Genomic DNA, 230,686 nt, shown 5'->3' with positions numbered 1-230,686 from the left:
TTCCTTGTAAAACACCAGCACCAATAGAATTCATTTTTGAAGTAAATTCTAAGTTGATGATTCCATCACCTAAATCGGTAATAACAGCGTCGCTGTTGTTCCATATTTTTTTGCTTTCGCGAATGTTATTTAAGATAATGAAGGCATCTTGACCTGGAATTTTTTCTACTTTTTTATTCGTGATAGAGTAGAAGTGCGTTGCTCCATCTTTAATCGAATAAAAAGAAGTATTTCCAGAAGCTAACATATCGGTTACCCATGAAGCAGGTTGATAACCTTCCGCTTTCATTAATTCGATTCCTTTTTCAACTCCGATAGCATCCCAAATTTCGAATGGACCGTTTTCCCAACCGAAACCAGCTTTCATAGCATCGTCGATTTTGTAGAACGCGTCTGTGATTTCAGGAATTCTGTTTGAACAATATTGGAACATTGAAGCGAAGTTTTTTCTATAAAATTCTCCAGCTTTGTCTTTTCCAGTAACTAAAACTTTGAATCTATCGATTGGTTTTTCAATCGTTTTGGTTAATTCTAAAGTTGCGAAAGATGCTTTTTTATTTGGTCTGTAAGTTAAAGTATCTAAATCTAAAGTTAGAATGTCTTTTCCTTCTTTTTTGTAGAAACCTTGTCCGGTTTTACTTCCTAACCATTTGTTTTCCATCATTTTGTTAACAAATTCAGGAAGTTTGAATAATTCATGCGCTTCGTCTTTTGGACAGTTATCATAAATTCCGTTAGCCACATGAACTAAAGTATCTAAACCAACTACATCAACCGTTCTAAAAGTAGCTGATTTTGGACGACCAATAACTGGTCCCGTTAATTTATCAACTTCTTCAACTGTTAATCCCATTTCTTTTACCTGATGGAATAAACTTTGAATACCGAAGATTCCGATTCTATTTCCGATAAAAGCTGGAGTATCTTTGGCAACCACTGAAGTTTTTCCTAAGAATTTTTCACCATAGCCATTTAAGAAATCTAAAACTTCATTTGAGGTTTTTGGACCTGGAATGATTTCAAATAATTTTAAGTAACGAGCTGGGTTAAAGAAGTGCGTTCCACAGAAGTGTTGTTGGAAATCATCGCTTCTTCCTTCGCTCATGAACTGAATTGGAATACCAGACGTATTTGAAGTTACTAAAGTTCCTGGTTTTCTATATTTATCAACTTGTTCGAAAACAATTTTTTTGATGTCTAATCGTTCCACTACAACTTCAATAATCCAATCGGCAGTTGCGATTTTTGACATATCATCAGTAGTGTTACCAGTAGAAATTCTTGAGGCAAAACTTGGATGATAAATAGGAGAAGGCTTCGATTTTAAAGCGTTAGCTAAATGATCATTCACTAATCGGTTTCTAACGGCTTTACTTTCTAGAGTTAGTCCTTTTTTCTGTTCGGCTTCGGTTAGTTCGTTTGGCGCGATGTCTAATAATAAGACTTCAACCCCAATATTTGCAAAATGGCAAGCGATTCCACTTCCCATAATTCCGGAACCAATAACAGCAACTTTTTTAATAGTACGTTTCATGTTTATAGGTTTGTTGTTTTATTTGTCGTTGTAGATTTTTTTATCAGAAATTAATTCGTTGATTATTTCGGCAACTTCCATGAAATGTTGAAGTTTTTCTTCACTTACATGTTGTTTAATCGCTTCATTAAAACGAAGTACAGTTTCTTTTGATAACTCTCTTTTTTCTTTACCATCTTCTGTAAGCTGGATGATTACACCTCGACCGTCTGTTGGGTTCTTTTTGCGTGTAATTAATCCTCTTTCTTCCATTGATTTTAAGGTTCGAGTTAAGCTTGTTGCTTCCATTCCCATTTTTGGTCCTAAAGTTGTTGATGGAGAGCCTTTTTCTCTATCAATACTTAATAATGCAAATCCAGTAGCCATAGTTGCTCCATATTTTGCTGCTTCTTCATTATACATACGTGCAACAGCTTGCCATGTTGTTCTTAATGCATAATCAATTGTTTTATCTTTCATATTGGAATAAATCAAAACTTTTTCAAATATAAAAAAAAAATACTATGCATGCATAGTATTTTTTAAGTTTTTTGGAAAATTTAACATTTTAATAAACTAATGCCCACTACATGTGGGCATTAAAATTGTTATCCATAAATTTTTTGATATAAATCAGAATATTTTTCTTTAATTATTTTACGTTTTAATTTCATAGTAGGTGTTAAGTGTCCTGCATCAATAGACCAAACATCTGGAGTTAATTCAAAACGCTTCACTTTTTCCCAGTTACCAAACTTTTCGTTGCAATGATCAATTTCTTCTTGAATTCTATCGATAACCATTTTGTTTGAACATAACTCTTCATTTGTAGATCCTACATTTATATCATGGTGACGGTGCGCCCATTCTCTAACAAATTCAAAATTAGGTTGAATAAAAGCAGCTGGCATTTTTTCGCCATCCCCAATTACCATAATTTGCTCGATAAATCTTGATTGTTTGAAAGTATTCTCTAAAACTTGAGGAGCAATATATTTTCCACCTGAAGTTTTAAACATTTCTTTTTTACGATCTGTTATTCTTAAAAATCCGTCTGTATCGATTTCACCAATATCGCCTGTATGGAAATAACCATCTTTTAGTACATCAGCTGTTTGAGTTTCATCTTTGTAATAGCCCATCATAACGTTTGGACCTTTACATAAGATTTCACCATCTTCAGCAATTTTAACTTCAACTCCGTCCAAAACTTTTCCAACAGTTCCTACTCTGAAGCCAGAATTTCTCATGTCATTAACAGAAATTACAGGAGAAGTTTCAGTTAAACCATAACCTTCCATTACTGGAATATTAGCCGCACAAAAAACTTTAGTTAATCTAGTTTGTAATGCTGCACTACCAGAAACCAATAATTCTAATTCGCCACCAAGTCCTTCTTGCCATTTAGAAAAGATTAGTTTACGTGCAATTTTTAGTTTGAATTCGTAGAAGGCACCATTTTGTTTATAAGGTTTGTATTCCATTCCTAAATTTAATGCCCAGAAGAAAAGCGCTTTTTTGATTCCAGTTAAATCGGCTCCTTTTGCATAGATTTTGTCGTATACTTTTTCTAATAATCTTGGTACAACCGACATTACATGTGGTTTTACTTCTTTTAAGTTATCAGAAATTTTTTCGATGCTTTCTGCGAAGTAAATCGATATACCATAATATTGGTATAAATACGTCAACATTCTTTCAAAGATGTGACAAATAGGTAAGAAACTCAACGCTCTTGTGTCACCAGCTCTTAGGGGAACTCTTGGAGCACTCATTAATACATCGGAAACAATATTTTGATGACTTAACATAACACCTTTTGGTCTTCCTGTAGTACCAGAAGTATAGATAATTGTTGCTAAATCGGTTGTATTTACATTGTTTTTTCTATCTTCAACTTCATCCTGATTAGAATTATCTGCTCCTAGTTCTAAAACTTCTTTCCAACTTTTACAACCATCAATGTCATTGTAAGAATATATATCTTTTAATGAAGCTACATTTGCTTTTATACTTTGTAATTTTTCATACACCTCAATGTCTGAAACAAAAACATATTGCGATTCAGAGTGATTCAAAATGTACTCATAATCTTCAGCAGAAATAGTGGGATACATTGGAACTGTTTGAGCACCCGTCTGTAAAACGCCAATATCTGTAATATGCCATTCTGTTCTGTTATTAGAAGAAATGATAGCAATTTTATCATTTTTATTTACTCCTAATCTTAGTAAACCTCTTGAAATAGCGTTGGCTTTATCTAAATATTCCTGAGTGGAAGTTTTTACCCAATTATCCCCATATTTAGTTACTAAAGCATCCTTTAAATTATACTTTTCTAATTGGTAATAAGGAAAGTCAAATAAACGTGTTATATTTTTCATAATTCGCAATTATTTTTTATGCAAATTATAAAATTAAAATTAATTAAGCAATTTTTTAAAATGTTGAAAATCTAGTAATTAACTTTTTTAAAGAAAAAAAATACTATGCATACCTACTAATTCATGAAGAATTGTGAATATGTTATTAAAATAATTGAAATTAGTGCTAAAAATATTCCAAAATAATTCCATTTTGTTATTTTTTCTTTAAAAATCAATATTCCAGCTAAACTGCCAAGTATAATGACACCCATATTCATTCCAGCAAAAACTGTTGATGGATTTTCAGCTAATGCTTTGTGTGCTTTTAGATAAAATAAAATATTTCCAAAATTTAATAAACCTAATATTAATCCAAGAAAAGAACTTTTTAATTCTATTTTCTCTTTTTGTTTTATTGCTTTAAATGTTAAATACAAAATCGAAATTATAAACGATACACAAAAAATTATAAAAAGCGATGTTGTAAAATTATAATCCTTAATTACAGCAATCTTTTTAAATAGAATATCTACTGTTCCAAATCCCAATAAAACTAATAATGGAAGTGTCCAATTTGAAGAGTTTTTATCTGACTTTTTATTTAATGTGAAGAATATCGCTGAAAATCCAACAATAAAACCAACAATTTTTAATTGACTAAACGTTTCGTTAAATAAAAAGTAAGAAGCAGTTAACGGGATGAATAAAGATAATCGTTGGGCTATATCCGTTTTTACGATTCCAACTTTTTTAATAGATTTTGCTTGAATTAAAAAAACAATTGGCAAAATTATTCCTAATCCAAAAAAGAGTGAGTAAGGAATTGTTTTTTCTTCAAATGATAATTCAGGTTGGTATGTAAAATAGGTTAGGAGTAAAGCCGATAGATAATTAAATGTAATCAATTGAAAAATATTTAAATTATATCTTTTGGCTACTTTTAAAAAAATACCGACCGATACACTACAAATTACACTTAAAATAACAAACCACATATTCTTTTATTTTGACACAATAGTACAAAAAAAGCATCTTATTGAAAAGATGCTTTTTTATAAAATTTTATTAATTTTATTTTTGATTTTCAATCCATTTTCTAGCATTTACAAATGCTTCTAACCAAGGAGAAACTTCGTCTTTTTGTCCACGTTCTGGATAATGCGCCCAGTTCCAAGGGAAAGTTGAACGTTCAATATGCGGCATCATAACTAAATGTCTTCCAGTAGTATCGCACATCATAGCCGTATTAAAATCTGATCCATTAGGATTTGCAGGATATCCTTCGTAAGCATATTTTGCTACAATGTTGTATTTATCTTCAGTATAAGGTAATTTAAATTTACCTTCTCCGTGCGAAATCCAAACCCCTAACGTTAATCCTTCTAAAGAAGATAGCATTACAGAATTATTCTTTTGAATTTTTACTGAAGTAAAGCCACTCTCGTGTTTGTTTGAAGTATTATGATGCATTTTTCCATGAATTTCGTGTTCTGGATTAATCAATTCTAATTCCATTAATAACTGACATCCATTACAAATTCCAACAGAAAGTGTATCTTCTCTTTTGAAGAAGTTTTTCAAAGCTGTGTTGGCTTTTTCGTTGTATAAGAAAGCACCAGCCCAACCTTTAGCCGAACCTAAAACGTCAGAGTTAGAGAAACCACCAACAGCTCCAATAAACTGAATGTCTTCTAAAGTTTCACGACCTGAAATTAAATCCGTCATGTGAACGTCTTTTACATCAAATCCAGCTAAATACATAGCATTTGCCATTTCGCGTTCCGAGTTACTTCCTTTTTCACGAATAATAGCTGCTTTTGGTCTCTCGACTCCGCTCGAGATGACAGGTTTAGCACCTGTAAAATCTTTAGGGAATGTAAATTCTAATGGTTGGTTTTTATAGTTCGCATAACGCGCTTCTGCCATACCATTACGAGATTGTTTTGTATCCAATAAATAGGATGTTTTGTACCAAGTATCTCTAGTTTCAGTAACTGAGAAATTAAAGTTATCATTTCCGTTTTTAATAGCAACGAAATCACCTTCTACAACCGAACCAATATTGAAAATTTCAATTCCGTTTGCTTTGAAAGTGGCTTCTACTTCTGCATCTGCTTGGAAAACAACTGCAATATTTTCATTAAATAAAGCTTTCGCAGAATCCGATTCTCCTAAAACTGATAAATCATAATTAGCACCTACACCAACTTCAGCAAACGACATTTCTAATAAAGTTGTAATTAAACCACCACTTCCAATATCATGTCCAGCCTTAATTTTTCTTTCTTTAATTAAATCTTGTAACGTATTGAAAGCTTTTTTGAAATAATCAGCATTTTTTACGGTTGGAACTTCCGAACCCACTTTATTTAAAATTTGATAGAATGAACTTCCACCTAATTTGAAAGAATCTTGTGATAAGTTTAAGTAGTAAATGTTGCCACCATTTCTTTTTAAAACAGGCTCAACTACTTTAGTAATATTTGAACAATTTCCAATAGCAGAAATAATAACCGTTCCAGGTGCAATTACTTCATCATTTGGATATTTTTGTTTCATTGATAATGAATCTTTTCCTGTTGGAATATTAATTCCTAATTCAATAGCAAATTCTGAACAACCTTGAACTGCATCGTATAAACGAGCATCTTCGCCTTCGTTTTTACAAGGCCACATCCAGTTTGCGGATAACGAAACTGATTGTAAACCATCTTTTAATGGCGCCCAAACTAAGTTAGATAATGCTTCACCAATTGAATTTTTAGAACCCGCAACTGGATCAACAATAGCAGAAACAGGTGAGTGTCCAATAGTTGTAGCAATTCCTTCTTTTCCTTTGAAGTCTAAAGCCATTACACCTACGTTATTTAATGGTAATTGTAATGGACCGGCACATTGTTGTTTAGCAACACGACCACCAACACAACGGTCTACTTTATTCGTTAACCAATCTTTACAAGCTACCGCTTCTAATTGTAAAACTTGGTTTAAGTAATTTGGAATTTCTGAAATCGAATAATCAGGATTTGCATAATTACGAGCTACATTTTTGTCGTTCATAATGGTTTTAGGAGAACTTCCGAAGAAATCTTCTAAAGCATAATCCATAGGTTTTGCACCTGTAGTTTTCGATTCAAATGTAAATCTATGATCGTTAGTAACATCACCAACAGTATACATTGGAGAACGCTCTCTTTCAGCAATTCTTTGTAAGGTATCAATATCTTTTTCACCGATAACCAATCCCATTCTTTCTTGCGATTCGTTACCAATAATTTCTTTAGCCGAAAGGGTAGGGTCACCAACTGGTAATTTATCTAAATCGATTAAACCTCCAGTAGCTTCTACTAATTCCGATAAACAGTTTAAGTGTCCACCAGCACCGTGATCGTGAATTGAAACAATAGGATTGTTATCACTTTCCACTAAACCACGAATAGCATTAGCAGCACGTTTTTGCATTTCAGGATTCGAACGTTGAATTGCATTTAATTCAATTCCAGAACCAAAAGCACCTGTATCTGCAGATGAAACCGCAGCTCCACCCATACCAATTCTATAATTTTCACCGCCTAAAATAACGATTTTATCGCCTTCTTTAGGTTCGTGTTTTATGGCTTGATCTAATTTTCCGTATCCCACACCACCAGCTAACATGATTACTTTATCGAAACCTAATTTACGAGCCTCTTCTTCATGTTCGAAAGTTAAAACAGAACCTGTGATCAACGGTTGCCCGAATTTATTTCCAAAATCAGAAGCTCCATTTGAAGCTTTAATTAAGATGTCCATTGGAGTTTGGTACAACCATTTTCTTTCCTCCATTCCTTTTTCCCATGGACGTGTTTCTTCTAAACGAGAATAAGACGTCATGTAAACGGCAGTACCTGCTAATGGTAACGAACCTTGTCCACCTGCTAAACGGTCACGAATTTCACCACCTGAACCTGTTGCAGCACCATTGAATGGCTCAACAGTAGTAGGGAAGTTGTGTGTTTCTGCTTTTAATGATAAAACCGAATCAAATTCTTTTTCTTGATAAAAATCGGGTTTATCAGCGCTTTTAGGAGCAAACTGAGTTGCTTTAGGTCCTTTTACAAAGGCTACGTTATCTTTATAAGCCGAAACAATATCGTTTGGATGTGTTTCCGATGTTTTCTTGATTAATTTGAATAAGGAAGTTGGTTTTTCTTCACCATCAATAACAAACGTTCCGTTGAAAATTTTATGACGGCAGTGTTCTGAATTGGCTTGTGAAAAAGCAAAAATTTCAGAATCCGTTAATTTTCTTCCGATTTTGTTTGATAAGTTATGTAAATATTCAACTTCTTCAGAACTTAAAGCCAAACCTTCTTTTTGATTATATGCATCAATATCATCAATTTCTAAAATAGGTTCAGGTTGAATGTTGATAGTGTAAATTTCTTGATTTAATTCCGAATATTTTTGAGATAACATCGGATCGAAATCAGTAAAAGCACTTTCCACTTTTTGGAATTCTTCAATTCGAATAATTCCTGAAATCCCCATGTTTTGAGTGATTTCTACAGCATTGGTACTCCAAGGTGTAACCATAGCGGCACGAGGTCCAACAAAAAAATCCGACAATACGGATTTTTCTATTTTATGTGCGTTGCCAAAAAGCCAATTTAATTTGTTGATGTCTTCAGTCGATAATTCGTTTTGCGTTTGAACCGCAAATACGGTATTGGATTGGTTTCCGAAGAAATGAATCATTGTATGTGTTGTTTGTGTGTTGTTGAAAGTGCAAATTTATTCTAAAAATTAGAACAAACAAAATAATAATAAGACTAGTTTATTTAATCAAAAGTTGTCCAATTGTAAGCGCCTATATCTGAAGGATTAGTTCTAGAATTATTTAGAATATCAAATGTTCCAGAAGAAAAATTATAATCTGCAGATCCTTTAGCTGCCGAATCTTCACCAATAATTAATTCATTATTTCGAGCATCTTTAAAATCGGGATTGTTATTAGTTGTATTTCTAGCGATTAAACAATTATCAAATAGAGCAGAATTAGAGAAATCATATAAAGGATTCGTTGTAAATTGATTACTATAATCAGCAAATTTTATTAAACAATGATCAAAATTATAATTAAATATACTTCCTTCTTTTTTTAAGTTAATTCCTAAATTAGAACTTCCGTAAATGATACAATTTTTAAAATTTGCCTTCGTTAGCGGTTCTGTAATATTTCCAGATGTTGTTTGAATATAATCATCAAGTAAAACAACAGTTTGAGAAGGACTTGACCAATAATTTGCAAAGGTACAATGTGTAAATTCATAACTACCACCATAACTTCCTGCAAAAGCAGCTTGTCCACAGTTATTTATGACAACATTTCTTCCTTCAATATTTCCAGTTCGGGCTAAAATTCCAACATTTGCACAATTGTAAATTTGTGTGTTTTCTATATCCAGTGTTGGAGTAGGAGTACCATCGTTACCTGAAATTAGTAACCCAACAGTTGCATTTTTTATCGTTAAATTTTTGATTTGATTATTAGTACTTCCTTGTGTTAACCAAATAGTTCCCCATTGACCTGGAACTTCCGAAAAGTCTGGCTCTAAACGATCGCCTTCAAAAATAACTTCGTTTTCTAAAGCTTCTGTTGTTGATGTATTTCCGTTCACCTGAAGGGAAGCATTATTAGCTACTATCAAGCCAGATTCAGCATGAAAATGGACTCTTGCACCTGCATCTACAACAAGTGTTTTATTTGAAGGGACAGCAGCATATCCATAAATCACATAAGGTTTGGTGTTTGTCCAATGGAGCTCATCACCATTAATCGGATGAGTTTCTTCTAAAAATCGTCCACGAATGGTAACTGGATTTCCGTCTCCGTCCACTCCAAGGTTTAATTCATCATAAGTATAACTATCATCTGGATTTTGAACTCTTCCAGGATAAATAAAATAAGCATCTTGAATTAGCGTAACTAAATCTACATCTTGATGATTCGGATTCAATTCATCTCCAAATAATATTTTATCGGTATAAAGAAAATCTGTTGGATTAGCATCTGCAACATCGGCAGTTACAGATACAAAAATATACATACTGTCTTTTGCCAAAATTTCTACATTTTCAAATACTTGTCCCGCCATACCATCAACCATTAATCTGTATTTAGATGTGGTTCCTTTTTTTAATCCTAATGAAGGTATTGAAATGTTTTTATCACTTCTGTTGTAAACTTTTAAAGTATAAGTACTTGAACCAATATTAGTGAATACTGTATCTAAATAAACCGTGTCTTTGGAAAATTCTAGACCTCCAGTTCTGGATTCAAAATCAAAATCATTTCGACATGATGTTAATGTAGCAGCTAATCCTATTAATATTAAAAGTAATAAACGACGCATGTAATGTTAATTTTGGTAAATGTAATTATTAATTTTAAATCTATAAAAACAAAAACAGATTAAAATATCTATCAAAACGTTAAATCAGTTGAATTATTCTATTAGGAATGTTTAATTTTACCAAAAATAAAGTTATGATGTTTGATAGAGAAAAAATGTTGCAATTGTGTAACGATTGGAGCAAAAACACTTTAATGAATACCTTAGATATTGTCTACACTGATGCAGGTGAAGATTTCCTAACCGCTACAATGCCTGTAAATCCTAGAGTTCATCAGCCAATGGGATTATTGCATGGTGGTGCTACCGTAGCTTTAGCTGAAAGTGTAGGAAGTGCCGCTTCATTAATGTTTGTAAATCCTGAAAAACAAGAAGTTCGTGGTATTGAAATATCGGCGAATCATTTAAAGAGCAAACGTGAAGGAATGGTTACCGCAACAGCAAAAATTATTCATAAAGGCGCAAGCATTCACTTGTGGGAAATTAGAATCGTTGACGAAGAAGGAAAGTTAATTTCGCTTTGTAAATTAACAAATATGGTATTATCGAGAAGACAATAATGCAAGTTTTTGAAGAAATAAACACCCTTTTATCAAAACAAAAATCGTTTGTTTGCTACGTAAAACCAAATGAAACCGTTTGGAATTTACTCGTACAACAAAATGATGAAATCATTGAATTTTCTGATCAATCGGGATTTGTATTCTTTCCATTTCACGAAGGTAAAAAAATAGTTATTCCATTTGAAGGGAATACGTTTTTGAAAGGAAATCTTAATATTTTAGAACAAAAATCAGTTGAGAATTTCACTTCTGAATCGAATCAAAAAGAAGCATTTGAAGATTTAGTTAATAAAGGCATATCAGCTATCCAACAAGGTGAATTTGATAAAGTGGTTTTGTCACGAAAAATTGTTTTGAAAGAACAAATTTCAATTATAGCTTCTTTTGAGAATTTGATAGTAACTTATCCAACGGCTTTTCGCTATTTGTTTTTTCATCCGAAAATTGGTTTATGGATAGGAGCAACTCCAGAACAATTGGTAAAAATCAATCAAAATCAGTTTGAAACAGTAGCTTTGGCAGGAACGCAATTGTATTCGGAAAATGTAACTTGGGCCACCAAAGAAATAGAAGAACAGCAATTTGTAACCGATTATATTGTAACTAAAGTAAAAGATGAAGTAAATAATCTTACTGTTTCTGATGCTAAAACAGTTAAAGCTGGAAATTTAGTGCATTTAAAATCAAATATTTCAGGCGAATTAACTATCAATTTTCAATCAAAGGAATTGATAAAAGCGTTACATCCAACACCAGCCGTTTGTGGTTTACCCAAAGAAAAATCCATCGATTTTATTCTGAAAAATGAAGGGTATAATCGAAAATATTATGCAGGATTTTTAGGCGAATACAATAAAGACAATCAAACTGATTTATTCGTAAATTTACGCTGTTTAGAAGTGGAAAATGATGTTGTGAATATTTACGTGGGTTGTGGCATCACAAAAGACAGCAATCCTGAAAAGGAATTTATTGAAACGGAAAACAAGTCGATGACCATGCGAAATGTTTTAGTAAAAAGTAAAAAGTAGAAAGTAAAAAGTAAAAAGTAAAAAGTAAAAAGTTGTGAAATTAGACATATTAGCTTTTGGAGCACATCCAGATGATGTAGAATTAGGTTGTAGTGGCACGATTGCCAAAGAGGTAAGTCTTGGAAAAAAAGTCGGGATTATCGATTTAACTCGGGGGGAATTGGGTACTCGTGGTTCTGTTGAAATTCGTAATTCGGAATCGGCTAAGGCTTCTGAGATTTTAGGTGTTGTGGTGCGTGAGAATTTGGATATGCGAGATGGTTTTTTTGTGAATGATGAAGCGCATCAATTGAAAGTCATTGAAATGATTCGCAAATACCAACCTGAAATCGTGTTGTGCAATGCGATTACGGATAGACACATTGACCACGGAAAAGGAAGTAAATTGGTTAGCGATGCTTGTTTTTTATCGGGTTTACGAAAAATTAAAACGGTATGTGATGGAGTGGAGCAAGAAGCTTGGCGACCAAAATTAGTGTATCATTATATCCAATGGCAAAATATTGAACCTGATTTTGTAGTAGATATTTCGGAATTTATGGATAAAAAAATGGATTCTGTTTTAGCCTATAGTTCTCAATTTTATGATCCAAAATCAAATGAACCAGTTACTCCAATAGCTTCAAAAAATTTTATTGAAAGTGTAAAATACCGCGCTTTAGACTTAGGTAGGCTAGTTGGGGTAGAATATGCAGAAGGTTTTACCGTTGAAAGGTATTTGGCTGTCAATAGCTTAGGAGATTTGAAATAAAATTGGTGTAATTTTTTCTAAAAAATGTTTGTAGAAGTATAGAATTACACTATATTTGCACTCGCAAAACAGAATAAGACTGTTTTGTATAACAAACGGTGATTGTAGCTCAGTTGGTTAGAGCGTCGGATTGTGGTTCCGAAGGTCGCGGGTTCGAGACCCGTCTTTCACCCTTTCAATTTAAAGCTTCAAGATTTCTTGAAGCTTTTTTTATATAAAAAAACCGACTTGTATTACAAGTCGGTTTTTAGTTTATAATTTTCTCTAAATTAATTTACAATTACTTTTTTAGTAGTAACTGCATGATCTGAGCTCAATTGAATCATATAAAAACCATTAGGTAAATCTTTAACTTGGTATGAATTATTATTGATTTTTGTAGGTTTTTTTATTTCTTGAATAATTTGTCCATTGCTATTGAATAAAACAATTGAGGTTAAATCAATTTCTGTAGCAATAGAAATTTGATTATTTACTGTAGGATTTGGGTAAATAACAGCACTATTTAAAGCAATAAAGTCTTCAGATGATAAGAATATACCTGGCCATCTATTTTCTGCAATTGGTCCACCCCAAATAACAGTAGCTAAATAAGGATTATCAATAAAAGGATTACGATTACCTTGCGCATAAGCATTAGATGTATTGTTATGATAGGTATTTCTGTTATCCTCGTATTCAGAAACTGGATCTTCAGCATTCCATTGTAAAAATAATTCAATCATATTGGTATCTGTAGCAACAGTAGTTCCTGTACCTACATTAATTGGTAAACATTGTGTAGGGTATCTCAAATACATATACATCATCATTCGAGCTACATCTCCTTTCCATTCATCACCAGGATACCATCCTCCAGAAACTGCACCTGCATTTCCAGAACCTGGGGCAAATTTTAAATTACCTCTAGCTCCGTTTTTATCAACATCGCTAGATCTAATATGATGTGCATCTTCTCCAGCATCACTCGCACCTCCATCATTAAGAGCAGGAGTACCTAGAGCTTTAGCATATACGTGTTCTCTATTCCATTCACAAGAATTTCCACCTCCATTAAAGAATTTATCTCTACTTCTATGTTCGTTACCATCAGCAGGGCTAGCCGGACATGTGTTGTTACTAGATCCATAAATCAGTAATACATTGTTTGAGTTTGTTGGATCAACATCAGTTGCTTGCGCTGCATCCCAAACATAAGGAATTAAATTAGTGTGAGTTGTTGTAATTTTTGTAGCTAATTCATTTTTTAAATTCATCCCCGTTAATGTCCAGTTGAATCCATTATAATATGGATTTGCTGGTGCGCCAGCTTGAGAGAAAACAATTGAAGTAATTGCAAAAAATAGTAGGGTAAAGTTATTTCTCATAAATTAATTATTTTTTTCGTTCTAATAATGCCATGTAAAAACCATCAAATCCGCTTTCACTGGCTAATACTTTTTGGTCTTTAACAAAGTTAAACTCTTTTCCGATTTCTGTACTTAAGAATTGCTTAATTTGTTCTTGATTTTCAGAGGGTAACACAGAACAAGTAGCGTAAACTAATTTTCCGCCTGGTTTAACAATTTTAGAATAATTTTCTAAAACTTCAGCTTGAACTTTTCTGATATTATCTACAAATTCAGGCTGTAATTTCCATTTACTATCAGGGTTTCTTTTTAAAACTCCTAATCCACTACAAGGAGCATCTATTAAAACTCTATCTGCTTTTTCGTGTAATTTTTTGATTGTTTTAGTGCTTTCAATAACTCTAGGTTCAATATTAAAGGCTCCGTTTCTTTTGGCACGAATCTTTAATTGCTTCAATTTACTTTCATATAAATCCATAGCAATTAATTGTCCTTTATTTTCCATTAGAGAGGCCAAATGCAAAGTTTTACCACCAGCACCAGCACAAGTATCAACCACTCGCATTCCAGGTTGAACATCTAAGAAATAAGCTACTAATTGTGAAGAAGCATCTTGTACCTCAAATAATCCATCTTTAAAAGCATCTGTTAAGAAAACATTAGCTCTTTCTTTTAAAATTAAGGCATCAGGATAGTCTTTGTGAAATTCGGTTTCAATATTCAAGTCCATCAAAAGAGCTCTTAATTTTTCTTTTGTTGTTTTTAAACGATTGACCCTCAAAATTACTTTTGCTTGCTCATTTTGAGCTGCAATTTCTTTAGTCCATTTTTCTTCGCCTAATTCTTTACTTCCTAAATCATCCATCCAATCAGGAATAGATTCTCTATATTTTCTGATTTTTGATAATTCGTCAAATTTACCTTTGATTCTTCTAACGGGAGTATCTTCAAAATATTTCCAATCGGGTAGGTTATAACCTCTCAATACTGCCCAAACAGCAAATATTCTCCAAATTTTATCGCGATCAAAAGGCTCTTTTACTTCTGCAATTTCGGCATATAATCGTTTCCATCTTACGATTTCATATATGGTTTCTGCTACGAATTTTCTATCGTGACTTCCCCATCGTTTATCTTTTTTTAGGGCTCTTGCAACCACTTTGTCAGCGTATTCTTCTTCATTGAAAATCGCCATCAGCGAATCGATAGTGGTGAATACTAAATTTCTGTGTAATCTCATTATTTAATTTTAAATAAGCCTACAAAGATAGCAATAAAAATAAAAAAAGCTGTCAAATTTGACAGCTTTAATATTTATCCTCTTCCATTCCCTCTTCCTTCTGAATTTCTAGAAGTTGAAACGCTTCTTGAAGAGCTACTTCGTTGCTGAGAATTTCCTCTTGACGAATTTCCTCTTACTTCTGAGGAACCTCTACTTTCAGATCTTGTTGCATTAGATCTGTTATTACTAGAATTGTTTCTATTTTCAGAAAATTCTCTTGTATTATTAGATCGATTACTTCTTGTTGCATTTGAACTTCTAGTGTCGGAACTTCTAGTAGCATTATTATTTCTTGTTGCAGTAGTGGTTCTAGTTCTTGTAGTAGAAGGAGTAACAGAACGTGTTTCTCGATTACCTCTAGTTGAATTTGAAGCCATTTCGTTTCTACTTCTTGGAGAACTTATATTTCTTCTAGAATCTAGTTCATATCTATTTGAATAACCTGAATTTCGATGTGCAAAAGAACGATTAGGATATCTTCTTTCATATCCATTTCCTCTTCTTCCATAGTAATTGTTATATACTACAGCACATCTTCGATGTGTTACATATTGATAACTGTGACCAAAATTAATATGAACATGAATGTGATTGCGGTATCTAAAAATTGGAAATGGGTTCCAGTAGGTGTAATAACTTGGATAATACCCCCAATACCATGTTGAATAATAAGGGCGATAATTTCCTACCCAAAAAGTATTGTAAATTATAGGTGTATGAACATATACGGGTTCATAAATATAATTACTTCCATACATGTAAACATCACCTACAACTTGAACTTGAACTCGGTTATTGCGGTCTCGTTCTACTTCAATTGTTGCTACATCTTGATAGACATCTTTATCTAAAACAGCTTGTACAACAACTAAGTGTACGTTTCCTTCAACTGTTTCAATAACCCTTAAATAATCAACATAATTATCATTATTCAAGTCTAAATTTGAAATTTGTGTTTTAGGATCATTTAATCTTCTTTCAAAATCTTCCAAATCTTTTGCATCTCCAAAAACGGTTGCAACTGCTCGCAAATCTAAGTTGTCGCTTATATCAGAATTTTTAGCTGTTATTGTTGTTTTTTCTTGTGCAAAAAGAGAACCTATAGTTAGTGTAGCTATTAAGCTCAAATGTATTAATCTCGTTTTCATAATATAATGGTTTTAGGGTTCTTATTTATTTAGTTGATGTAAACCAATTATTGTGCCAAAAAATATATTTCTTAATTAAGTAATTGAAAATCAATTATATAAAACAAATTTTGTTCTGCTAAACTTTTAACTTATATTTGGTATTTAATCCATTTCTTATGAAAAATATAGTTGTTATCCTTTTATTTATTGGTTTATTTGGTTTTTCTCAAAAAGTTACCATTACATCTGAAATACTTTTTGAATCTAAATTAAGTTGTAGAGCCATTTTGATTGATGAAGATAAAGTATGGATGGGAATGGATAAGGGACGATATGGATTTTACGATAAAAAGAGAGATACAACTATCATAAAAGAAATTCAATCGGTTACCCGAAATACTGAATTTAGAAGTATTGCATCTACAAATGAATCGATTTTTATTTTATCGGTTGGAAATCCAGCAATGCTGATTCGAATTAATAAGAAAACATTAGAAGAAACTGTAGTGTACAAAGAAGATCACGAAAAAGTGTTTTACGATAGTATGCAGTTTGTAGATGATTTAAACGGATTTGCTATGGGAGATCCAATTGAAAATTGCCTAGCTTTCATAAAAACTACAGATGGTGGTAAAACTTGGCAAAAAGTAAGTTGCGATATTTTACCTAGTATTTCAGAAGGGGAAGCCGCTTTTGCTTCCAGTAATACCAACTTAATTGTAAAAGGAAAATCGATTTTTATGGTTTCAGGTGGAAAGAAATCGCGTGTTTTTGTTTCTAAGGATTTTGGTACAACTTGGAAGGTTTATGATACACCCATTGTTCAAGGAGCAACCATGACTGGAATTTTTACAGCCGATTTTTACAATGAAAAAATAGGAATTATCGCCGGTGGAAATTACGAAAAGCAAGACCAGAATTGGGCCAACAAAGCCATAACTAAAAATGGTGGCAAAACTTGGAAATTAATCGCAGAAAAGGAAGCCTTTGGTTATGCTTCTTGTATACAATTTCTTCCAAATGGACAAGGTAAAAAACTAATTTCTGTTGGTGGAACAGGAATGTATTATTCGGATAATTTTGGCATAAGTTGGACAAAATTCTCTGATAATAAGGATTTTTATACCTTCAGATTTGAATCAGAAAAGGTGTTTTATGCAACTGGAAGAAATAAGTTAGTTCGATTTGAAATTCAATAAAAAAGCGTCCAACTGTTGCTGAACGCCTTTGATATTATAATTAACCTCTTCTTTTTTCTCTAATTTGTTTTAATAACTCTCTATTAAAATCCTCTTCTGCTTTTTTGAGTTTGATGATTTTCTTGGCACTTATAACACCTTGTAAATCTTTAATAAACTTTTTTCTAAGTGAAAACAAATTTTCTTCAATAGCTTCCATTTGTACTAATAAATTAGAAGCTTCTTTTTCAGAAAGTTTATCTACACTTCCTGGTTCAAATCGGTCTAAAATTGCTCTCATTTTTTCATGTCTTAATTCGGCTTGTTTATCATCAAAAGCGTTATAGATAGGCCAAAATTTTTGAGCTTCTTCAGTAGTTAAATTTAATTGTTCTGTAATATAAGCTACTTTTAATGCTTTCACTTTCTCTTTTCTATCCCTTAATCCCTGTGCAAAAGTGATTGAAGAAATAAATATTAATAGTAAAGGAAATATATGTTTAGTTTTCATGGTTAAGTAATTTTATTCGTTAATATAGTATTCTAAATTTTCAGATTCAGAAAGGTAATCTTCTAAAGCATCTGAATTTATTCTATTTAGTGATAAGTTATTTTCTAGTGAGCTAATGTCTTCATCTGTAAGGTGTTGGGTTAATTCGGTTGTTCCTACGTTTTGTTGAGATAAATAATTCTCAATAGTAATTGCATCTAAGCTGCTTTCTTTTGCCATATTAAAGTACACAGGTATTGCAATAGTTAGCAAAAGTAAGGCCGCAATGCTACTTATCCAAACTTGTTTTTTATAAAACAAAGAAACAACTTTAACTTCTTTTTGAACCGGAATCTTTTCCATCATTTTAGCTTCAAATTGCTCAAAATAATGTTCAGGAATTTTAAATCCAGTTGTTACTTTTTCTTTCTCAATATCAATTTTTCCCATGTTTATATGACTGTAAATTCTGTAAAAGGTTTAATTTGAGTTTAAATAATCTTCAATTTTTTTTGCTGCAATGTGATAACTTGCTTTAAGAGCTCCAACAGAAGTAATTAATATTTCTGACATTTCTTCATATTTTAATTCTTCAAAGTATTTCATTTTAAAAACTAATTGTTGTTTTTCAGGTAAAGTAGCAATAGCTTTATGCAGTTTAAGTTGAATTTCATTTCCGTCAAAAAACACATCGCTTTCTAATTTATTTATGGTTTTTTGTTGTAATTCTTCATTAGATATACCTTGTTTTTTTGCTCTTTGTTGCATAAATGTTAAAGCTTCATTAGTCGCAATTCTATACATCCAAGAGTACAATTTACTATCGCCTTTAAAATTTTTAATATTTGAAAAAACTTTTATAAATGTGTTTTGTAAGACATCATCTGTATCATCATGATTTAAAACTAAATTTCTAATATGATTATACAGCGGTTTTTGATACAAATGCAATAACTTCCTAAACGCTTCATTTTGCGTTTTGGGATTTAGTAATTCTAAAACAAATGCTTTTTCGTCTTGCAAAGTATATCCTTTATAATAAGTAAGACTAAAGATATTTAAAAAGGTTTAATTTTAATTTTCTTTTTATAAAAAAAACAAGTTGTAGTTTGTAACTTTGCTTTTTATGCTGTAACCATTCTATTTATTGCATTGCTAATTTGGAAAACTAATCGAAAAGAGAACCTATGAAAGATTTAAGTAATTATAGAAAATCCTATGAGAAAAGTGAATTATTGGAAAATCAAATTCCTGAAGATCCAATAAATTTATTTCATAGATGGTTTTATGAAGCGGAAGATTTAAATGCGGCAGATGAAGTAAATGCTATGACTGTTGCCACTATTGGTTTGGATGGTTTTCCAAAATCGAGAGTAGTTTTGCTTAAAAAATTTAATGAAGAAGGTTTTATTTTTTATACCAATTATAATTCTGAAAAAGGAAAGGCCATAATTAATAATCCAAATGTTTGTTTATCTTTTTTTTGGCCTGGTGTTGAACGTCAAATTATTATAAAAGGGATAGCAGAAAAAACCGAAGAAAATGTTTCCGATAATTATTTTGCCTCTCGTCCTGATGGAAGTAAACTTGGTGCCATCGTTTCGCCACAAAGTGAAGTTATTCCTAATCGTGAATTTTTAGAAAACAATTTAAAACAATTAGAAAAAGAGTGGGAGGGTAAAGAAATTTTACGCCCTAAACATTGGGGAGGATTTTTAGTTCGTCCTGTTGAAGTTGAATTTTGGCAGGGAAGACCTAATCGATTACACGATAGAATTCGTTACCAACTTCAAGACAATTATGATTGGAAAATTGACCGTTTATCGCCTTGATAATCATTTGTTGTAATATCAAGAATTACATTTTAATTACGATAAATTCACTTCTTCTATTTTTTTGATGTTCAACTTCGCTACAAGGAACACCATCAGCACAATCATTAACTAATTGTGTTTCTCCATAACCTTTAGCTGACAATCGACTTCTGTCAATTCCTTTACTTACGAGATATTCAAGAGTAGATTTTGCTCTTTTATCGGATAAGATTTCATTATATTCATGCGTTTGACGACTATCGGTATGCGAACGAATATCGATAACCATATTTGGATATTGATTCATAACCGTTAGTATTATTTCTAAATCATTAGCGGCATCTGGTCGGATATCCCATTTGTCTAGATTGAAATAAATGACGCTAATATCGAATAATTTTGCTAAGTCAATTCCAACTTCTATTGGAAAAATATTTCGTTTAAGTGTGATATCCAATTCTATATCATTTAATTGAGAATTAGATGTTATGGTTTTCTCAGTAGTTGTGTATTCTTCTTTAGTTACTCGTATTATGTATTTTTTATTGCATTGAATTTTAAAGAAATAAGCACCTTTATCTGAAGTTGTAGTTTCAGATATAAGATTCATATTTTCATCAAATAAGAATACTTTAGCATTAGAAAGAATTTCATTAGTATCACTATCTGAAACAATTCCCTGCACGTTTTGCATGCAAATTTTAAAGGAATAAATATCATCAAATCCTAAACCGCCTTCTCTGTTTGAGGAGAAAAAACCAAAATTTTGATTGTTTATAATATAACCAAAATCATCTTTCGAACTATTAATAGGTTTGCCTATGTTTATTGGTTTTTCTACCGAATTTTCGTTAATAATGGCTTCAAAAATATCTAAGCCTCCTAGACCAGGATGCCCATCTGAAGCAAAAAATAAATGATTATTGTTGTCAATAAATGGAAAAGTTTCTCTTCCTTCCGTATTTATTGTAGGTCCAAGATTTTCAGGGGTTCCAAAATTCCCATATTTATCAATGCTCACTTTATATAAATCTGAATTTCCATAACTTCCAGGCATGTTAGAAGCAAAATATAATGTTTTTTCATCTGGACTTAACGCTGGATGCGCTGTTTTATAATTATCACTACAAAAAGGAAGTTCTTTAATATTTGACCACTTTCCATTTACCAATTCTGCTTTGTAAATTTTTTCCATGATAATTTTATCATCACTTTTTCTCTTTTTACCATTGTTATAATTGTTACGGGTAAAATACATGGTTTTTCCGTCTTTAGTAAAAACGGGTGATGATTCATTAAATTTGGTATTTATTTCTTTGGATAAATTGGTCACTTTTCCAAGTTTTCCTTCCGTATTCAAAGGAGCTATAAACAAATCGGTAAAATTTTGTTTGGTCCAATCGTGAATTTTTGCATAAAGATTACCTTCGCTTCTAGAAGATGTAAAAACAATGTTTTCTCCGTAAAATGAAGGTCCATAGTCGTAAAATTCTGAATTAATTGAGGTAGTATCCATAAGGTATTTTCCTGATTCAGAATCAATTTTATTTAAATAATCTTTGTTTTCCGCATATAATTTTCCTCTTGCATCATTAGTTTTCGTTAGGAAAATATCCATAAATTGGTTTGCTTTTTCATAATTTCCTTCTGCTTTTAGGGCTTGGGCATATCTAAAATAATATTCTGGTTCTACTTCTTGCTGTAAAGCAAATAGCGCTCCATACCATTTAGAAGCCTTAGTTAACTCTCCATTAAAATAATAAGCATTTCCTAATTTTTGAAATAAATCAACTGATTTAATTCCTTTTTCGGCTACTTTTTCATAAAGTTCAATAGCATCTATATAGGAATATTTATCATACTTTTTGTCTGCCTTAGCTAATTTGGATATTTGGCTAAAACTACCTAAGCAAAAAATAAGTGTAAAAAGTATGGTATAAATTGTTTTCATAATCTCATAGTTTAGAAGAAACGAGGCGATGATATTTTCGTTTTGTTGAATAACTCATATCGCAAGAAAATTTCATGTGAACCTGAATTATAGTTAGCTAACTTAGTGGTTTCTAAATCATATCCATAGCCAATAAACCAAGAATCAGAAATTTGAAATCCAGCTAAAGCACTTACAGCTGCATTCCATCTATAGGCTGCACCCAGAGTTAATTTATCAAAGAATAGAAAATTTCCAGTTACATCTGCTTGAATTGGAGCTCCTTCAACAATTTTACTTAAGAGAGCAGGTTTAAAATCGATATTATCACTAATTTTAAATACATGTCCTGCAATAAAATATAGATGTAATTTTTGTTTCGAAATTTCAATATTATTATCGTTATATCGATAAGATTCAAAAAAGTTAGGAACCGAAAGGCCAAAATAGGTTTTATCTGAAAAAAGATACGCACCAGCTCCAATGTTTGGAGAAAACTCTGTTTTTACATTTTGAAATTGCGGATCTGAAGGATCAAATATTCGTAGTTTATTGACATCTAAATCAAATAAATTGGCAGTTCCTTTTAGTCCAATAGAAAATTTATAATTTTCAGAAATTTGTATAAAATAAGCTAAGTCAACTGAAATTTCATTTTCCGAAACGGGTCCAATTTTATCATTAACAAAGTTTAATCCAATACCAAAATTTGAATCGCCAATTGGAGAATTTATCGAGAAATTATTGGTAACTGGGGCACCTTCTAATCCCATCCATTGATTTCTATGTAAGATAAAAGCAGAAAGTACTTCTCTAGAACCAGCATAAGCAGGATTAATTAATGTCGTATTGTACATATATTGTGTATATTGAGAATCTTGTTGAGAGAAACACAAAATACTAGATATAAAAGTAAATAGGATTACTAAATAAAATTTCATTTTGTTTGTATTGTACAAATAACAGATTTTTTTTACTAATATAGTAAATATATATTATCTTATAAATAGCTCTTATAAATTGTTTAGAAATTATTAATTTTCCATAAAAATTCACATAAAAACGATTCTCCTAAAATAATTTTTGTAATTTAATAGATTCAAAAAAGTAAAGGATGAAAAGTTTATTTTTAATTCGTCATGCAAAATCTAGTTGGGATACTCCAGTGCAAGACATTAATCGTTCTATTTCACAAAGAGGTATCAAAGATGCCCATTTAATTGCTTCAAGATTGGTTAAGCTAATTCCTAAATCATTTATTGTTTGGAGTAGTAAAGCAAAACGTGCAGTTGAAACGGCATATATTTTTTCTGAATATTTATCAATATCTTTTGAAAACATATATTTTAAAGAAGATTTGTACACATTTGATGATGTTAATTTACTTAAAATCATAAAAAAATGTAAAAATGAACATGATAATTTAATTCTTTTCGGACATAATGAAGCAATTACAAATTTTGTTAATAAATTTGGAGACCTTTATATAGATAATGTCCCTACATCTGGAGTTGTTGTTTTACAATTTGAAACTGATAATTGGGAAAAAATAAGTAAAGGCAAAACGATAACAACATTATTTCCAAGCCAATTTAAAAATGAATAATACAGTTAATAGTTATATAGATAGAGAGAAGAGTTGGTTAACATTCAACGCAAGAGTATTACAAGAAGCCAATGATGAAAATGTACCTTTATTAGATCGATTTCGATTCCTTGGAATTTTTTCAAATAATTTAGATGAATTTTTTAGAGTTCGTTATGCAGCCATTCGTCGTATGAGTTTAGAAACGAATGAAACCGAGAAAATTTTAGGTGTTCCTGCAGAAAAATTACTGAAAGAAATTACAGAAATTGTTATTGAACAACAATCTGAAAGTTTACGTATTTTAAGTGAAATTGAAAAAAAACTTGAAAAGGAAAATATATTTATCATTAACGAAAAGCAAATTACTAAAGAACAAGAAGCTTTTATTCATGATTATTTCATCCAAAATGTAAGTCCGGCTGTAGTTACCATCATGTTAAATGAGTTAGAAGAATTTCCTTTGTTAAAGGATACTTCGGGGTATTTAGCAGTTAAACTTGTGATGAAATCAAAAAAAATATTTCCATTTGCTTCTAAAGAAATTCAGTATGCAGTTGTTGAAATTCCAAGCACGATAAATCGTTTTGTGGTTCTTCCGTCAAACTCAGAAAAACAATATATTATTCTTTTAGATGATGTTATCCGTTGTAATTTGAATTATATATTTAATATTTTCGACTATGAAAGCATTGCTGCACACATGATTAAGATTACGCGTGATGCCCAATTGGAATTTGATAGTGATTTGAGTAAGAGTTTAATGGAAAAAATTTCAAATTCGGTAAAAGAAAGACGAGTGGGAGAGCCGGTTCGATTTGTTTATGATCAATCTATTGAAAATGACACACTTGCTTTCTTTTTAAAAGGAATGGGAATTGATAGTTCTGATAGTATTATTCCTGGTGGAAGATATCATAACAGAAGAGATTATATGAATTTTCCTAATTTAGGAAGATATGATTTATTATATAAGGAAAATTTACCACTTCCTGTTCCTGGATTAACGTTAGAAGGAAGTATTTTAGAAAGAATTAAAAAGAAAGATTATTTGCTTTATGCACCTTACCAATCTTTTTCTTATATCATAAAGTTTCTTAGGGAAGCAGCCTTAGATCCTAAAGTGGCCTCTATTAAAATTACACTTTATCGTTTGGCCAAAAATTCACAAATCGTGAGTTCATTAATAAATGCTGCTAAAAACGGAAAGAAAGTTACTGTTCAAATCGAATTACAAGCGCGTTTTGATGAAGAAAGTAATATTTCGTATTCCGAACAAATGCAAACCGAAGGAATCGAATTAATTTTTGGAGTAAAAGGATTAAAAGTTCACAGTAAAATTTGTCTTATTGAGAGATTAGAAGAAGGCAAAGTAAAACGATACGGATTTATTTCAACAGGAAATTTTAATGAGAATTCGGCTAAAGTATATACCGATGTTACTTTATTCACAAGTAAGAATGAAATTCTAAAAGATGCGGCTAAGATTTTTGACTTTTTCGATGTAAATTATCGTGTTCACAGATACAAGCACTTAATAGTTTCTCCTCATTACACTAGAAGTCGTTTTAATAAATTAATTGATAGAGAAATTGCAAATGCACAATCGGGAAAAGAAGCGTATATTAAGCTAAAGATGAACAGTATTTCCGATTTTAAAATGACAGATAAGTTATACGAAGCTAGTAATGCAGGTGTAAAAATTCAATTGATTATCAGGGGAATATGCTGTTTGATTCCAGGCGTGAAAGGTTTGAGTGAAAATATCGAAGCAATTAGTATCGTAGATAATTATTTAGAACATTCCCGAATTTATATTTTTGGAAATGCTGGCGATCCTGAAGTATTTATTTCATCTGCCGATTTTATGACTCGAAATTTAGATTCAAGAGTAGAAGTTACGTGTCCAATTTACGATCCAGAAATCAAACAAGAATTAATTGATACATTTGAAATAGGTTGGAAAGCAAATGTCAAAGCTCGAGTACATTCTGCCGATTTACTTAATCAATACAGAAAAAATGGAGATGCAAAACCATTTAGAGCCCAACAGGAAATGTATAATTATTACCAAAATAAATTAGATGTAATTGCAGAAAAAGTGCAATAAAATATATAGATGATTACAATAAAAAAATATGCAGCTATTGATATTGGTTCCAATGCCATGAGGTTATTGGTTACCAATATTGTAGAGCAAGAAGGTTATCCAACACAATTTAATAAAAGTTCCTTGGTTCGTGTACCCATTCGATTGGGGCAAGATGCATTTACCGTTGGTGAAATTACGCAGGAAAACATTGATAGAATGATTGACGCCATGAAAGCTTTCAAATTATTAATGAAAGTTCACAAGGTGGAAAAATATCAAGCGTGTGCCACATCTGCCATGCGAGAAGCTTATAATGGAAAAGAAGTTGTCGAAATCATCAAAAAGAAAGCTGATATAAAAATTGATATTATCGATGGAAAAAAAGAAGCAGCTATTATTGCAGCATCCGATTTAAAACAATTTATTAGTACCGATAAAGCGTATTTATATGTAGATGTTGGTGGTGGAAGTACCGAATTTTCTTTATTCTACGAAGGAAAAATCATAGCTTCAAAATCGTTCAAAAACGGAACCGTTCGTTTATTAAACAACATGGTAAACGAAGTCGTTTGGCAAGAAATTGAAAAATGGATTAAAACCAATACCGAACCTTTTGAAGATATTACATTAATTGGTTCCGGAGGAAATATCAATAAGTTATTCAAATTATCTGAAAAACAACAAGATAAACCACTTTCGTATGTATATGTAAGCTCTCAATACCAAAAATTGAACAGCATGACGTACGAGCAAAGAATTGCCGAAATAGGGTTAAATCCAGACCGCGCCGATGTAATTATTCCAGCAACAAGAATTTATCTTAACGCCATGAAATGGAGTGGAGCCCGTCATATTTACGTACCAAAAATTGGATTATCCGATGGTATCGTGAAAGCGATGTATTATGGTAGGATTTAATTAGTCCCGTAGGGACGGTATCTCGGTAGATAAAAAAACAATTGGTTAATCGAGTCCCGTAGGGACGATATCTCGGTAGAAAGAAAAAATATTATCGTTATTTAGTCCCATCGGGACGACATATTGGTAGATTCAGAAGGACGGTATCTCGGTAGATAAAAAAACATTTGGTTAATCGAGTCCAGTAGGGACGACATATTGGTAGATTCAGAAGGACGGTATCTCGGTAGATAATAAAACAATTGGTTAATCGAGTCCCGTAGGGACGACATATTGGTAGATAATAATCGGAAATAATATTAATTTATGGCAAACACATATACACAAATTCATATACAATTTGTTTTTGCAGTAAAATATAGAGACGGATTAATACATTCTTCATTCAAAGAAGAATTATACCAATATATTTCAGGAATAATTAAAGCCAACAATCATAAACTATTAGCCATTAATGGAATGTCAGACCACATTCATATTCTAATTGGAATGCGCCCAACACAATCCATTTCTGAATTGATGCAAATTATTAAAGCTAATAGCTCTAAATGGATTAATGAGAAAAAGTTCTTGAAAGTAAAATTTGAATGGCAAGAAGGTTATGGTGCTTTTTCGTATTCAAAATCAAATGTTCAAAATGTAATTAAATATATTCAGAATCAGGAAGAACGTCATAAAATAAAAACATTTCAAGAGGAATATTTAGAATTTTTAGAAGCTTTTGAAGTGGACTATGATGAACGTTATATTTTTAAAGAGCCTATTTGATGTCATCCCTACGGGATTTTAAGTCTGTATCAGTTTTACGTTACCAAAATTTCATCCCTAACGGGATTTATAAAATTTGTTTTATATTATTATTTTATTAACCTAGAATGATTTTTTAAACCCATGAAAAAAATTGAAATACCAAAATTCCATGAAACATTTAATCCAATTTTAGAAATATTGAGCAATGGAGAAATGATTCATACAAGAGAATTACAGGATTTGGTTATTGAGAAATACTATTCAGATTTACCTGAGGAAATGCTTAATGAGAAAACAAAATCTGGAGAAGTATTGATCAATAATAGAATTGCATGGGGAAAATCTTATCTAAAAAAAGGTGGATATATTTTTTATCCAGAAAGAGGTCATGTTAAAATTACAGAAAAAGGTTTAAGTCAAAAGTCAAGTTTGACATTAAAAGACGTTGAACAAGGTACAAATATTCTTGATTTTTATACAGAAGAGAATTTAAAGTCAAATAAATCTGCAACTGATATAAAAGTAATTGATAATGCTTCACCTCAAGACTTAATTGATGAAGGTTTTTCAAAAATTGAAACAGAAGTTAAGAATGATTTATTAGATAAGTTAAAAGTTATCAATCCATATTATTTTGAAAAAGTCATTCTAATATTATTGAAGAAAATGGGTTATGGAGATTTTATAGAAACTTCTAAATCTTCTGATGGTGGAATTGATGGAATCATAAATGAAGATAAATTAGGTTTGGATAAAATTTATATTCAAGCTAAAAGATTTAATGAAAATAAGGTAAGAGAAAAAGATATCAGAAATTTTATTGGTGCTATGAGTGGCGATACAAATAAAGGTGTTTTTGTAACTACTTCCTTATTTGACAAAGGAGCAGTTGAAAAAGCTAAAAACGCTCATCATAAAATAATATTGATTGACGGAATTAAATTGGTTGATTTGATGCACGAATTTAATGTTGGTGTACAAATTAAATCTGTTTATGAAGTCAAACAATTAGATGAAGATTTCTTTGAAGAACAATAGTCTAAACATCCAAATCAAACGTCTTTCTCAATAAATCTAAAGCTGGATTAATTTGTTTTAAACGTTCAAATTTCTCTTGTGGAGTAAAGGCGTATTTATTTTCGGTAGTTTCATTTACAACCACTTCAATGGTAATATCATGGTTGTGTAATTTACCTCTTAAATATCCTAACAATTCAATCGAACCTGATAAAAACTCTTCTTTTGTACTTTGATTTGGAAGTTCCAGCGTGATTTTTGTTCCATCTAATGTAGGATCATTCATTTGCATATACGTTGCCATCAAACGTTTTCCACTGTCTACCATTTTTTGGGCAAATTTATTCCATTGCAACAACATGTCGGTTTCGTTAAAGGCTTCAGAAGGTAAATCTTCGCGATGTCTTTGAACGGTTTGTTGTTGGGCTTCCAACTCTTTTTTTGCTTTAATACTCGCTAATGAGAGTGCTGAAACTTTAGTTCCTGTCGGATTTAAATTCGTTAAAACAGGTTTCGGAATTTCAGGCACAATTGGAGCAACTACTTCATTTTGAACTTCTGGAATTGTAGATACTTTAGGCTCGCTTACGATTGGTTCTGTTTTTTCAACAGGTTGAATTTCTTCAGTTGGAACTTGAGTTTTTAATGAAGAAACTTCCGAAATAGAGTAGGAGTTGTTCTTGTAATATGTAGCCGGAATGATAAATTTAGCTACTTTTTTTTTTCTCCATCAAAAGTGATAGAGGCTAATTGCATCAAACAAAGCTCGACTAAAAGACGTTGATTTTGACTGACTTTATATTTCAAATCGCATTCATTTGCTAATTCAATTCCTTTTAATAAGAAATCGTGCATGGCTTTATGTGATTGCGCTGCATACAAACTTTGAGCATGTTCACCAGCTTCCAATAAAGGTAAAGTTGCCGGATTTTTACACACTAATAAATCTCTGAAATGCGAAGCCAAACCAGCAATAAAATGATGCCCATCAAAACCTTTTGCTAAAATGTCATTGTAAGCTAAAAGCAAATCTGGAATTTTATTTTCTAAAATTAAATCGGTGATTTTGATGTAATATTCAAAATCTAAAACATTTAAATTTTCGGTAACGGCTTGTCTGGTTAAGTTATTTCCACAATAAGAAACTACTCGGTCAAAAATAGACAAAGCATCACGCATAGCACCATCAGCCTTTTGAGCAATGATGTGAAGCGCATCATCTTCAAATGTAATGCCTTGTTCTTTCGCAATTTCGGCTAAGTGTTCTTTCGCATCTTTAACCGTAATTCTTTTGAAATCAAAAATTTGGCAACGCGATAAAATCGTTGGAATAATTTTATGTTTCTCGGTTGTTGCTAAAATGAAAATGGCATGCTTAGGTGGTTCTTCCAATGTCTTTAAGAAAGCATTAAAAGCCGCTTGAGAAAGCATGTGCACCTCGTCAATGATATAAACCTTATATTTTCCAGTTTGTGGTGGTATTCTAACTTGGTCGATAATACTTCTAATATCATCAACACCATTATTAGAAGCCGCATCTAATTCAAAAACGTTAAATGAGAAATCCTCAAACGGATCATCATAACCTTCTTGATTGATTTTTCGGGCTAGAATTCTTGCACAAGTTGTTTTTCCAACACCACGAGGTCCTGTAAATAATAAGGCTTGTGCCAAATGATTGGTTTCAATAGCATTCAACAACGTATTGGTAATAGCTTGTTGCCCCACAACATCTTTAAATGTTTGCGGACGATATTTACGAGCTGATACGATAAATTGTTCCATAATTTCTATTGAATCACAAATATAGGATTGTATATTTCAAAAAGCAAATTCCAAAATCCAAATTGAGAAGAATCTTTATAAAAGTTATTCACAATTTAAAATATTATTGAATTAGTTCTAGATTCTAAATTCAATAGTCTAAATTTGCACCGCAGACCGCCTTATCGTTCCCGATTTTCGGGAGAGGAAAGTCCGGACACCAAAGAGTAGCATAGTGGGTAACGCCCATCCATCGAAAGGTGAGGACAAGTGCAACAGAAAGTATGTACAGGTAATGCTGTAGTGAAACCAGGTAAACTCTATGCGGTGAAATGCCAAGTATATCAGCAGTTTTTGAGTAATCAAAATAAGGGCTACTCGTCCGATGTTGAAGGGTAGGCAGCTTGATCCCGATAGTAATATCGAGACTAGATAAATGATAAGGCTCTAATTTATTAGAGACAGAATCCGGCTTATAGGTCTGCTTTTTTATTTTATGACGATTTTATCCTTCGTCTTCCTCTTCATATTCTTCTTCTTCGTCGCTTTCAAATTCATAAAACGAAAATACAGAACCTCCGTAACTTTTTGAAAATGAAAAATTAGTTAAATGATCTAATTTAGTGTGTTTTGAATGTTCTACTATCAACATTCCTTCTTCGTCTAAAAGCTCATTCTCGAAAATCAATTCGATTATTTTTTCAAAGTTCTCCTGACTCAAGTCATATGGTGGATCAGCAAAGATAATATCATAACTTGCTTTGCTTTTTTCTAAGAATTTAAAAACATCACTTTTAATTACACTAATATCTAAATCTAATTCAGTAGCAGTTTTTTTGATGAAATTCACACAACCCATATCACCATCAACACTTGTAATTGGTCCAGCACCACGAGAAGCGAATTCATAACTAATATTACCCGTTCCTGAGAATAAATCCAAAACTTTTAATCCATGAAAATTAAAGTAATTATTCAATATATTGAATAACGATTCTTTACACATGTCGGTTGTAGGACGAACAGGTAAGTTTTTTGGAGCTACCAAACGGCGCCCTTTGTGTTTTCCGGAGATTATTCTCATGAATGATAAAGTATAAAGTGATTTCTCAAATCAGATGAAGAAACATCTAAAACAGCAGAAGTATTACTAACATCTAATAAATTACAGTTTCTAATGTATTTATAAGCTATTTTAAAGAAGTTGTCTTGTTCAGAACAATTTCCTAGGAGTTGTACAGAAATCGTTTCGGGATTCAACTGTAATTGTTCGCAAGTAAATAAGAGATAATAAATAAAATCTTCTGGAGTTTGGTAATGAAATGAATTATAAAATAGTAATTGCTGATTTTTAACAATAACAATTTCAAAATGTTCTTTTTGTAAATGAACAAAAACTTGCTTTTCATCATTGTTTTTTGATAAATCTAATAGTTGCTTTACTAAAATTGAATTCGAATTTTGGTATTCAAAAGTGTCGAATTGATCCAATAAAAAATTATTAATATTTACAAAAGGAACATAAACGTTATTCATTTCATAAGGAAAAATAACATCATGTGTAAAAAAATCAGTTTCAAAAACCTTGGTATTATATTGTAAGTAGCTGGCTAAAAAATGAACATCAAATAGGGAAGTGGGAACAAAAGTGTTTAAATTGTTATCATGAACAACCATTATTTCATCAAATGATTTTGTTAAAATTGGAAATTCTATAAATGCTTTCCACAATTGTTCTTCTAATACTTTATGCTTTTCAAATTCAATTGCCATAGAATTGACAATCTTATGAGAAAGTAAATCAAATACACAAAAAGAAAGTCCACTCAAGGAAACCTGAATGGACAACTTTTTATATGTTTTTTGAGTAATGTCGTTATTCGTTATTACCATATTTTTTAGGCCAGTTTCCTGTAAGTGTAACTTCTTCTAATGAACCTAAGATAATTTTATCTCCATTGATTTCATCAATAGATTCTACTTTGTTTTCTTGTTTTACTAATTCTTGATCTAAATCTTTTAATAAAGCATTTTTATCAATAGTAGCTTGGAAAACAGAAATATTCATATCATTTCTTGAAACAACGTCAGTTTTCATTATCACAGGAACTTCAATTTCGCCAAATTTAACAATATTTAATCTTTTGTAACGATCCGAGTTTTTAAATAATGAATCTTTAACTTTTACAGTTCCTAATTTTGTAATAATTACTTCATCTTTGAAGAAACCACCAACACCATCAGGTCCAACTACAATTCGGAAAGCAGCATTTTTAGCGTGGTCAATAACAGCAGTATCTTTTCTAGAAATAATTTCAAATTCTCCTGTTTCAACAAATTTTACTAATTCTTCAAAAGTATCAGCAAATTTTCCATGAACTGATTTGTAACCTGTTTGAAGTTTTTTAATGTCAAGCATCTTTTTTACAGCAATTTCATAACGAGCTTCTTTTTCTTGTTTGAACTCAATAGGTTTCATTACTGATGCATAAATCATATATGCTAATCCAAAACAAACTGCCCATAAAGCTATAGAAACAAAAACTCTAGCTTTTGCTGGTAAAAATTTATCTATTAGTTTTACTAAAACCACTGCAACAACGCAGGTGATTACAACGTACAATAATAATAACAACATTAGATTTATATTTTTTTAGTTAAAATAGGTACGCAAATCTACAATTTTTTTTTCTACTCAAAAGAATTTCTTGTAAAAATCATCAGTATATTTGAAAAATTAATATTGGCCAAAACTATTTTTATGACTTATAAGCTGTTTTACAATTTATTACAGAATAATTTTCCACATCAACCCACATTAAAACAAGACATTTTTCTTCAAAAAATGGCCGACTTTGTTATGAATTCAACAACAAATGATGTTTTTGTGCTAAAAGGTTTTGCAGGAACTGGTAAAACAACTATAATTTCTACTGTAATCAATAATTTAGCTGCTGTTAATATGAAAGCAGTATTACTTGCTCCTACAGGTAGAGCTGCAAAAGTGATTAGTAATTATTCTGGTAAACCCGCATACACGATTCATAAACGTATTTATTTCCCTAAAAAAAACAAATCAGGTGGAGTAAGTTTTACATTACAACAAAATAAATTTAAAAATACGCTTTTTATTGTTGATGAATCATCTATGATTTCAGATACTAATCAAGAAACCAAATTTTATGAAAATGGTTCGCTTCTTGATGATTTATTTTTTTATGTAGATGCAGGTACAAATTGCAAATTGTTACTAATTGGAGATACCGCTCAATTACCACCTGTAAACATGACGATTAGTCCAGCTTTGGATGTAGATACCTTGTCGCTTCATTATCAAAAAAATGTGCATCATATTGAATTAGATGAAGTTATGCGTCAAGCAATAGATTCGGGAATTTTATACAACGCAACTCAATTACGAGAATTACTACATTCTCATTTTATTGATACCTTTCAGTTTAAATTAAAAGGATTTAAAGATATTGTTCGATTACAAGATGGGTATGATATTCAAGATGCCATCCATCAAGCGTATGATAATTATAGTATTGAAGATACCGCTTTTATTTTGCGTTCTAATAAAAGAGCTAATCAATACAACCAACAAATTAGAGCTTCCATTTTGTCCAAAGAAAGTGAAATTTCTACCGGAGATTATTTAATGGTAGTTAAGAACAATTATTTTTGGTTACCTGAAAATTCTGAAGCGGGATTTATTGCCAATGGTGATATTATTGAAATCTTAGAAATAAGGAAAATTCAAGAATTGTATGGATTCAAATTCGCAACCGTAAAAATTAGAATGGTCGATTATCCTAATCAAACCCCTTTTGATACGGTAATCATGTTAGATACTATTATGAGCGAATCGCCTTCTTTGACGTATGAAGAATCGAATAAATTATATCAAGAAGTGTTGTTTGATTATGAAGAAGAACGCCAACAATATAAAAAACTTCAGAAAGTAAAAGAAAATCCTTATTTCAACGCACTTCAGGTGAAATTTTCGTATGCGATAACGTGTCATAAATCACAAGGGGGACAATGGAAAACGGTGTTTGTAGAACAACCTTATTTACCTGACGGAATTGATGTTGATTATGTTCGATGGTTATATACTGCCATTACCCGTGCTGAGGAAAAATTATATTTAATAGGATTTAAGGATGAGTTTTTCGAAAATTAATACTTTTGTAATCAAATAAAATCAACCATGAAAATAATAATAAAAGTTGTTATTGGTTTATCAGTTGTTACATCCCTATTTTTTTTATTCATTCTTTATGGATTAAATTTGATGGAAGTTGAAGATAAATATGGAGACTTTCAAGAATTATACTATAAAATTGATAAATCAAATGATTATTTTGTAATAATTGATAATAAAGAAGTTGGTTTTGTACAAAAGCTAGATGATGAAATTTTTGTTACGGTTGATGATTGTATGAAACATCTTTTAAATTATTCTAATACTAATATTGAAGTTTATAAATTTGGAGTAAATAAAACGTATTCAAAATTTTCTTTAAAAGAAGCTAATCATTTGAAAGAAGAAAAAAGTACTGAATTAATATATAAAAATTAGAAACTTAGCACCTTAGTGTCTTTGTGGTAAACAAATAAAAATGAAAATAATAGCTGTAATTCCCGCTCGATATGCTTCTACACGTTTCCCTGCAAAATTAATGCAAGATTTGGGAGGCAAAACTGTAATTCTTCGTACGTACGAAGCAGCTATTTCTACCAATTTATTTGATGATGTTTTTGTGGTGACAGATTCCGATTTAATTTACAACGAAATTATTTCGAATGGAGGAAAAGCCATCATGTCGATAAAAGAACACGAAAGCGGAAGCGACAGAATTGCAGAAGCCGTAGAACATATGAATGTAGATGTTGTAATTAATGTTCAGGGCGATGAGCCATTTATTAATAAAAAACCATTAGAAGAACTAATTGAAGTCTTTAAAAACGATATTGATAAAAAAGTTGATTTAGGTTCTTTAATGTTTCAAATTACAGATAAAGAGGAAATTAATAATCCAAATAATGTAAAAGTAATTACAGACCAGCAAGGTTTTGCTTTATACTTTTCGCGCTCGGTTATTCCTTATCCAAGAGAAGAAAACGTGGGAGTCCGCTATATGAAACATATAGGAATTTACGCTTTTAGAAAAGAAGCCTTGATGGATTTTTACCATTTGCCTATGTTATCTTTAGAAGCTTCTGAAAAATTAGAACAACTTCGATATTTAGAATATGGGAAACGTATTAAAATGGTTGAGACTTCTCATGGAAGTATCGGAATTGATACACCTGAAGATTTAGAAAAAGCTAGAAAACTTCTTTAAAATTCGTTTTTATCACTGAAATATCCTTTTGTTTTAATTTTTGAAGAAAAGAAATTCATAAATAGAATTACAAAAAATAAAAATAGAAATACTTGTAAAATAGTAAAGATTTTCCCTTCTGTTTCAACTGGATAGTAATCACCATATCCTATAGTGGAAGATGTAACAAAACTATAATAAACTGCATCAAACCAACTATTTAACGGTTGATTTAAGTAATCTCCTGTTCTGTAAAAAACAGCAAAAGATAAAACAGATTCCAAATAATTAAAAAACAGTAACAACATTGATCTTTTATAAGACCGAGGCTGAGAAAATAAATCAGAGGCAAAAATTAGTGTTGGAATGTATAATACAGTTTCTAATAAAATGTAAATCAATACAAAAACAACATAGTCGTTGGTTTGCCAATTGTTTATTAGAATTAAAATTGGAAAAATAACTTTGGCCAAAATATAAAAGTCCATTGCTAAATCTTTGTATTCATAACCGATTTTAGTGGCCATATGTTTTATGTAAATACCTGGAAATAGCAATTGAGAAGAGGATAAAAACAAACGGACTATTTTTTCAATTCCATTATCTTCTTCATGATCATTGTTCCAAATGGCTCTGATATTAAGAATCGTTTTCTTGATTGGACTTATTTTGTGATGATAAATTTTCCCTACTTTTCCAACCAATAATTTTTTAAAAAACGACATATTAGGCTAATTTTTTAATAGTGAATAATTCGTTATGTACCTCAATTTTTGGATACAAACGTACGGAATAATCATGGTTAAATTTACTCTTATATAATGCATTTCTTCTTCTATCTTTATAATCTAACACCATAGTATTAAATAAAATAAATCCATTTACATTAAGTAAAAAGTTAATACGATTAATAAAAAAATCTTCGTATAAAAAGTTTGGCATTTTCGTATCTTGAAATATATCAATAATGATTAAATCGTATTTTTCTCTTGTTTTTAAAACAAACTCAAAAGCATCATCTATTACAATCGAAACATTGTTATAATTTTCAAGGCCGAAATATTTTTTTGCTATTTCAACTACAGCGGCGTCAATTTCTACACCAGTAATTTTACCATCAAATTTAATTTCTTTTTTCAATGTTTCAATAACGCTACCGCCAGCAACTCCTAGTACAAGAATTGATTGAAAATTCTGAATTCTCTCGTAACCTATATATTTTAATCCTTTTTTTAATACACGTTGTAAACTGCCAAAGGAATAATTGGTGTTCTCAGAGTCTAAAACTAAATAGCCATTATTCCAGGTAACTTCTAGGTTTTTACTGTAAACCGATTTTTTTTGATGAATTTTTATAGGGATTAAAAAACTCAATAAACGCTTAATCATGTAATTTTGTTTGTAATCGTAAATATAATTTTATTTTTGTCTAAAAATAGTCTCTAATGAAACAAATTATATACAAATTTATTTTTTGTAAAATTTTTGGTTGGAAAGTTGTTGGGAACATTTCACAAGAATTAAAAAAATGTGTAATTATCGCAGTACCACATACCAGTTGGTGGGATTTTTTCCTTGGAATTTTTTCTAGAGGAATCTTAAATTTAGAGATTAATTATGTAGCAAAAAAAGAACTATTTGTTTTTCCGTTTAATTATTTTTTCACTTGGACAGGAGGCTCTTCTTTAAATCGTCAAAAAAATGAAAACAAAGTAGATTCAATTTCAAAAATTTTTAATGAAAAAGAAGTGTTTAGATTGGCAATTTCACCAGAAGGCACACGAAAAAAAGTAACCGAATGGAAAACCGGTTTTTATTATATTGCTTTGAAGGCTAATGTACCAATTATCCCAGTAGCATTCGATTATGGAAAAAAAGAAGTAGTGTATCACGAACCTTTCTATCCAACAGGTGATATTGATTCAGATTTAAAGTTTTTAAAAGCGTATTATAAAGGTGTCATTGGAAAAGTTCCCGAATATAGTTTTACCGATATTTAAAAAATAAAACTCTGAATTTTTTCAGAGTTTTTTTATGGATGATAGTTTTTAAAAGTTCCGTTTTTAAAGAAGACGACAATACGTTCAATTTCTTCTTGTGAATTATTTTCTGTTTTAAACGATTCTACAGGATTATTATTGGAAAGGGTAGAGGGAATTGCTTTTTCAATATTTGAAAATAAATCGGGTTCTGATCCGGAAGGATTTTCTATTGTCGCTACAGGAACATTAATTTCTTTTACTTCTATATTGGTCTTAGTATTTTCTGATTTAGGAAATTGCCCTTTTCCATTTAAAATCCAATACAAATCTACTTCAGGAAAAACCTCTATAACTTTAATGATAAAATCTAAACTAGGTTTGTTTCTTCCTGAGAGTAGGTGAGATAAACTCGAACGTTGCACATTGATTTTATCTGCAAATGCAGAAGCGGATAAGTTATAATAATCAAGTATAATTTCTAGTCGTTTTATAAAATCATCAATGTTTACCATTGTAAATAGTTTATTTGGATTAACAATGTTACAAATGTAAACAAAACCAAACAAATAAACAAGTTTACAGATGTAAATACGACAAATAATAATAAACAATCACTTTATTTAAGTAACTATAAATAACTGATATAATGTAATTTAATTTCATATTAAATAGTTTTTTAATATTGTAAACAATAATTATAAAACTTGAAGAAATAATTAAATTAAAGTGTTTACAAAAGTAATTAAAAATAAAATTCTTAACGTTTACAAATGTAAATTTAAAGTTGTTTACATTTGTAAATCAAAATAAATGTATGGATTATTTACAATTAGCAACACAATATTTGGAGTCAAATCTTAAAGGGAAATATATTCATTTGGATACCATTTTGCCTTTGTTAGAATCTTTAAAAAATCATTTCGAAATCATTGAAATTGGGAATTCTGTTCAATCTCGTCCAATTCATCAAGTTAAAATTGGTTCAGGTAAAACAAAAATTTTAATGTGGTCACAAATGCATGGTAATGAATCTACGACCACTAAAGGATTATTTGATTTCTTCAATTTCTTAAAATCGAATAATGAAATTGCAAATCGAATTAAATCGGACTATACTTTATTGTGTATTCCTATGTTGAATCCAGATGGAGCCTTCTTATATACGAGAGAAAATGCGAATAAGGTCGATTTGAATCGAGATGCTTTTGATGCTACCCAGCCTGAAATGCAGCTATTGAAGCAAGTTTATAGTGATTTTAAGCCCGATTATTGTTATAATTTACATGATCAAAGAACTATTTTTGGTACAGAAGGATTTAATTTACCTGCAACGGTTTCTTTTTTATCGCCTGCTTTTGATGAAAGTAGGGCTTTTAATGAAGTTAGATTGAAAGCTATTCGAATAATAAATAAAATGAATAAAACGTTGCAATCGTATATTCCTAATCAAGTGGGGCGTTTTGATGATAGTTATAATATAAATTGTACGGGTGATTTCTTTACAACTCAAAAAACTCCAACAATACTTTTTGAAGCGGGTCATTTTGCTGATGATTATGGGAGAGATTTAGTGAGGAAATTTATTTTTATAGCGCTTTTGAGTTCATTTCATGTAAGTTACGAAAACGTTATAGTTGATAAAGATTTGGATGATTATTTGAATATTCCTCAAAATAATAAATGTTTTTATGATTTTATTTATAAAAATGTCAAAATTATTGATAATAATGTTGAAAAAATAATTAACTTTGCAGCTCAATATTCTGAAGAAATTGAAAATGGTCAATTAAAATTTATTGCTAAGATTGTTAATGTAAACGATTTGCAAAAAAATAGTAAAGGCCACATTGAATACGATTGTGAAGAAGGTTTGTTTTATTGTAAGGGAAGTCATTTTCCGATAATTAATGAAAAAGCCAGTTTTGTTATCAATAATTTAACAGAATTTAACAATGGTGTAAAAAATAATTAATAAATTTGCTTCAGATTTAAATAAAAATCAAAAAATTAACAAATATTATAAGCACTTATGAGTAAGTTTCGTTTAGATGAAGTAGATCATCAAATTTTGGACATGTTGATTGATAATACGAGGGTTCCTTTTACAGATATTGCAAAAAAATTATTGATTTCTGCTGGAACTGTACATGTTAGAGTTAAAAAGATGGAAGATGCTGGTATTATTCAAGGCTCTTCTTTAACGTTAGATTATGAGAAATTAGGATATTCTTTTATTGCTTATGTTGGGGTTTTCTTGCATAATACATCTCAAACTAAATTTGTATTAGAAAGAATCAATCAAATTCCTTTTGTTACGGTTGCGCATGTAACTACTGGAAAATTTAATATTTTCTGTAAAATTAGAGCAAAAGATACGAAACATGCAAAAGAGGTTATCTTTATGATTGATGATATTGAAGGTGTTTACAGAACAGAAACAATGATTTCTTTAGAAGAAAGTATTAATGACAAAAAACGTTTAATGCATACTATTTTTAAAGAATTGTAAAATACATCATAAAGCCTCTTTTTAGAGGCTTTTTTTATTTTTTGTCTTGTCCTGAAAAAAGTTGACTAAAAATCACATAATATGTCAACAAAAAAGAAAATTTCAAAAATTCCAACTGTCCCACAAATTTACAGCGAAGCATTTAAACGTCAAGTTGTAAGTGAATTTGAGAGGGGTTTATTTACAAAAGCAGAGCTTCGAAGACGTTACAATATTTTAGGTAGTAGTTGTATACCAAGATGGTTAAAAAAATATGGTAAATTTACCTATGAAGATAAATTAACTATTGGTCGTCCTATGAAAGATCCTCAACAACAGCGTATAAAAGAGCTAGAAGCTCAATTAGCGAAAAAAGAAGAAGAATTAAAAGTATTTAAACGATTTATTGAAATAGCTGAACGTGAACTTAAAATTGATATTGTAAAAAAGTCTGGTTCCAAGCAGTCGAAGAAATAAATATAAATAGTTCATTGACTATTTATGAGTTATGCGAACTGTTTGGATACACAAAACAAGCATTTTACAAGCGAAAGTCAAAGGTAAAAACACCTAAATACAACTCAGAATTATTACGAAGTTTGGTAGTTACTATTCGTAAGCAATTACCCCGAACAGGTGGTAAAAAACTTCATGTAATGTTACAAGATGAATTTATAAAACACCATATATCAATTGGTCGGGATAATTTTTTAGATTTTTTAAAAGCAGAATATTTACAAGTTCCTAAAGCTCGAAGATATTACAAAACAACAAATTCAAGACATTGGATGAAACGCTATCCAAATTTAATTAGCAATTTAGTACTTAACAGACCTGAGCAGGTTTGGGTTGCTGATATAACATATTTACGAACAAAAGAGAAAACATATTATTTGCATTTACTCACTGATGCGTGTTCCAAGAAAATTGTAGGATATCAATTGTCAGATAATTTAATGAGCTCAACTACTGTAAAAGCTTTAGAAATGGCTTTGATTAAGAGGAAAACAAAAAATCAACTCATTCACCATTCTGATAGAGGTTTACAATACTGTAGTAAAGAGTATACCGAATTGTTAAAGAAAAACAATATTTTAATTAGTATGACGCAAGAATACGACCCATATGAAAATGCAGTGGCAGAAAGAGTAAATGGAATTTTAAAAGAAGAATTTGGTTTACATGAAATATTTGAAAACTATCAAAATTTAAACAAACAAGTTACACAGGCCATAACTTTATACAACAATTTTAGAATACATATGTCAATTAATATGATAACTCCAAACCAAGCACATCAACAAAAAATAATACATTTAAAACAATGGAAAAAAATAAATCGTAACAGAATTAATTCTGTTACGATTTAACTATATTTGGATTATTAACGAGTCAACCTTTTTTAGGACAACTCATTTATACGTTATGAATATATTAGATACTAATGAATTTGCGCCTTATTATGCAAACTATATAAAACTTGTTTCTGAGCAAGATATTGTAAAAGGATTGAATTTGCAAAAAGTAGAAATGTTGCATTTTTTTAAATCAATTCCGGTTTTTAAACATGAATTTCAATATGCAGAAGGGAAGTGGACAGTAAAAGATATTATATTACATTTAATAGATGCTGAACGAATTTTCGCTTATAGAGCTTTGCGAATTGCAAGAAATGACAATACGGCTTTACCTGGATTTGAAGAAAATGATTATGTTATTTCAGCAAATGCTAATGATCGTGAGTATGAAAGTTTGTTGGCAGAATATGAAATCGTTAGAAATGCAACCATTAGTTTGTTTGAAACTTTTTCAATGGAAGATTTACTTCGTTTAGGTACGGCTTCAAATCATAATGTTTCGGTTAGAGCAATTGGTTATATCATGTTGGGGCATGAATTACATCATAAAAATATTATTTTAGAACGATATTTATAAAATGAAAAGGGATTCAAATTAATTGAATCCCTTTTATTATTTAATCTTCGTCATCTTCATCGTCTTCAGCATCTTCAATATCATCTGAATCATTTGAGATATCATCGTCTTCATCGTCGTCCTCATCAATATCTAGGTCTTTAAGACCTGCGATTTTCTCATCTGGAACTACTACAACATCGTCTTCAATAATGTCATCTTCGTCATAATTTTCAATTCTATCAGCAAGTTTAGTACTTACTTTTACTAAGTATATAGTATCTTCTGTACGAACTTCTACAGCTTCAACAGTTTCATTCTTAGCATTTTTGAATCGAATAACATCCGAATCATCATATCCATCAGGAAATTTCTCAACTAATAAGGTTAAGATTTCATTTGTTAATTTAGCGTAATCAACAATAACTCTTTTCATTGGGTAGGTTTTAATCTTGTATTTTCGTCAAATGTAATATCCTTAACTTATATTTTCAAGTAAAATTTAATATTTTTTTAAAAATTTTACCAGCCTAAAACGTAAGCAAACATTAAGGGTGCAACTATCGTAGCGTCAGACTCAACAATGAATTTTGGTGTTGTAATGTCTAATTTTCCCCAAGTAATTTTCTCGTTTGGAACAGCTCCAGAATAAGATCCGTAGCTAGTTGTAGAATCTGAAATTTGACAGAAATAGCTCCAGAATGGCACATCGTGCATTTCCATATCTTGATACAACATTGGAACCACACAAATAGGGAAATCTCCTGCGATACCTCCACCAATTTGGAAGAAACCAATTCCTTTTCCTTCACAGTTTTTTGTGTACCAATCTGCTAACCACATCATATATTCTACACCACTTTTCATAGTTGTAGCTTTGAACTCACCTTTAATGCAGTAAGAAGCGAAGATGTTACCCATAGTACTATCTTCCCATCCTGGAACAACAATTGGTAAGTTTTTTTCAGCAGCAGCTACCATCCAAGAATCTTTAGGGTCAATTTCGTAATATTGCTCTAAAACTCCAGAATTAATCATTTGGTACATGAATTCGTGTGGAAAATAACGTTCTCCTTTAGAATCAGCATTGTTCCAAATATCATATAAATGTTGTTGTAATCTTCTAAAAGCTTCTTCTTCAGGAATACAAGTGTCGGTTACACGATTATAGTGATTTTCTAATAAATCCCATTCTTCTTGAGGTGATAAATCTCTATAATTTGGAACTCTTTTGTAAGAATTATGAGCAACTAAGTTCATGATATCTTCTTCTAAATTAGCTCCTGTACAAGAAATGATATGTACTTTATCTTGACGAATCATTTCGGCTAATGATTTTCCTAACTCAGCGGTACTCATTGCACCAGCTAAAGTTATCATCATTTTCCCGTTGTCTAATAAATGTTCTTCATATCCTTTTGCAGCATCTACTAAAGCAGCAGAGTTAAAGTGAAGATAATGTTTTTCAATAAACTGACTAATTGGTCCTTTGCTCATTATAATTTTATTTTATTGTTCTTTTTTGTTGTTGTAACCTAAAATTTCTAAAACGTCTTCTGCTTTTTGTTGTTCAGAAAAAACTTCTGTTGCAATAATTCCGTTTTTATCTTTATCGATTAATATGTGTTTGGGTTGTGGTAATATACAGTGACTCAATCCACCAAAACCTCCAATGGTTTCTTGATAAGCACCTGTGTTAAAGAATCCTATGTATAAAGGCTTTTCTTTGTTGTATTTTGGTAAATAAACAGCATTCATGTGTTGTTCCGAGTTGTAATAATCATCACCATCACAAGTCAATCCGCCTAATAACACTCTTTCATAAGTATCATTCCAGCGATTAACCGCCATCATTACAAATCGTTTGTTGATTGCCCAAGTATCAGGTAGGGTGGTAATAAAAGAGGAATCAATCATGTTCCAATTTTCCCTATCATTTTGTTTCTTTTGATATAAAACTTGGTATAAAGCACCACCAGATTCACCAACAGTAAACGATCCAAATTCTGTAAAAATGTGTGGAACCGCAACTTCAGCATCATCACAAGCAATTTTAATTTGGTTTAAAATTTCATCAACCATGTATTGGTAATCATAATCAAAAGCTAATGAGTTTTTAATTGGGAATCCACCACCTATATTTAAACTATCAAGTGAAGGACATTCTTTTTTTAATGCAATATAAACTTTCATACATTTTAAAAGTTCGTTCCAGTAATACGCTGTGTCGCGAATACCTGCATTAATGAAGAAATGAAGCATTTTTAGCTCAACTTTTTTATTGTCTTGAATTTGTTTTCTATAAAATGGAACAATGTCTTTATATCCAATACCTAAACGAGAGGTATAGAATTCAAATTTTGGTTCTTCCTCAGCAGCAATACGAATACCAATTTTGAATTTACCATCAATTTCTTCTTGTAATAAATCCAATTCTTCAAAGTTATCTATAACAGGAATGGTATTTTTATGGCCATTGTTGATTAATCTTGCAATATTAGTAATGTATTGAGCTCTTTTAAAACCATTGCAAACTACAAAAGTGTTTTTATTGATTTTTCCTTGCTCCATTAAGTTCTCTACAATATTAATATCAAAAGCTGAAGAAGTTTCAATGTGAATATTGTTTTTTAAGGCTTCATTTAAAATAAATTGAAAATGAGAACTTTTAGTGCAATAACAATAAAAATATTTGGCATCATAATCGTGTTTTTCCATGGCATTTCTAAACCACATTTTAGCACGATTGATATTTTGAGAAATCTTAGGTAAATAGGTGAATTTTAAAGGTGTTCCGTATTCTTCCACTAATTTCATTAAGTCTATACCATGAAATTGAAGATTGTCTTTGTTTAATGTGAATTCTTCTTGTGGAAAATAAAAAGTCTGATTAATTAAGTCGTAATATTTAGTGTTCATTTTGAATAATTAAGATTAAAATTTACAAAGCTTTATGTTTCTTGTATAAATCTTAATTTTCAAACCCTAATATTTGCGAATCGAATCAATAGCTTTTCACTAAATGTTTTCGAAGATGCGAATAAATCAATTATATGAAAACAATAAATCGAAAAAAAGAAACGATCAATAATAGATAAATCAGCATTCCTATTGTTAAGAATCCTGTTGTAGTTATTTATATTGTTGTTTTCTTTCATTGGCGCAAAGTTAAAAAATAAAATGGCTATTATTAAAACAAAATTCAAAAAAATAATTATAAAATATAGTCTTTAAATGCATTGATTATCAAATCATTATCTGCAAATTGATTTATTTTAATTTTACCAATACCATCAAGTAAGGCAAATTGAACTTTTCCAAATTCATTTTTTTTGTCGTATATCAATAATTCAATGATTTGATTGATATCATTTTCATCAAATTCAATTCGTTCAAAAATATCGTTGATTATATACTTGATTTCTTGATATTCTTCGTTAGTAATTAGGCCTTTTTCTCTAGAAATAAAACTTTCTAATATCATTCCTGCTGCAATTGCTTCACCGTGAAGTAAGTTAGTTTTGTTTTCATTTTCTAAAAAATAACTTTCAATTCCGTGACCTAGAGTATGACCAAAATTTAATGCTTTTCGGATTCCATTTTCGGTTAAATCTTCACAAACAATAGTATTTTTTATTTCAATTGATTGATGAATTAATTCATTTAAATCTTCTGTATTTAAGTTATTTAGGTTTTTAAATTTATCCCAATACTTTTTATCAAAAATCAATCCATGTTTTAGCATTTCAGCTAATCCAGAACGCATCTCTTTTTGTGACAATGTACTCAAAAATTCGGTATCAATTAGTACCGCTTTTGGTTCACGAATAATTCCGATTTGATTTTTTAAATTCCCTAAATCTACACCATTTTTTCCACCTATTGATGCATCAACCATGGATAGTAAAGTTGTTGGAATATTAATAAAATCAATTCCTCTTTTAAAAGTACACGCAACAAATCCACCCAAATCCGATACAACGCCACCACCTAAATTTATAATAATGCTTTTTCTGTCGGCTCCTAATTCTGATAAAGCTGCCCAAACCTCAGTACATGTAGCAATGTTTTTATGAATTTCGCCTGATTCCAATTCGATAATTTCGATTTCAACTTCAGTAGCTAAATTGTTCAACAAATGGGGTAAACAATACTGAGAAGTATTATCGTCAACCAAAATGAAAATTTTAGAATAATGAGTTGGAACAAGATATGAAGCTAATTTTTCATAACCTGTTTCATTGAAAAATACGGAATAATTAGTTGCTTGTATGGTTTGCATGAAAATGTGTAAAATTTGACTGCAAAATACGTCATTTTTTATTTATTATTCGATAACTGTGCAGTATATTTGTAGTACTTTATTTCAAATATAATGAATACACTATTTAATAATACAGAAGTTGCTTTTGCTTTAAAAAGTGACACCGAGTTAGAAAGAGCTTATTTTTTATTCAAATTAATTGATAGTCAACCTTTAGTTAAAATTGGAACAGCTGTTACAAATTTTGCTTTAAAAGCTCATTTACCAGTAGAAGGATTAATTCGTTCTACAGTTTTTGACCATTTTTGTGGTGGTGTTAATGAAAATGATTGCCTTAGAGTAGTTGATAAAATGTATACTAAAGGCGTTTCATCGGTTTTAGATTACTCAGTTGAAGGAAAAGAAGAAGAAGCGCAATTTGATGCTGCTCTAAACATGACATTAAAAACAATTGAATTTGCTAAAGAAAGAGATGCAATTCCGTTTGCAGTTTTTAAACCAACAGGTTTTGGGCGTTTAGCATTGTATGAAAAAGTAGGAGAGAAGGCCTATTTAACTGAAAACGAACAAAAGGAATGGAACAGAGTAATCGAAAGATTTGATATTGCATGTAAAACAGCATTTGAAAAAGATGTATTATTATTAATTGATGCTGAGGAAAGTTGGATGCAAGACGCTGCAGATGCTATAGTAGCAGATATGATGCGTAAATACAACAAACAAAAAGCGATTGTTTTTAATACATTGCAAATGTATCGTTGGGATCGATTGGATTACTTAAAAAATCTTCACGAACAAGCAAAAGCAGAAGGGTTTTACATTGGAATGAAATTAGTTCGTGGAGCTTACATGGAAAAAGAAAATGAAAGAGCTTCTGAACGTGGACAAAAATCTCCTATTTGTGTTTCTAAAGAGGCTACGGATATAAATTATGATGCGGCTGTATCTTATATGGTAGAACATTTAGATATCATGGCAGTGTTTGCAGGAACTCATAATGAAGAAAGTTCTTATAAATTAATGCAATTAATGGAAGAAAAGGGAATTGCAAAAAATGACAAACGTATTTTCTTTGGTCAATTGTTAGGAATGAGCGACAACATAAGCTTTAACTTGGCTGCTGAAGGTTATAATGTAGCTAAATATTTGCCATTTGGACCAGTTAGAGATGTAATGCCTTATTTAATTAGAAGAGCGGAAGAAAACACTTCGGTAGCAGGACAAACAAGTAGAGAGCTAACTCTAATTAAAAAAGAAAAAGAAAGAAGAAAGTTGTAATTTTTAAATAGTATACTTTTAAAGCTATTCTAATTTAGTTTGAATTAGGATAGCTTTTTTATTTTAATTTGTTCTGAAATAAAAAATCAAATTTTCAAAAAAACATTAAAAATACTCATTAAAATAAAGGATAAATGATGCTAATTAAATTATTTTCAACTAAATACGAATAGGTTAATTATGTCTGATTTCAAAAAAAAACAAATTTTAAGAATTAATTATGAAATGTTATTGCTAAATTTGGGAAAATTATTAAACCAATTAAATATGAAAAAAACTTTACTTTTATTATTAGCTTTTGCTGGTATTAATGCTTATTCACAAGGTAGTTGTGCAACAGCATTTAATATTACAACTAATGGGGATTATGTTACAAGCACTGTTAATGGTACTTTTCCAACAGGTGAAACTGGATTATGTTTTGCATCTGCTGGTAGCCCTGCCGCTGCACTTTGGTACACTTTTACGCCTCCAACGGATGGTATTTTAACTGTTACATCTGCAATTGCCGCTAATCCAGGAGGAACAACAGGTATTGATACTAGATTAAGTATTTTATCAGGTTCTTGTGGCGGACCATGGACATGTGAGGATTTTAATGATGATTTACCTGGTTCAGATTATCGTTCAGCTGTTGTTGATCTTCCAGTTACAGCAGGAACAACTTATTACATTATTTGGGATAATAGATGGGATGATACAGCATTTACATTTAACTTAACATTTACCGGAGCGTCTTGTTTTGCACCACCGTTATTTTATTTACCAGATTATTTATCTACTACAAGTGCTGATTTGTATTGGGATCAATCTACACCAGTACCTTCAACTTATGATGTAGATTGGAGTAATAACTTTGCAACGCCTGCAGGATCGGGAACAATGATTTCAGCACCAGCTGGAGCATTATCATATTCAACGGCTAATATTTCAGGAGCTACGGCTTCTTCTAATTTTAGATATTATGTTAGAGCGAATTGTAATCCAGAGTTAAGTGCATGGGCAGGTCCGTATTATGCTTATTTGCCTGTAACGTTACCTTATAGTAATGATTTTGAAAATCCAGCTAACAATTATACAGACGGTTTTATCAATTTTGCATTAATCACTACAAGTGGAACTTCTACACCACCTAACTATGCAGATGGTGGAGCAGGTACTGCAATGTATACTTTTAATAGTACAACTGCAGCTTCTAATGCTAGAGCTTATTTTAGAGGAATGAATTTAACAGCAGGAGAACAAGTGACAGTTGAATTTAAAACTAGACTTTTTGCGTTTGCACCAGATGTTCCTGAACCAATTTCTTTCAATTTAACCGTTGGAGATAGTCAAAGTGCTGCAGGACAAGCAACTGTTGTTCAAAGTTATACCAATTCAAGTGCGGCTGCATATACCACTCATACAGCTACATTTACAGCTCCAACTTCTGGAATTTACTATTTTGGTATTCATAACAATACACCTCAAGCAACTACTGAAACTTTCTTGTTCCTAGATTCTATTAGTTTAACTACTAATTTATCTTCAAATGACAATGAATTATCAGTATTTAGTATTTATCCAAATCCTGTTTCAAACGTATTAACTATTTCTAATACTAACAATATTGAAATTAAATCTGTAACTATTACTGATATTAATGGAAGAGTAGTTAAAAACCAACAAGGTGCTTTAACTCAAATTAATGTATCTGATTTAAATTCAGGTGCTTACTTTGTTACAATTGAAGCTGCTGAAGGAAAAACAACTAAGAAATTTATTAAACAATAATATTTCTAAAGTACATAATAACTAAAAACGACCAGTATTACTGGTCGTTTTTTTTCTTTTTATCACTGTTCATCATAAGCATTACTGCGCCAACTAAGCCTACTATTACAAGTAAAAATATAATGATCATAATAAAAGCGCCATTTCCCCATGAATAAAGTGGTAATAATAAATTTGCCATAGTTACAAAGGTTAGAATTTACACAAAGATAAAAGTTAACATTTGTTTAATACCTGATAAATATCATGTAAATCTAGTCTAAGAACTTTGCTTTTAATTCTGGTGTTGGAATCATACATGTCTCTTTTTTACCATACCATTTGTAGCGATTTTTTGCTACATAATCATAAATTAAATCTCTTATTCTCGTAGGTAAAATAATAAAAAAAGTGGCTAAAGTAAATACACCGCTTAATCCTTTTGCGATTTCTAAAGCAGCTGTTGATTTGTAATAATAAGAGATTCCAGGTTCATACAATACAATACTATCAATGTGAATTGGATTAATTCCGATATGTTTTACAATTTTTTGACCTAATTCTGATTGTAATGATACAAATCGAAATATATCTTTTTTATCATGTTTAATGACATATTGAACAGATGAATTGCATAAGTTGCAAACCCCATCAAATAGGATGATTTTTTTATCTTTTGGTAAATCTTGTATTTCCATATTTCAATATCAAGTTCAAATTCAAGTACAATGTCAAGCTTCAATTTTTTTAAAAAAGGAACACCGATTTTTAAAATTTAAGTAATTGAAAAAATCTCGATGCAACTCTAATCAAAACAAACATATTAAAAAAACTCAGTGAAACTCTGTGTAAATTAAACATGTTGCACGTATTCCAATTGGTCTAAACTAACTTTTGAAGTGAAAATTCCGTAATTTACGGTAGCTTTTGTTTTTTCAATAGCATCAATTGTTCCAATGGCTTTTCCTTCTTTCATTCGAACACGATCACCAACTTTGAGAATTACTTTTGGTTTATTTTCTTCTTCAATTTTAGCTTTGATTTTCTTTTCTTTTTTAACCGTGCGAATTTCCTCTACCTTAACTTTTACTTCTTCTGCTACTTTTTTCTGAATGACTTCCTTAACTTTCTTTTCTTTTGCTGAAAGTTTTCTACGTTTCGAATTTTCAATTTCCACCATTTTTAAAAATTCTCCAATTAGCGTCTTTTTGTCTTTATTATTGAAGTAACTTTCTGAAATATCATCAATTTTTTGTCCAATATAAATCAAACGCTGATTCGCATCATATAATTCTTGATAACGTTCTAATTTATCCTGAATTTTAGCATTAATGGTTTCCATTTTTTTGCTTTCTTCACGTGCTTTTGCTTCTTCTTCTTTTAAAGTTAAAGACGTTTTTTCTAATTTAGAACGTTCTTTTTGAAGGGTTGCAATGGTTTTGTCAAAACGAACTTTTCCGCCTTCGATTTTCTTTTTGGCACGATTGATTAAGCCATAAGGAATACCATTTTTTTGTGCGACTTCAAAGGTAAACGAACTTCCGGCTTGACCTAAAATTAATTTGTACATGGGTTCTAATGATTTCTCATCAAACATCATGTTGGCATTTGTAGCGTATGGTAATTCGTTTGCTAATATTTTTAAATTACTATAATGTGTCGTAATAATTCCGAAAGCTTCACGAGCATAAAATTCTTCTAAGAAAGTTTCCGCTAAAGCACCTCCTAATTCTGGGTCAGAACCGGTTCCAAATTCATCAATTAAGAATAAGGTTTTGGCGTTACATTTCTTTAAAAAATAGTTCATGTTTTTTAATCGGTAACTGTATGTACTCAAATGATTTTCAATGGATTGATTGTCGCCAATATCGGTTAAAATTCTATCGAATAAAAAGGTTTCACTACGCTCGTGTACTGGAATTAAAATCCCGCTTTGCAACATCAATTGGAGTAATCCTACAGTTTTTAAGGAAATTGTTTTTCCTCCTGCATTGGGTCCCGAAATTACAATAATACGACTTTCGTTATGTAATTCGATGGTTTGCGGATACGTAACCGCTTTCTTTTCCTTGTTATTTAAATATAAAATAGGATGGAAGGCTTCTCTGAAAAACATTCGCTTTTCTTCTATAATATTCGGAAGAATTCCATTGATTTTATTGGCGTATTTGGCTTTTGCAGCAATAACATCAACTTCACTTAAAAAGTCTTGATAAGCCGCAATAGTTTCGGTAAATGGGCGAATTTCATTCGTCAAACGCTTTAAAATACGCATGATTTCTTCGCGCTCTTCGTATTCTAAATTGTTCAGTTCTCGAGAATAGCGTTGGGCTGCTTCGGGTTCGATATAAGCTATACTTCCTGTTTTAGAACTTCCTAAAATAGAACCTTTTACTTTTCTTCGATACATCGCTAAAACCGCTAAAACTCTACGATTTTCAACAACAGTTTCTTTGATGTCATCTAAATAACCTAGCGAATGGTATTGACTTAATGCCATTCCAAAACTCTGGTTGATTTTACCACGAACTACATTGATACTTCGGCGGATATTAATTAAATCAGGCGATGCATTGTCTTTGATGATTCCGAATTTATCCACCACTTCATCAATACGTTGGATAATTAGCTTAACAATATCAATTTTAGCCGCTTTTTGGTATAAATTTGGATAATAATCTTCAAATTTCTTTAAAAACTGAATTAATGTTATCGCTGTTTCTGAAAGGTTAGCAATCTTTTTAAAACTACCTACTTCTAAGAAACTATCTTCAATAGCTAGGAATTTTAACTCGTAGTTGATGTTTTCAAATCCGTGATTTGGGATAGCGTTATTGTTGGAAAACGAAGATAAATATTCAGAAGTTTGCATTAAGTTAATAAGCAATTCTTCTTTATTTTTAAACGGCGCTATAGCCATCGCTTTTTCTTCACCAATATCGGTGTTGCAACGACTAGCAATAGTTTCTAAAACCGTATTAAACTCTAAATCTTGTAGGGTTTTTTCTGTAATCGAAATCATTTTTCTTTTTCTGTTAGGTCAAAGTTACAAAGTAATGAATCCATATTGCAACAGAAATTTATATTTTTGGTAAAAATTATAAAATGTTTATTAAAAACGAGAGTTGGGAAGCGCTATTATCGACTGAATTTCAGAAGCCTTATTTCTTAGAATTAATGCAACAAGTGGAGCATGAATATGATACTACAACTTGTTTTCCGCCAAAAGAATTGATTTTTTCTGCATTTGAGCAATTTGATTTTCAAGAAACAAAAGTGGTGATTATTGGACAAGATCCCTATCATGGAACGGGAGAGGCGAATGGTTTGTGTTTTTCGGTTAATGATGGTGTGGCCATTCCACCTTCGTTGAAGAATATTTTTACGGAAATTAATTCGGAATACGATAGAATTCTTTTCCCAACATCCGGAAATTTAGAACGTTGGGCAAAACAAGGAGTTTTGTTGTTAAATGCGGGTTTAACGGTACGAAAAGACGAGGCCAATAGTCATAAACATTTGAAATGGAACGTTTTTACAGATGCTGTTATTGATTTGATTAATCAGAAATCAGAAAATGTGGTGTTTTTATTGTGGGGAAGTTTTGCTCAGAAAAAAGGAAAACTTATCAACAGAGAAAAGCATTTGGTTTTAGAAAGCGGACATCCGTCACCGTTAAGTGCTAACAGAGGCATGTGGTTTGGGAACAATCATTTTAGATTGACGAATGAGTATTTGAAATTGAAAGGTCAAATAGAAATGGAGTGGTGAAAAAATCAAGTTCCTTTATTGTTTGATTATTTTATGATTTAAATATAAATTACTATCATCTTTTATTAGTAGATTGTATATCCCATTAGGTAGGCTAGTAATATTAATAGTTAGATTTTCATTACTCAATTTTCCATATTGGAGATTTCTTCCAATACTATCATATAATTCATATGTAACATTTGATAGAGTAGGATCTAATTCTACATTTATTACTGAATTAGTTGGATTCGGAAATATAATTAATTTATTTTTCAGATTACTCAAATTTGTATCTAGTAAATCAGTACTAACTTTTATCAACCATCCGTCCCAATGATTCTGGCTATGATTACAAAATACTTGACCATTTCTTGGAAGGTTATCAATATTATTTATTGAAGAAATATATCCTACTATATAATAATTACCAGAAGCATCTTGTTGAATTGCGCTACCATGATCATTTCCTTGGCCACCAAATCCTCTTTGTCCTTGTGTATTCCCTAACGAATCGAGTTTTAAAAACCATAAATTTGTACCACCATATGTAGGCATAGTGTTTGAACTTGTATCTCCATCAGCTGTTGATCCAATTACCGCATAACCATTATCTAATGTCTCTATGATTTTAAATATATCATCAGTAGAAGAATAATTGTAAGATTCAATAAATCTTTGCCATTCTATATCGCCTGTAGAATTTATTTTAAAAATATTACAATAATCTGCATAATATGAACCATTAAATGGGTAAGAGGCACCTACCATTGCATATCCTCCATCAGAAGTTTGAATAATATTTGGCATATTATCATTTCCTAAAGTTCCAAATGTTTTTTGCCATTCAATATTTCCTAAGCTCGTTATTTTAATAATCCAAAAATCATCATTACCAATATTTAAAAGAACATCTCCATTGGTAGAATTTGATATTCCTGCAACTATGTAACCACCATCTAAAGTTTGAACAATAGAGTTTGCAATATCATTTCCAGTTCCTCCATAAGTTTTTTGCCATACTAAATTTCCTGAGGCATTAAGTTTAACCACCCAAAAATCTTTACCACCATGATTTCCAGTCACATCAAAATTATTTGATGAAGTATATCCTGCAATAATGTATCCGCCATCATTTGTTTGAACAATTGATTTCGCTTCTTCATCACTTGAGCCACCAAAAGTCTTTTGCCATACTAAATTTCCTAAAAAGTCGACTTTAACTACTAAAGCGTCCCAATTACCATGATTTCCAGTAATATCTCCCGAATTTGATTTGTTTACACCTGCAATTACATAACCATCAGTTGCTTCAAAAACTGAAAAAGCATGATCTCCGAATAAGTTGCCTCCATATTTTTTTTCCCATTCCATATTTCCGTTACTATCAAGTTTAGATATGAAAAAGGCTTTATATTGGCCAGGAGTTATTAAATAACCAACAACAATTATACCTCCATCACTAGTAATTTTAGCATCATATAGTTTATCATCATCTATATCACCAATACAATTAGTAAAAATAGGTTGACTTTGCCCAAATGAAAAAAGATTTTGTAGTAGTAATATTAAACATATTATTTTTTTCATGATACTTTTTTGAAGGTATTCAATATGTTAAGTTAATTAAATAACAAAGTTAAAGATAATGATTATAAAAATAGTAATTTAAACATTTAAAACTTATAAATATTTTAAGTAATTAGAAGTAGATATTGAGTTGAAAAGCTCTTAGTAAATATTTTTATAGTAGATTTCTATTTCAGGTATACAAGCAAATTTATTTTCTTTTCTTAGTTTATCAATGCTTTCTTTGTCAATTGGTTTTAAATTTTCATTTTTCATTAATTCTACTAAAACATCCATTCTTTGAATAATAAAATCATAATTAGGGTTTTTGAGACCAATTGTGTTATTCATTAGAATATTTCCCTCTCTCCAGCACAGTAAATATTTTTTTGGTAATAAAGAAAAATAAGAGTTTTTATATTTCTCTGAAATTTTTATCATTAAATTATGGTCAGTTTCTTTATTATTTAATTTTGGTGTTTCGAAGTATATGTTAAAAACAATTGCTCTTGTATTTTTACTATTTGTTGTGGCATTCCAATTATAATATATATCAAATAAATAGCCATGGTAAATTCCATTTAATCCAATATATTCATTAAATTTTTCAATTTTAAACCCTTTTAATAGTAATTTTTTAAAACCATCACTTTCAATTATTTTAACATGCCTTTTGTATCCTAAATAATTACTTAAAATTGACCAAATTGTAATAAATATTAATATAAATGCAAAAAAAACAAAACTAATTGATATGTTTTTTGTTGAAAAATACATAATGATTAACATTGGAATAGTAATCAATAAATTTATTTTTAAATCATCAAAAAATGCCCTAATCTTCAAAATTTTTTAATTTTAAAAATAAACCAAAAAAAATATACGACTAATTTAATTCACCGTAAAGGTTAATACGTTATCAACTGCACCAGTAGTAGTTGTTTTTACGGTTAACATAACGGCATTTTGAGCGTTTAGCGTTACAATTTCAGGATCAACAGTAATACGATATTGTCCAGAAGTTAATGTTATGGTAGTTTCATATTCATACATGGTGTCTAATGCATCTAAAACCGCAATTCCTGAAACATAATCGCCAATGCTATTTTCGCCTTTAATTAGGTTTACTGTAGTAGGAGTAATGAATTCCCATTCATTGCTTGAATTCCTTTTTTCTATGGTGTAATTAAAAAACATTTTTCTTGAATTACTAGTCAAATAGATATCAAAAGGATTTGTGCTTTGCGGTAACAATCGTGCTACATAACTCGAAACATTAACTTCGCTTCCAGTTACTTGTAAATCAATCAAGTTGTTTGATGTTACAGTTGTAGCAGCAAAAAATTCATCATCACTTTCTGTACAGCTAGTTAATACAAAAAATGGAACTAATAGTGTAATTATATAAATGTATTTTTTCATGATGTGTTGTATTAAAATCTATATCCTAAGTTAATTCCTAATCGGGCTACGGTTGACGGACTATTTTCTTGAAATAGGTTTTTACCTAAACCAACCGTTAAGTCTAAAACAAAACTTTCTTTGAAATATAACTTATATCCAACAGCACCTCCTAAAGCAACATCATTATAATCGTTTCTTGTAATTAATACATAATCAGCAGTACCATTATTAAATGTTTTTAATTCTTTGTATTCGCCACCATTAACATTAATAAAACCTTCTAAATAATATAAATTGGTTGCGCTTTTAGATAATGCATAGCGCACATACGGAATTACTTGGTAATCAATTTTTGTTCGGGTATCATCTGTAAGGAAATCATCATTTTTGCTTTTTTTATTAAAAACCATTCCTGTGATACCAATTGAAAAATCTTGATTTAAAAAGCGTTCGTATGAAATTCCTAATTTACCAAATGCAGTTAAATTCAGAACATCTAATTTAAGTTCATTTTTTTTAGCTAAAATAGGCGATACAATGGTATCGGTTGAAGTATTTTCAGTGGATTGAGCATAAGTATTTAAAGAGATGAATACTAAAAATATAAGGCTTATTTTCTTCATATAGGGATGTTTATTTGTGTAAATATAGAAAAATTAATCAATAAAAAGTCAGTGCTCCTAGAATTTCTTCACTCATAAATTTTCCTCCAGGATATCGGGCAGTGTAATCTAAATTTAACCAAATTTGACCTCTTTCATCAATGTGATAATGAATTTGTTGGTTTTGACATTCTTGTTTAAAAAGTTCTTCTTTTATAAGATAAATTGCTGTTTCTAAATCTTTTTTTGTCCCAATTAGCATCTCCGGATATAAATGACCGCCAGTATGAATAATTCTTGGGGTTCCTCCAATTGCTTTGATACAAGCCGACATCAATATCGCATGGTCATCACAATCACCAGAAAAATGTTGTAAACTTTCAGAAGCACTTGCAATATATTCGGTTCCTTTTGGATCGTTTACATAATTCCATCGGTTTCTGATTTCTTTAAAAACGGCAAAACATTGAATCATTCTTCTTTTTTCGCCCGATTCTTTATATTCTCTAAAATGTTTTGTTGTTGCCGAAAGAGCAAAATTTCGAACCTTTGGATTAGAAAAATCTACTGCATCAATAATTTTTGATTTGTTAGGAAACGGAAGTAATTTGGCAATAATTAAATCTTGAGGATTTGGATTTTCACTCATAGCATACATCATAAAACGATAGTCGTCAAAAACACGTTTAAAACCATAGTTTCCAAAAACGGTTCCATATAACAATGCTAATAAATAAATGAAAATAATAAGAATGATAATCGTTTTTACCAAACGAAGTAGTAATTGTATACCAATAATGATAAAAATACCAATTAGAATTCTATCTAAATGTAATGGCCATTCAAAATCAATAAGGTTCTGATGTGCAATTAAAAAAACGGGAATGGTTATTAAAATGTTTAAAACAAAGATGACAACAGTATCCCAAGGCTTTGGTAAAGAAAGCTTTTCTTTGAGTTCGGCTAAAGTGGGGATTTTTATTGTCATTTCGTTTAAAACGATAAAAATACGGAATTATTTAAGTAACGATTCTTTAGGCATTTTTTTATCGATTATTTGAAGCTTCAAAAGTTGTTCCATTATTTTATCAAATGTAGATGCTGTCATCTGTTTTTGTGACCAACGTGTTAATTTTAACCACTCTTGAATCGCTTCCACTTTTTGATTGTATTTAGAAGCTAAAGTTCTGTCAATACTTGGAATCATTTTGAATTCTTCGGTTGTGGTATTGATGATGTCTAAAATTTGGTCGATTACTTTTGGCTGATTTTCTAAAACTTCATTTCGTACCGCAATCACAAAACAAGGCCAAGGAGTAGGGCATTCTCCAACTCTTCTAAAAATTCCTTGATCTACCAAAGGTTGTGTCATAAAACGTTCCCACATGAAATAATCGGCATTTTCTGAAGTCAGACTTTCAACGGCGCCATCAATGGTATTTACGATTTCGAATTGTAAATTTTCTGTATTCCAATTCTGGTTTTGAGCGTTTACAATACTCATCAAATGCGAACCAGAGCCCATTCGAGAAATGGCTACTTTTTTATGTTCTAAATCGGAAAGTGTTTTATAATTAGAATTAGCTGCAACGTGAATTCCCCAAATTAATGGACTTTGCACATAAACCTGCACAATCTTACTCGGATTTCCAGCGGCGATATCTTTGATGATACCTTCGGTAAGAATTACAGCAATATCAGTTTCGCCATCGCGAAGCATTTGACACATTTTTCCCGTACCTTCAGGAACGTCTGTCCATTGTAAATCGATTCCGACAGCTTCAAATTCGCCATCTTCGATACACATGTGCCAAGGTAGGTTGAAATGTTCTGGAACACCTGCTATTTTGATTGTTTTCATTTCAAATGTATTAAGACGAAAGTATTAAGTATTAAGATTATTCAGATAATTTTGAAATACATTGCTCTCTAATTTTCCAAATTTCTTCAAAGGTATTATTTTGATTGGTTTCTGTTATCCATTTTTTCAAAAAAGCCTTGTGATATTCCACTTTAAAATCACTTACTTGATTAGGTATGATTTCGATTTCTTCTATAATATCCTGCTTTATTTTATCATAGAAAGAATCTGTAGTAGTAGCATCAACAGCTATTTGATTTATTTTTAAATAACAATGCGCTTCTGGAATGTACTCGATATTATTTTTTGAAAGTAAATCGCCTAATTTTGGTGTGTTTACTTCATTCATTTTGAAAATTCCAATGTATAGTTTTACATTTTCAATTTCATTTTTATCAGCAAAATCCTTTAAGAAAGCGTGTTTTGAACTACAAGTTCCTTTGTTTTCAGTGAGTACTAATGAAAAATCATACCTATTAGCGTTTCTGCCATAAGGAAGGTTTTTAATTTTATCGATTAGTTCTTTAAACTCCATATTCTGAAAACTAAATACTGATTACTGAACACTATTTAAAAGCTGCCACCATTTCCAAGTTACGCCATTTTCATCAGGATAATCTTCTACAAAATTAAAACCAACTTTTTGCAAAACATGATTAGATGCTCCGTTTTCGGCATGTGTGTAAGCATTCATTTCTTGAATGTTCATTTGGTTGAAACCATAGTCTAACCAAGCGATTGAAGCTTCTGTAGCGAAACCTTTGTTCCAAAATTTTTCATTTAAACGATAGCCGTAATCGTAAAAATTGGTGTTTCCGTTTTCTATATGGTCGTTTACGAATTTAATTCCTGTCCAACCGATTAATTCATTCGTTTCTTTTGTAATAGCTACAAAACGCCCAATTCCATTATCCATATACTGCTGCCTAACCATATCAATGTAAGCATGAACTTCGTCAATATTTACAACTGGTTTTTGCCATAGATATTTATGAACATTAGGATTGCAATCCATTTCAAATAATGAATTTGCATCTTCATGACGCATTTCTCTTAAAATTAATCGTGGTGTTTCTAGTATTAAATCCATGCTTTATTAATTTGTGATACATGATAAAATAAATGGTCAATATAATCCTCAATTAAAAATTGTAAATTAGTTAATGTACCATTAGGGAGAATTAATTGATATTCTAAAGTTTTATCAGTTTGGTTTTTTATAATTTCTAAAATATGACGATTCAAATGCAACCACAAATCGAATAAATCCTGATTGTTTTTATTTTGATAATCATTATATTTAACTAATGCATCTTGATTGTAAGGTCTTATTTTATAAGGCTTTTCGGAATATTGAATTTCGGTAAAACGTTGTAAATTATTGATGGCTGAATCAATTAAATGACCTAGGATTTCTTTTTTAGACCATTTGTTAATATCAATTTTAACATCAAAATCAGTTATTGATTGTAATACCAAATTATCTAATAATAACTCAAATTTTAAAACTTTATTTTTCATTCTATTTTTAAATCAGAAATTACAACTCTATAGCCATCAGGATCTAAAATCATTTTTCCATTTTCATTCCAATAAGGATTTTGGGCTTTTACAAATTCAATTTTTTTAGATTGAAGTTTATTCATAATGAAGTCAAACTCCATTTTATTGTTTGGATAAAAAACTAAATTATCATCCTCATTAAAATCAAAAAGAACAATTTCTTCTGATTTTGTAAATTCTAAATGCCAATTTTCATTTGATTTTCCAATAAAAACACCATCATAGCCATTATGATTTTCAAAACCTCCAAGCAATTCAAATCCTAAAATATCGATATAAAAGGATTTAATTTGTTCTAAATCATTGGTGTGTCTTGCAAAACGGAAAGTCATTTTTTTGATTTATAATTATTCCGCTAACTTATTTAAAGTATATTCAATTAATTCATCTACAGCTTTATATGGGTCTTCACTGAAAGTTCCAGTTGCACGGTTAGCGATGATAGCATTTAATGATAAACAGTTGTGTCCTAACAGTTTTCCTAAACCATAAATAGCGCCAGTTTCCATTTCTAAATTCGTCATTCGAGTTCCGTTGAAATTGAAACTATCCATTTTAGCATTTAACTCAGGATCTTGAATTCCTAAACGCACTACACGTCCTTGTGGACCGTAAAATCCACCGGCGGTTCCTGTGAATCCTTTAAAAATTTTATCGCTTTCTAAACGTTGTTCTAATGCTTTACTTCCTGCAATTACGTAAGGGCGACCTTTTCTCATGTCCCAATTCGTTTGCTTGATGAATGCTTCTTCCATTTCGGTTTCTGAAATTTCGTCAATTAAATAGGAGCGAAGCATGTTATCCAAACCTAAGCCATACTGACTCATTACAAAACTATCGCAAGGAATATCCGCTTGTAACGAACCTGAAGTTCCGATACGAACAATATTTAAAGAAGTCAGTTCTTTTTTAACGGTTCTGGTTGCTAAATCTACGTTTACCAATGCATCTAATTCATTCATTACGATGTCGATGTTATCTGGACCAATTCCAGTTGACATAACGGTAATTCTTTTGCCTTTATACGTTCCGGTTTGTGTTTTAAATTCACGCTTTTGAGTTGTAAATTCTATTGAATCAAAGTGTTTTGTAATTTTTTCTACACGATTTTGATCCCCAACGAAGATAATATCGTTAGCGATTTGTCCAGGTTTTAAATTGATGTGATATACACTTCCGTCTGGATTTAATATTAATTCTGATGCTGCTATCATTTGTTTTTAGTTTAAAGTTTCAGGTTTCAGGTTCTTTAACTTTGAACTTGAAACTTGAAACAAATTTATCCGCCTACGCGTTTTGTTTTGAATCCTTTGTCTTGTAATAGTTTCATGATTTTATCACGATAATCGCCTTGAATAATGATTTCGCCATCTTTAAAAGTACCGCCAACTGCTAATTTGCTCTTGATTTCTTTCGCTAAGATTTTAAAATCTTCGTCTTCGCCTTCATATCCTGAAATAATCGTAGTAGGTTTTCCTTTTCGCTTCTCATATTTGCAAATCATTGGTTCTTTTTGAATATGTAATTCATGAGGCGTTTCATCGATAGCTTCTGGTTCGTTAGAAACTTCGTGGTTAGGAAAAAGTTTTTTTAATTGTTCTTGTAAGTCCATATTTTAGCACGCGGATAAAACGGATTCGCTAAAGCGAAGCGCGAATTAAAACTGATTTTTTCTATTCTTTCTTTTGTTTTCGTAAATTTTTCTTCTGAATTCAGGCTTTTTCCCAAAGTTTAATAATAAACCAATTTCGCAATCAGTTCCTTTTAAGTAATTGAGCAATTGATTTTCAAACTCTTCAACAATATAATCGGCAGCTTTTAATTCTAATACGATTGTGTCGTTTACAATTATATCAGCATAATAGTCACCAACGTTTTCTCCTTTGTAAAAGACTTTAATTTTTTTATTAGGAGTTGCTTCAAGTCCTTTTTTTCTTAACTCAATCAATAAGGCATTTTGATAAACTTTTTCAAGAAAACCATAACCTAATTCGTTGTAAACTTCGTAAAAAGTTTTTAAAATTAACGATGTTAAATCTTCATGTAATAAGTGCATATATTCTATTTTTATGGTTTAAAATCTGTTTTAATCTGCGTTTTACGAAGTAAATCCGTTTCATCCGCGTGCTAATATGGCGTGTATGTATTTTCAATCTTTAAACAAAAAACCAAACCCCAATGTTACTTGGAATTTGGAATTTTATTAGGTGGAATTTTATTTCCTTTATTTCTTAATCAATCCTAATTCAACCAAACGTTCATGTAAGAATTCACCAGCGGTGATGTCTTCATATAATTTTGGATTGTTTTCATCGATACATTCAGATAAGCAATTTAAACTCATATCGCTTACTGGGTGCATAAAGAAAGGGATTGAATAACGAGAAGAACCCCACAATTCTCTTGGTGGATTTACCACTTGGTGAATCGTTGACTTCAACTTGTTGTTGGTGTGTCTTGATAACATATCTCCAACGTTAATCATTAATTCGTCTGGTTGTGCCATGGCATCAATCCATTCGCCGTTGTGATTTTGTACTTGTAAACCTTTACCTTGAGCGCCCATTAATAAGGTAATCAAGTTGATGTCACCATGTGCTGCTGCACGAACAGCTCCATCTTTAGGTTCGTCAGTAATAGGTGGGTAGTGGATAGGACGTAAAATACTGTTTCCGTCTTTGATGTATTTATCAAAGTAGAATTCGTCTAAACCAATGTAAAGTGCTAAAGCTCTTAACACATAAACCCCTGTTTTTTCTAACATTAGGTACGCTTCTTTACCTACTTCATTGAATTTAGGTAATTCGGTTACTTCAACGTTATCTGGGTATTCGCCAGTGTATTTTGAACCTTCGCTAACGTATTGTCCAAAATGCCAAAACTCTTTCAAATCTCCAGCAGAGCGACCTTTAGCGTGTTCTTTACCGAAAGAAACATAACCACGTTGTCCGCCAATGCCTGGGATTTCGTATTTAGCTTTGGTTTCAAGAGGAAGATTAAAGAAGTTTCGTACTTCTGAATATAAATCCTCTACAAGTTTGTCATCTAAAAAATGACCTTTTAATGCTACGAAGCCGATTTCTTCGTAGGCTTTTCCGATTTCATTTACAAATTTTTGTTTACGTGCCGGATCATCCGACAGGAAATCACGTAAGTCAACACTAGGAATTTGTTGCATACTTAAAATTAATTGTTAATAAATCAAATGGGCTTTAACCCAAGTAAATACAAAGGTAATTATTTATTTTAATTGTGAAAGTGGAAAGTTGTTAACAATTGATGATGGGTAATGGGTGATGGGTGATGGGTGATGGGTGATAGGTTATAGGTGATTTATAATTTATGATGGGGATATATGATGATGGGGAGATTTGGAATTGATATTTAATTTGAACTTGAACTTGTTCTTGACCTTGTTCTTGACCTTGAAATTTGTCTCATCTTTTTTTATAACAATTCGCTTTCAAAATGTTATTTTTATTACTTTTGAGCAAAATTTAATTGTTCCAGTATCATGAACTTTGAAAGAAAAGATTTATCGAATTCGCAACTACTTGATTTATACAAGAAAATCTTAAAACCTCGTTTGATTGAAGAGAAAATGTTGATTCTAATCCGTCAAGGAAAAGTATCAAAATGGTTCTCTGGAATTGGGCAAGAAGCTATTTCTGTGGGAATAACTTCAGTTTTGGATAAAGATGAATATATTTTACCTATGCACCGTAATTTAGGTGTTTTTACTACAAGAGAAATTCCGTTGCACCGTTTGTTTTCGCAATGGCAAGGTAAGAAAAACGGATTCACAAAAGGTCGTGATAGAAGTTTCCATTTTGGAACACAAGAATATAAGATTATTGGAATGATTTCGCATTTAGGTCCTCAATTAGGGATTGCAGACGGAATCGCTTTAGCCAATAAATTAAGAAAAAATGGAAAAGTAACCGCAGTATTTACAGGTGAAGGCGCAACTTCAGAAGGTGATTTTCACGAAGCATTGAATATCGCTGCTGTTTGGGAATTACCGGTTTTATTCGTAATTGAAAATAATGGTTACGGATTATCAACTCCAACCAACGAACAATACCGTTGCGAAAACCTTGCTGATAAAGGGGTTGGTTATGGAATGGAAAGTCACATTGTTGATGGTAACAATTTATTAGAAGTGTATCATTTGATTTCGGAATTAAAAGCTTCTATGATAGAAAATCCTCGTCCAGTTTTGTTAGAGTTCAAAACATTCAGAATGCGTGGTCATGAAGAGGCAAGTGGTACGAAATATGTACCTCAAGAATTGATGGACATGTGGGCAGTGAAAGATCCAGTGGAGAATTATAGAAATTACTTAAAAGCAACAGCGGTTTTATCAGAGGAAGAAGATGAAGCGATTCGTGCTGAAATTAAGAAAGAAATCGATACAGATTGGGCGAAAGTTCAAGAAGAGCCAGCTATTGTTGCCTCTCTAGAAGAAGAATTGGGTGATGTTTATGCACCTTACGAATTTGAGGCATATAATCCATCTTCAGAAATGGAAAATATTCGTGTGATTGATGCGATTTCGAATGGTTTACGTCAGTCGATGGAACGCCATGAGAATTTGGTGATTATGGGACAAGACATTGCCGAATACGGTGGTGCTTTCAAAATTACCGATGGATTCGTAGCGCAATTTGGTAAAGAAAGAGTTAGAAATACACCAATCTGTGAAAGTGCTGTTGTTTCAGCGGCTAACGGATTATCTATAAACGGATTTAAAGCGGTGATGGAAATGCAGTTTGCAGATTTCGTTTCAACCGGATTTAATCCCATCGTAAACTTATTAGCGAAGCAACATTACAGATGGCAAGAAAAGTCGGATGTAGTGGTGCGCATGCCTTGTGGTGGTGGTACTCAAGCGGGACCTTTCCATTCACAAACTAACGAAGCTTGGTTTACCAAAACACCTGGTTTAAAAGTGGTATATCCAGCATTTCCTTATGATGCTAAAGGTTTATTAAATACAGCAATTAACGATCCAAATCCAGTATTATTCTTCGAACACAAACAATTGTATAGAAGTGTGTATCAAGATGTACCAAAAGATTATTACACCTTACCTTTCGGAAAAGCGTCTTTGATTAAAGAAGGAACTGATGTTACGATTATTTCGTTTGGAGCTGGAGTTCATTGGGCTTTAGAAACGTTAGCTAAAAATCCAGAAATTAAAGCAGATTTATTGGATTTAAGAACGTTACAACCAATGGATTGGGATGCGATTTACGCTTCAGTTAAGAAAACTAATAAAGTAATCATTTTACAAGAAGATACATTATTTGGTGGTGTAGCTAGTGATATTTCAGCCATGATTATGGAAAACTGTTTCGAATACTTGGATGCTCCAGTTAGAAGAGTCGGAAGTTTAGAATCAGCTATTCCTTTTATGAAAACACTAGAAGATCAATATTTACCAAAAGGTAGATTTGAAACCGAATTGAAAGAATTATTAGCTTATTAATTCATCATCATAAATAATTTAAAAGACACTTTCGGGTGTCTTTTTTTGTTTTGGTTCTATAGTTCTCGATACAATTTTTAAAAGTAAAAATTAGCATTTTTTCTTTTAAAAATCACTCGAAGTGACGACTGAGCGGTTTCGGTTTTACAGTTTTTAAGCTCTTAGCTTAATGTTTTTAATTCCATATTTCCACTACCGTCACTTCGAGTGTTTTGGATTTGGAAAGCCTTAGATTTGCAAATCTAAAATGTATCGAGAACTGATAAAAACAATTCTTTTTGCATACACTATCCATACTTTATCCATACACTATCTATGGAGTATCTACCTAGTATCTTATTAAAATCATTTAATCACTTTTGACAGCTTTTGACGGGTTTTGATGAGTTTTGATACTTTTTGATAGCTAATGATAGGCTAGGTGTGATTTTATGGGGGTTATGTTCGTAGTTTGTTCGAACGTTGTTCGAACGAGCTTCGTAAAAAGGGGTGTTTGTACGAACAATGTGGGAATGAAGTTAGAAGAAAAAGGAATAATATTTTATATGTTTTGAACTCACTACTAATTTTGTTAAAAAATTAAATATTAATTTTATGTACATTTTTTACTAAATTTGAAAAACTTAGATTAGTTCATGCGACATTATTTTTTTCCGATTACCGTTATTCCTCAAAGTCCTTTTAACGGAGGCGTATTGACTTGGATTTTGCAAGGTACAATACCTACTAGAGCAGGTTATGAATTGTGTATGATAAAATTTGCAGTTGATGTGGCTGGATGTGATTCTACTGGAAAAATGGCTAGTGTAGATAAGAATGAAGTTAATTCTAACCCAACTAGCTTTAGCCTGTATCCTAATCCTGCCGTTACAGCCGTAACCCTTTCTTACTCTCTAGAATTAGAAGGTGCCACATTAGAAATTTATGATTTGACAGGAAGAAATATTGCTAAAAAAGCCTTATCTTCGGCTGATAAGGAAGTCACTTTAGCGATTGACTCTTATCCTGCTGGTCTGTATATGTTAGTTGTAAAACAAGCGGATACTATCTTATGGCAAAATAAATTAATTATTAAATAGAATAACCCTAAACAGGTACGCTTATAGCGTACCTGTTTTTAAACTAAGAAATTATGCTTAAAAAAATTACTTTATTCTTTTTATGGGTATCTGCATCTACTTTTGGTCAATGTTTTGATGAATTTAGTTTGAGAAGTTCTGGTTTTCATGTTTTGTCTATCAAATCAGATGGGACTTTATGGGGTTGGGGATATAGTTCCTTTGGTCAATTAGGCAATACAAATATGACTAATCCAATCCCCTTTCAGTTATCAACAGACACTGATTGGCATAAAACATTTGCAGGTGTTGCCAACGCATTTTTCATCAAAACTAATGGTACGCTTTGGGGAATCGGAAATAGTGAATTTGGACTATTAGGTAATGGTTCAACAACTCAGTTAAACCCCACCTTACAACAAATAGGTACCGCTACTAATTGGCAAAAAATATCCGCATCGAGTGATATGACCATTGGTATAAAAACCGATGGAACTATCTGGGGCTGGGGACAAAACGATCAATATGAAATGGGGAATAATACCTGTTGTGCCAATCAACTTACTCCCATTCAAATTGGCACAGCGAATCATTGGGTAGATATTGAAACTAGTTTGGGTGCCTCTATTTTTGCTTTAAAAAATGATGGCACCCTATGGGGTTGGGGATTGAATCTTGCAGGTTTGTTAGCCGATAATACCGTTATGGCACGAAGCATTCCTACACAATTAAATTCTGATACTGATTGGGCTAGTATTCATGTTGGCGCTGCCCATATTTTAGCCTTAAAAACCAATGGTACCTTGTGGTCTTGGGGGGGGGGTGAATATGGACAAACTGGTGATGGTTTGTCTCCTTCATTATATCGTTCGTATCCAAGACAAGTTGGTACTGACACTTGGTCTAAAGTATTTGCTGGATGGAAAATATCCTTTGGAATTAAACCCGATGGTACCTTGTGGGCATGGGGGCTTAATGATGTAGGACAGCTTGGAATAGGCAACAGCACTAATCAATTTACCCCTGTTCAAGTGGGTACTGATACCGACTGGGTTGATGTTGTTTCTGGAGGTTCTGGTAATGTCCAATTTACTATTGCTACAAAATCAGATGGCACGGTTTGGGCCTGGGGAGATAATCAAGTGGGGCAATATGGTAATGGTACCGTTGGAAATCCGGTTTTTGTTCCTACCCTAATGACGGGGCTTTGTGCTACCTTAAGTGCCTCTGAATTTCAACAAGAAAATGTTTTTACGATGTTTCCTAATCCTGCTAAGGATGTGGTGACCTTACAATATGATTTAGCTTTAGCTAATGCTACTGTTGCCATTTATGATGTAACGGGTAGGTTGATTCATGAGGTGGCTTTAAATTCTGTTTCAGGAACTAATGAGTTAAATGTTAGTGCTTATCCTGCTGGGGTTTACTTGGTTTTGGTTAAGCAAGGAGCAGCTGTGGTTTTTAGTAGTAAGTTGGTTGTTGAGTAGAGGTTTCGGGTTACGAGTTACGGGTTGTGGACTAAACGGTGTTTAGTGGTGTGCCTAAGGTTAGGAGATTCCTAGCAGGCTCTGAATGACAAGAGAGTAAATACTTGGAAAACAGCAAAATAATGATTTATAGTGGTATGACTGTTCCTTATCAAGTGACATTGAGTGAAGAGACGAATCAAGTAGTATTACTGCCTTCATCGTTTACTTTACAGCCAGGACAAAACGTAATTCAAGTAACCGTTATTCCCCAAAGTCCTTTTAACGGAGGTGTATTGACTTGGATTTTACAAGGTACAATACCTACTAGAGCAGGTTATGAATTGTGTATGATAAAATTTGCTGTTGATGTTGCAGGATGTGATTCTACTGGAAAAATGGCAAGTGTAGATAAGAATGAAGTTAATTCTAACCCAACTAGTTTTAGTCTTTATCCTAATCCTGCCGTTACAGCCGTAACTCTTTCTTATCCTATAGAATTAGAAGGTGCCATATTGGAAATTTATGATTTGACAGGTAGAAGTATTGCTAAAAAAGCCTTATCTTCGGCTGATAAGGAAGTCACTTTAGCGATTGACTCTTATCCTGTAGGTTTGTATATGCTAGTAGTAAAACAAGCGGATACTATCTTATGGCAACACAAGTTAATTATTAAATAGAATAACCCTAAACAGGTACGCTTTTAGCGTACCTGTTTTTAAACTAACGAATTATGCTTAAAAAAATTACTTTATTCTTTTTATGGGTATCTGCTTCTACTTATGGTCAATGCTATAGTGGTTTTAATATTGGCGAATATCATGTTGTCTCTATTAAATCGGATGGCACATTATGGGGATGGGGTTCAAGTGATGCTGGAAGCTTAGGGAATACCAATTCCATAAATCCTTCCTCTTTTCAAATAGGAACGTCTACTGATTGGTTAAAAGTAAGTGCTGGAGCATACAATACTTTTATTATTAAAAATAATGGTACTTTGTGGGCTATGGGAGATGGAAGGTACGGACTATTAGGTAATGGTTCTACAACTACAATAAATCTTACTTTGCAACAAATCGGTAGCGCTACTAATTGGCAGAAGATATCCTCTTCAACTCAAATGACTATTGGATTAAAAACTGATGGCACTATTTGGGGCTGGGGGCAAAATGATCAGTATGAAATGGGGAATAATACGTGTTGTGCCAATCAACTTACCCCTATTCAAATTGGCACAGCCAATCATTGGGTAGATATTGAAGGAACTAGTTGGGGTGCCACAGTTTTTGCTTTAAAAAATGACGGTACTATATGGGGATGGGGATTAAATACTGGAGGCTTATTAAGTGATAATACCGTTATGGCACGAAGTGTTCCCACTCAATTGAATGCAGATACTGATTGGGCTAGTATTCATGTTGGAGTTGCCCATATTTTAGCCTTAAAAACCGATGGCACCTTGTGGTCTTGGGGAGGGGGGGAATATGGACAAACAGGAGATGGTTTGTCTCCTTCATTATATCGTTCGTATCCAAGGCAGGTTGGTACTGATACTTGGTCTAAAATATTTGCAGGTTGGAAAGTCTCCTTTGGAATTAAACCTGATGGTACCCTTTGGGCTTGGGGACTTAATGATGTAGGACAGCTTGGAATTGGCAACACCACTAATCAATTTACTCCCGTTCAAGTTGGCGCTGATACGAACTGGGTTGATGTGGTTTCAGGTGGCGCTGGTAATGACCAGTTTACTATTGCCACAAAATCCGATGGTACGGTTTGGGTATGGGGAGATAATCAAGGGGGGCAATATGGTAATGGTACTATTGGAAATCCAGTTTATGTTCCAACCCTAATGACTGGGCTTTGTGCTACCTTACGTACTGATGAATTTGAACAAGAAAATGTTTTTACGATGTATCCTAATCCTGCTAAGGATGTGGTGACCTTACAATATGATTTAGCTTTAGCTAATGCTACTGTTGCCATTTATGATGTAACGGGTAGGTTGATTCATGAGGTGGCTTTAAATTCTGTTTCAGGAACTAATGAGTTAAATGTTAGTGCTTATCCTGCTGGGGTTTACTTGGTTTTGGTTAAGCAAGGAGCAGCTGTGGTTTTTAGTAGTAAGTTGGTTGTTGAGTAGAAAGTTTCAGGTTTCAGGTTTCAAGTTGTGGTTAATTTTTTACACCGAGCTGCACTGAGTTTCTTTTGAAGTGGATTGCGTTGGGAGAGTTTCACAGAGCGTTTCACTTTATTGCATCAGGTTACGGTTAATTTTTTTACACCGAGCTACACTGAGTTTCTTTTGTCCCGAAGCTTCGGGATGGATTGCGCTGAAAGAGATGCACAGAGCGTTTCACTTTATTGCATCAGGTTACGAGTTACGGGGTGTGGTTAATTTTTTTACACCGAGCTACACCGAGTTTCTTTTGTCCCGAAGCTTCGGGATGGATTGCGCTGAAAGAGATGCACAGAGCGTTTCACTTTATTGCATCAGGTTTCGGGTTTCGGGTTTCGGGTTGTGGTTAATTTTTTTACACCGAGCTACACCGAGTTTCTTTTGTCCCGAAGCTTCGGGATGGATTGCGCTGAAAGAGTTGCACAGAGCGTTTCACTTTATTGCTTCAGGTTTCAGGTTGTGGACTAAACGGTGTTTAGTAAATTGTTATTATGGTAAAAGCTTACATAGAACATTGGATAGATTCATATGTTAAAAATATAGAAATCGTATCACACATCCAAATTATCGGTAATAAGCTATAGGGGTAAACTACTCTTTAATTTTACAAAAGCGACTTTTATTACAAAATCTGTTTATGGGAAAAATTTTTAATTTTCATATTCCTTTACATATAATATAATTGCAGGAGATACCAAAATGCTTTTATGTGGTTTAAGAAAAAACTTGTTAGCAAAATCATAATTTATCATTAAATTTATGTTCATCAAATTATCACTCATTTCTTTAGTATACAAATCAATAGTTTTAGAATAATAATTTAACTTGTTTGATATTTGAAATTTTAGCTTTGTTAAATCATATTTAGAAGGAATAATAATTTTATCGTTTTCATCATAGTAATTCAAAAGTTGAATAGTTACAAATATTGAACTTCGAGGTTTAATTGTTAACTCTGAGTAAATATCTATTTCAATAATATTTTTATGTTTTTTTTCAATGTATAGCGTATCTGTAGTATGTATTAAATTACCAATATCAACATATTGATTACCTCTAACAGGTATAGTTTCACTTGCTTCAAAAAAATTTATCTTATAAGCTGTTCGAAATATGTTTTTTTCAATAAAAAATGTTATTTTCTTTATTTCAATCACTTTGTCATTTTCATTTTTGTATAGAATACCAAAATTCATATCTTTTGTTAATACTCTACTTTGTTTTTTTATAAAACGATTTGTCTCACCCAATAATAAATAGTCGTTTTTTTTGGGATTCACAACAACTTCATTAAGATAAACAATTTTTTTTGTTAAATATACAATAGAGTCTAATTTTTCTTTAGCTAAACCAAGTGTATAATAATCAATTCTTGATAATGAAATTGAGTCATATTCAATTTCATTATTTATTGATGTAATTTTTTTATTTTCTGTTTTTCCATAAAATACTTGCTTTTTTTTAAAAAAAAGTGAATAATTAACATCTTCGATAAATTCATTTGTATCATTATCAACTGTAATAAATGATTGACTTAGTAATGAATTTATATAAAAAAAGAATATTAAAGGAAATATTATTTTTGACATATTAATACAAAATTTTAAAAACCTATTTGAACATATTCAAACTAAATTTGACTTTTGCTAAGAGAGTATTTGATAAAAAATTCAAAGATAAGTGTTTTTTTACTTGTTGTTAATTATATTTTTTTGATACTAATATTCAAATATTGCACAGTTATAAAACTGGTAAAGTATTCGCATATTTTAACATTTAATATTATTATTTGTTAGAAGGCCCAATTGATGTTTTTAAAAAGGTTTTACTAAGTGTGAATTTTAAAAAACTGCTATATCAATAATGTTTTTTAGCTCAATATACAATTTTATATGATTTACATTATTAACATTGGGTTGAAAAAAGAAATCGAACATATGTAGTTTCTTATTGTGGTTATTTTTTTACACAGAGTATTACGGAGTTTCTTTTGTCCCGAAGCTTCGGGATGGATTGCGTTGGGAGAGTTTCACAGAGCGTTACACTTTTTAGTAATATATTTCGTTTGTTATACATAAATAAACAATCAACCTCCCATAAAGAAAAAGTTTCTTACATTTACATCATTACATTTTACTTAATGAAAAAAATTCTCTCTTGTTTTTTGTACTTTTTTATAAGTCAATTTTATGCACAAAATATAGGGTATAGCCTTAATGTTGACCATCTTTTTTTAGCTGATGAAAGCAAATCGAGTAACGATGATAATCGTAAAATAAAATTAAAATTTACTTGTTTAGATAATGGTAAGTATTTTGTTTTCAACAGATTACTTCATGGAAATAAAACAGGAAAAGTATTGGCTTATTTTAAACCATTTAATACTGTTGTAATTCGTTCGCAAGACCATTTGACCTATTTGACTTTTAAAGAGGCCTTTCCAAAAGGAGGATTTTACAAAACGAATATCACTAAACCAATGTTTGGACAACCTGCCACTTTGTATTCATTTGACAATGATGTGGTGGATATTCAACTTTGGGTGGGGACTGGTAGACGAACAGGAAGTGGCTTTGAAAGGTATTTGAACGATATGGGATTGCTTCAAAATTTACCAGCAAATGCTACAATTATTGCGGTTTCAATTATGGGTATTGAGGTAGAATTATCCCAATTTAAAGAAGATTCGTATAGCAATGCCAAAAGTAATTTGAATGATATTTTAATTAGTTTTAACGAACCAAAAGAAGCTTTGTTGGATTGTATTAAGGAAAGCCATCAAAATGAAACCCCATTGTCTTCAAACGGTGAAAAATTAGACATTGTATTTGAGTATAAAATTACTTCAAAAATTTCTCAAACAGACAGTAAAGGAAAGCTTTTGTATGAAGCGAATACAACACTTTATACCAATAATGACAATTCGGTTACTTTGCAAATTTTTGACCAACCTAATTCAGATGGAATTTCATTTATTTACATTGATAAAAATTTGAATCAGGAAATTGAAGGAAGTTATGATGACAAGCAGTTGTATATGCAGCGAGGAAAACTTGTTTCTTCACAAAATTGTATCTTTTTAAATGAAAAGTTACTTTCTAAAAAATCAAATGTTTCCCAATTTATAGCAGGATATGAGCATGAATTTGGTTTGTTTTTAATTGAAAAAAACACCATCGATTATCCTAATTTTAAGAACATTACTACTTCAAATGGCTTAACATTAAAACGTACTTTTTTGAATAAAGATTTAGAAATTCAGGAATACAGTAGTGAAATAGAAAGGGGAGCGTATAAATTTAATCTTCAAAAATAATGAAAAAACTATTTTTAATTTTGGTGTTTTCATCTGTTTTGAGTAACGCACAAAATAGCGAATTAATTCCTTTTGTGTCTAATAAAAAATGGGGATTTAGTGATAAAGCTGGAAAAATAATGATACAACCTGTTTATGATAGTGTTGGGTTTTTTAATGCCAGTTCGGTTGGATTGAAGTATTTGACATATGCTTATGTGTATCAAAACCAAAAAATGGGTGTAATTGATACTAAAAACAAAGTGCTTTTGCCATTACAATATGCGCATTTAAGAAATGTATCTAATTCCTTTCATTTTATAGCTACAAATGATGAAGGAAAGTCAGGTTTAGTTGCTGCTGATAACCAACAACTTTTGCCTTTTGAATATGATGCTATTGATGATATTTTAAATAATTCCTATTTGTTAAAGAAACAAAACAAAATAGGGATTGCAGATGCTTCAGGAAAGATTCTCATTCCTGTAATTTACGATCAAATAGTTTATGTAGATGAAGATGATAGAACAGGAAAATGCCGTTGGCGTGTAAACAATGATACGATAACACAATATCTATATACAGCTATATATGATGATCCGAATGATGAAATTTATATGACTGTTCCAAGTGTTACTTATAAAGATAAAGCTGCTATATCCTATACTTTAGATGAAAACTCAAAGGATTTTGAGGAAAAAATTCCGATTCGATATGAAAGTAATTTGTTTTTATTACGAAAGAAAAATCTGTTTGGTTTTGTAGATGTGAAAGAGAAAATTGGATTTCAACCCAAGTATAAACAATTGGACTATTTTTTTAATTCTTATAATTATGAAAAAGGAAAAAAACATTATTTAATTATTGAAGAGAATCATAAAAAAGGATTGGTGGATGGTTATGGAAATCAATTGCTTAAAACAGAATATGATGCAATTAAAAAAGAATTCCATTATTTAGAACTTACTCAAAACAATCAAACTGGAATTTTCTTTTTAGCAACCCATAAAGTTGTGTTTTCTGATTTTAATAAAATTAAAACCGCTATAGAATTAGATAATGATTTTGTAGTTCTTTTGGTTGAAAATAAGGATACGAATTCGGTCTATTACGTGGGACAAAATGGAGTTATTTATAAAAATTGATTTGTTTTATGAAATTATTAGTTTTTCTATCGTTGTTTTTTATTGGAATTTATCCATCTAATATCGTTTTGAATCAAGATCCTATTCCTAATCATGAAACTTTTGCCATTGATTCTAGACATGTAAACGAAAAAAGAGTTATTAATGTTTGGTTTCCAGAAGAATATAAAAATCCTACTATTTCTTTTCCTGTCTTATATATGCCTGACGGAGGTATAAAAGAGGATTTTCCACATATCGCCAATACATTATCTAAATTAATTAAATCAAAGAAAATCAAACCCTTTATTTTGGTAGGAATTGAAAATACAGAACGAAGACGAGATTTAACACCACCAACTTCTGTATCGACTGATAAGGAAATTGCTCCAATTGTGGGAGGTTCTGAAGCGTTTAGAAAATTTATAAAAGAAGAGTTAATACCAGAAATAAATTCAAAATATAGAACTTCAGATGAAAAAGGAATACTTGGAGAATCCCTAGCTGGACTTTTTGTAACGGAAACATTTTTATTATCACCTGAAACATTTGATTATTATATTGCATTTGATCCTTCTTTATGGTGGAATAATCAGCAATTGTTAAAAGACGCATCAAATTATTTAAATGCTTTTCCTAAAGCTTCTAAAAGGTTTTGGTTTGCGGGTTCAAGTGCAAAAGATATTTTTAAAAACACGAATTCCTTGAGTGAAATATTAAGTAAAAATGCTGTTCCCAATTTAAAGTGGAATTATTCTCCCGAAAAAAAAGAAAAGCATCATACCATATTTAGGGCTACTAAAGAAAAAGCATTTATCTGGACATTCAACTAAACTCACATCGTCTCGTACCAACTAAATTTGGAATGAATAATTGCTTCTTTTTCCTTTTTTAAATAATCCAAATAGGCTAGGGCAGCTGGGTTATGATTTTTGCCTTTAACCCAAATCAAGCTCCAATCAGTTTTGATGGGTAATCCTTTTAATGGGATAATTTGTAATTCATTGTTTTGTAATTCTTTACGAATACCAATTAAAGGCATGATTGAATACCCTAAACCTGCTAAAATAGCTTGTTTTACAGCTTCGTTTGATGTAAGTTCCATGCGTTTATTTATCTTTAAATCCTGTTGTACTATAAAACGCTCCATTGTTTGGCGTGTCCCCGAACCTGCTTCCCTAAACAATAAAGGACGATTCTCTAATATCGTTTCCATTTTTGTTTTATTGCTGAATTTTTCTTCGTTATTACCTACCAAATACAATTTGTTTTGCATTAAATCGATTTTTTCTACTTTCATTTTTTCAGGTAGAATGGAAACTAAGGCAAAATCTACTTCATTCTGCTGTAAACTTTTTACCACTTTGTTTTTATTGGTTACATCCATTTCTAATTCAACTCCTGGATGCATTTTTAAGAAATCGGCTAAGAAAAAAGGCATTACATATTTGCCTGTAGAAACCACAGAAAACTTTATTTTTCCAAATAATTGGCCTTTATAAGCTAAGGTTTTATAGTCTATTGTATTTACTTGTTCCAGTATTTGAGCAGCAGCAGCAGCTATTTCTTTACCAAAATCAGTAACATAAATTTTTCTTCCCACCACTTCTGTCAATGGGATTTCAAACTGATCTTGAAAATTTTTTAATTGAATTGACACAGCAGGTTGGGTCAAATGTAACTCTTCCGAAGCCTTAGTAACACTTTGATTTTGTACTACTTTAAGAAATATACGCAATTGATTTAAAGTGTAATTCATAAAAAAATATTATGTTAATGATTACAAATATAAATAAAAATATATAAATATTAATTTTCAACTTTGTACCAGAAAAAAATTGCTATGATAATGAAAAATCCATTTAAATCTTTAACTACTCAAATCACAATTTAAATTGTTTTAGTATGGCAACTATTTATTTGGATTTTTTCATTAGTCTTGGAATCGTTCTGCTAGTATTCATAAAAAGTGTATTACAAATTCATACAATAAAAGGTGTACGTCATGAAAAGAATAAATTTAATTAACGGAAATTATAATTGCTCTGAAGCCAAAGAAATTTTGATGGATTTATGTAATAAGAACTTGAATTCTAATAAACTTCAAAACTTTAGTTCGCAAATACGATTTGGTAAAGATGATGATCAGGCGCTACAACAAATAAATACTTTAAATAAAAGTAAATCTGATATCTCTGAAATTATAGAAGATGCCAAACAAAAAAATAAGAAATTGATAATCAAGTCTTTTATCGAAATTGAATATGAAAATTAATATAAATTTCTTTAAAGATAGAGATTTACTAATTGTAACAAAACACAAAAAGGAGCAAGTGATTGCTCCTTTGTTACAAAACGAACTTGGTGTAAATTGCATTTTATCTCAGCAATTTGACACTGATTCACTGGGTACTTTTAGTGGTGAAGTAGAGCGCAAACAAGATGCTTTTACAACCTTAAGACAAAAATGTTTGCAAGCTATGGAGCTGGAAGGCTATGATTTAGCTATAGCAACGGAAGGTTCTTTTGGAAATCATCCTTCTGTTTTTTTTGCTGCAGCAAATGAAGAGTTAATTCTGTTAGTGGACAAACGTAATAATTTAGAAATCTTTGAACGCTTAATCAGTCTGGAGACAAATTTTAATTCGGAAAAAATTACATCAAAATCAGCATTTAATTCCTTTTTAGAAAGAGTAAAATTCCCATCTCATGCTATTATAATAAAAGATGAAGAGAAAGATTGGAATTCGATTAACAAAGGAGTAAATGACAAAGATACAGCCGACCGAATATTTGAAGAATTGTATTTTTCTAATGGATATTGCTTTGTAGAAACCGACATGAGAGCTATGTATAATCCAACACGAATGGCAATTATTGAAGCCGCATGTAAAAAACTTCTTTTAAAAATTCATTCGATTTGTCCTAATTGTCAGTCGCCAGGTTTTGGAATAGTGAAAGTAGAGTCGGGCTTAGCTTGTAGTTCTTGTTCTATGCCAACAAAATCGATTTTAGCACACGTTTACCAATGTCAAAAATGCCATTTTGAAGAAAAGAAAATGCATCCCAATCACAAACTGAAAGAAGATCCCATGTATTGCGATTTTTGTAATCCTTAAAAAATGATAAGTAAAGATATAGACAGAGCAGTTGAAGAGCTCAATCGAAATAATATAATTGGATTTCCTACCGAAACCGTCTATGGTTTGGCAGGAAATGCTTATGAAACGGAAGCCATCAATAAAATTTTTGAAGTTAAAAAACGTCCTACTTTTAATCCTTTGATTGTTCATATAAAGAGTATTTCGGATTTAGAAAAAGTAGCTTGTGATATTCCGCCAATCGCCTATGAATTAGCAAATGCTTTTTGGCCAGGACCATTAACCCTCATCTTAAAAAAACAACCTCATATTCCAGATTTAGTAACTGCTAATCAGGATACAGTTGCTGTTAGAGTTCCAAATCATCCTGTTGCATTAGAATTATTGCATAAATTAGAGTTTCCGTTAGTTGCCCCAAGCGCTAATCCATTTAAAAGAATAAGTCCCACCCAAGCTGTTCACGTGGAAGACTATTTTGGAAATCAAATAGGTTTAGTTCTTGATGGGGGGACGTGTAATTCAGGAATAGAATCAACTATTGTAGGTTTTAATAACAACAAGGTGGAAGTCTATCGTTTAGGAGCACTTGCCATGGAAGAAATTGAAAAATATTCTGAAAATGTAGTTGTATTGAATAAAAAAAGAAAACAACCAATTGCCCCCGGAATGTTGTTAAAACATTATGCTCCAAAAACAGATTTTATTTTAACCCGAAACATTCAAAATGAATTGGAATGGTTTTCTGATAAAAAAATAGGACTATTGCTTTTTAACAAAACCGAAGCTAGTTTAGAAGAGAAATATCAATTTGTATTATCTCCAGAAAGTGATTTGAAAATAGCAGCATCAAAGTTGTATGATGCATTACATCAATTAGATAAGATGAACTTAGATATCATAATAGCAGAACGTTTTCCAGAATTTGGATTAGGTTTATCTATAAATGATCGTTTAGAACGAGCAGCAAAAAAATAATAACACAAACTAACTAATATGAATTTTAATTTATTACTCGAAAATTTAACCAATCCGGCATTATTGTATTTTATTTTAGGAATTTTAGCCGTTTACTTAAAAAGTGACTTAGAAATTCCTCAAAATTCTTCCAAATTCATTTCACTTTACTTGCTTTTTGCTATCGGGTTTAAAGGCGGACAAGAGTTATCGCACGAAACCATAACGAGTGAAATCTTGTGGTGTATGCTATTTGGAATTTCAATTGCAATATTGATTCCATTATATACATTTTTTGTACTAAAACGCAAGCTAAATATATATGATTCAGGAGCCATTGCTGCTGCTTATGGTTCTATTAGTGCCGTAACATTTGTAACAGCTGTTTCGTATTTAGAATCGCATCAAATTTCAATACATGGTTATATGGTTGCCATTATGGCTTTAATGGAATCGCCAGCTATTATAGTGGGCTTGGTTTTAATTACACTTTTTAACAAAGAAAAAGCAAGTAAGTTTAATAAATCAGAAATTTTACGTCATTCTTTTACAAACGGAAGTGTACTTTTAATATTGGGGAGTTTGATTATTGGATTTTTAGCCAGTGACAAACAAGCTGAAGGGATTCAACCTTTTACAAATGATTTATTTAAAGGATTCTTAGCCATTTTCTTATTGGATATGGGAATCACAAGTGGAAAAAAGTTAAAATCCTTTTTTGAACACGGTTGGTTTCCCTTTGTGTTTGCTCTTTTTATTCCACTAGTAAATGGAACTTTATTTGCTTGGTTAAGCGGATTCATTACCGAAGATATTTCCAATCGTTTTATATTTTCAATATTAGCAGCAAGTGCTTCTTATATTGCCGTGCCGGCAGCCATGAAAATTACAGTACCAAAAGCAAATCCGGGGTTGTTTTTACCCATGGCTTTAGCTGTAACTTTTCCGGTTAACATTACGATAGGAATGCCTTTGTATTTTTATGTGGTTCAAAATTTTTAAATTATTGAAAATAAAACGATTACTATTGTGCTTAAAATAATTTTCTTTTAATTGTTTTTTTATTCAAAGGAATGAATTAAATTCGATTAACTTTAAATATTATTTTATGAATCTAGAAAATCAAGTAGTAGTTTCTTATGCAACAGATGCTGAAAGAGCTGCATTTTTTAAAAAAACCTACACTCATGTGGCATTTGCTATTTTAGCCTTTATGTTTGTAGAATCTCTTTTATTACAAATTGTTCCTGTTGATTGGATTTTGATGATGATGGGAGGGAAGTTTGTATGGTTATTTGTTTTAGGATTATTTTGGTTGGGATCAACATTATCAGACCGATTGGTTTTTCATCCTGATAGACAAAAACAATATTTAGGATTAGGATTGTATGTTTTGCTTGAGGCTATTATTTTCTTACCAATGATTGCTATTGCAGTTATTTATTCAGGTAGTGAAATGATTATGCAAGCTGCAATTATTACCTTATTCATGTTTTCTGGATTAACAGCAGTTGTATTCATGACCAAAACCGATTTCTCTTTTTTAAGAACTGCAATTACTATTGGTGGTTTTGTTGCTTTAGGAGTTATTGTTGTAGGTGCAATTTTCGGATTTAACTTAGGATTATGGTTTTCTGTAGGTATGGTAGTATTAGCGTCTGCAAGTATTTTATATCAAACTAGTCAAATTAAAGACCAATTCAGTACCGATCAATACGTTGGAGCATCATTGCAATTATTTGCTTCTATTATGTTATTATTCTGGTATGTATTACGAATTTTAATGAGTAGAAAATAAGCAAATTAGCTTATAAAATAAAAGCCCTGAAGTATATAACTTCAGGGCTTTATTATTTGGGAACTACTGCTTATTTAATAATTAATTTTTTAGTAGTTTGTTGATTGTTACTATCTGTAATTTGTAGTAAATAAATACCAGAATTCAATTCAGAAGTATTTATTGTTTGAATGAATTCATTATTTCCATCTTGGCTTAGAATCGTTTTACCAACGATATCATATATAGTAATTGCTTTGATAAAATTACTGTTGCTTGATGTTATTGTAACTTCGTTTTGTGCTGGATTAGGATATACTACGAACGAACTATTTTCGAATAAAGTTGTTTCTAAAGTAGCAACAAAAGTAGTGGTAAATGTATTCGTAATAATAGCAGGATTAAAATCGAAATAGATAGAAGCAGTATTAGAAATCACATCACCAACACTATAACCTGGTTTTGGTTTCACTTTAAACATAACATATCCTTTACCAATATTCGTATTCGCAACTGAAACCGGTAACATGATATTGTCAAATTTCCAAGTTAAATTATTGGCAACTCTGTCTAAAACGTAAGCATGACTTGCATTAATCATTTTGATTGAATTTTCATCTAATCTACTATCTAATACATCGTTAATTCTAACATTAATTGCACTTGCGTTACCAGTGTTTTCAAAACGAATGGTATAATATAAATAATCTTCTGAAGTAAATGAACTGTGTAAAATTTCAGCACCATGAGATTCCATTTTGTCATTTGGATCATAGGCATTGATTATCATTTGAGATAATGAATTCGAATTGTTTTCAGGAACAATATCGTTTGTTAATGGAAGAATTGAAGCGGTATTGGTTAGGTAATCTCCAGCGTTAACAGTTGGAATTGTTGGCACTTGAAAAGTAACTGTAATTTCTCTGTACTCAAATGGTAATAAGTTTGTAAAATCATACGTAAATCCTGTTGGAGTACTTACAGTACCACTTTGTGAAATAGAAGTGATAGTTGTTGCAACATCTTTATCAAATGAAATACTTCCAGAGGCTATCGTTTGATTTCCAATATTGGCATAATAAATCTTGTTCGTATATACAAATCCTGGTCTTGGAGCGTTTTGTGGAATGATAGTTATAGCTAAATCATTATAAGATTGAAGAATTGTTACTGGAAAATTATAAGTTGTAATACCAGAACCGCTAGCAACAGTAATATTGTTATAATTGCTAGTTGTTATAGAATACATTGCAGCATAAGCTGGGTCAATTGAATAACTAAAATTATATGGATTTGAAGGATTGTTCTCATAAATAGTGTAAATTCCTAAAGGTGATGTTACATTATGAACGGTTCCATTTCCATTCATTTCATATTGAAATTGTCCTAAAGGGAAGTTGGTTTCACCATTATCTTGAACTCCATTAGCATTAGAGTCTAAAAAGGCATTTAAACGAATACCTGAACAATCTATCGTTCCTTGTGAGTTGCCATAATTGGTAATTTTTATATAACCAGGTTGATTACTAAAATTGGTTACCATTATTAAGTAATATTGTCCTGCAATAGCATTAGGAATAATAGGGTATTCTACTGCCGAAGCAGAATAACTACAGCTTACAATATTGTTTGCTGTTAATTGTCCATTACACCCTGAAGTTGCATCTGTAAAAGGGCCATAAACGATATAATCTACATCAATATTCGCTCCTGTATTAAAACTTGGATTAACACTTTGTTGTACAACAAGATTAATGTTACCAGAATTACTTACAGGTAAATAAAACCAAGTAGGATTAGGTGTTGATAGTAAACATCCTTGGGTCTGATCAGATGGAAAATTAATTGTATTTTGAAAAGGAACACCTAAAGAACCACATAATGAATTAGCTAAACTACAAACCGATGCTAGGTTACAATTGGCAAATGTTCGTAAATTAAAAGTATAAATTTTATCACAATCAGAAGCAATACTTTCTCTAATAAAAATTGGAATAGCATTAGCTTGTACAGAAATGGTAAATGAATTTGGTGCATTTATAGCATTTTGGTTGTTCTCAGCATCTGCTTGAGACGTAAAATACGATAAAGTGTTGGTAGTATTTAATTGGGCTGCTGTTGTTGTTAAGTCAAAAGTAATAGACCCATTGTTATCTTGGTCGCATTGTTCCATTGGATTTAATGCAGGCTGTACAAAAATATGTTCTGTAACATGCAAGAAAAAAACTGAAATATAGGTAGTTCCTGTATTAATGTTAGCAACTCTAGCATAAACAGCTTGATTGATTCCTAGACCAACACAATAAGGTGATATTAAAGGATTGACATTATTGTTAGCATCATCATTTGTTAAGTGATAAGATATAACATGCTCATTTGGATTTAATGACCCCATTAAATTACTATCATTGTCTGTTAAATTAAAACAAACAGGTGAGGCATCACTACTACAAGCAGAAAAACTTTCTGGTTGTCCTGGTTGTTCTTGATTACAACTATTGGTTAAAAAGGTAATCGTTACAGGGTTACTTTCAATATTTGGACCACAAACTGAAGTAATCATTACAGTAACATTAACTCCACAAGGTAATCCTGTTAACACATAAGGATTTGTTGTAACATTTATATTGGTATACGAAACCCCATTAACAGAAACTGCAATGTTCCAAGTGTTAGAAGCACTGTCTTGCCAAAAAATTGTGGCAGAATTTTCAGTAATAGTATTAACGCCGGGAAACGTAGGGCTATCACATTGTGCCTGCGTTACAAAAGTTATAAAAAGTAGGGGAATCAGAGAGAGTAGAATTTTTTTCATTAAGAATAGTTTATAGAATTTGTTGCAAGTTACATTTTTTCAATTAGTTATAGGTTAATATTTGAATAATTTTAATTGTCAAATACAAGTTGTTATTTCTTTCTAAATTTCATTATTATAAGAATGTATAATAAGAAAAGTATTGGAACACTAACAACAAAATAAAGTCCAAATAAATATAGTAAGAGAATGCCAATTGTTACAAATAGAAAAAAGAGTAATTTGATTTTTATATATTTCATTAATACTTCCCACTCAATAACTCACCACCAATTGCTGATTTTGCTTCAATATTTAGTTTTTTCATCATTTCATACGTAGTACAAACAGCTGCCGAAGTTACAGGAATGCCACATTCTGCTTGAATTAAGTCAATAGCTTCTAAAGAAGGCATTTGTACACAAGCTGAAGCTACTAAAACATCCACATCGTTTAAATCCAATTGTTTGTAGATTTCTAATAAATTCATCGGATTTTGAGCGGCAACTTCCAAATTATCTGGAATTTCTAAAGCAATGCTTTCTTTTACTTTAATACCTTGATGTTCTATATAATCTACCACTTTATCAGTTAACGGACGCATATAAGGTGTAATAATCGAGATTTGTTTCGCACCTAAAACTTTCAATCCATTAATCAAAGCACCAGCTGAAGTTACAATTGGAGTAGGGAAGTCATTCGCCACCGTTTCTTGGTGTAAATTTACTTCCGAAACGCAATGATAACCACGTCCCATGCTCATAATAGCAACTAAACAAGCATAACCCATTACATCAACATGAGCATCGGATAATTCTTGAGCACATTTTAAACTCATTTTATCCATAGCTTCCAGTTCTTCTTTGGTTACTTTTTTCATGCGCATTCTACTGCTATGAAACGTAAAACGCTCTGGTAAAATAGTTTCTCTTGAACGAAAAATTGCTGGTATTTCGGTTTCCATCGTTACGTTTGATGATGGAACTATTTGGCCTATTCTGTATTTCATGTTTATTAATTTACAGTCTCTGTCACAGTTAACAGTCTGAAAACTGAAAACTGCGACTGAATACTTTTATTATATTTCTTTAACTGTGTTAATTATTGTTCCAATTCCTTCAACTGTAGCTTCCACCACATCACCATCGTACATCCATTCTTGAGGATCACGACCTGCACCAACACCTGCAGGAGTTCCGGTTGCGATAATGTCGCCGGCTTCTAAAGTGAAAACGGTACTTAAATCTTCAATTAAGTCATTAATATTGAACAACATGAATTTGGTATTCGAATTTTGTTTTTCAACACCATTTACTTTTAACGATAAATTCAAGTTGTGTGGATTTTCAATTTCGTCTTTTGTTACGATTACAGGTCCCATTGGAGCAAACGTATCTTGACCTTTAGAAACAATCCATTGTCCCTCACGACGACAGTCACGAGCTGAAATATCGTTAATTACGGTATATCCAAACACATAATCTAATGCTTCAGATTTTGGAATGTATTTTCCTTTTTTTGAGATGATTACTGCTAATTCACATTCCCAATCCAATTGCGAAGTTAACTTTGTATTTTTGATGATTTCTGTATTAGTTGCTGTTACTGTAGTTGGTGGTTTTGAGAAGATAATTGGTTTCGTTGGAAGCTTTCCTGTTGTATCCAAAGTTCTTGCACTTTCGGCAACGTGTTCGGTATAATTCAACCCAATTCCAATAATGTTTTTTCTTGGTTTTTCGATAGGAGCTAAAATGGTTACTTCATCCATTTCATAAGCGATTTCTTCGAAAAAATTCTCAGGAGTTTCTGCAATCATTTCAGTTATTTCTGCAATGATTTCGAAGCCCATGTCAATTAATTCCAGCATATCGTTTGGTAATGGGAAATTGGAAATATCTCCAAAATCCTGCATGTCGATTACTTGATTGTTATGAATGAAGCCCAAACGAGGCTCGGTGTCTTGTGTTTTGTAAGTAAGTAGTTTCATTTAATTTTTATTATTGTTGAGACAAGGCAATGCCTTGTCTGTACTATATCAATTGGTGTCCGTTGTTTTCTGTTAATTCTCTTCCTTGAAATAAACCTAATCCTTCAATTACTGGTAAATCATTAAAATTGAATAAACAAGCATCTTCAGTTTCCGATAAGTTGTGATGCTCGTGCCAAGCCCAACTCGGAACACAGAAAATATCGCGTTCTTTCCAGTCAAAACGTTTTCCGTTGATGATGGTGTAGCCTTTTCCTTTGGCGCATTGGTAAACAAATGATCCTGTGTGTTTGTGGGCTTTTCCTTTGAAACCAGCTGGAAACAATTGCATGGCAGCTCCCATAGTTTGCATCACATGTCCGCCAGTTAATGGATTTGAATATTGCATAAAAATTCCATCAAACGGATTGATTTCTGTTACTTTTTGTGCTTCCAATAATGCTGGATACACCTTTTTCCAAGAAAATTTAAATAAAGGGGAATACGGTTTATCCCAAACTTTATCGGCAGGAATTAAACCTGCGCAACCGTAAGCAATTGGAGAATAATTTAAAGGAGCAATTAATTCTTGTTTTCCTTCTAAAACGGCATAATCATTGGCTTCTAAAGCATTCACTAACGGAATATCCAAACCATCTTGCCAAATACAAGTTTTTCCACCTTCTTCTACACCGTGTTCGTGCCAAGTGGAATTTGGTGTAATCACAAAATCATTTACTTCTAACATAATTTTATTACCATCTACAACCGTATAACCTTTTTCGCCTTCCATAATAAAACGTAGGGCAGAAGCACGATGACGATGCGCTGAAGTAAATTCACCTGGACGTGTAACTTGAATTCCGGTATATAACCAACCCACAGCAGCGGAAACGTCTCTACGCTTGTCGTTTACCAAATAAACAACGCGTCTTCCTGCTTGTTCAGGAGTTACCAATTCCGATGATTTTAGCACTAAATCACGTAAATCGTCATATTTCCATAACATAGGAACAGAGGTAGAGCGTGGTTCCCATGGTTCAATGTCATTAGCGACTGTCCATAAAGCACCTGCACCAAGTGTTTCTAATTCTTTATAATATGCCTTAAGTTCATCAGAGTCTTGTACTCGAGCTCTTCCGTAAACATCATCTGAATAGTTGTTTTCTTCCATTTTTTTTATTTTTAACTCCGACAGAGTTCAAAACTCTGTCAGAGTTGATAAATTTCTTATTCGATTATAAATTTAGTAATTTCATTTAAATTTTGAGATGATTTATGGTAATCTATAAAGTCTAGCTTTTTTCCATATAATTCAATAACATCTTGTCTTTTTAATTTTGTTGGTTTGTCTGATATAATTGATTCAAATGAAGACCAAGGATATAAATTCATTTGTTGAACAAAACCATGTTGAACTGGATTGTTGTGAATATAATAAATAAGATTTTGTAAATACCTTTCTGAAGTGATTTGCTTTCGCTCAAAAGGTTTTTCAAACAAAGCGCCTGTTCTATTAAATTTTTTATTAATAGCTTGTGTATAAGCATTAAATAAATGTCCAAATTGTTTTGATGGATCTAATACTTTTGGTTTTTCTACCGTTGAATATTCTAATTTTGAGTAATCAACTTCATTATCTAATTTGATATAAACCAAAATATGAAAATGATTTTTCAACAAACACCAAGCATAAGTTTCGGCAATTGGTGAAATATACCTATCAAATAACCTTAAAAAATGATAATAACTTTCGGAGTCAAAAAAAACATCAATACCATTATTACCACGATTATAAATGTGGTAGTAATTTCCTTTTTCTAATGGTAATGGTTTGTAGTTTTTCATATTTTATTTAACCTTTTAAACTCCGACAGAGTTTTGAACTCTGTCGGAGTTTAACTATCTTTAAGAACTATCTCTTATTAAACTCCTCGTGATTATCAATAAACGTAATTTTTCGAGTTGGAGCCGTGTTTACCCTCAAATCGAATATATCAAATCGATTGTAATGCCCTAAAATATCGTGCATTTGTTTCGGTTGGATGCATTTTGCTAAATCAATATCAGCATAAACCATTCCTTCTTCATCAATTAACGGTTGTCCAATGACAGCGCCATTTGGACCTATAAATCCAGAGAAAGCAGAACTTTTTCTATCCAATAATTCATCAACATTCGGAACATCAGCACGTAAAGCGTCTTTGATTTCTTGCGAAACGGTCGAACAAGAAACAATTGTAAATAATTTTCCTTCAAACGAATGCGCTGCTGCACGAATTTTAATCGCCTCCGCCATATCGTAATCAGGTGGCGCTACTGGTAATGAAATATAATTCGCGATATGAATCAATTCGCCTTGAGAAAGTAGCGTAAAACGCGCTAAAGTATTTGTATTTTCGCCACAAGCTAAGGTTCCGATTGGTCCAATTTCTGTATTGTAGACTTTTAAAGAAGAACCATCACCTGAAGACCAAGTTAGTTTTTCAGCCCATGTTGGGACTAACTTTCTGTGTTTTCCAATAATTACACCTTTGTTATCAATGATTAAATTGGTATTGTAAATTTCGCCATAGCTTTTACCTCGCTCGTTGATTCCCATCACAATATGAATGTCGTTGTCTTTAGCGGCTAAGCAAAGTTTTTTGATTTCTGGACCTGCTACGTCAACCGAATTTTTATATAATTCTTCATACCATTTACTACCTTGAACAGGCGTCATAATCCAATTCCAATACGGATATCCAGCGATAAAAACCTCAGGAAAAGCGATTAATTTTGCCCCGTTATTACTAGCTTCTTTGATGAAAGAAATAGCTTTGTCAACCGTTTTTTCTACATTTAGAAATACAGGTGACGTTTGAACGGTTGCGGCTTTGAATTTTTTGAATTCCATTTGTGAATTGTTTTTTTTTTTGGAACACAGATTGTAGAAATTTTTAAAATTTACATAATTTCTTGAATCCGTGTACCTAGTTTTATAATTCGTATTGCTTTATTTTATTCTTCATTTCTTCTGTAAAAGGTTCGGCTTTGATGCCGTTTCTTTCTGGATTGAAAGCTACATTTACTAAAGTAACTTCGCCTTCTAAAACGGTGTTTTCAGATTCATTTACAAACTGAAATCCGCAAAGTATGGATGAGTTTTTTAGTTCTTTTACCCAAAGTTTTTTGGTTAAGATTTCACCTAATCTAGCAGCATTTTTGAATTGAATTTTTAAATCAACCGTTGGAATCCCATTGGTTTCGTGCATTTTTGAAAAAGGACGATCTAAGGCTTCTTCAAACCAATCTTCTACTAAACAATTTAGCATTTCTAAAAATCGGGGATAGAAGACAATTCCAGCATAATCAACATGTTGGAAGCGTACTTTTTCTTGTTTTATGAATTCACTCATTATATATGTCTTGATACTTATTACTAAAATCTTAATACTTATTTCAATTTAAATCGTTGTATTTTCCCTGTCTCCGTTTTTGGTAAACATTCCACAAAATTAATGACTCTTGGGTATTTATAAGGAGCAGCTACTTCTTTGAACCAGTGTTGAATACGATTCTTCATTGCATCTGTTGCTTTAGTAGTATCATGTAATACAATATGAGCACAGACTAACATTCCTCGTTCTTCATCAGGTAAACCTACTACAGCACATTCCAAAATATCTTCGTGGGTTAAAAGTACGGATTCTACTTCAATTGCCGCAATATTATAGCCCGAAGAAATAATCATATCATCACCACGAGCCACAAAATGAAAATAACCTTCTTCATCTTGACGAAAAATATCGCCTGTGATGTTCCAACCGTTTTCTACGTATTCGCGTTGTTTTTCTTCTCGATTTAGGTATTTGCAACCTGTAATTCCACGAACGGCTAGTCTTCCAGCTTCATTTCTTGGTAATTCGTTACCTTCTGTGTCAATGATTTTGGCTTCGTAACCTGTAATCGCTTTACCTGTAGCGCCAGGTTTCATATTTTCTTCATTGGATGAAATAAAAATATGCAACATTTCGGTAGCACCAATTCCGTCAATGATTTTTAAACCTATAGCATCGTACCAATCTTGCCAAACTTTTAGTGGCAAAGTTTCGCCAGCAGACACACATTTTCTTAAACTTGAAATATCGTAATCTTGAATTTTGGTTGTGATGATGCGCCAAGCAGTAGGAGCGGTGAAGCAAATCGTTATTTTAAAATCTTGAATCGCTTTCAATAATAAATCGGGACTCGGTTTTTCGATTAAAAATGAAGAAGCTCCAAAATACATGGGAAACAACACCAATCCACCTAAACCGAACGTAAATCCTAAAGGTGGACTTCCTGTAAAAATATCGTTTGGAGTGGGTTGTAGTGAATACTGTGGAAACGCTTCGCAAATATTCAAAATATCTCTATGATAATGTGCCGTCATTTTGGGTAAACCCGTAGTTCCAGAAGTGAAACCAATCAAAGCCACCGAATCCGATTTCGAATGATAATTATCGAAAGTTTTAGGTTTAGAAGCCATTAATTCCTCCAATTGCGAATTTCCGTAAAAACAGGTTTGTTTTAAGAAATTAGATTTTACTAAGTGAATTTCTTCTTCCAATTCCTTATCGCACAACACATGCGAAATTTCGGCACAATCGATAATCGTAGTCAATTCTTTAGAACGAAGCAATGGCATGGTTGCCACAACAATTCCACCCGCTTTTAAAATAGCAAACCAACACGCGACCATCATGGGATTGTTAGCCGAACGAATCAAAACGCGATTACCAGATTGTAATCCTAAATCATCCACCAAAACATGAGCAATTTGATTCGCTTTTTCATATAAATCTTGATAGGTCCAAGTTTCCTCAAACGTACGAATACAACTATTATTTCCACGTCCTTCACGAATATGGCTATCTAACAATCTATCAACGCAATTCAGCATTTCAGGATGTTGGAATTGCGGTAATTCCAAAAAGGTGTATTCTGGTTGTAATTCCAGAACTGGCAAGCTATTGTGAGCGAAATTATCTTCGTAATGTTTCATAATTCCAATTATAGTTTGTTGCTTTTTGGTTTTAAAGCTTTTTTCATTCCTTCCACTTGTTTTCTTTCAGAAGCTTTTAGCGGATATAAATGCGAAACGCCCATTTTATATGGATTTGGAATGTCATTCGCTTGAAATTGTTCGTAAGCTTGAGCATTTCTAACGAAATTTGCATCCAACAATAAAGGTCGCCCTAAAGCCACTAAATCAGCTCTTCCGTTTAAAAGAATCGTATTGATTTGGTCAATATCTTGAATATAGCCAGCGGTTATAGTTGGAATATGAACCGTATTTCGAACCGCATCCGAAAAAGGTGTTTGCCACATTCTTCCCGTTAAAGGTTTTTGACCAGCTACTGTATTTCCTGTTGAAACATTGATGATATCCGCACCAGCATTTTTGAAAGCGGTTGCAATAGTAATCACTTCTTGTTCCGAAATTCCGTTTTCAGCCCAATCAGTTGCTGAAATTCGCACAGAAATTGGTTTATCCGTTGGGAATACTTCACGAATGGCTTTGAATACTTCTAATGGATATTTCAAACGGTTTTCGATGCTACTACCAAATTCATCAGTACGTATATTGGTTAATGGAGATAGGAATGAAGCCAATAAAAAGCCGTGATGTGCTTGTAATTCTATCAAATCAAATCCTGCTTCGTCTGCATTTTTAGCTGCTTGTACGAATTGTGCTTTGATTTTCGCCATGTCTTCCAATGTCATTTCCATTGGAACAGTGAAATTGTCATTGAATGGAATAGGAGATGCCGAAATTAAATCCCAAGGTGTTTCCATCGGTCCGTTGCCTTCCCAAGGTTTTTTAGTAGCACCTTTTCTTCCGGAATGTCCTAATTGAATTCCGATTTTTGTTTCTGTATTGTTATGTATGAAATCGGTAATTTTTTTCCATTGGTTTACTTGTTCTGCATTGTAAATTCCAGCACAACCTTCGGTAATTCTTCCGGTTTCAGAAATGGCGGTCATTTCGGTAATGATTAATCCTACACCACCAGTAGCTCGACTTCCGTAATGGACTAAATGCCAATCAGAAACCAATCCATCTACAGCAGAATATTGTCCCATTGGTGCCATAACGATGCGGTTTGGGAGTTCTAGTTGTCTAATTTTGAAAGGAGTGAAGGCTGCAGAGTTGGAAGTTGGGAGTTGGGAGTTGGAATTTTCCAAAAATTCGTTCAATACTTTATCGGTAAACGAACTATCTCTCAAACGCAAATTCTCAAACGTTACTTTTTTAGAGCGTGTCATACATCCAAACGCAAATTGTTGGAAAGGATGTTGCATATGACGATCCATATTTTCGAACCAATCTAAAGAAACTACTGCGGCATATTGAATCATTTCTACCGTATTTCTTCGGGTTTTATCGTATTGCTCAAAAGCAGCTTGTACGTTATTTGGATTCGCAATTACAGCATCCGATAATCCGATAGCACAATCCATTGCTAATTTGGTTCCTGAACCAATAGAGTAGTGGGCTGTAGCTTTGGCATCACCTAATAATACAATGTTGTTATGATACCAATTTTGATTCGTTACATGTGGAAATTGACGCCAATGCGATTTATTTGAAATCAGCGGATGCCCGTCTAATTCTTCTTTGAAGATTTCAGCAATTTTAGCCATTGTATCGGCTTCATTTGTCACTTCAAAACCATGCTTTTGCCAAGTTTCATCTGAACATTCAAAAATCCATGTACTCATACCTTCTTCGTATTGATAGGTGTGAGCCACAATAGTTCCGTGAGGCGTACTTCTAAAAAAATAAGTAAACGCATCAAGAGGTTTTGTAGATCCTAACCAAACGAAGCGATTTTTCTTTAATTCGATTTTCGTTCCGAATTCTTTTTGGTATTGGGTACGAATAGCACTTGCTATTCCATCAGAAGCTAAAATAATATCAGAATCGGCAAATTGCGATAAATCATCCACATTTTGTTCAAAATGCAGATTTACTCCTTCTTCGATACAGCGTTGATGTAATAATTTTAATAGTGTTTTTCGTGAACAACCACAAAAGCCATTTCCTGCAATACTTACTTCTTCACCATCACGAGCAACGATAATATCATCCCAATATGCAAATTTGCTACGAATTAATTCATACGACTGCATATCGCGTTTAAGGAATTCCCCTAACGTTTCGTCTGAAAAAACGACTCCAAAGCCAAAACTATCATCGGGTTTATTACGTTCGTAAATATCGATTTGGCAATGAGGCATTGCTTTTTTGGTTAATATCGAAAAGTAAAGTCCGCCCGGACCGCCACCTATAACTGTTATTTTGAGCCCTCTAACCCCCGAAGGGGGAATTATTGTTTTCATATATTTATTGTCTTTTGATTGAGAAGATTTCTCCTAATTTACTATAATTGGAACCTGCTAAACGGGCGACAGGCTTGTATTTGTCTAAATTGATTCTGTGATTTTCCATTAATATTGAATCGTCAATATGCATGGTAATAATTTTACCAATGATTATACAAGCGCCGCCATTTTGATGATTTTCAATAAAATAATGATGTACCATTTCACATTCAAAATGCACTAAACTTTCTTTAACACGTTTTGGTTTGACAAAAACAGCATCAATAGGAGTAACCCCAGCTAATTCAAATTCATCCACATCAGAAGCTACACTTTGAGAAGTGGTGTTCATCTGTTCTACAACTTCTTCGGTAACTAGGTTAACAACGAATTGCTTATTGTCTAAAATATTATTTAATGTGTCTTTGTTTTTGTTTCCTGTTCTTACCGTTGAAAACATCACATGAGGTGGGTCTTCGCTCACTACATTAAAGAATGAAAAAGGAGCAAGGTTATGGATTTCGTTTGCATCTATTGTAGAAATCCAACCAATGGGTCTAGGGATTACAGTACCTGTTAATAGTTTATATAATACAGAAGAATCTGTGTTTTGTATATCAAATTGCATGCTTGTGTGTTGTTTCTACAAATTAAATAAAAAACTATACTTAATCGCAATAAAAATGTAATTTTTTTTATTTTTCTAAAATTAAAAATAGAACGAAATTTACTTAAAATTATACTATTCATAATTTTAAACCATAAAAATTGGTATTAATAAAAAAATAAATTGAATTTTTTATCATATTAATTTTTGTATATTTTGCAAAATTAGTATATTTATGCAAAAATTATATATATGGAGATTTTATCATGTCCAAAATGCCAAAGTGACAATATTGTAAAAAGTGGTATTATTAAAGACAGACAGCGCTATTTATGCAAATCTTGCAATTACTACTTCACCGTCAATAAATTAGGTAAAAAGATAGATGATTATTATGTTACCAAAGCGTTACAATTGTATTTAGAAGGCTTAAGCTTTAGAGAAATTGAGCGTATTATTGGGGTTTCGCACGTTTCTATAAGCAATTGGGTAAAAGAGTTTAAAATTAAGAAACCACCACATCCTAATTACCATCCTACTTATAAGATATTTAAGCATCAAGAATTAGTAGAATTCCTTCAAAACAAGGATCAATTATCTGGTGCAGGAATGATTATTACAGAGCTAGGGGATAAATTTATGCTTATAAAATGGGAGCGTTTTAAAGATTAGCTATACTTATTAACATATATATATATCATAATTTTTTTCATTAACATAATTTTAGAATTTGGTCTTGTCAAAATTTTAGTTAACCAAATTTTAAATTATGAAAAAATTATTTGCAACAGCTGCATTACTACTTTCGGCTTTTTCATTTAGTCAAGGTTCACCAGATTATGGTGGAGGATTAAAAGTGAATATTAATGAAGATGGTTCTAAATACTTTAGAATTATATCATGGGCGCAATTTTGGGCTCAAAACAATTCAGATCGCCCATTAGATGCTAATGGTAATGAGCAATCCGATACCAATTTTAGTTTACGAAGAGCACGTATTCTTATGTATTCTCAAATTACTAAAGACTTTATGATATTGACTCATTTTGGACTTAATAGTTTAAATGGTGATAACATGAGTCCAGTAGGAACTAAAGATGCTTCACAATTATTTTTCCATGATGTTTGGGCGCAATATAGTTTAAACAAAAACCATGCAATTGGGGGTGGGTTACATTATTGGAATGGTATTTCTCGTTTAAACAATCAAAGTACTTTAAATATTATGACTTTAGATAACCAACGTCAGGCATGGGCTACGTTAGGATTATCTGATCAGTTTGCACGTCATATGGGAGTTTATTTAAAAGGTGCTATGGGTAAATTCCAATATAGAGTTTCTATCAACGATGCGATAACAAACAATTTACAAGCTACTACAACGCCAGTTAATGGAGGTGCTGCAACTTATACAGGTAGAAGACTTTTAGGTTCTAAAGATGCTGGTAAAACCTATGCAGGATATTTTGAGTATGCTATTTTTGATAGCGAAAGCAATTTCTTACCATACAAAGTAGGTTCTTATATTGGAACTAAAAAAGTGTTTAACATTGGTGCTGGATTTTTCGCACATCCAAATGGATCTGTAGTTGCTGATAATTCTGGTAATTTAAGTGGTGAAGATGTTAAAATATTTGCTTTAGATGCCTTTTATGATGCTCCAGTAGGAAGCAACGGTGGTGCTATTACTGCTTATGCGTTGTATCAAAATAACGATTACGGTAAAAACTTTACTTTAGGTACTACATATGAAACAGGTACTTTATTCCATGGGCATTTAGGATATGTATTACCTGTAAAAACAAAAGCTAAAATTCAACCTTATTTATCGTATGATAGCAGAAAAATTGATGCTATTAAAGATAATGCAACACAGTTTGGTATTGGAACTAATATGTACTTAAGTGGTCACAATGCTAAATTAACATTAGAATACCAATCATTAAAATATGCTACAAGTGATGCTGTGAATACATTAACACTTCAAGCTATGATTTATCTATAATAACTATAAAACTATAAAATTATGAGTGATCAAAAACACGCTTCGGCTTATTGGAAGGAAAATTTAAAATACCTTCTAATTTTATTAAGTATTTGGTTTGCTGTTTCTTATGGCGCTGGAATCCTTTTTAAAGATGCATTAAATGGAATTAAAATCGGTGGTTTCCCACTAGGATTTTGGTTTGCCCAACAAGGTTCAATCTATGTCTTTGTTATTTTAATTTTTGTCTACGTTCGATTGATGAACAAATTGGATAAAAAATACGGATTTGACGAATAAATTATTAACTAAATAAAAAAATTATCATGGATGTATTGACTTGGACCTACATCATTGTTGGGTTAACATTTGCTTTATATATTGGAATTGCAATTTGGAGTAGAGCGGGTTCTACTAAAGAATTTTATGTTGCTGGTGGAGGCGTTTCTCCTTTAGCAAATGGTATGGCAACTGCTGCCGATTGGATGTCTGCTGCTTCTTTTATTTCTATGGCAGGTATTATTTCATTTGCTGGTTATGATGGAGCTGTTTACTTAATGGGATGGACTGGTGGTTATGTGCTTTTAGCATTATTATTAGCACCTTATTTAAGAAAATTTGGAAAATTTACGGTGCCAGATTTCATTGGAGAACGTTACTATTCAAATACTGCTAGAACTGTTGCTGTAATTTGTGCTTTAATTGTATCATTTACTTATGTAGCAGGACAAATGAGAGGAGTAGGAGTGGTTTTCTCAAGATTCTTAGAAGTTGAAATTGAAACTGGAGTTGTTATTGGTATGGTGATTGTATTATTTTATGCTGTACTAGGAGGAATGAAAGGAATTACATATACCCAGGTGGCACAATATTGTGTATTAATCTTTGCTTTTATGGTTCCTGCAATTTTCATTTCGATTCAAATGACAGGAAATCCTATTCCACAATTAGGAATGGGTGCTTCGGTAGCTGGAAGTGAAACTTATCTTTTAGATAAATTAAACGGATTATCTACTGAATTAGGATTTGCAGAATATACCAATGGATCAAAATCAATGATTGATGTATTTGCTATTACATTAGCATTAATGGTGGGTACTGCTGGTTTACCACACGTAATTGTTCGTTTCTTTACAGTTAAAAAAGTTAAAGATGCTAGAAAATCTGCAGGATGGGCTTTATTATTAATCGCTGTATTATATACAACTGCACCTGCTGTTTCTGTATTTGCTAAAACTAATTTAATTGAAACTGTTAGTGGAAAAGAATATGCTTCAATGCCAAAATGGTTTACTAATTGGGAAAAAACAGGTTTATTAAAATTTGAAGATAAAAACGGTGACGGAAAAATTCAATATTATAATGATAAATCTAAAAATGAAGAATTTTTAGCGGCTCAAGAAGCAAAAGGTTACAAAGGAAGTGAGTTAACAATTGATAATGATATTATGGTATTAGCTAATCCAGAAATTGCACAATTACCTAACTGGGTTATTGCTTTAGTGGCTGCTGGAGCTTTAGCTGCTGCTTTATCAACTGCTGCTGGATTATTATTAGTAATCTCTTCTTCTGTTTCTCATGACTTAATCAAAAAAATGATCAATCCTAATATTTCTGAAAAAGGAGAATTATGGTCGGCTCGTGGTGCTGCTGCTGTAGCGGTAGTAATCGCAGGTTATTTCGGAATTAATCCTCCAGGTTTTGTGGCTGCAGTAGTTGCATTAGCATTCGGATTAGCCGCTGCTTCATTCTTCCCAGCTATTATCTTAGGTATTTTCCATAAGAAAATGAACAAAGAAGGAGCTATTTCAGGAATGGTTGTTGGTCTTTTATTAATGCTTTTCTACATGTTGAAATTCAAATTTGGATTATTTGATGGTGGAAAAGAAGCGGTTGATGGCTTAAAAGCTGACTGGTGGTTTGGAATTTCTCCAGAAGGATTTGGTACTATTGCAATGATTGTTAACTTTATAGTGGCAATAGTTGTAAATAAATTTACACCAGCTCCACCACAAGAAGTTCAAGATATTGTAGAACACATCAGAATTCCATCTGGTGCGGGTGAAGCTGTAGCTCACTAATCAAAAAAATATGATATTTTTACACTCTGCTCTTGGTTTTCGAGAGCAGAGTTTGTATTTTTAGACATCTTATATTATCTAGAAAATGAAAAAAAGGCATCAACAAAAATTAGTAGTTATTTCCATGTTACTATTATTAGTACTTAATTTACCTATTTTACTGCTGTTTGATAGTGCTGACGCATTTTTTGGTTTGCCCATAATTTATATTTACATCTTTTCTATTTGGATTTTTTCAGTATTAATGTCTTGGATTGTAGTACAACGTTATTATGAATAGTGCACTATTATTACTCATCTTATTAGGATACTTGGCTTTCCTTTTTTTTATTGCTCACTGGGCTGAAAAAAAAGAAAATATCAAGTGGACGAATAACTCGTATATATATTCACTCTCATTAGCGGTTTATTGTACGGCATGGACCTATTATGGAAGTATTGGAGTTGCGGCTAATTCAGGTTTAAACTATCTTCCTATATACATTGGGCCTATCATAATTATTCCTGCTTGGATCATAGTTTTAAAGAAAATTATTCGAATTTCAAGAGTAAATAAAATATCCAGTATTGCCGATTTTATTTCACTTCGTTATGGAAATAGTCGATTTTTAGGGGCTATTGTAACTGTAGTATGCATGGCTGGAATTTTACCCTATATTGCCTTACAATTGAAAGCCATTTCTGAAACGTTTCATATTGTTACAAAAACAAGTTCAAGCTCTAATATTTTAGATGATACAACAACTTATGTATCTATAGCTTTAGCCTTATTTGCTTCTTATTATGGTACACGATATGTGGATGCTTCTGAAAAAAGAAAAGGAATTGTTACTGCTGTTGCACTTGAAAGTGTATTAAAATTAGTCTTCTTTTTAATAGTTGGAATTTATGTAACGTTCTTTGTATTTGATGGTTATGACGATATTTACAGTAAAGCTTCTCTATTGCCAAATTTCAAAGAGAAAAATACAATAGGTGGATTAGAGCAAGGATTAAACTGGTTCTTTTTAAGTATGGTTTCGCTTTTTGCTATATTTCTTTTGCCAAGACAATTTCAAATGTCGGTTGTAGAAAATAATAGAGAGCGTCATATTAAAACGGCAATTTGGCTATTTCCACTTTATTTGTTGTTATTCAACTTATTTGTTTATCCTATTGCATGGGGAGGGAATGTTTTGTTTGAAGGTCAAAACAGTAATGCAGATACCTATTCGCTTTTAATTCCACAGTTTTTTGACAATAAAATCTTAACGGTTTTGGTTTTTTTAGGCGGATTTTCTGCTGCAATTTCCATGATAGTTGTTTCCAGTATTAGTTTATCTACTATGTTGAGTAACAACTTATTAATTCCTTATACCTTTTTAGGAAAATTAAAAAATGAAGAACAAATCATCAACAACAAGAAAATTGTAAACATTCGTAAAATCGGTATATTTTCTTTAATTATTGCAGCTTATTTTATTTACCGATTTTTCGCTTTGGATTACAGTTTGGTTTCTATTGGACTGATTTCGTTTGTTATTATTGCCCAATTAGCGCCAGCTTTCTTTGGTGCTATTTTATGGAGAAGAGGTTCTCGATTAGGTGCTATTTACGGAATTATCATTGGTTTTTTAATCTGCATATATACTTTATTGTTACCGTATGCTATTGGATTAACCAATGAGGAAAGTTCCTTTATTTCAGAAGGATTTATGAAAATCAAACTGTTAAAACCATTTCAACTTTTTGGATTGGATTATTTACAACCTGTTCCTCATGCTTTATTTTGGAGTATGTTATTTAATACACTGACTTATTTTGCTGTTTCTGTGAGTTTTAAAGGGAATTATCGCGAACGCAATTATGCCGAAATGTACGTTGATATCGATAAATACAGCACCAATCATGAAAATGCCTTCGTTTGGAAAGGAACCGCTTATACGCGTGATATTGAAAAGGTTTTGATTCGATTTTTAGGGGAAGAACGAACCAAAAGAGCAATGAATATTTTCAATTTAAAATATAAAGTGGACAAAGATCAAGAGTTGGCCGATGCGCGATTAGTGAAATTTGCTGAAAACCTTCTAACGGGACATATTGGAACAGCTTCTGCTCGAATTCTGATTTCAAGTGTCGTAAAAGAAGAAAAAATTACCTTGCCCGAAGTATTAAAAATTCTAGAAGAATCTAAAGAGAACATTACCATCAATAAAAAATTGACAGAAACCTCAAACGAACTTCAAAAAATCACATCCGAATTACAAAAGGCAAATGAAACATTGGTTCGAAAAGACATTCAAAAAGATGAGTTTTTAGATACGGTAACACATGAACTTCGAACCCCAATTACCGCTATTCGAGCAGCAAGTGAAATTTTACATGACGATGACGAAATTCCCGAAGAACTTCGAAAACAATTCTTACAGAATATTATATCGGAATCGGATCGTTTAAATCGATTGATTGATAAAATATTGGATTTAGAAAAATTTGAAACCGGAAAACAAACAATTCATCCTAGTCAAAATAACTTAATAGCCACAATTGAACATTCGATTGAGCCTTTACAACAGTTGATAAAAAATAGAAATATCAGCGTGTATATTGAAAGTAAAGATACTATTTCAGCGTATTATGATGAAGATAGAATCATTCAAGTAATTACCAATTTACTTTCAAATGCCATAAAGTTTTGTCCTGAAACAGAGGGATTAATTACTATTCAAGTCAAACAAAACGATAATTTTGTTGTAACATCGGTTCAAGATAATGGAAAAGGTATTAATCCTAACGAATTTGACGTTATATTTGACAAATTTTATCAAGCATCCAATCAGAATTTTAAAAAACCTGTGGGTAGCGGCTTAGGATTAGCTATTTGCAAACAAATTATAGAACATCACAAAGGAAAGATTTGGGTTGAACCAAGTGTAAAAGGTGCTTGTTTTGTATTCACTTTGCCAGTTAAAAATATTGAAAATTAAAAAAGACCATGAAATCGCTAACAATAAAAAGTTTGTTGAAAACATACACCTTTAAAAATAAAGCGATTACATAAGACCTTTAAAAAACAATAAGAAAAACTTATGAAAAAGATTTTAATTGTAGACGACGAACCTAACATCGTAATGACACTAGAATATACGTTCAAGAAAAGTAATTATGAAGTATTCATAGCACGTGACGGACAAGAAGCTTTAGATATTGTAACAACCAATTTCCCAGATGTCATTATATTAGATATTATGATGCCTATGGTGGATGGTTTTGCTACATTAGAGCAAATCAGAAAAGACGCTAATTTACAACACACTAAAGTGATGTTTTTATCTGCAAAAAACAAAGAAAGTGACATTGAAAAAGGGTTGGCATTAGGTGCCGATGCTTACATGACGAAGCCCTTTTCGATTAAAAAAGTAGTGGAGAAAGTGGAGGAGTTGTTATCATAAATTTAAAAATTCAAGCTTTCTTTTATAAACATTATTACAGAATATAATTTATTTACCTTTTTTCCAACCACCCAGTTTGTTAAACCATAAAGCATCTATTGGATAAGTGTGAATTATTAAAACACATAGACACATTAGCTTTACTTTGTGTTGATTTTAATCCGAAATATCGATCGAAGCTTCGGACGTTTCACTTTTCATAGTTCACATAAGACCAACCACCCAGTTTGTCATGCTGTTAAGCATCTCATGGATAAGAGATTGATAATGAGTGATGGGTGATGGGTTGGCTTTTGCTTCGTAAAGCATTGTGTTCTTTGTGCTTTCTTAGTGCGCCTTGTGGTTAAGATTTTACACCGAGCTACACGGAGTTTCTTTTATTTGTATTGCGTTGAGAGAGCTACACAGAGCGTTTCACTTATTTATGTTTTCTAACCACCCAGTTTGTCATACTGTTAAGCATCTCTTGGATAAGTGATTGATAATGGGTGATGAGTGATGGGTGATGGGTTGGCTTTTGCTTCGTAAAGCTTTGTGTTCTTTGTGCTTTCTTAGTGCGCCTTGTGGTTAAGATTTTACACCGAGCTACACGGAGTTTCTTTTACTTGTATTACGTTGATAGAGAGACACAGAGCGTTTCACTTATTTGGGTTTTCTAACCGTCCAGTTTGTAATGCTGTTAAGCATCTAATTTGATTTTTGCTCTTGCACTTGAACTTTCTCTTGATATTTTTTTGGAACACAGATTGAAGAAAATTAAATCATCTTTAAAATTTAAATTTATAGAAATCTATAGAATTTTATTGTCTCATTTGACATCCTGAGTTTGTCGAAGGCTTATGAAAATGTTTAAACTGCACTTCTAAATTCTATATTCTAACATCTAATCTCTTAAACCTATACCTATTTAGCAAGATTAATTCATTTAGCATGATTTTATTTTCTACATTTACTAAAGAAAATAAATCACATAAATTGAATAATACAAATGAATTATTGCGATATTTATAAAAAAAGTATAACTTCTTCTGAAGAATTCTGGTCAACTCAAGCCAATCAATTAGAATGGTACAATTTGCCTTCCAACATTTTATCAACCGATAATAACGGTTACCCATTATGGTTTGCCGATGGAAATTTAAATGCTTGTTATTTAGCCGTAGATAAACATATTCAAGATGGCTTTGGCGAACAAATAGCCATCATATATGATTCTCCTGTAACGCAAACTGTTAAGAAGTATACATTTAACGAAGTTAAAACAGAAGTAGCTAAACTAGCTGGCGGGTTACTTTCATTAGGATTAGAAAAAGGAGATACCGCAGTAATTTACATGCCTATGATTCCACAAGCAGCATTTGCTATGTTGGCTTGCGCTCGAATAGGAGTAACACACTCAGTGGTTTTTGGAGGTTTTGCACCACATGAATTAGCCATTCGTATTGATGATTGCGAACCAAAAGCTATCATCACTGCTTCATCAGGAATTGAAATCGATAGATTAATAGCTTACAAGCCTTTGGTAGACGAGGCTATTGAATTAGCCAATCACAAGCCTGAAAAAGTACTGGTTTTCAATAGAAAATTAGGTGCAAGAGTTCCATTTAAAAAATATGATGTCGATTATGATGCATTGGTTTATGGTTCAGAAGAGACACCTTGCGTTCCTGTAAATGCTACCCATCCTTTGTATATTTTATATACTTCTGGAACTACTGGAAAACCAAAAGGAATTGTAAGAGATACAGGGGGTTACGCTACCGCACTTAAATTTTCAATGCAACATATTTATGATGCTAAAGAAGGTGATGTATTTTGGGCAGCATCTGATGTGGGTTGGGTGGTAGGACATAGTTACATCGTTTACGGACCTTTAATCAATAGAAATACAACCATTATTTTTGAAGGAAAACCTATCCGAACTCCTGATGCTAGTACATTTTGGCGTGTTATTGCGGAACACAAAGTAAATATTATGTTCACTGCACCAACAGCCATTCGCGCCATCAAAAAAGAGGATCCAAATGGAGAATTTATCAAACAATATGATTTAAGTAGTTTACGAATTCAATTCTTAGCTGGAGAACGTTGTGATGTTGCCACTTTAGAATGGTATCGCGAACATATTCCTATTCCAGCTATTGACCATTGGTGGCAAACAGAATCGGGTTGGCCAATGATTGCCAATATGATGGGAGTAGAATACTTACCTATAAAACCTGGGTCTGCAGGAAAAGCTGTTACAGGTTACGATATCCGAATTTTTGGAGAAAACGGACAAGAATTAGGACCTAATGAAGAAGGTTATGTTGTAATCAAATTGCCTTTACCGCCTGGAACCTTATTGGATTTATGGAAAGACAACGAACGTTTTAAAGCGGGATATTTGAATAAATTTCCAGGATACTACTTCTCAGGAGATGGTGGTTTTAAAGATGATGAAGATTACATTTACATTACAGGTAGGGTAGATGATGTTATAAACGTAGCAGGTCACCGACTATCCACTGCCGAAATGGAAGAAATTGTAGCATCACATCATTCAGTGGCAGAATGTGCTGTAATTGGAATTAATGACGAATTAAAAGGACAAATTCCTTTAGCGCTAGTAGTTGCTAAATCAGGTGAAGAAATCGAACATTTTCAATTACAACATGAAGTAGTGCATTTAGTTCGTGAGCAAATTGGTGCTGTTGCTTCATTACGAGATGTAGTAGTTGTTCAACGTTTACCTAAAACACGTTCTGGAAAAATTCTTCGTAAAATGATGCGAAGCATTGCTGATGGAGAACAATTCCAAGTTCCTTCCACAATTGATGATGAAGCAATTATCGATGAAATTAGAGAAGTTTTAGAACATGCAAAGATTGGAAGTTTTAAATAATATAGTCAAACTAACTATTAGCTACTAATTACTAATTACTAAACTATACCTATTTAGCAAGAAATTATAAAATTCTTAAAACATATTAGTTATATTTACATTATCAATATAAAAAAAACTAAAAAATGAGTTATTACAAAATACACGATTTAGAAAACTACTTTAAGATGTATAAAAAATCGGTACGTGAACCTAGAAAATTTTGGGATCGTATTGCCGATGAAAATTTTACATGGTATCAAAAATGGGATAAGGTTTTTGAATTTGATATGCAAGAAGCCGAATTTAAATGGTTTTTAAATGCAAAAGTAAACATAACAAAAAACTGTATCGACAGACATTTAGCAAAACGTGGCGATAAAACCGCTATTATTTTTGAACCTAATGACCCTAGCGAAGCAGCACAACATATTACCTATAATGAACTTTATGCTAGAGTTTCTAAATTAGCCAATGTTTTACGTGACCAAGGAATCAAAAAAGGAGATCGAGTTTGTATTTACTTACCGATGATTCCAGAACTAGCGGTTTCGGTTTTAGCTTGTGCAAGAATTGGAGCTATCCATTCTGTTGTTTTTGCTGGTTTTTCTGCTTCAGCAGTTGCGGCTCGTATTAATGATAGCGAATGTAAAATGGTTATTACTTCTGACGGAAGTTACCGTGGTAATAAATCTATCGATTTAAAAGGAATTGTTGACGAGGCTTTAGATAAATGTCCATCTGTTGAAACGGTTTTGGTCGTAAAAAGAACCAATACTGAAGTAAACATGAAAGATGGCAGAGATTTATGGTTACAACCTCTTTTAGATGCTGCTGTAGGAAACAATGTGGCTGAAATTATGGATGCTGAAGATCCTTTGTTTATACTCTATACTTCGGGTTCAACAGGAAAACCTAAGGGTATGGTACACTCAACAGCAGGTTATATGGTGTACACCGCCTATACTTTTAAAAATGTATTCAATTACGAAGAAAATGATATTTACTGGTGTACAGCTGATATTGGTTGGATTACCGGACACTCTTATATTTTATACGGACCACTTTTAAATGGTGCTACAACAGTTATTTTTGAAGGTGTTCCATCTTATCCAGATTTTAGCCGATTCTGGGAAGTTATTGAAAAACATAAAATTACTCAATTCTATACGGCTCCTACAGCAATTCGTGCCTTGGCAAAAGAAAGCTTAGATTATGTACAAAGATTCCCATTAAGTTCGTTAAAAGTTATTGGTTCAGTAGGGGAGCCAATTAACGAAGAAGCTTGGCATTGGTATAACGACCACGTAGGAGGAAAGCGTTGTCCATTAGTAGATACTTGGTGGCAAACAGAAACGGGTGGAATTATGATTTCTCCTATTCCTTTTGTAACTCCAACAAAACCAACGTATGCTTCTTTACCGTTACCGGGAATTCAACCTGTTTTAATGGATGAATTACGTAATGAAATCGAAGGAAATCAAGTAACCGGTGCTTTATGTGTTAAATTCCCTTGGCCATCTATGGCTAGAACAATTTGGGGTGACCACCAACGCTATAAAGAAACGTATTTTACCGCGTTCCCAGGTAAATATTTTACAGGAGATGGTGCTTTACGTGATGAAGTAGGATATTACAGAATTACAGGTAGAGTAGATGATGTAATCATTGTTTCGGGTCATAACTTAGGAACTGCTCCTATAGAAGATGCTATTAACGAACACCCAGCAGTAGCAGAAAGTGCAATTGTAGGTTTCCCTCACGATATCAAAGGAAATGCACTTTATGGATTTATTATTTTAAAAGAATCGGGTGAAGGTCGTGATAGAGCGAATTTAGCTAAAGAGATTAATCAATTAATTTCTGACCAAATTGGTCCGATTGCAAAAATAGACAAAATACAATTTGTAAGTGGTTTACCAAAAACCCGTTCAGGAAAAATTATGCGTAGAATATTAAGAAAGATTGCCGAAGGAGACTTTTCAAATTTTGGAGACATCTCAACTTTATTAAATCCAGAAATCGTGGATGAAATCAAAGACGGTAAACTCTAGTTTTTAGTTTTATTGGTTAAGAAACTGCTTCAGAAATGAGGCAGTTTTTTTATGCAAATGATTTTTTATTTTTAAAAAACAAAAAGCAAAACAGCAAAAACGGAAGAGTTGAAAGTATTATTTTAAAATTCAAACTCAATAAGCCTACGAATAAAAAAAGGAGTACAATGGGAGTTAATGCGTAAACACCTACCAAATTCCATTTTAAACTAAATTTTTTGAAAATCACTGCCATTACAAGCAATAATTGAGATAGTAAACCTAATAAAATAATAGGATGGGTAAGGTTTTGAAGCAATTGATTCGTGTTGGAAAAAACTTTATAGGTAGCTTCAAATACAAATGATGAATTATTAGGCCATTCCAAATAACAAAATTGGAAAGTTAAAAGTAAGCCTATATTAATCAAACGCTTCATAGGATAATTATATTTCTAATTTCTTTTTTAATTTCAAAAAAAGCAAGGCAGTAATAAAGGCATCACCACTTGCAGTGTGTCGGTCTGATTTTTTGATTTTATAGATATCACATAACTCATCTAATGAACTGTGTTGTTCAGAAGGTAAGTACTTTAATTTCTGATACATAACATCAGTATCCATCGCTTGATTTTTAAGACTTCCTACGTCTAATCGATTAAGCGCTTGATTGATCATTTCTATATCAAAATTAACATGATGCCCCACTAGAGTAGCATCTTTAATAAAATCTAGAAAGCGAATTACAGCTTCTGCCTCCACAATTTTTTCCTCTTTACCTTCTTTTAAAATCCCATGAATAGGAACAGATTCAGGCTTGAATATGTCTTGTTGTAGAAACACTTCCAAATAATCTCCTACAATAATTGCATTGTTTTGTATGGCAACAGCTCCAATTGATAAAATTCGATCTGATTTATAATCCAAACCCGTAGTTTCGCAATCAAAAACCACGAATCGCTTGTTTTTACTCTGATTTTCATCAAAATAAGACAAATAGGTTTCCCAAAATTTAGGGTAATCTTTTACTATTTTTTTAAACCAATTGAACTTCATATTACGTAAAATAAGTTAATTGGAAACGGTTTTTAATTACCTCTTGAATATCGTTAATAGGCTGGAAATCGTTTTTAAGTTTTACTTTATCTAATTTTGATAACTCACTTAAATTCAAATACCTACCATCGCTTTCACTTTTCAATCCTTCTTCAGTTCTAAACTTCAATAATTCGGCAAATGCTTCGGCACAAGCTTCATAAATAGCCGCATTTTGTGGTTCTAATTCTGCCAATTTAGAATACCTAGAAATTGTATTGGAAACATTCAAGATCCCTTTGCTCAACGATAATATACGAGCAGCGTCAACTAGCGGCATTAATGCTCTTCCTTTCAAATCAAAAGTATCTTTATGTTCGCCATCGCTTTCCACTAAAAACTGACGGAAAAAACCTAATGGTGGCGGATTTTTCAAGGCATCTGCACCTAAATAAGCAAAAAACAACTGATTATCATGGGTTTCTTCACTAACAGTAGTACTAATGGCGTCAACTAAGGATTCATTTCCATAAACAAAATCATAATCAAAGAAAATGGTACACATTAAAATTCCCTTTTCACCAGGGGCAGTTATCCACCCCTTGAATTGCTGCTGCCAATCGGTTACCGATTTACACCATAGGGGATTGCTTGCCATCATTTCGGCCGGGCAATATTCGTACCCCACTTTATTCAAAGTTTTGTTTACTTTTTCGGCTAAATCAAGGAAATAAGACTTTACAGCATCGTATTTTGCTTCAGGAACATCCTCGAAAACAATAGCATTATCCTGATCGGTAAGCAAAAGCTGTTCTTTTCTACCTTGGCTTCCCATGTTCATCCACGCAAATTGGGCTGGAGGAGGAGTACCTATTTTTTCAATAGCTAATTCAATAGCCCGTTTGGTAATAGCTAAATTGATTTCCCCAACAATAGAAGTAATATGATTAATAGGGACATTTTTATCTAACGAATGCTGAATTAAATCGGATAATTTTTCTCTAACATCTTTTAAATCAGCAGATTTTTGTGCTCTTTTGGATTGTTTTAACAACACGCCTGGGTTATTGGCTTGGGCAACCACAATATCATGTTCGGTAATTATACCCGTAATTTCTGAGTTATTTGTTCCATCTTTTGTTACACACAAATGCGAAACATTGTACTTCAGCATCATAATTTGGGCTTCCGCAATAGAAAGATTATCCGAAACGGTAATTACTGGAGAAGACATAATTTTATCAATAGTAACATCAATAGAGAATAAGCCCGTTGCAATTTTAGAACGTAAATCTTTATCGGTAACAATTCCAATAGGTTTGCGATTATCGTGAATTATCATACTACCAATTTTACTACTAGCCATGGTTTGAGCTACAAATTTTACGATATCTGTTGGAGAAGCCGTTATTGGATTAGCAGTGTATTTAATGGGTTGATAATACTGAATTTCAGCATTTTGATCGTTGTAAATTACATTTTCAGAAACTAATTTTCCTTTGTGATTTTTATCGTACGGATTTCGAGTATTAGAAGCAAAACTTTCCAAGAGAAAATTCAATACTGCCGAATTTCTAATTACATAAGGTTTAAAAGTCTCAATTGGAATAGCGTACACAATAGTTTCTTCACGAGCTTTTGCCGTCATTAAATAATTATTTTTAGCAAAAAACGGACGCAATCCTAAAATATCGCCTTCATCACATTTGTCAATTAATACGTCATCTGTATCTGAAGTAACCGATAAACCAATGGCTCCTGAAGCTACAACATAAAAATAGTCATGCGTAGGATCATTAATTTTAAATAAAGTTTGATTTTTTTCTAAATACAACACCACACAAGTTTTTGCAATATCAACTAATTTAGAATATTCTAAACTTGAAAATGGCGGGTAGTGCTTCAGAAAATCGGTGATGCGTTCGGCTATAGAGTTCTTCATAAGTATGCAAACATTATATAACGAAGATACGAAGATTATATAGCTTAATAAAACCAATTTCAATAATTTTTTATTTTACATAATGTATATTATAATTCATTAATTAGTGTTGTAAAAATGAAAAAAAAGCAACTAAAACGTTTGTATAGAAGCTACAGAAAGTTTAAGTTTGCAATCCCTTTTATAAGATGATATATGGAAAACAAACAAGCCCTTAAATTGATCGAAAAGATTCAGAAAGAATTATTTAAAGATAATTTTGAAGTTTCTGAAATTGTGAGTGATTTAAAAAAACTTAGAGAAATTACTTTAGAATTAAATAATCCTGTTGTAACAAAAGCGTTACGCTTAGCTTACGAACATATTGAAAATAACAATGGTTTTTTCATTGGTATTCCAGATGACGAACCTGTAGATAGCAAAGACGAAAATGTAGAAGCTTCTATTTCTGAAGAAAACAATGTTGAAAGTTTTAATTATTTCCTTTCGCTTTTAAAAGATTTAGAAAAGAAAAACAACTTCTTAGATTTAAAAGAATACAACAAAGCGTTTTTAGCATTCTAATTTAATTCTATTTTACATAATATTAAATCGGTATTTATTTTACCGATTTTTTTGTTTTTCTTAACGCTTAATAACCGCTAAACTCCTTATTTTTGCTCAAAATTTTACCCCAATGTCTAAAACTAAAAAATCTAAAGTAAAATTATTACACCAATATTATAAATACACCGGCTTTTATTCCTTTATTTGGCAAGGTGTTAAAGGTGCCATTTTACCAACCGCAATTATCGTTGGTATTCTTTTTTATGTGAATTATAAAGTCATCAATTTAAATGAAGCCTTAGTTTACGTTACCCAAAACTTTAGTGATTTCTTTATTTTTAGCTTGTTCTTGGCTTCTGAAAGTATTTTAGGTTTAATTCCACCCGATATTTTTATTGCTTGGACAAAAAATACCGAAAGCCCTCTACTCTACTTGGGTTTATTGGCTTTTTTATCTTATTTAGGAGGGGTTATTGCTTATTTTATGGGAATGGCCATTGCAGCAGTACCTTCGGTTAATCGTTATTTATATGGAAAAATGGCCAAGCATATTATTAATATGCAAAAATGGGGCGGCTTCTTAATCGCTGTTGGAGCTTTACTTCCGCTTCCTTTTGCAATTGCTTGTTTGGCAGCAGGTATGATAAAATTCTCTAGAAAACATTTCTTTCTATTTGCCTTGCTTCGCTTTTTCCGATTTATTATTTACGGATTTGTAATTTACTCAGCTTTATCATGATAAAATCGTTTCGCTCCATTGCACTATTAGAAGGAATTTCCACTCTTGGTTTGTATTTTTTTGCAATGCCAATGAAGTACATGGCTAATGACCCTATTTATGTAAAAAACATTGGAATGGCTCACGGAATCCTTTTTATGTTGTATATTGCTTTTGCATTTTTGGTAAAAAACCAACAAAATTGGGATAGAAAAACTTTCATTATCATCTGTTTGGCTTCTATTTTTCCTTTTGGAACTTTTTATATTGAGAAAAAATACCTTCAAAATACACAATGAAAATTTTTAATTGGGCATACGACATCTTTAAAAACTTAAATTGTAGCGATTCGCTTTCTTCTTATTTGAATCTTGCTATCAATATTATAATTTTAGTTGTTGTAGCTTATTTATTAGATTATCTTTTTAAAAAACTATTCATTATTTTTTTGGCAATAGTAGCGGCTAGAACCAAATCTACTTTTGATGATTTCTTAGTTGCCAATAAAACAGCTAAATATTTAGCACACTTAGTTCCTTTACTTTTCGTTTACAAAACCGTTCCAGTAATTCTTAAAAATTTCACTTACTGGGAATACATTTTCGAAAAAGGAATTAAAATTTATATCATCATCTTATCGCTTTGGATTACGCGAAGTATCTTTAATTCGTTACGCGATTATTTAAAACAAAAACCTCGATTTAGCGATAAACCTATCGACAGTTACATTCAAGTAATCATGTTGTTTTTATGGTTATTCGGAATCATTTCTTTTATATTAATTCTGTTTGATGTTAGTAAAACCGCCTTATTAACCACATTTGGTTCGGTTTCAGCGCTTATCATCTTAATTTTTAGAGATACGATTTTGGGCTTTGTTGCCAGTATTTCGGTTTCGGTAAATGATATGGTTCGCATTGGCGATTGGATTACCATGGAGAAATTTGGTGCCGATGGTGATGTAGTTGAAATTAATTTGGCTACTGTTAAGGTTCGAAATTTTGATAATACAACTACTACCATTCCAACTTATAGTTTAATTTCTGATAGTTTTAAAAACTGGCGCGGTATGTTGGATTCCGATGGGAGAAGAATCAAACGTCATCTTTTAATTAAAGCCAATTCAGTGCGTTTTATTCAACCAGATGAACTTGATAATTTCAAGAAAATTCAGCACTTAACAGCGTATATCGAACACCGTCAAGCCGATATCAATAAATACAATGAAAACAACGGAATTGATAAAAGTGTCATTGTTAATGGTCGCAATCTTACTAATTTAGGTCTGTTTCGTAAATACATTAATCAGTATGTTGAATCGCATCCAGGGATTAATAAAGACATGCTTTTAATGGTGCGTTACTTACAACCAACAGAAAATGGTATTCCATTAGAAATCTATTGTTTTTCAAAAGATAAAACATGGAGCAATTACGAACATATTATGGCGGATATTTTTGACCACGTTATGGCTTCTTTACCTTATTTTGATTTAGAACCTTTCGAAATTGTAAGTACGCCAAGCCAAATATAGTAATTAACATCTAGTTCTTAATAACTTAAAATAACCTTCATTCAAATGGAGGTTATTTTTTTTAACTTTAATAGGTGAATACGTTAGGGATAAAATCACTATTGATAACCACAAAAAAAGGCAATATATGAAAACAAAAGACGAATCGCTTTTAGAAATAAGAGGCGCCAGTATTGGAGTCATAACGGAGCAATCAAGTGCTGAAGAACGCTTTCAAAATCAAACCTTACGCCCTATTTTAAAGTTTCAAAACGAACTCTTTATTGAAGTTTTTCGAAATTACGCCATCAAGCAAAAAGGAGTTTATTTCACACTTTCGCCAGAAAAGAAAGAAAATTACATTGAAAATGCAATCCAACGCGATATTAAATTCCGAAATTCATTAAAAGGAATTGTAATCGGAATGTTTACCGTATTGGAATACAAAGAATACATCCTAAATTCATCCAATTTAAACAAACGCATGATGAATTTATTAATTGAACGTTTAAAAAGTCAAATTCAGATTGTTTAATGAGTCAATGAGACAATTAGTCAATTAGACAATTAGTCAATGTGTCAATGAGATAATGTGCCAGTTAGTCAATGTGCCAATGCGATAATGTGCCAGTTAGTCTATTTGGCAATGGAAAGACAATAATTGACACATCTGCACATTTAGGAATTGGCTAATTATACAAAGATTCCCCATTCAAATCGGTACTTAGAACATCGCTCATATAATCAAAGAAAGGGCGCATGGCTTGGAAAGTTGCTAAAACTTCTTCCTGAAAATTAGGGGCTAGCACTTCTTTGTCTGAAAATTGACGCGTTACTAAATATTGCTTTTTCCGAATCAAATCGATAGCTGGATGCATTTTATCATAGCCTTTAGGAGCCGTTTTTAACTCCTCACCTTTCAACTCACCAAAGTATTTTTTAAAGGTAGCATCGGCAATAATCGCTCTAATTTCGGCATCATCCATTTCAAATTCTTTTCGAATGCGTTGTAAATCAGCAGCATTAGGTTCCCAAAAACCACCCCCTACAAAACTACCTCCTGGTTCTATATGCAAATAATAACCGCCTCTAAGTAAGGGCTTAGTTCGAGTAAACCCCACACTAAAATGATATTTATAAGGCGATTTGTCCTTTGAAAATCGAACATCTCGATAGATTCTAAACACTTGAATTCGCTCAATACTATCGGTTTTTCCTAACAGTTCTCCAACCGACATAAAAAACGATTTCACCTGCTTTTGTTCGGTTTCAAAGGCTTTCTTTTGGGAAGCAAACCATTCTCTATTGTTATTTGCTTTTAATTGCGATAAAAACGCTAAGCTCGAGGGTTGTAACATAGTTGTACTCATAATAATTAACGGCAAGTTACACATAATTTTCAGGGTCGTTCCTATAATTCTTTAATTTCTCTTTATAAGAGGTTAAAAACGCTTCCAGTTCGCTCGGATCTATTTTACCATCCTGTTCAATTTCTGATAACCAACTCGACCATTCTATGGATGATAGTACTAAAGCCATCACTCTTGTAGCAGCATAATATTCGGATTGTTTTAATTCTGGAAAGCGCTCCCCTACTTTTTGCGGTCGGACTGCATCAGAATCCCAAGTCATATAATCAAACAATTCAGTTAACGAGATGTTTTTATCTTTTATTCGCAATCCCTGACTGATTACTTCTTGACTTTCTTCCTCAATTTCTTCACCCCATTCAATAGTATCAACCATTTGCCACGCCTCTTTAGGTGTTGAGCCATGTAAAAGAAACCCTACCCTAATAGTTTCTGAAGCTTCTGCTAACGCTTCTTTATTCGTTTTTTTAAGGGAAAATTTATTTAAAAAATGCAATAATATTTGTTTGCCACTTGCCATACTATTTTTTCTTTATTCGTTTTATGGAATAGCGTATTTAGAGCTATTCTTTTACAATGTAATAATGATAAACATCATTATGTATCAAATAGAAATTGATATCTTGATGAGTGTAAATCTGAGCTTCTCCCGAATATTCATATAAATCAGCACTTTCGCACAATTGCTCATTCATCATTTTTAGTTTAACTCTTTTTTTATTTTTTAACGTAATAAAATATGTCCCGTTGTATGAATTACAATACGACATACTTGTACCCGTATTACTAAACAAACTACCGCCAGAAATGCCTTTTCGGGTTTGTTTATCAAAAGAAAAGGCATAAAAATTATCAAACTGAAATAAGGTGTTGGAGTTTATGTAATCTAATTCTTTAAATCTTTTAGAAAAGCCTTCCGTTACAGTGTCTTTAATTGGTAAATCATCGCTAAGTTCAATAGTACTATAAAAATTATGTTTTTCAATTATATCTTTTTTAAATAACAGGATATAGTTACAAGTATCCAATCTCGAATCCCCACTGTATTCAGTAGTTACATAAAACTTTATTTGATTCGTATTAATTTCTTTAACTAATGACTGAAGTTTAAGAGAATCTTTTGCATTAAAATAATCTATATTTTTCAAGGGCTTATAATTTTTGTCAGCATCTACTAACCAACTACAAACATTATTTTTATAAAAAATATAATCGTCAAAAATTTTAGCTCCTCTGCTTACAAGAAGTGAATCTGCTACTACTCCATTTTTATTAATTTTAAAAAGTAGTGTCATTCCCAATTCCTTTGGATGTCTTTTTTCGATATAAACATCACCAGAGGCGGAAATGAAATTATTGTAAATGAAAACATTTTCATTACAATTTTCTGTCTTTATTTTGGTAATGAGCCCTTTTTTAGTCAATTCATCATAAGTAAAATAGGTTGTAGTATCAATTTTAGTATCCGTTAAAAATGCATTGATAGGTTCATTTTCCCATTTACTTGAACAAGAAATCAGAAATACAGAAAAAAAGGCCAATACTATTTTCATATTCAATTTATTACATTTTATTTACGTATGAAAGATAATCAAATTTAGGAAGATATATCTTTTTATAGTAGTCGTTATACGATATTACATCCGAAAACTCATTCTATTTGCGCAGTAAAAACTCCTGGAAATATGAATGATATATAGATAACAGATTTTCAAAAATCATATTTTTTTGTTTTGATTTATATTTATAATGTGCTACATGATATTCTTCATCTACTTTTTCTATTTCATACAAATAATTGTACTCTTTGTAAAAGAAATAACAAAGGGTATAATTTGATCCTTTTAATGCCAAATCCATTTCAGGATAATCCTTTATAACAGCATTATAATCTGCATAGTTTTTAACCAATGATTGCTCTTTATTGGTTGCATTTAATTGATAAACAGCAATCGATTTTGAGGGTATCGCCTCATAAAATAAGATACAAACATCGCCATCCCGTTTTGCATAAATGGCTTTTTCTTTGAATTTATTTTCAAGTTCTGTTGTTAAAATTTTGGTTTGAGTGGGAGATGAATTTTCAGAAGCTAATGTCAAAGGAAAATACGCTTTGTAGGCTTTAGGGTTCCCGTTTTTATCTTTAGCGGCAACAAATCCTTCTCCATTTTTTGTTTTTTCATTAATGCGATTGAATATTTTATCTAGTTCAATTCTACTTTTAGTAATAATCGAAGAATCTGCATGATGTCGTGTCATTACAATTTTATCAACAAATAGCATTGCCGTAGAATCTAGTGTAAATGCAACATTAAGTTTGATATTGTAGGGAATATCTTTCATAATACCTTCCATATTGAAGGACTTCCGAATTTCTTTATTTAAAAATTCATTAAAACATGCGGTATATTCTTGCTTATTCGTTACATTTTTTTCACAAAACGATGTTGTTGCTGGGCTGCTTTTAGAAACAGGAGTTTGAGCAAATCCAGCTAATGATAGCAATATAATTATAAGTTGTTGAAGTCTATTCATTTTCTAATTAAAAGGTGTATTAATAATTGAACAAATGGTATTTGTGGCATTTATTACAATTTGTTTGCTCTTATATAGGCATATGAGACCAAATCCTCTGGAAAATAATCATTTTTAAAAACCGTGCACTTTAAAAAAGTGAGAAGTTTATTATAATCAAATGTTTTCTTATGAATGGATTCTTGCACTTTTCCCCCAACTTTAAAGTATATTTTTTGAGTTGAAATGTCATTGCCTGTATTCTCTATTTCAAAAAGGAAAATAATTTCATTGTCTTTAGGTTGTATTTGTTCGTTTCTAAATCGACCCGTAATCAACTCTCCTCTTGTACTGCAAAATATGGTAAGTACAATGGCACTCATTCTATTACTCGTATCACCAAAAAAAACAGGATCAAATGCTTTTGTCATTTCCTTATCTGGGTTCACATAATTTTCCTCATAATACGTATCCATATAAGTTGACAAATCAATTTTAGTAGCTGTAGTATAACACTTAATTGTAAGCATTTCAACACTTTGAGCATTCAAACCTAAAGTAATTATTAAGAACAAGAACAAGTATACTTTTTTCACGATGTATTGGTGTTAATAATTTAATTATTAGGATTCCCTTTCTCCTTTTCTCTGTAAAATTCATACATCAGTTTTTCGGTATCGGTAGACAAGTAATTTTGGGACGTTTGAACCGAATCCTTACATTTTATAGCATATAAATTGACATCATAACCATAAAAAGCCAAATAAAAATTTTCATAATTAAACTTATTTTTCAGCAACTTAGTAGTTTTTTCAACTAACTCTTTTTTCGCTTTATCTGTACTATGGGTCATATTAGGCATATAACAAACTAAAATAACCGAATTATCAAAAGAATCAGCCTCTGCTTCAACTAGTTTATCATTTCCATGAAGGTTATCTTGAAAATAGGTCAAAAGGTATTCTGCAGCAGGATGTTCTGGCAAAATACTTGAAGCATATAATAAATCATTGTAGTGTTGCTGATAAGATTCCATTTCCTTATCTAGTACTAGTTCAGCTTCTGATTTAGGAGTACGCACTACATTAATTTCGGTATCACGAGTATTCGATTCTCTAGAGATTTTATTCACAAGACTATAGAAAAATAAAATACCAAAGAAAGCAGGAAAAATAAATAAATAAAACGGATGATTTGTGTCAGACTTAATGGAATCAATTTTTTGAATATCAGATGCTTTATACTGAATTGGATTTATTTTTTTACAATCGTTACAAGATAATTCTACTTTTTTACCTGTTGGAAATAAAGGAAATCCTAAATTAAAAAAAGTGGAATATACTTTAATGTTGATAGAATGACCACCACAATTTGTACATTGAAAATTCTTAGAATTTTCGTCTTTAGTTTTAGTTTGAAAAGAACCTATTATCATACTACAATTATTTAATAAAAAAGGAATTGATAGAATCTTTAGGAACTTCTTCTTCTCTCAATCTATTTGAAACACCTTTAAAAGTGTCTATCTTTTTTTCAAAGTCATACACAACAGAGTCTTCAGCACTCAAAACAGTATCATTTTCTTCCATTTGTATACTAGTTTCTGTTGGATGAATTTGATCTGAATTATCAGAACTAATTTCATCTTTAACCCCAATAAAAACGCCAACTATTATCGTAAGCAGGACTATAAATACAATCGCTAAAACTCCTAAACAACCAGAATATAGCCACAAAGGATTTTTAGGTGGGTCGATACTATTAATTTGATGGTACTTGTTTTTAATTTCTGCAGACCAATATTCATATTCGGTTTTTGTACCACAATGTGCACAAATCGCCACCCGCTTAATATGCAAAGGAATAATAGGAATAAAGAAAATTGAAAAATAATACCTTCTTGTTTCAATCATAAAAGATCCACGGGTATTACAATTGTAACAAAGAGTATCTTGTAGAAAGTGAGTTTTAATTTTAGTATTGTTAATACCTAAGAGTAGATCCATTAAAAAATGATTAGAGTATAGTTGTTTTTATAGTGATTATCTGAATTGAGAAATAAAAACCATATTATTTTTTGAAAAAATAAAGTTACCTTTTATTAGCAAGTCAAACAATACAAATTAAAGATATTTTATCTAACCATTCGTTTTTTTTATTCCCAATTTAAAATAACCAATATATTATGTGTAGCTAGTTGTAAAATCCTAACCACAAGGCACACTTAGAAAGCACAAAGAACACAAAGCTTTACGCAGTAAAAACCAACCCATCACCCATCACCCATCACCCATCATCCATCACTTGTCCAAGAGATGCTTTACAGCATGACAAACTGTGTGGTTAGGAAACTAAAACAAGTGAAACGCTCTGTGCAACTCTCTCAACGCAATCCAAATAAAAAGAAACTCCGTGAAACTCGGTGTAAAATCTATGTGTCTATGTGTTAAAAAAAAAATCCGACAACATCACCCATCACCCATCACCCATCACCCATCACCCATCACCCATCACCCATCACCCATCACCCATTACCCATCACTTATACAAGAGATGCTTTACAGCATGACAAACTGAGCGGATATAAAACTAAAACAAGTGAAACGCTCTGTGCAACTCTCTCAACGCAATCCAAATAAAAAGAAACTCCGTGAAGCTCGGTGTAAAATCTATGTGTCTATGTGTTAAAAAAAAAATCCGACAACATCACCCATCACCCATCACTTATACAAGAGATGCTTAACAGCATGACAAACTGTGTGGTTAGGAAACTAAAACAAGTGAAACGCTCTGTGCAACTCTCTCAACACAATCCAAATAAAAAGAAACTCCGTGAAACTCGGTGTAAAATCCTAACCACAAGGCACACTAAGAAAGCACAAAGAACACAAAGCTTTACGCAGTAAAAACCAACCCATCACCCATCATCCATCACCCATCATCCATCACCCATCATCCATCACCCATCATCCATCACCCATCATCCATCACCCATCATCCATCACCCATCACCCATCATCCATCACCCATCATCCATCACCCATCACCCATCACCCATCACCCATCACCCATCATCAATCACTTATCCAAGAGATGCTTAACAGCATGACAAACTGTGTGGTTAGGAAACTAAAACAAGTGAAACGCTCTGTGCAACTCTCTCAACACAATCCAAATAAAAAGAAACTCCGTGCAGCTCGGTGTAAAATCTATGTGTCTATGTGTTAAAAAAAAATCCGACAACATCACCCATCACTCATCATCCATCACCCATCACCTATCATCCATCACCCATCACCCATCACCCATCACCCATCACCCATCACCCATCACCTAACACCCATCACCCATCACCCTTCCTAATTGGAAACAAAACACCATAACAAAAACCACTCACTAATCCCCCAATATGCGCTGCATTATCAATTCTGCCGCTACCAATAAGCCCCATAACCAAATTTATCCCAATATAAGCTAACAAACTATACAAAAAGCCCGAATCAATCTTATACGGAAACGATTGATAAATAATAGCTGCAATAAAATAACCATACAATCCAAAAATAGCACCCGAAGCTCCCACACTTATCGTAGCATCATACCACATACAACTAGCTACACTAGCCACAATTCCGGTAACAATATACAGCAATAATAAACGCCACTTTCCTAACAAAGATTCCAAAAAGAGCCCCGCAAAAAACAACGCCATCATATTCATTAGTAAATGAAGAAAACCTCCGTGAAGAAAAATACTACTCAACAAACGCCAAATTTGACCTTCTGAAACCAAGGGCTTAAAATTAGCACCAAAACGCAACAAATCGCCACCCTTAACATGCATAAACCCAAAGCCAAAGAAAAACAACAAAAGGAAAATCAACACATTCAAATGAATCAATACAGGAGTTGTAAAAAAGCCTTTTTTGGGCACTAATAAAACAAGAAAATCCTCCAAATCAGATTTGGTTTTTAAAGTTCCATTTTTATACAATTTAATTCGTGTTGGATTTAATTTAACAAATAGAAAAATCAAAGAAATTACAAGAGTACCAATACCCCAACTATAAAAGATCCACTCAAAAGTACTACCTAATCGCGATTCAAACGTGCCGTGTTTTCTTTTAAAAACAACAACATCTTTAGAATCCGCATAAAAACCTCTGTTGATTGCAGCTTCAAAACTCACTAACTCATCCGATTTACGATACTTCTCTAGATAAGAAAAATTGGAAAAATTGGTGACCCTAAATAAACGCTCTGATTCTTGTATAAATACGTTGGCTAGTCTAGCTTTTTCATTGGGCGACAAATTATTATTTATTCGTTTGGTATAATTCTCCCCTATCCAATAGGTACAAGCAAATCCATTCGTATCCCTAGCGGTATTAAACATAGGAATAGCAAGGTACAATTCAAAATTTAAATCCTGCCCATACTTCCCTGAAACACTGGAGGTTTTATAAATTCCCAAATGAGTCGTATCTAAATAAAATACATTTACATCATAATATTTTGATTCGGGTAACTTGGAAATCTCCGTTATACGATGCACTTTCGTAAGGGTTCCTGTAGCTTTATCAATATAGTTTTGGGCAACTATTGTTGGAATACACATTGATAAGGCAATAATAAGTTGTATTCCAAAAGTGTCTTTTCCAGGAGCCAACTGTAGAATATGCAAACGCGGGCGAATAATAAAGTACACCAATAAAATAGAAATGAGCATCGGAAATATATAATCGATGTACATTTTGTTGATAGCCACCCATTTTGTATAAATACAGAAGAACCAATTCAAAAAAGTGTACCCCACTATAAAAAGCGAGGAAATCAAAATATAAGGTAAAATAAGAATGGATAAGCGAACCGAAAAATACTTCATGAAAACCACTTAATTACTTCATCAACTTTTTCAATTTCTTAGTGGGTTTCATGTTGTTTTTCTCATTCTTACAATAAGCAATTAACAACTCCACTACTTTATTATGAACTTCATCTGTCGTTAATTCAATATCTTTATGTTCCAATACTACTTTTGTCATACTGGTCATGTATAAGCCAAATAAATCAGTATTGCCTTCCGTTAATTCTACCGCATTAGCGTCTATCGAAAACGTATAATCCGTTCCTTCCATCCACTTTAAAATGTATTGCGTTGCCGACAAACGATTCAAATTGTTTTCCTCATGTGGTGTACTCAATAAAAAGGTAGCACACTCCAGTACTTTAGGCTCTGCCTTTACATAATCTTCCGCTTTTTTAAACGAATTCAAATCTAATGTGGTAAAATCTTGTGCCACCAATGGTAAACAGCTGATTAAAAATGCTACTAAAATTAGTTTTCTCATAAATATAAAATTAAAATTAATTATTACTTGTCATTCCGAGCCCGCTAGGAATCTCCTAACCCTAGGCACACGCTTTACGCAGTCAAAGCTGTCATTCCGCCAAAATAGGAAACTCCTACATCGTAGGCTTTTGCTTTACGCAGTAAAGCCCACCTTCCCCATTCTATCCATAACCCATTCATCATTCAACGTTAGTTTATAATCTTATTTCTTATAATATCTAAAATTGCAGTATGAAAATAAAACGTTTTCTTCAAATCATCAGTTTCATAAGCAACATTTTCAAGCACAATTACACTTGTCTTCGTTTTTGGAAAATAAAAGTTCATCGAAACAAAACCAGGAGCAAAACCGGTCTGTCCAAGTTGCAAAACATTATCTTTGGTATCAACCGTTATTCCGTATCCATATTCCGTAACTCCAAATATTGGGTGATTACGAACAGCTCCCTTTTGTTTGGTCTTTACCATTTTCAGTGTACTCCTTTTTAACAATTTTCCACTATAAAATTTTTCGTTCCAAATAGCTAAATCTTCGGCTGTAGATAAGAAAGAACCAGCAGCAACATAGTTTTGAAATGTTTCGGTTTCAAATTCAATGATACCATTTTCATTTTCTGTATACCCTTTAACCAAATTAGTATATGCTTTAACGTCAGGATGGAACGTGTTTTTCATTCCACATTCCTCAAATAAGTTTTTTGAAAGCATTGCAAATGATTTACCAGAAGTACTTTCAATAATTTTAGCTAATAAATCATAACCAATTTGTGAATAGGAATATTGTGTCCCAACTGGAAAACTTGTTGGTTTGTCTAATTGAGTAATACCATGCATATGCGTCAACAAATGATGCACAGTAACCGTATCTGCCCAACTTTGCGTCAATTCAGGTAAGTAGTTACGAATGGGTGTAAATAAGTCAACATTCCCTTTATCAAATTCTCGAAGCACTAAAATTGCTGTAAATTGTTTGCTAATTGAACCTATTACAAATTGATCATTGGGTTGTAAAGGCTCTTTTTTAACAATGTCCGAATAGCCAAATGTTTTAAAATAGTTGGTTTGCCCTTTTTGTGAAATAAGAATTACACCGTTAAAAGGCTTTGTAGTTGTAGACAAAATTAAACTATCAATTTGTTTTTCAATAGTATTTTGCTGTCCAAACGTTACAAGTGTAGATGTAAGAAAAAGTAGTAAAAAAACTAGGTATTTCATTGTTGTGCTTGCTGTTGCTATATTATTTTATAATTTTTAAAATTTGGTGTTTGCTTGTGCCAACTCTTCAGAACCGATATACATCACTCATTGTCAGAGAGCATTCATCAAACTGTCAAAACATTCATCATTCAACATTCTCTATCCCTTGTCATGCTGAACTCATATCCTCCTTGTCATGCTGTCCCGACGCTTCGGGGTCGTTTCAGCATCTCCTACACAGTAAGCAATCGCTTTACGCAGTCAAAGCTGTCATTCCGCAGATTAGGAATCTCCTACATCGTAGGCTTCCGCTTTACGCAGTGAAGCATACCCTTTTCACTTTTTACTTTTCCCTTTTCACTTTTTACTTTTTACTTTTTACTTCTCCATCCAAATAATACCAAGGAATCCCCAACAACCCCTCCTTGTACTCTACCGCCACCTTATCATTAATCTGATACTGCTTATATTCTTGGGGAGAAACAGAGATATTCTCCGCGTCATAATGGTGTCCCCAAGGTTTTACTTTAACATAAAACGTTCTTCTACCTTTACTACTTCTACTGATACGCTTATCAATCACCTCGGTATGATATTCCTTAGGTTCCGAATAATCAAACGTACAATTCACAGCCACAACAGCACTATAACTATAAATAAAAAAACTAAAAACTATCGAACCATAAATCCACCACTTGTCTTTATTCGAATCCGAAATTTGCTGATGCGTAACCAACAAAAATAAACAAATTCCCACAAAAGCAATAGTACCTGCGATAATAACCGCTACAAAAGAATCCGTTTCATAATCTAACAAAGTACGAACTACAATAGCCCAAGCAGGTAAATCAATAAAATCCGCTACATCATACTCGTCTTTTGAATCACGATCAATTTCTACCAACGAAGCAATACTGGGCTTGTTTAAACCATTCAAAAACATTCCCACAAAAGGAAGTAACAACAACGCTAGTAACAAATAGTCATAAGGTCTAGGATAAAACACAAACCACAAACATAGGCCAATAGAAATATATTCCAACCAATCGAGTTGGTGTAACTTATATACTATAATGGACTGATTTTTAGCTTTTTTATTCGTTTTGATAACTTTCATTTATTTGTTAATTTCCTCTATAAATGCAATTTAATGATTTAATCTAAATACATAGTAATTCTAAAAGCCAAGGTTTTATTTTTAAAGCTCGGACAGTAATTTCTTTCTTCATTGAAGTATAAATTGAAATTACTAAATGTTTTATCATTAGTATTTATTCCTTTTAATTCATCATTTGAATAGAAAAGATATTTGTCTGAGTTTTTGTGCTCGTATGGTTTATGTTTTCGAATTCCAACGTTTCTTTGTTGATAGCTGGTACTGGGCAGTAAGTTTTATCTACCACCACCTAAACCGAATTCATTAGTAAAACCACAAGTTCTACATTTTGTTGTAATTATATTATCCATAAATTATTATAGTTTTTAAAACGGTAAATCATCGTTATCTTTTGGTTCTTCATCAGAAGGCAAATCTTCATTTATGGTAAATGTTATTTTATCATCTTCAGAAACAATTTTCCACGCTCTAATATCGGTATACCATTTACCATTAAATTCTCTACTTTCCAAATCAAAATCAATTTCTAATAGATTGCCTATTTTTAATTGCTTTTCATTGATTTTATCTCCCCATATACTTATACATATTTTTTTAGGATACTGACCATCAGTTTCCACAATAATATCTTGTTTTCGCCACTGACCATTTTTTCCCATTCCAGTTTGTAAAGGGAGTAATTGAATTAATTTAGCTTTTATATTCATAAGAATTTTATTTGATTTAAAATTTAATTAACAAATATGCTAATAAGAGCATATTTTATTTGCCAAGACTTTATGCTAGTTGGAATATCATTTTATAATAATATCTAAATTTTATCACTATAGAATCATCATTACCGCGAACTTGAGCAATAAAATTTATGTATCCTTCTAAACGATTCAAAAAATAAGCTTCACTAGTATTTCTTATTTCATTTATACTTTTAAAATGTTTTTTTGCCGCTTTTGAAATACCATTTTGTAATGTATCATGCAACATAGCCCGAACCATTTTAATTATTTTACGATCTACATTTACTTTTTCATTCACTACAAGCCCTGTAACAGTTTGCTTTCTGTTTTTAGTTTTTATTCGTGTTTTTTTGGGATTCAATTTGAATTGGAAAGAATTAATTATATACTCTAAATCCGTTATAATTGTTTTTGAAATAAAATGATTAGATGAAAAAGTTAAATCATCGGCATAACGAGAATAACGTATCTCATTTTTCTTACAATAAACAGATAATGCTTCATCCAATTCTAAGCATATAAAATTAGAAATTACTGGTGAAGTTGGTGCCCCAATTGGAAGTTTTCCATCATATGTAACCAACAAAGTTAGTGCAGTAGCAATATGTTCTGTATATCTAAAATAATCAGATAAAAATAATTCTTTTACACGATAAGCTTGTATTGAAGGAAAAAAATCCTTCAAGTCAAGATTTAGAACATATTTTTGTTGAACGTGGATTTTTGCATTTTCAACGATATTACATTTTTTCTCGTTTTTATTAGGATTTATTACAAACCCATGAACACATTCAGGACGAATTAAATGATAATAATTTTGTAAATAAAAATTTAATCTCGATTGTATAAACATTAATTGAGATTCTGGAGTTTGTATAAGTCTACTACCTCCTCTTTTCTTTGGGATTTGAAAAGTTTCATATTGTGGTTGGTTAATTACGTGCTCAATATCAAAAAGTCTGGTTTTTAATAACAAGCATAAATCAGAAATTTCAATAAGGGAAAGTAATTTTGATACAAAAAATGTTTGTTCAAATCTAAATTCAATAGCTTCAAAAGGACCATAATAATAACTATTATACTCCGCTAATCTGGTATGAATTTTATTTATTAAAGTCATATTAAATGAATAAAAGCCGTTGGTTATTATCTTTGAAATATACTAGTGAACTTTGTTCACTAGTAATCTTTAGTACCTAACAATAGTATTGAATGGATTGCGGAACACAACCTCTAAGTCATTTTAATATTTAGGTTTGACTTCATAAATTTATTCCAACGGCTTAGTTTTAGAAAGGTGTTTCGTCGCTACTAGTATCAAAATCTTTAAAATTAAAAGGATTTTCTAATTCTGAAAGACGTTGAGGATGTATGTCAAAACTTTTAAAATAATTATTTAAAGAAGTAAATCTAGTAAAGTGTAAGTCACGCTTGAAATAACTCGTTCCTATTTTACCATTTTTATTCTTTGCAACAAACAACATCATTAATGAATCTGTAGGAGTTCTATCTACATCATCTAATTCGTCAATCATATAATATTCTGGTCGATACAACAACCAAACTTTATCCGCTATTTGTTCAATAGAACCACTATCGCGTAAATCAGACAATTGAGGTCTCTTACTACTACCTCTCACTTCAACTGCACGACTTAACTGGCTTAAAAGTAATATACAGATATTCAATTCTTTAGCACACATTTTTAACAACCTACAAATATGACCAATTTCTGCTTCTCGTCCTGTATTGTACTTTCCTATTCCTAATAATTGCAAATAATCAATTACAACTATTTTAGTTTGGTAAGCAGCAACATGATCTTTAATAATTTGAATAGTTTCATTTACATTAGCTTCCCCAACATCACTGATAAACAATTTGCTTTTCTCTAATGTTTTGGCAGCATCTTTAAGTAACTCTTTATCGGAATCGATTAATTGATTATGAATAATTTTGGTCACTGAAACACCTGTTCTATCAGACAACAAGCGAGCACTTAGAACCGAAGGTGTTAAATCAAAAGATAAAAACAATATCGATTCTTGGTTACAAATATTAGAAACCAAATTCACAACAAATAAACTTTTTCCCATAGCGGGTCTACCTCCAATAACCACCAACTCACCTAAGGATAATCCTCCAAACTCTTGATCAAAATACTTGAATCCTGTTGGAATTACATTTTTATTGGGGCGTTCATTGGTTATATTTTCAATGATTTCATTTGATAATTCTTTTATTGAGGTGGATTGTATTGGATTCATCATATTTTTTTATTTGTTTGACTTTCTAAATATAGAAATTAAAATTCATTTTAATACAAGACTAAATTTGACTTTGCTCTTGTTACTGCTGTATATTGATACTTTAAAGTAGGCATGTAAAAAGAATTTATTAATACCTTATCCCATTCACCACCTTGTGCCTTGTTACAAGTAATTGAATGACCATAACTTGCTCTTATAGCTCCTACGTATCTATCATCAGATGGATTAAGAGATTCTCTGTACACTTTGTTTTTTGAAAATCGCTCATGACGTAAACGATTTTCTTGTTCAAGCTGTAATCCTTCTGGATGGATTATACTTTCTAATAAAATATAATCTTCAATAATTTCTTCTGCACCTTTAAGTGTTTTTGAAACTAACTTAACAGGTATAAAATGCAATCCCGCAACCATTTCTATTGCATTAAGATTTACTTCACTAACTATAACATGATCACCACTATAAAGCTGATAATCATTTCTTTTCCATGTAGTTGTAATAAGTAACAAATCATTTACTTCAATTACTTTTGCACTCGATCCATAAATTTTTTCACGAACAACACCATTAAACATTTTATTCATTTTATGAGTAGCACCAATTGAAATAATACTATCGGAACCATTAGACAAATATTCATTAACATAGTCTGTAGATGCTTGCGAAATTGTTTTCTTTTCAACACCTAACAAGGTAACTTTTTCAGCATTTGATTCTATTCCTAATCTAATATTTGTAGCATTCTTTAAAATAAAACTTCCATCTTCTTGTCTTTTTACCTCAGTTAATAAATAAGACTTCCCTTGAATATTAAATTTAGCCTGTAAATATTCATTGGATAAGGCTTTAGATTCTGTTTCATTAACTGGAGGTAATTGATTTTTGTCTCCTAAAAAAATAATTTTATTCAGAGGGTTTCCATTCTTAACAAAATCAATCAAATCCTTTAATAATGAATTATCAGATTTAAACAAACTACCCTCCTCACTTTGTTGATTTGAAGCTATCATAGAAGCTTCATCAATGATAAAAATTGTTCTGTCTTTTATTGTATTTTCTTTTAAAACAAACTTAATTTCACCCGTTTCAGAGTTTGTTTGTACGTTATAAATTAACGAATGAATAGTACTATTTACTGTTTTAGATTTACGCCCTAAAATTCGTGCTGCTCTACCTGTTGGAGCTGCAATTTTATAATGAATCGCTTTAGCGTTCAAATAACCAATTAAAGCTGTTGTGATAGAGGTCTTCCCTGTTCCAGCCGCACCACACAAAATATAGAAATCATCTTTGTTTGTATCACTCACAAAATCACTCATAGCCAATAAAGCTACTCTTTGTTGCGCAGTAGGACAATCAAACTGTAAATGATCTAAAATGGTAATAGCTGTTTCCATAGTATGTTGGTTTTATTTGTTCAACGATACAAAGGAAAGAATCATGTATGCAGATGAAGTGCGTATTAGATTAAGATTTTTTAAAATTATATATATCAATTAAAACATTGTTCAAGATTTTTATAAAATAATCCAGCTCATCACTTTGATTAATAAAAGTTTTATCTTTTGAATTATAAAAACTTATTGTTTTATTTGAACTCTCAAAATAAATTCTGCATGGGAATTTGTCTTCATTATAATTTAATTTTATAAAACTTGAAAACTCTTGTTTCTGTGAATATGTTTTAAATTCCAATGTAATAATCCCCCATTTTGTAGAAATATTTATTCCTGATTCAATTATATTTTTTAGATTAATGATATATGGAAATTTTGCTTTAGTAAACTCAATATAATAACTTTCATGAATAACATTATCCATAAGATATTTGTGCCATTCTATTGATATTTCACTAAATGAATAATTTTTCATGATGCTTTTATATTTCTATTAATTGTACTAACAAAGTCTTCTAAAAAACCTAAAAATTTAAAATAATACTTGTTGTGGTTTGGAATAATTTCATCCATAATTTTTTGTTGATAATCACTTTTAACTCCACCTCTATGGTTCAAATTACGCATTTGATATAAACTATTTGCTGTATTATAAATTTCTTCGAACTTATTAGAATTAAATTCTATAGTTTCTTTGAAGAAAAAATAATATAAAACAGCTCTAATTTTATTATTAAAATGAAATTCTTGATTTGTTAATTCAAAAGGAATTTCTAATTTATATTTTTGAAATATAAAATTACTTAAATGTAATCCACTATTAGATCTTACTAGTTTTTTCTCCTCTCTACTATATATAGAAATTACTCGTTGATTATATCCTGATATTATTTTTTTATCTAACTCAAAGTAAGAAAATAAATAGACTACTATATTTTCTATTTGTTGAAACATCGCTAGACAAAAATCCTCAAAATTATCATCTCTTCTAAAATGTTCCATTCTAATAAAATCACTAACTAAAACATTCTTTATGTCTATTAAGATAAAATCATCATAAAACTTATTAGCTTGTTTATCAATAATATCTTTTATACAATATTCATAAATTCTATTAATAGAATCAAAATTTTTATTTTCTATATTAATTAGTTGAGAATAATTATGTTGTAATTTTTCCTTAAACCACAAATACTCCTCCTGACTGCATATTTCATCAATCAAAAGGAGCAACTTTTCTAAACTCTCTTTACTATATTTAGCCATACTATTTTTTATAATGCGTCATTGCTTCATCAAGTCCAACATCAAATATCAAATCTAAAATATTAACTGCTTCAGAATTGTTTTTAGATGTTGTTCCAAGTAACAAATCAAACCGCTTCTTTAGTTTTAAATAAGTTCCATCATCTGCCCCTTTCACCATTTTCAAATATAATAATTTGCCCTCAATAACCATAGCCATGTTAGGTTGTTCTGACTTTACATGACCTTTATCCGCTAAATAAATATTTAGAAAAATAGCATAAGACTTGTCATATCCATAACGTTCCCACAAATACAACCATTGACGTAATTGCTTTACATAAAGGCGGGTTACATTAATTTTATCATTAACAACTAAACCCGTCACTTCCTGACGATATCCTCTCTTTTGTAAGCGAACTTTAGTTTCTTTAATATGAAAATTTTGTTCGGTAATTATTTTACGAACTTCACAATCAAAGGTAGTTCCTGAAGCGAATATTTTTTCAACTTTTGTAGGGCTAACTTCATACGCATTATGCTTGCTACTAAACGTAATATCATCTGCATAACGCGAATAATTTAAACCAAATCGCTTTGCAACACCATTTAAACGCTTATCTAGCTTTTCACAAATAATATTAGTCAAAGTGGGCGAAGTAGGTGCCCCTTGTGGCAAAACTGAAGTTGTAATTTTTATCCAATTACCCTCTTTAAATCGTTCCACTTCCATAGGAGTACAACAAAGAGTAGCAATAAAATTGGCTATATTTTTTCTTTCAACTGTTGTACCAAGATTAAAGGGTGCTACTAGCAACCTACCCCAAACACGTGAACGATCTACACTTGGAAAAAAATCTTTTAAATCTATATTGTAAACATACGTTTGTCCAATATGTTTCTTAGCATTATCTACAATTGATTTTCCTATTACAAATCCTGTAGCAGCAGTATGCGGTTCATGTAAACATTGTAAAATAATATTTAATGCTTTTTGAAACTCTTTTAATCCTTTTACAGGTGCATGTATCGTTCTATCTTGACCAGATTTTTTTTTAATTATAAAAGGTACGTAACAATCTTTTCTGTTGATGTTCTTTTTTTCTATAACTACATTTTCTTCTATAAAAGGTTCAAACTTTGATAAATCAATTCTAAAATCCACTCTTGATTTTATAACTTGACTATCTTTGGTAATAAAATAATTCAATTGCTTTTCTGAAAAAGGAACTGTTTTATCACCATACATCATTTGTTTGGCTATATTTAGTAACTCTAAAAAATCAGATTTTGACTGCATTTCTTTAAATGCGGTTTGTACTTGAAATTTAAATTCTGGAGTTAGTATCATATTAATTGTATGGTTGTCTTAAAAAACCGTAGCTGTTATTCTTTCTATATGTACTCAAATAATCAATTTATAACTATTAAAATAATATATTAATAATAAATCTAATATATTAGTAAGGGTGTTGCGCTAAGATCTTAAACACAACAATAACACCACTAACATTCAGTTTTGGCTATTAAGTTGCTGATTGCGGTATCTTTTTGAAAATGCTCGTAAAGTCTTACTTCTCTACTTCAATACCTAGAAACTAAATATAACCAAAACCACCTACCGATTTGAAAAAATAAAACTACTTTTTCCAGCAGGCAAGCCTATCTTTCGATAGACAATTCAATACTATTACTACGGTTTTCAAAGAACTTGTTGTTTGACTCTGCAAACGTATTTCAATACTATGCATTTTAACTGCATATTCAATTTTATTTCTTATATTTGGTTATTCAATGTTTTGTAAATATATAAAAAATCTGCAATGGCTGTAACAAAAAATCCTCTAATTCGCTATAAAATTTTAGATGCTTGTTTTAGAAATCCTTATAAAAAATACACCAAAGAACTATTACTAGAAACCTTAAATGAAAAGTTGATGGAATTATTTGATGATGAATCCCACTGCATCAAATTACGACAAATGCAAGACGATATTGCCTTTATGAAAAGTGCTGAAGGGTGGAGCATTGAATTAGCAGAAGAATTTGATGGTAAAAAAAGAATTTTCCGTTATGAAGACCTCAACTTTTCCATTAACAACGCACCATTAAATGAAATTGAGTTAAGTGAATTCCAATCGGCTATTCATGTATTATCACAATTTGAAGGCATGCCCCAATTTGAAGGAATACAAGAAATCATTGCCAAATTAAAATACGATTTAAAAGTAGATAATAACAAGCAACCATTTATAGGTTTTGATACCAATCAAGATTTAAAAGGTATGGAATATTTTAGTCAAATATACAATGCTACTCAAAATCAAGAACCAATTCAGATTACTTACAAAGATTTTAAAGCAGAACAACCTTATACGTTTACACTACATCCCTACTATTTAAAACAATACAACAACCGTTGGTTCCTTTTTGGACTTCATGAAGAAACCATGAAACCCGATTGGAATGTAGCCATTGATCGTATCGTGTCTATTGAAACAAGTAATGTAAAATTCATCCCAAACACAACAATTGATTGGCAAGATTATTTTAGTGATATGATAGGAGTTAGTAAACCTATTGATGGTAAATTAGAAGAAATTGTTTTACATTTCAATCAATTGACAGGTAAATACATGGAAAACAAACCTATACACGAAACTCAAAAACACAAATGGCTAAATGAAGAAACATTAGAAGTCAAAATCAAGGTTATACCAAATTATGAATTAGAACGCTTGATTTTAAGTTATGGAGATAGTGTAAAAGTAATGGAAACCGAACTTTTAAAAAAAAATATAAAAAATAGACTCTTGAATGGAAGTAATATTTATAAAGAATAAATTTATATCAAAAAGGTAAATCATCAAATTCATCATCTAATTGTGGTCTTATAGCCTGATTAATATTGGGACCAATTTGATACCATCCAGATAATTGTAGATAGTATCCACGAGGTGTATTGATTTGTGAGTTTTCTGGAGGAAACACTCTTGATAAAGAAACTCTTAAAATGGTACCAGCGGGTATATTTGGAATAGTGTTTTGACAACCAACATAGCTAATATTCCTATAATCTGAACCATTTGGAAAACGATACCTTGTTCTATTTTCAAATTCAACTCGAACTAAATCTTTATTAGTAACCCAAAAACCAACACTCTTAGTTGGTAGAGGCCCTTCCATTGGAATATAACCAGTACCGCTTGGTGTAAATTTGAGCTTACCATCAAAAACTTCATCTATATGTCCATTCCAATCGATTAGATTAATTCTATTTAAAAACTCAAATACATTATCTATTTTTCTTAAAAAAGTTTTCGATAATATAATTACATCTTCTATATGAGGAGGATGGATATCTTGTCTGTTTGTAAAATTAATTTCATAAACATCACCTATTGTAAAATCGGTATCCATAGGCTGATTGTAATTACCTGGATTTAATAACCTAATATACCTATTATTCGATAAAACCAAGCCGCCTACACAATAACTATGAGTCATGTGTGTTTTTGAAACAATTAAAACTTCCATTTATAAATGAGTAATTTCTTTGTTATACAATGTTGAGATTTTTTGAGCTACAATCGATCTATGACAAGCTTCATGATGTTCTTCAACACAAAATAAAGCTACTCTACTTGCGCCAATTTGGTCAAGACTTTCAAGAAAATTATCAAAATTGAAGTTTTTAAGAATTCTATTCTTGTATTCAATAACAAAGACTTTTCCAAGTTCTTGTCGTTCACTCTTTAATTCTCCTTTTTGTAAATCAATTTCTTTTTGAAGCTCTCTAATTTCTGTAGTTGGTGCTAAATCAGGAATATAACCATATTTAATTTCTAAATCTGCCAACTTTTGTTGCAGACGATTACTATTTACAAATGAATATTTTGCTCCTCTTACACCTCTTCGTTGTCTAATATCGCAAAAGGTATCAATATTATTTTCGAGTAATTTATTAAAAAACTCTTTCTCTGTTGAATTATAAACTCCTATTGTAAAAAACTCCATAATTATAAATATGTTTTTCTTGATGTTGAATTAATTGGCTGTCCAAATAAATCTACTTCAGACAATCCTTTATTTAACTCGGCAATTACATTTTTTTGATCTTTTAATTTGCCATTTTCATCAATATGTTTTAATGATATTTGTTCTAAGTCTAATACCTTGCCAATCAATTTACTTCTATGGCATTCGCATGGCTTACTCTCACTACACATTAAAACCAAATGAATATTTTTTGCATAAGCCGTTTTCAATCGATCCATTCCATTTTGAAAAAAATCTTTTTGCTTTACAATTTCATAATCCACTTTTCCTTCTTCATCATAGCATGATTTATCTTTAGGTCTCCCACCAATAGTATCGCCCATAAATACATAAGTAATACCATGTTTTTCTAAAAAAAACTTCAAATCATTCTGATTAAATTGAGGATTAAATTTTGAATATGGCATAGAACGAACGTCTATTAAATAATCAATTCCAAATTTCTTTAGAATATCTAAAAAATCCTCAGGCTTTCTATTGCCATGTCCAATTGTATATAGTGGTATTTTTTCCATAACTCAAATTTACAAAAAAAGTAATTCCAATTATTTAATTATCAATATAATAAAAAGTCAAATATTTAATAATACTCTTTAATATACTCATAAGCCCTATCAAACAAAACCTGTTCTTTGTGAAGTTTGTATTTCAGAAGGGCTTTTCTTAGCGAACTTTGAATTTCACGTTCACCTGAAGCTGTTTTTTGCCAACCTGGAAAACGAACCTGTCTTACAATAGCATCAATATCAGTTACTATTCTTTCTACTACGGCTGGAGTCTGCTCTGTTTTTAATTCTAAAAATAATTCTGTTAAAGCGGCTTGAGGTGTTTTTTCTTGTTGTTCAGCTTCTACTTCTTTTTCGGCCTGAAGAACTTCTCTTGCTAATTTACATAACTCTTTAACAAACTCGATAGAAGTAATTAATCCAAGTTCTGCCTTATCTCTTAATGCTTCTAAAAGCTCACTTAGTTTTTTGAACTTTGGATTTCCTGAATTTTTCTTAAAACGCTTTACTAGGATTTTCTCTAATTTTTTGGCATTTCTAGGGTCAGGATTATTGAAAATATTTTCAATAACATCAGCATCTAATACAAATTCTTCTAATTGATGTACTTCACCCACATGTATATTCTCATGAATTAATTTAGTCGTTTGCGCGCCTAAAGTAAACCATAATAATTTTCCAATATGGTCTGAGGAAGGTCTAACCGATTCAAATACTTGTGACAACCAACGATATTCTGCTTGGTACTGATCTAAAACCCTATCTGGAGATAACGATTCCCACAACTTAGAAAGGTATTTGTAATCCTTTGCAAAAGCATCTTTTTTATCATCCGAATTAATAGCATTTTGTGCTAATTCTAATCCTTCAAATCCTTGAATCGTTTTATCTACTCCGATAAAATGAGACAATGCTTTTTCCATTGCTTCGGGTAATTGCTCTTTCAGTTCGGAAAGATTCGTTATCATTTGACTAACGCTTTTTTCGTCAAACTCTAAAGCTTTAGCAGCATCATCAAACACACCAAAATAATCTACAATTCTACCAAAAGATTTTCCAGGGTACAAACGATTCGTTCTACAAATAGCTTGTAATAAGGTATGGTCTTTAATCGATTTATCTAAATACAAAGTTTGTAATATAGGTGCATCAAAACCAGTTAATAGTTTGGCAGTTACAATAATAAATTTCAAAGCAGAATTAGCATCATTAAAATCATCTACTACTTTCTCTTGTTGGCTTTTATCTAATCCCCATTTTTGTTTAAATTCAAAATCATCGTTGGCAGAAGTAGAAATAACTACTTTGCTCGCTTCAACTGGGAAATACTTATCTAATTCTTCTTTGTATTGTACACAAGCATAACGATCTGGAGTTACTATCATGGCCTTATAACCATGTGGTGCCACTTTTTCGTTGAAATGTTTAGCAATATCTTCTACAATCTTAGCGACACGTTCTGGTGACTTCAAGAAAGCAGCCATCTTTGCTGATTTCTTATTTAAAGCATCGGCTTCTTCATCGGTTAATACAGCTTCATCTTTAAATTCTTTAAAAGCTTTATCGATTGTTTCTTTATCAACATGAACATCTACTAATCTAGGTTCAAAATGTAAGGGTTTAGTAGCATCATCTCTAATAGAATCGTGAAAGGTGTAACGTGACATATAACCTCCTTCATCTTCTGGCGCTCCAAAAGCCCAAAAAGTATTCTTATCGGCTTTATTCACAGGTGTACCTGTTAATCCAAATAAGAATGCATTAGGCAACGCCGCTCGCATTTGTCTTCCCAAATCACCTTCTTGGGTCCTATGAGCTTCATCGACTAACACAATAATATTATCTCTTTCATTCATATTAGGTTTAGCATCTCTAAACTTATGAATCATTGAAATAATGATTTTTCGAGTATCACGTTCTAGTAAGGTTTGTAGTTCTGAAATACTTTCTGTGGTGACCACATTGGCTACATCAGCTGCATTAAAGGTTCCTGTAATTTGGGTATCTAAATCGGTTCTATCGACCAAAACTATTACAGTTGGACTTTTTAGTTCTTGCATTTTACGCAATTTTTGTGCTGCAAAAACCATCAACAACGATTTTCCAGAACCTTGAAAATGCCAAATTAAGCCTTTCTTTATTTTACCCTCTTTTACACGTTCTACAATTTTGTTAGCACCTTCATATTGTTGGAAGCGACACAATACTTTTATACGTTGTTTTTTCTTATTAGTGGTAAATAATGAAAAGTTTTGCAGAATATCCAAAAGACGTTTTGGATTTAATAAATCAGACAATTCTTTACCTATTTCACCCAGCCCTAATTGTTTAGCTAGCTTTTCATCATCATTTTCTATGCGCCAAGGGGCCCAAAACTCTAAAGGAGTTCTTACACCACCAAAATAAAAGGTTTTCCCTTCAGTAGCAAAAGACAAAATATTAGGAACAAACAATTGAGGAACCGCATTTTCATAGATGTCATGGATTTCATGCGCACCATCTAACCAACTCACCGATGGTCTAATAGGTGTTTTGGCTTCTCCAATAACCACAGGCAATCCATTAATTAATAAAACAATATCCGGTATTTTTGTTTCTCTACTGTGAACACGGTATTGATTGGTTACAAAATACGTATTGTTTAAAATATCTTCAAAATCAATTAATCGAACAGAAACATGACGGTTGTTTTCTCCAAAAGGCATGGTTTTTTCACCACACATCCATTTAAAAAACTCTTCATTGGCCTTTACTAAACCGATTTGATGTACCGATAATAATATAGCTCTTAGCTTATAAATCACTTCTTCTGCTAACTCATTATTACGAGCAATTTCAGGATTCAAACGAATTAAAGCAGCTTTCAGTTCGGTTTCCACCAAAACTTCATTAACCGTTCTGTTAAGTTGTTGTGGTGAAATATACTGCCATTGCGCACCATAAGGAGTTTTTTCCTCAGCAACTCCTGAAGCATTCAAATTAACACCACTCAATTGATGAATGATGTAATGCTCTACACTATTTAATTCGTTGAATGACATAATTTAACTATTTTTAAATTCCTCAAAAAGTTTAATAATAACTTCTTGTTCGATTTGACTTATTCCTGAAATTTTAGTAATCACAAAATCTGAGAAATTATTGTAAATGTAATAGTATACAAATGAGTGTACAACTTTTGGAGAAGTTCTCTCTTTTAAAAAATTAAATTGTAATTCTAGGGCCTCTTTCAAACCTAAATTATCTAATCTTCCGTTTCGAAATAAAACTAGATTATCTCCTATCTTATCTCTATAATTATCAATAATTGTTGCGCGTGCATCAATTAAATTACCTCTATTTAAGTCAAACGTATTAATTGATTTCCACCCTTTTCCATTTGGTCCGTCAGTACCTTCAAATTTTCCGTTCCACTTTAATTCTAGATAAATTTCTGGCGCTTCAAGTTCTGGATTTAATAGTAACGGTTCTTCTGTATTAAGATAATCTGATCTTAAAAAACATTCACTCTCAATTAAATGCATATTCTCGTCAAATGGTGGTTGAGTAATTCTTACTGCATTTATTGGAAACTTAGACCATTTTCCATTTTCTCTATTACAACCACTGCATGCTGGAAGTAAATTAGTCCAATTATAACATAACCAGTAATAACCATGATTATTTTGTTGATCATTACTGACTGATTTTTTTGGTCTATAGTGTTCGACATCTGGTTTGTAACTTTTCGTTTCGCAATAAGCACACTTATTATAAAATAATTTTCTCAACTCATAACGAACTTCGTATTCATCCTGATTAAAATAAGGATCATTCTGATCAGTTATTGAAATTATTACTCCTTTATATTTTTCTCCAATACTTTCTAAATCTATATATTGAGCAATTGAAATTTGCTCTAAATATAAAGCTTGTAAACTAGAAGGAGGATTCATTATATTTTTATTATTATTCTCCCTCATTTTTTTTTAGCAATTTAGAAAGTTCATTTTTTTGCTCTTCAGTTAATTCAGAACTTAAACGCTCTATGACTTTTGTTTCGAATTCTTTATCCTTGTAATTATTGAAAGTAAAAATTTGATCTTCAATGGAAAATTTTTCTGAAACTATGCTTACTCCACCAAAAAGTTCAGATGATAATAATTGGTTTGGAGTCATAAATTTTAATTCTGATTCAATATGCTTTAACCTATCTACTTCAACTTTACCAGAATACTTATCTCTATGAATATTAAGAATAACTCCTTCTCCTTTATATCCCAAAACAGGTACAGGACTATGTGTGGCAGCTATAAATTGTACATTTCTAAAAGTTTCAGACAAATTTTGAATCAATTCTCTTTGTGCTTTTGGGTGCAAGTGCAAATCAATTTCATCAACAATAACAATGCCTTGTAACTCAGAAGGATCTACCACATTCTTTTGAAAATTTGACAATCTAATAATAATTTCCCCTACTAGAGCAAAAATACTTCTAGTTCCTGAAGGAAGTTCCCTCCATCCTTTTTCAAGTTGTTCATCAGATTCTAGAAAGAACGAAGTTTTAAGTTTTTTTCTTTTTCTACCACCTGGATATTGTTTGCTGAATCTAATATCATACAATCCTGGTACTGTTTGTACAAATGCAGAACGAATAAAATACATTCTTTTATCAAAATCAATTTTATTCTTTTTTGAATCATTAAACCATATATCTAATTGATCTTCTATATCTAACATTCTATACTCATAGTCCCATAATGGTTTGAATCTGTATTCTTTTTTTAATTGAATTTCAAATTTGCTTCTATTTTTATTAGAATCTTGATAACTAATTAATCTATTTGGACCTAGTACAACTAAACCTGAAACCATAGGGTACCTATAATTGCAATTTTCATTTCTGGTCCTAGAATTTAACATAGAATCGCTTGATTTCTTATTGATATAAAACTCAAACTCTCCACCAAAATCTGGATTTTTTTCCAATTCATCCTTTTCTAATGTCCTATATCCTAAAATTGTAGTCAAAGCTTTGAGAAAGGTAGTTTTACCAGAACCATTTTCACCTATGACAAATATCCATTGAGCTGTTCTAGGAATATTTTGAATATTTACATTATCAATATCAAAATAGTTATTAATTTGTATTTTTTTTAATCTATTACTTTTTTCTGATTGATAAAATAACTCTTCATTATCAGCATCTAAGATATTTTTATAAAAAACCACTTTCTTTTCTGATTCTTTAAACTCCTTCTCTGATATAAATCCAATTTTGTTTGCATCATTTTCATTAAAATAGCTTAAAGCTGACATAGTAATTGCAAAATCAATTTTTTCTTTATCTGAAACTTCAAGACTAAAATTGTCACCATTGATAAATAAATCTAAAAAATCTATTCCAGCAAATTCTTCAATACCATATCTTTTTATATATTTTCTACCATCAAGGTGTAAATCAGAAACAATATCAAGTAATTCATTTTCTACAAATTTCACTTTCTCATTAGAATCCGATACATTAATTTCTAATTGACATTCTCCATTTTTATAAAAGAACCAACCAATATTAGGTGTTCTGTTTTTCCAGTCCATACCAGACCAAAATGAAATACATATGTAATCATCATTACCATAAAACCAATAACCAGTTTCTAATCTTCCTCCATAATTACTTTTTCTATAAGTGAAGGTTAAGTTAGGATCATATTTTTTTTTACTTCTTAAATCATTTAGGTAATTAAATACTGAAGTATGAAAATCTTTTATATTTACCATTAAAACACCTGATTAATTAAACTTTTTTGTAATGATTGGGAGCTTGAAATTTTTGATTTTAATCCTTCAATATTTGAAGCAAATTGTTCAAGTTTTTTTGAAATCTTTAATTGATTTTCAAGATTGATTAAAGGGACTTTTATTTTCTTAATATCACTTTGGTAAATATGCATTACTGTTGCTCCAGTTCCATATTTATTAAGTTGTTTTCTTACAAGTTCAGAATTCATTAAATATCCCAAATAATAACCATCCATTTCATAAGGTCTAAACACAAGAGTATCACTCCCTGCGTATACCTCAATGTCATCCACAAATGAAGCTGATTTTCCAATTTCTGTTATAGTCTCTCCAGAACCGGCTAATAGGATATCATTTCTTTCTAATCTAAAACTTTGGTTGGCTGTTGCTCTATCAACAAATGAATAATAATTTCTTATTATTCTGTGATGTTTAGTGTATAATTCTCCATACCTAACACAAGGAATTCCACTATCAATAACATCAGATTTCATTATTCCTTTTCCTTTCAAAAAAACTCCTAATGAGTCCAAAGGAACTACTTTCTTTTTTTTAGATAATTCCTCAATAATCATCTTTATTGTTTTACCTGAAATTTCAATACCATGAATTTCATTTTCAATTGAAGAATCTAAATTTATTTCAAGATTTTTTAACATTTCCTTCTCCCTCTCAATCACTTCATCCATCGACCACAACAACTCTGCTAATTGTGCTTGTTGGTCTTTGGGTGGGAGGAGGAATTCGTATTCTGCTAAATCACACCACTTTACCCTTTTTGACATGGTTCCTGCAGCATTTGAATTAGCAAAATCCCATAATGCATTCGAGTTCATCAAAAAAGCCAAAAAACCCGGTACAACTTTATTATGATTTTCTCTAATTACAAATGCATCTCCTGAGCAACAACCTTCAAATTCAACTAATGAAGCTCTTCTTAAATAAGCATTTCTCCTAGCAAAAAGTATATCGCCTTTTTGAAATGCTTTTGTTGAAGAAACCAAATTTTCCGTGGTTCCCCAATTTTTAATCTTAATATCACCAGAAACAAAATGTTCTAATCCAACAAATCTGTCGTATTTAGATTTTGAAGGATTATCAACTCTTACTGATATTTCATCTGCAAGCTCACCTAGTTTAGTTAGCTTCCATTTTGATTTGTCTAGTTTAAGTGATTTTATATTGTTTTGTATTGTCATTATTAAATTGTTTTAAAAAGAGATTGCATAGAATCCTTTAATTTTTTTGAACTTTCGTTCCAATTTTCAAGCAACGTAGAAAAAGAATCGGTTTCTATTACTTTTTCCTCTACATAAAGTTGAACGTTTAAACGTGCATTCTTATCAGCAACAACAACCTCATTCGAAATAACTTTAGAAAAACCTTCTTCATCTTTAAAATTTAAATAAGCAGCATGTATTCTATCAATATGTTTTTTATCTAAATAACTCATTGTTTTTTCTTTCCTTACTTCATCTACCGCCTGAATTAAGAGAACTTTTCCTTTTCTCTCTTTTGGTTTATTGTTATTTGTAATCAATAAGCATGAAACCATTGACGAATTATAAAACAAATTAGGCCCTAAACCAATCACACATTCCACCAAATCTTGCTCTACCATTTTACGGCGCATTTCAGCTTCAGAATCTCTAAACAAAATACCATGAGGCCACAGTGAAATAGAGCGTCCATTATCGGTATTTAAACTCTTTTGTATGTGTTGTTGAAACGCATAATCAGCACAACCTTGCGGTGGTGTTCCCCACAAATTACGTCCGTAAGGGTCGGTTTCAAAACTTTTTCTATCCCAAGCTTTAATAGAATACGGAGGATTAGCTAAAATAACATTAAACTTTTTCAACTCGTCATTTTCAATAAAAGCAGGTTGCGCCAAAGTATCGCCACGAGCAATCTGAAATTCTTCAATACCATGCATAAACATGTTCATTCGGGCAATAGCAGAAGTAATTAGGTTAATCTCCTGTCCGTATAATTTTAACGTACGGTATTCTTTACCTTCTTCTTTTAGGTGCAACGCACAGTTTAACAACAAACCACCACTTCCACAGGTTGGGTCATAAACGCTTTCCCCTGGTTGTGGGTCCATAATCATGGTCATTAATTTTACTACAGTTCTATTGGTGTAAAATTCTGCTGCTGTATGTCCGCTATCGTCTGCAAACTCTTTAATTAAATATTCGTAAGCATTTCCTAATTTATCATCGGGTACACTTTTAAGATTCAATTGGTGTTGAGAGAAATGCTCAATTAAATTGGTCAAAGTAGCATCAGACAATCGGTCTTTGTTGGTCCAACTGGCATCGCCAAAAATCCCAAATAAGGTTTCAGGATTGGCTTTTTCAATTTCACGCATGGCTTCTTGTATGGCCATGCCTATATTTACGGTTGTTTCGCGTACTTTTTTCCAATGGGCATGTTCAGGCACCAAAAAATGATGGTGTTCGGCAAAAGCGGCATATTCTAAATCGCCATCGCTGTCTTCTAATGCTTTTTCAAATTCTTCATCATACACATCACAAATGCGCTTGAAAAACAAAAGCGGAAATATATATTGTTTGTAATCTCCAGCGTCAATAGTACCACGTAATGCAGTAGCAGCTCCCCAGAGGTATTTTTCTAATTGTTGTTGGGTCATTTTAATATTAAATACTATTTATAATATCGTTAGCAGAAATTTCTTTACCTTGAGCTAGTTCATTAACAGCTTTAACAACATAATTTGCTCTTTTGGTAATAAAAATTTCAAAATCTAGTTTTATTTTTTCGATACGTTTTTCATCATCTAACCCTTCATAACCACCATTTTTAAGTTCTTGAATGGGTATTAAATGCGATTTTAGTCTTGAATGTACAATATCTTCACTCGTCCATTCATAACGTTCCATTAAATAACGATAAGGGTCTTTATTACTGATATTTAAGTTGGTTTTATCGGTAATTAATGCACAATTTAAAGCTAAGAAACTCTCAACTTCTGCTTCTTTAAGCAAAGCATCTGGAAAAACATGGTGATAATGACGTTTACTCTCTAATAAAACTTGTCTACTTAATTGTGAACCATCAGCAAAATCGAATGCTCCTAATTTTGTAAAAACAGCCATAATTCCACGTGCTCTAATATTTTCCCTTTTTGGCCAACCTACTCTCATTAATTCTTCTTCTGAAGCTAATGGATATTTAGTACGATCTAAAACAGGAACATCATTTTCAGTGTATTTCAATCCTTTATCGTTTAGTTTTCCTGTAATTATGTTCTTCAAAGCCATAAAGTCATTATAAGCATTAGAAGCCGCTGAGTTTTCATATCGATCAGTAAAGAAACTTGACCAAAGATATTTTCTTAGCAAAATTTCAAATGAGCCTCTAGCATCTAAATTTTCAGGAATATAAGTGTATAAAGCAGCAATAACAGATAAAACAGCATTGGTAGGTAATCTATTTTGGTCGTAAACCCCTTGAGACTCCATGAAAATGGACATTTTTGACAAACCTATTGACATTTTATCCCAATTTTCTACCATCAAATCTTTTTTCATATCCCACATACCTCTTTGATTAGGCAGTTTATCCTGCATTAAAGCAGAGGTTGCTAAAATTAGAAATGGTAGCTCAAAATAATATTTAACATTTGGATATAAAGAGTTTAATTTGTTTTGATAATCGTCTAAGGATACCCCTTTAACCCCTTCTATCTCTGCTCTGATAATATCGTATTGTGACAACGGCTTACTATTAGTATTCATATTTATAAATACTTGTAAAGCAGTTTCTTTGGATGTTTGTGATGGTAAGGCTAAATAAGGTAAATTAAAATGAGAAATAGTCTCTCTATAATCTCTTATAGTTGTCAATATTTCATTCTTCAAACTCATCCATTCAAATAATTTTTCCTCATAATTTTCAATACCTGATTGAGGTTTAATGGGGTTAATAGCGTCATTTACCCATTTTTCATATTCTGATGCAATATCTCCAGGACGTAATAATTCAAGTGGAATTAAGCCTCTGTTAAAACTTTCTGACGGAATATCAGCCCATAAAGGCATATTAATTCCATTTTTATTCACCCATCGCGTTCTACAATAAACACTTGATTCATCTTCTGTATCAATTTTATTTTCATCCAAATACTTATCAAATTTTCTGATATATAAAAAGTATTTTGAATCATCATAATTGTTATGTAAAGATCTCCATAATGCAGTAAGCCTTTGTTGACCATCTAATAAATGTTCTGTAACTCTACTGCCAGTTTCTGGAGCAGAAACAAGAAACCTTGACACAAACTGTTCTTGGTCAACATTTAAAAGCAATGTAACGCCAAGAGGAAGATTTTTAGTTACAGTATCTAACAAACTGCATACTCTATTTCTATCCCAAGCTTGTGGTCTTTGAAAACGAGGTAATTTTATTTCACCATTTTCAATTTTTTGGAACCATACAGCAATTTGTCTGTCTTGAGCAGAACTTGACGGCATTCTATTCATGGATAAATTCTTTTAATATTCTTTTAAACTTTTCTTCAGCTTTCAAACTTTCCTCCCAAGCTGTTTTTAAATCGGCTAACGCTTCTTCTACAGAGGGTAAATTATCTTCAATGATTTTTTCTACATAAAGCGGAATGTTTAAGTTAAAATCATTCTCTTTGATGTCTTCAATAGAAGCTACTTTCACAAAGTTTTCTACATCAGAAAATTGAATGTACCAATCAAAAAGCTGTTTCACATGATTCGGTTCTAAAAAGTTTTGTGCTCTACCTACTCGCACTTGTTCAGAACCATCAATAAACAAGACTTTACCTTGTTTGTGCTTTTCTTTTTGTTGCTTAAATACCAATACACAAGCCGCTAATTGAGTGCCATAAAAAATATTTGGTCCTAAACCAATCACAGCTTCTAAAACATCTTTTTTCAGTAAGGCTTCTCTAATTTTACCTTCAGAAGCTTTTCTAAACAATGCGCCATGAGGCAAAACTACGGTCATTCTACCATTTGCATTCATAGATTTTATCATGTGTTGTACCCAAGCCATGTCGCCATTGCCTTGTGGTGGTACACCCGCAATATTTCTTCCAAAAGGGTCATTCACCCAAATGTCTGCGCCCCAATCTTTCAATGAAAAAGGAGGATTAGCAATGACACAATCAAATGTCTTTAATCCGTCTGCTTCAAAAAAAGCAGGATTTCTCAAAGTATCGCCACGTGCAATTTGAAAATCTTCAATGCCGTGTAAAAACATATTCATTCTAGCGATGGAACTAGAAGTTAGGTTTTTCTCTTGTCCGTATAATTTTAATGTACGGTAATCTTCGTTGTTTTCTCTTAAATGGTCAACACATTCCAATAGCATTCCACCTGTTCCACAGGCTGGATCATAAATACTTTCTCCTTCATGAGGATCCAATATTAAACCCAATAAATGCACTACAGAACGAGGTGTATAAAACTCACCTGCTTTCTTATTGGTTAAATCAGCAAAATGTTTAATTAAGTACTCGTATGCTTCCCCTAAAATATCTGGATTAACCAATGAATTGGATAACGAATATTGAGAAAAGTGCTCAATTAAATCCGTTAATAATCTATCGGAAAGCTTATTTTTATTACTCCACTGAGCATCACCAAAAATCCCATAAAGGTATTCCTGATTGGCTTGTTCAATCCCACGCAAGGCTTTTTCAATAGCTAATCCAACATTTGAAGTAGTTTCTCTAACATCATTCCAATGACATCCTTCTGGAATAATGAATCTATGAAACTCAGGAAGCAAGGCATATTCTACATCACCTCCTGATTCAGTTAATGCAATTTGATATTCTTCATCAAATACATCTGATAATCTTTTAAAGAATAAAAGCGGAAATATGTAGATTTTAAAATCCGATGCATCAACAGGACCTTTCAATATCCAAGCTGCTTTAGACAAGTATTGTTCTAACTGTGAAAGGGTTATCTTTTCTTTTGACATTTACTAAATTCTTAATATAATTTGTATGGTATAAACCCTCAAATTTAACGAAAAAAAAGGGTATTTACAACCCGTAAAAATACCTGATTTTCATACCCCGTATTTATACGTAGGAAAATACAACAGCTAAGATACAAAAAGTAAAAAAAATAGAAATGAGGAAATCCGTACGAGGATAAAAAAAGGCAAGTTCAAGAGCAAGAGCAAGAGCAAAAATCAAATGAGATGCTTACCAGCATGACAAATGGTGTGGTTAGAAAACACAAATAAGTGGAACGCTCGGTGTAGCTCTCTCAACGTAATACAAGTAAAAGAAACTCCATGTAGCTCGGTGTAAAATCATAAGTCAAACACCCCTAATCCCGATAGCTATCGGGACCTCAAGGGGACAATTCCTACTAAGAATATTTATAACATTCAGTATGCTATTATAACTACTCTAGCCGTTGCCTGAGGCACTCGAAGGCAAAAGGCAATAAAAAAAATCCGTCACATCAGCGTTCCGCCTAGTCGGACCCGTTTCATCCGCGTTCCAAAAAAAGTGAAACGCTCTGTGTCGCTCTCTCAACGCAATCCAAAAAAAGAAACTCCGTGTAGCTCGGTGTAAAATCTTAACCACAAGGCGCACTAAGAAAGCACAAAGAACACAAAGCTTTACGAAGCAAAAGCCAACCCATCAACTAACACCCATCACCCATCATCAATCACTTATACAAGAGATGCTTAACAGCATGACAAACTATGCGGTTAGAAAACTCAAATAAGTGGAACGCTCTGTGCAACTCTCTCAACGTAATCCATCCCGAAGCTTCGGGAAAAAGAAACTCGGTGCAGCTCGGTGTAAAACATTTTCATTAGCCTTCGACTTCGCTCAGGATGACACTCGAGTCAAAACATTTTCAGAGATTTCTATCCATTTAAATTTTAAAAATTATTTAAATTTCTTCAATCTGTGTTCCAAAAACTTGAAAATAAAAAAACGCCCCACTATCACTAGCAGGGTGTTTGTTAATCGCATGTACGAACACTAATCAAAACTAAGATTAACCCACGGTTACGGCACCTAAGTACAAACTGGTGGCATATAAAGCATCATTAGAAGAAACAAATGTTGCCCATACTTGTACTTCCAATCCGCTTAAGAAGTTGGGCAATTCAAGAGTAGCGCTTCCACTACTTCTACTCCCAGCATTCAAACTGTACACCGTAGCTTTAGAAGTAGGTTCGTAAACCACTACTACAAGCTTATCAGTTGCCATTGCCTCGCCTTGTCCGCTGTTGTCGGTCCAACTAAAATCTAAGTTTTGCCCGGTTCCAGCGGTAACAGCTCCGTTGTTAATCCCTAGCAAGTCGCCTTTACTAATTAAGACTTTAGTGTAATCCCACTCATAATTAGGATCATTAAACACAATAGCCTCTTTCATTAAATACGACATTGCTTGATTGCGTCGCGTTTTCAAACCAGCATTACTACCAAAATAGCGTTTAATTACAGGTTGTACCCCGCCTAGAAATTCGGTAGTCATGGCAAACTTACTTCGCTGTTGCTGCTGATACGTTGTTGCCAAACGATTACTCTTTTTAGGTAAACTACGCATTACCTCTTTACCACGCCATGTAGCGCCCACCACCGGACCTACTTTTCCTGAAAATGCACCTAAGATGCCTTTGTTGTATGTACCCATACTTTTTAAAAATTTTAATTGTTATTATTAAATATTTTGTTTTTGATGCGCGCTATCAAAGAACGAGTACAAAGATAAAGTAAGGCTTTTTATAAACAAAGCTAACTTATTAACTTGCAATGAATTAACGTTATTTAAAAGTATTTGATACGTTTTGCTAGGGTATGCCAACTTATGCCCTTCTTTGCCACCTTTTGACGGTTTTTGACGTCTTTTGACGTGTTTTGATAGGAATTGCTAGTCAATGATAGCTTGGGTGTGATTTTAAGGGGGTTTTGTTCGTAGTTTGTTCGAACGTTGTTCGAACACGCTTCGTAAAAACAGCAGTTTCTTCGAACAAATTAGAAATAAGATAAGAAGGAAAATGAAAAAAAGGAACGATATTCCAATATAAACGATATGTTTCCATTAGTTCTCGATACATTTTGTATTTGTAAATCTATGGCTTTACAAACGCAAAACACTCGAATTGACGCTAGTGGAATTATGAATTAAAGACTCAAATATGAAACAACCAGTACTAGAAAAAAGCTCTTGAAACAGTACAACTCAATCTCATCACTTCGAGTGATTTTAAAAAGGAAAAATGCTAGTTTTTATTTTTGAAAATTGTATCGTGAATTGTAGAAACGATATGTTTTCATTAGTATTCGATACATTTTGTATTTGTAAATCTATGGCTTTACCAACACAAAACACTCGAATTGACGCTAGTGGAATTATGAATTAAAAGACGCATGAAAGTAGCTTATAACATTAGCAACGAGATAACTCATCCGTCACTTCGAGTGATTTTTAAAAGTAAAAATGCTAATTTTTGCTTTTGAAAATTGTATCGTGAATTGTAGAAACGATACATTTTCATTAGTTCTCGATACATTTAGTGTTAGTAAATCTATGGTATGGCTTTACCAACACAAAACACTCGAATTGACGCTAGTGGAATTATGAAATAAAAAACGCATGAAAGTAGCTTATAACATTAGCAACGAGATAACTCATCCGTCACTTCGAGTGATTTTTAAAAGTAAAAATGCTAATTTTTGCTTTTGAAAATTGTATCGAGAACTGTAGAAACGATACATTTTCATTAGTTCTCGATACATTTTGTATTTGTAAATCTATGGCTTTACTAACACAAAACACTCGAATTGACGCTAGTGGAATTATGAATTAAAAGACGCATGAAAGTAGCTTATAGACATTAGCAACGAGATAACACAACCGTCATTTTGAGTGATTTTTAAAAGGAAAAATGCTAATTTTTGCTTTTGAAAATTGTATAGAGAAATATAGAAAGCAAATAAAAATAAGTACTATAGAAAGGAAAGAATGTAAAATATTTTACACGTATGAATTGAAGAAAGGAGTTCTAATTGCTATTAGAAAAAAAGCTTGGGGAAGCAAGAATACGAAAACTTAAAGCAAATGCTTGTTTTCTAATTTCTCCATAAGAGATTTAGTAAAGAAAGCTTTTGGATACAAATAGCGCCCTCCTAGTTTAGTAAAAGGAATTTTCTTTTCTTTACGATAACGCAACAAAGTAGAATCGCTAATGTTAAACAATTTTAGGACATCTGCATTATCGTACCAAATATCGTTATTGGCTTGTTCTTTTAATTGTAAAACTGTTTTAGTTAATTCCTCTACTTGGGTTTGTAAAATTTCAACTTCTGATCGCACAGGCATGTAGGGTTATAATTGTTAAACGACTATTATTTTTTCACTTATAAATTTGTTTTGGCTTTTGACAAAAGTGCTAAAAAATGCTTTCAAAACAAAGATAACTTGTAAAAAAATAGCACATAGTTTTCAACAGCTAACGCAAAAATTTCAAGCACAAGAACATGAACATGAACAAGAACAAGGGCAAGTTCAATTTCAATTTCAAAAGTGAAACGCTCGGTGTAGCTCTCTCAACACAATCCAAGTAAAAGAAACTCAGTGCAGCTCGGTGTAAAAAAGTATGTAACAAATTATCACTTGTCAACTTTGTGGTTAGAAAACACAAATAAGTGGAACGCTCTGTGTAGCTCTCTCAACACAATCCAATAAAAAGAAACTCGGTGCATCTCGGTGTAAAATCATAAGTCAAACACCCCTAAAGTCCCCTCAAGGGGACAATTCCTACTAAGAAATAATGTAGTAATTAAAATTTTAAAGATTATTTCAATTTCTTTAATCTGCGTTCCAAAACAAGGGCAAGTTCAATTTCAAGAGTGAAACGCTCGGTGTAGCTCTCTCAACGCAATCCGAAAAAAATGAAACTCTGTGAAGCTCGGTGTAAAATCATAAGTCAAACACCCCTGTATTCCGAATAGTCGGAACCCTCAAAGGGACAATTCCTTCTAAGAATATTTATAACATTCAGTATGCTATTAGAACTACTCTAGCCGTTACCTGAGGCTCTCGAAGGCAAAAGGTAACTAAAAAATCCGTCACCACCAGCGTTCCACCTAGTCGGACCCGTTTCATCCGCGTTCCAAAAAAAGTAAAACGTTCTGTGTCGCTCTCTCAACGGAATCCAAATAAAAAGAAACTCGGTGAAGCTCTGTGTAAAATCTCAACCACAAGGCGCACTAAGAAAGCACAAAGAACACAAAGCTTTACGAAGCAAAAGCCAACCCATCACCCATCACCCATCATCAATCACTTATCCAAGAGATGCTTTACAGCATGACAAACTGTGCGGTTAGATAACTCAAATAAGTGAAACGCTCGGTGTAGCTCTCTCAACACAATCCAATTCAAAATAAACTCGGTGCATCTCGGTGTAAAAACTATGAGCCTATGTGTTAAAAAAAAACATAAAAAAAACCGATTCATTTCTGAACCGGTTTTACCCTGCGGAGAATTTATTGAAAATACTGGAAATTCAATAAATATTTTCCTTTTATAATAGTATACTACACATTTCCCATTCTAAAACAAGTAGTACCTCTACCCTTAAGTTTAATCAGAATTTACAATAAAATGTTTTGAAAGAACTTGTTTGTCATTAATGTAAATATCTATCAAATATTTTCCTTCACCATGATAATACCAGCTTCCGTCTCGCTTCTTTTCATAATTTCCAGATTTACTTAATGTTTTTGAACCGTGAATTTTTGTTTTGTAATAATAGAATACCAATCTGTTGTTCTTATTCTCATAAACTATCTTAAAGTTCTCTTCATTTACTTCAATATCATGTTTTCCTTTATGTAATTCAACTGCTTTATTCATGTATTTTGCAATATAGTCGTCAATTAATGATTTGTTTTTAGTGAAACTTTCAGAACCTATTACTTTTTTAGAAGCATCATAAAGAAAAAAATCAACTTTAATAGATTCACTATCTTCAAAATTTTCAAATTTATAATTGACGCGAATACCATTATTATTCGAATAAATTTTAACCTTTTTATTTTCAAAAAATGTCACATTATTATCAGTGAAGCTGGATAATAAGAATAACAAAAGAACTGTTGTTACTGTAAAAATTGCTCTCATAAGTTAATAGGTTAAGTTAATAATATCGTCTTTTCTAGCTAACGTATTAATCCATTCTGTTGGAATTGTATCCATTCCATAAATTAAAGCAGCTAACCCACCTGTTACTGCTCCTGTAGTATCAGTATCGTGACCTAAGTTTACTGCTTTTAAAACCGAATCTTTATAATTATTGGTAGTTAGTATACACCAAATAGCAGCTTCCAATGTATCGATAACGTAACCTGAACTCTTGATATTGTCTTCGTTCACTTTTGTAATGTCTTCGTTTAGCAAACGATGAAACTTATGGATTTCAATGGGATTAATTTTCCTTTGTTCGAAATACTGTGTTAGTTCCGATTGTAGTTCATTATAGGCTTGAAATTTATCTTTTCCTTCAATGATTTTTTTAGCGAATTCCAAATAATACAAGCAAGCCAAAACGGAACGAACGTGTGCATGGGTAATAGAAGATATTTTTTTGGTCCAATCATAACGCTCCTCAATATCTAGGTCTTTGATATGAAGTACCAAAGGTAAAATTCGCATTAACGAACCGTTGCCGTTGTCCCTTTCATCTAAACCGCCTGCTAATTCCGGTGTCATTCCGTTTTCTAAACGCTCTATGGCGATACGTGTTCCTATGCCAATATCGAATACCCAACCGTGGGGTGTCCAAAGATTATCATTTTTCCAAGCGATGAATTTTAGGGCTAGATTATTAATGTCTAAACCTTCCACCATGCTTTCTGCCAAACACAACATTAATGACGTATCATCAGACCAAGTACCTTTTGGTTGTTCGTGAGTTCCGTATTCACGCATATCGGTTACTGGATTTGCTTTTAAATAACCTCGTGGTTGGAATTCCACTGGAACACCAAGTGCATCACCTACTGCGGTGCCGATGAGGATGGTTTGGAGGTGGTTAAGCATTAATTAAAAATTCAAAAGTATTGTTATTAATAATTCTAATATAAAAAGTGTTTCCTACACCAATATTGTTTTGTTGTAACCAATTACCAATTAAAACATTATTAATTCTATATCCTTTTGCATAAACAAAATTTGAATGGCTAATATCATCACCTAAAACAATTTTAACTATTTCACTTACTTTTGGTAATAAATTAATTGGAACTTTACTAATGTTTATATTTCCTTTTAAGTGAGAATTTGTAGCTTTTTTTTCTAAAATAAAATCTTTCATGTAGAGTGAATTAAAAATTTAATGGATTTACACCACAACTTCTTAACCAATCATGGTTTAAATGTGAATACCCTTCTTTATTAATTAAAACATCATTTCCCAAATTATTCCTTACCCAACAATGAGATATGGACCAAGCTCTTTCATTAAATGGAATTTGCAAATTTTTACCGAATCCATTACCTGTTGGTGTAAATATATGTCCAATTGAAACATCAGGTCTAATACTTCTCCTAATCTTTTCAATCATTTCTAAAAATAACTCACCAGATTTGAAAGTACAATAAACAAATTTAATCGATTGATTATTATTAATGTAATTTATTATTTCTTCAACATTATCATCTATAAAACCAAGGTTCATCAAGTCAAGTATTGAATTATCTTTATAATCATGCCAACAATATTGATTATCGCCTTTTTGTACAATTACACATTTTTGGTTTTGGTTTACAATTGTTTGAATACCATCTTTTGTACCTTTAATTAAATCTGCAAAAACAATTTTTCCTTTTTTACAGATTTCAAAAATTTGATCTAATGATGGAATATTGTTATTTGTTGATCTTCTTTGAATTAAATGATTTTCATTGTGGATGAATAAATTTGACATAATTGTCCACATATACATTCCTCTTCCATAAAAAAAATCAGAAGTATTCCATTCAAAACCATGATTAAAAGTACCCAAAAATAAAACTTCAGGTTTGTAATGATCAGTTTTTAAAATTGCATTTTCTGTCCAAAAGCCGTTTTTCCAATTATTGTGATTCAAAAATTTGTGTTCTACTGGCATAATTTTAAAAATTTAAAGTTACTATTTATTACATTTCTTCCTCCTCACGAGGTCTAATTTGACTGAACCAATTTTTAACTTCTAGTTCATTCCTCATATTAAGTTGCACGTCAAAATTTTCATGAAATTCTGCTTGTGGGGTGTACTCATAATGCAAGGTAAGCGTAATTTGGGTTACATATTTTTTACCTTCTTCAAAGCTCTTTAAAATGTAAAACCAAGATTCTGTGAGCAAAACATATACTTTGTCTTCTCCGTCTTCTAAAATTTCATATAATTTTTCTTGGTCTAATACCATTAAAAATTTCCTGTTTAAAAGTTTAAATTCAAAACAATAATTGGCTTCTTCGCCACCATTCAGTGCTTGGCTTGTTATAAATTTAATTCGTTGGCTTGTTAAATGTTGTTCTGATTGGTTAATCTTTCTGTTGTAGCCATTGTAATGAGTGATTAGTTCACCATGATAAATTAAGGGATGAGAAATTCTTACCATATTACTTTTGTTTGTTTAAAAATTCTTGTTCTTCTTTGGTTAAATTTTCAATACCTACTCGGTTAATTTTTTCCAATATACTATCTAAAGTAAGTTTTGCTTTATCATCAAATTGAAAAGGAATGATTTGGTGCAGCAAACTTTCCAAATGGATGTTATAAAAGAAATGCTCGTAAGGTTCATTTTCTAAACGGAAACTATAGCCTAAAATGTATTTCTCAAGGATATAAATTTTTGTTAGTTTGACTTCATGTAAATATTGTGTGCTGGGATAGTATTTTTTGAACTCCGTATGAATGGCTTTGAACTTTTGATTCAGCGGTTGGAAAAACTCTTTCAAATTAAAACCCAGTTCTTCCACATCTATACAAGTAACACATGAAATGAAATGCGGAAAGATCATTTCATCAAAATCGACGGTATATTTTTGAAAGGTTTTGATTTCGAATGCCGTCTTTGATTTGGTTGTATCGGTATTAAAAATCCAATCAATAATTAGAGAACGATAGGATTCGATTTCACTTAATTGGATGGGTATACAATATTCAACAATATCGTTAATTAAATATTCCGGTATATCAATCAACGGATAATCCTCTTTACTAGTAGTACCGAATAAAAAGTCGTTGATAATATAAATTAAATGAATAGTATTTTCCTCATCTTTTACTCGATAACGCAAGTAATCCTTTGTTGCTTCAGCCGTTATAAAATCAGTAGTAAGAAACCAATGATTTAGATTTTCAAGTGTGGCGTTTTGGAGGTCTAAAGCGATGATTTTATAGTTGGAATTCATATTTGTAAAAATTTTCAGGAGTGGTACCAACTTAAATATATTACGAATAAAAATGTTAAAAAAAACATTAATTTAAATTTAACATTTCAAAAAAATATGAGATATATAAAACTACCCCAAAAAGTTAGACACTATTTGGGGTAGTTGATATTTTTATATTACAACATTATTATCAATTAATTTTCACAATTTCAAAATCACTAAAACTCACATACCCCTTTGTGCACATAGTTCCGTATTTATTTTCAAATAATTCACATATTTTATCTAAATGATTTTTACTGTAAGGTTTTCCAGTAGTGGTTGCAATTTCTACATACATACCTTTAGTTAAATTAACCTTTGTTGTTTTGTCATTTCGTTTTGCCGTAATTCTAAAAAGATTTGCCATATTTTTTATGTTTAATTAATATTATAATTGATTTCTACTTCTTTATTGTTGATTGAATTATCTATTATTACATTGTAATTATTTGGATGTGAAAGCCAAAGTGATTTTAAACTTTCATTAATTTTTATGTATTCTAATGGATTTTCCCATAAGGTTGCTTCTATCAGCTCATTATTAAATTCAATTTCTTTAATTTCATTTTCATTGGCTTCTAAAAGTTTAAGCTTATTGTTTAATTCTATACTTTCGATATTACAACTGTTACAGATTAAAAATTCAGTATTCTGATGCAGTTTTAATTTTTTAATTTTTTTAATTTCAATTTCAATGTAGTTATAGGTTTCGGTTATTTCATAAAGTTCAATCTTATTAATGGTAACTGGATGTTTGTTTTGCACTAATTCAGATAAAGATGCTGGTGGTCCGATCCAATAAAAATCAGGATGATAATTGTCTTGGTCTTTGCTTAAATTCATAGCAATCTTATGCTGAAGCTTCTTTTTATTGTAGTTATTAACTTGTTCAGGGAAAGAATGTTTATAATAAAAACTTGCTAAATATTGAATTTCTTCATTCTTTAAATTATTAATTTGTTCATTTGTTAATGGGGATGCATTTTTGAATTTCTTACCAAGTTCGAGTTCAATACATTTTAGATTGGGTATAAACTCCATTTTACTCAAAAAATATTTTTGAAAAGCTTCTATATCCCTGTAAATTAACTTTAAATAGCTCGTGACTTCTTCAAATGATAATTCGACAAAAGTTTTAGTCGAATGATTATAAGTTAAATGGTGTGGTAAGTGGTATACTAATTTCATCTTTTTAAATTTACTTTTTCAAAAGTAATTTGAGAAAGCGCCAAAAGACGACGTTTAAAAAGTAAAGTGAAAAAAAGGGGTATTTCTTATTTTATAAAACAAGTCTAAAGAAGAAGTGTTTATATAGGTAGTTTCTTTTTCATTCAATGAGCCAAAAGCTTCATGTATGTGACCAAAAACATGATATTTAGGTTGTATATTTTTTACAGCTTTTAGTAATTTTTCACAACCAACATTTAGATTATGCATTGTTTTATCTAATATGCCAAAAGCGGGTCCATGAGTAATTAATATATCTGTATTGTTTGGTATTAATTGCCAGTGCTTATTTATCTCTTCCCCTCTTTTTCTATTGAATGCCCAATTGTGAAATTCTGGAGTTATAGGCGACCCCCATATGTTAATTCCATCGATTTCAATTCCGGTATCGTTTAGATAGAAAATGTTTTTAGGTAGAATATCTTGAATTTCTTGTTGGGTAAAATTTTCAAAAAAGAAATCATGGTTTCCTGCTATAAAAATTTTGTAAGTATACGATTGCTTTTCAAACCAATCGATAAAATTTGTAGCTTCTTCTTGTGTACCTCTATTGCAAACATCTCCAGCATGAATAAGTAAATCACCACCAGGTAATTGCAACTGATGGTGAAGACCGTGTGTGTCAGATAGGGTGGTGATTTGCATTGATTAATTAATCTTAAATTTTAATTTTAAAATCAAAATACTCATTCATAAAATTATATATTAATTTACCTCGATCCAAAATATTATTTTCCCAGTTTTCATAATTTTCCCAATTTATCAATGTTTGATTATGTAATTCATAGGAACCTCCATTACACGATTTATAAATTTTATTTTTTGGATGCTTATTACTTAAAGAAGAATTTTCAGTAGGAGATATTAAAAGAAGATTTCCAATTCCATTAATAATTTTTTGAATTTTAGCATTAAATATTCTTTCTTCTTCACTAATATTATTCTCATCGGCACAAATCCAATTCCATTCCCAACTTTGTGGGAGAATATGTTCTACAGAACGACCTTTTTTTAATATTTCTCTTAGTTTTAACAAATCTACTTTTTGATCATTATCAAACTTTTCAATCTCATATTTATAAAGTGTGTAAACCATTTTTCCATTAAAAAAATGAAAAGCATTATTAATTATATCTTCCCTGTGGTTAGCAATAAATTCTGAAACTGTTTTTTGTAAATTTCTATCTTCAAATAACTCAGGTCTAAACCCTGAATTAACATAATATTGTAACTTCTCTTCTACTTCATCTATAGTAACACAACTTAATACTGCAGAAAATAAGGCTTCAAAATTATTTCTATAAACTTTACCATGGTATTTCCAATGAAAATCACAAGTAAATAATAGTTTTTCCCAAAGAGTTAGTATTTTTGAATTCGAAAAAATATCGATATAATTATTTTCAAATTTGTGAAAAAATAAAATAAACAATTCTAAACTATAAAACTTACTAAGAATTATCGTATCGCCTATGAGTCTATTTTCTCTGTCTAGTAATGTAATATCTTGACTTAAAAACTTTACCGTTTTTGATAATTTTTTGACAAGATTTTCAGCGTAAAATACCGCATTATCAGTCAATTTTTTATCTATATAATTTAATATCGATTCTTCTTTATTATTAGTGCTTGGATTCCAAAAATCTGGGTTATTTTCTTCTAATTTTAAACCATCGTCAATAATTCTGAGATGATACAATAAGATTTCATCCAAGTGTAAATCACCTCTAAAATTATTGTTATCTAAACTTTCTTCGTATTTGAAAATTTCTGAAAATTCACTTTGAATCCTATCTATTATAATTTTTGAATCATCATTCAATTCTAAATAAACAGCTTTCATAAGTTTAGCTTTTACTTTTTCTAATAGGCTCAAATTTATACCTCTTGTATTTTGCAACTCAAATATTTGAACTGCTACTGCTTTACTTTTTGTTGAATGTACTGAAATATGTGCATTTAATAAAGTATTTAAGTAGCTATCAATATTATCTGTTTTTAACTTTTCGTCTTTAAATCCTTTTTTAAAAAAATTCAATGCAAATAACATTCTTTCAATAGATAATGTGTGATTAGAATCAGAATTATCTATATTAAAATCAGTAAAATCATAATTATCCTCTTTATAATGAATGTTTTCTTTCATTAAATTAAAATTGATACTATCGTACGCAACAGTATCAAATTTTGAAATTAATGTTTTAATTTTTTCGTTTTTACTTATATCATACGTTCCACAAATCATTAAAAACAAAATAAAAGTTGTAAGTCTTTGTTGGCCATCAATAACTTCGTAATTAGCATCATTTCCCTCTTCAAAAATAAAATGACCATAGTAGTATTCCTTTCCATCAATATCTAATAAATCATTGATAAATTGATTTAGTTGTTTTTCTTCCCAAGCATATGCTCTTTGATAGGGAGGAACTATTATTTTATTTGCATTGAAGATGTCTTCAAGTTTCTTAATATTTTTCATTTTAATCTTGCTTTAATTTTTTTAACGATATTCAATAAACTAATTTTTGTAAATGTTTTTCAACTTATTTATTTCTTCAATCATTTCATTTCTAAAATGAGCATGGCTAATGATTTTATACTTTATTAGTGAATCAATATCATGGACAAAACCTTTCTATTGTTTTGCTTCCCATGCATATTATATTTGATAATCGGGGGTTTGCAAAATTTTTTCCTCTAAAAAAATCGATAATGTTTTCTTTTCCATAAAAATGAAATTTTTTAATTGTTATTCTACACTTTTGAATTTCATTTTGCTAAGTTACAACCTCATAACGTCATAAGGTGTCGTTTATATTTTAATGACGATTAAATTTTATTAGTTCAATGTAATTATGTAAAAACAACAAGTTGTAAACTATCTACTATTTAAAAATAATTTCTGTTGTAATTGGAATGTGATCTGATATTTCTCTTGCCTCTTTTAATGTTGCAAAAGATGAATAGAAATGGATTACTTTGGGATTACTTATCGTTATTTTTGAACTATTGTACCAAATATTATCAAATTCAGAAACCAAACATTCTTCATTAGTACATTCTTTTTTTAATGAAGTTTTTTGATTGACAAAAACACTAACATATCCCATTTTCTTCAAAGGATTAAATACGGAATGTGATTGTGGACAATTAAAATCACCAACAAAAAGTAAATTCAATTTTGGATATTGCTCGGGTAAAAACTTAAAATATTTGATTTCAGTTTCGGGTTGTCTGCTTTTTGTTATGGCGTGAAAATTTGCAATGGTAAACTGCTTTCCGTTACAATCAAAAGTGCAATAGTAAGGTTCTCTATCAATTTCTAAATGGTATTTTTTCTCTAACCAAGCCTCCCCTATTTTTTTTACCTTATTGGTTTTCCAAATAAAAGCATAGCGTTCTGTTTTGTAAGCACTACTACTTGTAGGATTACTTACTACATAATCCCATTTAGAACCTTTTCTATTAAGTTCATCTGCTAATTTGGCAACAGCTTGAGCTCCACCATTGCCAGCAACTACTTCTTGTAAGGCCACAACATCATAATCTTTAAGAAGATTGGCCATGTATACTAAATCTGTTGGTGATTTAGAACTTCCTAAATTCTCAATATTCCAAGAAATCAACTTAACTTGTGAGTAAAACTGATTTGTTATGAAAAGAATTAGGACTAAAAATATTTTCATTTAGTTTTGGATTTAGGGAAAAATAAGGATACAATCAATCCTATTCCAACCATTACGTCCACAATAATCCAAATAGTTCTACCAAGAGCAATTTTAATAAAAGGTTGAAATAATACAGCCAATGCCAAATAAACAAAAGCTTCATTTTTGTACCCTTGTTCATTTGCGTTAAAAGCTAAATAACCAAACCCAACTAAAGCAGCAAAACGAACGAATTGGTAATAGCCGTAAGGAAAGTCGATCAGACAACCGAAGAGGAAAATAAACAAGAATATTTTTAAAAGTTTTTCCATAAAATATTAATTATCACTATAAGAATAAGTAGTTATCGAAATAAATAATATATAAATCACTATTGATATTACAAATACATAAAAATCTTTTTTAAAATCATCTTTTAATCTTGCTCTCTGTTCAAATATCGCATAAATTGAAAAAAAAGCAATAAAAATAAAAGTAATTAAATGTAATTTATCTGACAAATTAAATTGATCAGATATTGGTAAATAAGACTCTGTTATATATTTATTCCCTATCGCAGTAAAAAGAGAACCTACTATCAATGAAAGTTTTTGTTCACTATTCTTATTTGGTATAAAAACACTAATAGATGTCAAGAAAAAAGAAATAAAAAGTACTACAAATAACTTCCAATAAATAGTCCATGATTCTCTGTAAAGAGGAATATTTATACTAATAGCATCTAACTCGTATTTTTCATTTAAAATATCCCCAAAATTTGAATCCCAATTTTTAGAATCATATTTAAAATCAACTTTACCTATTTCCCATTTATCAATAAAATTAGGTTTAATCTTAGAATTTCTTTTATCTAATAAAACAACAAAATCTCCTTTATAATGTGTATTTAACTCTAAATAAATAGTAAGCTTTTGATTATCAAATGGAAATTTTGAAACATCTAAATTGTTTAAAATTGTGGCATTAATCTTATTTAAATAATAATATTTATTACTTGTACTATCTTTTATTAAATTTGATTCAACAAGTAATGAATTGTATTCTATTAATTTATCAACATCTAAAAAATTTGAAATATCTTTATTAATGTTATCTGTTTTAAGTTCTTTTGTTGAAATAAACCAAACATAGAAAATAGTTTTATAACTTGAATTTAAGTAATTTATATCATAAATATTATCAACATAAACCCCAACCTTTAGGGTGTCTTTTACACCATTACTATTCTTTGAAAATGAAATAAGTGGGATAATTAAATATAATATTAAAATTACTTTTTTCATTATTTAATGATAAAAAGGAGTTTCAACTACAGGTAAAAACCATCTTAAAAAATGTTCATAAACTGATAAAAGACTATAAACTAATAATGTTGCTAAACTCAATTTAAAAATGAAATAAGAATAATTATTATTCTCAATTTCAATAGAATCTTGTCGTTTACCAAAAGAGAATGTGATTAATTTTTCAGTAATCAAATAAACAATAACAGAAAACACAAAAGACAAACCAACGTAGACAAGTATTTTTTCCATTACTGCTAAAAATGTATTTTCAGATGTAGCAGAATATATAAGTACTTCAATTGAATTTTCAATCATCTCTAAAGAAACCTTTAGTAACAAGAAAAAAGGTAATAAAATTGATAAATACCATAAGGATAAGCTAGTATTTAGTCTTAAATTAGTTGTATTAATATTTTTCTTTTTTGCTAGAATAGAAATTAGGTTCAATGCAATAAGTAATGTTACTATTGCTACAATAAAAGTAAAAAAAAGACTTTGTTTATTCATATTATTTTGATTTTAAGGATATTCTCCAATAATTAGTATTTGAAATGTCATTCGAAATTATACCTGGTTTTGCTCCCAATGCTGTAGTTTCCCACAAAATGTATTTCTGATTTTTATAATTATAGGCTAAACCATTATAGGGCAAATTAATACCTAAAATGGAATGACCATAAAACTCGCTGCTCATTACTGCCACATCATAGTTATAGTGTGACAAAATTGTATAAAGTAAAAGTGTTCGAGTATCGCAATCTCCTTTTAAATTCGTCAAAAATTCAACTGGAGTATTAATTCCAAATCTCTGATTTCCATCACAAAAACCTTTATTATTTAAAAGGTAGTTTCTTGTAAAACGGTCGTTATACAATGATGGATCACACCCATCAGATAAAACTAAAGCATAGCGTATATCCTGAACAAACGTTACAACCATTTCTGCAAATTGATTTTTATTCAATTGATTAGCATTTTGAATACTATCAAACATGCGATACAAACCATTTAATTTAGATTTATCATTCTCTTTTAAATTATGTATTATTTGATCATAATTTTTTATGCTTTGGTCATTTAAGCCCAAATTATTTTTAAAAAACGAAGCTTTTCTATAGTCACTCAATTTAATCTGATAGGTTCCTTCGTAAACATTTCCTTTATAATCTTTCCATTGTCTATATCGAGTTATTATACTGTCATTTTTTTCTTGGACTACTTGAGTAGAATCAATTGGGTTGTAATTATCTGTTTCATTTTCAACAACTGGTAAAGGTTCAACTATAGGTGTTGTTTCCCTTGGAACATCTGTACTTGATGGTATAGGAGAAAAATTTCTACCTCCTCCACTCTTACTAAAATTGTAAATTAATGAACCTATAAATGCAATTAATAATAATGGACCTAAAATCCTAAAAATCCATCTAAGAACTGGTTCTAAAAAGGAAATTAAAGAAATTATTATAAAGAAGCCTATTAAATATAAAAGTCCTGGAAGAAATTTAATCAATAAAAAGAGTCCTATGATTAACAATAAAATACTAAAAATGCTCGAAAAGCATCCGCCACCAGTTTCTGTAATAGGCTTTTCTGGTTTATAAATATAATCATCCCAAACGGTATCATTGTGATGCTTACAACGATATTCTTTACTTATATAATCTCCCTTTCTGTTGGTTCTACCTGTTGGAACTTTACTTGATTCGCAAACTTTATTATCCGTTATTAAATCATTATTCTCATCTTTGTCTTCATCTCTTCCATTATTTAATTGCTCTTTAATTTCCTCTACTATTTCACTTTCATAATCAAAAACATACCCCGTTACATAAGCATTAAAGGAACCAAATACTTCATCACCTTCAGTTTGATGTAATTTTCGAATTATTTCAAATTCATAAAGCTTTGGTTCTAACAAATTAATACCAAAGCTTTTACCATCAGATAACATTTGTACAGGTAACGTCGATGGTAATTTGTCTTTTGGGAAAACATTTCCAGAAATTGAATCAACATTTATTCCTTTAAAATCATTAGGAAATTCAAAGGATTTATTTTTCCTTACATCGTCTTTTGACTTACAATTTACTTCAGCTTCATATATTTCGAAATCAAATAAATCTTCATAACTAGAATAACCAACTAATCGAGTTCCTCTATATTTTCCAGAGATAGTACCTTTTAAATAGGTTTTTCTTGGAGTAAGAATCTCTTTAGTTATTTTTACATAGCTATTCCCGTCTTCACCAACAAAAGACTCAATATTCAAAATATTTTCAATTGTATTTTCCATTGTTGGTTATTCTTCTAAATTATAAATGAAATCTAAAAACTCTTTTTCATTATTTTTTACGACATTGATTGAAGGTCTAATTGTTCTAAATGGAGAATCCAACCAATATTCAAATTTTTCTACATGAGTTAAAGAGTATTCATTATTAATATCTTCTACTAATATTTTGTATTTCTGTGGATTAATATCTTTTAATTTCTCCAATAAGGGTAATATTCGCTTTAACGATTCTTTATTGTATTCTTTAATTCTTTCTGAAAGAACAATCGAAAACTTTCGTTTCATTATTTCATATTCCTCTAAAATGATTTTATGTTCTATAAGCATTCTATGAAAATAATAATCCGATGTATGATAATCCTGAATTTTACTTTTTAAAATGGTATTTGATAACCAACTAAAATTAGTGGTTTGAATAAGTTGTTCTCTTAATTTAATAAAATCTGAATTATTACTTTCAATATTAAATAACCTAGCACATAAATCTCTTACTTTGTATTTTGTATAGATTGGAATTAAAAAAATAGAACAAACTAGTATTGTTAAAATCCATGAAAAAGGATTTTTAATTAATAATAATTGAATCGTTTTAACATAAAAATTACTTTTATCAAGAATTGAATTTAAATTTTGATAATTTTCGTTTTTTTCAATGAGGATATTTTTAAAATTTGAGACAAATGTATTAAACATTTGATAATAACTATTTGAATTAGAACTTGTTGAAATAGTTGCAATGAATTGATTATCTGAATTTAGTTCATTGTCTAAATTAATCTCTAAGTCATTAATTAACAATTCCTTTTCTTGTTGCTCTTTATTGTTTAAAAATAATTGTTCATCTAATTGATTAATTCTTCTAATTTTAAACAATGATTCTTTCAAAAATAGGCTATCATTTATAACTTTAGATTCGATAATAGCTATTTTACTATTTAAATCATTTTCTTCACTTGGATTTGAAAAAAACAATACTTTACTTTTAAATTCATTTAATGCTTGTAATTCATTTTTTATCAATCCTTTGTTAGTGAGTGAAAACATTTTTACCCTTTCAATGACTTTATGCTTTGCAATATCATCTTGTACACTTTTGGATAACAAAAAAACATTCAGTGGTTGGGCAATAATTATAGCTAATAACATCATAAACCCAATACGTAATAACATTGAAAGATTAAAAAAATTAAAAGAAATAGTTTTTGATTTCTTATTTTTTGTACTTAAAGGAATAATTGGAGGTGATATAGTATGCAATAACAATAAATATAGATTTACTACAATAAATCCCCAAATGATTCCAACTGGTAAACTTATCCAGTAAGCGCCATCAAACATTGAATAAACAAAAAAAGAAGCGCTAGAAAAGCAACCAATAAAAATTAGCAATACAAAAAAGCCCAACAACGCAAACCTATTTCTAATACGTTGATTACACTTTTCAAGTATCAGCATATCTTCACCTGAACAAGTGAGTAGAAATCTAAAAATATTTTTATGAATTCTTTTCTCCATTATTAATTGTTGAAATATAAGTGTCTAAATTTTCATCAATTTTTTTCATTTCTCTTTCCTTGTATTTTTGAACAGCATAATCGGTTAATTCTTTTTGGATTTCTGTAACTTTTATTTTTTCATATATTAATTTTTCAGCTTCATGATTAATAACAAGGTGTCTTTCAACTCCTTCTTTGTCTTTATATTTATCATATTGTACTTCAATTCCATAATCTGCTTTAATTAACTCATCTCTATTTTCAGCTAAATAATCATAGGTTGTTTTGGTTAACATTAATTTGAAAAATATTGGGGTTAACTCAATTGCCATAAAAAGTAATGTAATGAAAAGAGAAATCCAAAAGCCTGCAATTTCATGAGCTTTTTGAATTCTTATTAATAACCCATCTAATGAAGCTCCTTTTTTTTCTGCAATTTCAATATCTTTTTGTTTTTGAAGTTCATATCTTCTTCTGTCTTGCAAGGAGTTCTTATACTCTTCAGTATTTTCTAAGGCTTTTATTTGTGTTTCTAATAAATCTGCTTGTCTTTCTAATTCTCTAGCTCTTGGTCCAAAGCCATCTCCATTATTATTCTTTCCGGTAATTTCTTTAGATATTTCAATTCTTAAATCCGCTACTTGTCTATTTTTTTCATCAATTGTTGTTTGTAACTGTCCTAACTTCACTTTAATTTCCTTCACTTTCGCCTCATAATTTGAATTAGCTTGTGCTATTAAAGAATTTTTTTCTTTTTCTTGTTCTTTTTGAACGGCTAAATTAATTTCAGTTTGAAACATTCTTATCTCAATAGGTTTTGAAATTGTAATAGCGATAATCATACCCATCAAAATTCTTGGAATTGCAGTTTTAAATTCTAACCAAGTAATTTCCTCCGTACCATCACCTTTACCAGTACTAGTAACTATAAATCTATCTATATTGAATATTATTAATCCCCAAATAATACCAAAAATAATTGATAATATTAGAGTAGTTGTGTCTACTGAAACATTATCAATTGTGTCTACAATTGTTTTAGTTTTATTTATTACATTGGAAGACTTTGGAGAAAAAATAGTATAAAATGCATATCCACCAGCTAATCCCGCCATTGCGCCTGTGGCAAATACAATACCACCTAAACACATATATTTAATTTGGTCTGAATAAGTAGCTCGTTCTAAAAGGTATTTATCTCCTCCTGCACATTTCCACAGAAATTGCATTACTTTTCCAGCTTTTGGTAATTGATAATAATCGCGTGTCATAAAAAGTCGTTTTGAGTGAATGAATTCGTTTTAATATTTATATTATTTTTTTCTATTAATACTTTTGAAAAATTTATAGAAATAGTCTTACTTTTAAGATTAACATCTTTTGCAGTTAAATTCAGAAATTCAAGCGGAATAATTGATATTTTTAAATTTGAAATTTCTGTAATAAATGTTTCTTTGTTAATTTTTTTTTGGGGTTTAACTTCAATAACATAATGCTTGGTTTCAAACCATCCATAAACAACGAAATGAATAACTTCATTTAAATTATTAACATTATAAATTTTAATGTTGTTTTCTACTGTAAGCTTGTTGTTGATGCTATAAAAAATAGCATTCTTAAAACGATAATTTAATATTAAAAAACTATTTTCAAATAAAACTTCATTCCCACTATCAAAATAAAGTTCAATAAGTCGCTTATCTTTTTTAAATAGAATCAATAAAAAACTTATCCCAATTTTAAAATAGAGTATTATTGAATTAATAATTATTAAAATAAAATGGTTCATAATTTATTTTCATTATTCCTAAACCTCAATCTACACTCCCCATCATAACAATAACTTTTTTTAGAGCCATTATATACTATTGGAGCTTGAAGTTCTGCTTTCATGAATTCTAAATAATTGTAAATCGTACGCTCAGATACATTGATTTTCTTCGCAAAGTCTTTTGGACTTCCCGTTAGTTCAACCTCAATCAGCTCGTGAATCTTTATGATGATACGTATATCCAAACCTTTACAATTATACTTTATACTACTGCAACCTCAATGCAGTAATAAAATCGTTTTCAACAATTTCTTTTCAAACTTAGAAACTTGAAACTTTAAATCCATACGGAAATCCGTACGGACAAAAAAAAGGGAGTGTTTAAAAACACTCCCGTTAATAAAAGATTATAAATTTTTAAGGTTTAATAGGATTATTTCCTCCTTGACCACCAGTATCGCCATCGGTAATTCCTGTAGAATCACCTTCCTTTTGACTCAAAGTATAATCAAATTCCTGTGATTCTATTTCTATTTGTGGAGTTGATAAAGCCTCATTATCATCATTTGAACAAGAAATTAAAACGCTTCCTAATGCTATAAAAGCAACCACTAAATATTTTTTCATTGTAATAATTTTTAAAATTGAACATGAGTTAGGCTGTTCGGAAATGGATCCGAAAACAACTTCGATTTAAAATCGATGCTCCTTGATGGAGTATTTTGTGTGGGAAGTGTTAGCGTGCTACAACAGAACTTGCATTTTATACTTCCCGAATAAAAATTCGGTTCTGCATAGCAACACTATTTTAAAATCAGTTTTGTACATTTGTTTCAATAGCTAGTTAAAACAAGAACTAATTCTGAGGCAAAGGAATTACGTTTTTAAGTGAGTGTTTATAAGGAATTCCTAAAATTCCTACTATTCCTAAAGATTCCTAATTAATCCGTTATGACAACAAGAACAGCTGCTTTAGAAGCCTACAAAAAAGCCATTAAAGAACAATATGAAATAGAAAAACTAGGAAAATATTCAAGCTTCTTGATTGCACCATCAAGAGCAAAACTGCGTCAATTGTGTGAGGAAAGATTAAAAGAATCAATTGAAAAAGAAGATAAAATAAGTTTTAATTTGGTCTTTGGATTTGAGTATGAAGCAGGGAATCGTTTCAAACTACAAAATCAAACGGATAAGTTCAGACCAATTGAAACCTTTTTGAAAGGGGAAACCGATTTAACAGATATTGAGACAATAAATATTGCAGCATTACTAGTAGATTATAAGTTAAGACCATTTAGAATATTTGCCACAAAACAAAAAGGAATAGAAACAGTTGAAGAATTAACGAAAGTTGAGGATGATAAAAATGTAGAAAAACGAAATCATATTGTAATTCCTACACCTAAACTAGATGAAAAGAATAATTGGAAAAAGAAAATAGGGATTGGTGTATTATCTGTAGCTGGTTTATTTTCAGCGGGCTATACCGCAAAAGATCTAATTATTGAGGATAAAGAATGTATGCAATGGCAAGTAGACCACTATGAATATGTAGAATGTAATTCCAAGACTACAGAAGAATTTTTAGAAATTCCTTTAGAACCGGCAGACGAGAACAAGGCAAAACTTAAAAAAATTGAAGTAAATGAACATACTACTTTCTTTGTAAATGACAAACCTGTAGTTTGGTATGCTAAAGTAAACGGAAAACCAGAATTTTTCAATACACATGGATTCCACCCAATTACAGGAAAACCACTTAAACCAATAACAAAATACATGATTAATAAATGGGTGAAAAACAAATAATTATTGTGTGAGAATTAAAAAAAAAAAATATTGATATTCAATCGATTTTAAATTAGTGAAATATCAAACCATGACGTCTTAAAATATATTTACATATTGTTTGGTAATAATGGTATCTGAACTAGATGAACAACATTCTTGCTCTAAAAAGTATAGTTTGTCTAACCAAAACGATTTATTCCATTGTGCTACATGAAATCTAAAATCATTAATATCCAATTTTACGTTTTGATGTTCTATAATTGTACTTTGTATAAGTCCTTTTTCATGCTCAATTACATAGATTCCTTTTTCTTCAAATTTCCAATTATCCTGAATTGTATTGAAAAGTGGAAATAAAGTCTGACTAGTGGCAATATGGTTCAATGTGTCTTTATATACTTTTTTACGTTGACTCCAGATTTCGAAAACACTTTGATGACTACAATGAATACCTTGCCATGATTTTGAAGTTACATCGTGATAGGAATTAACCTTAGGAATTTTTAAATTGTAATAGAAAAAAGGATCTAATAGTAATGTTTCAATAGATTGTTTGGAACTTTGAATCTTGTCATTCCATTGCACTTGAAACGCTTCTGGAATTTCAATTTTAGAAATACGAATTCCTTCTCCATAGAAATTGATTTTTAATCTTTTATTCTCGGTTGCTATCATAGTGAATTACTTGTAGCTTTTCATCATATCCTGAACTCTATTCTTTATTTCAATTCTCAACCATTTAGGCTCCTTCACTTCTAATGTATTGTTGTATTTGAATACTTCCATAATAAATTCATTAGTAGGATGTACAAAGAGTTCAAAATAACATTTATCCTTTGTTTCTTTCTGTATTTTTTGTGAAGGATGAATGGGTAACGATTTTAAGTATTGGGCTTGATAAGATGAACAAACCAAGACTACTTTTTCTGCTTTTTCATAGGTTTCAATCCCAACGGCATGATGATAAAATTCGGATAAATCAATATCCATTTTTCTTCCTTTTTTCTGGGTGATGTCTAAATTTGAAATACGATCTAATCCAAAATTTCTAATTTCACTTTTTTCTACATCCCAACAAACCAAATACCAACGGTGTTGGGCTTCTTTGATTAACAACGGCTGAACTTTACGGTTGGTTGGTTCATCTTTCCAATAACTTTGATGTTGAAATTTAACTAAATATTCATTATCAATAGCATACAACAATCCGTGTAAATGTTCTGTACCTTTATTTGCTTTTCGTTCTAAAATCATTTTTTTTCCAATATGATTGGAAATGTTTATTGCAGAAAGGGTCTCAAAAGATTCGAAAATTCGATCGTATTCTTTTTCAAAATCCTCTTCTATGATTTCATACTTACGTTCACTTTTATTGAACTTGATTTCAATTCCGAAAATAGTATAAATATCTTTAATATCACGTTGGAATGTACGCTGTGATATATCATAATTTTCATTAGTAAGTTCTTGTTGTTGTAATAAATAAGAGTGTAAATCATCAAATGAAGAAGGACGTTTTTTTAATCTTTTAATGATTAATAAATGTCGTTGGATGTATTCTCTTTTTGCCATGATAAAAGTGTTTGTTCAAATGTAATTAATTATAGCGACAAAATGTGTCGTTTTAAATTAAAATCCGATTTTATTTCCCTTTGTTGAAGCTTCCCATTTCTCTTGATTACAGAACGAAATAATGGTTTCAAATGATGGTTGTTTCCCCTGTAAAACATTTTCCATGAAACATTTTCTAACAATATTATCAATTTCACCACCAGAAAATTGAAAGTAAGACGCTAATTCTATAGACTGTTCTTTTGTTATACTTGGTAATTTAATCTTCCAAATAGCAGCGGCATTTTCTAAACTTGGTTTAGCATATTTTACTTTAAATAAAAATCGACGTTCAAAAGCCGAATCCAAATTCATCACTAAATTGGAAGTTGCAAAAAGAATTCCTTTAAAGTTTTCTAATTCCTCTAATAAAATATTTTGAATCGCATTTTCGGTTTCTGATGTAGAAGCGTTCCCTCCTACTTTTCTTTTTCCAATAATGGCATCCGCTTCATTAAAAAGCAAAATAGGACATCGTTTTTCCTTTTCTTTGGCTTCGTAATAATCGGTAAATATCTTTTTTACTAATTTCTGACTTTCGCCATACCACATGGATTTCGTTTCTGATATTTCCACTTTAAAAACTGCTCTTTTGTGCTTACGAGCTAATTCATATACGGTAGCTGTTTTACCTGTCCCAGGTTCGCCATATAGCAAACAGGTTATGCCTTCAGGTAAATTATTTGATGTTAAATTTGACTTTAATTTTTGATAAGTACTCTCTACTAAAACTCGGTCAATTCTTGAAATAGCTTCTAGTTCTTCAGTATTATAAATGAGTTTATTTTTTTTAATAAGTTCGGGATAAAGGAGTTTTTTATTCTTCTTTTCTTCTTGAATTTGTATTGTAATACCTTCCCATTCAGATAACATTTTAAGCGCGTTTGTTGTTAACCGAATGTAATGTCGATTTGAAAAAGTAGCATTATCTTTTTCAATTAATTTTAATTTGTTTAACCTCGTTTTACCTAACAAAAATTTTTGAACATACTCAAATGTATCTCTTTTTCTAAAAGTACAATCTTCTACTGTAGATTGTAAACCCGTATTAAAGTCATTATTACAAGTAGATATTGCATCTATTATAGTGTCAAAAAATACAAATTGATCTATTTTATTTAGATTTTTCTTTGCATAAGCCACCAGCTTAAAATCTTCATATTTTTCAAAAATTTCTCGAAGTTGTTTATAAAAATATATTTCATTCAATAGTCCTTTATCTTTTCTTTCACTTAATTCATCTATCTCATTTAAAAATTCATGAAATGTATTTTCCTTTTCAGCACTCATTATTAATTCTTCTGGAATAGCTTCATTATTCGAGAAGTAAGGAATCAATTTATAATCAATCGCATATTCTTCATTTAATTTAAAATATGGACCTTCAGAATGTAGGATGTTTCGTTTATGAAGTGACACTAAATATTTAGTAAAAGGAAGAAAATTCAAATTATTTAACCCAACATATTCGGCTAATTTTTTTAAACGTACACTCTCTAAATTTTCAGTATTCATTACTAAAGTAATGATAATAGATTCTAGGTCGTTAGTTCGAAAATAGTTGTTAATTAATTTAATTTCTTCATCAACCGTTTTAAAAAAATTACGTTCTAATTTAGAATCTTTAGCTTGTAAAAATACTTGCTCTAAGGCTGTTATGATTTTTAGTTTTGCATTTTCCATGGTTCTGAATATTAAGATTGAATACAAAACTAAAACGACACACTGTCAAAGTGTGTCGTTGTATAAAAAATGAAGCGCATCTTCTTATTTATTTACAGTAATGATTTTCAAACATAGTAAACATAGTATTTTGATGCTCTATTATTTCCTTTGTATTCCAATTTTCAAATTCATAAACTTTGGCTAATTTAAGCGAATCATAAGTGTTTTTTCTTTGAAAATCTATCTTCTTTTTGGCAACATCTTGATTGCTATATTCTGAATTCTGTCCCACAGAAAGTAAGGCCAAATTACCAAAAGAATTTAACCAATCTCGGTTATCGTTTTCATTTGCTAATCTGTTTTTGTATTCGTCATTTTGAGGAAAAACATGTTCAATAGAATTTTTTGAGGTAATTCTATAACGTTTAAATTCATTTTTATCAGTATTCTTATCCCAATTTTTCCATAATAAATATTCTAATTTATAAAACCAATAATGATTAAACTTGGTACCTGAATCTTGGTTTAATATTGAATGAATTGTTTTAAATTCTGGAAAAATTGCATTGTCGGTTATAATATCCCAAGTAGTTTGCTTTTTATCTCCAGGAATTAAAATATTATCGATTCGCTCTAATTCCATTAAAAGCCTTTCATCATCTGAATTATCAATATCATTACTAAGTAGATAATCTAAGAAAGGAGTTAACCAAACTTGATTAGGTATATTATTAAAATATAAAATTGACTGTAACATTTGTAAATTAGACAATGCTCTTTCACTTCTAGAAAAATAAGATTTACCCTCTTTAGTACCCGTATTAATTTCTGATAAAAGTAATTTTTCTTCTTCATCATAACTTTCGTCCTCATCTTTTAACCATTTTACCACATGCTTGTCAAATTGATACCTAACTTTCCACAAGAGTTCAAAGAAGGCTGGTATATCTTTAATATCTTGAATTTTAAATGTTTCTAACAACTTTTTAGAATCCAATGAATCGATGTCTTTTTGATTATTTTGTTTTTTATAAATACGAAGGACATGCAATAAAAACATGTTAAAGTTCACAATTGAACGACATTGTGAGTTACGATTTGATTTTTCTTCATTAAACGAAATTGAGATTTCTTCTTTTATAATCTGAGATATCGACTTTTTATTACTCTCAATATCAGCACTGATATTCGTTGTTGAAAAAATAGCAGGGTTGAATGTTTTAAAATCTGATTTACTTATTACAGCGGTATCAAATGAGAAAGAGTCTTTAACATTACTTTCAAAATAATTGCTCATATTTTCACAAGCCTCCCAAATTTTAGCATATTGAACTCTAGAATTTTTCTCCAATTTATCTAATAGTCTAGCTTTTAAAATATCAGATTGTTGCAATTGAATACCACTAGTCCCTAATGCCACAAAAAGCGCATTCAAATCGGTATTTATTGGAGCTTCATTAAAAATGAATACAACATTACTATAAATAAAATCACCAAACTTTTCTAAATCAAAAGGTTCCTTTTCACTATTCAATTGATTCAAATAACCTTTTATGGTCTCAATTCCTGCTGCTATATTTTTTAAAAATTCGAAATTACTTACATCATGAAATCGATTTGCAGCAGTACCATCTAACAATCCTTTCAAATAATCATATACTTCAACTCGAATATCAAAATCAAAACGTATGTCATTATTCTTGTTGAGATAGTTTGAAAGATTTGTATTCACTCCCAACACTTTAAAGCAATAAGAAATCAACCAAAACGTAGTAAATCGTTGTTGACCATCAATTACTTCATAAAGTTTAGGACGAGCATCTTTTGAGGATTTTATAACATAAGTATTACCCACAAAATACTCTGGAGTATTGTTTTCAAAATTATATTTTAAATCTTCTAATAACTTTTTAATTTCAATATCATCCCATACATAAGGTCGTTGATATACCGGAATAAGAAATTCTAAATTATCAGCAACTATAGTTTCTATTGCAATAGGTTTTGTTGTGAAATTCATTTGTTTATTTATTTAGATAATTTACAATTGCTTTTTTCAAATCGGCATCAAAGTTTTCTTTAGTAATAGTATTGCTAAAGAAAAGATTTACTCTTTCATAATATCGCAACTTTACTCCTTTTAAATCATTAGTATTAATTTCAACTTTGTAATTTTTGAAATAATTTAAAATCTCTTCGTAGGTAAAAGCATTAAGAATTCGCTCAAGAATTTTAGTTTCATTAATAAAATTAACAACTGTTGCTTCATAGATTCTTGATTGATCTTTTAATCGTAAACTGTAGATATAACGAAATAAATACAAGGAAAACTCAGTAACATTTTTTCTTCCAAATCGATCCACAAAACAAAGTAAGGCTATCTGATAGTAATGTCTTAAATCAACTGTTCCATCAATTACATTGATGATGTCATGGTTAAACTTTGCATATTTATCCATTTTATTCTTATCAATGTCAAATAAGAAATTATAATCGTTAGTAAAGTTCAATAAATAGTTAATGTAATTAATTCCCTGATTTAAAGGTTGTCTTATGGCATACTTATCTGCGGTGATGGTGTGCGTGTTTTCTTCAATTTCCACAAAGGAATAACCTATATCTCTATTTTTTTTGTGGGTTTTATCTGCAAAATCTTCTGTTAATACATTTTTCCATGTACTGTCATTTGTGAATTTATCAGGAATAAAATAATGTTTATTCAAGTAATCTAATCTTCTTATTTTACTCAACATTCTATTCACCACTTCTAAATTCTTCTGTCTTTTTTCCCATTTTAAAGCGAAAGAATTTCTTTCCTCAACCAAATCAATACAACGTAAATGATGCGCTTTTAAAATGTCGGTACCTCCTAGCCTTTTACCTCCCGTGTTTAAAGTTTCAAAAAAGTTATAGGCCATGTCTTCGCTTTCTGTAATAACAACAGTTACATTAATTAACTCATAATTAATTAGTTGAAACTCTTGACTTCTATAAAAATCATAATTGGTTTTTATATTTTTTAAAGTAATGGGATGCGAATATTCCGTTTCGTTAAACTGAAGTTCTTTTAATAATCCTAAAACTTGAAGCGTAGTAATTCGTTGCTGACCATCAATTATATTGAAATGATCGCCTTCTTTATGAAGTACAATACTACCCAAGTAAAAATTAGGTTTATCACCCGTAGCCACATTTCTATTTATATGCTCACTAAATTGATACAAAAGTTTATCTATTTCTACCTTAGTCCATACGTAAGGTCTTTGATATTCTGGTATTGTTAATTTTTTTTCAAATAAACTTTGTAAGCTTATACTTTGAACTTCAACCATGGGTATTTATTTATTTGAGTTTATTATGTAGTAAAATTATTTTGTTAGAAAGACAAACTGTGTCGTTTTACTTTTTAATCGCTTTTTTTATTGCTTTCCAATCAATGGATGATAAATATCTCTGAGAGATCGTTCAATATGTGGTACAATAAAATCGTAATTATTGACATCTATTTCAATTATTGACACCCTAAATTCTAAACCATGTAGGTTAGTCCTTTCTTTAAGTTTCATAGCATAAGTACTCTTTATTGAAGACAAATCGATGTGCTCAATAATGCGCTTATAAACATCCTTATTTTTACCAACATACAAAGGCAACCACTGTTCGTTGAAATTTGCTCGTAGTTCCAAACGTTTTTTTATGACACCAGAAGAAAATAAAGGATTATTTTTCTTATTAGACCAATCTTCAGCAAAATTTTTAATTTTTGTTTCCCTTTTTGTACCAGTTAAATTAGCACTTTCTAAATTGAGTTCAAAAAGATAAATACCTTGCTTTTTAGGGTTATTAAATACACTTTTACTATCCAAATCATTTGTCAAAACAAAAGTGATAGCTTGCTCCTGATCAAAGGATATTTCTTTTATTTTATTTGATATTTCATTAACAAATGAAGAAATTTTTAAATCAAATGAAGAAATAAAATCTATAATATTATTTTCGCATTCTAAATTATCAGAAGTAATTTTTTTCATTGTTATATATTTTCAAACTTATTATTAGAATAAGTAAAATGTTTGTAAATAGTTTTAAGCTATTTTATTTCTACATTTTCTATTTTCCATTCATTTTTATTTACTTCTGTAATGTTTCCATTAGCACTATTAAAAGAAAAAATACTATTAAAATTATCATTTTTGTTTATTTTACGATATATTATAGTGTTTTCATTTAGAGAAATCAGTACTAGCTGAATAGATTTATTTTCATCAATCCATTCGTCATTAAATGCTAAAAACGCTTTTAAGTATTTATCAAAAACTCCTGTTTTGCCATCATTACAAACTGTATCTCTTGCTGTGTTTTTTAGTAGATGGATAAATACACCATCTTGTTTTTCTCGCGTTAATTTTAAAATGTCTTTGGCTGTGTTTTTAAGTGCACCATTTTCATGTTTAAATTCAATATTTAAGATTCTTTCATATTTAAAATCAACTTCATTTCTTTTAAATACACACATGTCAGTCGAGGCTGAAACCTTATGGGTATTTTTGTTTTTAACAATATCTTCATAAGTGTCTCCAAACTTATATTTTTTTTCAGTAGGTGTTTCTACCGAATAAAATAACTCTGGATATTCAATTTTAAATTGTTCTACAAATAGAAATCGAAGTTCTTGTTCAGATATTCTATCAACTTTTCCTTTAGTCTGATTATTTAAAGGGAATATAAGTTGTTCAGCGGAATTGCCACCGTTAAGTTCGCAGTCCATAGACTTTAAACGTTCTAAAACCTTAGTGCATATTTTTAAAATATCTACCATCTCAGTTTTTAAAATTCATAGAATCAAACTCCGCCACCATCCCAAAACCTAATCTTGTTCAGAATACGATTTCACGTTTTTGGTTGCTGTTTTATTCGTTTTACTTTTTACTGTTTTACTAGCTGTCACCTTCAACTCCTGTATTTGTTGTAACAACTCCCTTGCATCACCATCACTATCCAACTGCTGGGTTAACTCGCCTTTAAATGCTTTGTGTAAAATAGCTTGTGGTAAACTATCTATTTTAGCTTTTAAAGTTTCATATTGCTTTTCAATAGCATCTGCTTTAGCAAACAAACTTTCTACACGGTAAACAATTTCTTGTTGCTCAATTATAGATGGTATTGGTACAACTATTTTACCGATTGGAGCAAGGAATAAATTTGCTTGTGCTGTTGACTTTTGTAATTTTAATATTTGTGACTGTCCAAAATCTGATCTTAAAGTATATTCAATAAATTTAGAAATTTCAGTATTTGATTGAAATTTTACTAAAGCTGCACTTCTAACCATCACAAATTCTAAATTTTCAGGAACAATGGAAACTCTTCCAACTGTTCCTGAACATGATATTAAAATGTCTTTATGTTCAGGATTACATCGTTTTTTTATTCTGTCATATTCCTCTTTGGGTACATAATCTACATTATTGAGACTAATAAAACCATTTTGTACATTTCTTGCAGATAAAAGATAATAACCATCTTCAGTTCTTTTTGGAGTTGCATGTTCTCCATCTGTAATTAAATCAGCGATATTTTTTAAATTTGATTTTTTCCAATATTCGGGCAATTTATAAGAATCTGATAATTCAAATTCTTCATATTCAGAATAATCTAATTTCTTTGGAACTTTTAACCCATATTTTTTATTCTCTTTTACTAAACTTTCATAATACTTATTTCTATTTTGTAAAATAGTGCTTAATCCACTCTCCAACTCCTTCCCTTTCCTCCATTCTTCTGTTAACTTCCCGGTAACCGCTTGTGTTAAGACTTGTTGTCTGAAATCTTTGAGCAATAACGGTACTTTTGCCATACTGGTTTTGATAGTTTCCAATTGGGCAAATAAAGCATCTAACTTGGCTACAATACGGTTTTGCTCAGTTAATGGTGGGAGGGGAAATTGCAAATACTTTAATAGCTGAATTGTTATTTGAGGTTGAGCAGTTCCTGTAATTACATCGGACTTATCTGCAATTGTCATTGCGTATTTAACAAAATCTAAATTCAATAGTTCATCTGAAACTTCATCTAAAACAATTGAATTACTTGTGATAAAAGATTGAGGTTTTGTTTTATGTATAACTCCACTAGCTGCACCACGACAAGAAATAATTACTTTAGATTTTTCATAAGTAAACTTATCATATTTACCAATTATTCCATTTGCTCCATAAACATCAAAACCTTCATCTAATAATTCACCAACAGAAAGTCCTTTTCCATAAACTAAATTAAATAGATGTTCTAAGTCGGTTTCAACCCAATTTTTCTGCAATTGCTTTTCCATTACTGTAATTCTTTAATCATGGCATTCAACTCCTTCGTAATGGCTTCTAATTCATGTAAAGCCTGTTTGGCAATATCAATCGGTTCGCCTAAATCGTCACTGTTGGTTAAACTGCTGTCGGCAATCAATCCTAAATCTAAACTGTAGTTTTTCTTAGCAATGGTTTCTACGCTAATGCTTTGCCAACGCTCGTCTTTAATTGTTGCTCGTTTTTCGTGGTCAACTGTGCCATCGTAATCGGTTTCTACTTGGTCTATGGTAATACCACCAGTGTAAGCGGTTACAAAATCGGCAAAGGCTTTTTCTTCAAAAGGCGTGCGTTTTCCGTAGCTTGGTGCATTGGTACGCATGTCGTAAAACCATACTTGCTTGGTATTACCGGTTTCGGTTTTGCCACGGGTAAAGAATAAGACATTGGTTTTTACACCAGCGGCATAAAAAATACCTGTAGGCAAACGTAAAATAGTGTGTAACTCGCATTTGTCTAATAAATCACGGCGTATTTTTTGCCCGTCACCATCTTCAAACAAAACGTTATCGGGTAATACTACAGCGGCTCTAGCTTTTCCGTCTTTTTTTAAACTACGGTAAATGTGCTGTAAAAAGTTTAATTGCTTGTTGCTTGTAGGAAAGGTAAAATCATCACGTGTTGGGCGTTCGCCACCTTGTTTGGTACCAAAAGGAGGGTTCGCTAATACCCCATCGTAATTTTTTAAACTCTTACCAAACTCGGTTAAAGTATCGCCTAAATGAATGGTGCTTTCCATTCCGTGTAAACGTGCATTCATTAAAGCCAATCGGTGGGCATCAGGTACTAATTCAACACCTGAAAACGCTTCTTCTATTTGAAATTTACGGTCTTTTTCTGGTAAATCGTAATAGTTATCGTATTTGCTTCGCAAGTAATGGTCTGCCGAAATCATGAATCCGAAAGTTCCAGCTGCAGGGTCTGTCCAACGTTCGCCTAATTTTGGTGCCAATAAATCCACCATAATATTAATTAATGGACGAGGTGTAAAATATTGTCCCGCACCACTTTTCTTTTCGCCTGCATTTTTTTGTAATAAGCTTTCGTAAATATCGCCCATTACATCACGGTCGTCTTCTTCGTACCAATCTAATTTATCAATAGCAGTAACTAAAGAGCGAAAGTTAACCGGCTTACGTAAACTCGTAGAAGCATTGCTGTAAATTTCTTGAATACTTACGCTATCGGTTTTGTTACTTACGGTAGCTAAAAACTCACGGTATCTGGCAAAAGCTTCGTTGTTATCGTGTTCTTTTACAAAGTATTGCCATTGGTATTCCTCTGGAATGTGTTGGTCAAATCCTTTTACTTCGCTTAGTTTTAAGAATAAAATATAAGTAAGCTCGTTTAGGTATTCGTGATAGGTTACACCATCGTCACGCAATACGTTACAAAGGTTCCAAAGTTTATTAGCTATTTCTTGTGCGCTCATATTTTTAGTGTTCAGTATTCAGTGGTTAGTATTCAGTTTTAATTTTTATCGTTAATTAGATTTACAACTAATTTGGTCATCATGTCTTTTTCTTCGGGTTTGCTTTCGGCAATCATAATGGTGATAGCTACTAAAGCATTATCGGCTATTTTTTTATTCCCCTCTTGGTTTAAAAGTTTATGGTTTAAATCTAGGAAATAGGCAAACAATCCGGCTGCAATTCTTTTATTACCATCAGAAAACGAATGGTTTTTTACTACGAAATACAATAAGTTGGCTGCTTTTTCTTCAATGGTAGGATACAAATCTTCGCCATCAAAGGTTTGATAAATAGTTTCTAATGAACTTTTAAACGATTGGTCTTTTTCATTACCAAATAAAGCACCCGCCTTTTGAAAATCTCTCCAAATGTAAATTTGTTCTATTGCTTCTTCATACGATAAACGATATACGTTTTCTGTTTTAGAAGTAGCTTCAATACTTAGCTTTTGATGGTCGTATTTATCTAAGGTTTCTAAAGCATAGGCATATTGTTCTAACACTTTTAAGATGCCTTTCGCTTCAGAAGAAGTTAAATTTTCAATATGGGCTGCTTTTGTTGCCAATTGCAATGCCTTTTGTATTTCAGTGTACTTATAATCTAATTCTTTTAATCGTTTTTCGTTTAAGGCATATCCTTTTACTAAGTACTCTTTTAAACGTTGCGTTGCCCAAATTCTGAATTGTGTAGCTTTCCCGGAATTTACTCTATAACCTATTGAAATAATCATATCAAGGTTATAGTAATCAAGCGTTCTGGATACTTTTCGGGTTCCTTCAATTTGAACTGTTTCCATTTTGGAAATAGTTGCCTCGGGTTGCAGTTCCAGGTCTTTTATTATATTTTTTATGTGTTTATTAATAGCAGGTACCTCAGTTCCAAAAATTTGAGCTATTTGCTTTTGATTTAACCATAATGAATTATTATCAAATAAAATATCTACTTGTGTTTCATTATTAAGTCCTTTATAAATAACAATATCTTTCATATAAAGCAAACTAGTTAAAATTCTTGAAATTTATAAATGATGTTGTCCATTGACATTGGTTTTCCTTGTTTTGAATTTACTCGATAACCAACAGATATAATGGCATCAAGATTATAATATTCGATTGTTCTTTTTACTTCTCTGTTGGCTTCATTTTGAACTGTTGCATTTTTTGCAACAGTTGCTTCAAAATCCAATTCTTGAGAATTATAAATATTTTTTAAATGTCTAGAAATTACCGATTTATCTCTTCCAAATAATTGAGCTAATTGATTTAATGAAAGCCAAACCGTTTCCTTTTCAAACTGCACCTCAATTTCAGTTTGATTATCAGCAGATTTATATAAAATTATTTCACTCATTATGCTGTAAATAAGTTGTCATTCAATAACTGAATAACATCGTCTAATTCGTTATTGAATATTTTTTGAATACGATTTAAACCACCTTCTTCTTTGAAGGTTTGGTCTATAAAATTTCTATCGAAAATATCTTCCAATAATAATTGTTTTTCAAAACGGTCAATCCATTTTAATTGGTGCATATTCCAAGGCTTCATTTCCTTAACTTTAGTTATTGCCTTTTTAATGCGGTCTTCATGGCTTACTAAAACAGTGTCTAAAGCTAAAGTTCTGATAAAAGAAATAATATCAGCCGCAATATCCTGATTTTTAGCATTTTTCCATGCCGTAGATAAAGTAACTTGATTGTATCCTTTTTGGTCTAATAATAATTTTAATTCTTTCAGAGATTTTCTGTCTAATTCAGCTGGTTTTGTACAAATAGTCTTGATAGCCAAAATCTCATTTTTATTTTCTTCAATAAAGTTTTTGAAACCTTCAATATAATCCTCAGGCTTTTCAGCATTTCCATACCCTCTATCCACACCTATTACTTCATCAATATGTTCTGAAACCAGTTGCATTTTGGGTTGGTATATTTTTGTATCCAAAAAATCCCAAAGACTAGAATAATTAGTGAGTACTCTTTTTACCTCATCACCTTCAATAGCTAATAAATTTTCGATAAACTCCTCTGGGGTATCCCCTTTTGCCAAATACATAAACTGTTCTAACTGCCCATTGTTAATTTGTTTCTTCTTGCGTTGCAACTTAGCTACAATTTGTTCTATTTGCTTTTTAGCACGCTCAGGAGTATCAATGAATTCTAACTCCTCAATTAATTTTTGAAAAGAAATAGAAGGATTGGAAACCGTTTTCATTTGCGTGAAATCTTCCAATGCTTCATATACGCGAACGGCATCATAAATTTTAAAGAACTGTTTATCAATTTCAGGACATAATCTAGTAGCACGTCCTAACATTTGCTCAAATAAAATACGGGAACGCACTCTTCGTAAAAAAACAAGATTGCAAATTTGGGGAACATCTATTCCAGTAGTTAATAAATCAACGGTTACCACAATGTTTGGAAATTTCTCATTTTTAAAACGAGCCGTTAAATTTTCTACATCATAAACATTTCCTGTCAATTTTTGAATAGCACCTTGAGGCACATCAATTCCAATAGCTTCAAATTCTTCAAACAAAATTTGTACAATTAAATCGGCATGATGGTCTCTAACTGCAAAAATTAAGGTCTTTTCATCACCTTCAGGGTCTAAGTTTTTAACCAATTCTTTAATAACCGCCCTGTTGAATGGCTCGGTTATTACCAATTTATTGAATTGTTCAATTTCGATATGCAATTCATCTTCTAATTCTGAAAGCTCCTCAATTCCATTAGTCTCAGGATTAAAAACTTTTGGTTTTTCTCCTTTTTCCCAAACAATACCTTCCTCACTTAATTTTGTTTTAATAATATACGGCGGCTCATGATCGGTTAAAAAACCATCAATAACCGCTTCACGATACGAATAATTGTGAACGGGTTTTCCGAAAATTTCAGTAGTATGTAAGGCTGGAGTTGCTGTTAAACCTATAATGTATGCGTTAAAATATTCAATAACCCTTTTGTATTGACCCACGTAGTCATTTTCATCTTTAAAGGATAAATCCTCTTCATTAATTTCCTTATCTAAATTATAGCCACGGTGTGCTTCATCAATGATAATGCAGTCATAAGTATCAATAGGTAAAACTTTATCATCAGAATAAAATAATCTTTTCACCATACTTTGAACGGTAGCAAAATGCAAACGCGTTTCAGATTCTGGAAAAACATTTTTCATTTCTTCCATTTTGTAAATATTGGCAAAAGTATTAATCTCTTCCACTTTATTGTCTTTAAAACTACCTAAAGCTTGTGAAGCCAATAAACGTCTATCGGTTAAAAATAATATTCTTTTAAATCGGTCTGATTTTATCAAGCGATAAGCTAAACCAATTGTTGTTCTTGTTTTTCCCGTTCCTGTAGCCATTACTAACAGTGAACGTTTATCATCTGGATTATTGATGATCTTACTTTCAACAGCTTTGATAGCATCAATTTGATAGTAGCGTAATCCCAGACCATTAGCGTTTTGTAGATAATCATACTCACTTTCTTCTAATCTACTATTAGCATTTTCAATATTTCTATTAAACTGCTCCACTAAACCAGCAGGAGAAAACCATCCGCGCAAAGCTTGTGATTTATTTCTCGAATTTCTAACATCTAAAAACCAAACACCACTTTTTGTTTTTATTTGCTCTAGGTAATTTCTTCCATTGGTTGAAAATAAAAATGGAACTTTGTAATCTTCCCACTTTCCTAAAAAAGTAGAAAAATCGTTTGGTTCAACAAGTTTAGCATAAATTTTAGATTGATGTAAATCAGTTGAAATATCAGTAGCATATTTTTTAGCTTCTACAATTCCGTATAGTTCTGTTCCAACAAATAAAGCATAATCTGCCCATTTGCCATTACAGGGCCATTCTGCAATCGCTTTGTTTTTTCCTTTTTCAGGTAAGGTTTTATTTTTCTTGTAATTAATAGTGTTGGTATCACACTCCCAACCTGCTTCAGTTAGTTGTTTATCAATTAAAGTTATACGTGTATCCGCTTCATCTAAATGGATGTTATTGGCATTAGAAAAACCACGTTGCTTTCTGTTTTCAACAACCTCTGGTGAGCTATTTAGACTTTCAATTTTTTGTTTATAATCATAAACTTGTTTAGATAATGTCTCTAGTTGTTGTTGTAAAGCTTTAACATCAATAGCTTCCTGTTGAATAGGTAATACATATTCAATGTCTCCTAAGTAATCATTTTCATACGTCTCATAAAACCATTTGGCTAATGAAAAACATTTTTTTAATATGAATAAAGCTTCATGTCTATTACTATTACCATCATGAGCTGCCTTGTTTCCTGACTTACGAATTGTGTGTAATATATCTTTTACTATCTCAGGAATACAGTTTTTATAAAAAAGTTGATTGATTCGTTCTGCTAGATTTCCATTGAAATCCTCTAAATCTTCAAAATCCCAGATTAATAGAGCTATTTTTTCAGAAAATAAACGAGACTTAGCTAAAGAAGAGTTTGAATCAATCTCTAACAAACGCTCAGATAATTCACTGATTGTAAATAATTCAGGATAGTTTGATTTTAGGAATGAAAATTTTGAACCCATTTAAAATTTATTTTATATACAAGTGCTCCTTAATCCCCAAACATAGCGAAAAAAAAGGTCATTTACAACCCGTAAAAATACCTGATTTTCAAACCAAGTATTTATACGTAGGAAAATACAACAGCTAAGATACGTAAAGTAAAAAAAATAGAAATGAGGAAAACCGTACGAGGATAAAAAAAGGCAAGTTCAAGAACAAAAACAAGAGTAAAAATCAAAAGAGATGCTTACCAGCATGACAAACTGTGTGGTTAGAAAACTCAAATAAGTGGAACGCTCTGTGTAGCTCTCTCAACGCAATCAAAATAAAAAGAAACTCCGTGAAGCTCGGTGTAAAATCTTAACCACAAGGCGCACTAAGAAAGCACAAAGAACACAAAGCTTTACGAAGCAAAAGCCAACCCATCACCTATCATCAATCACTTATCCAAAAGATGCTTTCCAGCATGACAAACTGTGTGGTTAGAAAACACAAATAAGTGAAACGCTCTGTGTGGCTCTCTCAACGCAATACAAGTAAAAGAAACTCCGTGAAGCTCGGTGTAAAAACTATGAGCCTATGTGTTAAAAAAAAGCATAAAAAAAACCGATTCATTTCTGAACCGGTTTTACCCTGCGGAGAAAGAGGGATTCGTATCTCTTTCGTCAAGCCTATATTTTAAAAGTTTTTTCAATTGTTCAAATCTTGGGTCTCGATTTTAAACCTCAAAAAAGCATTCGTTTTTCTGACAAATCTTATAATGCAAATATAATAAAAAATCTTTTATTAAGCAGTTTAAAAATTAAATAAGTTGATTTTGCTAATCAATTAGTGGTAAAACATGTTCGATATTTAAGCCAGTATGCAAACAAAACTCTTCAATACTTACAAGGCTATTTTTAGGCTTTCTAAGCGACTTTCTTATTTCATTTAATATTCTTGTGCTTTGACGATAGCTTTTACCTGTAATACGTTGTATGTCCTTTGGATAGATACAAACTCGTTTTGATATTTGATTCATACTTTAACCTTGCTTTTAAGTTGGCTTTGAGATAGGTTAAAGGTACTTAATTAATCTTTTCATTTAACGTCGATTGATATGGATGAATTGACTTGTTTTAGGACGTTTAACGACAAATATGTCGATTTAGGACATTTGGTATGGGGTGTTGTTTTTTGATGGGTTTTGTGTGGGAAATTTGCCTTGTAATTATTTCAAAAAGTGTTGCAACCGAGTTTTGAATGATTTATGAAAGTGAATGAATGTTGAACTAAAATTTTGAAGTTATGGCTAGACAGAAAGGCATAATTAAATTAAAAGGTACTATCGGGGATATTACTTTTTACAAGACGCAGGATGGGCATTTAGCTCGTGAAAAAGGTGGTATTGATGCTAGTAGAATTGCTAGTGACCCTGCGTTTCAAAGAACGCGTGAAAACGGTTCTGAGTTTGGTAGAGCTGGGAAAGCAGGTAAGCTTTTGAGAACGGCTTTACGCCCATTGTTATTGAATTCTGCCGATGGTAGAATGGTGAGTCGTTTGACGCAACAAATGGTTAAAGTTATCCAGATGGATGCTGTGAGTGAGAGAGGATTACGTAATGTAATTGATGGGGAAATTACATTGGTTCTTGGATTCGAATTTAATATTCGTGGGAAATTAGGTACTTCATTGTTTGCTCCTTTTACAACGGATATTGACCGAGTGGCGGGTACTTTGGATGTAAGTATTCCTTCTTTTATTCCTGCGAATATGATTGCTGCTCCTAGTGGAACTACTCACTTTAAAGTGATCTCTGGTGGTGCTGCGATTGACTTTACTGCGGAATCGTATGAAGTGAATACTTCTGAAACTGCAATTTTACCATGGGATGCTACGGCTACGTCTGTAATTAACTTGAGTAATACTGTAACAGCTAACTCTACTCACCCACTTGTTTTGGCACTTGGTGTGGAGTTCTACCAACAAATTAATGGGCAAATGTATCCGTTGAAAAATGGAGCTTTTAACCCGTTATCGATTGTGGCGGTTGATGGAGGCGTTTAATAGTGGTCAGTGATCAGTTTTAAGTGGTCAGTATGATACTGTTTTTGACAAGAACTTATTTCCCTGAAGGAACAAATGGAAAATTGGAATGTGAGGGCAAATTAATTTGTTATACAATTGAATTGCCGTGGAAGCGAAATGAACGTGGAATTTCCTGTATTCCGGAAGGGAAATATTTTATTAGAAAGCGATATAGTGCGAAGTACAAATGGCATTTGGAATTGGTGGATGTGCCAAACAGAACGTATATTTTGATACATCCTGCCAATAATGCGAAAAAGGAATTGCGTGGCTGTATTGCTCCTGTTACGAAACTTTCTGGACCTGGATTAGGTTTGATGTCTAGAAAAGCTTTTACAAAGTTGAAAGACTTAGTTTATAAAGCTTTGGATAACAAAGAAAGTGTGGAATTGATTGTACAATAGATCCTTTGCAGGATTATAAAAAGAAAGATTATGAATGTAGTAGAACGTGCTAAGGCACCCACTCCGAAATTTTTTAAGGTGTTGCGCACCATTGGATTAGCCTTATTAGCAGTAAGTGGAAGCATTGTAGCTGCTCCAGTAGCTTTACCTGCTGTTGTTGTAACCGTTGCGGGTTATGCAGCCGTTGCAGGTGGTGTTTTATCGGCAGTGAGCCAGATTACGGTTGATGACACCCTTCGACAAGCTCAGGATGACACCCGAGGCAACAAAAAAGATGAGGCAAAACCCGAAACTGACGTTGGACGGAATGGATAATTCTTTAACTTTGAAGGCAGGAACTTTTGGAGGATTTGTTTTGAGTGTTATACCTAATTTAACCTCAGCAGATGTCTTGAAAACAATAGTTTTAGCCTTTATTGGAGCAGTAGTGAGTTTTGGTGTTACGGTGTTTTTAAAACGCCTCACCTCAAAAAAGAAATAAGCTCAGTTTTGATTGGTAACCTTTACTGAGTATTAGAAAGCCTAATCATTTACGATTAGGCTTTTTAAGTTTTTTCATTTTTTTGTATTAACTTGAGCAATGTTGTATATGTAACATATTGATTAAAAATAATCAATACATTAGAAAAACTAAATGTACAATAAAAGCTAAAACTTGTAACTTATTCTACAGCTATTTGATGACTTTCAACATCGTTGTCTATGTAAATTTTTAAAACATAAATTCCCTTTGATAAATCCGTGACTGAAAAAACAGCTTTGTTGTTAATTATTTCAACTCTTGCTTTAGATAATCCCATTAAATCGAATAGCTCACCCGATATTTGGGCGTCTTTTTCGGGTTGATTATTACTATCTCTCAAATCTATATTGACAATATCTTTTGAAGGGTTTGGATAAACTACATAGGTTGAAGTTTCTGTACTTCTTAATACTATATTTGAATTACAATTAATCGCATTATAGGTAAATGTTTTCCAATCAGAAATTCCACAAGTGTTGGAAACTCTTACTTTGAATGATAATGTGCCAGGAATAGAAGGGTTTATAGTAATGATACCATTGTAATGACTGTAGCTAAAATATCCAGATAGTTTTACTATTTCCCATTGTGAACTACTGTCCAAACCTGCTACACAAATTGTTCTGCTGTTTTCTTCACGGTAATTTCCTGCACATAGTGTTGTTGATTCAACAGGACAAGTAGTGTCGTCTACAAAATATTCAAGTTCATTAGGGTTAGGATTTGCACCAAAAACATAAGGTTTGCCTACCCAAATATTTTTTGTAAAGATGGCATTTCCACAGCGACCGTTGCCCGTATTATTTGGGTCATCGCCCATGGTTACTTGTATTTTTACACGACCATAACCAGTTGAAAGTGTGGTAAATGAAAAATTCTGTGCGTTGCTACCAGTGGAAGAAGCAATTAAATGAGAGCCATCAATAATTTGCCAATTGTAAAATGCTCCACCAGTTGGTGCTGTAAAAGTAGCTGTATTTGAATTGCAAATAATACTTGTACCTGAAATGTTATTAACTTTATCGCTACAAACAAAAGAGCAAGAAAATATTTCTGGTGTTCCTGCAATTTCATTTCTTAACCAAAATCCATTGTTTAATGTAAATTGAATATGAGCTTCACTTGTTATTGAATTTGTGAAAAAGTTATGAAAGGGCACATTTTTTGGAGCTGGAGGTGGTGATTGAGGGTTATATTTTTTTGTTAAATCACTTGGAATAATTGTTGTATTACCACTACCAACATCTAAACTACTGTATGTAGGAATGAAATTAAATCTTGGTTCTAATACATATTGACCAATGCCAGAAGATGCAGGAATAAAAAGTTCTAGATTATAAACACCACCGCTGGCATTATCCAGTGGCAACATATTTGTGGTAGAGTTAATTGTTTTTTGTCCAATTATTTGTTCTTCTACATTTATGAAACCAAGCACTTTTTTCTTAACATATAATTTACCTTTATAAATTTGTTGTGATTGTTGGTTAGGTAGTGCTTTTAAATTAAATTCACCTTTAATATCGGTGTTTGTAGATAGTACACCCGTTAGATACCCTACTGGGTTTAGTGTAAGACCATAATAAACCATAGAAGTAAACCAACCTATATCAATTTTTTCGTTTATATCTACAAGTGTTGCATAAGGGTTAAAGTCTAAAGGTGTACCACATTCAGAGCCGTTAGCAATGGCAATGTTTCGTATTCCGTTTTGTTGTGGCATTCCCATATTTACATATTCTGTCATAAAGCTATTTTGAAGTGTTGTGGAAATGTTTGTTGTATTGGTACCAGTGCCTTGTAACTGATAACTAATCATTTGCTGTGCTGCGGGACTTTGTAATAAGTTCAACCCATTCTCTAGTTCAGGAATAATATCTGTCAATTCAAATAAATCGATATTAAATAACCCCATTAATACAGGAATACTAATACCTTCGCCAGCTAAATGACGTACCAATGCCTGATATGCTAAAGGTAAATTTGCTCCTTGATGAGGGCTATCATGACTTATATAAAGTTTAGTTTCATGAGTTTCACCATTAATTTCCATATCTCTCAAAGCATAACGACCAACTAAACCACCCATACTCATACCTAAAACGGCATTTTTCTCGTTGCCTACTTTTAATTGGTTAATTTGTCTTATAACCTCTTCTACCATATAGGCATTACGCTGAATATAATCGGTGCTGTTTACAAAATCTACAAAAACTAAATCATAATCTTCATCTTCTATGGCTTGGTTGAGAGTTAAAAATGGTTGTCCAGTTTGACTTATTTGGATATTTAAACCTCCTAGACCATCATCATTAATTAAATCCAAATAATTGAAACTATTTTCAGGATCAAAACCTTCAATGATAATTAATGGTTTGGTTACTTGTGTGTGTCCTGGTGCTAACTCAATAGTTACAAGACCCGTAGCAGCACTACCATTCCAATTGTTTCCTGTAACCGCATGGTTTACCCAAAACATATCGCTACCAAAACCGTTAAAGCGAGCTTGTGCATTTTGAGTTGAATCTACATAATCTACCCAAATTTTAGAATGACTTTCAACAATAGTTCCATTGGTATATTCGAATTTTACTTTTATGGTTTTTTCTCCGCCTGACGTATAAGATATATTTTTAACTTCATTAACAGCTACATTTTGATATCCTTGTCCATTGCTGAAATCAACAGTAATTTGACTTATTGTAATTCCAACATTAGAGTAAATTAAATTACTTGGTAGTTTGAAATTGAAATTACTACCTTGTAGCTGTTGTTTTAATGGTGTAATAGCAAATAATGTTTTACTATCGTAAGGATTTCTACCTGTTACATCATAAATTTTATCGTTTGTGATAGTTACATCACCATTAGTATATGCATTGGTTTTATATTGCTGATAATTATAATGTTGTACAGCTAAAAGAATATCGTTTGAATTGCTTTGTGCCGTTTTTAAATTAGTATTTACAATGCTAGGTGCCATCATATTCTGGGCAACAGTACCCACACGCATAGTATAAAGCGATGAATAGAGCGATTGCCAACGTGTTTTGTCAACAGTATTGTTTGGTGTAATAATTCCGTTGTACAGTTCTACATCGCAAAAACGGATACCAAATTCTTTGAGATAACCTGTAGTTACTTTGGTTTTGTCTATGTTACCAAAAATATATTGCATACGATTGGCATAAGACGTGTTTTGAGCTTGTATATTAAATGTAGCCAAACACACAAGAAATAATAGAATTCTTTTCATTTTTATAGATTTTAAAAGTTAGGGTATGTATTGTAAATCGAAACGACCATTAGTAATATTTATATTTTCACATTCATTTGTTTGAGTAGAAAAATTAAATGTACCTGAAATAATAAAGTTAGTTTGATCAAAATTTGTTATAGTTACCGAACCAGATATAGTGTTAGCAAAGTCATAATAACAACCGTTTCCGTTGTTAATGAATAAAGATTGATTAAATGGTATATTAGTTAAGCTATAACTTGTATTTATAGAAATGCTTTCGCTTATCCTTAAAATTATATTTACATCCATGTCCGAATTATCAATACTTCCACCAATTTGTAAAACACCTCCTTGATATATTGCAGTTTGGTTTGATGTGTTTAATACTACAAAAGGTTCACCGTTAATTAAGCACCCAAAAGTGTTTGCACCATCTTGTGTAGCTGGTGGTAGTTGGTCAATAGGGTTTTGTGGGGTGTCATCTTCATTGTTGCAGCAACTTAAAGTAAAAGTGGTGAGCAAGAGTAATAAAATTTTTTTCATATCTTTTTTATTTTTTTCAAAATTAGTAATCTATTATTATCACAAAGTTATTTTTAAGTTACCTTGGTTTTTGATTATTTGCTTTTAGTGTAAAATCTCCATAGTCACAACATTTTGGGTGTATTTACTCTTAATTTTTGACTACCATTCAAATTTATACATTATTTAATTTATCTGTACAATTTTAATAAAAAAGCCTCGACATATTAGTCAAGGCTAACTATCATTTCATTCTATACCTCATCATAATAGCGTTTTTGAGTTCGTTGATGAGGTGGATGTTTTTGTGGTGGTGGTTTTCTTGTTCTTGCAGCAGCTTGAGTGCTTGAATGTGTTTCAGGTGCTGCTCGTGTTCTCTCATCATTCGGGCGGCTTTTGGATTGAACTCTTTTTTGAAGTCGTAAAGGGTAATAAAAGGGATTACAGAACCTTTTAAGAACGGATGCCAGAACTTCGTTTTCCATAAGCTTAACGCTACATAGAAAATGTTTTCTTTTTGCTCTTCGGTCTGGAATACTAATACAAAGCTGTTTGTAAAAGGTTCGTTTTGAGGTTTTCCGCTATTTAGTCCTTTTGATAATACGAAAAAATGCGGTTTGTCATACTTCGCCCCAGGTTGGTGGGTTTTGATAAAAATTGTGTCCATAAAACAAGGATTTAAAAGGTTAAATTCCTTCGTCTTTCCTCCGTGATTGCACAAAATGTGATTGAAAACCGAGATGCCCCACACACATTTTTGCAAAAGAAAAAAGGAAAAAAAAGAAAGCCGTCTTTCTTTGTGGAGGGTTTCAAAAAAGCAAGTTTTTTTTGAATTTTTTTTTCTTGTTTGATTTACTGTTTTGCAGGCTTTCACTCGAAAAAAAATTCAAATAACCGGGACGGCTTGAACTTGCTTTTTTGAATACCCGGAACAAACCTTTGGCTTCTTTTTTATCCTTTTTTTTGTAAAAATGTTTTCCTATTGTCTGGTGATGGATGATGGGTGTTGGGTGATTGGTTGGGGGAGCTCAATCAGGATTCGTAAACAAGGGTGTGGTTTTATTTGTAATCGTATTGAATGCTGTGCTTCTGCAAATAAAAACACACTCTTGTAGCGGTTTGATTTTTGATAATGCCTGATAGTTTAGTTGGCAGTCGCGGTTTTCAGTTAGCAGTTTAGGTCTTATGAAAATGGGAGGCATTTTCAAAAAACAATGCAAACTACGTCAGCGGTAGCGTTCCTATTATCTTTCGGGTGGGTGCGGCTGGGCGAGGATATTTTACATAATAACTGTTATGACTGCCGTTGGCGTAGCATTGGGAGATGGAAGGCATTATAACACTTATTATGTAAACATAGCTTGGGAGTGGTTTTTGTGTGTTTTTAGCGTTTGTTTTTTGGATTGGATGTAAGTGGATAAAAAAAGGCGGACTGTGCGCGAGGGCCCTTCGACAAGCTCAGGATGACGGTTAACGGATTTGTGCTTTTTAGTTGAAAACAGGGAGCCTTTTTTTATTGACTTACTATAGGGAAAACAAGTGCTAAAAACACACAAAATACCACAGGAGCGTTGGGGAGCGTTGGACTGGGTGGGCGCAAATAACTTAGCGAAGCGTTCCTATTAAAAACAAAGAAACCAAGAAAGCCATTTGTTTACTTTTTAGCCCCGATGGGAGTGATACCGTGTTTAACGGACAGCGGGAATATGGAAACCAAGAATGCCCGAGCCTTTCGCTTCATAATATTCTGTATATGAGTACTAAAACAAAAGACCTTGTGGAGAATTATCTAATTTAGTTGCTGTTAGATTTACTTCATAGGGATAGGCAAAATTATTGATTGGTTCGTGCTGTAACCATTTGGATTCGTCTTCTGGTTTTAGAATGATTGGCATTCTTTTCTTTGTGTTGTGAATTTCTGCCATTAGTTGCAAATGGCATCGCAATTATCTCTTAATTCTGAAAAGAATATGTATTTGATTAAGGTTATTCATTTTCCATTTGTAACTTGGTTATCCAATCTATGATTTCTGTTTTCTGTTTTTGTGTAAGAACTGCATCTTTGTGGATTAATGTATATGATATAAGCGGCATTTTATCGTCCTCAATTTGACTAACAATGGATTTTAACTTACTTTTTTTTCTTCTATTAGAATAAGTATTCCAATCACTAAAATTTAATTCTGCTTTGCCTTCTTCAATATGACTTTCTAAAATCCAAGCAACTGGTTGCACTTTATTGTACCACGGATAATAGGTGTTATTACTGTGACAGTCGTAACAAGACGTTTGTAATGTATTTTTAATACTATTAGGCACATTGTTAACTATCATAAAATCAGTATTGGGTACAATTTCACTTAGATTGCGTTTTGTGGGAATGAATTGAATTCCCACAAACACAATCAGTAAAATCAATAAGATGATTTTAGAAATTTTCATTTAGTTGATTTGCTTTTTTACACTTCCACATTTTAGCATTTTTGAACCAAAATAGGGGTTTTTAATTTCTTTAACTTCACTTAACCAATTTGCTCCTTTATTGTTATTAGCCATAGGGCAATAGTCTTGATAAATTACTTTGTCTGTTCCAAGAAGTGCTACTAAATCAGTCATATCAGTGCTTAATGCTTCAAAATGTTCTCTTTGATGATCAATTGGGCTTTTTACGATATGTTCTGCATGTTCTTTAGCACTTTCTGCAATTTCCATATACTTTGTATGTGTATCTCCAGTTAATTTTGACATATCAAATTTTTCAATAGCAGCTATAAGAGAATTACCACCTTCTGCAGCTTTTTCTTTACCGTCTGCTACTAAACCATTTTTGATTTCGAAATAAGCATCTAAAATTGCTGCTGTTTCAGGGTTTTTTGCGCTGTTTTGGTTAATTTCTCTTTCGGTAGATTCTGTACCTGCGGCATGTTCATGTCCTTCATGCGATTCCGTTTGCATTCCTTCGTTAGGCATTGTTCCTTCTTCTTGTTCTTTGTTGTCTTTACAAGAGATTGTTACGCTTAATAACGCTACTGCTAAAATTCCGATTACTTTTTTCATGATTTAAAAATTTATTAATTTATTTAATTGTTTCTTTAACTTCTCCACATTTTATCATTGAAGCTCCAAAATATGGGTTAACTACTTTATTCTCTTTACTTAACCAATTGGCACCTTTATCACTATTTGCCATAGGACAAAACTGAACGTATGCACTCTCATTTAAAGGATTAAAAGCTTTTGTCATGGCTATCATTACATTTGATATTGGTTCAAAAGACATTCTTAATTCTTTAATGTTTTTAATATGTGAAGCATGAAGTGTCTGCTTTTTCAGCTCTGTTTGATAATTCATCCATACTTTATGAGATTCTCCTTTAAATACGCTCATGTTTATTTTATTGAAAGATTTTTCAAATGCTAACAAGGCTTTTTTAGCCGAATTAAAATCATCTTTTGTTAAGGCATCTTTAAATTCAAAATATTCTTTGTATAAGGGTTGTAAACTCTTTTTAGCTTCAGAACTTATCGTTGTTTTTTCTGCTTTTAATACTACTTTTTTATCTTCATTCATAGGCATAGAAGAATCTCCATGATTGTGACCTGTATTTGCTTTGCCACCTTCCAAATTCATCATGCTTGGTTTTCCTGCTAATTGTGCAGCTGCATCCACATTAAAAGTACCATTTGCTACTATTTCTTCACCAACTTTTAAACCTTCTTCAATTATGTAGTCATTTCCTAATAATGGTCCTAATGTCACTTCACGTAGTTTGAATGTTATTCCCTTATCGGTTTCATTTTTAATATAAACAATAGAGCGTTTTCCTGTCCACATTACAGCTGATTTAGGAACACTTAATGTCGCTTTATTGCCAACTACTTTAGTTTTTAAAGTACCCGTTGCAAACATTTCAGGTTTGAATTTTAATCCAGAATTAGCTACCTCAACTCTTGCTTTTGCAATTCGTGTCAGTGGGTTTATAAATGGGTCAATAAATGCAATTGTTCCTGAAAATGTTTCTCCTGGAAAAGATGCCACTGTATAGTTGATTTTATCTCCTTTTTTAACCCAACTCATATCTGATTCGTAAATTTCAAAAAGAACCCATACGTTTGATAAATCTGCAACATCATATAATGTTTGTCCTTTTTGAAGATAATCGCCTAACTCAACATTTTTCTTGATAATATATCCCGATACATCGGCATAAACAGGAAATCTATCTTGGGTTTTACCTGAAGAAATAATACTGTTAATAGTAGCATCTGAAACTTTCCAATTTTTCAATTTCATTTTTACCGATTCAAATAATTCAGGTTGAATGTCTTTTACAGTATATGCTTCAATTAATTCTTGTTGTGTGCTGGCTAATTCAGGAGAATACACATAAGCAACCACTTGACCTTTTTTTACATATTCGCCCACAAACGAAACTTGAATTTTTTCGATTCGACCTGGTATATGTGATGATTGGCTATAAACGGTTCTTTCATTAACTTCAACTTTTCCATTAAGTGAAATTTCTTTAACACCATCGGTATTTCCTACTTTGTAAGTAGAGATTCCAGCAATAATCATGGCCGATTCCGACATGCTAATTGCATCAGGATCTATATCTTCATCTCCTGCTTCCAAAGGGATTAAATCCATTCCACATATAGGACAATCACCTGGTTCTGGCTGTCTAATTTGTGGATGCATAGAACAGGTCCATGTTTCTGCTTTTGATGAAGCATCTGTTTTATTTTCATCTTTTTCTTCAGAGCTTCCACCAAATAACAAAGCTCCTAATAGTAGCCCAACTAATAAGGTTATTGCTAATAAGATTTTTGTTTTTTTATCTATGTTCATGATTAAAATTGTTTTGCGGTTAAATAATCTAATTCTGCTAATTTTACATGAAAAGTACTTATACTTGACAATTGCAATTTTTGATATTTTAAAAGCTCTTGTTGCATACGTAATACTTCTTCAAAATCTTTATTGGCGTTACTGTAGTAGGCAAATAATAGACTTAAACTTTTGGATAGTGTTATTACTTGTCCTTCATATAATTTTAACAAATCTCTTTCTTTTTGCAATTCAAAAACAAGTTTGTAATAGGTTCCGTTCAATTTGTTTTCATAAGCTTCTTTTTGAAAAGAATAATTTTCCTGCATTAATTTTGCTTCGGTAACTGCTGCGTCGTATTTTTTTCTAAAAATGGGCAAACTAACTGTAACCATAGGCATGATAACATCTTTACCCGAATCTGGAAAATTATTCATTCCGTTACCTACAAAAACATAATCTAAACCAATACCTAATTTTGGCAAACCTTGCTTTCTGGCTGCTTCAATTGTAGCTTCCGAAGCTTGCTTTTTTAATTCAAGTTCTTGTAGTATAGGGTTAGTAGCTATTGAATCTTTACGATATTCTATGGGTAATTCTATTGTTTCTATTTTTTTAGAAACAACAATTTTTTCATCATACTTTCTATTTAGAATACTGTTGAACCAAGATGTTAATGCGGGTTCTTTTTTATTTAAAATTTCTAAATTAGTTTGAGCATCTTTTATCATAATATCCACACGCAAGACATCTACTAAACTTCCTTTACCATTTTCAAATTTCGCATTGGCAATGTTTTTGTATGATTCTAGAATTTTGATGTTTTCTTGTTCAATATCTTTTAGTTTTAATAGCTCATACAAAGGATAATAAGCAGTAGCAACTTGAGAATACAATTGATTTTTAGCATTTAAAAAGGCTTGGTATTTACTTTCTGCCATTAAAGTTGCTGCATTTTTTTGAGCTTTTAAAGTACCAAACCAAGGAAACATTTGAGTTAGTGAAAACCTCATGTTTTGAGGGCCAAGTCTTGTTTCTACGGGTGAAATAAAATACCCCATAGAAAGATTAGGATCTGGTAAAGAACTCACTTGTGGTATTTTTTGCATGGCTGCTTCAAACTCTTTATACTTTGCTTTTAATTCAGGATTATTTTCTGCCGCAATAGTATAATAGTCGTTTATAGATTGCCCTACAACATTATATGCCATAAATAGAATTGATATTATTAGTATTTTACGCATTTCTCTTTTCTTTATTTTTAATTACTGTTTCTCTCCAATACGCTTGTAATACTGGCACTACAAACATGGTCATAATTTGAATGGTCATTCCTCCAAAAGTTGGAATAGCCATTGGGATCATAATATCTGAACCTTTCCCTGTTGAGGTTAAAACAGGAAGCAAAGCAATAATTGTTGTCGCTGCTGTCATAACAGCAGGTCTAACTCTCATTTTACCGGCTTCTACTACTGCATTTCGAACTTCAGTGATGGTTTGAGGATTTTTCTCTTCAAAAACTTGATGAATATAAGAGCCCATGATTACTCCATCATCGGTAGCGATACCAAATAATGCAATAAAACCTACCCAAACGGCAACGCTTAAATTGATGGGATGCATTTGAAATAAATCGCGCATGTTTACATCTGCAACAGCAAAATTCATGAACCAATCTTGTCCGTATAACCATAGCATTATAAATCCTCCTGCAAATGCAACAAATACTCCAGAGAAATGGATTGACGATGCAATAACAGTCTTGAATTGAAAATAAAGTAATAAAAAGATAACGATTAAACAAATAGGAATTACAATTGAAAGTCTTTTCATTGCTCTTATTTGATTTTCATAACTTCCTGAAAATTTATAATTTACACCTTGAGGCACTACCAATTCGCCTGAATCAATTTTAGTTTGAATTGCTTTTTGAGCATCATTTACTACATCAACTTCGGCATAGCCATCATTTTTATCGAATAAGACAAAACCAACCAGAAAAGTATCTTCACTTTTAATGGCTTGAGGTCCTTTTTTATATTCAAACTGAACTAATTGACCTAACGGAATCTGTGCGCCAGTAGGAGTAGCTATTAATATTTTTCCTAATGCTTCAGGGCTATCTCTTAATTCTCTAGGATAGCGAACTCTTATAGGATAGCGTTCTCTTCCTTCAACAGTTGAAGAAATTTTCATTCCTCCAATTGCTGTTTCAATAGCTTGTTGAACATCTTCTATATTTAAGCCAAATCGAGCAATTTTTTCTCTATCAATATTTAAATGTAAATAAGGTTTTCCTACAATTCTATCAGCAAAAACAGCTTCACGTTTTACAGAAGGTACTTCTTTAATTATTCCTTCTAGTTCTAAACCAAACTCTTCAATCGTTTTTAAATCGGGACCAAAAACTTTTATTCCCATTGGTGCTCTCATTCCTGTTTGAAGCATTACTAATCGAGTCTCTATAGGTTGTAGTTTAGGAGCTGATGTAACACCAGGTATTTTTGATGCTTTTACAATTTCATTCCAAATATCATCTGGTGATTGAATTATATCTCGCCAATTTCTATAGAAAGCACCATCATCATCTGGAATAAGATTTTTAATCGAAATAGCCTGTTTTAAAGCCTCATCATGGGTAAGACTATCACCAGATTTTGTAATAAAACGCCCTTTATTGTCTGTCTTAAATCGCATTCGATGACCATCAGTATCTAAAATAAATTCTGGTTTATAATTGATAATATTTTCATACATAGAAATAGGAGCAGGGTCTAACGCACTTTCTACACGTCCTAATTTACCAACTGCCATATCGACTTCGGGAATATGATTAAGAATCATATCCAATTGACCAACCACTTTTCTGTTTTGTTCTACACCAGCATGAGGCATAGATGTTGGCATTAAAAGATAGCTTCCTTCATTAAGTGTTGGCATGAATTCGGAACCAATTCCAGGAAATGCATGTGACGAAACTGACCAAATTTTCGAGGATCTAATATTCCAGCCTACTTTATCCAATCCATTAGCAACAAAGCCAAAAGTACTGTCAAAACCTATCCATACCAACAAACCGAAAAGCAACGTAAGAATTGGTAATAACATAAATTTACCTTTATTTTCCAAACACCAACGCAGTACTTTTTCATATGAGCTTACAATGTATAGAAGTATACCTAATATTATTCCTAACAAAACAATTACAAATAGATAATTACCTATAATACTGATTTGTGGGCCTAACGGCATCCATTCTTCCGTAAGGAAAAAAGAAACAATAAATAATACCAATATTAAATTGAAATGCTTTGTATAGGACTGAAATTTCAAAGGAATTTTATGATTAAACAGGTCATATAAACCCATTAAGGTTAATCCTAAAGGAATCCAAATTTTAAAATAAATACTTAATAAAATACCTCCTGAAATAAATACATATGACCAGAAACGTTTTACCCTTTTTTTATCATAATCAATACCGAAAATATAGTGAGCTAAAGATGGTAGGATAACTAACCCTAAAACAAAAGCACCTAATAAAGCGAATGTTTTAGTAAATGCTAAAGGTCTGAATAGTTTTCCCTCAGCTGATTCCATAGCAAAAACTGGAATGAAACTAACAACTGTAGTTGCTAAAGCAGTTGTAATTGCAGAAACTACTTCTGTGCTTGCCTCGTAAATTACTTGCATTAATTTTGCACCTTTTGCTCCATGGTTTTCTGGCATTTCGAGATGTCGAATAATATTTTCAACAAAAACGACTCCTACATCTACCATCACTCCAATAGCGATTGCAATACCTGATAAAGCCACAACGTTTGCATCTACTCCAGCATATCGCATGACAATAAAAGTCATTAATACTCCAACAGGAAGTAAACTGGAAATAATTAAAGAGGCTCTTAAATTTAAAACCAAAAGTAAAACAACAATAATACTGATTAGTACTTCATGAGAAAGAGCTGTTTCTAAAGTTCCAATAGTCTCTTGTATTAATTCTGTACGATCATAAAAAGGAATAATTGTTAATTGACTTTCTACACCATTAGCCAATGTTTTTTTAGGTAAACCAGATGCAATTTCACTAATTTTAGCCTTTACTCCGTTAATGACTTCTAATGGATTAGAACCATAGCGGGCAATGACAACACCACCAACAGCTTCAGCACCACCTTTATCTAAAATACCCCTTCTAGTTTCTGGACCTAAAGCGACTACACCAATATCTTTTACACGAATAGGTACATTATCTTTAACAGCAACAACTGCTAATTCAATATCTTCCACTTTTTTCACATAACCAAGACCTCTAACTAAATATTCGGCCTGGTTGATTTCTATGGTTTTTGCACCAACATCTTTGTTTGATTTTTGTACTGCAGTCATTACCTGCATCAAACTAATATTGTAAGCTTTCAATGCGTCTGGATTGACATCAATTTGATATTCTTTGACAAATCCACCAATAGATGCTACTTCTGAAACTCCTTGCACAGCATTTAAACCGTACTTAATATAGAAGTCTTGTGCTGTTCTTATTTCTTGTAAATCCCATCCACCAGTAGGATTACCGTCTTTATCTCTTCCTTCAACTGTGTACCAATATACTTGCCCTAATGCTGTTGCATCTGGACCAAGTGATGGTTTTACATTTTCGGGTAATAAACTATTAGGTAATGAATTTAATTTTTCCAATATTCTGGATCTAGACCAGTAAAATTCAATATCATCATCGAAGATTATATAAATACTTGAAAAACCAAAAATAGAATTACTCCTAATTGATTTTACCCCTGGAATACCTAATAAATAAGTAGTTAAAGGATAAGAGATTTGGTCTTCAATATCTTGAGGTGACCTGCCTTGCCATTGTGTAAAAACAATTTGTTGGTTTTCACCAATATCAGGAATAGCATCTACCGCAACTGAATCAGAAGGCAGGAAAGGTATTTTCCAGTTAAATGGAGCTGTAGCAATACCCCATAAAATTAGCACCATTAGAATAAGTACAGTTACTAATCTATTTTCTAGGAAATATTTTATTATTTTATTTAACATCTGAATATAATATTTACAACCAACAAAAAATATTTATCAAGGTTTTTGATGAATATTTGTTGAATATTCCTCTAAAGTAGAAAATACTTTAGAGGAATAGGTTAATTACAATTTATTAAAGTACAATTACTCGCGGTCATACTGACAACATCCCGGAAGGTTGTCGTAATCTTCATCTTTTGCTTTAACAAGCTCTGAATCATATCCAGCTAAAGCTATACGCTTTGCTATTTCTTCTTTATTTGTTTTAGATTCATCATAAGTTACTGTTGCTATTTTAGTTTCTTTGTTCCATACTACTGTAGCAATATCTTTGATGTTTCCTGCTTTTTCTATCGTTTTTTTACACATTCCACAATTACCTGAAACTTTCACTTCCTCTGTTTTTGTGTTTTTTGTTTGTGCGTTCATTGTGGTTGATAACAATACAGTGATTGCTATCATTATTTTTAATAATGATTTTTTCATTTTATATGATTTTAGTATTCAAAAAGATTTTTTTTTGAATGAATTTTTGAAATAAATTTAAATTGAATAGCAGCTATAATGAATTAAATACACATGTTAAACATGTATAATTTAAGATTCAAAACTGTTATAAAAAAATAGCAAATGCTATAAATTTGACATAAGTATGGCTGTCAAATTTTAAATTTAGCTTATTTTAGGTATAAGCCATATAGAAGAATAACCATCTGACGGTAAGTTTACAGTATGGTAAAATTTTGTTTTACTTGTAGAAAAATCAAAATTATTATTTGTAAATTCTATTTCATTAAAGAAAAAAGCAATGAAACTAACAGAAGAAGTTGTTGTGCAATTTGAGTGTCCGCAACTTCCATTACATCCTTCATCATCCATGCTGTTGTCACAACAGCTTTTTTCTTTTGTATTAGAAGTAGAAACTTCTTTTTCACAAGATTGTTGATTGTCACTACCACATGCAAAAGAGCTGTTAGGAATAAAAAATATACCTAAAAGCAATATTATTATGATGTATGACTTTTTCATTTTTTGTTAAAAAACGTATCAAAGTTAATCAAAATAAATTAAATATTTTAAAAAAAATGTTAAAATCAATTTGTTTTATGATTTAACTGTACATTTTTGCCTAAATATTTTTCTTTTAAAATTCGCATATCATCACTTACTTTTCTATCCAATACAGTAAGTAGTAATGCTGCTGTGATGATTTGTTTTTTCATGATGAATTGTTTTTAGTTTATGAAATTTTTCTTTTTAAAAGTTGTGCATTTATCGCAACCACAATTGTGCTTAAACTCATCAGCACTGCACCAATAGCCGGACTGAGCATAATATCCCATTTGTATAATACACCTGCTGCCAATGGAATAGCAAGAATGTTATAGCCCGCAGCCCACCATAAGTTTTGTATCATTTTGTTGTAGGTAGCTTTTCCAAATAATATCAGGTTGGCGATATCTTTCGGGTCTGAGTTTACCAAAATTATATCTGCTGTTTCGGCTGCTACATCAGTGCCTGAACCAACTGCAATACCAACATCTGCTTGTGCAAGAGCAGGTGCATCATTTACGCCATCGCCTGTCATGGCAATGTATTCACCTTTTTCCTGAAGTTCTTTTACTTTCTCTAATTTATCATGCGGTAATACATTGGCTATGAAGCCGTCCATTTTTAATTCATCGCTTACTTTCATGGCTACTTTTTCGTTGTCGCCTGTAAGCAGCAGGTTCTTAATTCCCGCCTCTTTTAAAATTTGAATGGCTTCAAGAGAGCTTTCTCTTATCTGGTCTGAAAAAGTAAAATACCCCGCAACATTTTTGTCAATCAGAACATAAACAACTGTGCCTGTAAATTCATCAATCGTTTCAGCAATCTTGATGTTTTGTTCGTTCAGGTAATTCGGACCTACTACTTTAATTTCTTTCTCTTCTACAATGCCTTCCAATCCTTTACCCGGCAGGTAATTGAAATTTTCTGATTTTGGAATTGCAATGTTCAATTCCTTTACTTTTCGCAATAAACCCGCTGCGATATAATGTTCAGAATGTTGCTCTATGCCTGATGCCAGACGGAGTAATTCTTTGTCATTAAATTTTGAGTTCAACACTTTTACTTCCTGTAATTCATGAGAACCTTTGGTTAGTGTTCCGGTTTTGTCAAAAATGATAGTTGAAATCAATCGAGCATTTTCAAAAGCTGTTCTGTTGCGAATGAGCAAACCTTTTTGTGCAGCGATTGAAGTTGAAATAGCTACCACCAATGGCACTGCTAAACCCAAAGCATGAGGGCAGGAAATAACCATAACGGTTACCATTCTTTCCAATGCAAACACAAATGGAAACCCTAATAGTAGCCAAACAACTAGCGTTATTACACCACCACCTAAAGCAACAAATGTTAAAACCTTTGCGGCTCGGTCTGCAAAATTTTGAGTTTTGGATTTTATTTTCTGTGCGTCCTCTACCAGTTTCACCACTTTATTCAGATAACTGTCCTTGCCTGTACTAATTACTTTTATGGTGAGTGAACCATTGCTGTTAATTGCTCCGCCAATTACTTTACTTTCCTTTTCTTTTTTCACAGGTTTGCTCTCGCCTGTGAGCATACTTTCGTCAACATAACTTTCCCCTTCTGTCACAATGCCGTCCACAGGAACTTTTTCACCCGGCTTCACCATCACCATATCTCCAATTTTCAATTCACTGACCGGCATATCGTGAATGTGTCCGTCTTTTAGATGATGAGCAGTAGAAGGCATCATCTTAACCAGCAATTCCAACGAACGGGAAGCACCCATGACCGACTTCATTTCAAAGTAATGCCCAATAAGCATAATGTCTATCAGGGTTGCCATTTCCCAATAAAAATCCATACCCTGCAAACCGAAAGTAATAGCTACACTGTATGCCCATGCAACCGTAATTGCTACGCCAATCAGTGTCATCATACCGATGGCTTTATCTTTTACTTCGTCATATAAACCTTTCAGAAAGGGATAACCACCATAAACAAAAATGAAAGTGGAAAGAGTTGCTAATACATATTTGTCGCCTACAAATGTGAATTCAAATCCTAACCACTGTTGTATCATGTGCGATAATGCAAGCACAGGAATGGATACAATCAAACAGATTATAAATCGCTTCCAAAAATCCGCAACATTGTGTCCTGCGTGTTTGTCGTGACCTTCTGCATCATTTGTGGCATGATGGTCGTGTGATTGTTGGCTTTCGGTATGATTATGATGTGAATGTTCCATTTTTGAATTATTTACTAATATGTTTATAAAGTTACCTTAATAAACTGATGGTTATCAAAGTAATTAATGATTGCTGTCAAGTTAAGTAACTCGTTTCTTGAACAGAGCGTGGAAGATTGCACTCTTTTGGCTTTGCCTTCGGGCTGGCATTGTGTGATGGCAGGCAAAGACAAATGTGTGCAATGTGTGTCTGGCTATAATTGAATTAAAAAAAAGTGTGGTAGGAAAAAATAAAAAATACAGAAGGGTCGGCAAAGAGTGTCGGCTTACTCGTTGCTCGTTTAAAATATGGTCTGTATGTTGGTCACTTGTCAAAATGGTATGTCTTTGTGTTTATGTTTAAATTTTGGTCGGTCAGTCGTCTTGTGAACGGTCGTCCTACCATTGGCTATAACGCCCACCAGCTTTACGCAGTGCAGGTGTTTGAAAAACAAATTTTCAACCAAGCACTACTGCAAGCTATTGGCGTTTGATTTGCTAATTTAATCTTTTCAGCAACATCAAACGCCAAATAGCGACATTAGAATTACAAATGCTCAAAACTCAACGTCAGCCTGCATTGCGGAAAACTGATGTTAGTGGCTGTGGCTATTGGTCGTCCGTTGTCTATTGGGTTGTGTGTCGGCTGAAAAAAAAAAGAGGGGGAAGGAAATTTTTTCTCGGGTTGGGAAAAGGCAAGCTCTTTACGCATTTTTATTGGCTTTGTGTGGTTGCCAAAATGCGTAATGTGCTTGCCTGTGTGTTGGATTTATTATCGGAATAACTATTTTGACTACCCGATATTCAAAAGTCTTTACGCTATTGGTTCAGCTTTAAAACCTTTGCTTTTAACGATAGCAATTACTTCTTCTTCCGTAATTCCTTTTGAACTCACGGTAAGGATTTTATCGGCATTATCCGTGTCCACCTTCCAATGGCAGACTCCTTCGGCATTATCTAAATCTGACTTTACTTTTGATACACAACCTCCACAGTTGAGATTGGTTTTGAATTGAAATTCTTTATTTTCCATTTTATTGAATTTTGAATTGTTATTTAATGATTGTTTTTATTTTTTGAGTTTGTCGGCAGGTGGATTATAGTCGGGCAAACTTGTAACTCTTACGGTATCTACTCCGTCAATATCCCAAGTGATAGGTATCATTGTCATATACTCACATTTCGGACACATATCGCCTTGCGAGCCTATCATTTCTTTATGTCCGGGACAACCTGTAATGATATTACCTTCTGCATCAATCAATTCGCCATTTTCATTACGATTGGCTTTTTGTGTTTCCGTACTGCTTACGGCTGTTTCGGTTGCGTGGTCGTGGCCATCGTGTTGGTTGTGGTTGTTACTGTTTCCACAAGATGCAACAAACATCGCTATTGATGCAAGTGCTGCTATTGCTGTTTTTCTTACTATCATTTTTTAAAATTTTAATTGATATTTGATACTGCAAATTTCAGTACATTATCATTCTGCGTTGTTGTGTTATTTATTGTTTGATTTGTGAGATTTACTGAAATCAGTGATGATGTTCGTGTGCTGTTGGTTCTGCCTTTACGCTGCACAATATTGAATTATCGTGTTTGTGTGCAGGTGTTTCCAACTGAATGGTTACGTGATGAACGTTTAAGTGTTCCAAGTCGTGTTCTATTTTACGAAGCATTTTTTCGCTTTCTTCAATCGTCATTTTTTCATTCACAACTGCGTGGCAAGTCAAAGCGTTCAGTCCGCTTGTAATTGTCCAAATATGTAAGTCGTGAATGTTTTGAATACCGTCTGTTTTTAAGATTTTGTCCGTTACTTTTTCTATTTCTACATTATTGGGTGTACCCTCCATAAGTACGTGTACCGATGATTTGGTAACTAAGTATCCGCTTCGCAATACCAATATGGAAACGATAACACTTGCTAGAGGGTCTGCCCAACTCCAACCAAAGAATAGAATGAGCAAAGCTGCGATGATGGCACCAACCGAACCCAACATATCACTGATGACGTGCAGGTACGCTCCACGCATATTGAGGTTTTCCTTTACATCAGCTCCACGCATCATTATCCAAGCTACAAGCACATTGACCAATAAGCCTATAAATGCAATAATGAGCATTCCGTAGGATTGAATTTCGGGCGGATTTTGGAAACGTTCGATTGCTTCATATATAATATAAACTGAAATCAGTATCAGCGTTGCTCCATTGATAATCGCAGCTAATATTTCAAACCGTTTATATCCATACGTTTTACCATAATCGGCTACTTTACTGCTGAATTTAAAAGCCATTAAGGCAATGAACAATGAAATAGCATCGCTCAGCATATGCCCTGCATCTGCCAATAAAGCAAGGCTGTTTGTAATCAAACCACCGATAACCTCTACTGCCATATAAGTCGTAATAATAACAAGGCTGATGGTTAAGGTTTTTTTGTTCGAACTGTGCGAATGGTTGTGTTCTTGTCCCATATTTTTCTTTTTATCCGTTACTATTTTGGTTCAATGCTTTACTTTTTCCATTTTAACCGCAAACTGTTACTTACCACGCTCACAGAACTCAATGCCATTGCTGCTCCTGCAATCATTGGATTAAGTAAAAATCCATTTATCGGGTAGAGAATACCTGCTGCAATTGGAATACCGATAAGGTTATAGATAAATGCCCAGAACAAGTTTTGTTTAATAGTAGCTACAGTTTGTTTTGAAAGCCTAATTGCTTGTGGAATCTTGGTAAGATCTGATGAAATGATTGTCATTTTGGCTACGTCCATTGCTATATCCGAACCTTTACCCATCGCTATACTCACATCTGCTGTTGCCAATGCGGTACTGTCATTGATACCGTCCCCAACCATTGCAACAGTTTTGCCTTGTTGTTGCAATTCTTTTACAAAATCGGCTTTGTGTTGTGGCAATACTTCGGCTTTATAGTGTCTGATGCCTGTCTGCTCTGCTATGGCTTTTGCTGTGGCTTCGTTATCGCCTGTAAGCATATACAAATCAATACCCATTTCCTGCATTTCCTTTATGGCTGCTACCGATGTTTCTTTTATCTTATCAGAAATAGCAATTACAGATAGAGCTTGTTTGCTGTCTGAAAACCAAATAACGGTTTTCGATTGTTTGCCCCATTCATCGGCTTGTTGTTGTAATTGGTTTGGAATATTGATGTTGTTTTCTGCCAATAGTTTTTTATTGCCTACAAGATAGGTTTCGTTATTATGATTGGCTTTTGCTCCTTTACCTGTAATGCTATCGAAGTCTGATAATGGAGTAGCTGTAACACCGTCCAAATGTTTTACCACGGCTTCTGCCAAAGGGTGTTCTGATTGCTTTTCGATACTCAAAAGAATATCTTTTGCGGTATCATCATTGTTGAGCCATTGAATGCCTGTTACCTGTGGTCTGCCCTCTGTAATTGTTCCTGTTTTGTCTAATATGATTGCATCTACTTTTTTGGCTAATTCAAGGCTTTCAGCATCTTTTATTAAAATACCTTTTTCAGCACCTTTGCCAACGCCTACCATAATTGCCGTAGGGGTAGCCAATCCCAACGCACAAGGACAAGCAATAACCAATACGGTAACGGCTGCTAATAATCCCTGTACAACTCCGTTATCGCCTCCTAAAAAGAACCATAATATAAATGTGAGAATGGCAATGCCGATAACTACGGGGACAAAGATACCCGCAATCTTATCTACCAATTTTTGTACAGGTGCTTTGCTTCCTTGTGCATCTTGTACCATTTTGATAATCTGAGCAAGCATTGTTTCCTTTCCAACCTTAACGGCTTCAAACTGAAAGCTGCCTTTTTGGTTTATCGTTCCTGCAAATACTTTTTCGTTTTCTTTTTTCAATACAGGTACAGGTTCACCACTCAACATACTTTCATCAACATAGGAATTACCTGAAGTAACCATACCGTCCACTGCAATTTTTTCACCTGGTTTTACCAAGATAATATCGCCTGTGTTCACATCTTCGATAGCAGTTTGTTTTTCTGTTCCGTCTGCTTGTATTACGATAACTGTTTTGGGTTGCAATCCCATTAGTTTTTTAATGGCTGATGATGTATTTCCTTTGGCTTTTTCTTCCAATAATTTACCCAACAGAATAAAAGCTATAATGACAGCCGCTGCTTCAAAATAAACGTGTGCGTGTAATCCTCTCTGATGCCAAAAGTCGGCAAACAACATATTGAACACACTAAAAATATAGGCAATACCTGTACTCAACGCTACAAGCGTGTCCATATTGGCAGAACGGTGTTTGGCTTGTTTCCACGCATTTGTAAAAAAGTCCCTGCCCAACCATAATACAACGGGTGTAGAGAATGCCCACATAATTTCATTGCCATAAGGCATATCCATAAAAAACATTCCAATTACAACAACAGGTAAGGATAAGACAACTGCCCAAATGGTTTTCGTCTTTAATTGTTTGAATTTCTTTTCGTGGATTGCTTCTAATGTTTCCTGCTGTTTGGTTTCATCTTCAATCAGCAAATCATAACCGATAGACTGTACCGCTTTTTGTAGCTTGGTGGCATCGGTCATATTGGGCAGGTATTCAACGGTAAGATTACCTGTTGCAAAGTTTACGGAAGCATTTACAACGCCCTCCTGATACTTTACAATACTTTCGGCACTTCCTGCACAAGATGCACAAGTCATACCCAAAACAGGAAAGGAATTTTTTACAGTGGAAACGCCATAACCCAACTCTTTTATAGCTTTAACCGCTTCACCTACTGCTTCGGTATCTGTTACTGTTATAGCTGCTCTGCGGTTGTTTAGTTCTACTTTGTGGGTTTCTACTCCCTTAACCTGTGCCAATCCTTTTTCAACGATTAAAGCACAATGTTCGCTTTCGACATCTTCTAACGGAAGATAGATGATTTCTTTATTATTATTTGCTGCCATTTTGCGATTGTTTTAATTAACACTGCAAAGTTGGCAATTATAATAGTGGTGGCTATTGTGGAATTTTGGGATTGATTTGTAAGATTTACAAACTGTCTACCGGCTTCCTTTTATCTACCTTTATTTGTTTGAAATGGCTCGGTGTTAGCCCTGTTACTTTTTTGAATTGATTGCTTAAATACGCCACACTCGAATAGTTCAGACGAAAGGCAATTTCACTCAAAGACAATTCATCATATACCAATAGTTCTTTTACCTTTTCTATCTTCTGGGCAATAAAATATTTTTCAATGGTTGTACCCTCTACTTCTGAAAAAAGGTTGGATAAATAATTATAATCGTGGTATAACTTACTGCTTAATACATCTGAAAGATTGGTTTTAATATCGTTGTCCTGATGATGTACCAAGTCAATAATTATATTCTTTATCTGCTCAATGATACGGCTTTTTTTATCGTCAATGATTTCAAAACCCAATGGAATTAAAACCTTATCTAAATTGCTTTTTTCTTCGGGTGTGGGTTCTTTGGCAAGCATAACTTCCCCTAATTTGATATTCTTTACATCAAAGTCCAATTTATCCAATTCATTTTGCACCACCATAATACAACGGTTGCAAACCATATTTTTAATAAAGAGTGTTGTCATATTTATTTCTTACTCACGTTATTTCGTTACAAAGTTAGAAAATGTTTTAAAAATAGTTTGGGGTGGTGGGTGGGCTTTGGTCGGCTTGGCTCTTTTGGTTTTTTGAAGCGTTGGTTTGTGTGTCGGGAAAAACCAAATGTGCCAAATGCGTTGGCAAAAAATTTCCTTTCCTGTGCGTTGGGTATTTTTTATTTTTTTCTGTGTCGGACTGTTGTCTGGTCAGGTGTCGAAGTGTCGGTTCGGGTAGTCGTCCTGTCATTGCCACTAACGTTCTGCGGCTTGCTCTCAGTGGCGTTGCACTAACACCAAGCCATTACAAATATAACAAAACATTCCATTGAGCAGAGGATTTTCCGTAGGAAAATCCGGAAGTAGCCATTGAAGCAAACTGTTGTTGTAGGCTGTATTAATTTTCTTCTACTGTTTCAATATCAACTTCATCCACTTTACCATTATTAAAACTTATTGTTAAAAAATAGAATTCAGCCCTTAAATATCCTTTATATCCTAATAAATATTTCCATTTATTCTTTATTGGTACATTATGGTATTTGCCTAATTCATTCAGTATTTCAATAGAATCTTTACCAATTAGCATTCTGCTCTCAATTATATTGTTAGCCATATTTATCCTAATGTTTGGATTATTGTTCCACTCTTTTTGGTTATAAACTTTACTTGAAAAATCAGGTTTTAAAAAATAAAAGAAGCAAAGAATAATAATGAGAATTGCTGCAAATAATAGTATAAATTTTGTTTTCATAGGATTTTAGATTAGTCAGTAGGTGTTAAAACTCCATTAAGTATAAAAAGTAAATGTCCAACATAAACCTCAATTAAAATTGAATCAGCTATAACGGAATCACTTGTTAGAAAATTAAATGACATTATTAAAGCTTTTTCTCGACCTTTTAGGTTATTATGTAAATCCATTTGTCTTGGTAAACCACTTGAATATGCTTCATGAGCATCAGTAAATATTTGAGTAATATTTGAACCAAATTCAGCAGTACCTAATGCATTCCAATAAGCATGTCTAAATGCGTCGGCTCTTCCGTCTTCAATACCTGTTAGAGTGTTATTAAGAACTAACTGTTGAGTTTTGTTAAGAGCAGTTGTAGAATTCTGAATATGTAATAATGCTTTGTCTGGAAATAAGCTAAAAGCGAGTAATTCAGCTGGATTTGGGTCTTCTTCTAAAACTTCAAAATTGGAAGTCATATAATCATTATCTTTCCACCATTCAAAAGGCATTCCATTATTTTTTCCTGGATAATCTGTTGATGTATATATAGTTTGTGGATTAGCTGCTAATACTCCAATCAACTCATTTATAAACTGTTGCGCTTCGGTTTTAATTTCGCCATTCTTTATATTTTGTGTTAAATAATTTAGGATATCATTTTTTACGTTATTATCAGCATTATTCCACCAAATAGTTTGTGTAGGAGAAAGATTAGCAATAAAAATAGCAATTTCAGGACTTAAAGTTGGAAATACAGGTTCAGTGTATGGTTCTGGTATAGGATTAGGATTATTGCTGCCAGAACTACTTCCACCACCTGAATTATCGTCACAAGGAACTGTATAAGTAGACATACTCCATTCAATAAATGGATAAACACAATGAGCTAAGCTATTTAAATTATGTTGACCAGAAGGACAAGTCCAACCAGTTTCAGTACAAATGTTTTCTGTTGAGTTTGTATAGCTACTTAAAGGAATGTTATTAACATCGACTAATACATTTGTATTTTGATGATTATGAATATCATCTTTCCATTGTTCTAATTGAGATGAAGAATATTGTACCAAATGATAATCAAAACCATTATTGTTTTCAATTGCAACAAGGTTTGTTAAGGTGTCAGTTTCATTTATATTTAGAGAAAAAGTATAAGTTTTATTACCATTACTTTGAGAAATCTCTGTAATGCTCTCGGTGTTTATAAGGCTTAAATAGTCTGTAGAATTTTTTGCATGATTAATGTTATGTTGTCTGTTTTGAATTGAATTAAAAAGATTAGGAATTTCAGATAATTTTACTTCACGTTTAATGTTTTTTTCTATATTGGAAGGAGAATTTTCGTCTTTCTCACAACTCAGCAGAAGTAAAGAAAATAAAAATAAAGTAATTTTACTTAATTGATTTAATTTAATTTTCATTTTGAACGTTGTTTAGGTTACATTTTTTTTAAGTTAGTTGGGCAAATATAGCCTACAACTTGTTTATATGCGAAACTTTCAGACTACTTTTATTCCAAATTGGCAAGATTGGCGAAAGTTTTGTATTGATTTATTTTATTATCAAATATAATAATTTTTTTAAATTTTAATTGTTATAATCTCATCAATTCTTGTGGTGTAGGATTTTGAAAGTTTTTCTTGTTTCATTTTCCATTGTCTGCCGAGGGATTGATTGGCGAACTTGATTTTGTTTTTGCCGTAGGCTCTATTAAGTTTATCAACTACTGACATTAAAGGCTGATGTTTTGGATTTGAGGTGTTGAATAGTGATAATTGGGTTTGGTCATTTGGAGTTAATCCCATTACTATTACTCCTGCCTTTTTGTAATTGTAGCCTTCTTTGAATATTGCTTTTAATCCAATTTGAGCGTATTTGTTTAGCTCTATTGTGGAGTTTGTTGGGAAATCGGTGTTGATTACTATGTTTCTTGAGTATTGAGGTTGGTCCTTTCTGAAATAATTGGTGTGAAGAAAAACCATTATCATGTTACAATGACTGTTTTGTCTTCTTAGTTTTTCGGCACAAGAAGTTGTGAACGTTGCTACGCGTTCGGAAATATCTTCAATTTTAGTAATGGGTTTTTCAAATGATCTTGTTGTAGCAATCATTTTTTTACTCTTTGGAGTTTCTAAATCCAATGTTGGTTTTCCTTCCAATTCGTGTTTTAACCTCAACCCTACTACTGCCATTTCTTTTCTAACCCAATCATCGTGTAATTGAGTGAATTGATATGCATTAAAAACATTTAATGCTTGTAAGCGTTTAGCGTGTTTTCTTCCAATACCCCAAACATCTTCAATTTTAGTCCATTTAAGAGCTTTTATTCTTTTTTCTTCTGTATCTATCAAATAGACACTTTTTGTTCTTTCTGGGAACTTCTTTGCTATTTTATTGGCTACTTTAGCTAATGCTTTTGTTGGTGCAAATCCTACACTGATTGGGATACCTGTGTTTTTGGTAACGGTCTTTTGAATCTTAATTCCGTACTCTTCAAGGTTAAAGAATTCAAATCCTTGGAATTTTAGAAAAGCTTCATCAATACTATAGACTTCTATTTCCGGTGTGTAGGTTGCAAGGATGTTCATTACTCTGCTGCTCATGTCACCATACAAGGCATAGTTTGAAGAATAGACAAATACATTATTGTCTTCGAATAGTTTTTTGAATTCGAATGCAGGAGCTCCCATTGGAATGCCTAATGCTTTAGCTTCGTTAGAACGCGCAATAACACAACCATCATTATTGGAAAGTATTACTACTGGTTTTCCAATTAAATGTGGTTCGAATACTCTTTGACAAGAGGCGTAAAAGTTGTTGCAGTCTACTAAGGCAAACATTTTATATAGTGTTCAGTGTTCAGTTACTAGTGTTCAGTTTTTGGAAATAATTTCTAAGTATTCTTCAATTAATTTAAAGTTAGTAATATCGGAACTTTCTATTTTGAGAGTTTTTCTATCTCCGTTACTAATATCCCAAAGTATAAGATAACTATCTCGACCATCCCAAAACATTTCTAATTCTTTCGTTTTGATATACCAAGATTTATAAGCCTCAAATGTGTAATTTGAATCTTTTACATCCTGAATAAAAAAGAGAAAAATATCGTAAACAAGCTTTGAAAATGTATTGTAATTTGCTGCTTCTATTTTGATAATATCCTCAATAAATTTATAATCTTCTTTACTAGCTGTTTTGGATTTTATTCTTTCTAAATGATTGATAATTAAATTAAATCTATCCATAACTAACTAAAATGTTTTAATGCTATGGATTACAATTCCCCAAATCATTAGTTCGTTTTCTTCGGTGACTTTTATGGGTTTGTAGTCTTCATTTTCGGCTATTAACCAAACTATGTCGTTTTCTTTTTTGATTCTTTTTACTGTAAAATCTCCATCTATTTGACAAATAGCTATTTTACCATCTTGTGGTTCTAAGCTTTTATCAATTATTAGTAAATCACCATTGAAAATACCTGCGTTTTTCATGGAATCCCCTTTTACTTTAGCGAAAAAAGTACTGTCTTTATGTTTTATTAATTCTCTGTTTAAGTCGATTGTTAATTCGATAAAGTCATCTGCAGGAGAAGGGAATCCGGCACTAATACCTACATCAACATATGGAACCTCCAATTCTGTTGAGAAATCAGGCGTGTAAAAATCTAGTATTGTTGTAGTATGTAAACTTCTTAACTTCATAGTTCTACAAAATTAAGTAAGTATTGTAATAGAAAATAGTAATGTTGTAAAAATAGTTATTAACGAAATGAAGCAAACGGCAGCATTGATGCTAGGAATACTTGGATACCGATTGTTTTCGGTACAGGCATAGGAGCGATTTTTGTGCATATGAATGAGGTAATGAATATATACAAAAAAAAGATGCTTACTTAAATTAGTAAACATCTTTTTATAACTATATAATTAACTTTAAAACTTCATCCTTTGTATTCTAACCGCATTTAAAATAGCTAATAACGCCACACCGACATCTGCAAAAACGGCTTCCCACATGGTGGCTAATCCACCTGCACCGAGGATTAAAACTATTGCTTTAACACCAAATGCTAAAATGATATTCTGCCAAACAATTTTCTTGGTTTGCTTGCCTATATTTATAGCCATTGGAATTTTACTTGGTTTATCATCTTGAATGACAACATCAGCGGTTTCTATGGTGGCATCGCTTCCTAAACCACCCATTGCTATTCCGACATTACTTAATGCGACCACTGGTGCATCGTTTACACCATCGCCAACAAAAGCAACTGTTTCTTTTTTTGCAATGATTTCTTTTACTTTATTTACTTTATCTTCGGGTAATAAATCTCCAAAAGCATTAGTGATTCCGAGTTTTTGAGCTACAAACTGGACAACTGTGGTTTTATCACCACTTAACATTGTGGTTTTTACTCCTAATGCTTTTAATTTATCAATTGTGATTTGTGCATCTTCTTTGATACTATCTGCAATGGTTAAATATCCAACAAATTTTTTATCGTAAGCTACAGCAATTAATGTATAAACGATACTTGATGGATCAATATCATACGAAATAGAGAATTTGTCCATTAGTTTGAAATTACCCACTAATAATTCTTTACTATTTACATAGGCTTTTAATCCGTGTCCTGATATTTCTTCTACATCTTTTAGTGTTATAGTACTATCAATATTTCCAACAAATTGATGAATGGCAGTTGCTACAGGGTGTGTACTTTGACTTTCTAAAGCATTTACCAATTGTAAGATTTCATCTTTGTTGAAATCGGAATTAAAAATAACTTCTTGCACTTTAAAAACTCCTTCCGTCATTGTACCTGTTTTATCCATTACAACATTTTGAACCGAAGCCATAACATCAAGGAAGTTACTTCCTTTGAAAAGAATTCCGTTTTTAGAAGCTGCTCCAATTCCACCAAAATATCCTAAAGGAATACTTATAACTAATGCACAAGGACATGAAATAACTAAGAAAACTAAAGCTCGATACAACCAATCTCTAAACTGGTAATTTTCTACAAATAACATCGGTACAACACATATTGCGATAGCTAAAGCAACTACAATTGGTGTATATATTTTGGCAAACTTTCTGATAAATAATTCGGTTGGTGCTTTTTTGGCAGTAGCATCTTGCACCATTTCGAGAATTTTTGACAATTTACTATCGGTGTAAGCAACAGTCACTTTTACTTGACAAACCGAATTTAAGTTTATCATTCCTGCTAAAACAGTTTCGCCTTTTGCTTTTGTGTCTGGTTTACTTTCTCCTGTTAATGCAGCCGTATTGAAAGAAGCAGTATCTGAAAGTAATTCGCCATCTAATCCTAATTTTTCACCTGCTTTTAATTGAATAATATCTCCAATCTTTGCATTTGATGCTTTGATTGTTTTAGCAACATTATTTTCGAGAATAGTTACTTCGTCTGGTCGTTGGTCGAGTAAGGTTTTGATATTGGCTTTAGCTCTTTTTACGGCTAATGCTTGAAAGATTTCGCCAATGGCATAAAATAACATTACTGCTACACCTTCGGGAAATTCGGCAATTGCAAAAGCACCAATTGTAGCAATACTCATTAATAGAAATTCTGAAAAAATATCGCCCTTTTTGATGCTTTCAAATGCATCTTTTATAACAGGAAAACCAACTGGAATGTACGCTAAAATATACCAACCTATTCTAATATAACCTGTAAACCAAGATGGGGTAAAATAGTTATCCAATCCAATGGCAAACATCAATAACACCAAGCTCATAATTGCTGGCAAAAACATTTGAAACGTAGATTTTTCTTGGTTAGAATGGTCGTGGTCGTGACCATCACCATCAGAATGATGTTCACTATCATTATTAATCTTATCTTCTAATGAACAACAAATTTGTTTTCCATCTTTGTCATAAATGTGTTTATGTTCCATACTATATAAATTAAGCGTTCAACTTTAAAATTTCTTGAATATCCTCTGGTATTTCCATTGTTTTTAAAGGTGGTACATTCGCACCACCTGTATTACCTACTGGAATATGACCAACAAATGATTTTACTCCACCTACCAATAATCTTGGTATTTGACCAACTACTTCTTTAGTGCTTTTTATTTTAATACCAAATTGTAACATTTTCCAATGAACAAAGGAATGCTCATAAGGATATTTTTGTCCGATGATGTGTGCTCTCTCTAAATGAAGCCAAGCATTTTGCAAATTATCTTGCTTTAAATTGTCTTTAACCATTTCTAACTCTTTTTGATAAAAAGGAATAAGTTTATTTGGCATTTTAATATAAAGCTTCATACTTATGCCTTACAACAACCGTCTAAACTTTTATAAGCTTCTGGGTCAGCTTTTACTTCATCTGCATCATATCCTAATTTAGAAATACCCTCTTTAATTGCTTGTAAAGTAGTTTTCTTTGAATTATAATAAATTGTAAAAGTCATAGCTTCATCATCTAACTCATACATTTTTACACCTTTTATTTTAAGCATTTCTGTTTTGAATTTTTGACCGAAGGTTTCACATTCTTTACAATGGTCTCAATGTAAGAAAGTTTTGATAACTGCTTTTTGGGTTGTTTTTTGAGCTGAAGTAAAATTTGAAAAGAAAAATATTGATACAACTAATACGATAGATTTTAATACTGAATTTTTCATGTTTTATTTATTTTTTGATTATTTTTATTATATTTTAACAACATTTTATTTCTGCTTGAATAGGTGGACATTTTACAGAACCATAACTACAATAAACACAACAATCACCTCCTAATGGCTTGAGTACTTTTTTGCATTTTACACATTCGTAAAAGTACTGACAAGCATCTGTTGGCATTAACTCGTCTTTTTTATGACCACAATTTGGACAAGTTAAAGTTGATTTTAATTCGACTGTTTTGCCTTCATAAATTGTACATGTTTTACAGTTTTTTTGTATTTTATTTTGATAATAATTTACAATTGTAGCCACTAAAATTCCGAACATTCCTATATAAATAAGTGATATGTAATTATTAGCAAAGAAACCGTAAAAGATTAACCCACCACTTGGAATTGCAATAATTAAAGGATACATACAATTATGTTTTGTATAAGAAATGTAAAATCCTATTAAAGAAATAGCTACCATTATCATAAATACCCACATTGTCCAACCTCCAAAAAGCTCAAAACTTCCTAATCCAAGTGCAGATGCTCCAAAAGCAAATAATGGAAAACAACAAGGCGAGAAAAAGGCTGTAATAAAAAGCCCTATTGTCCCCAATTTATCTATGTTAGATTTTATTTTCATAGATTTAATATTTCAAATATTAATGATTATGTCCTTCATGGTTTTCTTCAGAATGGTCGTGTCCTTCATGGTTTTCAGTTGCATGATCATGACCTTCGTGGTTTTCAGCTTTCGCTTCTATTAATTCCATTTTACAAACAGGACAAGTTCCTTTTTCATCATAAGTTTTACCTTTTTCACAATCCATTGGGCATTCATAAGCTACTTTATGCTCTTCACCCTCTTTATGATTGTGTCCTTCGTGTTCTGTTGCTGTTTTTGTAGTTTCTTCTTTTTTATTACAAGAAACCGTTGTACCTAAAGCAATGGCAAGTGCCATAATTACAATTGATTTTTTCATGATAATTTAGTTTATTTATATTAATTGTTATTTAAAAATATTAATGTTCATGACCACCACCACCTTCGTTTTTAATTAAATGGCTTTGAATGTAATACGCTCCTTTTAAAACAATCTTTGCATTAGCATCGATTTTTTGTAATAAAGTAACTTGTGTATATCCTAATTGCGTGGTACCTGATTTTATCTCAATACGTTGAAAATGGAATGTTTTACCTTCTGTTTCTTCGTGTTCGTGTCCGTCTTCATGATTATGCCCTTCTTTTTCATCGTGAGCTTCTTTTTTATGTCCTTCTTCTAAAACAAAAATAAACTCGCGTCCATCAGCCTTAATAATAGCTTCATTTGGTAATGCTTTTACGTTATTTGAACCTACATCTATAAGCGCATTTACATACATTCCTGGTATTAATTTTTGTTGGTTGTTTGAAATATTTGCATGTACAGCTACTGATTTTGTATCGTTTTCAAAAGATTTACCCACACTAAATATTTTTCCTTTTACCTCCGAATTATCTTGATTCACTAAAACAAAACGTACATTTTGACCAATTTTTACTTTAAATAAATCTTTTTCATAGACTAATAAATCTACGTGCATTTTTGAATTATCCACAATATTCATTAGTGGTTTACCTGCTTCTACATTACTTCCAATTTTAATATAAATTTCGGTTAAGTTTCCAGAAATTGGAGCAAGCACAGGAACGGTTGCTGTTGCGTTTCCATTACCACTAATGTTTAAAGTATTTAATTGTTTTTGCAGCGAATTAAATCGTGCACTTTCAATTTCGTATTCTGCCTTTGTTTTTTGAAACGTTTTTTTAGAATTTACTTCTTCATCGCTTAATGTTTTTTGTCTTTCAAATTCTAATTTTAAAAACTCCAAATTGCTCTTTGAAGTTAAATAGGCTTCTTGCAATTTAGTAAATTCTGGACTTTCAATAGTTGCAATGGTTTGCCCTTTGCTTACATATTGTCCTTCTGACACATTAATAGTTTTTACAATTCCTGAAGTATAAACAGAAACATCGGCTTGATTTTGTGGTGGTAACTTGGTATAGCCATTAACACTTATTACTTCGCTTAAATTTTTATCTGAAAAAGTACCTAATTCGATACTTGATGCTTTAAACTGTGCTTCGTTTAGTTCTACTTCTTTTATAGCTGTAGGCTCTTTTTCATCTGAATGACTTTCTTCTGTATGTGTTTCGCCATCAGCATGGTCATGTCCATCACCTTCCGTATGACGCAAAGAAAAATATAAAATAATAGCAAGGATTATTGCTCCAACTATTGATGCATATATGATATTTGATTTCTTCATTTCTGTTTATGTTATTGATTGATAGTATATTGTATAGCTATTATAGTTTGATTAAAGTTATTTATAGCTTCATTATAATTGGTTAGTATTTCGGTAGCCGTTTCAATACCTTGTACATATTCTACATACGAAATATCTCCATTTTGATAACTTTTTGTAGCATTTTTAATTATTAAATCAGCATTAGGAATCGCTGTATTTTTATAATAATCTATCAATGATTGATAGGTTGTAAGTTGCTCCATTTGCTGCTCTAAATGACTTTTAAATTGCTGGTTTATATAGTTAGCATTTTTTTGCTCCATTTCTATATTTGTTTGTGCTGCTTTACTTTTTTTAATAGTACTACCCATAAATATAGGTACTGAAAGTCCAACAGAAAAACCTTGAAATTGTGGTGAATTATCATAATATTTCGTTACACCATCTACTTCTTGATTCCCTGTTATGGATTGCAAAAAGTAGCCTACTGAAAACTCTGGAAATAAATTTGATTTTTCTAATTTATGATTGGCTTGTGCTATTTTTACTTGTTGATTAGCTAACTGAACTACCGGATTTTGTTTCACTAATGTGCTATCCATTTTTGCAATAAAAGGCATAGGCACAAAAGTTGTATCCGAAATTTCAATATCATTTTCTAAATCTAAAAGTGTTTTAAGTTTAGATTTTTCGATAGCAATTTGCGTTTTGAATTGTTTTATTTTTTGTTCTAATTCTTGTTGTTTAGCTACTGCAATTGTTTTTTCTAAAGCACTAGTTTCACCTGTTTGAAACTTTAATGTTGCTGATTTTACAAATTTTTGCATTAGTTCATTTTGCTTTTCTAATAATGCATTTTGCTTTTCAAAGTATAGAATGGTATTCCAAGATTGACGAATAGAAAATGTTATTTCTTGCTTTGATACACTTAATTTATTTAGACTAGCCGAACTATTTTCTTGCAACAATTTTCTTTTTGCACTTATTTGAAAAGGATTGAAACTCTGACTAATTTGAAAATTTTTATCTTGAGCTTGCGAATTTATTTGTCCAAAAGTTCCTGAAATTTCTGTTTTAGGCAATTCGAATGCAGTCTTAACTAATTGTGATTGCATTTTAGTTTCTAAGGTAACCGCTTGAATGTTTAAGTTGTTTTTTAGCCCCATTTCTAATGCTTCATTTAAACTTAACTTTTGCTTTTCTTGTGCATTGATTGCTAATGAACTAAATAAAAATGCAAGTAGCATAGCTGAATTTTTCATGGTTTTTCTTTTGATTTTTATTCCTTTTTCAAAATATAAATACAGAATTGGTAAAACTATTAATGTTAGTAAAGTAGCAGTTATTAAACCACCTATTACTACTGTAGCTAAAGGTTTTTGAACTTCGGCACCAGCACTACTACTTATTGCCATTGGCAAAAACCCAAGTGAAGCTACAGCAGCAGTTAATATAACAGGTCTTAAACGTACTTTAGTTCCTTCTTTTATTCGGTCATATACATTATCCATACCTTGTTTTTTAAGTTCATTAAAATAACCAATTAAAACAATTCCGTTTAATACCGCTACACCAAAAAGAGCAATAAATCCGACACCTGCGGAAATACTAAACGGCATATCGCGTAACCATAACGCAACAATACCTCCAATAGCAGATAATGGAATTGCTGTAAATATTAATAACGATTGTTTAATTGATTTGAATGTAAAATAAAGTAGGACTAAAATTAAACCTAATGCTACCGGAACAGCAACAGAAAGTCGTTTGTTTGCTTCGATAAGATTTTCAAATTGTCCGCCATAAGTAGTGTAATATCCTTCAGGTAATTTTAGTTTATCGTCTAATTTAGCTTGAATGGTTTCTACCACTGTTTTTACATCAGCACCACGAACATTGAAACCTACTACGATTCTACGTTTTCCATTTTCACGAGAAATTTGCATTGGTCCATCTTCATACTTTACATCAGCAATTTGTTCTAACGGAATTTGATTGCCTGATGGTAATGTTACAAATAACGCCTTTAAGTTTTCAATATCTTTTCGGCTATCATTTGCTAAACGCACTACTAAATCGAAACGTTTTTCTCCTTCATAGACAACACCTGCTGTTTCACCTGCAAATCCCATACGAACTACTTTATTCAAGTCGCCAATTTTTAAACCATACAATGCTAATTTATCTTTATTGTATCTAATTGTTATTTGTGGCAAACCTGCAACTCGTTCTGCTTTAGCATCTGAAACACCTTCAATACCATTAATTAATTGCACAACTTCCTCGCCTTTGCTAACTAACATATCAATATCATCACCAAAAATTTTAACGGCGACATCACTTCTTACACCAGTCATTAACTCATTAAAACGCATTTGAATAGGTTGGGAAAACTCCGTAAACGCACCTGGAATATCTGACAAAGCATGTTCCATTTTTTCCATTAGTTCCTCTTTAGTTTCTGCGGAAGTCCATTCACTTTTATCCTTCAAGAGAATAATCATATCTCCTGCTTCAATAGGCATTGGATCAGTAGGAATTTCAGCTGAGCCAATTTTGGTTACAATCATTTTAATTTCTGGAAATTTTGCTCTTAAAATTTGTTCTGCTTTTGTAGTTGCTTCCACTTCTTGAGATAATGAACTACCGGAAGCTATGATTAAATGCGTTGCAATATCACCTTCATCTAATGTAGGAATGAATTCACCACCCAACGAATTGAAAAGAAATAAACTTGCAACAAATAAACCAATGGCAACCGCAATAATTGCTGCTTTAACCTGTAGTGCTTTTTCTAAAATTGGAGTGTAAAAATTATAGATGGCATCAATAATTTTATCGCTAAAATTCTTTTTATGTCCTGTTTGTTTTTTTAATGCCAAAGCCGACATCATAGGGACGTACGTTAAAGACAATATAAATGCTCCTAATATGGCAAAAGAAACCGTTTGTGCCATTGGACCAAACATTTTTCCTTCGATACCTACTAAAGCTAAGATAGGAAGATAAACAATTAAGATTATTATTTCTCCAAAAGCCGCACTACTTCTAATTTTTGATGATGCTTGATATACTTCGTCATTCATTTCTTGAGTGGTGAGTTTGCCTTTATTACTAACTTGGAGTCGGTGTATTATCGCTTCTACAATGATAACCGCACCATCTACAATTAGCCCAAAATCGATAGCACCTAAACTCATTAAATTACCACTAACTCCAAAAAGTTTCATCATAGAAATGGCAAATAATAAAGCTAATGGAATAACCGAAGCAACCACTAAACCTGCTCTCCAATTACCAAGAAGTAATACTAAAATGAAAATAACTATTAATGCTCCTTCAATTAAATTAGTTTGAACTGTACTTATAGCTTTGTTTACTAAAACGGTTCTGTCCATAAACGCCTCAATTTCTACCCCTTCCGGCAGTGATTTTTTGATTTGTTCCATTTTGTCTTTAACCACCTTAACTACTTCACCACTGTTCTCACCTTTAAGCATCATAACCATTCCCGAAACTTCTTCGCCATTTCCGTCTTTGGTTACTGCTCCATATCTGATACTACTACCTATTTGAACATTGGCTACATCACGAATAAGAATAGGTATTCCGTTTTGATTTTTAACCACTATTTTATTTATATCGTCGATGCTGCTAACCATTCCGACACCTCTAATAAAATAAGCATAAGGTTTTTTATCTATGTATGCACCACCTGTATTTTCATTATTATTTTCTAATGCTTCAAATATTTCAGTGATGGTTGTATTCATACTTCTTAGCTTGTCTGGAACCACAGCTATTTCATATTGTTTTAAGTTTCCACCTAAAGTATTTACTTCAGCTACACCTTTTGTACCAATTAATTGGGGCTTTATTATCCAATCTTGAATGGTTCTTAAATCAGTAGCGTTGTATTTTTCTTCGTACCCTTTTTTGGGATATACTACATATTGGTATATTTCGCCTAAACCTGTACTTACTGGAGCCATTTCAGGAGTTCCAACACCTTTTGGTATGGTATTTTCTGCTTCTTTAATACGTTCTGTTATTTGTGCTCTTGCCCAATAAATATCGACATCTTCTTCAAAAACAACGGTAACCACACTTAGACCAAAACGACTTATGGAACGAAGCTCCACAACATTAGGAATTGATTTAACTGATTGCTCTATTGGATATGTTATAAACTGCTCTACTTCTTGAGTTGCTAAAGTAGGTGAACTTGTAATTATCTGTACTTGATTATTTGTAATGTCTGGTAAAGCATCTATTGGCAAATTATATAACGAATAACTGCCTACAATGACTAATACGAGAGTAAAAAGACCAATAATAAATTTATTATTGATACTAAAATGAATGATTTTATCTAACATTTTATTTTGTGTAATGAATTAATAAACAGAGAACTGTTATTTTTTTTAGTTGCTTAAAAGACACAACTTATTAACCCGAAATTAATCGGGCTTCATTACACTAACTGTGGTGGTTGCCAAATGCTTCCGTAGAAATTTGAAAACGAAGTTGACTTATAAAAAGAAATAGAAGTTTTTATTTCTTGAAATCGAACTAAGAATTGAAAAGATTGAACTTCAAAAAAAGTTAATGTTTGTTGACCACAACAATTGCAAACACAAAAGGGAGAACATAAATCTGTTTCTTCATCGTGCGAATGATTGTGTTGTGAGTGAGCTTGTGAATGCGATGAAATAGTAGTAACATCATTATGCTCATCTGCACAAGGATAGGCAGTAAGCATAATTATATATATTGATAATATGATGTTTAAGATTTTCATCGTTGTAAAAGTAGTATATTTTTACAAAAAATAAAAATAATTACAAATTGAGCTATTATTTTAAAAATAAGTTGATATCCCAAAATTGAATCCATCTGTTATTTTCATTTCGTGTATTTGATTCGGGTTTCTTGTCAACTTGCTGCTAACGTTCCCACGCTTGGCGTCAGTTGCGAACTTCGGAACTGATTATTTTCTGTTAAAGATAAAATTTCTTGCGAAATGTAATCGTGAATTTACCGAAAAATTCGCAATTGCGCCAAACGTGTGTTGGCAGAAGTATTTTATATGTATTCCAAAATTCGTTCTTTTTCAGACCATTTAATTGGTTCACGTGTTGTTTTTTCATTTAAAAGCTGAAATATTGATGAAGACTTTTCTGGAGAATATCCTTCAGATTTATCATTTATTATTGTGATTCTTTCATCGATATAATCTAAATATTTTGATTTCTGCGCAATCTCAAAGTTAACAATTGATTTTCTTAGGTCGTTTTCAAAATAATTTGGTGTTGAGCCTGTAACATAAGTTATCAAATTCAATTTTGATTTTCTTGTTATAATTGCATTAAACTTAATGTTTTTGAAGTCATCTAAAAAATGTCTCAATTTTACATCTTCATTATAGCTTATTTTTAAAAATGTATTTGCGTCACTTCTAAAAGTTTCTCTTTCTTTTTCTTCTTTTTCGTCTTTGTATTGTATGCAAAACGAATTGACAGCACCGACAATAAAATTAGCTAAATCAAAAACTGCACTTGGAATTTCTTCTATTTTCTCACAAATTTTGTAATAGAATTCGACGCCTGATTTATCAAGCGTAGATTTTATTCTAAAATTTGAAGCATAAGAAGCAATTATTCTGCGTATTAAATCTTCTGATTCTTCAAAATAAGGAGTTTCATAATAGTTTTGGTCTATCCAACCACTATCAGTTATAACAATTTTCTGATTTGTGAATGTTATAAAAACTGAAACAAATTTGTTATTAATTGTTGAAAATGCAGTTATTATTTCAAGAGCATTTTCTCTTTCTTTGAAACTTGTTAAGTTGCAAAAAGATTTTTTTATTTGCTCTATGACTATTTTATTTTCCATTATTCAAAATTAATATTGTCAAAGTTAATATTATTTTTTTCTACAAATTCTAATTCTTGAATTGAATCAATTATATTCGGAAAATTTCTATCACTTAACTTTGAATTTGTTTCCATACAAAATAATGAAATACCAAAATTTATATCATTTGCTATAATTTGAGCTTCATTTTCATTTTTTAAAGTTTCGTTTTGGTATGCTATGTAATTTCCATTCTCGTCAAACGAATTAAAATGTGGTGTTTTGACTGATTGTTCTTCAAGAGGAATTTTCGGATTTTCATTTCTGTGAGCAGGACCATCAGAGTCAAATCTAAAGAAAGGCTCTTTGATGAAATTTTGACAACGAAGCTTTATACCATATTTATTGTCTCTTTTACTTTGTTCAATCATAAATACAATTTCTTCATTAATTGTATTATGTTGAATATCGGATTGTCCAACAGACCAATAAATATTGCTCTTTTTTGGCTGTAGAATTATCGATTTTTCACGAATTATTTTTTCTTCGTAAACCAATTCATTGAAAAAATCAAATTGGTTTTTAACTTCTATATTTGTTCTTTTCACATTTCGTGTTTTAATATTTCTGCCAACTAGTAAATATCATCAAATATATACAACTTTTTTAAATTTTTATAGTAATGATTTCATCAATTCTTGTTGTGTAGGATTTTGATAGTTTTTCTTGTTTCATTTTCCATTGTCTGCCAAGGGATTGATTGGCGAACTGACAGTGGGAAAATATTTAAGAACGCGAAAAGATTCGCGCACGAGCGGGGCCGTAATTGCGGTTATACATTGTTGTGTGTAGGCTTTTTATATTCCTAATTTAACTTTCAATTTTTCTAAAAATCCTTTTTTCCGCTCAATACTATTAATTTTCTCAAAGTCATATAGATTTGAAATTGGATTTTGATATTTATATTCTGTACTCTCCATAACCTTATAAGTTCCGTCCATCCCAAAATGTATTTCTTTTCCGTTTTCTGTAATTCCATATTGATGCATATTTCCTTTATCATCTCCGTCAGGCAAAATCATTATTAGCTTAGAGTACTGAGAAGATTGAAATTTGCTAAAATCTCCATTCTTTAAATTCAGAGTCATATCATCATTAGCAGAGAACCATCCATTCAGATTTCTAGAATTAGTCAAATCAGGTGCCATTAACGCACAATAAAAAAATATGAAAAGTTCGTTTGAGATACCTCTCGGAAAGGTTACAATAAATTCAGTTTCAGAATTGTTACTGTAAATATCGGACTGTTCAATTTTCATTGAATCGACCAATTCCGTGACTGTAGAATTTAATTTTGTTTTATTAACATCCTTAAGATGAATATAGTTTTTTATCATACAGTATTTTTTTTCAGCTTACACACAACTAGTAAATATCATCAAATATATACAACTTTTTTATATTTTAATTGTAATTATTTCATCAATTCTAGTTGTATATGATTTGGATAATTTTTCTTGTTTCATTTTCCATTGTCTGCCGAGGGATTGATTGGCGAACTTGATTTTGTTTTTGCCGTATGCTCTATTAAGTTTATCAACTACTGACATTAAAGGTTGATGCTTTGGATTTGAGGTGTTGAATAGTGATAATTGAGTTTGGTCGTTTGGTGTTAAACCCATTACTATTACGCCTGCTTTTTTGTAATTGTAGCCTTCTTTGAAAATTGCTTTTAGCCCTATTTGTGCATACTTGTTTAGCTCTATTGTTGAGTTTGTTGGGAAATCGGTGTTGATTACAATACTTCTGGAGTATTGTGGTTGGTCCTTTCTGAAATAGTTGGTATGAAGAAAAACCATTATCATGTTGCTATGACTGTTTTGTCTTCTTAGTTTTTCGGAACAGGAAGTTGTGAATGTTGCAATACGCTCTGAAACATCTTCCAATTTTGTCATTGGTTTTTCAAATGATCTTGTTGTAGCAATCATTTTCTTACTCTTTGGAGTTTCTAAATCCAATGTTGGTTTTCCTTCCAATTCGTGTTTTAATCTCAGTCCTACAACTGCCATTTCTTTTCTTACCCAATCATCGTGTAATTGAGTGAATTGATAGGCATTAAAAACATTAACTGCCTGTAAGCGTTTAGCGTGTTTTCTACCAATACCCCAAACATCTTCAATTTTAGTCCATTTAAGAGCTTTTATTCTCTTTTCTTCATTGTCTATCACATAGACACTTTTGGTTCGTTCAGGGAACTTCTTTGCTATTTTATTGGCTACTTTAGCTAGTGCTTTTGTTGGTGCAAATCCTACACTGATTGGAATACCTGTATTTTTAGTTACGGTTCTTTGAATTTTAATTCCGTATTCTTCCAGGTTAAAGAATTCAAAACCTTCGAATTTTAGAAAAGCTTCGTCAATACTATAGACTTCTATTTCCGGTGTGTAGGTTGCAAGGATGTTCATTACTCTGCTGCTCATGTCACCATACAAGGCATAGTTTGAAGAATAGACAAATACATTATTGTCTTCGAATAGTTTTTTGAATTCGAATGCAGGAGCTCCCATTGGAATGCCTAATGCTTTAGCTTCGTTAGAACGCGCAATAACACAACCATCATTATTGGAAAGTATTACTACAGGTTTTCCAATTAAATGTGGTTCGAATACTCTTTGACAAGAGGCGTAAAAGTTGTTGCAGTCTACTAAGGCAAACATTTTATATAGTGTTCAGTGTTCAGTTACTAGTGTTCAGTTTTTGGAAATAATTTCTAAGTATTCTTCAATTAATTTAAAGTTAGTAATATCGGAACTTTCTATTTTGAGAGTTTTTCTATCTCCGTTACTAATATCCCAAAGTATAAGATAACTATCTCGACCATCCCAAAACATTTCTAATTCTTTCGTTTTGATATACCAAGATTTATAAGCCTCAAATGTGTAATTTGAATCTTTTACATCCTGAATAAAAAAGAGAAAAATATCGTAAACAAGCTTTGAAAATGTATTGTAATTTGCTGCTTCTATTTTGATAATATCCTCAATAAATTTATAATCTTCTTTACTAGCTGTTTTGGATTTTATTCTTTCTAAATGATTGATAATTAAATTAAATCTATCCATAACTAACTAAAATGTTTTAATGCTATGGATTACGATTCCCCAAATCATTAGTTCATTTTCTTCTGTAACTTTTATGGGTTTGTAGTCTTCATTTTCGGCAATTAACCAAACTACTTCGTTTTCTATTTTGATTCTTTTAACTGTAAAATCTCCATCTATTTGACAAATAGCAATTTTACCATCTTGCGGTTCTAAGCTCTTATCAATGATTAATAAATCACCATCGAAAATACCTGCGTTTTTCATGGAATTACCTTTTACTTTCGCAAAGAATGTACTGTCTTTATGTTTTATCAATTCTTTGTTCAAGTCGATTCTTAATTCGATAAAGTCATCTGCAGGAGAAGGAAAACCGGCACTAATACCTACATCAACAAAAGGAAGCTCCAATTCTGTTGAGTAATCAGGTGCGTAAAAATCTAGTATTGTTGTAGTATGTAAACTTCTTAACTTCATGATACCACAAAATTAAGTAAGTATTGTTTTAGAAAATAGTAATGTTGAAAAAATAGTTATATTAACCTTTCGACAAAATGATTTTGATGTTTAAAATTGTACGCGAAAGGATTCGCAAGGGAGAGCATTACTTTAATGTTTATCACATCTTGTATAATCCCATCCGTTTTTATTAAAGTGAACACCTGAATTACCACATACATCACAAATAGTTTTTGATTTTTCAGTATACTTTTCAATGATGTCTTCATAATCTGGCCCAGCATAAAATCTCAATTCGCCAAATTTTTCTTTTATTGCAGATACTTTTCTATTCCAACCAACCTTGTCAAGTTCTATCATTAAGTCTAAAACTAGATTATTCCATCCTTCGAACATTTCAATTTTAATTCCGTTCAATTGAGCTAACTTATGTAAGTCATAACTATTGATATCACTGTTGATTATGAATTTAGACAAAGTAGTAGTGTTTTTATTAATAAATTCTTTACCTTCAAACATTTTCTCATAATATCTATTATTGTAATCAATTATTTGTTTTTGTAATTCTTTGCTTGCTATTTCTTTTTCAACAGAACTGAGTTTTTTAATTTTGGGTTCTTTTTTAATTTCCAACTTCCATCTAATTTCAGTAACACATTTTGAAATAGATTTCACAATTAGAAAAGCTACTAGAATAACAATTCCTATTCCTAATAAATCTTTAGTATTAATCATAAATTATAATTTTAGATGGCAAAATATATTATACCTATTTTTAAATTTTACTAACCCCGCTATCCCCTCGCTACTGCGCGAATCCTTTCGCTTGGTTTTACAATTTAAAATTTTGAAAAACATAAACGTTGTCTAACAATCCATTTTTGCCAGTTAGGATCATAATTTCTAGTTATATTTGATTTTTTATCAAATATAATAAAATGATTTTTTTATTAGAACCACGCGAAAGGATTCGTGCGGGAGATTTGTTAAAAGTAATTATTAAAAGTCTAAACTAAATTAGCACCTGACCCACTTTTTTGACATACTTCGATTCGCAGAAGTCTTGCTAATTAATAGTATTCAAATTCTCGTTCTATTTTTTGTTGAAGAACTCCACCATTATCAAATAATTCTTCGTAGACAGCATTAAAATTATGGTCAAGTTTTATGTTGTCATAAAAAAGAATTGTTTTTGTATTATTAATAAAATCTTCAACAACCATACCTTCTTTTTCTGAATTATTATATGAATAAGTAATAGTAGTATTAATTTTAGCTTCTCTAAAATTACCGGTTTCCTCTGTCTTTATAATTTTGTTGCTTTTATCAAAATAAATCAATTTACTGAGCGATATATTGTAAACATTAAATTTTGAAACTCTCTTGTATAATGAATCTGTAATTTTTTCAAAATATCCTTCTCCTTCAATTTTATTTTTATCTGTTAAAACACTTGTAAAATAACGCTTCTCTTTATTCTTTGAATTATAATTAATAACTTTATTTAAGAATCTTTTATTAGGAGCTTCACTTTTGGTTAAATTGTAGTATTCGACTTTTACTAAAAATCCTTCTTTATCAAAATAGGATATACTTTTGTCAATATCATGATTTGAAAAAGTAATTATTTCTGTAACTTTTTTTGGATTACCTGAATAGTTATAAAATTTTAAATCATTAATGATTACATTTTCTTGAGAACTCACAAGTGTGTGTAATAAAATAAATACAAAGCAAAGTTTTAGTTTTAGTTTCATTTTCATTTTCATCTAATTATTTGTTAATCATTTTATATAACATAATACCATATGTATTGGCATTTAATAAATACCCATTTTTAAAAATAAATCTATCCCAGTTGCCATTTCCATTATTTGAATCGTATTTGATTGTCTTAATTTTCTTTAAGTCTTTATTAAATAATTCAAAATTTAATTCTTTAGTTGTATTGTTTTGCATGATTAACCAAGACCCCTCACTTGTTGTAAATGTGTCAAATTTTTGGTCTGACCAATCTAGTTCAGCATATGAAATTTTCTTAGACTTAATTGATTTATCTACTATATTATAACTATAAATTTTTAAATATTGTTCCTTGTCATGATATGTTCCTGGAAACAGACAAACAACAGTTAAGATGTTATTGTCAATGTAGCTGTCTAAAAAATACTCTTCTTTACTTACATTTAAGGATATTTCAGAATATTTACCATTTATGTAAGCTAAAATATTGGGTTGGTTTTTGTGTAAATAAATTCCAAACAAAAAGATATTTGATTTGTCAACTATTATCTTTTTTGGTCTAGCCATGTATCTGCTACTTTTATGCCTTGAAACTTTTTTAGTTTTAATGTTATATTTTATTATTTCAGATAGAGAGCTGCTAGAATATCTAACACCATCACTAACTTTATTCCCGAAAATTAAATCATCACCTACGAATTCAATATTCGATGGGCTATGAAATGTTTTTCCCAAATTGATCCTGTCTTCAATTTTTCCGTCTAAACTAATTATAAATAAACTAATAAAAACATCTTGTTCTAAAGGCTTAACATTTCCTTGAGTTACCAATGCATAAATTTTATTTTTATGTCTTTTAAACGAGTAAACAATATTGGTGTGTTCTTCGCTAATTTTAAGAGTCCATAAAGGACTTAGATTTTTATCATATCTTATTAAGTAAGCATCCGTTGCATTACCGTCATTAATTTTTGTATTAAACGTATAACCTGAACAATAGATCTCATCACCATACCATTCTATATCCTCAACGTATTGAATGTTTTCAAAATTACGTTTTGTTATAAGCTCTTGAGCAAAAACTACAGAGGAGAAAAAAGTCGCTAAAATTATTATTATTTTCATGGAATTGATTTTTTATATATGGAGCACACAACTATTTTAATATTATAAATTACAACTACTTCAAAATAATTTTAGCCAGTTTTTTATTAAAAACAAACGAAGCTAAAGCTATTAATGTAATTGTATAATAGAAGAAATCAAGCATGTTAAAACCATCATGTAACATGTAACTGAACATTTCAAAATCGAATACTAAGCATACAAATAAAGCAGCTGCTGTTAATTTAATTCCTGTACTTAATTGTTTTTCATTATCATTTGAGTTATCGAACCAAACGGAAATCTTATTGGATAAAAATAATAGTATTGTAACTAAACCAAAGTAATATAATAACAATTTTGTTGCATAGGTTACTTCTTCTATTTTCAATATTACTAAATTAGAAATTTTAAAACTTAGTAGATAAAACGCAATTATGAATGAAATAGCGCTTACTAATGTATTGGTGAATTTAGCTTTACCATTTTCATATAGTTTCATTACTAAAAAATAAGCAATAATTGCAATCACTATATCCATAACATGATAAGAAATATACTTTTGTAATGCATCATTAGAATCACTTATGTTTAGTTTTGTGAAATGTATTATTAGCGTATTTATTACTTGATAAATGGTAATTGAAAGTTTTATTATTAAGAAGCTTTTTAATCCTTTGGAAAACAGAATATCAATATCTTCTGATTCTTCAGTATTACTGATTAGCTTAAGTTTTTCTACTATTTTGGTATTTATGATTACGTAAGCTAAACATAATAAAACTATTATGAGTGTAAATGAAAGAATGATACTGTTTAAAACGGAAAATAGTATCATTAAAAACCCTATTTTAATTGCAGTTTTATTTTGCATAATTTTTACGGAATGAAAGGATTAATACTAGTAACGCAATTAAAATAACTGCTAATTGGGCATACATTCTATTTGTTATTACTTCAAAATTCATGTTGTATTGTTGCAAGTCAAACTCACTCATTTGTTGAGCTGTAAAATTCAATTGTTCTATTTCCTTTAAAGCTAAAATTAGAAGTGTTATAGCTGCTAACTTTATGTATCCGTTATATTTTTTCATTATCTGTTCA

216 protein-coding genes, 1 tRNA gene, 1 other RNA gene and 2 pseudogenes (1 of these 220 running past the window's edge) are annotated in these 230,686 nt (G+C 31.5%); 56 read left to right on the top strand and 164 right to left on the bottom strand.

Annotated features, from left to right (window positions below):
* The 6 genes from LOS86_RS08320 to LOS86_RS08295 form a co-directional block, all read right to left on the bottom strand.
* Nucleotides 1–1,534, bottom strand: the 5' portion of a protein-coding gene (locus LOS86_RS08320) for a 3-hydroxyacyl-CoA dehydrogenase/enoyl-CoA hydratase family protein (protein WP_231841645.1). It extends 857 nt beyond the left edge of the window; 1,534 of the gene's 2,391 nt are visible here — the first part of the coding sequence; the start codon lies at nt 1,532–1,534; its stop codon lies off the left edge, out of view.
* Between the two features lie 18 nt (nt 1,535–1,552).
* Entirely contained in the window at nt 1,553–1,993 is a 441-nt protein-coding gene (locus LOS86_RS08315; RefSeq protein WP_231841644.1) for a MarR family winged helix-turn-helix transcriptional regulator, read from the bottom strand.
* Between the two features lie 128 nt (nt 1,994–2,121).
* The gene (locus LOS86_RS08310; RefSeq protein ID WP_231841643.1) at nt 2,122–3,897 is read right to left on the bottom strand and encodes an AMP-dependent synthetase/ligase; all 1,776 of its coding nucleotides are present in this window, start codon (nt 3,895–3,897) and stop codon (nt 2,122–2,124) included.
* A gap of 116 nt (nt 3,898–4,013) precedes the next feature.
* Complete coding sequence (locus LOS86_RS08305; protein WP_231841642.1) at nt 4,014–4,874, bottom strand: DMT family transporter; 861 nt, start codon at nt 4,872–4,874, stop codon at nt 4,014–4,016.
* Nucleotides 4,875–4,950: 76 nt separating this feature from the next.
* On the bottom strand, nt 4,951–8,616 hold the full coding sequence (gene purL, locus LOS86_RS08300; RefSeq protein ID WP_231841641.1) for a phosphoribosylformylglycinamidine synthase: 3,666 nt from the start codon (nt 8,614–8,616) through the stop codon (nt 4,951–4,953).
* An 83-nt stretch (nt 8,617–8,699) separates the two neighbouring features.
* Entirely contained in the window at nt 8,700–10,274 is a 1,575-nt protein-coding gene (locus LOS86_RS08295) for a hypothetical protein (protein ID WP_231841640.1), read from the bottom strand.
* A gap of 134 nt (nt 10,275–10,408) precedes the next feature.
* Between LOS86_RS08295 and LOS86_RS08290 the strand changes: the two genes are divergently transcribed.
* From LOS86_RS08290 to LOS86_RS08275, 4 genes are all read left to right on the top strand, one after another.
* Complete coding sequence (locus LOS86_RS08290; RefSeq protein WP_133607151.1) at nt 10,409–10,834, top strand: PaaI family thioesterase; 426 nt, start codon at nt 10,409–10,411, stop codon at nt 10,832–10,834.
* Nucleotides 10,834–11,868: an isochorismate synthase gene (locus tag LOS86_RS08285; RefSeq protein ID WP_231841639.1), complete on the top strand. Its 1,035-nt coding sequence runs from the start codon at nt 10,834–10,836 to the stop codon at nt 11,866–11,868. Before LOS86_RS08290 ends, LOS86_RS08285 begins: the two co-directional genes overlap by 1 nt.
* A 34-nt stretch (nt 11,869–11,902) precedes the next feature.
* Nucleotides 11,903–12,619 carry a bacillithiol biosynthesis deacetylase BshB1 gene (gene bshB1, locus LOS86_RS08280; RefSeq protein ID WP_231841638.1) on the top strand — a complete coding sequence of 239 codons (717 nt, stop codon included), beginning with the start codon at nt 11,903–11,905 and terminating at the stop codon, nt 12,617–12,619.
* A gap of 97 nt (nt 12,620–12,716) precedes the next feature.
* A tRNA-His gene (locus LOS86_RS08275) sits at nt 12,717–12,792 on the top strand.
* Nucleotides 12,793–12,888: 96 nt separating this feature from the next.
* Here the strand turns inward: LOS86_RS08275 and LOS86_RS08270 are convergent.
* The 3 genes from LOS86_RS08270 to LOS86_RS08260 all read right to left on the bottom strand — a co-directional run bounded on the left by LOS86_RS08270 (nt 12,889) and on the right by LOS86_RS08260 (nt 16,398).
* Nucleotides 12,889–13,986 (bottom strand): endonuclease, encoded by a 1,098-nt coding sequence (locus LOS86_RS08270; RefSeq protein ID WP_231841637.1) that lies wholly within the window; start codon nt 13,984–13,986, stop codon nt 12,889–12,891.
* Nucleotides 13,987–13,993: 7 nt separating this feature from the next.
* On the bottom strand, nt 13,994–15,208 hold the full coding sequence (locus tag LOS86_RS08265; RefSeq protein ID WP_231841636.1) for an RsmB/NOP family class I SAM-dependent RNA methyltransferase: 1,215 nt from the start codon (nt 15,206–15,208) through the stop codon (nt 13,994–13,996).
* 74 nt (nt 15,209–15,282) lie between these two features.
* Complete coding sequence (locus LOS86_RS08260; RefSeq protein ID WP_231841635.1) at nt 15,283–16,398, bottom strand: hypothetical protein; 1,116 nt, start codon at nt 16,396–16,398, stop codon at nt 15,283–15,285.
* A gap of 158 nt (nt 16,399–16,556) precedes the next feature.
* Between LOS86_RS08260 and LOS86_RS08255 the strand changes: the two genes are divergently transcribed.
* A complete protein-coding gene (locus LOS86_RS08255; protein ID WP_231841634.1) occupies nt 16,557–17,579 on the top strand; it encodes a WD40/YVTN/BNR-like repeat-containing protein in 1,023 nt (340 codons plus the stop codon).
* A 40-nt stretch (nt 17,580–17,619) separates the two neighbouring features.
* Here the strand turns inward: LOS86_RS08255 and LOS86_RS08250 are convergent, their stop codons facing one another.
* The 3 genes from LOS86_RS08250 to LOS86_RS08240 are packed head-to-tail and all read right to left on the bottom strand — an operon-like array spanning nt 17,620 to nt 19,071.
* Nucleotides 17,620–18,069: a sensor of ECF-type sigma factor gene (locus LOS86_RS08250; RefSeq protein WP_231841633.1), complete on the bottom strand. Its 450-nt coding sequence runs from the start codon at nt 18,067–18,069 to the stop codon at nt 17,620–17,622.
* A gap of 12 nt (nt 18,070–18,081) precedes the next feature.
* Nucleotides 18,082–18,498 (bottom strand): hypothetical protein, encoded by a 417-nt coding sequence (locus LOS86_RS08245; RefSeq protein ID WP_231841632.1) that lies wholly within the window; start codon nt 18,496–18,498, stop codon nt 18,082–18,084.
* Nucleotides 18,499–18,528: 30 nt separating this feature from the next.
* Nucleotides 18,529–19,071 (bottom strand): RNA polymerase sigma factor, encoded by a 543-nt coding sequence (locus LOS86_RS08240; RefSeq protein WP_231841631.1) that lies wholly within the window; start codon nt 19,069–19,071, stop codon nt 18,529–18,531.
* Nucleotides 19,072–19,235: 164 nt separating this feature from the next.
* Between LOS86_RS08240 and pdxH the strand changes: the two genes are divergently transcribed.
* Nucleotides 19,236–19,880, top strand: coding sequence for a pyridoxamine 5'-phosphate oxidase (gene pdxH, locus LOS86_RS08235; RefSeq protein ID WP_231841630.1), 645 nt, complete (start codon nt 19,236–19,238; stop codon nt 19,878–19,880).
* A gap of 25 nt (nt 19,881–19,905) precedes the next feature.
* Here pdxH and LOS86_RS08230 read toward each other — a convergent pair whose 3' ends face one another.
* Nucleotides 19,906–21,813 (bottom strand): OmpA family protein, encoded by a 1,908-nt coding sequence (locus LOS86_RS08230; protein WP_231841629.1) that lies wholly within the window; start codon nt 21,811–21,813, stop codon nt 19,906–19,908.
* Between the two features lie 11 nt (nt 21,814–21,824).
* Entirely contained in the window at nt 21,825–22,733 is a 909-nt protein-coding gene (locus LOS86_RS08225; protein WP_231841628.1) for a PorP/SprF family type IX secretion system membrane protein, read from the bottom strand.
* 173 nt (nt 22,734–22,906) lie between these two features.
* On the opposite strand from LOS86_RS08225, the gene LOS86_RS08220 reads away from it, so the two are divergent.
* From LOS86_RS08220 to LOS86_RS08200, 5 genes are all read left to right on the top strand, one after another.
* Nucleotides 22,907–23,398, top strand: coding sequence for a SixA phosphatase family protein (locus LOS86_RS08220; protein ID WP_231841627.1), 492 nt, complete (start codon nt 22,907–22,909; stop codon nt 23,396–23,398).
* Nucleotides 23,391–25,487 carry a polyphosphate kinase 1 gene (gene ppk1 / locus LOS86_RS08215; protein WP_231841626.1) on the top strand — a complete coding sequence of 699 codons (2,097 nt, stop codon included), beginning with the start codon at nt 23,391–23,393 and terminating at the stop codon, nt 25,485–25,487. Before LOS86_RS08220 ends, ppk1 begins: the two co-directional genes overlap by 8 nt.
* Before the next feature lie 9 nt (nt 25,488–25,496).
* Nucleotides 25,497–26,387, top strand: a complete 891-nt coding sequence (locus tag LOS86_RS08210; protein WP_231841625.1) for a Ppx/GppA phosphatase family protein — start codon at nt 25,497–25,499, stop codon at nt 26,385–26,387.
* A gap of 306 nt (nt 26,388–26,693) precedes the next feature.
* Complete coding sequence (gene tnpA / locus LOS86_RS08205) at nt 26,694–27,155, top strand: IS200/IS605 family transposase (RefSeq protein WP_231841624.1); 462 nt, start codon at nt 26,694–26,696, stop codon at nt 27,153–27,155.
* A gap of 123 nt (nt 27,156–27,278) precedes the next feature.
* Nucleotides 27,279–28,175 (top strand): restriction endonuclease, encoded by an 897-nt coding sequence (locus tag LOS86_RS08200; RefSeq protein WP_231841623.1) that lies wholly within the window; start codon nt 27,279–27,281, stop codon nt 28,173–28,175.
* A 1-nt stretch (nt 28,176) separates the two neighbouring features.
* On the opposite strand, the gene LOS86_RS08195 is transcribed toward LOS86_RS08200, so the two are convergent.
* Nucleotides 28,177–28,683 carry a DUF8439 domain-containing protein gene (locus LOS86_RS08195; protein ID WP_231841622.1) on the bottom strand — a complete coding sequence of 169 codons (507 nt, stop codon included), beginning with the start codon at nt 28,681–28,683 and terminating at the stop codon, nt 28,177–28,179.
* 182 nt (nt 28,684–28,865) lie between these two features.
* Nucleotides 28,866–29,939, bottom strand: a complete 1,074-nt coding sequence (dnaX, locus tag LOS86_RS08190; protein ID WP_231841621.1) for a DNA polymerase III subunit gamma/tau — start codon at nt 29,937–29,939, stop codon at nt 28,866–28,868.
* A 148-nt stretch (nt 29,940–30,087) separates the two neighbouring features.
* On the opposite strand from dnaX, the gene rnpB reads away from it, so the two are divergent.
* Nucleotides 30,088–30,410: RNase P RNA component class A (gene rnpB / locus LOS86_RS08185), an RNA gene on the top strand.
* Between the two features lie 13 nt (nt 30,411–30,423).
* On the opposite strand, the gene rsmD is transcribed toward rnpB, so the two are convergent.
* Genes rsmD through LOS86_RS08170 form a run of 3 tightly spaced genes read right to left on the bottom strand, consistent with a single transcriptional unit; the run spans nt 30,424 to nt 32,556 of the window.
* Nucleotides 30,424–31,002 carry a 16S rRNA (guanine(966)-N(2))-methyltransferase RsmD gene (rsmD, locus tag LOS86_RS08180; RefSeq protein ID WP_231841620.1) on the bottom strand — a complete coding sequence of 193 codons (579 nt, stop codon included), beginning with the start codon at nt 31,000–31,002 and terminating at the stop codon, nt 30,424–30,426.
* Nucleotides 30,999–31,811, bottom strand: a complete 813-nt coding sequence (locus tag LOS86_RS08175; protein ID WP_231841619.1) for a DUF3822 family protein — start codon at nt 31,809–31,811, stop codon at nt 30,999–31,001. The genes rsmD and LOS86_RS08175 overlap by 4 nt, the downstream gene beginning before the upstream one ends.
* Nucleotides 31,795–32,556, bottom strand: coding sequence for a hypothetical protein (locus LOS86_RS08170; protein WP_231841618.1), 762 nt, complete (start codon nt 32,554–32,556; stop codon nt 31,795–31,797). Before LOS86_RS08170 ends, LOS86_RS08175 begins: the two co-directional genes overlap by 17 nt.
* 123 nt (nt 32,557–32,679) lie before the next feature.
* On the opposite strand from LOS86_RS08170, the gene LOS86_RS08165 reads away from it, so the two are divergent.
* The 3 genes from LOS86_RS08165 to kdsB are packed head-to-tail and all read left to right on the top strand — an operon-like array spanning nt 32,680 to nt 35,269.
* Complete coding sequence (locus LOS86_RS08165) at nt 32,680–34,104, top strand: ATP-dependent DNA helicase (protein WP_231841617.1); 1,425 nt, start codon at nt 32,680–32,682, stop codon at nt 34,102–34,104.
* A 27-nt stretch (nt 34,105–34,131) separates the two neighbouring features.
* Nucleotides 34,132–34,503: a hypothetical protein gene (locus LOS86_RS08160; RefSeq protein ID WP_231841616.1), complete on the top strand. Its 372-nt coding sequence runs from the start codon at nt 34,132–34,134 to the stop codon at nt 34,501–34,503.
* 40 nt (nt 34,504–34,543) lie between these two features.
* On the top strand, nt 34,544–35,269 hold the full coding sequence (gene kdsB, locus LOS86_RS08155; protein WP_231841615.1) for a 3-deoxy-manno-octulosonate cytidylyltransferase: 726 nt from the start codon (nt 34,544–34,546) through the stop codon (nt 35,267–35,269).
* Here the strand turns inward: kdsB and LOS86_RS08150 are convergent.
* Both LOS86_RS08150 and LOS86_RS08145 read right to left on the bottom strand, forming a co-directional pair.
* The gene (locus LOS86_RS08150; protein ID WP_231841614.1) at nt 35,266–35,973 is read right to left on the bottom strand and encodes a potassium channel family protein; all 708 of its coding nucleotides are present in this window, start codon (nt 35,971–35,973) and stop codon (nt 35,266–35,268) included. The two genes, kdsB and LOS86_RS08150, sit on opposite strands and share 4 nt — an antisense overlap.
* Before the next feature lies 1 nt (nt 35,974).
* A complete protein-coding gene (locus LOS86_RS08145) occupies nt 35,975–36,637 on the bottom strand; it encodes a spermidine synthase (RefSeq protein WP_231841613.1) in 663 nt (220 codons plus the stop codon).
* 56 nt (nt 36,638–36,693) lie between these two features.
* Here LOS86_RS08145 and LOS86_RS08140 point away from each other — a divergent pair, with 56 nt between their 5' ends.
* Nucleotides 36,694–37,248, top strand: coding sequence for a 1-acyl-sn-glycerol-3-phosphate acyltransferase (locus LOS86_RS08140; RefSeq protein WP_231841612.1), 555 nt, complete (start codon nt 36,694–36,696; stop codon nt 37,246–37,248).
* A gap of 32 nt (nt 37,249–37,280) precedes the next feature.
* On the opposite strand, the gene LOS86_RS08135 is transcribed toward LOS86_RS08140, so the two are convergent.
* Nucleotides 37,281–37,742 (bottom strand): helix-turn-helix domain-containing protein, encoded by a 462-nt coding sequence (locus LOS86_RS08135; protein ID WP_231841611.1) that lies wholly within the window; start codon nt 37,740–37,742, stop codon nt 37,281–37,283.
* 302 nt (nt 37,743–38,044) lie between these two features.
* Here LOS86_RS08135 and LOS86_RS08130 point away from each other — a divergent pair, with 302 nt between their 5' ends.
* The 4 genes from LOS86_RS08130 to LOS86_RS08115 all read left to right on the top strand — a co-directional run bounded on the left by LOS86_RS08130 (nt 38,045) and on the right by LOS86_RS08115 (nt 41,653).
* Nucleotides 38,045–39,202, top strand: coding sequence for a M14 family zinc carboxypeptidase (locus LOS86_RS08130; RefSeq protein ID WP_231841610.1), 1,158 nt, complete (start codon nt 38,045–38,047; stop codon nt 39,200–39,202).
* A 57-nt stretch (nt 39,203–39,259) separates the two neighbouring features.
* Nucleotides 39,260–39,739 (top strand): Lrp/AsnC family transcriptional regulator, encoded by a 480-nt coding sequence (locus LOS86_RS08125; RefSeq protein WP_026726210.1) that lies wholly within the window; start codon nt 39,260–39,262, stop codon nt 39,737–39,739.
* Nucleotides 39,740–39,820: 81 nt separating this feature from the next.
* Nucleotides 39,821–41,088, top strand: a protein-coding gene (locus tag LOS86_RS08120; RefSeq protein ID WP_231841609.1) for an IS3 family transposase whose coding sequence is annotated in 2 segments (ribosomal slippage) — nt 39,821–40,160 and nt 40,160–41,088 — 1,269 coding nt in all. Because the reading frame shifts where the segments join, the coding sequence is not laid out codon by codon here.
* A gap of 55 nt (nt 41,089–41,143) precedes the next feature.
* Complete coding sequence (locus LOS86_RS08115) at nt 41,144–41,653, top strand: DinB family protein (RefSeq protein WP_231841608.1); 510 nt, start codon at nt 41,144–41,146, stop codon at nt 41,651–41,653.
* Between the two features lie 40 nt (nt 41,654–41,693).
* Here the strand turns inward: LOS86_RS08115 and LOS86_RS08110 are convergent, their stop codons facing one another.
* The 4 genes from LOS86_RS08110 to aroB form a co-directional block, all read right to left on the bottom strand.
* Complete coding sequence (locus LOS86_RS08110) at nt 41,694–42,068, bottom strand: DNA primase (protein WP_231841607.1); 375 nt, start codon at nt 42,066–42,068, stop codon at nt 41,694–41,696.
* Between the two features lie 86 nt (nt 42,069–42,154).
* Entirely contained in the window at nt 42,155–43,129 is a 975-nt protein-coding gene (locus LOS86_RS08105; RefSeq protein WP_231841606.1) for a deoxyhypusine synthase family protein, read from the bottom strand.
* A gap of 12 nt (nt 43,130–43,141) precedes the next feature.
* The gene (locus tag LOS86_RS08100) at nt 43,142–44,551 is read right to left on the bottom strand and encodes a type III PLP-dependent enzyme domain-containing protein (RefSeq protein WP_231841605.1); all 1,410 of its coding nucleotides are present in this window, start codon (nt 44,549–44,551) and stop codon (nt 43,142–43,144) included.
* A gap of 295 nt (nt 44,552–44,846) precedes the next feature.
* Nucleotides 44,847–45,914 (bottom strand): 3-dehydroquinate synthase, encoded by a 1,068-nt coding sequence (gene aroB / locus LOS86_RS08095; protein WP_231841604.1) that lies wholly within the window; start codon nt 45,912–45,914, stop codon nt 44,847–44,849.
* A gap of 93 nt (nt 45,915–46,007) precedes the next feature.
* Between aroB and LOS86_RS08090 the strand changes: the two genes are divergently transcribed.
* Together LOS86_RS08090 and LOS86_RS08085 are read left to right on the top strand one after the other, a co-directional pair.
* Nucleotides 46,008–47,174, top strand: a complete 1,167-nt coding sequence (locus tag LOS86_RS08090; protein ID WP_231841603.1) for a proline dehydrogenase family protein — start codon at nt 46,008–46,010, stop codon at nt 47,172–47,174.
* A 267-nt stretch (nt 47,175–47,441) separates the two neighbouring features.
* Nucleotides 47,442–48,947, top strand: a complete 1,506-nt coding sequence (locus LOS86_RS08085; protein WP_231841602.1) for a T9SS type A sorting domain-containing protein — start codon at nt 47,442–47,444, stop codon at nt 48,945–48,947.
* Nucleotides 48,948–48,984: 37 nt separating this feature from the next.
* Here LOS86_RS08085 and LOS86_RS08080 read toward each other — a convergent pair whose 3' ends face one another.
* The 3 genes from LOS86_RS08080 to LOS86_RS08070 form a co-directional block, all read right to left on the bottom strand.
* Nucleotides 48,985–49,128, bottom strand: coding sequence for a hypothetical protein (locus LOS86_RS08080; protein WP_231841601.1), 144 nt, complete (start codon nt 49,126–49,128; stop codon nt 48,985–48,987).
* Between the two features lie 73 nt (nt 49,129–49,201).
* Nucleotides 49,202–49,624 (bottom strand): thiol-disulfide oxidoreductase DCC family protein, encoded by a 423-nt coding sequence (locus tag LOS86_RS08075; protein ID WP_231841600.1) that lies wholly within the window; start codon nt 49,622–49,624, stop codon nt 49,202–49,204.
* Between the two features lie 155 nt (nt 49,625–49,779).
* The gene (locus tag LOS86_RS08070) at nt 49,780–51,948 is read right to left on the bottom strand and encodes an endonuclease MutS2 (protein ID WP_231841599.1); all 2,169 of its coding nucleotides are present in this window, start codon (nt 51,946–51,948) and stop codon (nt 49,780–49,782) included.
* Nucleotides 51,949–52,031: 83 nt separating this feature from the next.
* On the opposite strand from LOS86_RS08070, the gene ung reads away from it, so the two are divergent.
* Nucleotides 52,032–52,697 carry a uracil-DNA glycosylase gene (gene ung / locus LOS86_RS08065; RefSeq protein ID WP_231841598.1) on the top strand — a complete coding sequence of 222 codons (666 nt, stop codon included), beginning with the start codon at nt 52,032–52,034 and terminating at the stop codon, nt 52,695–52,697.
* A gap of 15 nt (nt 52,698–52,712) precedes the next feature.
* Here ung and LOS86_RS08060 read toward each other — a convergent pair whose 3' ends face one another.
* The 14 genes from LOS86_RS08060 to LOS86_RS07995 form a co-directional block, all read right to left on the bottom strand.
* Nucleotides 52,713–54,266: a T9SS type A sorting domain-containing protein gene (locus LOS86_RS08060; protein ID WP_231841597.1), complete on the bottom strand. Its 1,554-nt coding sequence runs from the start codon at nt 54,264–54,266 to the stop codon at nt 52,713–52,715.
* Between the two features lie 141 nt (nt 54,267–54,407).
* Nucleotides 54,408–55,091 carry a hypothetical protein gene (locus tag LOS86_RS08055; protein WP_231841596.1) on the bottom strand — a complete coding sequence of 228 codons (684 nt, stop codon included), beginning with the start codon at nt 55,089–55,091 and terminating at the stop codon, nt 54,408–54,410.
* 45 nt (nt 55,092–55,136) lie between these two features.
* Nucleotides 55,137–55,667 carry a hypothetical protein gene (locus LOS86_RS08050; protein ID WP_231841595.1) on the bottom strand — a complete coding sequence of 177 codons (531 nt, stop codon included), beginning with the start codon at nt 55,665–55,667 and terminating at the stop codon, nt 55,137–55,139.
* Between the two features lie 11 nt (nt 55,668–55,678).
* Nucleotides 55,679–56,272 carry a hypothetical protein gene (locus tag LOS86_RS08045; protein WP_231841594.1) on the bottom strand — a complete coding sequence of 198 codons (594 nt, stop codon included), beginning with the start codon at nt 56,270–56,272 and terminating at the stop codon, nt 55,679–55,681.
* Between the two features lie 37 nt (nt 56,273–56,309).
* Entirely contained in the window at nt 56,310–57,239 is a 930-nt protein-coding gene (locus LOS86_RS08040; protein WP_231841593.1) for a transglutaminase-like domain-containing protein, read from the bottom strand.
* Nucleotides 57,240–57,266: 27 nt separating this feature from the next.
* A complete protein-coding gene (locus LOS86_RS08035) occupies nt 57,267–58,112 on the bottom strand; it encodes a substrate-binding domain-containing protein (protein ID WP_231841592.1) in 846 nt (281 codons plus the stop codon).
* Between the two features lie 37 nt (nt 58,113–58,149).
* Nucleotides 58,150–58,647 carry a hypothetical protein gene (locus LOS86_RS08030; RefSeq protein ID WP_231841591.1) on the bottom strand — a complete coding sequence of 166 codons (498 nt, stop codon included), beginning with the start codon at nt 58,645–58,647 and terminating at the stop codon, nt 58,150–58,152.
* 21 nt (nt 58,648–58,668) lie between these two features.
* Nucleotides 58,669–59,202, bottom strand: coding sequence for a GNAT family N-acetyltransferase (locus LOS86_RS08025; RefSeq protein WP_231841590.1), 534 nt, complete (start codon nt 59,200–59,202; stop codon nt 58,669–58,671).
* Entirely contained in the window at nt 59,193–59,633 is a 441-nt protein-coding gene (locus LOS86_RS08020) for a DinB family protein (RefSeq protein ID WP_231841589.1), read from the bottom strand. The genes LOS86_RS08025 and LOS86_RS08020 overlap by 10 nt, the downstream gene beginning before the upstream one ends.
* Nucleotides 59,630–60,007: a VOC family protein gene (locus LOS86_RS08015; RefSeq protein WP_231841588.1), complete on the bottom strand. Its 378-nt coding sequence runs from the start codon at nt 60,005–60,007 to the stop codon at nt 59,630–59,632. Before LOS86_RS08015 ends, LOS86_RS08020 begins: the two co-directional genes overlap by 4 nt.
* 15 nt (nt 60,008–60,022) lie before the next feature.
* Entirely contained in the window at nt 60,023–60,889 is an 867-nt protein-coding gene (locus tag LOS86_RS08010; protein ID WP_231841587.1) for a nucleoside phosphorylase, read from the bottom strand.
* A gap of 65 nt (nt 60,890–60,954) precedes the next feature.
* The gene (locus LOS86_RS08005) at nt 60,955–61,287 is read right to left on the bottom strand and encodes a translation initiation factor (RefSeq protein ID WP_231841586.1); all 333 of its coding nucleotides are present in this window, start codon (nt 61,285–61,287) and stop codon (nt 60,955–60,957) included.
* Nucleotides 61,288–61,332: 45 nt separating this feature from the next.
* Nucleotides 61,333–61,731 carry a GxxExxY protein gene (locus LOS86_RS08000; RefSeq protein ID WP_231841585.1) on the bottom strand — a complete coding sequence of 133 codons (399 nt, stop codon included), beginning with the start codon at nt 61,729–61,731 and terminating at the stop codon, nt 61,333–61,335.
* A gap of 168 nt (nt 61,732–61,899) precedes the next feature.
* On the bottom strand, nt 61,900–62,853 hold the full coding sequence (locus tag LOS86_RS07995) for an isopenicillin N synthase family dioxygenase (protein ID WP_231841584.1): 954 nt from the start codon (nt 62,851–62,853) through the stop codon (nt 61,900–61,902).
* Nucleotides 62,854–63,189: 336 nt separating this feature from the next.
* On the opposite strand from LOS86_RS07995, the gene LOS86_RS07990 reads away from it, so the two are divergent.
* From LOS86_RS07990 to LOS86_RS07970, 5 genes are all read left to right on the top strand, one after another.
* A complete protein-coding gene (locus LOS86_RS07990; RefSeq protein ID WP_231841583.1) occupies nt 63,190–65,166 on the top strand; it encodes an alpha-ketoacid dehydrogenase subunit alpha/beta in 1,977 nt (658 codons plus the stop codon).
* Nucleotides 65,167–65,801: 635 nt separating this feature from the next.
* Nucleotides 65,802–66,245, top strand: a complete 444-nt coding sequence (locus tag LOS86_RS07985) for a T9SS type A sorting domain-containing protein (RefSeq protein WP_231841582.1) — start codon at nt 65,802–65,804, stop codon at nt 66,243–66,245.
* A gap of 53 nt (nt 66,246–66,298) precedes the next feature.
* Nucleotides 66,299–67,711 (top strand): T9SS type A sorting domain-containing protein, encoded by a 1,413-nt coding sequence (locus LOS86_RS07980; RefSeq protein ID WP_231841581.1) that lies wholly within the window; start codon nt 66,299–66,301, stop codon nt 67,709–67,711.
* Between the two features lie 122 nt (nt 67,712–67,833).
* Nucleotides 67,834–68,370 carry a T9SS type A sorting domain-containing protein gene (locus tag LOS86_RS07975; RefSeq protein WP_231841580.1) on the top strand — a complete coding sequence of 179 codons (537 nt, stop codon included), beginning with the start codon at nt 67,834–67,836 and terminating at the stop codon, nt 68,368–68,370.
* Between the two features lie 53 nt (nt 68,371–68,423).
* The gene (locus tag LOS86_RS07970) at nt 68,424–69,833 is read left to right on the top strand and encodes a T9SS type A sorting domain-containing protein (RefSeq protein ID WP_231841579.1); all 1,410 of its coding nucleotides are present in this window, start codon (nt 68,424–68,426) and stop codon (nt 69,831–69,833) included.
* A 686-nt stretch (nt 69,834–70,519) separates the two neighbouring features.
* On the opposite strand, the gene LOS86_RS07965 is transcribed toward LOS86_RS07970, so the two are convergent.
* Nucleotides 70,520–71,458, bottom strand: coding sequence for a hypothetical protein (locus tag LOS86_RS07965; RefSeq protein ID WP_231841578.1), 939 nt, complete (start codon nt 71,456–71,458; stop codon nt 70,520–70,522).
* A gap of 551 nt (nt 71,459–72,009) precedes the next feature.
* On the opposite strand from LOS86_RS07965, the gene LOS86_RS07960 reads away from it, so the two are divergent.
* Genes LOS86_RS07960 through LOS86_RS07950 form a run of 3 tightly spaced genes read left to right on the top strand, consistent with a single transcriptional unit; the run spans nt 72,010 to nt 75,121 of the window.
* A complete protein-coding gene (locus LOS86_RS07960; RefSeq protein WP_231841577.1) occupies nt 72,010–73,185 on the top strand; it encodes a hypothetical protein in 1,176 nt (391 codons plus the stop codon).
* Nucleotides 73,185–74,309: a WG repeat-containing protein gene (locus tag LOS86_RS07955; RefSeq protein WP_231841576.1), complete on the top strand. Its 1,125-nt coding sequence runs from the start codon at nt 73,185–73,187 to the stop codon at nt 74,307–74,309. The genes LOS86_RS07960 and LOS86_RS07955 overlap by 1 nt, the downstream gene beginning before the upstream one ends.
* Nucleotides 74,310–74,317: 8 nt before the next feature.
* A complete protein-coding gene (locus LOS86_RS07950) occupies nt 74,318–75,121 on the top strand; it encodes an alpha/beta hydrolase (RefSeq protein WP_231841575.1) in 804 nt (267 codons plus the stop codon).
* Between the two features lie 2 nt (nt 75,122–75,123).
* Here LOS86_RS07950 and LOS86_RS07945 read toward each other — a convergent pair whose 3' ends face one another.
* Nucleotides 75,124–76,047, bottom strand: a complete 924-nt coding sequence (locus LOS86_RS07945) for a LysR family transcriptional regulator (RefSeq protein ID WP_231841574.1) — start codon at nt 76,045–76,047, stop codon at nt 75,124–75,126.
* A gap of 246 nt (nt 76,048–76,293) precedes the next feature.
* Between LOS86_RS07945 and LOS86_RS07940 the strand changes: the two genes are divergently transcribed.
* The 5 genes from LOS86_RS07940 (at nt 76,294) to LOS86_RS07920 (ending at nt 80,141) form a co-directional block, all read left to right on the top strand.
* Complete coding sequence (locus LOS86_RS07940) at nt 76,294–76,563, top strand: hypothetical protein (protein WP_231841573.1); 270 nt, start codon at nt 76,294–76,296, stop codon at nt 76,561–76,563.
* Complete coding sequence (locus LOS86_RS07935; protein WP_231841572.1) at nt 76,553–77,407, top strand: DUF6671 family protein; 855 nt, start codon at nt 76,553–76,555, stop codon at nt 77,405–77,407. Before LOS86_RS07940 ends, LOS86_RS07935 begins: the two co-directional genes overlap by 11 nt.
* A gap of 3 nt (nt 77,408–77,410) precedes the next feature.
* Nucleotides 77,411–78,364: an L-threonylcarbamoyladenylate synthase gene (locus LOS86_RS07930; protein ID WP_231841571.1), complete on the top strand. Its 954-nt coding sequence runs from the start codon at nt 77,411–77,413 to the stop codon at nt 78,362–78,364.
* Nucleotides 78,365–78,382: 18 nt separating this feature from the next.
* Complete coding sequence (locus LOS86_RS07925; RefSeq protein WP_231841570.1) at nt 78,383–79,345, top strand: sodium-dependent bicarbonate transport family permease; 963 nt, start codon at nt 78,383–78,385, stop codon at nt 79,343–79,345.
* 106 nt (nt 79,346–79,451) lie between these two features.
* Nucleotides 79,452–80,141 carry a Bax inhibitor-1/YccA family protein gene (locus tag LOS86_RS07920; RefSeq protein WP_231841569.1) on the top strand — a complete coding sequence of 230 codons (690 nt, stop codon included), beginning with the start codon at nt 79,452–79,454 and terminating at the stop codon, nt 80,139–80,141.
* Nucleotides 80,142–80,211: 70 nt separating this feature from the next.
* Here the strand turns inward: LOS86_RS07920 and LOS86_RS07915 are convergent, their stop codons facing one another.
* The 10 genes from LOS86_RS07915 to LOS86_RS07870 form a co-directional block, all read right to left on the bottom strand.
* Nucleotides 80,212–82,935: a T9SS type A sorting domain-containing protein gene (locus tag LOS86_RS07915; RefSeq protein WP_231841568.1), complete on the bottom strand. Its 2,724-nt coding sequence runs from the start codon at nt 82,933–82,935 to the stop codon at nt 80,212–80,214.
* Nucleotides 82,936–83,176: 241 nt separating this feature from the next.
* A complete protein-coding gene (locus LOS86_RS07910) occupies nt 83,177–83,923 on the bottom strand; it encodes a maleate cis-trans isomerase family protein (protein ID WP_309508754.1) in 747 nt (248 codons plus the stop codon).
* A gap of 69 nt (nt 83,924–83,992) precedes the next feature.
* Nucleotides 83,993–84,901, bottom strand: a complete 909-nt coding sequence (locus LOS86_RS07905; protein ID WP_231841567.1) for a fumarylacetoacetate hydrolase family protein — start codon at nt 84,899–84,901, stop codon at nt 83,993–83,995.
* A gap of 43 nt (nt 84,902–84,944) precedes the next feature.
* Nucleotides 84,945–86,054, bottom strand: a complete 1,110-nt coding sequence (locus tag LOS86_RS07900) for a cupin domain-containing protein (protein ID WP_231841566.1) — start codon at nt 86,052–86,054, stop codon at nt 84,945–84,947.
* A 56-nt stretch (nt 86,055–86,110) separates the two neighbouring features.
* On the bottom strand, nt 86,111–86,728 hold the full coding sequence (locus LOS86_RS07895; RefSeq protein ID WP_231841565.1) for a hypothetical protein: 618 nt from the start codon (nt 86,726–86,728) through the stop codon (nt 86,111–86,113).
* A 67-nt stretch (nt 86,729–86,795) separates the two neighbouring features.
* Nucleotides 86,796–87,776, bottom strand: a complete 981-nt coding sequence (locus LOS86_RS07890; protein WP_231841564.1) for a carbon-nitrogen hydrolase family protein — start codon at nt 87,774–87,776, stop codon at nt 86,796–86,798.
* An 82-nt stretch (nt 87,777–87,858) separates the two neighbouring features.
* Nucleotides 87,859–88,278: an acyl-CoA thioesterase gene (locus tag LOS86_RS07885; protein ID WP_194095543.1), complete on the bottom strand. Its 420-nt coding sequence runs from the start codon at nt 88,276–88,278 to the stop codon at nt 87,859–87,861.
* Between the two features lie 38 nt (nt 88,279–88,316).
* Nucleotides 88,317–89,906, bottom strand: coding sequence for an AMP-binding protein (locus LOS86_RS07880; protein ID WP_231841563.1), 1,590 nt, complete (start codon nt 89,904–89,906; stop codon nt 88,317–88,319).
* 8 nt (nt 89,907–89,914) lie between these two features.
* Nucleotides 89,915–92,248, bottom strand: coding sequence for an oxidoreductase (locus tag LOS86_RS07875; RefSeq protein WP_231841562.1), 2,334 nt, complete (start codon nt 92,246–92,248; stop codon nt 89,915–89,917).
* Between the two features lie 4 nt (nt 92,249–92,252).
* Nucleotides 92,253–92,858, bottom strand: a complete 606-nt coding sequence (locus tag LOS86_RS07870; protein WP_231841561.1) for a flavin reductase family protein — start codon at nt 92,856–92,858, stop codon at nt 92,253–92,255.
* Between the two features lie 231 nt (nt 92,859–93,089).
* Here LOS86_RS07870 and LOS86_RS07865 point away from each other — a divergent pair, with 231 nt between their 5' ends.
* The 9 genes from LOS86_RS07865 to acs all read left to right on the top strand — a co-directional run bounded on the left by LOS86_RS07865 (nt 93,090) and on the right by acs (nt 105,250).
* The gene (locus tag LOS86_RS07865) at nt 93,090–93,509 is read left to right on the top strand and encodes an IS1/IS1595 family N-terminal zinc-binding domain-containing protein (protein WP_231841560.1); all 420 of its coding nucleotides are present in this window, start codon (nt 93,090–93,092) and stop codon (nt 93,507–93,509) included.
* A gap of 97 nt (nt 93,510–93,606) precedes the next feature.
* The gene (locus LOS86_RS07860; protein ID WP_231841559.1) at nt 93,607–94,842 is read left to right on the top strand and encodes a hypothetical protein; all 1,236 of its coding nucleotides are present in this window, start codon (nt 93,607–93,609) and stop codon (nt 94,840–94,842) included.
* 21 nt (nt 94,843–94,863) lie between these two features.
* Entirely contained in the window at nt 94,864–95,121 is a 258-nt protein-coding gene (locus LOS86_RS07855; protein ID WP_231841558.1) for a DUF4212 domain-containing protein, read from the top strand.
* Nucleotides 95,122–95,147: 26 nt separating this feature from the next.
* Nucleotides 95,148–96,902 (top strand): sodium:solute symporter family protein, encoded by a 1,755-nt coding sequence (locus tag LOS86_RS07850; protein ID WP_231841557.1) that lies wholly within the window; start codon nt 95,148–95,150, stop codon nt 96,900–96,902.
* A gap of 85 nt (nt 96,903–96,987) precedes the next feature.
* Nucleotides 96,988–97,182, top strand: a complete 195-nt coding sequence (locus LOS86_RS07845; protein WP_231841556.1) for a hypothetical protein — start codon at nt 96,988–96,990, stop codon at nt 97,180–97,182.
* Nucleotides 97,175–99,868 carry an ATP-binding protein gene (locus LOS86_RS07840; RefSeq protein ID WP_231841555.1) on the top strand — a complete coding sequence of 898 codons (2,694 nt, stop codon included), beginning with the start codon at nt 97,175–97,177 and terminating at the stop codon, nt 99,866–99,868. The genes LOS86_RS07845 and LOS86_RS07840 overlap by 8 nt, the downstream gene beginning before the upstream one ends.
* Before the next feature lie 102 nt (nt 99,869–99,970).
* Nucleotides 99,971–100,333, top strand: coding sequence for a response regulator transcription factor (locus LOS86_RS07835; RefSeq protein WP_231841554.1), 363 nt, complete (start codon nt 99,971–99,973; stop codon nt 100,331–100,333).
* 988 nt (nt 100,334–101,321) lie between these two features.
* A complete protein-coding gene (locus LOS86_RS07830; protein ID WP_231841553.1) occupies nt 101,322–103,217 on the top strand; it encodes an acetate--CoA ligase in 1,896 nt (631 codons plus the stop codon).
* A 125-nt stretch (nt 103,218–103,342) separates the two neighbouring features.
* The gene (acs, locus tag LOS86_RS07825; RefSeq protein ID WP_231841552.1) at nt 103,343–105,250 is read left to right on the top strand and encodes an acetate--CoA ligase; all 1,908 of its coding nucleotides are present in this window, start codon (nt 103,343–103,345) and stop codon (nt 105,248–105,250) included.
* Nucleotides 105,251–105,299: 49 nt separating this feature from the next.
* On the opposite strand, the gene LOS86_RS07820 is transcribed toward acs, so the two are convergent.
* Genes LOS86_RS07820 through LOS86_RS07810 form a run of 3 tightly spaced genes read right to left on the bottom strand, consistent with a single transcriptional unit; the run spans nt 105,300 to nt 108,205 of the window.
* Entirely contained in the window at nt 105,300–105,668 is a 369-nt protein-coding gene (locus tag LOS86_RS07820; RefSeq protein ID WP_231841551.1) for a hypothetical protein, read from the bottom strand.
* A gap of 7 nt (nt 105,669–105,675) precedes the next feature.
* Nucleotides 105,676–106,284 (bottom strand): 3'-5' exonuclease, encoded by a 609-nt coding sequence (locus LOS86_RS07815; RefSeq protein ID WP_231841550.1) that lies wholly within the window; start codon nt 106,282–106,284, stop codon nt 105,676–105,678.
* Between the two features lies 1 nt (nt 106,285).
* Complete coding sequence (locus LOS86_RS07810) at nt 106,286–108,205, bottom strand: DUF294 nucleotidyltransferase-like domain-containing protein (RefSeq protein ID WP_231841549.1); 1,920 nt, start codon at nt 108,203–108,205, stop codon at nt 106,286–106,288.
* Nucleotides 108,206–108,400: 195 nt separating this feature from the next.
* On the opposite strand from LOS86_RS07810, the gene LOS86_RS07805 reads away from it, so the two are divergent.
* The 5 genes from LOS86_RS07805 (at nt 108,401) to LOS86_RS07785 (ending at nt 111,517) form a co-directional block, all read left to right on the top strand.
* Nucleotides 108,401–108,769, top strand: a complete 369-nt coding sequence (locus LOS86_RS07805) for a hypothetical protein (RefSeq protein ID WP_231841548.1) — start codon at nt 108,401–108,403, stop codon at nt 108,767–108,769.
* 112 nt (nt 108,770–108,881) lie between these two features.
* On the top strand, nt 108,882–109,490 hold the full coding sequence (locus LOS86_RS07800; protein WP_231841547.1) for a short-chain dehydrogenase: 609 nt from the start codon (nt 108,882–108,884) through the stop codon (nt 109,488–109,490).
* Nucleotides 109,487–109,768 (top strand): DUF3817 domain-containing protein, encoded by a 282-nt coding sequence (locus tag LOS86_RS07795; RefSeq protein WP_231841546.1) that lies wholly within the window; start codon nt 109,487–109,489, stop codon nt 109,766–109,768. Before LOS86_RS07800 ends, LOS86_RS07795 begins: the two co-directional genes overlap by 4 nt.
* Entirely contained in the window at nt 109,765–111,003 is a 1,239-nt protein-coding gene (locus LOS86_RS07790) for a mechanosensitive ion channel family protein (protein ID WP_231841545.1), read from the top strand. Before LOS86_RS07795 ends, LOS86_RS07790 begins: the two co-directional genes overlap by 4 nt.
* A gap of 127 nt (nt 111,004–111,130) precedes the next feature.
* Nucleotides 111,131–111,517, top strand: a complete 387-nt coding sequence (locus tag LOS86_RS07785; protein WP_231841544.1) for a glyoxalase — start codon at nt 111,131–111,133, stop codon at nt 111,515–111,517.
* 154 nt (nt 111,518–111,671) lie between these two features.
* Here the strand turns inward: LOS86_RS07785 and LOS86_RS07780 are convergent, their stop codons facing one another.
* From LOS86_RS07780 to LOS86_RS07695, 18 genes are all read right to left on the bottom strand, one after another.
* Nucleotides 111,672–112,352 (bottom strand): DUF2461 domain-containing protein, encoded by a 681-nt coding sequence (locus LOS86_RS07780; RefSeq protein WP_231841543.1) that lies wholly within the window; start codon nt 112,350–112,352, stop codon nt 111,672–111,674.
* Between the two features lie 16 nt (nt 112,353–112,368).
* The gene (locus tag LOS86_RS07775) at nt 112,369–112,872 is read right to left on the bottom strand and encodes a hypothetical protein (RefSeq protein ID WP_231841542.1); all 504 of its coding nucleotides are present in this window, start codon (nt 112,870–112,872) and stop codon (nt 112,369–112,371) included.
* Between the two features lie 43 nt (nt 112,873–112,915).
* Nucleotides 112,916–113,905 (bottom strand): hypothetical protein, encoded by a 990-nt coding sequence (locus tag LOS86_RS07770; RefSeq protein WP_231841541.1) that lies wholly within the window; start codon nt 113,903–113,905, stop codon nt 112,916–112,918.
* A gap of 103 nt (nt 113,906–114,008) precedes the next feature.
* On the bottom strand, nt 114,009–114,887 hold the full coding sequence (locus LOS86_RS07765) for a hypothetical protein (RefSeq protein ID WP_231841540.1): 879 nt from the start codon (nt 114,885–114,887) through the stop codon (nt 114,009–114,011).
* Nucleotides 114,888–114,940: 53 nt separating this feature from the next.
* Nucleotides 114,941–115,462, bottom strand: a complete 522-nt coding sequence (locus tag LOS86_RS07760; protein WP_231841539.1) for a hypothetical protein — start codon at nt 115,460–115,462, stop codon at nt 114,941–114,943.
* Nucleotides 115,463–115,482: 20 nt separating this feature from the next.
* Entirely contained in the window at nt 115,483–116,301 is an 819-nt protein-coding gene (locus LOS86_RS07755; RefSeq protein WP_231841538.1) for a hypothetical protein, read from the bottom strand.
* A 7-nt stretch (nt 116,302–116,308) separates the two neighbouring features.
* The gene (locus tag LOS86_RS07750) at nt 116,309–116,872 is read right to left on the bottom strand and encodes a zinc ribbon domain-containing protein (RefSeq protein ID WP_231841537.1); all 564 of its coding nucleotides are present in this window, start codon (nt 116,870–116,872) and stop codon (nt 116,309–116,311) included.
* A 1,337-nt stretch (nt 116,873–118,209) separates the two neighbouring features.
* Nucleotides 118,210–119,619, bottom strand: coding sequence for a rhomboid family intramembrane serine protease (locus LOS86_RS07745; RefSeq protein ID WP_231841536.1), 1,410 nt, complete (start codon nt 119,617–119,619; stop codon nt 118,210–118,212).
* 145 nt (nt 119,620–119,764) lie between these two features.
* Complete coding sequence (locus LOS86_RS07740) at nt 119,765–120,217, bottom strand: hypothetical protein (protein ID WP_231841535.1); 453 nt, start codon at nt 120,215–120,217, stop codon at nt 119,765–119,767.
* A gap of 191 nt (nt 120,218–120,408) precedes the next feature.
* Entirely contained in the window at nt 120,409–121,434 is a 1,026-nt protein-coding gene (locus tag LOS86_RS07735; protein WP_231841534.1) for a serine hydrolase domain-containing protein, read from the bottom strand.
* A gap of 346 nt (nt 121,435–121,780) precedes the next feature.
* Nucleotides 121,781–122,533 carry a hypothetical protein gene (locus LOS86_RS07730; RefSeq protein WP_231841533.1) on the bottom strand — a complete coding sequence of 251 codons (753 nt, stop codon included), beginning with the start codon at nt 122,531–122,533 and terminating at the stop codon, nt 121,781–121,783.
* 365 nt (nt 122,534–122,898) lie between these two features.
* The gene (locus LOS86_RS07725; protein ID WP_231841532.1) at nt 122,899–123,240 is read right to left on the bottom strand and encodes a DUF3127 domain-containing protein; all 342 of its coding nucleotides are present in this window, start codon (nt 123,238–123,240) and stop codon (nt 122,899–122,901) included.
* 70 nt (nt 123,241–123,310) lie between these two features.
* The gene (locus LOS86_RS07720) at nt 123,311–124,390 is read right to left on the bottom strand and encodes a reverse transcriptase family protein (RefSeq protein WP_231841531.1); all 1,080 of its coding nucleotides are present in this window, start codon (nt 124,388–124,390) and stop codon (nt 123,311–123,313) included.
* 169 nt (nt 124,391–124,559) lie between these two features.
* On the bottom strand, nt 124,560–125,540 hold the full coding sequence (locus tag LOS86_RS07715; RefSeq protein WP_231841530.1) for a DnaB-like helicase C-terminal domain-containing protein: 981 nt from the start codon (nt 125,538–125,540) through the stop codon (nt 124,560–124,562).
* A gap of 47 nt (nt 125,541–125,587) precedes the next feature.
* Nucleotides 125,588–126,937 (bottom strand): ATP-dependent DNA helicase, encoded by a 1,350-nt coding sequence (locus LOS86_RS07710; protein ID WP_231841529.1) that lies wholly within the window; start codon nt 126,935–126,937, stop codon nt 125,588–125,590.
* A gap of 70 nt (nt 126,938–127,007) precedes the next feature.
* Complete coding sequence (locus LOS86_RS07705) at nt 127,008–127,412, bottom strand: hypothetical protein (RefSeq protein WP_231841528.1); 405 nt, start codon at nt 127,410–127,412, stop codon at nt 127,008–127,010.
* Entirely contained in the window at nt 127,409–128,203 is a 795-nt protein-coding gene (locus tag LOS86_RS07700) for a hypothetical protein (protein WP_231841527.1), read from the bottom strand. The genes LOS86_RS07705 and LOS86_RS07700 overlap by 4 nt, the downstream gene beginning before the upstream one ends.
* Nucleotide 128,204: 1 nt before the next feature.
* The gene (locus LOS86_RS07695; RefSeq protein WP_231841526.1) at nt 128,205–129,533 is read right to left on the bottom strand and encodes a reverse transcriptase family protein; all 1,329 of its coding nucleotides are present in this window, start codon (nt 129,531–129,533) and stop codon (nt 128,205–128,207) included.
* Between the two features lie 472 nt (nt 129,534–130,005).
* Between LOS86_RS07695 and LOS86_RS07690 the strand changes: the two genes are divergently transcribed.
* Entirely contained in the window at nt 130,006–131,025 is a 1,020-nt protein-coding gene (locus LOS86_RS07690; protein WP_231841525.1) for a helix-turn-helix transcriptional regulator, read from the top strand.
* 7 nt (nt 131,026–131,032) lie between these two features.
* Here the strand turns inward: LOS86_RS07690 and LOS86_RS07685 are convergent, their stop codons facing one another.
* The 32 genes from LOS86_RS07685 to LOS86_RS07535 form a co-directional block, all read right to left on the bottom strand.
* Complete coding sequence (locus LOS86_RS07685) at nt 131,033–131,689, bottom strand: dual OB domain-containing protein (protein ID WP_231841524.1); 657 nt, start codon at nt 131,687–131,689, stop codon at nt 131,033–131,035.
* A 30-nt stretch (nt 131,690–131,719) separates the two neighbouring features.
* Nucleotides 131,720–132,199, bottom strand: a complete 480-nt coding sequence (locus LOS86_RS07680; RefSeq protein WP_231841523.1) for a DUF488 domain-containing protein — start codon at nt 132,197–132,199, stop codon at nt 131,720–131,722.
* Nucleotides 132,200–132,201: 2 nt separating this feature from the next.
* The gene (locus tag LOS86_RS07675; RefSeq protein ID WP_231841522.1) at nt 132,202–132,756 is read right to left on the bottom strand and encodes a DUF488 domain-containing protein; all 555 of its coding nucleotides are present in this window, start codon (nt 132,754–132,756) and stop codon (nt 132,202–132,204) included.
* Between the two features lie 65 nt (nt 132,757–132,821).
* Nucleotides 132,822–135,788: a type I restriction endonuclease subunit R gene (locus tag LOS86_RS07670; protein ID WP_231841521.1), complete on the bottom strand. Its 2,967-nt coding sequence runs from the start codon at nt 135,786–135,788 to the stop codon at nt 132,822–132,824.
* A 3-nt stretch (nt 135,789–135,791) separates the two neighbouring features.
* Nucleotides 135,792–136,682, bottom strand: coding sequence for an HNH endonuclease family protein (locus LOS86_RS07665; RefSeq protein WP_231841520.1), 891 nt, complete (start codon nt 136,680–136,682; stop codon nt 135,792–135,794).
* A 13-nt stretch (nt 136,683–136,695) separates the two neighbouring features.
* Nucleotides 136,696–138,507 (bottom strand): AAA family ATPase, encoded by a 1,812-nt coding sequence (locus LOS86_RS07660; protein WP_231841519.1) that lies wholly within the window; start codon nt 138,505–138,507, stop codon nt 136,696–136,698.
* Nucleotides 138,507–139,727, bottom strand: a complete 1,221-nt coding sequence (locus LOS86_RS07655) for a restriction endonuclease subunit S (RefSeq protein WP_231841518.1) — start codon at nt 139,725–139,727, stop codon at nt 138,507–138,509. Before LOS86_RS07655 ends, LOS86_RS07660 begins: the two co-directional genes overlap by 1 nt.
* A 2-nt stretch (nt 139,728–139,729) precedes the next feature.
* Entirely contained in the window at nt 139,730–141,184 is a 1,455-nt protein-coding gene (locus LOS86_RS07650) for a type I restriction-modification system subunit M (protein ID WP_231841517.1), read from the bottom strand.
* Nucleotides 141,185–141,191: 7 nt separating this feature from the next.
* Nucleotides 141,192–143,036 (bottom strand): DUF262 domain-containing protein, encoded by a 1,845-nt coding sequence (locus LOS86_RS07645; RefSeq protein WP_231841516.1) that lies wholly within the window; start codon nt 143,034–143,036, stop codon nt 141,192–141,194.
* Complete coding sequence (locus LOS86_RS07640; protein ID WP_231841515.1) at nt 143,029–144,516, bottom strand: type I restriction-modification system subunit M; 1,488 nt, start codon at nt 144,514–144,516, stop codon at nt 143,029–143,031. The genes LOS86_RS07645 and LOS86_RS07640 overlap by 8 nt, the downstream gene beginning before the upstream one ends.
* A gap of 1,043 nt (nt 144,517–145,559) precedes the next feature.
* Complete coding sequence (locus LOS86_RS07635) at nt 145,560–146,201, bottom strand: DUF6266 family protein (RefSeq protein WP_231841514.1); 642 nt, start codon at nt 146,199–146,201, stop codon at nt 145,560–145,562.
* 1,419 nt (nt 146,202–147,620) lie between these two features.
* Entirely contained in the window at nt 147,621–147,890 is a 270-nt protein-coding gene (locus tag LOS86_RS07630) for a helix-turn-helix domain-containing protein (protein ID WP_231841513.1), read from the bottom strand.
* Between the two features lie 1,263 nt (nt 147,891–149,153).
* Complete coding sequence (locus tag LOS86_RS07625) at nt 149,154–149,693, bottom strand: hypothetical protein (protein WP_231841512.1); 540 nt, start codon at nt 149,691–149,693, stop codon at nt 149,154–149,156.
* 3 nt (nt 149,694–149,696) lie between these two features.
* Nucleotides 149,697–150,611, bottom strand: coding sequence for an ADP-ribosylglycohydrolase family protein (locus LOS86_RS07620; protein ID WP_231841511.1), 915 nt, complete (start codon nt 150,609–150,611; stop codon nt 149,697–149,699).
* Nucleotides 150,604–150,885, bottom strand: a complete 282-nt coding sequence (locus tag LOS86_RS07615; RefSeq protein ID WP_231841510.1) for a hypothetical protein — start codon at nt 150,883–150,885, stop codon at nt 150,604–150,606. The genes LOS86_RS07620 and LOS86_RS07615 overlap by 8 nt, the downstream gene beginning before the upstream one ends.
* A gap of 10 nt (nt 150,886–150,895) precedes the next feature.
* Nucleotides 150,896–151,681 carry a hypothetical protein gene (locus LOS86_RS07610; RefSeq protein WP_231841509.1) on the bottom strand — a complete coding sequence of 262 codons (786 nt, stop codon included), beginning with the start codon at nt 151,679–151,681 and terminating at the stop codon, nt 150,896–150,898.
* A 28-nt stretch (nt 151,682–151,709) separates the two neighbouring features.
* The gene (locus tag LOS86_RS07605) at nt 151,710–152,174 is read right to left on the bottom strand and encodes a hypothetical protein (RefSeq protein WP_231841508.1); all 465 of its coding nucleotides are present in this window, start codon (nt 152,172–152,174) and stop codon (nt 151,710–151,712) included.
* Nucleotide 152,175: 1 nt separating this feature from the next.
* Nucleotides 152,176–152,970, bottom strand: coding sequence for a hypothetical protein (locus tag LOS86_RS07600; RefSeq protein WP_231841507.1), 795 nt, complete (start codon nt 152,968–152,970; stop codon nt 152,176–152,178).
* A 172-nt stretch (nt 152,971–153,142) separates the two neighbouring features.
* Complete coding sequence (locus LOS86_RS07595; protein ID WP_231841506.1) at nt 153,143–153,361, bottom strand: DUF6140 family protein; 219 nt, start codon at nt 153,359–153,361, stop codon at nt 153,143–153,145.
* A gap of 11 nt (nt 153,362–153,372) precedes the next feature.
* Entirely contained in the window at nt 153,373–154,182 is an 810-nt protein-coding gene (locus LOS86_RS07590) for a hypothetical protein (RefSeq protein WP_231841505.1), read from the bottom strand.
* A gap of 54 nt (nt 154,183–154,236) precedes the next feature.
* Nucleotides 154,237–154,866, bottom strand: coding sequence for a metallophosphatase domain-containing protein (locus LOS86_RS07585; RefSeq protein ID WP_231841504.1), 630 nt, complete (start codon nt 154,864–154,866; stop codon nt 154,237–154,239).
* 13 nt (nt 154,867–154,879) lie between these two features.
* The gene (locus LOS86_RS07580; protein ID WP_231841503.1) at nt 154,880–156,700 is read right to left on the bottom strand and encodes a DUF262 domain-containing protein; all 1,821 of its coding nucleotides are present in this window, start codon (nt 156,698–156,700) and stop codon (nt 154,880–154,882) included.
* 406 nt (nt 156,701–157,106) lie between these two features.
* Nucleotides 157,107–157,907: an endonuclease/exonuclease/phosphatase family protein gene (locus LOS86_RS07575; RefSeq protein ID WP_231841502.1), complete on the bottom strand. Its 801-nt coding sequence runs from the start codon at nt 157,905–157,907 to the stop codon at nt 157,107–157,109.
* Nucleotides 157,904–158,200, bottom strand: coding sequence for a DUF6804 family protein (locus tag LOS86_RS07570; RefSeq protein ID WP_231841501.1), 297 nt, complete (start codon nt 158,198–158,200; stop codon nt 157,904–157,906). The genes LOS86_RS07575 and LOS86_RS07570 overlap by 4 nt, the downstream gene beginning before the upstream one ends.
* Nucleotides 158,201–158,206: 6 nt before the next feature.
* Nucleotides 158,207–159,172 carry a ligand-gated ion channel gene (locus LOS86_RS07565; protein ID WP_231841500.1) on the bottom strand — a complete coding sequence of 322 codons (966 nt, stop codon included), beginning with the start codon at nt 159,170–159,172 and terminating at the stop codon, nt 158,207–158,209.
* A 3-nt stretch (nt 159,173–159,175) separates the two neighbouring features.
* The gene (locus LOS86_RS07560; protein ID WP_231841499.1) at nt 159,176–159,682 is read right to left on the bottom strand and encodes a hypothetical protein; all 507 of its coding nucleotides are present in this window, start codon (nt 159,680–159,682) and stop codon (nt 159,176–159,178) included.
* Between the two features lies 1 nt (nt 159,683).
* Nucleotides 159,684–161,468: a hypothetical protein gene (locus LOS86_RS07555; protein ID WP_231841498.1), complete on the bottom strand. Its 1,785-nt coding sequence runs from the start codon at nt 161,466–161,468 to the stop codon at nt 159,684–159,686.
* 6 nt (nt 161,469–161,474) lie between these two features.
* Nucleotides 161,475–162,983 carry a DUF4407 domain-containing protein gene (locus tag LOS86_RS07550; protein WP_231841497.1) on the bottom strand — a complete coding sequence of 503 codons (1,509 nt, stop codon included), beginning with the start codon at nt 162,981–162,983 and terminating at the stop codon, nt 161,475–161,477.
* Complete coding sequence (locus LOS86_RS07545) at nt 162,964–164,235, bottom strand: DUF4407 domain-containing protein (protein WP_231841496.1); 1,272 nt, start codon at nt 164,233–164,235, stop codon at nt 162,964–162,966. Before LOS86_RS07545 ends, LOS86_RS07550 begins: the two co-directional genes overlap by 20 nt.
* Nucleotides 164,232–164,753, bottom strand: coding sequence for a hypothetical protein (locus LOS86_RS07540; protein ID WP_231841495.1), 522 nt, complete (start codon nt 164,751–164,753; stop codon nt 164,232–164,234). The genes LOS86_RS07545 and LOS86_RS07540 overlap by 4 nt, the downstream gene beginning before the upstream one ends.
* Nucleotides 164,750–164,980, bottom strand: coding sequence for an HTH domain-containing protein (locus tag LOS86_RS13695; RefSeq protein ID WP_374107568.1), 231 nt, complete (start codon nt 164,978–164,980; stop codon nt 164,750–164,752). Before LOS86_RS13695 ends, LOS86_RS07540 begins: the two co-directional genes overlap by 4 nt.
* A 172-nt stretch (nt 164,981–165,152) precedes the next feature.
* Nucleotides 165,153–165,362 (bottom strand): hypothetical protein, encoded by a 210-nt coding sequence (locus LOS86_RS07535; protein WP_231841494.1) that lies wholly within the window; start codon nt 165,360–165,362, stop codon nt 165,153–165,155.
* A gap of 324 nt (nt 165,363–165,686) precedes the next feature.
* On the opposite strand from LOS86_RS07535, the gene LOS86_RS07530 reads away from it, so the two are divergent.
* Nucleotides 165,687–166,544: a hypothetical protein gene (locus LOS86_RS07530; protein ID WP_231841493.1), complete on the top strand. Its 858-nt coding sequence runs from the start codon at nt 165,687–165,689 to the stop codon at nt 166,542–166,544.
* A gap of 78 nt (nt 166,545–166,622) precedes the next feature.
* On the opposite strand, the gene LOS86_RS07525 is transcribed toward LOS86_RS07530, so the two are convergent.
* The 12 genes from LOS86_RS07525 to hsdR all read right to left on the bottom strand — a co-directional run bounded on the left by LOS86_RS07525 (nt 166,623) and on the right by hsdR (nt 182,198).
* Nucleotides 166,623–167,201, bottom strand: coding sequence for a hypothetical protein (locus LOS86_RS07525; RefSeq protein ID WP_231841492.1), 579 nt, complete (start codon nt 167,199–167,201; stop codon nt 166,623–166,625).
* A 6-nt stretch (nt 167,202–167,207) separates the two neighbouring features.
* Complete coding sequence (locus LOS86_RS07520) at nt 167,208–168,098, bottom strand: helix-turn-helix transcriptional regulator (protein WP_231841491.1); 891 nt, start codon at nt 168,096–168,098, stop codon at nt 167,208–167,210.
* A 57-nt stretch (nt 168,099–168,155) separates the two neighbouring features.
* A complete protein-coding gene (locus LOS86_RS07515; protein ID WP_231841490.1) occupies nt 168,156–169,820 on the bottom strand; it encodes an ATP-binding protein in 1,665 nt (554 codons plus the stop codon).
* An 88-nt stretch (nt 169,821–169,908) separates the two neighbouring features.
* Nucleotides 169,909–171,822, bottom strand: a complete 1,914-nt coding sequence (locus LOS86_RS07510) for a DUF262 domain-containing protein (protein ID WP_231841489.1) — start codon at nt 171,820–171,822, stop codon at nt 169,909–169,911.
* A 4-nt stretch (nt 171,823–171,826) separates the two neighbouring features.
* On the bottom strand, nt 171,827–173,134 hold the full coding sequence (locus tag LOS86_RS07505; protein ID WP_231841488.1) for a DUF262 domain-containing protein: 1,308 nt from the start codon (nt 173,132–173,134) through the stop codon (nt 171,827–171,829).
* 87 nt (nt 173,135–173,221) lie between these two features.
* Complete coding sequence (locus tag LOS86_RS07500; RefSeq protein ID WP_231841487.1) at nt 173,222–173,833, bottom strand: hypothetical protein; 612 nt, start codon at nt 173,831–173,833, stop codon at nt 173,222–173,224.
* Nucleotides 173,834–173,892: 59 nt separating this feature from the next.
* Nucleotides 173,893–174,621 (bottom strand): hypothetical protein, encoded by a 729-nt coding sequence (locus tag LOS86_RS07495; protein ID WP_231841486.1) that lies wholly within the window; start codon nt 174,619–174,621, stop codon nt 173,893–173,895.
* Between the two features lie 48 nt (nt 174,622–174,669).
* Complete coding sequence (locus LOS86_RS07490; protein WP_231841485.1) at nt 174,670–176,133, bottom strand: restriction endonuclease subunit S; 1,464 nt, start codon at nt 176,131–176,133, stop codon at nt 174,670–174,672.
* Nucleotides 176,133–177,593 (bottom strand): class I SAM-dependent DNA methyltransferase, encoded by a 1,461-nt coding sequence (locus LOS86_RS07485; protein WP_231841484.1) that lies wholly within the window; start codon nt 177,591–177,593, stop codon nt 176,133–176,135. The genes LOS86_RS07490 and LOS86_RS07485 overlap by 1 nt, the downstream gene beginning before the upstream one ends.
* A gap of 38 nt (nt 177,594–177,631) precedes the next feature.
* Nucleotides 177,632–178,621, bottom strand: coding sequence for a virulence RhuM family protein/type II toxin-antitoxin system death-on-curing family toxin (locus LOS86_RS07480; RefSeq protein WP_231841483.1), 990 nt, complete (start codon nt 178,619–178,621; stop codon nt 177,632–177,634).
* Between the two features lie 14 nt (nt 178,622–178,635).
* Nucleotides 178,636–178,983, bottom strand: a complete 348-nt coding sequence (gene rhuM / locus LOS86_RS07475) for a RhuM family protein (RefSeq protein ID WP_231841482.1) — start codon at nt 178,981–178,983, stop codon at nt 178,636–178,638.
* Complete coding sequence (gene hsdR / locus LOS86_RS07470; RefSeq protein WP_231841481.1) at nt 178,983–182,198, bottom strand: type I restriction-modification system endonuclease; 3,216 nt, start codon at nt 182,196–182,198, stop codon at nt 178,983–178,985. The genes rhuM and hsdR overlap by 1 nt, the downstream gene beginning before the upstream one ends.
* A 1,267-nt stretch (nt 182,199–183,465) precedes the next feature.
* Here hsdR and LOS86_RS07460 point away from each other — a divergent pair.
* The 4 genes from LOS86_RS07460 to LOS86_RS07445 are packed head-to-tail and all read left to right on the top strand — an operon-like array spanning nt 183,466 to nt 185,130.
* Complete coding sequence (locus LOS86_RS07460) at nt 183,466–184,224, top strand: hypothetical protein (protein ID WP_231841479.1); 759 nt, start codon at nt 183,466–183,468, stop codon at nt 184,222–184,224.
* A gap of 32 nt (nt 184,225–184,256) precedes the next feature.
* On the top strand, nt 184,257–184,649 hold the full coding sequence (locus LOS86_RS07455; protein WP_231841478.1) for a DUF5675 family protein: 393 nt from the start codon (nt 184,257–184,259) through the stop codon (nt 184,647–184,649).
* Nucleotides 184,650–184,679: 30 nt separating this feature from the next.
* On the top strand, nt 184,680–184,964 hold the full coding sequence (locus LOS86_RS07450) for a hypothetical protein (protein ID WP_231841477.1): 285 nt from the start codon (nt 184,680–184,682) through the stop codon (nt 184,962–184,964).
* Nucleotides 184,957–185,130 carry a hypothetical protein gene (locus LOS86_RS07445; protein WP_231841476.1) on the top strand — a complete coding sequence of 58 codons (174 nt, stop codon included), beginning with the start codon at nt 184,957–184,959 and terminating at the stop codon, nt 185,128–185,130. The genes LOS86_RS07450 and LOS86_RS07445 overlap by 8 nt, the downstream gene beginning before the upstream one ends.
* A 181-nt stretch (nt 185,131–185,311) precedes the next feature.
* Here LOS86_RS07445 and LOS86_RS07440 read toward each other — a convergent pair whose 3' ends face one another.
* The 44 genes and pseudogenes from LOS86_RS07440 to LOS86_RS07230 form a co-directional block, all read right to left on the bottom strand.
* Nucleotides 185,312–188,428 (bottom strand): T9SS type A sorting domain-containing protein, encoded by a 3,117-nt coding sequence (locus tag LOS86_RS07440; protein ID WP_231841475.1) that lies wholly within the window; start codon nt 188,426–188,428, stop codon nt 185,312–185,314.
* Between the two features lie 18 nt (nt 188,429–188,446).
* A complete protein-coding gene (locus LOS86_RS07435) occupies nt 188,447–188,956 on the bottom strand; it encodes a Riean_0653 family protein (protein WP_231841474.1) in 510 nt (169 codons plus the stop codon).
* A gap of 223 nt (nt 188,957–189,179) precedes the next feature.
* Nucleotides 189,180–189,602: a DUF6943 family protein gene (locus tag LOS86_RS07430; protein WP_231841473.1), complete on the bottom strand. Its 423-nt coding sequence runs from the start codon at nt 189,600–189,602 to the stop codon at nt 189,180–189,182.
* A 1,093-nt stretch (nt 189,603–190,695) separates the two neighbouring features.
* On the bottom strand, nt 190,696–190,860 hold the full coding sequence (locus tag LOS86_RS07425) for a hypothetical protein (RefSeq protein WP_200778592.1): 165 nt from the start codon (nt 190,858–190,860) through the stop codon (nt 190,696–190,698).
* Nucleotides 190,861–190,921: 61 nt separating this feature from the next.
* On the bottom strand, nt 190,922–191,377 hold the full coding sequence (locus tag LOS86_RS07420; protein WP_231841472.1) for a heme-binding domain-containing protein: 456 nt from the start codon (nt 191,375–191,377) through the stop codon (nt 190,922–190,924).
* Nucleotides 191,378–191,992 (bottom strand): DUF3347 domain-containing protein, encoded by a 615-nt coding sequence (locus LOS86_RS07415; RefSeq protein ID WP_231841471.1) that lies wholly within the window; start codon nt 191,990–191,992, stop codon nt 191,378–191,380. It abuts the gene before it with no gap.
* Between the two features lie 19 nt (nt 191,993–192,011).
* The gene (locus LOS86_RS07410) at nt 192,012–193,787 is read right to left on the bottom strand and encodes an efflux RND transporter periplasmic adaptor subunit (RefSeq protein ID WP_231841470.1); all 1,776 of its coding nucleotides are present in this window, start codon (nt 193,785–193,787) and stop codon (nt 192,012–192,014) included.
* Between the two features lie 2 nt (nt 193,788–193,789).
* Nucleotides 193,790–195,010 (bottom strand): TolC family protein, encoded by a 1,221-nt coding sequence (locus tag LOS86_RS07405; RefSeq protein WP_231841469.1) that lies wholly within the window; start codon nt 195,008–195,010, stop codon nt 193,790–193,792.
* Entirely contained in the window at nt 195,003–198,827 is a 3,825-nt protein-coding gene (locus tag LOS86_RS07400) for an efflux RND transporter permease subunit (protein WP_231841468.1), read from the bottom strand. The genes LOS86_RS07405 and LOS86_RS07400 overlap by 8 nt, the downstream gene beginning before the upstream one ends.
* A gap of 132 nt (nt 198,828–198,959) precedes the next feature.
* A pseudogene (locus LOS86_RS07395) lies at nt 198,960–199,295 on the bottom strand (heavy-metal-associated domain-containing protein); the annotation flags it as partial.
* Nucleotides 199,296–199,481: 186 nt separating this feature from the next.
* A complete protein-coding gene (locus LOS86_RS07390) occupies nt 199,482–199,838 on the bottom strand; it encodes a hypothetical protein (protein ID WP_072780916.1) in 357 nt (118 codons plus the stop codon).
* A gap of 65 nt (nt 199,839–199,903) precedes the next feature.
* On the bottom strand, nt 199,904–200,032 hold the full coding sequence (locus LOS86_RS13665; protein WP_255674255.1) for a hypothetical protein: 129 nt from the start codon (nt 200,030–200,032) through the stop codon (nt 199,904–199,906).
* Nucleotides 200,033–200,049: 17 nt separating this feature from the next.
* Nucleotides 200,050–202,071 carry a copper-translocating P-type ATPase gene (locus tag LOS86_RS07385; RefSeq protein ID WP_231841467.1) on the bottom strand — a complete coding sequence of 674 codons (2,022 nt, stop codon included), beginning with the start codon at nt 202,069–202,071 and terminating at the stop codon, nt 200,050–200,052.
* 793 nt (nt 202,072–202,864) lie between these two features.
* The gene (locus LOS86_RS07380) at nt 202,865–203,083 is read right to left on the bottom strand and encodes a heavy-metal-associated domain-containing protein (protein ID WP_231841466.1); all 219 of its coding nucleotides are present in this window, start codon (nt 203,081–203,083) and stop codon (nt 202,865–202,867) included.
* 36 nt (nt 203,084–203,119) lie between these two features.
* A complete protein-coding gene (locus LOS86_RS07375; RefSeq protein WP_231841465.1) occupies nt 203,120–203,482 on the bottom strand; it encodes a hypothetical protein in 363 nt (120 codons plus the stop codon).
* Between the two features lie 100 nt (nt 203,483–203,582).
* A complete protein-coding gene (locus LOS86_RS07370) occupies nt 203,583–204,524 on the bottom strand; it encodes a cation diffusion facilitator family transporter (RefSeq protein WP_231841464.1) in 942 nt (313 codons plus the stop codon).
* 38 nt (nt 204,525–204,562) lie between these two features.
* Nucleotides 204,563–206,980: a heavy metal translocating P-type ATPase gene (locus LOS86_RS07365; RefSeq protein ID WP_231841463.1), complete on the bottom strand. Its 2,418-nt coding sequence runs from the start codon at nt 206,978–206,980 to the stop codon at nt 204,563–204,565.
* An 85-nt stretch (nt 206,981–207,065) separates the two neighbouring features.
* Nucleotides 207,066–207,629: a helix-turn-helix domain-containing protein gene (locus LOS86_RS07360; protein WP_231841462.1), complete on the bottom strand. Its 564-nt coding sequence runs from the start codon at nt 207,627–207,629 to the stop codon at nt 207,066–207,068.
* A gap of 406 nt (nt 207,630–208,035) precedes the next feature.
* Nucleotides 208,036–208,254, bottom strand: coding sequence for a hypothetical protein (locus tag LOS86_RS07355; protein WP_231841461.1), 219 nt, complete (start codon nt 208,252–208,254; stop codon nt 208,036–208,038).
* Between the two features lie 149 nt (nt 208,255–208,403).
* Nucleotides 208,404–209,795 (bottom strand): DUF6973 domain-containing protein, encoded by a 1,392-nt coding sequence (locus LOS86_RS07350; RefSeq protein WP_231841460.1) that lies wholly within the window; start codon nt 209,793–209,795, stop codon nt 208,404–208,406.
* 159 nt (nt 209,796–209,954) lie between these two features.
* Nucleotides 209,955–211,214 (bottom strand): Y-family DNA polymerase, encoded by a 1,260-nt coding sequence (locus tag LOS86_RS07345; protein ID WP_231841459.1) that lies wholly within the window; start codon nt 211,212–211,214, stop codon nt 209,955–209,957.
* Between the two features lie 33 nt (nt 211,215–211,247).
* Nucleotides 211,248–211,619, bottom strand: coding sequence for a hypothetical protein (locus LOS86_RS07340; RefSeq protein ID WP_231841442.1), 372 nt, complete (start codon nt 211,617–211,619; stop codon nt 211,248–211,250).
* A 6-nt stretch (nt 211,620–211,625) separates the two neighbouring features.
* Nucleotides 211,626–212,075 (bottom strand): LexA family protein, encoded by a 450-nt coding sequence (locus LOS86_RS07335; RefSeq protein ID WP_231841458.1) that lies wholly within the window; start codon nt 212,073–212,075, stop codon nt 211,626–211,628.
* A 231-nt stretch (nt 212,076–212,306) separates the two neighbouring features.
* Entirely contained in the window at nt 212,307–214,298 is a 1,992-nt protein-coding gene (locus LOS86_RS07330; protein WP_231841457.1) for a heavy metal translocating P-type ATPase, read from the bottom strand.
* A gap of 10 nt (nt 214,299–214,308) precedes the next feature.
* On the bottom strand, nt 214,309–214,674 hold the full coding sequence (locus LOS86_RS07325) for a DUF3703 domain-containing protein (RefSeq protein ID WP_231841456.1): 366 nt from the start codon (nt 214,672–214,674) through the stop codon (nt 214,309–214,311).
* A gap of 2 nt (nt 214,675–214,676) precedes the next feature.
* A complete protein-coding gene (locus tag LOS86_RS07320; RefSeq protein ID WP_231841455.1) occupies nt 214,677–214,868 on the bottom strand; it encodes a hypothetical protein in 192 nt (63 codons plus the stop codon).
* A gap of 199 nt (nt 214,869–215,067) precedes the next feature.
* Nucleotides 215,068–215,286 (bottom strand): GDCCVxC domain-containing (seleno)protein, encoded by a 219-nt coding sequence (locus tag LOS86_RS07315; RefSeq protein WP_231843923.1) that lies wholly within the window; start codon nt 215,284–215,286, stop codon nt 215,068–215,070.
* 99 nt (nt 215,287–215,385) lie between these two features.
* Nucleotides 215,386–215,667 (bottom strand): annotated as a pseudogene (locus tag LOS86_RS07310) (MerC domain-containing protein); the annotation flags it as partial.
* A 19-nt stretch (nt 215,668–215,686) separates the two neighbouring features.
* Nucleotides 215,687–216,007, bottom strand: a complete 321-nt coding sequence (locus tag LOS86_RS07305) for a heavy metal-binding domain-containing protein (RefSeq protein ID WP_231841454.1) — start codon at nt 216,005–216,007, stop codon at nt 215,687–215,689.
* A gap of 40 nt (nt 216,008–216,047) precedes the next feature.
* Complete coding sequence (locus tag LOS86_RS07300) at nt 216,048–217,334, bottom strand: efflux RND transporter periplasmic adaptor subunit (RefSeq protein ID WP_231841453.1); 1,287 nt, start codon at nt 217,332–217,334, stop codon at nt 216,048–216,050.
* 11 nt (nt 217,335–217,345) lie between these two features.
* On the bottom strand, nt 217,346–221,695 hold the full coding sequence (locus LOS86_RS07295) for a CusA/CzcA family heavy metal efflux RND transporter (RefSeq protein ID WP_231841452.1): 4,350 nt from the start codon (nt 221,693–221,695) through the stop codon (nt 217,346–217,348).
* A 95-nt stretch (nt 221,696–221,790) separates the two neighbouring features.
* Nucleotides 221,791–222,078, bottom strand: a complete 288-nt coding sequence (locus tag LOS86_RS07290; RefSeq protein WP_231841451.1) for a hypothetical protein — start codon at nt 222,076–222,078, stop codon at nt 221,791–221,793.
* Between the two features lie 323 nt (nt 222,079–222,401).
* The gene (locus LOS86_RS07285; RefSeq protein ID WP_231841450.1) at nt 222,402–223,214 is read right to left on the bottom strand and encodes a hypothetical protein; all 813 of its coding nucleotides are present in this window, start codon (nt 223,212–223,214) and stop codon (nt 222,402–222,404) included.
* Nucleotides 223,214–223,783, bottom strand: a complete 570-nt coding sequence (locus LOS86_RS07280) for a hypothetical protein (RefSeq protein ID WP_231841448.1) — start codon at nt 223,781–223,783, stop codon at nt 223,214–223,216. Before LOS86_RS07280 ends, LOS86_RS07285 begins: the two co-directional genes overlap by 1 nt.
* Before the next feature lie 58 nt (nt 223,784–223,841).
* Nucleotides 223,842–223,910 (bottom strand): DUF4113 domain-containing protein, encoded by a 69-nt coding sequence (locus LOS86_RS07275; protein ID WP_231843922.1) that lies wholly within the window; start codon nt 223,908–223,910, stop codon nt 223,842–223,844.
* Between the two features lie 122 nt (nt 223,911–224,032).
* A complete protein-coding gene (locus tag LOS86_RS07270; protein WP_231841446.1) occupies nt 224,033–224,494 on the bottom strand; it encodes a hypothetical protein in 462 nt (153 codons plus the stop codon).
* Nucleotides 224,495–224,632: 138 nt separating this feature from the next.
* Nucleotides 224,633–225,892 (bottom strand): Y-family DNA polymerase, encoded by a 1,260-nt coding sequence (locus tag LOS86_RS07265; protein ID WP_231841444.1) that lies wholly within the window; start codon nt 225,890–225,892, stop codon nt 224,633–224,635.
* 33 nt (nt 225,893–225,925) lie between these two features.
* Nucleotides 225,926–226,297: a hypothetical protein gene (locus LOS86_RS07260; protein WP_231841442.1), complete on the bottom strand. Its 372-nt coding sequence runs from the start codon at nt 226,295–226,297 to the stop codon at nt 225,926–225,928.
* A gap of 6 nt (nt 226,298–226,303) precedes the next feature.
* Nucleotides 226,304–226,753: a LexA family protein gene (locus tag LOS86_RS07255; RefSeq protein ID WP_231841441.1), complete on the bottom strand. Its 450-nt coding sequence runs from the start codon at nt 226,751–226,753 to the stop codon at nt 226,304–226,306.
* Nucleotides 226,754–226,885: 132 nt separating this feature from the next.
* Nucleotides 226,886–227,470 carry a hypothetical protein gene (locus LOS86_RS07250; protein ID WP_231841439.1) on the bottom strand — a complete coding sequence of 195 codons (585 nt, stop codon included), beginning with the start codon at nt 227,468–227,470 and terminating at the stop codon, nt 226,886–226,888.
* Between the two features lie 335 nt (nt 227,471–227,805).
* Nucleotides 227,806–228,492, bottom strand: a complete 687-nt coding sequence (locus LOS86_RS07245; RefSeq protein ID WP_231841437.1) for a hypothetical protein — start codon at nt 228,490–228,492, stop codon at nt 227,806–227,808.
* A 16-nt stretch (nt 228,493–228,508) separates the two neighbouring features.
* Nucleotides 228,509–229,603 (bottom strand): hypothetical protein, encoded by a 1,095-nt coding sequence (locus LOS86_RS07240; RefSeq protein WP_231841435.1) that lies wholly within the window; start codon nt 229,601–229,603, stop codon nt 228,509–228,511.
* Between the two features lie 55 nt (nt 229,604–229,658).
* Nucleotides 229,659–230,456: a hypothetical protein gene (locus tag LOS86_RS07235; RefSeq protein WP_231841433.1), complete on the bottom strand. Its 798-nt coding sequence runs from the start codon at nt 230,454–230,456 to the stop codon at nt 229,659–229,661.
* Nucleotides 230,446–230,676 carry a hypothetical protein gene (locus tag LOS86_RS07230; protein ID WP_231841431.1) on the bottom strand — a complete coding sequence of 77 codons (231 nt, stop codon included), beginning with the start codon at nt 230,674–230,676 and terminating at the stop codon, nt 230,446–230,448. Before LOS86_RS07230 ends, LOS86_RS07235 begins: the two co-directional genes overlap by 11 nt.
* Between the last annotated feature and the right edge of the window lie 10 nt (nt 230,677–230,686).

Origin of the sequence: Flavobacterium cyclinae, assembly GCF_021172145.1 — a bacterium.
GTDB classification, from domain to species: Bacteria; Bacteroidota; Bacteroidia; order Flavobacteriales; family Flavobacteriaceae; genus Flavobacterium; species Flavobacterium cyclinae.
Note: the sequence above shows the minus strand (reverse complement) of the source record. Positions and strands in the feature narration are given on the sequence as shown.

What these genes read in the sequence shown, in the direction of transcription:
- LOS86_RS08315 (WP_231841644.1), bottom strand. Translation starts at nt 1,993, where the DNA reads ATGAAAGATAAAACAATTGATTATGCATTAAGAACAACATGGCAAGCT.
- LOS86_RS08310 (WP_231841643.1), bottom strand. Translation starts at nt 3,897, where the DNA reads ATGAAAAATATAACACGTTTATTTGACTTTCCTTATTACCAATTAGAA.
- LOS86_RS08305 (WP_231841642.1), bottom strand. Translation starts at nt 4,874, where the DNA reads ATGTGGTTTGTTATTTTAAGTGTAATTTGTAGTGTATCGGTCGGTATT.
- purL (WP_231841641.1), bottom strand. Translation starts at nt 8,616, where the DNA reads ATGATTCATTTCTTCGGAAACCAATCCAATACCGTATTTGCGGTTCAA.
- LOS86_RS08295 (WP_231841640.1), bottom strand. Translation starts at nt 10,274, where the DNA reads ATGCGTCGTTTATTACTTTTAATATTAATAGGATTAGCTGCTACATTA.
- LOS86_RS08290 (WP_133607151.1), top strand. Translation starts at nt 10,409, where the DNA reads ATGATGTTTGATAGAGAAAAAATGTTGCAATTGTGTAACGATTGGAGC.
- LOS86_RS08285 (WP_231841639.1), top strand. Translation starts at nt 10,834, where the DNA reads ATGCAAGTTTTTGAAGAAATAAACACCCTTTTATCAAAACAAAAATCG.
- LOS86_RS08270 (WP_231841637.1), bottom strand. Translation starts at nt 13,986, where the DNA reads ATGAGAAATAACTTTACCCTACTATTTTTTGCAATTACTTCAATTGTT.
- LOS86_RS08265 (WP_231841636.1), bottom strand. Translation starts at nt 15,208, where the DNA reads ATGAGATTACACAGAAATTTAGTATTCACCACTATCGATTCGCTGATG.
- LOS86_RS08260 (WP_231841635.1), bottom strand. Translation starts at nt 16,398, where the DNA reads ATGAAAACGAGATTAATACATTTGAGCTTAATAGCTACACTAACTATA.
- LOS86_RS08255 (WP_231841634.1), top strand. Translation starts at nt 16,557, where the DNA reads ATGAAAAATATAGTTGTTATCCTTTTATTTATTGGTTTATTTGGTTTT.
- LOS86_RS08250 (WP_231841633.1), bottom strand. Translation starts at nt 18,069, where the DNA reads ATGAAAACTAAACATATATTTCCTTTACTATTAATATTTATTTCTTCA.
- LOS86_RS08245 (WP_231841632.1), bottom strand. Translation starts at nt 18,498, where the DNA reads ATGGGAAAAATTGATATTGAGAAAGAAAAAGTAACAACTGGATTTAAA.
- pdxH (WP_231841630.1), top strand. Translation starts at nt 19,236, where the DNA reads ATGAAAGATTTAAGTAATTATAGAAAATCCTATGAGAAAAGTGAATTA.
- LOS86_RS08230 (WP_231841629.1), bottom strand. Translation starts at nt 21,813, where the DNA reads ATGAAAACAATTTATACCATACTTTTTACACTTATTTTTTGCTTAGGT.
- LOS86_RS08225 (WP_231841628.1), bottom strand. Translation starts at nt 22,733, where the DNA reads ATGAAATTTTATTTAGTAATCCTATTTACTTTTATATCTAGTATTTTG.
- LOS86_RS08220 (WP_231841627.1), top strand. Translation starts at nt 22,907, where the DNA reads ATGAAAAGTTTATTTTTAATTCGTCATGCAAAATCTAGTTGGGATACT.
- ppk1 (WP_231841626.1), top strand. Translation starts at nt 23,391, where the DNA reads ATGAATAATACAGTTAATAGTTATATAGATAGAGAGAAGAGTTGGTTA.
- LOS86_RS08210 (WP_231841625.1), top strand. Translation starts at nt 25,497, where the DNA reads ATGATTACAATAAAAAAATATGCAGCTATTGATATTGGTTCCAATGCC.
- tnpA (WP_231841624.1), top strand. Translation starts at nt 26,694, where the DNA reads ATGGCAAACACATATACACAAATTCATATACAATTTGTTTTTGCAGTA.
- LOS86_RS08200 (WP_231841623.1), top strand. Translation starts at nt 27,279, where the DNA reads ATGAAAAAAATTGAAATACCAAAATTCCATGAAACATTTAATCCAATT.
- dnaX (WP_231841621.1), bottom strand. Translation starts at nt 29,939, where the DNA reads ATGGAACAATTTATCGTATCAGCTCGTAAATATCGTCCGCAAACATTT.
- rsmD (WP_231841620.1), bottom strand. Translation starts at nt 31,002, where the DNA reads ATGAGAATAATCTCCGGAAAACACAAAGGGCGCCGTTTGGTAGCTCCA.
- LOS86_RS08175 (WP_231841619.1), bottom strand. Translation starts at nt 31,811, where the DNA reads ATGGTAATAACGAATAACGACATTACTCAAAAAACATATAAAAAGTTG.
- LOS86_RS08170 (WP_231841618.1), bottom strand. Translation starts at nt 32,556, where the DNA reads ATGTTGTTATTATTATTGTACGTTGTAATCACCTGCGTTGTTGCAGTG.
- LOS86_RS08165 (WP_231841617.1), top strand. Translation starts at nt 32,680, where the DNA reads ATGACTTATAAGCTGTTTTACAATTTATTACAGAATAATTTTCCACAT.
- LOS86_RS08160 (WP_231841616.1), top strand. Translation starts at nt 34,132, where the DNA reads ATGAAAATAATAATAAAAGTTGTTATTGGTTTATCAGTTGTTACATCC.
- kdsB (WP_231841615.1), top strand. Translation starts at nt 34,544, where the DNA reads ATGAAAATAATAGCTGTAATTCCCGCTCGATATGCTTCTACACGTTTC.
- LOS86_RS08150 (WP_231841614.1), bottom strand. Translation starts at nt 35,973, where the DNA reads ATGTCGTTTTTTAAAAAATTATTGGTTGGAAAAGTAGGGAAAATTTAT.
- LOS86_RS08145 (WP_231841613.1), bottom strand. Translation starts at nt 36,637, where the DNA reads ATGATTAAGCGTTTATTGAGTTTTTTAATCCCTATAAAAATTCATCAA.
- LOS86_RS08140 (WP_231841612.1), top strand. Translation starts at nt 36,694, where the DNA reads ATGAAACAAATTATATACAAATTTATTTTTTGTAAAATTTTTGGTTGG.
- LOS86_RS08135 (WP_231841611.1), bottom strand. Translation starts at nt 37,742, where the DNA reads ATGGTAAACATTGATGATTTTATAAAACGACTAGAAATTATACTTGAT.
- LOS86_RS08130 (WP_231841610.1), top strand. Translation starts at nt 38,045, where the DNA reads ATGGATTATTTACAATTAGCAACACAATATTTGGAGTCAAATCTTAAA.
- LOS86_RS08125 (WP_026726210.1), top strand. Translation starts at nt 39,260, where the DNA reads ATGAGTAAGTTTCGTTTAGATGAAGTAGATCATCAAATTTTGGACATG.
- LOS86_RS08115 (WP_231841608.1), top strand. Translation starts at nt 41,144, where the DNA reads ATGAATATATTAGATACTAATGAATTTGCGCCTTATTATGCAAACTAT.
- LOS86_RS08110 (WP_231841607.1), bottom strand. Translation starts at nt 42,068, where the DNA reads ATGAAAAGAGTTATTGTTGATTACGCTAAATTAACAAATGAAATCTTA.
- LOS86_RS08105 (WP_231841606.1), bottom strand. Translation starts at nt 43,129, where the DNA reads ATGAGCAAAGGACCAATTAGTCAGTTTATTGAAAAACATTATCTTCAC.
- LOS86_RS08100 (WP_231841605.1), bottom strand. Translation starts at nt 44,551, where the DNA reads ATGAACACTAAATATTACGACTTAATTAATCAGACTTTTTATTTTCCA.
- aroB (WP_231841604.1), bottom strand. Translation starts at nt 45,914, where the DNA reads ATGCAAACCATACAAGCAACTAATTATTCCGTATTTTTCAATGAAACA.
- LOS86_RS08090 (WP_231841603.1), top strand. Translation starts at nt 46,008, where the DNA reads ATGAATACACTATTTAATAATACAGAAGTTGCTTTTGCTTTAAAAAGT.
- LOS86_RS08085 (WP_231841602.1), top strand. Translation starts at nt 47,442, where the DNA reads ATGAAAAAAACTTTACTTTTATTATTAGCTTTTGCTGGTATTAATGCT.
- LOS86_RS08080 (WP_231841601.1), bottom strand. Translation starts at nt 49,128, where the DNA reads ATGGCAAATTTATTATTACCACTTTATTCATGGGGAAATGGCGCTTTT.
- LOS86_RS08075 (WP_231841600.1), bottom strand. Translation starts at nt 49,624, where the DNA reads ATGGAAATACAAGATTTACCAAAAGATAAAAAAATCATCCTATTTGAT.
- LOS86_RS08070 (WP_231841599.1), bottom strand. Translation starts at nt 51,948, where the DNA reads ATGATTTCGATTACAGAAAAAACCCTACAAGATTTAGAGTTTAATACG.
- ung (WP_231841598.1), top strand. Translation starts at nt 52,032, where the DNA reads ATGTTTATTAAAAACGAGAGTTGGGAAGCGCTATTATCGACTGAATTT.
- LOS86_RS08060 (WP_231841597.1), bottom strand. Translation starts at nt 54,266, where the DNA reads ATGAAAAAAATAATATGTTTAATATTACTACTACAAAATCTTTTTTCA.
- LOS86_RS08050 (WP_231841595.1), bottom strand. Translation starts at nt 55,667, where the DNA reads ATGAAAAAATACATTTATATAATTACACTATTAGTTCCATTTTTTGTA.
- LOS86_RS08045 (WP_231841594.1), bottom strand. Translation starts at nt 56,272, where the DNA reads ATGAAGAAAATAAGCCTTATATTTTTAGTATTCATCTCTTTAAATACT.
- LOS86_RS08040 (WP_231841593.1), bottom strand. Translation starts at nt 57,239, where the DNA reads ATGACAATAAAAATCCCCACTTTAGCCGAACTCAAAGAAAAGCTTTCT.
- LOS86_RS08035 (WP_231841592.1), bottom strand. Translation starts at nt 58,112, where the DNA reads ATGAAAACAATCAAAATAGCAGGTGTTCCAGAACATTTCAACCTACCT.
- LOS86_RS08030 (WP_231841591.1), bottom strand. Translation starts at nt 58,647, where the DNA reads ATGGAGTTTAAAGAACTAATCGATAAAATTAAAAACCTTCCTTATGGC.
- LOS86_RS08025 (WP_231841590.1), bottom strand. Translation starts at nt 59,202, where the DNA reads ATGGATTTAATACTAGAAACACCACGATTAATTTTAAGAGAAATGCGT.
- LOS86_RS08020 (WP_231841589.1), bottom strand. Translation starts at nt 59,633, where the DNA reads ATGAAAAATAAAGTTTTAAAATTTGAGTTATTATTAGATAATTTGGTA.
- LOS86_RS08015 (WP_231841588.1), bottom strand. Translation starts at nt 60,007, where the DNA reads ATGACTTTCCGTTTTGCAAGACACACCAATGATTTAGAACAAATTAAA.
- LOS86_RS08010 (WP_231841587.1), bottom strand. Translation starts at nt 60,889, where the DNA reads ATGATAGCAGCATCAGAATTAATATTAAATCCAGACGGAAGTGTATAT.
- LOS86_RS08005 (WP_231841586.1), bottom strand. Translation starts at nt 61,287, where the DNA reads ATGGACTTACAAGAACAATTAAAAAAACTTTTTCCTAACCACGAAGTT.
- LOS86_RS08000 (WP_231841585.1), bottom strand. Translation starts at nt 61,731, where the DNA reads ATGCACTTATTACATGAAGATTTAACATCGTTAATTTTAAAAACTTTT.
- LOS86_RS07995 (WP_231841584.1), bottom strand. Translation starts at nt 62,853, where the DNA reads ATGCAACAAATTCCTAGTGTTGACTTACGTGATTTCCTGTCGGATGAT.
- LOS86_RS07990 (WP_231841583.1), top strand. Translation starts at nt 63,190, where the DNA reads ATGAACTTTGAAAGAAAAGATTTATCGAATTCGCAACTACTTGATTTA.
- LOS86_RS07985 (WP_231841582.1), top strand. Translation starts at nt 65,802, where the DNA reads ATGCGACATTATTTTTTTCCGATTACCGTTATTCCTCAAAGTCCTTTT.
- LOS86_RS07980 (WP_231841581.1), top strand. Translation starts at nt 66,299, where the DNA reads ATGCTTAAAAAAATTACTTTATTCTTTTTATGGGTATCTGCATCTACT.
- LOS86_RS07975 (WP_231841580.1), top strand. Translation starts at nt 67,834, where the DNA reads ATGATTTATAGTGGTATGACTGTTCCTTATCAAGTGACATTGAGTGAA.
- LOS86_RS07970 (WP_231841579.1), top strand. Translation starts at nt 68,424, where the DNA reads ATGCTTAAAAAAATTACTTTATTCTTTTTATGGGTATCTGCTTCTACT.
- LOS86_RS07965 (WP_231841578.1), bottom strand. Translation starts at nt 71,458, where the DNA reads ATGTCAAAAATAATATTTCCTTTAATATTCTTTTTTTATATAAATTCA.
- LOS86_RS07960 (WP_231841577.1), top strand. Translation starts at nt 72,010, where the DNA reads ATGAAAAAAATTCTCTCTTGTTTTTTGTACTTTTTTATAAGTCAATTT.
- LOS86_RS07955 (WP_231841576.1), top strand. Translation starts at nt 73,185, where the DNA reads ATGAAAAAACTATTTTTAATTTTGGTGTTTTCATCTGTTTTGAGTAAC.
- LOS86_RS07950 (WP_231841575.1), top strand. Translation starts at nt 74,318, where the DNA reads ATGAAATTATTAGTTTTTCTATCGTTGTTTTTTATTGGAATTTATCCA.
- LOS86_RS07945 (WP_231841574.1), bottom strand. Translation starts at nt 76,047, where the DNA reads ATGAATTACACTTTAAATCAATTGCGTATATTTCTTAAAGTAGTACAA.
- LOS86_RS07940 (WP_231841573.1), top strand. Translation starts at nt 76,294, where the DNA reads ATGAAAAGAATAAATTTAATTAACGGAAATTATAATTGCTCTGAAGCC.
- LOS86_RS07935 (WP_231841572.1), top strand. Translation starts at nt 76,553, where the DNA reads ATGAAAATTAATATAAATTTCTTTAAAGATAGAGATTTACTAATTGTA.
- LOS86_RS07930 (WP_231841571.1), top strand. Translation starts at nt 77,411, where the DNA reads ATGATAAGTAAAGATATAGACAGAGCAGTTGAAGAGCTCAATCGAAAT.
- LOS86_RS07925 (WP_231841570.1), top strand. Translation starts at nt 78,383, where the DNA reads ATGAATTTTAATTTATTACTCGAAAATTTAACCAATCCGGCATTATTG.
- LOS86_RS07920 (WP_231841569.1), top strand. Translation starts at nt 79,452, where the DNA reads ATGAATCTAGAAAATCAAGTAGTAGTTTCTTATGCAACAGATGCTGAA.
- LOS86_RS07915 (WP_231841568.1), bottom strand. Translation starts at nt 82,935, where the DNA reads ATGAAAAAAATTCTACTCTCTCTGATTCCCCTACTTTTTATAACTTTT.
- LOS86_RS07910 (WP_309508754.1), bottom strand. Translation starts at nt 83,923, where the DNA reads ATGAAATACAGAATAGGCCAAATAGTTCCATCATCAAACGTAACGATG.
- LOS86_RS07905 (WP_231841567.1), bottom strand. Translation starts at nt 84,901, where the DNA reads ATGAAACTACTTACTTACAAAACACAAGACACCGAGCCTCGTTTGGGC.
- LOS86_RS07900 (WP_231841566.1), bottom strand. Translation starts at nt 86,054, where the DNA reads ATGGAAGAAAACAACTATTCAGATGATGTTTACGGAAGAGCTCGAGTA.
- LOS86_RS07895 (WP_231841565.1), bottom strand. Translation starts at nt 86,728, where the DNA reads ATGAAAAACTACAAACCATTACCATTAGAAAAAGGAAATTACTACCAC.
- LOS86_RS07890 (WP_231841564.1), bottom strand. Translation starts at nt 87,776, where the DNA reads ATGGAATTCAAAAAATTCAAAGCCGCAACCGTTCAAACGTCACCTGTA.
- LOS86_RS07885 (WP_194095543.1), bottom strand. Translation starts at nt 88,278, where the DNA reads ATGAGTGAATTCATAAAACAAGAAAAAGTACGCTTCCAACATGTTGAT.
- LOS86_RS07880 (WP_231841563.1), bottom strand. Translation starts at nt 89,906, where the DNA reads ATGAAACATTACGAAGATAATTTCGCTCACAATAGCTTGCCAGTTCTG.
- LOS86_RS07875 (WP_231841562.1), bottom strand. Translation starts at nt 92,248, where the DNA reads ATGAAAACAATAATTCCCCCTTCGGGGGTTAGAGGGCTCAAAATAACA.
- LOS86_RS07870 (WP_231841561.1), bottom strand. Translation starts at nt 92,858, where the DNA reads ATGCAATTTGATATACAAAACACAGATTCTTCTGTATTATATAAACTA.
- LOS86_RS07865 (WP_231841560.1), top strand. Translation starts at nt 93,090, where the DNA reads ATGGAGATTTTATCATGTCCAAAATGCCAAAGTGACAATATTGTAAAA.
- LOS86_RS07860 (WP_231841559.1), top strand. Translation starts at nt 93,607, where the DNA reads ATGAAAAAATTATTTGCAACAGCTGCATTACTACTTTCGGCTTTTTCA.
- LOS86_RS07855 (WP_231841558.1), top strand. Translation starts at nt 94,864, where the DNA reads ATGAGTGATCAAAAACACGCTTCGGCTTATTGGAAGGAAAATTTAAAA.
- LOS86_RS07850 (WP_231841557.1), top strand. Translation starts at nt 95,148, where the DNA reads ATGGATGTATTGACTTGGACCTACATCATTGTTGGGTTAACATTTGCT.
- LOS86_RS07845 (WP_231841556.1), top strand. Translation starts at nt 96,988, where the DNA reads ATGAAAAAAAGGCATCAACAAAAATTAGTAGTTATTTCCATGTTACTA.
- LOS86_RS07840 (WP_231841555.1), top strand. Translation starts at nt 97,175, where the DNA reads ATGAATAGTGCACTATTATTACTCATCTTATTAGGATACTTGGCTTTC.
- LOS86_RS07835 (WP_231841554.1), top strand. Translation starts at nt 99,971, where the DNA reads ATGAAAAAGATTTTAATTGTAGACGACGAACCTAACATCGTAATGACA.
- LOS86_RS07830 (WP_231841553.1), top strand. Translation starts at nt 101,322, where the DNA reads ATGAATTATTGCGATATTTATAAAAAAAGTATAACTTCTTCTGAAGAA.
- acs (WP_231841552.1), top strand. Translation starts at nt 103,343, where the DNA reads ATGAGTTATTACAAAATACACGATTTAGAAAACTACTTTAAGATGTAT.
- LOS86_RS07820 (WP_231841551.1), bottom strand. Translation starts at nt 105,668, where the DNA reads ATGAAGCGTTTGATTAATATAGGCTTACTTTTAACTTTCCAATTTTGT.
- LOS86_RS07815 (WP_231841550.1), bottom strand. Translation starts at nt 106,284, where the DNA reads ATGAAGTTCAATTGGTTTAAAAAAATAGTAAAAGATTACCCTAAATTT.
- LOS86_RS07810 (WP_231841549.1), bottom strand. Translation starts at nt 108,205, where the DNA reads ATGAAGAACTCTATAGCCGAACGCATCACCGATTTTCTGAAGCACTAC.
- LOS86_RS07805 (WP_231841548.1), top strand. Translation starts at nt 108,401, where the DNA reads ATGGAAAACAAACAAGCCCTTAAATTGATCGAAAAGATTCAGAAAGAA.
- LOS86_RS07800 (WP_231841547.1), top strand. Translation starts at nt 108,882, where the DNA reads ATGTCTAAAACTAAAAAATCTAAAGTAAAATTATTACACCAATATTAT.
- LOS86_RS07795 (WP_231841546.1), top strand. Translation starts at nt 109,487, where the DNA reads ATGATAAAATCGTTTCGCTCCATTGCACTATTAGAAGGAATTTCCACT.
- LOS86_RS07790 (WP_231841545.1), top strand. Translation starts at nt 109,765, where the DNA reads ATGAAAATTTTTAATTGGGCATACGACATCTTTAAAAACTTAAATTGT.
- LOS86_RS07785 (WP_231841544.1), top strand. Translation starts at nt 111,131, where the DNA reads ATGAAAACAAAAGACGAATCGCTTTTAGAAATAAGAGGCGCCAGTATT.
- LOS86_RS07780 (WP_231841543.1), bottom strand. Translation starts at nt 112,352, where the DNA reads ATGAGTACAACTATGTTACAACCCTCGAGCTTAGCGTTTTTATCGCAA.
- LOS86_RS07775 (WP_231841542.1), bottom strand. Translation starts at nt 112,872, where the DNA reads ATGGCAAGTGGCAAACAAATATTATTGCATTTTTTAAATAAATTTTCC.
- LOS86_RS07770 (WP_231841541.1), bottom strand. Translation starts at nt 113,905, where the DNA reads ATGAAAATAGTATTGGCCTTTTTTTCTGTATTTCTGATTTCTTGTTCA.
- LOS86_RS07765 (WP_231841540.1), bottom strand. Translation starts at nt 114,887, where the DNA reads ATGAATAGACTTCAACAACTTATAATTATATTGCTATCATTAGCTGGA.
- LOS86_RS07755 (WP_231841538.1), bottom strand. Translation starts at nt 116,301, where the DNA reads ATGATAATAGGTTCTTTTCAAACTAAAACTAAAGACGAAAATTCTAAG.
- LOS86_RS07750 (WP_231841537.1), bottom strand. Translation starts at nt 116,872, where the DNA reads ATGGATCTACTCTTAGGTATTAACAATACTAAAATTAAAACTCACTTT.
- LOS86_RS07745 (WP_231841536.1), bottom strand. Translation starts at nt 119,619, where the DNA reads ATGTACATCGATTATATATTTCCGATGCTCATTTCTATTTTATTGGTG.
- LOS86_RS07740 (WP_231841535.1), bottom strand. Translation starts at nt 120,217, where the DNA reads ATGAGAAAACTAATTTTAGTAGCATTTTTAATCAGCTGTTTACCATTG.
- LOS86_RS07735 (WP_231841534.1), bottom strand. Translation starts at nt 121,434, where the DNA reads ATGAAATACCTAGTTTTTTTACTACTTTTTCTTACATCTACACTTGTA.
- LOS86_RS07730 (WP_231841533.1), bottom strand. Translation starts at nt 122,533, where the DNA reads ATGAAAGTTATCAAAACGAATAAAAAAGCTAAAAATCAGTCCATTATA.
- LOS86_RS07725 (WP_231841532.1), bottom strand. Translation starts at nt 123,240, where the DNA reads ATGAATATAAAAGCTAAATTAATTCAATTACTCCCTTTACAAACTGGA.
- LOS86_RS07720 (WP_231841531.1), bottom strand. Translation starts at nt 124,390, where the DNA reads ATGACTTTAATAAATAAAATTCATACCAGATTAGCGGAGTATAATAGT.
- LOS86_RS07715 (WP_231841530.1), bottom strand. Translation starts at nt 125,540, where the DNA reads ATGATGAATCCAATACAATCCACCTCAATAAAAGAATTATCAAATGAA.
- LOS86_RS07710 (WP_231841529.1), bottom strand. Translation starts at nt 126,937, where the DNA reads ATGGAAACAGCTATTACCATTTTAGATCATTTACAGTTTGATTGTCCT.
- LOS86_RS07705 (WP_231841528.1), bottom strand. Translation starts at nt 127,412, where the DNA reads ATGAAAAATTATTCATTTAGTGAAATATCAATAGAATGGCACAAATAT.
- LOS86_RS07700 (WP_231841527.1), bottom strand. Translation starts at nt 128,203, where the DNA reads ATGGCTAAATATAGTAAAGAGAGTTTAGAAAAGTTGCTCCTTTTGATT.
- LOS86_RS07695 (WP_231841526.1), bottom strand. Translation starts at nt 129,533, where the DNA reads ATGATACTAACTCCAGAATTTAAATTTCAAGTACAAACCGCATTTAAA.
- LOS86_RS07690 (WP_231841525.1), top strand. Translation starts at nt 130,006, where the DNA reads ATGGCTGTAACAAAAAATCCTCTAATTCGCTATAAAATTTTAGATGCT.
- LOS86_RS07685 (WP_231841524.1), bottom strand. Translation starts at nt 131,689, where the DNA reads ATGACTCATAGTTATTGTGTAGGCGGCTTGGTTTTATCGAATAATAGG.
- LOS86_RS07680 (WP_231841523.1), bottom strand. Translation starts at nt 132,199, where the DNA reads ATGGAGTTTTTTACAATAGGAGTTTATAATTCAACAGAGAAAGAGTTT.
- LOS86_RS07675 (WP_231841522.1), bottom strand. Translation starts at nt 132,756, where the DNA reads ATGGAAAAAATACCACTATATACAATTGGACATGGCAATAGAAAGCCT.
- LOS86_RS07670 (WP_231841521.1), bottom strand. Translation starts at nt 135,788, where the DNA reads ATGTCATTCAACGAATTAAATAGTGTAGAGCATTACATCATTCATCAA.
- LOS86_RS07665 (WP_231841520.1), bottom strand. Translation starts at nt 136,682, where the DNA reads ATGAATCCTCCTTCTAGTTTACAAGCTTTATATTTAGAGCAAATTTCA.
- LOS86_RS07660 (WP_231841519.1), bottom strand. Translation starts at nt 138,507, where the DNA reads ATGGTAAATATAAAAGATTTTCATACTTCAGTATTTAATTACCTAAAT.
- LOS86_RS07655 (WP_231841518.1), bottom strand. Translation starts at nt 139,727, where the DNA reads ATGACAATACAAAACAATATAAAATCACTTAAACTAGACAAATCAAAA.
- LOS86_RS07650 (WP_231841517.1), bottom strand. Translation starts at nt 141,184, where the DNA reads ATGACCCAACAACAATTAGAAAAATACCTCTGGGGAGCTGCTACTGCA.
- LOS86_RS07645 (WP_231841516.1), bottom strand. Translation starts at nt 143,036, where the DNA reads ATGAATAGAATGCCGTCAAGTTCTGCTCAAGACAGACAAATTGCTGTA.
- LOS86_RS07640 (WP_231841515.1), bottom strand. Translation starts at nt 144,516, where the DNA reads ATGTCAAAAGAAAAGATAACCCTTTCACAGTTAGAACAATACTTGTCT.
- LOS86_RS07635 (WP_231841514.1), bottom strand. Translation starts at nt 146,201, where the DNA reads ATGGGTACATACAACAAAGGCATCTTAGGTGCATTTTCAGGAAAAGTA.
- LOS86_RS07630 (WP_231841513.1), bottom strand. Translation starts at nt 147,890, where the DNA reads ATGCCTGTGCGATCAGAAGTTGAAATTTTACAAACCCAAGTAGAGGAA.
- LOS86_RS07625 (WP_231841512.1), bottom strand. Translation starts at nt 149,693, where the DNA reads ATGAGAGCAATTTTTACAGTAACAACAGTTCTTTTGTTATTCTTATTA.
- LOS86_RS07620 (WP_231841511.1), bottom strand. Translation starts at nt 150,611, where the DNA reads ATGCTTAACCACCTCCAAACCATCCTCATCGGCACCGCAGTAGGTGAT.
- LOS86_RS07615 (WP_231841510.1), bottom strand. Translation starts at nt 150,885, where the DNA reads ATGAAAGATTTTATTTTAGAAAAAAAAGCTACAAATTCTCACTTAAAA.
- LOS86_RS07610 (WP_231841509.1), bottom strand. Translation starts at nt 151,681, where the DNA reads ATGCCAGTAGAACACAAATTTTTGAATCACAATAATTGGAAAAACGGC.
- LOS86_RS07605 (WP_231841508.1), bottom strand. Translation starts at nt 152,174, where the DNA reads ATGGTAAGAATTTCTCATCCCTTAATTTATCATGGTGAACTAATCACT.
- LOS86_RS07600 (WP_231841507.1), bottom strand. Translation starts at nt 152,970, where the DNA reads ATGAATTCCAACTATAAAATCATCGCTTTAGACCTCCAAAACGCCACA.
- LOS86_RS07595 (WP_231841506.1), bottom strand. Translation starts at nt 153,361, where the DNA reads ATGGCAAATCTTTTTAGAATTACGGCAAAACGAAATGACAAAACAACA.
- LOS86_RS07590 (WP_231841505.1), bottom strand. Translation starts at nt 154,182, where the DNA reads ATGAAATTAGTATACCACTTACCACACCATTTAACTTATAATCATTCG.
- LOS86_RS07585 (WP_231841504.1), bottom strand. Translation starts at nt 154,866, where the DNA reads ATGCAAATCACCACCCTATCTGACACACACGGTCTTCACCATCAGTTG.
- LOS86_RS07580 (WP_231841503.1), bottom strand. Translation starts at nt 156,700, where the DNA reads ATGAAAAATATTAAGAAACTTGAAGACATCTTCAATGCAAATAAAATA.
- LOS86_RS07575 (WP_231841502.1), bottom strand. Translation starts at nt 157,907, where the DNA reads ATGAAAATATTTTTAGTCCTAATTCTTTTCATAACAAATCAGTTTTAC.
- LOS86_RS07570 (WP_231841501.1), bottom strand. Translation starts at nt 158,200, where the DNA reads ATGGAAAAACTTTTAAAAATATTCTTGTTTATTTTCCTCTTCGGTTGT.
- LOS86_RS07565 (WP_231841500.1), bottom strand. Translation starts at nt 159,172, where the DNA reads ATGAAAAAAGTAATTTTAATATTATATTTAATTATCCCACTTATTTCA.
- LOS86_RS07560 (WP_231841499.1), bottom strand. Translation starts at nt 159,682, where the DNA reads ATGAATAAACAAAGTCTTTTTTTTACTTTTATTGTAGCAATAGTAACA.
- LOS86_RS07555 (WP_231841498.1), bottom strand. Translation starts at nt 161,468, where the DNA reads ATGGAAAATACAATTGAAAATATTTTGAATATTGAGTCTTTTGTTGGT.
- LOS86_RS07550 (WP_231841497.1), bottom strand. Translation starts at nt 162,983, where the DNA reads ATGGAGAAAAGAATTCATAAAAATATTTTTAGATTTCTACTCACTTGT.
- LOS86_RS07545 (WP_231841496.1), bottom strand. Translation starts at nt 164,235, where the DNA reads ATGACACGCGATTATTATCAATTACCAAAAGCTGGAAAAGTAATGCAA.
- LOS86_RS07540 (WP_231841495.1), bottom strand. Translation starts at nt 164,753, where the DNA reads ATGAACCATTTTATTTTAATAATTATTAATTCAATAATACTCTATTTT.
- LOS86_RS07535 (WP_231841494.1), bottom strand. Translation starts at nt 165,362, where the DNA reads ATGAAAAAATATTTAGTGGTTGCTTTTATAGCATTAGGAAGCGTTTTA.
- LOS86_RS07530 (WP_231841493.1), top strand. Translation starts at nt 165,687, where the DNA reads ATGACAACAAGAACAGCTGCTTTAGAAGCCTACAAAAAAGCCATTAAA.
- LOS86_RS07525 (WP_231841492.1), bottom strand. Translation starts at nt 167,201, where the DNA reads ATGATAGCAACCGAGAATAAAAGATTAAAAATCAATTTCTATGGAGAA.
- LOS86_RS07520 (WP_231841491.1), bottom strand. Translation starts at nt 168,098, where the DNA reads ATGGCAAAAAGAGAATACATCCAACGACATTTATTAATCATTAAAAGA.
- LOS86_RS07515 (WP_231841490.1), bottom strand. Translation starts at nt 169,820, where the DNA reads ATGGAAAATGCAAAACTAAAAATCATAACAGCCTTAGAGCAAGTATTT.
- LOS86_RS07510 (WP_231841489.1), bottom strand. Translation starts at nt 171,822, where the DNA reads ATGAATTTCACAACAAAACCTATTGCAATAGAAACTATAGTTGCTGAT.
- LOS86_RS07505 (WP_231841488.1), bottom strand. Translation starts at nt 173,134, where the DNA reads ATGGTTGAAGTTCAAAGTATAAGCTTACAAAGTTTATTTGAAAAAAAA.
- LOS86_RS07500 (WP_231841487.1), bottom strand. Translation starts at nt 173,833, where the DNA reads ATGAAAAAAATTACTTCTGATAATTTAGAATGCGAAAATAATATTATA.
- LOS86_RS07495 (WP_231841486.1), bottom strand. Translation starts at nt 174,621, where the DNA reads ATGGTAGATATTTTAAAAATATGCACTAAGGTTTTAGAACGTTTAAAG.
- LOS86_RS07490 (WP_231841485.1), bottom strand. Translation starts at nt 176,133, where the DNA reads ATGGAAAAGCAATTGCAGAAAAATTGGGTTGAAACCGACTTAGAACAT.
- LOS86_RS07485 (WP_231841484.1), bottom strand. Translation starts at nt 177,593, where the DNA reads ATGAGCGCACAAGAAATAGCTAATAAACTTTGGAACCTTTGTAACGTA.
- LOS86_RS07480 (WP_231841483.1), bottom strand. Translation starts at nt 178,621, where the DNA reads ATGAAAGATATTGTTATTTATAAAGGACTTAATAATGAAACACAAGTA.
- rhuM (WP_231841482.1), bottom strand. Translation starts at nt 178,983, where the DNA reads ATGAGTGAAATAATTTTATATAAATCTGCTGATAATCAAACTGAAATT.
- hsdR (WP_231841481.1), bottom strand. Translation starts at nt 182,198, where the DNA reads ATGGGTTCAAAATTTTCATTCCTAAAATCAAACTATCCTGAATTATTT.
- LOS86_RS07460 (WP_231841479.1), top strand. Translation starts at nt 183,466, where the DNA reads ATGGCTAGACAGAAAGGCATAATTAAATTAAAAGGTACTATCGGGGAT.
- LOS86_RS07455 (WP_231841478.1), top strand. Translation starts at nt 184,257, where the DNA reads ATGATACTGTTTTTGACAAGAACTTATTTCCCTGAAGGAACAAATGGA.
- LOS86_RS07450 (WP_231841477.1), top strand. Translation starts at nt 184,680, where the DNA reads ATGAATGTAGTAGAACGTGCTAAGGCACCCACTCCGAAATTTTTTAAG.
- LOS86_RS07445 (WP_231841476.1), top strand. Translation starts at nt 184,957, where the DNA reads ATGGATAATTCTTTAACTTTGAAGGCAGGAACTTTTGGAGGATTTGTT.
- LOS86_RS07440 (WP_231841475.1), bottom strand. Translation starts at nt 188,428, where the DNA reads ATGAAAAGAATTCTATTATTTCTTGTGTGTTTGGCTACATTTAATATA.
- LOS86_RS07435 (WP_231841474.1), bottom strand. Translation starts at nt 188,956, where the DNA reads ATGAAAAAAATTTTATTACTCTTGCTCACCACTTTTACTTTAAGTTGC.
- LOS86_RS07430 (WP_231841473.1), bottom strand. Translation starts at nt 189,602, where the DNA reads ATGGACACAATTTTTATCAAAACCCACCAACCTGGGGCGAAGTATGAC.
- LOS86_RS07425 (WP_200778592.1), bottom strand. Translation starts at nt 190,860, where the DNA reads ATGGCAGAAATTCACAACACAAAGAAAAGAATGCCAATCATTCTAAAA.
- LOS86_RS07420 (WP_231841472.1), bottom strand. Translation starts at nt 191,377, where the DNA reads ATGAAAATTTCTAAAATCATCTTATTGATTTTACTGATTGTGTTTGTG.
- LOS86_RS07415 (WP_231841471.1), bottom strand. Translation starts at nt 191,992, where the DNA reads ATGAAAAAAGTAATCGGAATTTTAGCAGTAGCGTTATTAAGCGTAACA.
- LOS86_RS07410 (WP_231841470.1), bottom strand. Translation starts at nt 193,787, where the DNA reads ATGAACATAGATAAAAAAACAAAAATCTTATTAGCAATAACCTTATTA.
- LOS86_RS07405 (WP_231841469.1), bottom strand. Translation starts at nt 195,010, where the DNA reads ATGCGTAAAATACTAATAATATCAATTCTATTTATGGCATATAATGTT.
- LOS86_RS07400 (WP_231841468.1), bottom strand. Translation starts at nt 198,827, where the DNA reads ATGTTAAATAAAATAATAAAATATTTCCTAGAAAATAGATTAGTAACT.
- LOS86_RS07390 (WP_072780916.1), bottom strand. Translation starts at nt 199,838, where the DNA reads ATGAAAAAGTCATACATCATAATAATATTGCTTTTAGGTATATTTTTT.
- LOS86_RS13665 (WP_255674255.1), bottom strand. Translation starts at nt 200,032, where the DNA reads ATGAAAAAACAAATCATCACAGCAGCATTACTACTTACTGTATTGGAT.
- LOS86_RS07385 (WP_231841467.1), bottom strand. Translation starts at nt 202,071, where the DNA reads ATGGAACATTCACATCATAATCATACCGAAAGCCAACAATCACACGAC.
- LOS86_RS07380 (WP_231841466.1), bottom strand. Translation starts at nt 203,083, where the DNA reads ATGGAAAATAAAGAATTTCAATTCAAAACCAATCTCAACTGTGGAGGT.
- LOS86_RS07375 (WP_231841465.1), bottom strand. Translation starts at nt 203,482, where the DNA reads ATGATAGTAAGAAAAACAGCAATAGCAGCACTTGCATCAATAGCGATG.
- LOS86_RS07370 (WP_231841464.1), bottom strand. Translation starts at nt 204,524, where the DNA reads ATGGGACAAGAACACAACCATTCGCACAGTTCGAACAAAAAAACCTTA.
- LOS86_RS07365 (WP_231841463.1), bottom strand. Translation starts at nt 206,980, where the DNA reads ATGGCAGCAAATAATAATAAAGAAATCATCTATCTTCCGTTAGAAGAT.
- LOS86_RS07360 (WP_231841462.1), bottom strand. Translation starts at nt 207,629, where the DNA reads ATGACAACACTCTTTATTAAAAATATGGTTTGCAACCGTTGTATTATG.
- LOS86_RS07355 (WP_231841461.1), bottom strand. Translation starts at nt 208,254, where the DNA reads ATGGCTAACAATATAATTGAGAGCAGAATGCTAATTGGTAAAGATTCT.
- LOS86_RS07350 (WP_231841460.1), bottom strand. Translation starts at nt 209,795, where the DNA reads ATGAAAATTAAATTAAATCAATTAAGTAAAATTACTTTATTTTTATTT.
- LOS86_RS07345 (WP_231841459.1), bottom strand. Translation starts at nt 211,214, where the DNA reads ATGTTTGCCTTAGTAGACTGCAACAACTTTTACGCCTCTTGTCAAAGA.
- LOS86_RS07340 (WP_231841442.1), bottom strand. Translation starts at nt 211,619, where the DNA reads ATGGATAGATTTAATTTAATTATCAATCATTTAGAAAGAATAAAATCC.
- LOS86_RS07335 (WP_231841458.1), bottom strand. Translation starts at nt 212,075, where the DNA reads ATGAAGTTAAGAAGTTTACATACTACAACAATACTAGATTTTTACACG.
- LOS86_RS07330 (WP_231841457.1), bottom strand. Translation starts at nt 214,298, where the DNA reads ATGGAACATAAACACATTTATGACAAAGATGGAAAACAAATTTGTTGT.
- LOS86_RS07325 (WP_231841456.1), bottom strand. Translation starts at nt 214,674, where the DNA reads ATGAAGCTTTATATTAAAATGCCAAATAAACTTATTCCTTTTTATCAA.
- LOS86_RS07320 (WP_231841455.1), bottom strand. Translation starts at nt 214,868, where the DNA reads ATGCTTAAAATAAAAGGTGTAAAAATGTATGAGTTAGATGATGAAGCT.
- LOS86_RS07305 (WP_231841454.1), bottom strand. Translation starts at nt 216,007, where the DNA reads ATGAAAAAATCAATTGTAATTATGGCACTTGCCATTGCTTTAGGTACA.
- LOS86_RS07300 (WP_231841453.1), bottom strand. Translation starts at nt 217,334, where the DNA reads ATGAAGAAATCAAATATCATATATGCATCAATAGTTGGAGCAATAATC.
- LOS86_RS07295 (WP_231841452.1), bottom strand. Translation starts at nt 221,695, where the DNA reads ATGTTAGATAAAATCATTCATTTTAGTATCAATAATAAATTTATTATT.
- LOS86_RS07290 (WP_231841451.1), bottom strand. Translation starts at nt 222,078, where the DNA reads ATGCTTACTGCCTATCCTTGTGCAGATGAGCATAATGATGTTACTACT.
- LOS86_RS07285 (WP_231841450.1), bottom strand. Translation starts at nt 223,214, where the DNA reads ATGGAAAATAAAATAGTCATAGAGCAAATAAAAAAATCTTTTTGCAAC.
- LOS86_RS07270 (WP_231841446.1), bottom strand. Translation starts at nt 224,494, where the DNA reads ATGAAAATTGAACAGTCCGATATTTACAGTAACAATTCTGAAACTGAA.
- LOS86_RS07265 (WP_231841444.1), bottom strand. Translation starts at nt 225,892, where the DNA reads ATGTTTGCCTTAGTAGACTGCAACAACTTTTACGCCTCTTGTCAAAGA.
- LOS86_RS07260 (WP_231841442.1), bottom strand. Translation starts at nt 226,297, where the DNA reads ATGGATAGATTTAATTTAATTATCAATCATTTAGAAAGAATAAAATCC.
- LOS86_RS07255 (WP_231841441.1), bottom strand. Translation starts at nt 226,753, where the DNA reads ATGAAGTTAAGAAGTTTACATACTACAACAATACTAGATTTTTACGCA.
- LOS86_RS07250 (WP_231841439.1), bottom strand. Translation starts at nt 227,470, where the DNA reads ATGATTAATACTAAAGATTTATTAGGAATAGGAATTGTTATTCTAGTA.
- LOS86_RS07245 (WP_231841437.1), bottom strand. Translation starts at nt 228,492, where the DNA reads ATGAAACTAAAACTAAAACTTTGCTTTGTATTTATTTTATTACACACA.
- LOS86_RS07240 (WP_231841435.1), bottom strand. Translation starts at nt 229,603, where the DNA reads ATGAAAATAATAATAATTTTAGCGACTTTTTTCTCCTCTGTAGTTTTT.
- LOS86_RS07235 (WP_231841433.1), bottom strand. Translation starts at nt 230,456, where the DNA reads ATGCAAAATAAAACTGCAATTAAAATAGGGTTTTTAATGATACTATTT.
- LOS86_RS07230 (WP_231841431.1), bottom strand. Translation starts at nt 230,676, where the DNA reads ATGAAAAAATATAACGGATACATAAAGTTAGCAGCTATAACACTTCTA.